Origin of the sequence: Streptomyces sp. NPDC050147 (genome assembly GCF_040660195.1) — a bacterium.
GTDB lineage: Bacteria > Actinomycetota > Actinomycetes > Streptomycetales > Streptomycetaceae > Streptomyces.
Genome location: NZ_JBFALJ010000001.1, coordinates 1 through 230,686, shown reverse-complemented (window position 1 = coordinate 230,686; position 230,686 = coordinate 1). Strand labels below are relative to the sequence as shown.

Here is a 230,686-nt window from a genome sequence, read left to right as displayed (position 1 = left end):
GAAAACGCACGTGAACCGTGCGATGGCGAAGCTGGGCGCCCGTGACCGGGCGCAACTCGTCGTCATCGCCTACGAATCGGGCCTGGTACGTCCAAGGGTGGAGTGACCGGGGCGCGCGACGTACTGCACCCGCAGTAGGCGTGGCATAAGAACGGGTCCTCGGAGTGACGATTCCTGCCCTGGACATGGCAGATCGTGTAGGGGGCACCGGCCTGCCGGTGCCCGTTCCTGCGCAGTACGCCACAGAGAGAGACCACCATGTCCTGGCTGTCCCGATTCAGCCTCGCCCAACGGGCCCTTGTCGGGCTGATATCCATCATCGCCCTCGTCTTCGGCGCGATCGCGATCCCTCAGCTCAAGCAGCAACTGCTGCCCTCCATCGAACTCCCGATGGTGTCCGTCCTGGCCCCGTATCAGGGCGCGTCCCCCGATGTGGTCGAAAAGCAGGTCGTCGAACCCCTGGAAGCGTCGATCGACGCGGTCGACGGCATCACCGGCATCACCTCCACGGCGAGCGAGGGCAACGCCGTGATCATGGCCCAGTTCGACTACGGCAGCGGGTCCAAGCAGCTCGTCGCCGACATCCAGCAGGCCGTGAACCGCGCCGGGGCCCAGCTCCCCGACGACGTCGACCCGCAGGTCATCGCGGGCTCCACGGACGACATCCCGACCGTGGTCCTCTCCGTCACCTCCGACAAGGACCAGCAGGCGCTCTCCGACCAGCTCGACCGCACCGTCGTGCCCTCCCTCAAGGACATCGACGGCGTCGCCCAGGTCACCGTCGACGGCGTGCGCGACCTCCAGGTCGACGTCACCCCCGACGACAAGAAGCTGGCGAAGGCGGGCCTGACCCCGGCCGCGCTCGGCCAGGCGCTCCAGGCCGGCGGCGCCACGCTCCCCGCGGGCTCCTTCGACGAGGACGGCAAGAACCGCACCGTCCAGGTCGGCGGCGGCTACACCTCCCTGAAGCAGATCCAGGACCTGATGGTCGCCCCCGAGGCCGAGCCGGGGAAGCGGCCGGGCAAGCCGGTGCGCCTCAGCGACGTCGCCACGGTGAAGCAGCAGCCGTCGGAGGCCACGTCCATCACGCGAACCAACGGCAAGCCGAGCCTCGCCGTCGCGATCACGATGGACCAGGACGGCAGCGCCGTCGCCATCTCCGACGAGGTCAAGGACAAGCTGCCCGGCCTGCGCAAGGACCTGGGCGCGGGCTCCGACCTGACGGTCGCGAGCGACCAGGGTCCGGCGGTCTCCCAGTCCATCGACGGGCTCACCACCGAGGGCGCGCTCGGCCTGGTCTTCGCGGTCCTGGTCATCCTGGTCTTCCTGGCGTCGGTCCGCTCGACGCTGGTCACCGCGGTCTCCATCCCGCTCTCGGTCGTCCTCGCCCTGATCGTGCTGTGGACGCGGGACCTCTCCCTCAACATGCTCACGCTCGGCGCGCTGACCATCGCGATCGGCCGCGTCGTCGACGACTCGATCGTGGTCCTGGAGAACATCAAGCGCCACCTCGGATACGGCGAGGAGCGCGAGGCGGCGATCATCACGGCCGTCAAGGAGGTCGCGGGCGCCGTGACGTCCTCGACCCTGACGACCGTCGCCGTCTTCCTGCCGATCGGCCTGACCGGCGGCATGGTGGGCGAGCTCTTCGGCTCCTTCTCGCTGACGGTCACGGCGGCGCTCCTCGCCTCCCTGCTCGTCTCGCTGACGGTCGTGCCGGTCCTCTCGTACTGGTTCCTGCGTCCCCCGAAGGACGTCCGCGGCGCCGACCCGGAGGAGGCCCGCCACAAGGCCGAGGAGAAGGAGGCGAAGAGCAGGCTCCAGCGCTTCTACGTCCCCGTCCTGCGCTTCGCGACGCGGCGCCGCTTCACCAGCCTCGTCATCGCGATCGTCGTCCTCGTCGGTACGTTCGGCATGGTGCCGCTCCTGAAGACCAACTTCTTCGACCAGGGCGAGCAGGAAGTCCTGACCATCAAGCAGGAGTTGAAGCCGGGCACCAGCCTGGCGGCGTCCAATGCCTCGGCCAAGAAGGTCGAGAAGATGCTGGACGGCCTCGACGAGATCAAGGACTACCAGGTCACGGTCGGCTCCTCCGGTTTCATGGCGGCCTTCGGCGGCTCCACGGACACCAACCAGGCCTCGTACACCCTGACGCTCAAGGACAAGTCCTCGTACGACAAGACGCAGGACAAGGTCGAGCAGGAGCTCGGCAAGCTCTCCGGCATCGGCCAGACGTCCATCGCGGCCGGTGACGGCTTCGGCAGCCAGGACCTGAGCGTGGTCGTCAAGGCCGCCGACGGCGACGTGCTGCGCAAGGCGGCCGACGAGGTCCGCGACGAGGTCGCGAAGATCGACGACGTCACGGACGTCCAGAGCGACCTGTCGCAGAGCATCCCGCGCATCTCGGTCAAGGCCAACGCCAAGGCCGCCGCGGCCGGGTTCAACGACACCACCCTCGGCCAGGCGGTCGCCCAGGCGGTCCGCGGCACCGAGAGCGGCAAGGCGATCCTGGACGACACCGAGCGCGACGTCGTGGTGAAGTCGGCGCGCCCGGCGAAGACCCTGACCGAGCTGCGCGAGCTGAACCTCGGCTCCGTGAAGCTCGGTGACGTCGCCACCGTCGAGCTGGTCGACGGGCCGGTCTCCATGACCCGCATCGACGGCGCCCGCGCCGCGACGATCACCGCGAAGCCGACCGGCGAGAACACCGGCGCGGTCAGCGCCGACCTCACCAAGAAGCTCGACGCGCTGAAGCTTCCGGACGGCGCCACGGCGTCCATCGGCGGTGTCTCCGAGGACCAGGACGAGGCGTTCGCGTCGCTCGGTCTCGCGATGCTGGCGGCGATCGCGATCGTCTTCATGCTCCTCGTGGCGACGTTCCGCTCGCTCGTCCAGCCGCTGATCCTGCTGGTCTCGATCCCGTTCGCGGCCACCGGCGCCATCGGCCTGCTGATCGCCACCGACACCCCGATGGGCGTCCCGGCGATGATCGGCATGCTGATGCTGATCGGCATCGTGGTGACGAACGCGATCGTCCTCATCGACCTGATCAACCAGTACCGCAGGCAAGGTCACGGCGTGGTCGAAGCGGTCGTCGAGGGTGGCCGCCACCGGCTCCGCCCGATCCTGATGACGGCCCTCGCGACCATCTTCGCCCTGCTCCCGATGGCCCTCGGCATCACGGGCGAGGGCGGCTTCATCGCCCAGCCGCTCGCGGTGGTGGTCATCGGCGGCCTGATCACGTCGACGCTCCTCACCCTCCTGCTCGTCCCGACGCTGTACGCGATGGTGGAGCTCCGCAAGGAGCGTCGCCGCGCGAAGCGCGAGGCGAAGCGGGCCAAGAAGGCGGGGGGCCCGCAGCAGGCGGACTCCCGCGCGACCGACGAGGAGCCGGCCCAGGTGTAGCAATGCCGTAAGGGGCGCCCCGCAGCTGCGGGGCGCCCCTTACTTCGTTCTCCGGCACGCCTACGGCAGCGCCAGCATCCGCTCCAGCGCCAGCTTCGCGAACTGCTCGGTCTCGCGGTCGACCGCGATCTGGTTGACCAGCTTGCCGTCGGCCAGGGATTCGAGCGCCCAGACCAGGTGCGGCAGGTCGATCCGGTTCATGGTCGAGCAGAAGCAGACCGTCTTGTCGAGGAAGACGATCTCCTTGTCGTCGGCGGCGAAACGGTTCGCCAGGCGGCGTACGAGGTTCAGCTCGGTCCCGATCGCCCACTTGGAACCGGCCGGAGCCGCCTCCAGGGCCTGGATGATGTACTCCGTGGAGCCGACGTAGTCCGCCGCGGCCACGACCTCGTGCTTGCACTCGGGGTGCACCAGGACGTTCACGCCGGGAATCCGCGCGCGCACGTCCTGAACGGACTCCACCGAGAAGCGCCCGTGCACCGAGCAGTGCCCGCGCCACAGGATCATCTTCGCGTCCCGCAGCTGCTCGACGGTCAGGCCGCCGTTCGGCTTGTGCGGGTTGTAGAGGACGCAGTCCTCCAGAGTGAGGCCCATGTCACGGACCGCGGTGTTGCGGCCCAGGTGCTGGTCGGGCAGGAAGAGGACCTTTGTTGAATTGGGCTCCCCCTGCTCGAAGGCCCACTCGAGGGCGCGCTTGGCGTTGGACGAGGTGCAGATCGTCCCGCCGTGCTTGCCGGTGAAGGCCTTGATGTCGGCCGAGGAGTTCATGTACGAGACGGGCACGACCTGCTCGGATATCCCGGCCTCGGCAAGGACGTCCCAGCACTCCGCGACCTGCTCGGCGGTGGCCATGTCGGCCATCGAGCAGCCGGCGGCCAGGTCGGGCAGGACGACCTTCTGGTCGTCGGTGGTCAGGATGTCCGCGGACTCGGCCATGAAGTGGACACCGCAGAAGACGATGTACTCCGCCTCCGGCCTGGCGGCCGCGTCCTTGGCCAGCTTGAAGGAGTCGCCGGTGACATCCGCGAACTGGATGACCTCGTCGCGCTGGTAGTGGTGGCCGAGCACGAAGACCTTGTCGCCGAGCTTCTCCTTGGCGGCGCGAGCGCGCTCCACGAGGTCCGGGTCGGAGGGGGAGGGCAGATCGCCGGGGCACTCCACGCCGCGCTCGCTCTTGGGGTCGGCCTCGCGGCCGAGCAGCAGGAGAGCGAGCGGTGTGGGCTGAACATCGAGGTCCACGAGGTCCGCGGGGGACTGGGCGGTGGTCACGACACGCACCCTTTCTGAATGTGATGAGCGCGGCGGCAGCCGCTCCGGTGGAGCCGGTGCGTGCACCGGGTAGCCTTCTCGTCTAATTGACGTTATCTATCATAACCGCTTCACGTCAGTTTGACGATGGCCATAGTGTCGATGTGACGCGTTCGCCTCCGACGGGCCGATGCCCCACGGGGCGGCATGTGCGAGCATGAAGGGAAAGACAGCGAGAGACGGTCGAGAGACACAGCACTCGGCCCGGAATGAATCCGCGGCCCCGACGGTTGCAATTGTCGGCAAGCAGTCTCCGTACAACCCGGGAGAGAAGCAGATGTCCGTATCGGACGAGACCACCACCGTGAGCGACGGCATCCTCCTGTCCGACGCCGCCGCGGCCAAGGTCAAGGGCCTTCTTGAGCAGGAGGGCCGGGACGACCTGGCGCTGCGCGTCGCCGTTCAGCCCGGCGGCTGCTCCGGCCTTCGCTACCAACTGTTCTTCGACGAGCGCTCGCTCGACGGCGACGTGCTCAAGGACTTCGACGGCGTCAAGGTCGTCACCGACCGGATGAGCGCTCCGTACCTGGGCGGCGCCTCCATCGACTTCGTCGACACCATCGAGAAGCAGGGCTTCACGATCGACAACCCGAACGCCACGGGCTCCTGCGCCTGCGGCGACTCGTTCAGCTAGACCAGTCCGTACCGAGCTCTTTCCGTCACCGAGCTCAGTTCGTACGTACGAAGGCGGCCCCCGAAGTTCTCCGGGGGCCGCCTTCGTACGTGTCCGTCCGCGGTGCCTCTACTTGCGCGGCACCGTCTCGCCGTCGGTCGCGTCCACGACCTTGCGGTCGCCGAGCGGCTGGTCGAGGGTCACGGTCTCGGTGAACTCCTTGGCCATCATGATGCAGACCTCGCCCTTCTTGTGGGTCTCGGTCACCTTGACGCGCACGCTGTCCTTGCTTTCGTCGGCCGACGCCGAGTAGTCACTGCAGACGCCGCCCCAGAAGTGCACCGTCAGGGACTTGCCGTCCGCGCGGTAGGACTCGACGTGCAGGATCGGCTGCCTCGGGCCCGTGTCCGGCTTCTCGGTGGGCGTCGGGGTGGGCGACGGCGTGCTCGGCGAGGTGAGGAACTTGGGCTCCACGGCCGGGTGCGTCACCGTGAAGGTCTCCGGCGCACCCTTCGGCTGCACGTCGAAAAGCCAGGAGGGCACGAGCGCCTGACGTCCGTCCACGAACTGCACCGCGAGCCCGAAGGTGGCGCCCTTCACCGTGATCGGCTGCGGCTCGGGAGGCCCGGAGGAAGGCTCCTCGCACGGTGCCTTCGTCCCCTTCTCGACCGCGGGGGCGTCGCCGTCGGAGCTGACCGCCGTGTCGCCCGCGGCGTTCGGCACCGCCGACGCGCAGCCGCCGATGCCGACACGGCCGCCACCGCCGCCCGCTTCGTTGAGCTGGTCCAGGGTCTCCTCGGCGCTGATCACCGGGTATGTGGCGCCCTTCTCCGGGGCCTTCAACCGGCCGCTGCCGCCCACCACTTGGCCGTCCGAGCCGACCTGAATGCCGGTCGACCAGCCGTACGTCGGGTGGCCGCCCACCTTCGGGTCGGCGTTCACCACGCGTACGCCGCCCATGAGTTGGCTCGCGTCCAGCTTCGCGTCGTCCTGTCCCACGGCCTTCAGGACCGGCGCCGCCGCCTTCTTCGCCGCGCTCTCGCCCACCGCGTCACCCTCGCCGTTCGGCGCGGTGGACGTCTCCGAACAGGGCTTGCCCTTCGGGCAGTTGTCGCTGCCCCCGGTGGCGTACCGCGTGAACGTCCAGGTGCCCGGCGCCTGCTTGCTCACCTGGAGCGAGGGCCCGGAGCCGTCCTTCGTGGGGCCGATCTTCCAGGCACCGTCCTGCGACGTGGGCTTGCCCGTGACGCCGAGCGCCTTGGCCAGCTCGGCGACCTGGTCCTGACCGACGGTGCCCCGCGCGTGGTAGACGGGCGCCGCGTCGGGGCCGCCGGGCAGCTTGCCCTCGGCGCGATAGGCGGCGCCGTTCGGGTCCGGCTCTCCCGGGGCGATGCCACCGGTGTCTCCGGTGCCGCCTTCCTGCCGGTCGCCGTCCGTGTGGCCGTCGAGGGCGAGGGGCGGGGGCGTGCCGTCGGTGGCGGGAGAGCTGCCGTTGCCGTCGCTGCCGCCGGACGCGGTCGCGGCGAAGTAGGCGCCGCCGCCACCGACGAGCAGCACCGTGGCCGCCACCGACGCGACGGCAAGGCGGGAACGCCGCCGGTGCTGCTCGGCCGCGTCATGAACGGGTCGCTCGGTGCTCACCGCATCGCTCCTTCGACTGCACTGCTGTCCCTGGAGGCCCAGGAGCGGGCCTCGTTCGTATTCCGGGTCCCCTTTACGGGGGACAGCGGTGGGACGCAGCGGGGGAGCGCGCGGTTCCCTCGGCGCGCGCCGCCGCCCTTCTCAGTCGCCGTACTCGGACATGCCGTCGATGAGCCGCGCGGAGGCGGGCGGAACGCTGACGCCATGGATCAGTGCGGGCGACACCGGGGCGGTCGCCGCCGCCGCGGGTGCCACCCAGTGCGGGGCCATGCGGGCGCAGTCGCCGCGCAACGTCTCCAGGGACTCGGAGGGCAGCTCGACGGGACGCGCGTTCACGACATGTTTCGAGATAACGGCCATAACCGCACCGTACGCATCGCACACCTCGCGAAAAAAGACCTACTAACGGGTAGTTTGGCCTCTTCAGCGCGGTGTCCCGACCCGGTAGCGTGAACTGTCAACCCCCGCCTCTCCTCCACAGGAGCATGCCGTCGTGCGTATCGCAGTCACCGGCTCCATCGCCACCGACCACCTGATGACCTTCCCCGGCCGCTTCGCCGACCAACTGGTCGCGGATCAGCTGCACACGGTCTCTCTCTCTTTCCTCGTCGACGCCCTGGACGTACGCAGGGGAGGCGTCGCCGCCAACATCTGCTTCGGCATGGGCCAGCTCGGCACGAGCCCCATCCTGGTCGGCGCCGCGGGGTCCGACTTCGGCGAGTACCGCGACTGGCTCGACCGGCACGGCGTCGACACGGCATCGGTCCGCATCTCCGAGACGCTGCACACGGCCCGCTTCGTGTGCACCACGGACGCCGATCACAACCAGATCGGTTCGTTCTACACCGGCGCGATGAGCGAGGCCCGCCTCATCGAACTGAAGACCGTGGCCGACCGCGTGGGCGGCCTCGACCTGGTCCTCATCGGCGCGGACGACCCCGAGGCGATGATGCGCCACACCGAGGAGTGCCGGACGCGGAAGATCCCCTTCGCGGCCGACTTCTCCCAGCAGATCGCGCGCATGGAGGGCGAGGAGATCCGGACCCTCCTCGACGGCGCCACCTACCTCTTCTCGAACGAGTACGAGAAGGGGCTCATCGAGTCCAAGACCGGCTGGACCGACGCCGAGATCCTCTCGAAGGTCGGCCACCGGGTGACGACCCTCGGCTCACGCGGTGTGCGCATCGAGTCCACCGGCCAGGACCCGATCGAGGTCGGCGTCCCGGAGGAAGAGGCGAAGGTCGAGCCGACCGGCGTCGGCGACGCCTTCCGCGCGGGCTTCCTCTCGGGGCTCGCCTGGGGCGTCTCCCACGAGCGCGCCGCGCAGGTCGGCTGCATGCTCGCCACCCTGGTCATCGAGACCGTCGGCACCCAGGAGTACGAGCTGCGGCGCAGCAACTTCATGGACCGCTTCACCAAGGCGTACGGCCATGAGGCGGCGTCCGAGGTGCGGACCCACCTGGCCTAGTCAGGAGCTCCGGCGGACCACGTACGCCGAGCCGTGGTCCGCCGGCTCCTCACCCACGTACTCCTGGCCCCGCATCTCGCACCACGCGGGGATGTCGAGCCGAGCCGCCTCGTCGTCGGCGAGGACCGTGACCGTGCCGCCCACCGGCACGTCCCCGATGACCTTCGCGAGCTCGATGACGGGAAGCGGGCAGCGCTTGCCGAGCGCGTCCACCACGAGGGAAGCCGATTCCGCGCGCGCCGCCGACGCCACCGGCGCGCCCAGTTGCTCGCGTACGCCGCTCACCACGCCCGGCAGCACCTCCAGGAAACGCTCGACGTCGGCTTCCCGGGTCCCCCGTGGGAGTGACACCCGGACGTTGCCCTCGCTCAGTACGCCCATCGCCTTCAGGACATGGCTCGGAGTCAGCGTCGAGCTGGTGCAGGACGAGCCGGAGGAGACCGAGAAACCCGCCCGGTCCAGCTCGTGCAGCACTGTCTCCCCGTCGACATAGAGACACGAGAACGTCACCAGATGGGGCAGGCGCCGCTCCGGGTCGCCCACCACCTCCACGTCCGGCACCAGACCCGGCACCCGCGCCCTGATCCGCTCCGTCAACTCCCGCAGCCGGGCGCCCTCCTCGGCGGCTTCGGCCTGCACGGCACGGAGCGAGGCCGCGGCGGCGACCACCGCCGGGATGTTCTCGAAGCCCGGGGCGCGGCCCGACTCCCGCTCGTCGGCGGGGCCTTGCGCGGCGAACCGCACCCCCTTGCGCACCGCGAGCAGCCCCACGCCCGCGGGCCCGCCCCACTTGTGGGCACTCGCGGCGAGCAGCGACCACTGACCGCCCACCGGGCCCCACGGCAGCGACTGCGCCGCGTCCACCAGGAGCGGCACCCCGGCGGCGCGACACGCCGAAGCGACATCGGCCACCGGCTGCTCGGTGCCCACCTCGTGGTTGGCGGACTGGAGGCAGGCGAGCGCCGTGTCGGGGCGCAGTGCGGCGGCGTACGCGGCCGTGGACACCGCGCCCGACCGGTCCACCGGGATCTCCGTCACCGTGCCCCCGTCGGCGTCGAGGGCCGCCGCCGCGTGGAGCACCGAAGAGTGTTCGACGGCCGACACCACCAGATGCCGCCCGACACGCCGACGCCCCGCGAGGGCACCGGCGACCGCGGAGTGCACCGCGCGAGTGCCGGACGAGGTGAAGACGAGCTCGTCCGGGCGGCAGCCCACCGCGTCGGCGGCGGCCTCCCGCGCCGCGTCGAGCAGCAGCCTGGCCCGTCGCCCCTCGCGATAGAGCCGGGCGGGATCGGCCCACCCTTCATCGAGCGAGGCCTGCAGGGCTTGCCGGGCCACGGGGTGGAGGGGCGCGGAGGAGGCGACATCGAAGTAGGACACACGGCAACGCTAAGCGCCCCGAAGGGGCGCGAGGAACGGCGCGGCCCGCCCCCCACGGACGCGCAGTCGCGGACCGAGAGGTTCCGCCGAGCCGGTGGGCGGCCGACCCCCCGTCAGAAAGCAGCAGCGGGCAGGGGGCCCACCCTCCCGAGTGACCCGCGGCGCGTTAGGCACCCTCCCCGCGCGACCCCAAATAGCGTCCAGTAAGGTTTGGCCCGCATAAACATCCAAACCCCTGCCCGCCGCAGGGCGGCGACCGACGACCGAGAAGGCCGCACCCGACCGCGCGGGCCGAGACTCTCGGGAAGGCGCTACGTGAGTCCCAACGGCTCCGACCGCTCGTCGCGGCGCCCGATGCGGCGGAAGCTGCCGCAGGTGCTGACTGCGGTCCTGATCTTGGCAACCGCGACAGGTTGCACATACAAGGACTTTCCCCGCCTTGGTATGCCCACCCCCGTAACGGAAGAGGCTCCGCGGATCCTCTCCCTCTGGCAGGGCTCGTGGGCGGCAGCGCTCGCCACGGGCGTGCTGGTCTGGGGTCTGATCCTGTGGAGTGTCATCTTCCACCGGCGCAGCCGCACCAAGGTGGAGGTACCTCCGCAGACGCGTTACAACATGCCCATCGAGGCGCTCTACACGGTGGTGCCTCTCATCATCGTCTCAGTGCTCTTCTACTTCACGGCACGTGATGAGTCGAAGCTCCTCCACCTGGACAAAAAGCCCGCCCACACGGTCAACGTGGTCGGCTACCAGTGGAGCTGGGGCTTCAACTACATCGAGGACGTGCCGGGTTCCGACAAGGGCGACGCCAAGACGGCCAAGGAGCTGGAGGCCATCCCGGACAAGTTCCGCGATGCGTTCCCGTCCAACGCCGGCGGCGTCTACGACGTCGGCACGCCCGGCCAGCGGAACCCGCAGAACGGCAACCCCGGCCCGACCCTCTGGCTCCCCAAGGGCGAGAAGGTCCGGTTCGTGCTGACTTCGCGTGACGTCATCCACTCCTTCTGGGTGGTGCCGTTCCTCATGAAGCAGGACGTCATCCCGGGCCACACGAACGCCTTCGAGGTGACTCCCAACAAGGAGGGCACCTTCATGGGCAAGTGCGCCGAGCTCTGCGGTGTCGACCACTCCCGGATGCTCTTCAACGTCAAGGTCGTTTCCCCCGAGCGCTACCAGAAGCACCTCGAGGACCTGGCGAAGAAGAACCAGACCGGTTACATCCCGGCCGGCATCGAGCAGACGAAGCACGAGAAGAACCGGGAGACGAACAACCTGTGAGCATCCTCAACGAACCTCAGGGTGCCGCGGCAGCACCAACCGACTCGTACGAGAACGAGCTGCCCGTGCGGCGCAAGCAGCCGGGAAACGTCGTCATCAAGTGGCTGACCACCACTGACCACAAGACGATCGGCACGCTCTATCTGGTCACGTCGTTCGCGTTCTTCTGCATCGGCGGCGTGATGGCGCTCTTCATGCGCGCCGAACTCGCTCGCCCCGGCTCGCAGCTGATGTCGAACGAGCAGTTCAACCAGGCGTTCACGATGCACGGCACGATCATGCTGCTGATGTTCGCGACGCCGCTGTTCGCCGGATTCGCGAACTGGATCATGCCGCTGCAGATCGGCGCGCCCGACGTGGCGTTCCCGCGGCTGAACATGTTCGCGTACTGGCTGTACCTCTTCGGCTCGCTCATCGCGGTGGCCGGCTTCCTCACCCCGCAGGGTGCGGCCGACTTCGGCTGGTTCGCCTACTCCCCGCTGTCGGACGCCGTCCGCTCGCCGGGCATCGGCGCCGACATGTGGATCATGGGTCTGGCCTTCTCCGGCTTCGGCACGATCCTCGGTTCGGTCAACTTCATCACCACGATCATCTGCATGCGCGCACCCGGCATGACGATGTTCCGGATGCCGATCTTCGTGTGGAACGTCCTGCTGACCGCGGTTCTGGTCCTGCTGGCCTTCCCGGTGCTCGCCGCCGCGCTGTTCGCCCTGGAGGCGGACCGCAAATTCGGTGCCCATATCTTCGACGCGTCCAATGGCGGCGCGCTGCTGTGGCAACACCTCTTCTGGTTCTTCGGCCATCCAGAGGTGTACATCATCGCGTTGCCATTCTTCGGAATCATTTCCGAGGTCATCCCGGTCTTCTCCCGCAAGCCGATGTTCGGCTACATGGGTCTGATCGGCGCGACGATCGCGATCGCGGGTCTCTCCGTGACCGTGTGGGCGCACCACATGTACGTCACCGGTGGCGTGCTCCTGCCGTTCTTCTCCTTCATGACGTTCCTGATCGCCGTGCCGACGGGCGTGAAGTTCTTCAACTGGATCGGAACGATGTGGAAGGGCTCACTGAGTTTCGAGACACCGATGCTCTGGGCCGTCGGCTTCCTGATCACCTTCACCTTCGGTGGTCTGACCGGCGTCATCCTGGCCTCGCCGCCGATGGACTTCCACGTCTCCGACTCGTACTTCGTGGTCGCGCACTTCCACTACGTCGTCTTCGGCACCGTGGTCTTCGCGATGTTCTCCGGATTCCACTTCTGGTGGCCGAAGTTCACCGGCAAGATGCTGGACGAGCGGCTCGGCAAGATCACCTTCTGGACGCTGTTCGTGGGCTTCCACGGCACGTTCCTGGTGCAGCACTGGCTGGGCGCCGAGGGCATGCCGCGTCGTTACGCGGACTACCTCGCGGCCGACGGTTTCACCGCGCTGAACACGATCTCGACGATCTCCTCGTTCCTGCTCGGTCTGTCGATCCTGCCGTTCTTCTACAACATCTGGAAGACGGCCAAGTACGGCAAGAAGATCGAGGTCGACGACCCGTGGGGCTACGGCCGTTCGCTCGAGTGGGCGACGTCCTGCCCGCCGCCGCGGCACAACTTCATCACCCTGCCGAGGATCCGTTCCGAGTCCCCGGCGTTCGACCTGCATCACCCTGAGATCGCTGCTCTCGACCAGCTCGAGAGCAGCGACCACGGTGACAAGGCGCTCGCGGGCGGCAAGGAGGCCGGCAAGTGAAGGTCCAAGGCAAGATGTTCATCTGGCTGAGCGTCTTCGTACTGGTCATGGCGATCGTCTATGGCTGGTGGTCGAAGGAGCCGGCCGGTACGACCGCGCTGTTCCTGGCCTTCGGCCTGTGCATCATGATCGGCTACTACCTGGCCTTCACGGCCCGGCGTGTCGACGCGTCCGCACAGGACAACAAGGAGGCCGACGTAGCGGACGAGGCCGGCGAGGTGGGCTTCTTCAGCCCGCACAGCTGGCAGCCGCTCTCGCTGGCCATCGGTGGCGCGCTCGCCTTCATGGGCGTCGTCTTCGGCTGGTGGCTGCTGTACTTCTCGGCCCCCATCCTGATGATCGGCCTCTTCGGCTGGGTCTTCGAGTACTACCGGGGCGAGAACCAGACCCAGTGAGTCAGTGACTTCCCGCACCACCGAGGGCCCGGACATTCCTTGCGGAGTGTCCGGGCCCTTCGGCGTGTCGCGCTTGACACTCGTACGGGTCACTCGACGCGCCGCAGCCGATGAACCTTCATACCGTGTGTTCATGAGCCACTCACCGCGAATCCGCACGGTACTGAGCTGCACCTTGCTGGTGGCCGCCCTCGGGGTGGGAACCACGGCGTGCGGCAGCTCCGACGGCCATCCGCTCTCGGCGAAACCGTACGACGCGGCGGGCCAGATCGCCTTCAACGGCCCGGTGGGCAGTCAGAAGGCGGACCCCGACAAGCCCTTGGAGGTCACCGCCCAGGGCGAGGACGGACGCATCACCGATGTGACGGCCACCGACGCGCTGGGGCGGTACGTGGCGGGCGAACTCGCCGCCGACGGCGCCCGTTGGCACAGTACGGAGCCTCTCGCGGCGGGAGCGCATTACACGGTGCGGGTCAGCACGGAGGACGAGGAGGGCTCACCGGGCCGCAAGATCCTGACGTTCGACACGGACGGTCCGGCCAAGAAGAAGCGGCTCGACGTCACCTTCGGCCCCGAACCGGGCAAGTACGGCGTGGGCCAGCCGGTCACGGCGAAGCTCAGCGCCAAGGTGAAGGACAAGAAGGCCAGGGCCATCGTGGAGCGCTCGCTGAAGGTCGAGACGCAGCCCGCCACGAAGGGCGTGTGGCACTGGGTGGACAGCGAGACGCTGCACTACCGCCCCAAGGAGTACTGGCCCACGGGCGCGACCATCAACGTCCGGAGCAACCTGGCGGGCATCAAGGTCCGCGACAAGCTCTGGGGCGGTGAGGCCAAGCCGCTGCGGCTGACCATCGGCGACCGCATCGAGGCCGTGACGGACGCCGGTTCGCACTGGATGACGGTCTACCGCAACGGCGAGGAGATCAACTCCATCCCGGTGACCACGGGCAAGCCCGGCTACTCCACGCGCAACGGCGTCAAGGTGGTGCTGGGCAAGGAGTACTCCGTACGTATGACCAGTGCCAGCATCGGTGCATCGGACTTCTACGACAAGATGGTCTACTACGCGACGCGGGTCACCAACTCCGGTGAGTACGTGCACGCGGCCCCGTGGTCGGTCGGCTCGCAGGGCAACGCGAACACCAGCCACGGCTGCACGGGCATGAGCACCGACAACGCCGCCTGGTTCTTCGAGACCGTCCGGCAGGGCGACATCGTGAGGGTCGTCAACAGCGCCGGAGCCGACATGGATCCGTTCGGCAACGGCTTCGGCGACTGGAACGTCGGCTGGAAGAACTGGCGGGACGGCAGCGCCCTGCTCGGCGGCGCCAAGAAGGGCGCCACGGCGGTCGACGCGGCCCGGCTGCGGCCGCAGGTCTAGCGGCTCCGAAGGACGGCACGGAGACAGCACAGAAGGCCCCGTGCCGAGGCGCGGGGCCTTCTGCCGTGGCGTCAGGCCTGGACGGCCAGTTTGTCGCGCAGCAGGGCGGCCAGGGAGTTCGCGAACTCGACCGGGTCGACCGGAAGGGTCACCGCGGCCTCCGCGCGGCTCCAGGTGGCCAGCCAGGCGTCCTGCGGGCGTCCCATGAGCAGGAGTACGGGCGGGCACCGGAAGATCTCGTCCTTGAGCTGACGGCAGACCCCCATGCCGCCGATGGGCGTGGCCTCGCCGTCCAGGACGCAGACGTCGATGCCGCCCCGGTCGAGTTCCTTCAGCACGGCGGGCAGCGTCGCGCACTCGATGAACTCGACCGCGGGAACGTCCGCCGCCGGCCTGCGTCCGGTGGCCAACCGGACCTGCTGGCGGGTGCTCGCGTTGTCGCTGTAGACCAGCACCGTGGCGGTCGGCTGCATTGTTCCTCCGCTTCGTTGAGGGCTTTCGGCCGGGGACCGATGCGCGGATGCTACTCCTCCGGACACCCCGTCAACAGCGGTTCGGACAGCCCTTCGATGGGCCATACGGGCTGGACACACCCCGCAGACACTCCGAACGGCACCCCCCGGGGTGAGGGCGGGATAAGCGACCGACATAATGTCGGTCGTGGCGACAGCAACGACAGTAGATACCGGGCACGCGCACCCGCCGGTCAATCGGCCGAACCTCACCAGCGTCGGGACCATCATTTGGCTGAGTTCCGAGCTGATGTTCTTCGCGGCCCTCTTCGCGATGTACTTCACCCTGCGATCGGTGACAGGACCTGAGCACTGGAAGGAAATGGCGTCCGCGCTGAACTTCCCGTTCTCGGCGACGAACACCACGATCCTGGTGCTCTCCTCCCTCACTTGCCAGCTAGGCGTGTTCGCCGCTGAGCGTGGTGACGTGAAGAAGCTCCGGATGTGGTTCATCGTCACCTTCATCATGGGTGCGGTCTTCATCGGTGGTCAGGTGTTCGAGTACACCGAGCTGGTCAAGCACGAGGGCCTCTCGCTCTCGTCGGACCCGTACGGCTCGGTCTTCTACCTGACGACCGGCTTCCATGGCATGCATGTGACAGGCGGCCTCATCGCCTTCCTGCTGGTCCTCGGCAGGACGTACGCGGCCAAGAGGTTCACCCATGAGCAGGCGACCGCAGCCATCGTCGTGTCCTACTACTGGCACTTCGTCGATGTTGTCTGGATCGGTCTCTTTGCCACGATCTACATGATCAAGTAAACGGGGCGGGGCTCCGACGGGCCCGACGTTCCGACTCATTCCAGAAGCATCGACGCAGAAGATCCTGACACCGGGGTAATCCGTGAAAAAGCTCTCCGCACGACGACGCCACCCCCTGGCGGCGATCGTCGTCCTACTCCTCGCGCTGGCGGCCACCGGGGGGCTGTACGCCGCGTTCGCACCCGCGGACAAGGCGCAGGCCGACGACACCGCCCAGTCCCTCGCCATCGACGAGGGCAAGAAGTTGTACTCCGTGGGCTGCTCCAGCTGCCACGGAACCGGCGGTCAGGGGTCCTCCGACGGTCCTAGCCTGGTGGGCGTCGGCGCAGCCGCCGTCGACTTCCAGGTCAGCACCGGCCGTATGCCGCTCCAGCAGCCGGGCGCCCAGGCGCCGAAGAAGAAGGCCATCTACAACCAGGCCCAGATCGACCAGCTCGCGGCGTACATCGCCTCGCTGGGCGCGGGCCCGACCGTTCCCACCGAGAAGCAGTACAGCCCGGACGGGGCGGACATCGCCAAGGGTGGCGAGCTGTTCCGCACCAACTGTGCGCAGTGCCACAACTTCACCGGTGAGGGCGGCGCGTTGACGAAGGGCAAGTTCGCTCCTTCGTTGGAGGATGTCTCCCCGAAGCACATCTACGAGGCCATGCAGACCGGCCCGCAGAACATGCCGTCCTTCCCCGACACGATCATGCCGGAGAAGAACAAAAAGGACATCATCGCGTACCTCGACGCGGTCAACGGCGAACAGACCGAGAGCCCTGGCGGCCTCAAGCTGGGCGGTCTGGGTCCGGTCAGTGAAGGCCTGTTCGGCTGGATCTTCGGTCTCGGCTCGCTGATCGCGGTCGCCGTGTGGGTCGCCGCTCGGACCGCAAAGGCCAAGAAGTCATGAGTAGCCAAGAGAAATCAGAAGAGAACCTGCCCAGCGTGCAGGAGACCGAGCACGGCTCGGTGGCTGTCGCGGACGAGAACCCGTTCGCCGACCCGGGGCTGCCGCCCCATCAGCACCGTGTCCAGGACATCGACGAGCGGGCCGCCAGGCGGTCCGAGCGTGCGGTCGCCTTCCTGTTCACGCTGTCGATGCTCGCCACGATCGGCTTCATCGCCTCTTACGTGGCGTTCCCGGTCGACAAGCGCGTCTACATCTGGCCGATCGGCCACATCAGCGCGCTGAACTCCTCCCTGGGCATGACCCTGGGTATCGCCCTCTTCTGCATCGGCGCGGGCGCGGTCCACTGGGCCCGCACCCTGATGTCCGACGTCGAGGTCGCCGACGAGCGGCACCCCATCGAGGCCCCGCCCGAGGTCAAGGCCAAGGTCATGGCCGACTTCAAGGCCGGTGCCGCGGAGTCGCAGTTCGGCCGGCGCAAGCTGATCCGCAACACGATGTTCGGCGCGCTCGCCATGGTGCCGCTCTCCGGCGTCGTCCTCCTGCGCGACCTCGGTCCGCTGCCCGAGGACAAGCTGCGGCACACGCTGTGGGCCAAGGGCAAGCTGCTCGTGAACATGAACACGAACGAGCCGCTGCGTCCGTCGGACGTCCAGGTCGGCTCGCTGACCTTCGCCAAGCCCGAGGGCCTGGAGGAGCACGATCACGACTTCCAGAAGGAGATCGCCAAGGCGGCCCTGATGATCGTCCGGATTCAGCCGGACAACATCAAGGACAAGCAGGAGCTCGAGTGGTCGCACGACGGTGTCGTCGCGTACTCCAAGATCTGCACCCACGTCGGCTGCCCGATCTCCCTGTACGAGCAGCAGACGCACCACGTCCTCTGCCCGTGCCACCAGTCCACCTTCGACCTCTCCGACGGTGCCCGAGTGATCTTCGGCCCGGCCGGTCACGCGCTGCCGCAGCTGCGCATCGGCGTGAACGAAGAGGGCTACCTCGAGGCGCTCGGCGACTTCGCTGAGCCCGTCGGTCCTGCTTTCTGGGAGCGCGGATGAGCACTACGACGACTGAGACGCGTAAGAAGGAGGCGCCCGCCGGAGAGCGGGTCGCCGACTGGGCCGACGGACGTCTGGGGATCTACTCCCTGGCCAAGGCCAACATGCGCAAGATCTTCCCGGACCACTGGTCCTTCATGCTCGGTGAGATCTGCCTCTACAGCTTCATCATCATCATCCTCACGGGTGTGTACCTGACCCTGTTCTTCCACCCGTCGATGAACGAGGTGGAGTACCACGGCAGTTACATCCCGCTGCAGGGCCAGCTGATGTCCGAGGCGTTCAACTCGACCATGCACATCAGCTTCGATGTGCGCGGTGGTCTGCTGATCCGGCAGATCCACCACTGGGCGGCGCTGATCTTCCTCGCGGCGATGTTCGTGCACATGATGCGCGTCTTCTTCACGGGTGCCTTCCGCAAGCCCCGCGAGGTCAACTGGGTCTTCGGGTTCCTGCTGTTCGTCCTGGGCATGTTCACCGGCTTCACCGGTTACTCGCTCCCTGACGACCTGCTCTCCGGTACCGGTGTGCGCTTCATGCAGGGCGCCGTCCTGTCCGTGCCCGTCGTGGGCACGTACCTGTCGATGTTCCTGTTCGGCGGGGAGTTCCCCGGCGGCGACTTCGTGGCCCGGTTCTACTCGGTGCACATCCTGCTGCTGCCGGGCATCATGCTCGGGCTCGTGGTGGCGCACCTGATCCTGGTCTTCTACCACAAGCACACGCAGTTCGCGGGCCCCGGCAAGACCAACAAGAACGTCGTCGGCATGCCGCTGCTCCCCGTCTACATGGCGAAGGCCGGAGGCTTCTTCTTCCTGGTCTTCGGCGTGATCGCGGCCATCTCGGCGATCGCCACGATCAACCCGATCTGGGCGCTCGGTCCCTACCGTCCGGACCAGGTGTCCACCGGAGCGCAGCCCGACTGGTACATGGGCTTCTCCGAGGGCCTGATCCGCGTCATGCCGGGCTGGGAGATCAATGCCTGGGGTCACACGCTCGTCCTGGGCGTGTTCGTCCCGCTGGTCATCTTCCCGCTGGTCCTGGTCGCGATCGCGGTCTACCCGTTCATCGAGTCCTGGGTCACCGGCGACAAGCGCGAGCACCACATCCTGGACCGCCCGCGCAACGTCCCGACCCGTACGGGCTTCGGCGTCGCGTGGATCACCTGGTACATGGTGCTGCTGATCGGTGGTGGAAACGACCTGTGGGCCACGCACTTCCACATGTCGATCAACTCGATCACCTGGTTCGTACGCATCGCCTTCTTCGTCGCACCGGTGATCGCCTTCATCATCACCAAGCGGATCTGCCTGGGTCTGCAGCGGCGTGACAGGGACAAGGTGCTGCACGGACGCGAGTCCGGCATCATCAAGCGCCTGCCGCACGGTGAGTTCATCGAGATCCACGAGCCGCTCGGCCCCGAGCAGCTGCACACGCTCACCGCGCACGAGCAGTACGCGCCGCTCGAGATCGGCCCGTCGGTCGACGAGAACGGCGTCGAGCGCAAGGTGTCCGGTTCGCAGAAGCTCCGGGCCAAGCTCTCGAAGGGCTACTACGGGGAGGAAAGCCAGATCCCCAAGCCCACCACCGAGGAGTACAAGGAGATCACGAGCGGCCACGGCCACCACTGATCCTCTGACGCTCTGACCTCCCCGCTCTCGGCTTCGCCCGAGCGGGGGCCCATGGTCGCCACGGCGAGAGCCCCGTCCCATGCGTACCAGTGCATGGACGGGGCTCTTTGCCGTCCCCCGGGCTGGATAAGGTGTTCCTGTCCCATGCCTAGACGAACCCAGGAGCGGCAGATGAGCGCTGTGACCCCCGCAGGAGGCAACACCGCGGCGGCCCGTTCCTGGCCCGGTGTGCTGAACGGTCTCCTTGAAGGGCGCGACCAGAGCGCCGAGGACACGGCCTGGGCCATGGACCGCGTCATGCGGGGCGAGGCGACCGACGCGCAGATCGCGGGATTCGTGGTCGCGCTGCGGGCCAAGGGCGAGACCGTGGAGGAGATCTCCGGACTCGTCCACACGATGTACGAGCACGCCAACGTGATCGAGGTGCCGGGACAGACCGTCGACATCGTCGGCACCGGCGGTGACGGCGCCAAGACCGTCAACATCTCCACGATGTCCGCGATCGTGGCCGCCGGCGCGGGCGCGAAGGTCGTCAAGCACGGCAACCGCGCGGCCTCCAGCGCCTCGGGCGCCTCCGACGTCCTGGAGAAGCTCGGGGTGAACCTGGAGCTGCCGCTGAAGCGGGTCGTCGAGGTGGCCGAGGAAGCCGGGATCACCTTCTGCTTCGCCGTGAAGTTCCACCCGGCGCTGCGGCACGCGGGCGCGGCGCGCAGCCAGTTGGGTATCCGCACCGTCTTCAACGCCCTCGGTCCGCTCACCAACCCGGCCAAGGTGCGGGCCCAGGCGGTCGGCGTCGCCGATCCGCGGATGGCGCCGATCGTGGCGGGGGTCTTCGCCGAGCGCGGGAACTCCTCCCTCGTCTTCCGCGGCGACGACGGTCTCGACGAGCTGACGACCACATCGACCTCCCGGGTCTGGGTGGTGCGGGACGGAGCCGTGCGCGAGGAGGCCTTCGACCCGCGGGACGTGGGAATCGACCTCGTTCCCGTCGAGGCGCTGCGGGGCGCCGACGCGTCGTACAACGCCGAGGTGGCGCTGCGCCTCCTGGACGGGGAGAAGGGCCCTGTGCGGGACGCCGTCCTGCTCAACACGGCGGCGGCGCTGGTGGCCCTCTCGCCGGGCGAGGGCACCCTTGTGGAGCAGATCGGCGCCGGTATCGCGAAGGCGGCAGAGGCGATCGACTCCGGGGCCGCGAAGAAGACCCTGGAGCTGTGGGTGGCGGCCAGCAACAGGTGAGTGTGGTGCCCACCGCGGTCCGGATGCCGGACCGCGGTGGGCACCGAGAAGATCGTGTGGCAAGATGCTGCGCAGGTCATGAGTGACAGCGATTAGGCCCCGGCTCGCTGTCCGGCAACCCTCCGTCCGTGGCGGGGTGCCCCGGGTGAAGACCAGGCCGTACGCAGCAAGGCGTATGGCAAGCGCGGACCCCTGCGCACTCGATGAGTGGCGTACCCCTGGGGTCCTGGTCCTCAAGGGAGCAGTCTCGTGAGCAAGCGAATGCGATAGGGCTTCCCGGCCCCTTTCCCGCACCCCCTTTCTTCGTCACTGCGGCGCCGTACGGGCGCTCCCGCAGTGAACTCGCCTGCCTTCCCACGGGAGTTCGCCATGTCTGTCACCACCGCCGCCGCCGACCAGACCGTCTGTGCCGCCCCGCTGCCCGTCCTCGGCCGTGACGTCACCGTGCCGCTCGTCACCGGCGGCGAGGTGACCTACGCGGCGCTCGACTACGCGGCCAGCGCCCCCGCGCTCCAGCGGGTGTGGGACGACGTGGCCGCGTACGCGCCGTACTACGGCAGCGTGCACAGGGGCGCCGGGTACCTCTCGCAGCTCTCCACCGACCTCTTCGAGAACAGCCGGGCCACCGTCGCGGAGTTCCTCGGCTGCCGCGAGGACGACCAGGTCGTCTTCACGCGCTCGACCACCGATTCGCTGGGCCTGCTGGCCGCCGCGCTCCCCGCCGACTGCCAGGTCTTCGTCTTCGAGACCGAGCACCACGCCTCGCTGCTGCCCTGGCGCGACGCCCGTGTGACGTACCTGAACGCCCCGCGCACCGCCGACCAGGCCGTCGCCACCCTGGAGCGCGCCCTCGCCGACCGCGATCCCTACGGACCCGCCCTGGTCTGCGTGACCGGCGCGTCGAACGTCACCGGTGAGCTGTGGCCGGTCAAGGAGCTCGCCGCCGCCGCCCACGCGCACGGCGCCCGCATCGTCCTGGACGCGGCGCAGCTCGCGCCCCACCACCCGGTCTCCATCAGCGAGCTCGACGTCGACTGGGTCGCCTTCTCCGGCCACAAGCTGTACGCGCCCTTCGGCTCCGGCGTCCTCGCGGGCCGCTCCGACTGGCTGCGGGATGCCGAGCCCTACCTCGCGGGCGGCGGCGCCTCGCGGAAGGTCGCCCGGCGGGCGGACGGCGGCGTGGACGTCGAGTGGCACGACACCGCGGCGCGGCACGAGGCCGGCTCGCCGAACGTCATCGGCGTCTACTCGATCGCCTCGGCCTGCAAGGCGCTGACCGAGGCGGGCTTCGACGAGCTCGTCGCCCGCGAGCGCCGGCTCATCGCGAAGGTGCGCGAGGGCCTCGCCGAGGTGCCCGCCGTGAAGGTGCTCTCCCTCTTCGGCGACGACGCGCCGCGCGTCGGCGTCATCTCCTTCGTAGTCGACGGCTGGAACAGCTCGCACTTCGCCGCCGCGCTCTCCGCCGAGTACGGGATCGGCGTACGCGACGGTCTCTTCTGCGCCCACCCGCTGGTGCGCACCCTGCTCGGCAGCGACCCGCAGACCCAGGGGGAGTGCGGCGCCCCCGAGGCCGCGCCCGGCGAGAAGTCGCTGAACGCGATCCGCGTCAGCTTCGGCGCGGGCACCCCGGACGAGCACGTGGAGCGTTTCGTGCGCGCCGTCAAGGAACTGGTGGCCGACGGCGCGCGCTGGAACTACCGCACCGAGGACGGGCGTTGCGTGCCGGACAGCAACGCCGCCTGAGGCTTGGTCCGCCCCTTCAGGCGTGATCCCAGAACGATCATCCGCAGGGCGCGCTCGGTCGCGTCGGTGAGGAACTCACCGCCCCGGCCGAGCGCCTCGGTGAGCGAGACCGGCGCGGGCAGGATCGCGCTGTAGGCGTCCACACCCTCCGCCCGTACGTGGTGGGCGCCCTGGCCGATCGTGCCCGCGAGGACCAGTACGGGGCGGCCGAACCGCTTGGCGCGGCGCGCCACTTCGGCGGGGACCTTGCCGCGGGGCGTCTGGTGGTCGAGGGCGCCCTCGGCGGTGACGACGAGGTCGGCGCGGGCCAGGCGCGCGTTCAGGTCCAGGTGGTCGAGCAGGACGTCGAAGCGGGGAAGCAACTGGGCGCCGAGCGCCGCGAGACCGGCTCCCAGGCCGCCGGACGCGCCTGTTCCGGGGCCGAGGGCGAGGTCCCCCGTGGCGTGCAGGTCACGGGTCAGGACATGCGCCCAGCGCTCAAGTCCGGCCGCCAGCTGTTCGACCTGCGCGGGCGTCGCGCCCTTCTGGGGGCCGAAGACGCGGGCGACGCCGCGCTCGCCGGTCAGGACGTTGAAGGGGTTGCAGGCGACGCGGATCTCGGTGTCCCGCAGGCGGGGGTCGAGGCCCGAGGGGTCGATGCGGCTCAGCCGGGTCAACTCCCGGCCGCCGCGCGGCAGTTCCCAGCCGTCCGTGTCCAGGAGCCGGGCGCCGAGTGCCTGGAGCGCCCCCGCGCCCCCGTCCGACGTGCCGGAGTCGCCGCAGCCCACCAGGATGCGGCGGGCGCCCGCGTCGAGTGCGGCACCGATCAGTTCGCCGACGCCGTACGTCGTCGTGGCGCCCGGGTCGCGCAGATCGCGGGGGACGAGCGAGAGCCCGGCCACGGCCGCCATCTCCACGACCGCCGTGCCGTCCGGAAGAAGCGCGAAGTGCGTGCCGATCCGCTGGCCGACGGGGCCGGTGGCGGGCAGCGCGACCAGGCGGCCGCCTTGCGAGGCGGCCAGGGCGCGCGCGGTGCCCTCGCCGCCGTCCACCAGGGGGATCAGATCGGTCTCGGCGTGCGGGACGACACGTCGTACTCCTTCGGCGATGGCCTCGGCCGCGGACTGCGCGGACAGGGACTCCTTGAAACCGCTGGGGGCGATGGCGAAGTGGGTCAGCACGTGGGTCTCCAGAGTGGATTCAAGGGCGGGATCAGCGGACGGGCACGCCGAGCAGCGGCCAGAGCGCCACGGCGAAGAGCAGGACGAGGGCGGCGGTCAGCGGGGCAAGGACCGCGGAGAGGCGCAGCAGGTCGCGCGGGGTGTAGGTGGGGGTGCCCGGGATCTCGGCGAAGAGCGTGACGGGCTTCGCGGAGGCGGGCAGGGTGTGGCAGAAGCCGGCGGCCGCCGTGGAGGCGAGCGCGGCGGCGACCGGGTTGACCCCCGCGCCGACGGCCGCCGCGACGACCAGCGGGACCAGGACGGACGAGCGGGCGGAGCGGGACTGGAGTATCAGATGCGCGGCCGTGCTGACGGCGACGACGACGGTCAGGAACAGCCAGGGCGGCACATCCAGGGGAACGCCGCCCACCAGCCACTTCGCCGCCCCCGACTCGCTGAGCGCGACGCCCATCGCCATGGTCGCCGCCATGAAGAGCAGCAGTGCCCAGGGCACGGTCTTCAGCGCGTCCTTGAGGCGTACGGTGCCGAGCGCGGGGGATGAGGCGACGACCGCGCCGATCAACGCGACGACGGCGGGCGGTACTTGGTGCAGCGGCTCGCTGCACCACAGCGCGACGACCGTGGCGAGCAGGAGCGCGCAGCGGGTCTCGGCGGGCTCCCAGGCCCCGGTGACCGGCTGCTCGCTGTGCTCCTGGAGCTGCTCGACGGTGATGTGCACCGGGCCCTCGCGGTCGGCCCGCCGCGTCGTCGTCAACAGGACGGCCTCCGCCGCCAGATGGGAGGAGGCGATGGCGAGCGGAAGACCGAGCAGCATCCACTGCGTGAAGCCGATCCGCTCACCGGTGGCCTCCCACAGCACGGACACCGTGATCAGATGCGCCCCGGCGCCGATCAGGGTCGCGACCGCGGACAGCAGGATCACGGTGGGGAACAGCAGCGCGAGCATCACCACAAGACGCTTCCGGTCGGCGAGAACCTTCGCGAGCGCCAGGAAGACCGGAAGCGCGAGCGCGGCGCGGCCCGACGTGGCGGGCACCGCGAAGGCCGTCACCACCAGGGCTGCCGTCGTCAGGTGCGTCAACTGCCGTACGCTGCGTGCCCCGCTGACGAGAAAGGCCGCGGCCCGGCCCGCGAGGCCGCTGCGGGCCACCGCTGCCGCGAGCACGAAGGCGCAGATCAGTAGCCAGACCGTCTCGTCACCGAGGGTGCCGAAGAGCGTGTCGCTGCTGATCACCCCGGTCGCGGTGAGCGCGAGCCCGGCGCCGAGCGCGATGTACGTGTCGTCGATCGGCGTACCGATCCAGGCGCACGTCGCCAGGGCGAACACCGCGAGGGTGAGCCGGGCGTCGCCGCTCAGGCCGGGGAAGTTGCCGGGCACCACGAGCAGCGCGCACAGGCTCAGCGCCACGCACAGGGTGATGGCTTGACGGGGATTCAGGGTCACGCATCGAGCCTCTGGCCCGGCCGTGAGCCCGCAATGAGCCGCTGATGAAAGGAAATTCACCCGCGCCCGCCGGCAGCCCCGGTGTTCACCCCGGCAGGCGGTACCCCATCCCGCGTACCGTCTCCACGCGCTCCGCGCCCAGCTTCTTGCGCAGCGCCCGGACGTACACGTCCACGATGTTGGAGCCGGGGTCGAAGTCGTACCCCCACACGTGCGACAGGATCTGCTCCCGTGAGAGCACCTGCCCCGGATGGCGCAGGAAGAGTTCGAGCAGCACGAACTCACGTGCCGTCAGGTCCACCGTCCGCTCGCCCGCACGCGCCCTGCGCGTGCGGAGATCCAGGGACAGGTCACCGCCGCGCAGCACCGTCACTTCCGGGGCCCCGGCCGCCGTACGCAGTCTCAGGCGCACCCGCGCGAGCAGTTCCTCGAAGCGAAAGGGCTTGGTCATCCAGTCGTCCGCGCCGCCTTCGAGGCCCGCCACGGTGTCCCGGACCGAGTCGCGTGCGGTCAGCACGATGACCGGTGTGCTCACGCGGGCCTCGCGCAGCTGCCGCAGGACCGTGAAGCCGTCCTTGCCGGGCAGTCCGATGTCCAGGACGACCAGGTCGAAGCCGCCGGTCAGGGCGTAGTCGTAGGCCGCGTCGCCGTCGCCGACGACGCTGGTGGTGAAGCCGTTGGCGCGCAGGCCCTTCTCGACGAAGGAGGCGATGCGCTCCTCGTCCTCGACGATGAGAATCCGGTTCATGGCAGTCCTGGTTCCTGTTCTCGCAAGTCGAGTACGAAGGTGGCGCCGCCGCCTTGCGTGGGCCGCAGCTCGACCTGACCGCCGTGCCCTTCGGCGATCGCCCGCACGATGGCCAGACCCAGGCCGGCGCCGGTGGCGCGGGCGCCGCGGCGTGCGGTGCCGCGCCGGAAACGCTCGAAGATCACCGCGGCGTCCTGCGCCTGGACGCCGGGCCCGCTGTCGGCGACGTACAACTCGATCCGGCCCGCCGTGCTGCGTGAGCCGATGCCGATGCGCTGGCCGGGGACGGTGTGCTGGACGGCGTTCTGGGCGAGCTGCACCATCGCCTGGGTGATGCGCTGCGGGTCGAGACAGGCTTCGCCGTCGGCCACTTCGGCCAGCTTCCAGTCCCGGTCGCCGAGCGCCCGTGCCTTGACGAAGACGTCCGCGGTCAGTTCGGCGAGCTGCACCGGCTGCGGGGTGACGAAGTCGGGCCGCTCGGCCTTGGCGAGGAGGAGGAGGTCCTCGACGATGCGGCTCATCCGGTCGAGCTCCTCCATGACGATCCGGACCGTCTCCTCCCGCTCACCCGGATCGTCGCCCATCAGCTCCAGGTGGCCGCGCACGATGGTGATGGGAGTGCGCAGCTCGTGCCCCGCGTCGTCGACGAACTCGCGCTGCGCGGCGAAGGCACGCTCCAGACGGTCGAGCATGCCGTTGAACGTCTCGGCGAGTGCCGCGATGTCGTCCCTGCCCTGCACCGGGATGCGCTGGGTCAGGTCCTGCTCGGTGAGTTGGGCCGCGGTCGTACGCACCAGGCGTACGGGTTTGAGGATGCGGCCGGCGACCGCCCAGCCGATGCCGGTCGTCATCAGGAGCGCGACCCCGGAGATGGCGAGCAGCATCGTGAACACGTCGCCCGCCTTGGCCTGTTCGCCCGCCGGATGGAAGGCGACGACGAACGCCGCCGCCGGATGTCCCGCGCTCGCCGCGATCTCCACCTTCGCCCAGCGGACCTCGCCCCGGTCGCGGTGGAGCGTGCCGGTCGCGTCGGGGGAGTCGAAGACCGTGCGCAGCGCGTCGGGGTCCTCGGCGAGCGGATGGTCGATCCGTTGCTCGCGTGCCTGCTCCTTCTTGGCGGGTGGCTTGCCGGAGCGGCCGACCAGACCGAGGAGTTCCTCGTCGGGGTCGGCGTACTGCCGGGAGAGGAAGAGCCGCAGGAGGGGATCGGGTGCGGTGAACTTCCGGCCCGTGTGCGGGTCGACGCCTTCGCGGGCGAGGTTGGTGAACTCCCCGGTCTCCTGGGCGAGCAGCCGGTCGATGCGGTGGTCGACGTCGCGCAGCAGGACGGAGCGCGTGGTGGCCGCGACCGCGGTGAGCGCGACGGCCATCACCACGAGCAGCCAGAGCAGGATGCGGACACGGGCGGATATCCAGCGGTGCGGGCGCTCAGCCGTCGTCACCGGGACCGTCGTCGTCGTTGTCGCCCTGGCCGCCGCCTTCGTTGTCGTCGTCGTCATCGCCTGTGGAATTCTCGCTCACCGGTGGCGGGGACACCGTCTCGTCGCTCGGCGTCGGCCGGGGCGTGGTGGGTGTCGAGGACGGTGAGGCCGGTGACGACGGCGTGGGCGACCTGGGGGACGAGGACGGGGGCCCGCTCTCCAGCTCCACCTTGGGCGGGGCCTTGGGGGGCTCGGGGCTGTCGGTCAGGGCATAGCTGGTCGCGGCGATGCCGAGGGGGATCGCCACGACGGCGGCCAGAGCGGCCATGCGGTGGGAGAAGACCATGACGGTGAGCGTGCGGGGCGTATCGCGTCAGAAGCATGAGCCGCAGATGAAGAAACCCTCATCCGGCTCGCGCGGCGGACGGCGGACGTCTGGCGGACGTCTAGGAGTCGAGGCCGATCGCGAACGCCGCCTCGAGGTCGTGCTGGGAGTACGTGCGGAACGCGACGTGTGTGTCCGTCCCCTCCACGCCGGGGATCTTGCTGATCTTGCCGGGGATGACGTCGGCCAGGTCGTCGTGGCGTGTGACGCGGACCATGGCGATCAGGTCGTACGTACCGGTCACGGAGAAGACCTCGCTGACGCAGTCGAGGGCGGCGATCGACTCGGCGATCTCCGGGATCCGGTCCACGCTGGTCTTGATGAGCACGATCGCGGTGATCACGGCTGACTGTCTCCCTCGGTAGCCGGTGCTGGCTCCTTCACTCTAGCTGTCCTGCCATACCGCACCCATGCGTAGACGAAGCCCAGCGAGAACCCCACGAGGTGGGCCAGATACGCGACACCGGGGCCCTGGCCACCCTGCAGAGCGGCCAGCCACTGGAGCACCACCCAGAACGGCAGCACCACCCACGCCGGAAACCGCAGCGGCAGGAAGAAGAGGAACGGGAAGAGACTGGTGACCCGCGCCTTCGGGAAGAGGCTGAGGAAGGCGCCGAGCACCGCGGAGATCGCCCCCGACGCGCCCACCAGGGTCTGGACGGATCCCGCGTGCGCGACCGCGTAGGCGAACAGGGCGAGATAGCCGCAGCCGACATAGAAGAGCGCGAAATGGACGTGCCCCATCCGCTCCTCGGCCATCGCTCCGAAGACGAAGAGGAAGAGCATGTTGCCCAGGAGATGCAGCCAGCTTCCGTGCACGAAGAGCGCGGTGGCGGGGGCGAGCAGGGGCCGCCCCGCTCCGCTGAGCAGCTCCGAGGGGACCACGCCCCAGCGCTCGAAGTAGGCCTGCTGGGCGGCGAGCACCTCGTCGCCGGTGCCGTACGCGGGATTGAGCCCGGACACCGGCGAGATCACGAAGACCAGACAGCAGACGGCGATCAGGCCGTACGTCACCGGGGCGGACTGCCCCTTGAGCATTCGGCCCGCTGCCACACCCCATGTCCTGATCATGCACAGAGCATGACGTAAGGGCAGCAAACCGTACAGAGCGCCCCGCCGCGTGGGCGGCCGCCGCATGGAGACCCTTACAGGCCTTAGGGTTACGGGCACCACGCACCATGGAATTCCGAAGGAAAGCGAACAGCCACGATGACGGTTCCTCTGCCGACCGACACCACCAGGTGGCGCTGCCAGCTCTGCGGCAACCTCACGCGGTTCGACGTGACCCGCAGTTCGAAGGTCGTCGAGTACGTGCACCTCGACCTGGCCGGTGAGTCGAACGTCGAGGAACGCGAGGTGGTCAGTGAGACCATCGAGTCGGTGCGCTGCCGCTGGTGCAACGCGGTGGACCAGGTGGAACTCGTGGACAGGCCGGGTGCCGGCTCCTGAGGGAGCGGGCCCCGCACAGCTAGTGGGGTGACGGATGGTGGAGAGCGCAAGCGGGGAGCCGGACGACGGCGCCGCTGAGGTGCTCGACCGCCCGCTGCCCGACGGAGTGCGTCGACGGGTCGTCCAGATCGTCTCGGACGGCTTCGGCGGCCTCACGGTCGGCGAACTGCCCGCGCAGTTGAGGCAGTACGCCCGCTTCACGCCGACCCGGCGCGCGAAGTTCGCGGGCAACGCGATGGCGGCGGCCCTGGAGGGCGACGCGCTCTTCCGCCAACGCATCGGCGAACGTCTCAGAGAGGCGCAGCCGGAGCTCACCGGAGCCCTGGACGCGGGCGCACCGCCCCCGGCCGCGGACCCCCTCGATGTGGCGGCCGCGGCCTATGTGCTGCGCCCCACCGGCTGGGTGAAGCTGGTGACCGCCGCGGGCGAGGAGGCCCTGCGGGCCGACGCCGAGCGCGTCGACGACGAGACCCGGGCCGAGCTCGAACGGCTGCGCGAGGAATTGGCCGTGGCCCGCGGCCAGACGAAGGCCGAGACCGAACGGCTGCGCATGGAGCTGGAGTCGGCGAAGAGGGAAGCCGAATCGATGCACCGCAAGCTGCGCGGCGCCCTCAGCGACGTCAAGCGCGGCGAGGCGGCCCTGCGCAAGGCCGCCGCCGAGTCCGATGCCGCACGGGCCGAGGGCCAGGCACAGCTGTCCGCCGCCGAGAGCGAGACCCGGCGGCTCAAGGCGCGGCTCAGTGAGACCGAGGCCGCTCTCGAGGCCAGCCGCAGGGCGGCGCGCGAGGGTCGCAGCGTCGAGGACATGCGGGTGCGGCTGCTGCTCGACACGGTCCTGGAGTCCGCCCAGGGACTGCGCCGTGAACTGGCCCTGCCGCCCGTCTCCGTGCGGCCCGCCGAGACCGTGGACGCCGTGGAGCCCGGGCGGATGACGCCGAAGGACATCGCGGCCCGCGCGCTCTCCGAGAACGACCCGGCGATCCTCGACCAATTGCTCGCCCTTCCGCAGGCGCACATGGTCGTGGACGGCTACAACGTCACCAAGACCGGCTATCCGACGATGCCCCTGGAGAAGCAGCGGCTGCGGCTGCTCGGCTCGCTCTCGCAGCTCGCCGCGCAGACCGGCGCCGAGATGACCTGCGTCTTCGACGGGGCCGAACTCGCCGCTCCCGTGCTGCTCGCGCCGCCGCGCGGGGTGCGGGTGCTCTTCTCCAAGTCGGGCGTCACCGCGGACGAAGTGATCCGCCAGCTCGTGCGCGCGGAGCCTCCAGGGCGCCCCGTGGTCGTGGTCTCGACCGACCGCGAAGTGGCCGACGGGATCGCGAAGGCGGGGGCGCGCCCCGTCGCTTCGGCCGTTCTCTTGAAGCGGCTCTCGCGCGGCTGACGCACGCCCCTTTCGCGCGCTGGCGTACGCCGGTTTCGCACTCCTAAAGGGGTGCAAGTAACTCCTGTTCCGTATGCCCGAATTGAGGCGCCGGTCGCGCGACGTAGCGTCAAGAGGTCATCACCGCCTGTGCGTTAACGGTAAAATATGCGTCCGGCACCCCGCTTTTTGCCGGTCAGGATTTGAACTGATCACAAGAAGGTCACTAAGGTCTCGCCTCGAACCTCCGCTCGGTTGATCACCCATCCGGGGTGGCAGCGGTGGTACCCGCCCACCGGGTCTCGGTAGGCGGCTGGAGGAAGAAGGAGCCGCCTTCGTGGCGTCCCACCGTCGACCCAAGCAGCCGAGCCGCGCGCGCGTGACCGTGCTCACCGCGACCGCCGCCGCTGCCGTCGCACTCACCTCCCAGGCGGCCAACGCGACGCCGAGCGAGAAGCCGAGCAAGGACGAGGTCAAGTCCAAGGTCGACAAGCTCTACGAGGACGCGGGCCGGGCCACCGACCGGTACAACGGCGCCAAGGAGAAGCAGGAGAAGCTCGAGAAGGAGATCGGCGAGCTTCAGGACAAGGTCGCCGGCGGCCAGGAGGACCTCAACGAACTGCGTGACGGCCTCGGCTCGATGGCCAGCGCGCAGTACCGCTCCGGCGGGATCGACCCCTCCGTCCAGCTCTTCCTCTCCGCCGACCCGGACGACTACCTCGACAAGGCGTCCACGATGGACCAGTTGAGCGGTCACCAGGTCGAGGCGCTCAAGAAGGTCCAGGAGAAGCAGCGGACCCTCGCGCAGGAGCGCAAGGAGGCTTCCGACAAGCTCAAGGACCTCGCCGACACGCGCAAGGAACTGGGCAAGAAGAAGAAGGAAGTCCAGAGCAAGCTCGGCGCCGCCCAGAAGCTGCTCAACACCCTCACCGCCAAGGAGAAGCAGGAGCTCGCCGCCAAGGAGCAGCGCGCGAGCCGCGACGCCGACGACCGCGTGGACCTCGGCAAGGAGGCCCCGGCCTCGCAGCGCGGCCAGGCCGCCCTGAGCGCCGCCGCGACGCAGATCGGCAAGCCCTACGTCTCCGGCGGCAGCGGCCCCAACTCCTACGACTGCTCCGGTCTCACGCAGTGGGCGTACAACCAGGCCGGTGTCCAGATCACCCGGACCACCTACACCCAGCAGAACGACGGCCCGAAGATCGGCCGCGGCGAGCTGAAGCCCGGCGACCTGGTGTTCTTCAACAGCCTCGCGCACGTCGGTCTGTACGCGGGCAACGGCCAGGTGCTGCACGCTCCGAAGCCGGGTGCCGTGGTGCGCTACGAGTCGATGTCGACCATCGGCTCCTTCCAGTTCGGCGTCCGCATCTGAGGGGTTCACCCTCGGTCGTCCGCATCTGAAACGATCGGCGTGCCGCCCGAACGGGCGAATCACGGCAACTCGCGCTGACCTCACGCCCCGTCGGTGACCTGCGTCTCCGGCGGGGCGTCACGTTGCGTACACGGCGGGGTCTTTGGCCGTGACGTGATCCCGCGGCTACTCTCGCGCCCATTCCCCCGACGCATCGGGGGACTTTCCCCCGGTTCGCCCGGGGGTCCGTCATGCGGAGGGAGAGCGGCTTCCCGTGGGGTCCCATCGTCGTATCGCGCCGTCCGGCCAGGACCGGAGCACGCGCGTAACCGTCCTGTCAGCCGCCGCGGCGACCGCCGCCGCGGCCCTCGCCGCACCGGCGGGCGCAGCACCGCAGGACACCCCGGCGACCACCAAGGCCAAGGTGGACCGTCTCTTCGAGCAGGCCGAGAAGGCCACCGAGGCGTACAACAAGGCCGACGAGCGCACGGACACGCTGCGCGAGCAGGTCGAGCGGGTCAAGGACAGCGTCGCCCGCGGCCAGGAGCGCATCAACACGATGCGCGGCGCGCTCGGTTCGCTGGCCGGGGCGCAGTACCGCTCGGGCGGCATCGACCCCTCCCTGGCCCTGATGCTCGCCTCCGACCCGGACGGCTATCTGGACAGGGCGCAGACGCTCGACCGCATCAGCGCCCGCCAGGCCGCTGAACTGACCGATCTGCACAAGGCCCAGCGCAGTCTCGCTCAGGAGCGCACGGAGGCGGGACGCAAGCTCGCCGAGCTGGAGAAGAGCCGCACCGCCGTGGCCCGCCACAAACGGAGCGTCGAGCACAAGCTCGCCAAGGCACGCAAGCTGCTCAACTCGCTGTCCTCGCGGGACCGTGACGCGTACGACAGGGCATCGCGCGCGGGACGTGGCCAGACGCCGGACCTCGGGAGCGCCGGGCCGGCCTCGTCGCGGGCCGCCGCCGCCATCGCGGCGGCGCGGTCGGCGGTCGGCCGCCCCTACGTGTGGGGCGCCAACGGCCCGTCCGGCTTCGACTGTTCGGGCCTCACCCAGTGGTCGTACGCGCAGGCGGGCGTCGGCCTGCCGCGCACCTCGCAGGCCCAGCGGCACGCGGGGCGCCAGGTGCCCCTGGCCCAGGCGCAACCCGGTGACCTCGTCGCCTACCGCGACGACGCCAGCCACATCGGGATGTACATGGGCAATGGCCAGGTCGTGCACGCGCCCTACCCCGGCGCCCCCGTGCGCTACGACCCGGTCGGCATGATGCCGGTGTCGTCGGTGACGCGGATCTGACCGGCGGTCCGCGGCCCGCTGCCCGTACGATTCGGAACGTGGCTGGTCGCGGGCGTGGGTCGTGGGTCCTTGGAATCTGTGTCGCCCTGCTCGTCGGGTGCGGCGGTCCCTCGGCGCCGGACGCCGCGCCCGGCGACGTGCGCAGGCTGCTCGACCGGCGGGCGGAGGCGGTCCTCGACCGGGACGCGAAGGCGTACCGCGCGACGAGCCAGGAGGCCGGCGCCACCGAGGCCTACGACAACCTCCGCGGGGTCCCGCTCGCATCGTGGGAGTACCGCCTGACCGCGTTCCGGCGCAGCGGCGCGCGCGCCACGGCGACCGCCGACCTCCGGTACCGGATCAAGGGCTACGACAGCGAACCGCTCACCACCTCGCGCGCGCTCACGCTCCAGGAGCGCGACGGACAGTGGTACGTCGCCGCTGAGCGGCCCGCGAGGAAGGCCACGCAGCAGCTCTGGGACCAGGGTCCCGTGACGTCTGTACGGGGCGCTCACAGCCTCGTGCTCGGCGTCGGCCGCGGCGAGCGGGACGAGACGACGCTGCGTCAGTACGCGGCTCTCGCCGACCGGGCCGTTCCCCTGGTGCGCGACGCCTGGCAGGGGAAGTGGCCGCAGCGCGTCGTCGTCATGGTGCCCAAGTCCCTGGACGGCATGGCGGGGCTGCTCGGGGCGCCCGCTTCCGGCTACCAGGGGATCGCGGCGGTCACCACGGGCGAGACGGGCGGCTCCGGGGCGGCCCCCGCCGACCGGATCATCGTCAACCCCGAGGCGTACGGCGTGCTCGGCGACTTCGGCAAACAGGTCGTGCTCACCCATGAGACGACCCATGTCGCGACCCGCGCGCACACCTCACCGGCTACCCCCTTGTGGCTCTCCGAAGGCTTCGCCGACTGGGTGGGCTACCGCGGCACGGGCCGCACCGCCGCGCAGGCCGCCCCCGAGCTGCGCCGCGCCGTCCAGGGCGAGAAACTGCCGGGCGTGCTCCCCGAGGACGACGACTTCGGCTTCAGCGGAGACGGGGGGAGGCTCGCGCAGGCGTACGAAGGGTCGTGGCTGGCCTGCCGGATGATCGCGGAGCAGTGGGGCGAGGAGCGGCTGAGGGACTTCTACGAAGCGGTCGGCGCGCACAAGAAGCGGCCGGGCGCGGTGGAGGACGGGCTGCGGGACGTCCTGGACATCTCCCCGCAGGATTTCACGGCGCGGTGGCGTACGTATCTGCGCGCGGAGCTCGGCTGACCTCCTCGGACGCCGACGCCGACGTCCGCTCACGGGCCCGCGGTTCGGACACCGTCTGCCGCCACAGGTTCCGGCAGGCGAGCAGCGTCGCGGCGACGAGCAGGCCGTTGCGCACGAGGAGCAGGGCGACGCCCAGCGGGTCGCTCGCCACCACATGCGAGAACCAGACGGGGAACTCCAGGAACGTGACGAACGTGGCCGCGAGCACCAGGCGCGCGGGCGGCGCCATGCGGCTCCCGCGAAACGCCAGGCACACGGCGGCGACCCCGACCAGCCACAGTAGGTACTGCGGGCTGATCACCCGGCTCGTCGTCGTGAAGAGCAGTACGGCGACGAAGGCGGCGTCCGCGACCGTGCTCGCGGACCACGCGCGCGCCCGAAGCCGCCACACGAGGAGCCAGCAGAAGGCCGCCACGGAGAGCCCCTGCGCCACCGTGCTGACCAGCGCGACGTGCGGGCCGAGGAACTCCACCGAGCCGTAGTTGAGCTGCACGTCGCCCTGCCAGCCGAGATGGCGTGCGACATGGAAGACGAGCGCGCCGAGCGACTCGACCTCGGTGCCCCGGTCGCGCTGGAAGGTCAGGAAGGCGAGCGCGCCGGGCATGGTCACCAGGAAGGCGAGGGTCAGGCCGACGGCGGTGGCGACCGCCGCGCCCCACGAACTCCGGGTGGCACGCGCGCGTGGCGTGCCGACGAGCAACAGGGCGGGCCACACCTTGAGCAGCGCGCCGAACCCCGCGAGCACCCCCATCGTGCGAGGGTGCCGCGCCCCGGCGAGCAGCGCGGCGACCGCGACGGCCGTCACCATCACGTCGTAACGGGCGTACACGGTCGGTCCGAGCATCGCCACGCCAAGGGCCCACACCCAGGCCCCCCGCAGGCACTTGCCGGGCCGCCGGCCCGCGTACAGGAGCAGTCCGCAGACGAGCGCGTCAGCGAGGCAGGCGAGCACGAAGAACGCCGACGTGTAGTCCACGAAGGGCAGCAGGGCGGGGGAGAGGATGGCGAGGGCGGCGGCGGGCGGGTACTGCCAGGTGACGTCGTCGAGGGGGAAGGTGCCGGTGCGCAGGACCTCGTACCAGCCCTGGTAGATGACCGAGACGTCACTGGTCACGTCCGGGCCGGGGACGGTGAGCACCTTGAAGACGCAGAGCAGCAGCACGGTCCTGGTCAGGACCCAGACGGTCAGGATCCGCGCCACACACACCACGCCCCTTTTCAGATACTTCATCATGGTTCGCGAAGCCATGATGCCGGGCCCGGCCGTCAATGGGCCAAGAGGCGGGGCCGTCCGGAAGCCGAGGCCGTTCCGCGCCCTCGCGCGCTTTCGGTACTGTCGGCGACGATGCACAAGACCCTGATCGTCACGAACGACTTCCCGCCCAGGCCCGGTGGCATCCAGGCGTTCCTGCACAACATGGCGCTGCGCCTGGACCCCGAACAGCTCGTCGTCTACGCCTCCACGTGGAAGCGGGGACACGAGGGCGCCGAGGCGACGGCCGCCTTCGACGCGGAGCAACCCTTCACGGTCGTACGCGACCCCACGACGATGCTGCTCCCGACCCCGCGCGTCACGCGGCGCGCGGTCTCGCTCCTGCGGGAACACGGCTGCGAGTCGGTGTGGTTCGGGGCCGCGGCGCCGCTCGGACTCATGTCGCCCGCGCTGCGGAAGGCGGGCGCGAGGCGTCTTGTCGCCACGACGCACGGGCACGAGGCGGGCTGGGCGCAGCTTCCCGCGTCACGCCAACTGCTCCGCCGCATCGGTGACTCGACGGACACGATCACCTATCTGGGCGAGTACACGCGCTCGCGCATCGCCGCGGCGCTGTCGCCCGCGGCGGCGGGACGGATGGTTCAACTGCCGCCCGGGGTCGACGAAAAGACGTTCCACCCCGGCTCGGGTGGTGACGCCGTGCGGGCCCGCCTCGGGCTGACGGACCGGCCGGTCGTCGTCTGCGTCTCGCGGCTGGTGCCGCGCAAGGGGCAGGACACGCTGATCCTGGCCATGCCGCGGATTCTGGCTCGGGAGCCTGAAGCGGTGCTCTTGGTCGTCGGAGGCGGCCCCTACGAGAAGGAGCTGCGGAAGCTGGCCGCCGAGACGGGGGTCTCGGAGTCGGTTCGCTTCACCGGGGCGGTGCCGTGGGAGGAACTTCCCGCGCACTACGGCGCGGGGGACGTTTTCGCGATGCCGTGCAGGACCAGGCGCGGGGGCCTCGACGTGGAGGGGCTCGGCATCGTGTACCTGGAGGCTTCGGCGACCGGCCTTCCCGTCGTCGCCGGTGACTCGGGCGGGGCGCCGGACGCGGTGCTCGACGGTGAGACCGGGTGGGTCGTCCGGGGTGGCTCCCCGGAAACGGCCGCTGACCGGATCGTCACGCTGCTCGGTGACGGGGCGTTGCGTCAGCGCATGGGGGAGCGAGGGCGGGAGTGGGTGGAGGAACGGTGGCGCTGGGATCTCCTGGCGGAGAGGCTGCGGGAGTTGCTGTAGCGCTTTACGGGCAGCCGCTGGGGGTTGTCGGGCGACTGACTGCCGTCATGGGCTGAGTGCGCAGTTCCCCGCGCCCCTTCAGGGGCGCGGGGAACTGCGCGAGCAACCACGAGCGACCGTGAGCCGCGATTCAGGACAAGCCCCCCACGGCGAGTGGGCGGGCACCGCCAACGCTACCCGCGGTAAAGCGCCTCGATCTCGTCCGCGTAGTCCTTGGCGACAACATTTCGCTTCAGCTTCAGCGAAGGCGTCAGGTGACCCGACTCCTCCGTGAACTGAGACGAGAGGACCCGGAACTTCCGCACCGACTCCGCCTTGGAGACAGCCGCGTTGCCGTCGTCCACCGCGCTCTGGATCGCGGCGAGAAGGTCCGGGTCGTCCCGGAGCGACACCGCCGTGGAACCCGCCGGTTTCCCGTGCTCCGAGGCCCACCGGCCAAGAAACTCGTCGTCCACCGTGACGAGCGCGCCCACGAAGGGCCGGCCGTCGCCCACGACCATGCACTCCGCGACAAGCGCGTGCGCGCGGATACGGTCCTCGATCACCGCGGGAGCGACGTTCTTGCCGCCCGCCGTCACGATGATCTCCTTCTTGCGGCCGGTGATCCGGAGATAGCCGTCCTCGTCGAGGGTGCCGATGTCGCCCGTGTGGAACCAGCCGTCGGCCAGCGCCTCTTCGGTCGCGCCCTCGTTGTTCCAGTACTCCGTGAACAGGTGCTCGCCGTGCAGCAGCACCTCGCCGTCGTCGGCGATCCGGACGACCGAGCCGGGCAGCGGCTGACCGACCGTGCCGATCTTCTGGCGGTCCCAGGGGTTGAAGGCGGTGGCCGCGCAGGACTCCGTCAGGCCGTAGCCCTCCAGGACCGTGAAGCCGATGCCGCGGAAGAAGTGGCCAAGGCGCTCGCCGAGCGGCGCGCCACCCGAGATCGCGAACTCGCCGCGCCCGCCGAGGACGGCCCGCAGCTTGCTGTAGACCAGCTTGTCGAACGTCTTGTACTTGATCTTCAGGCCGAGCGAGGGACCGCTCGGGGTGTCGAGCGCGCGGCTGTACGCGATCGCCGTGTCCGCGGCCTTGTCGAAGATCTTGCCCTTGCCGTCGGCCTGGGCCTTGGCGCGCGCCGAGTTGTAGACCTTCTCGAAGACGCGCGGGACGCCCAGGATCATGGTCGGCCGGAACGACGCCAGCTCGTCCGTGAGGTTCTTGACGTCGGGCGCGTGGCCCAGCTTGATCGGCGCCATCAGCGCGCCGACCTGGACCAGGCGGCCGAAGACGTGCGCGACGGGAAGGAAGAGGAGCACCGAGCACTCGCCGGTGCGGAAGAGGGGTTTGAGGCGCTCCACCACGTTGCCGCACTCCGCGAAGAAGCTGCGGTGGGTGAGCACACAGCCCTTGGGGCGGCCGGTGGTGCCCGAGGTGTAGACGATGGTGGCCGGGTCGTCGGCGCCCGCGCTCGCGCTGCGCTCGTCGATGGTCTCGTCCGGGACCTCGGCGCCCGTGCGGTTCAGTTCGTCGACGCCGCCGCCGTCGATCTGCCAGACGTTGACCAGGTCGGGGAGCCGGTCGCGTACGGAGTCGACGGTGGCGCGGTGCGCGTCGAGCTCCACGATGATGCCCACGGCGCCGGAGTCACCGAGGATCCACTGGATCTGCTCCGCGGAACTGGTCTCGTACACCGGCACGGTGACCGCGCCCGCGCTCCAGATCGCGAAGTCGAGGAGCGTCCACTCGTAACGGGTGCGGGACATCAGGGCGACGCGGTCGCCGGGGCGCACTCCGGCGGCGATGAGACCCTTGGCCGCGGCGCGCACCTCGGCGAGGAAGGTCTTGGCGTTGACGTCCTGCCAGATGCCGTCCACCTTGCGGCCGATGACGGCGACATCCGGGTGCTGCGCGGCATTTCTGCGGACGATGTCGGTCAGATTGCCGTCCGCAGGGACCTCGTACAGGGCCGGAAGGCTGAACTCGCGCAAGACTGCTGCTCCTACATAGGGCGCCGGCGCCACGACGTTGTGCGATGCGACGGTGCGGTCCAAGATCGGGCAGGTGCTCCGGGGGGAATGGGGGGAAAGACAACTGGAGCACTACTGGACTGCCTGGACGTTACCCATGGGTATGGCTTGTTCGGTAGGGGGTCCGGGCCAGATGTTCGGTGCGTCACACGTCGTTGTGGTCTGAACCGCACAGTACGCCACGCCATTCCCGACTCGGAAGTAACCGCAGGTCCGCCCCCTTCTCGGTGCCTCTACCCACGTTTGCCCGCTCGTTCTAGGGTGATCGGCATGCCAGGTTTCCGGGTCAATGTGGTCAGTGACGTGCACGGCAACACCAAGGATCTCGCCCGCGCGGGCGAGGGGGCCGACGCGCTCGTCTGCCTCGGTGACCTGGTGCTCTTCCTCGACTACGCCGACCATTCGCGCGGCATCTTCCCCGACCTGTTCGGCAAGGAGAACGCCGACCGTCTGGTCGAGCTGCGCACCGCCCGCCGGTTCGAGGAGGCCAGGGAGTTCGGCGCCCGGCTGTGGGCGGGGATAGACCGCAAGCCCGCCATCGAGAAGGCGGTGCGCAAGCAGTACGCCGAGATGTTCGCCGCCTTCCCCGCGCCGACGTACGCCACCTACGGCAATGTCGACATACCGACCCTCTGGTCGGAGTACGCGGGCCCCGGCACCACCGTCCTCGACGGCGGACGGGCCGAGATCGGCGGCCGGGTCTTCGGGTTCGTCGGCGGCGGCCTGCGCACGCCCATGCGAACGCCCTACGAGATCAGCGACGAGGAGTACGCGGCCAAGATCGAAGCCGTCGGCGAGGTCGACGTGCTCTGCACGCACATCCCGCCCGACGTACCCGAGCTGGTGTACGACACCGTCGCGCGCCGCTTCGAGCGGGGCAGCCGCGCCCTGCTCGCGGCCATTCACAGGACCCGCCCGCGATACGCGCTTTTCGGCCACGTCCACCAGCCCCTGACCCGGCGGATGCGGATCGGGGCGACGGAGTGTGTGAACGTGGGGCACTTCGCGAGCTCGGGCAGACCGTGGGCCCTGGAGTGGTGACAGTGGGCCACTTCGTGCGCGGTAGCCTTCACGCGTCACACACGTACACACCACCCCCCGTACCGGACCGCATCTGGAGGAGCCACAGAGATGGCGGAACACACCAGCTCGAGCATCACGATCGAGGCGGCGCCGGCTGAGGTGATGGGGGTGATCGCCGACTTCGCGCGCTATCCGGACTGGACGGGTGAGGTGAAGGAGGCGGAGGTGCTCGACACCGACGACCAGGGCCGCGCCAAGCAGGTCCGCCTCGTCATGGACGCGGGCGCGATCAAGGACGACCAGACGCTCGGGTACACGTGGACCGGCGAGAACGAGGTCAGCTGGACCCTCGTCAAGTCGCAGATGCTGCGCTCGCTCGACGGGTCGTACCTGCTCAGGCCCGTGGGGACCGGCACGGAGGTCACGTACAAGCTGACCGTCGACGTCAAGATCCCCATGCTCGGGATGATCAAGCGCAAGGCGGAGAAGGTCATCATCGACCGGGCGCTCGCGGGCTTGAAGAAGCGCGTGGAGTCCGGTCCTCAGGCCTGACACCGCGGGGTGATCGGGTGGGTGGGCGGGAGAAATCCGTCGCGAAGCGGCGGCCTCGACTCACGTAACGTTCACCCTTATGCGCACCCTCCTCGTCACCGGCCCCGGCGGCTCGGGCAGAACCACCGTCGCCGCGGCCACCGCACTGTCCGCGGCCGGCGAGGGGCACCGGACCCTGCTGATCTCCGCCGACCGCCTCGACGCCCTCGGCGCGGAACACGCGAACCTCACCCTCCGGCGACCGACCCCCGCCGACGAGTTCCGCGACGACCTCCTGGCCCTGCAGAACCGCGCGGGCTCCGCGCTGGACCTGCTCGGTGCCGGACGCGTCGACGGCGAGGAACTCACCCCCCTGCCCGGCAGCGACGAACTGGCGCTGCTGCGCGCCCTGCGCGACGCGGGGCGAAGCGCGTACGACACCGTCGTGGTGGACCTGCCCCCGGCGCCGCGCGCCCTCGCGCTCCTCGCACTGCCCGAGCAGCTGCGCCGCTATCTCCGCAGGCTTCTTCCGCCCGAGCGGCAGGCGGCCCGCGCCCTGCGGCCCATGCTCGGCCGCATCGCGGGCGTCCCGATGCCCGCCGCCTGGCTGTATGAGACCGCGGACCGCTGGGACACCGAACTCGCCGCCGTGCAGGCCGTGATCGAGGACCCCGGCACGACGGTCCGCCTGGTCGCCGAGCCGGGGCCCGCCGGGGCCGACGCCGTGAGCGCCGCCGCCACCGGCCTCGCCCTGCAGGGCCTGCGCACCGACGCCCTGCACGCCAACCGGGTCCTCCCGGACGACACCGCCGACATCTGGCTCACCGGGCTCGTCGCCCAGCAGCGCAAGACGCTGGTCGAGTGGGCGCAGACGTACGGCGACGCCCTCGGCGGCCTCCCGCACCTGGGCCGTGACCCGCGGGGCGCCGACGACCTGGCCGCCCTGGGGGTGCCCGCCCCCGGCGCGGCCCCGGCTCCCGTTCAGTGGCCCGTCGTCGACGCCCTCGCCGACGAAGGCGTACTGGTCTGGCACATCCCGCTCCCCGGCGTCCCGCGCGAAGAGCTCGGCCTCATCCGGCGCGGGGACGAGCTCGTCGTCACCGCGGGTACCTTCCGGCGCATCGTCACCCTGCCTTCCGCCCTGCGTCGCTGCACCGTCGCGGGGGCCGGACTGCGCGAGGGCGAGCTGCGGGTGAGGTTCGCGCCAGACCCCGATCTGTGGCCGCAGACACGGTGAACGGGCAACCGCCGTTCGGGTAACGTCGAGAGTACGAATTCATGGACCGCCCTCCGCAGGAGTCTTCCGTCATGAGCGATGCCACCGAGCGCGAAGTGCCCGAACCCGAAGCGGCCAGCGCCGACGCCGACGCCTGGGAGAAGGCGTGCGCCGAGGACCTCGCGGCGGAGAAGGCCCGGCGCCGCGCCCAGTACGGGCCGCCGCCCGCATCGGCCGGCGAAGAGCTGCGCAAGCTCGTCGACGCCGTCTCGGAGAAGCTCTCCGGACTCCAGACGCCGTTGCTCGGCGCGGTGGCGCAGGGCGCCGTCGAGCAGACCGTGCGGCAGGTCGTCCGGCAGGCCAAGGCCGCCGTCGAACCGGTCATCGAGCGCAATCCCGACGTCTTCGACCACCTCGCCTCCGCCGGCAGCGAACTGCTCGCCGCCTACCGCTCCGCGGTCGAGGGCCAGGAGGGCCGCTGGACCCGCGGGAGTGACGCGGCGAAGGGCCCCGACCGGCGCGACGAGGGGCCCGGTCCCGCGGAACACATCGACCTGGACTGAACACCCCTCGGGTACGGTTGCCCGTAGCGGGGCTCGACCGAAACTGAGGGACACATGGGACTCACCATCGGCGTCGATATCGGCGGCACCAAAATCGCGGCCGGAGTGGTCGACGAAGAGGGCACCATTCTCGACACCCACAAGGTGCCCACGCCGCCGACCGCCGAAGGCATCGTGGACGCGATCTGTGCCGCCGTCTCCGGGGCCGGCAAGGGGAACGACGTGGAGGCCGTCGGCATCGGCGCCGCCGGTTACGTGGACGACAAGCGCGCCACCGTTCTCTTCGCCCCGAACATCGACTGGCGCCACGAGCCGCTCAAGGACAAGGTCGAGCAGCGGGTCGGCCTGCCGGTCGTCGTGGAGAACGACGCGAACGCCGCCGCCTGGGGCGAATACCGCTTCGGCGCGGGCCAGGGCCACGAGGACGTCATCGTCATCACGCTGGGCACGGGCCTGGGCGGCGGCATCATCATCGGCAACAAACTGCGGCGCGGGCGCTTCGGCGTCGCCGCCGAGTTCGGACACATCCGGGTGGTTCCCGACGGGCTGCTGTGCGGCTGCGGGAGCCAGGGCTGCTGGGAGCAGTACGCCTCGGGCCGCGCCCTCGTGCGGTACGGGCGCCAGCGCGCCAACGCCACCCCTGAGGCCGCGGAGATCCTTCTCGGCCTGGGCGACGGCTCGGTGGAAGGCATCGAGGGCAAGCACATCAGCGAGGCCGCCCGGCAGGGCGACCCCGTCGCCGTCGACTCCTACCGCGAGCTGGCCCGCTGGGTCGGCGCGGGCCTCGCCGACCTGGCCTCGCTCTTCGACCCGTCCGCGTTCATCGTGGGCGGCGGCCTCTCCGACGAGGGTGAGCTGGTGCTCGACCCGATCCGCAAGTCGTTCCGCCGGTGGCTCATCGGTGGGCAGTGGCGCCCGCACGCGCAGGTCCTCGCCGCGCAGCTGGGCAACAAGGCGGGGCTCGTCGGCGCCGCCGACCTGGCGCGCCAGGGCTAGACCCCGCTGATCTCGAACGAGGCCCGCTGTCCCCTTCCGGGGCGGCGGGCCTCGTCGTGGCGGCACCTCGGAGCACGTATCTTGATCCCCATGGTGACGCTGCCCAACTCCCGGACCGACGCCGACGGTTCAGCCGTGATCCGGGTGCTCAGTTACAACATCCGGTCCATGCGGGACGACACCGACGCGCTGGCCAGGGTCATCGCCGCCTGCGCGCCCGACCTCGTACTCGTCCAGGAGGCGCCCCGCTTCTTCCGGTGGCGCAAGAAGCTGGCGCGGCTGGCACGCGCGGCCGATCTGGTGATGCTCTCTGGCGGTGCCACCGCGGCGGGGCCCGCGCTGCTCTGCTCGCTGCGGGCCACCGTCGAGCGGACCGAGGACGTGTTGCTTCCGCTGACGCCGGGACTGCACCGGCGCGGCTTCGCGACTGCTGTCGTGCGGTTCGGTGGCGCCCGGCTCGGCGTACTGAGCTGCCATCTGAGCCTGCAGACCGACGAGCGGTACGAACAGGGCGGGATGCTGCTCGACCGGCTGGCCGGGATGGGCGTGGAACACGCCGTGGCGGGCGGTGACCTCAACGACCGGCCCAAGGGGCGTACGTTCCGCAGGCTCGCCTCGGAGCTGCGGGACTGCTGGGCGACCGCGCCCTGGGGCGGCGAGAACACCTCGACGCCTGGGGACCCGCATCAGCGCATCGACGCGATCTTCACGACCTCGGGGGTCGAAGTCATCGGTTGCGGCGTGCCGTTGGAGCTGGACGGGGTGAGCGAGGCGGATCTACGGGCGGCCACCGACCACCTGCCGGTGCTCGCCGCCCTGAGGATTCCCGCCGCCCAAAGCGCGTAGGTCCCTCAGACCACCGCGCCGCGGCCCGGGTCCCCGTCCTCCTCGTCGTCGTCGCTCTTCATCCGCCCCACCAGCGTGGCGAAGCCGCCGAGGAAGCCGCCGATGCTGAGCGTCGCGAGCCACCAGGTCATCTGCCAGCCGAGCAGCACGGTGAGCAGGAGCAGCAGCGGACCGCCGAGCACCGCGAGCCAGGCGAACTTCGCCGTCACGTCCCCGGAGGGCAGCGGCGGCGGCTCCGGCGGGACGAAATGTCCCTCGTCGTCCGCGCCCAGATCGTCGTCCGACGCCTCGGGCGCGTCATAGTCACGCGGGCCGCCGCCCACGCCGGGGGCGAAGGAGACGGAGCCGCCCAGCGACTTCTTGGACCCGGAGTCGTCCGGGTCGTCGGGAGCCGTCGGGTTCTTGACGCTCTTGCCGCCCTTGTCGCTCTCGTCGCTGTCCGGGGTGTCGTTCGTCTCCGTCTCGAGCAGTGCCAGGTCCTCGATGGACTTGAACGGCTTGGCGCCCGGCGGATCCGCCGGCTCCTGGCCGTACCCCGCGACGATCGCCCGCCAGGCCGCGTCCTCGTCGGGCGGCAGTCCCCGGCCCGCTGCGGGCTCCTGCCGCTTCTCGGGCTCGCGGCTCTCGTCGCCGTCGGGTTCGATTCGGTCCTGCTCAGCCACCGGTGGCCGTCCCTTCCTTACCAACGCTGGGGGCGAGCCGGCCGATGAACGCGTAGCTCTCCTCGAAGATCCGGTCCGCGTCATGGTCCAACGTCGCGACGTGGTAGCTCTGTTCCAGGATGGTCTCGGTGACGTCCGTGGACGAGACCCGGCCGAGGATCCTGGCCGAGTCGGCCGGCGGCACCACATGGTCCTGCGGGCTGTGCAGCAGCAGCAACGGCTGCGTCACCTGCGGCAGTTCACGGTCGAGCTGCTGGAAGAACCGGCGCAACGAGTGCGCCGCGTGCAGCGGCACCCGGTCGTAGGCGAGTTCCTTCGAGCCCTCCAGGGCGATGTCGCTGGCGATGCCCGGCGTCGTGGGCACCAGATGCCGGGCGACCGGCAGGGCGTACGCGGCCAGGCCGTGCACCTTGTTCGCCGGGTTCACCAGAACGACGCCCCGGACCTCGTCGCCGTGGGTCGCGGCGAGCCGCAGCGCGAGCGCGCCACCCATGGAGAGCCCGCAGACGAAGACCTCCGTGCACCGCTCGAGGAGCCCGCGCAGCTCGCGCTCCACCTCCGCGTACCAGTCCTGCCAGCCGGTGACCTGGAGGTCTTCCCAGCGTGTGCCGTGCCCCGGCAGCAGCGGGAGCGAGACGGTCAGACCGCGGTCCGCCAGGAACTGGGCCCAGGGGCGCAGGGACTGCGGGGTTCCGGTGAAGCCGTGACAGAGGAGGACGCCGACCTCGCCGCCCTCGTGGCGGTACGGCTCGGCTCCGGGGAGGACCGGCACTTCGGTCTCCTTCGTGAGATGTGGCTGCGGGGTGGGAGTACTTCACCGTACGCGACCGGACTGACACCGACCAGGGCCGTCGGGCCCTTTGGGCTTACTGCGGGTTAAGGTCTGATCCACACTTAACAGGAGGCACACGGTTTGATCTACGGCGCAATGAAGGTCGCCATCGGAGGGCCGCTGAAGCTCGGCTTCAGGCCCTGGGTGGAAGGCCTTGAGAACGTACCCGCCGAGGGACCGGCCATCCTGGCGAGCAACCATCTCTCCTTCTCGGACTCCTTCTTCCTGCCCGCGGTCCTCGACCGCAAGGTCACCTTCATCGCGAAGGCGGAGTACTTCACGTCTCCGGGCGTGAAGGGCAGGCTCACGGCGGCCTTCTTCAAGGGCGTGGGCCAGCTCCCCGTGGACCGCTCCGGCGGCCGGGGCGCGGGCGAGGCCGCCATCAAGAGCGGCATCGACGTCCTGGAGCGCGGTGAGCTCTTCGGCATCTACCCGGAAGGCACCCGTTCGCCCGACGGGAGGCTCTACCGTGGCAAGCCCGGCGGCCTCGCGCGCGTGGCCCTCGCCACCGGGGCGCCCGTGCTCCCCGTGGCGATGATCGACACGGAGAAGATCCAGCCGCCCGGCAAGGTGATGCCGAAGCTGATGCGGCCCGGCATCAAGATCGGTGAGCCGCTCGACTTCAGCCGGTACCACGGCATGGAGCACGACCGGTTCGTCCTGCGGGCGGTGACCGACGAGGTCATGTACGAGATCATGAAGCTGTCCGGCCAGGAGTACGTCGACGAGTACGCGACGGCGGCCAAGCGCCGCCTCTCGGACGCGGCGAAGGCCGAGAAGGAAGCGGAGAAGAAGGCGGAGAAGGCGGCCGCGGCGGCGGAGAGGGAACGGTCCGGCGCGTAGACGCGTCGGTGCAAGGGGGAGCTGGTGGGCACCCTGCCGGCCGGCCGGGGGTGCCAAGGGGTGGGGGACATGACCAAGCGCGTACGCGTCATGAGGATGTCGGTCGAGCAGCCGCTGTGGCGTGCGCTGACCGGCTACCGCGTACTGACGATGCTGTACGCGATCGGCCTGTTCGTGGCGGCGCACCAGAAGTTCGACCGCCCCTGGGTAGCCGTCGGGTTCTACGTGGTGCTCGCGGGATGGACCATCGGCACGCTGCCGAAGGTCGCGAACGCGGCGAGCTGCACCAAGCGGTTCCTGATCACCGACCTGACCATCGCGCTTGTCGGCATCCTGCTCACGCCGGTCGCCGACTCGCACCAGCGGATCGTCCACGACGGCCCGACGCTGCCGTCGATATGGACGGCGGGCGCGGTGCTCGCCTTCGCGATCAAGGGCGGCTGGCGGTGGGCGGCGTTCGCGTCGGCGCTCGTCGGCGTCGCCAACATCGCGCAGCGCGGCAGGCCCACCCAGGACACGCTCCACAACGTCCTGCTCGTCTGCATCGCCTCCATCGCCATCGGTTACGTCGTCGAGGTGGCCCGCGCCTCCGAGCGCACCCTCGCCCGCGCCTTGGAGATCGAGGCCGCGACCCGCGAGCGTGAACGCCTTGCCCGCGACATCCACGACAGCGTGCTGCAGGTCCTCGCGATGGTGCAGCGGCGCGGCAGCGCGATGGGCGGCGAGGCGGCGGAGCTCGGCAGGATGGCGGGGGAGCAGGAGGTCGCGCTGCGCACGCTGGTGGCGGGCGGCCTGGTGCGGACGTCGCACGAGTCGGAGGACGCCTCGCTCGGGGCCGTGGTCCGCGCGGTGGAGGAGCCCGATGAGCCCGATGAGGACGGAGCCGCCGATGCCGACCCCTGTGACCTGCGGTCGCTGCTCTTCCCGTACGCGGGCGCGAAGGTCACCGTCTCGGAGCCGGGCGCTCCGGTCGCCCTCGCGCCGAAGGCCGCCCGGGAACTGGCCGCCGCGGTGGGCGCCGCCCTGGACAACGTCCACCGGCACGCGGGCCCGGACGCCGGGGCCTGGATCCTGGTCGAGGACGAGCCGGACGCCGTGATCGTGACGGTGCGGGACGACGGCCCCGGCATCCCCGAGGGCCGTCTGGCGGAGGCCGAGGGAGAGGGGCGGCTCGGCGTCGCCCTGTCGATCAGGGGACGGCTTCGGGACATCGGCGGCACGGCCGAGCTGATCTCGGTGCCCGGCCAGGGCACGGAAGTGGAACTGAGGGTCCCGAGGGCCGCGGCGCCCTCGGAGAACGTACGCGGCACACGGGGGAAGGCAGGCAAGGAACGATGAGCGAGCAGCAAGAGCGACAGCAGCAGAACGGTGCGGGCGGCGAGGACGGCCAGGGCACGGTCAGGGTCATGGTGGTCGACGACCATCCGATGTGGCGGGACGCGGTCGCCCGTGACCTCGCGGAGGCCGGGTTCGACGTGGTCGCCACGGCAGGCGACGGCGAGCAGGCCGTGCGCCGCGCCCAGGCCGTCGCGCCCGACGTCCTCGTGCTCGACCTGAACCTGCCCCTGAAGCCGGGCGTCCAGGTCTGCAAGGAGCTCGTCGCCGCCAATCCGGCTCTGCGCGTGCTCGTCCTCTCGGCGAGCGGCGAGCACGCCGACGTCCTGGAGGCGGTCAAGTCCGGCGCCACCGGCTATCTCCTGAAGTCGGCCTCCACCGCCGAACTGACCGACGCGGTGCGCCGCACGGCGGTCGGCGACACGGTCTTCACCCCGGGGCTCGCGGGCCTCGTCCTCGGCGAGTACCGCCGCCTGGCGTCCGATCCGGCCCCCGGCGCCCCGGACGATCCGAAGGCCCCGCAGCTGACCGACCGCGAGACCGAGGTGCTGCGCCTCGTCGCCAAGGGGCTGAGCTACAAGCAGATCGCCGAGCGCCTGGTCATCTCGCACCGCACCGTGCAGAACCACGTGCAGAACACGCTGGGCAAGCTCCAGCTGCACAACCGCGTGGAGCTCGTGCGGTACGCGATCGAGCGAGGTCTCGACGACGCGTGAACCCTCGGAACACCCCTCATAAGGGTGAACTCGCGTGATCAACTCCCCTTGGTCAGCCAGGAATTGACCATCCGCACCGTCCCCGAGTGACCTGGATCACCATTAGCGTGACTCGCATCAGGTCACTGAGGCGAAGGGACGTTTCCATGGCGGCCAAGAAAATCGGAGTACTGACCGGAGGCGGCGACTGCCCCGGGCTCAACGCCGTCATCCGGGGCGTCGTCCGCAAGGGCGTGCAGGAGTACGGCTATGACTTCGTCGGCTTCCGGGACGGCTGGCGCGGCCCTCTGGAGGGCGACACCGTCCCGCTCGACATCCCGGCCGTGCGGGGCATCCTGCCCCGGGGCGGCACCATCCTCGGCTCCTCGCGCACCAATCCGCTCAAGGCGGAGAACGGCATCCGCCGGATCAAGGAGAACCTCGCCAAGCACGAGGTCGACTCCCTCATCGCGATCGGCGGCGAGGACACCCTCGGCGTCGCCGCGCGGCTCACCGACGAGTACGGCATCAACGTCGTCGGCGTACCGAAGACCATCGACAACGACCTCTCCGCCACGGACTACACCTTCGGCTTCGACACCGCGGTGGGCATCGCCACCGAGGCGATCGACCGGCTGCACACGACCGCCGAGTCGCACATGCGGGTCCTCGTGGTCGAGGTCATGGGGCGGCACGCGGGCTGGATCGCGCTGCACTCCGGGCTCGCCGGGGGCGCGAACGTCATCCTCATCCCCGAGCAGCGCTTCGACGTCGACCAGGTGTGCGCCTGGGTGACCTCGCGGTTCAAGGCCTCGTACGCGCCGATCGTCGTCGTCGCGGAAGGGGCCATGCCCAAGGACGGCGAGATGGTCCTCAAGGACGGCACACAGGACTCCTTCGGACATGTGCGGCTCTCGGGCGTGGGGGAGTGGCTGGCCAAGGAGATCGAAGGGCGGACGGGGAAGGAAGCCCGGACGACCGTCCTCGGGCACGTCCAGCGCGGCGGGACGCCCAGCGCCTTCGACCGCTGGCTGGCCACGCGTTTTGGGCTGCACGCGATCGAGGCCGTGCGGGACGGCGACTTCGGGAAGATGGTCGCGCTGCAGGGGACGGACATCGTGCGGGTGCCGATCGCTGACGCCACGTCGAAGCTGAAGACCGTTGACCCGGAGCTGTACCGCGAGGTGGGCGTGTTCTTCGGCTGACTCCCGGTGGGCGGGTGCCCTGGACCGCCGCTTCGCGGCGGATCTTTCCCACCCGCCCACCTGTTTCTCCGCGGTGCCGTGTTGCCCCGTAAAACCTAGACTCGTCGCATGGAGATCCTCGCCTTCGGCGTGCAGGCCGACGAGAAACCGCTGATTGAGAAGGCCTTCGCCGGGCACTACGACGTCCGCTGTCTGGACGTCTTCCTCACCGAGGACACCGCCCCCATCGCGGCCGGCTACGAGACCGTCTCCACCAGCGTCAACGCCGATCTCGGCAACCGTGTCCTGCAGACCCTCGCGGCGGGCGGGACGCAGATGATCGCCCAGCGTTCGACCGGGTTCAACAACATCGATCTCCTGGTCGCCGAGCGCCTCGGCTTCACCATCGCCCGCGTCTCGTACTACTCGCCGTACTCCGTCGCCGAGTTCGCCTGGACCCTGGCGATGGCGGTCAACCGCCGCGTCGTCCGCGCCAGCAACCGCACCCGCGACTTCGACTTCAGGCTCAACGGCCTGATGGGGAGGGACCTGCGGGGCCGCACGGTCGGCGTGCTCGGCACCGGGAAGATCGGCGAGGCGTTCACCCGGATCGCGCACGGCTTCGGGATGAAGCTGCTCGGCTGGGACGTCGCCGAGAACCCCGCGTGCGTCGAGCTCGGCATGACGTACGTCGCGAAGGAGGAGCTCTTCGCGCAGGCCGACCTGATCAGCCTGCACGTCCCGCTGCTCCCCTCGACGCAACACCTCATCGATGCCGACGCGTTGCGGATGATGAAGGACGACGCGCTCCTGGTGAACTCCAGCCGCGGCGGCCTGATCGACACCGACGCCCTGGTCTCGGAGCTGCGTGCGGGGCGCTTCGCGGGCGTCGGGCTCGATGTGTACGAGGCGGAGGCGGGGCTCTTCTTCCTCGACAAGTCGCTGGAAGCCATCGAGGACGACACCCTGGCCCGCCTGATGACGTTCCCGAACGTGGTGGTCACCTCGCACCAGGCGTACTACACCGTGGACGCGGTCGGTCAGATCATCGACACCACGGTGCAGAACGTCCTGGACTACAAGGAGGGCCGCCGCAGCGAGAACGTGCTGGTCCCGGCGGCCCCGACGCTTTAGACGCTTGGGACGCTTCAGACGAGGACCCCCGACAGCAGCTCTTGGACGATTGCCGTCCCGCGCAGCGAGAGCACCGACTCCGGGTGGAACTGGACGCCGGCGAAGCCGCTGCCCCGCAGCGCGTGCACCTCTCCGGTGGCCGGGTCCGCGCTGACCTCGATGCCGTGCGCGGCCAGTTCCAGCGACGTCTCCTCGTCGCAGTGGGCCACGAAGCTGTTGTAGAAGCCGACCGTCTCCGGCCGTCCGAACAGGTCGATCCGGGTCTGGGCGCCCTGGTAGGGCACTTCCTTGCGGACGATCTCCAGGCCAAGCTCGGCGGCCAGCAGCTCATGGCCGAGACAGACGCCGAGGATGCCGTGGCGATGGTCCCGGATCACCTCGGCGGTCAGTGAGCGCAGGAAGGTCATCTTCGGGTCGGTGGGGTCCGACGGGTCGCCGGGGCCGGGGCCCAGGACCAGTGGGCCCTCGTGTGCCAGGGCCGCTTCCCGCAGGCCCGGCTCGTCGTAGCGGCGTACGGAGACCGTGAGACCCGAGGAGCGAAGGAGATGCGCCAGCATCGCCGTGAACGTGTCCTCGCCGTCGATCACGAGCGCGTGTCCGGTCAGCTCCGCCCTCTGCTCCTGCATCCGCAGCCAGAACGGCGCGAGCCCGGCCCGCCTGCTGTCGAGCGCCGCCCGTACCCGCGGGTCGTCGGCCAGAGCGGGGCGTACGCGCTCGTCGTGGGGCCGCCCCGGACGCACCCCGAGGGCGGCGAGCACGCCGGCCGCCTTCGCGTGCGTCTCGGCCACCTCGCCCGCAGGGTCGGAGCCGCGCACCAGCGTCGCGCCGACCGGCACCCGCAGCTTTCCGTCCGCGGAGATGTCGGCGGTGCGGATCAGGATGGGGGAGTCGAGGGTCTGCGCGCCGCCGGCGTCGCGGCCGATGAGGGCGAGGGCGCCCGCGTAGTAGCCGCGCCCGCCCGTCTCGTGGCGTTCGATGACGCGGCAGGCGTTCTGCACGGGCGAGCCGGTGACGGTCGCAGCGAACATCGTCTCCTTCAGGACCTCGCGCACGTCCAGGGACGACTTGCCCCGCAACTCGTACTCGGTGTGGGCGAGATGGGCCATTTCCTTGAGCCGCGGTCCGATGACGACACCGCCCATGTCGCCGACGGTGCACATCATCTTGAGCTCCTCGTCGACGACCATCGACAGCTCCTCGGTCTCCTTGCCGTCGGCGAGGAAGCCGAGCAGATCGTCCGCCGTGGGCCCTTCGGCCGGGTAGCGGTAGGTCCCGCTGATCGGGTTCATGACGACCGTCCCGCCGGACATCCGCACATGCACCTCGGGGCTCGCCCCGACCAGGGTCCTGTCCCCGGTGTGCACGACGTACGTCCAGTAGGCGCCCCGCTCGCCCACGAGCAGCCTGCGGAAGAGGGCCAGGGCGTCCGCCCTGGCGAAGCCGGGGATCTCACCCTTGTACGTACGCCGGATGACGAAGTTCGCGCCTTCGCCCCGCCCGATCTCCTCGCGCAGCACCCGCCCGACGATCTCCCCGTACGCGGCGTCGTCGACGTCGAAGGCCCCGCCCTCGACGCGCACGTCATGGGTGGGCAGTGTCGACAAAGCTTCGGAGAGCGGCAGTTCGTACGTCTCGTCGGGGGTCAGGACCGCGAGCGGCGTGCCGTCGTCGCGTACGTCGAATCCGCGCTCCCTGATCTGCCGGAAGGGGATCAGGGCGAGGCCCTCGTCGGGAATGTCGGCGAGCCGGTCGTACGTGCCGACCGCGCCGATCATGATCTCGACGGTGTCGTGGTCACGGCCGGGCGTGCGGCGGCGCAGCACGGCGAACGGGCGGTCGTCGTCGATGAGATCGAGCAGGTGGGTCCGGGAACGCTCGGATTGCATGGGGTCGGTTCCTTCTCACTCGGAGAGGAACGGCCCGGCGGTCCGGAGACCTGATGGTCCTGGTCCGGAAAACACTGAAGGCCGCCCCTCGGGCGGCCTTCGCGAGTCTCGATACGCGCAGAGTCAGTGGGCCGCCGGATGAGCGGGCCACCACCAGTTTCGAGTCGTCTGCGCGTGCATGCCCCGCACCCTAGCGCATCATCAGGACGTCCAGTGCCTCGTCCAGATACGCGCCGAACTCGTCGGCGGCGGGCAGCGCCGACGGCACCGCGTGCCCGAGCTGCGTGTGCCCCAGATAGACCGTGTACGCCAGCAGTCCGCGGCGCCGCGCCTCGGGTTCGGGGAAGCCGAGCTCGGCGAAGAGCTCGGCGACGTACGCCACCCGGCGCTCGGTCACGCGCCGCAGGACCTCGGTGACCTGGGGGTGCGAGGCGGTCGCGAGGAGGGCGACCTCCAGGGGGTCGGACGCGGCCGACGCGATGGCTTCGCCGAAGAGCAGGCGGATGCGCTGCCGGGGGTCGGGCTCGGCCTCGACTTCGGTGATCATCCCCTCGGTGTGGATTTCCGACCAGCGGTTGAGGGCGGCCTCGATGAGCGCGTCACGGTTGGCGAAGTGCCAGTAGAAGCTGCCCTTGGTGGTGCCCAGCCGGACGGCCAGGGGCTCGACGGCGACGGCGGCGAGACCGCCCTCGCCGATCGCGGTGAGGGCGGCATCCGCCCAGTCCTCAGCGGTCAGCCGGGGCTTCGCCGCGGGCTTCTTCTGCTGCCGTTGCACCATGGCCATACGGTACCGTATGGTCGAACATACGCCAGCGTATGGAGGTACGTGATGGGCACGGTACTCAACGAGCACGACCGCGTGATCGACGCTCCGGCGGAGGTGGTCGGCGCCCTGTTCGACCGGCTCTCCGCCGAGGACGATCCGGTCTTTCCGACGCCGGCCTGGGACGCGATGATCTTCGACCGTCCGCTCGGCGTGGGCGCGACCGGCGGCCACGGCCCGGTCCGCTACCGCGTCGTGGGGTACGAGCCGGGGAGCCGCGTCCGGTTCGCCTTCACCCCGCCGGACAACGGCTTCCACGAGATGTCCGTCGAGCCGGCGGGGGAGGGGCGCTGCCGCGTCCGCCACGTCCTGGAGACCGAACTCCGCGGCGCGAACCGCCTGATGTGGCCCGCCGTCGTCCGGCCCCTGCACGACACGATGGTCGAAGAGATCTTCGACAACATGGAGCGGGCGGCGACGGGTGACTGCGCCCGCCCCGTCCGGTGGTCGCCCAGGGTGCGGCTGTACAACCGGCTCATGTGGCCCCGCCCGGAGACGGTCGGGGTCCCGGAGGCCGCCCGCCTGCTCCGCACCGCCGTCGACCGCCCCGGCTACGAGGACGCGTACCGCATGGAGCTGCTCCCGGGGCAGCCGCGCGACCCGGAGGCCTGGACCGGCATCCTGCGCGACGCCTTCCCCGTCATCGCCCGGGAGGGCGACGAGCTGCTCCTGGAAGTCGAGGCCCGGGGTCTCACGGCACGCGCCTCGATCCTGGTGGACGGACGGCACGTCACGCTGAGCTCCACCGTGCGGGCCGACACCCTGCGCGGCAAGGTCTACTGGGGGGTGGTCAGGCGCTTCCACCCGTTCATGGCACGCACCATGTTGCGGCGCACGCACCGGAAGCTCGCCCTGGCGACGCCGACCGCGGGTGAGCGGGAGCTGGAGCGCCGACGCTCGGCTGTGTCGGGTCCGTCTCACTTGGTGAGCGGGTGAATGGACGGCGGACATCACCCCGTAATGTTGTGGGGGTGACCGTGAACGCTAAGACCACCCCTGACAGTGGCAACACCTGGCGAGACCTTCCCGCGGCGCAGCAGCCCGAGTACCCCGATGCCGAGGCTCTGCGCGATGTGATCGCGGAGCTCGAGTCGTATCCGCCGCTCGTCTTCGCGGGCGAGTGCGACCAGCTGCGCGCCCGACTGGCCTCCGTCGCCAAGGGAGAGGCGTTCCTGCTCCAGGGCGGCGACTGCGCCGAGGCCTTCGACGCGGTATCCGCCGACCAGATCCGCAACAAGCTGAAGACGCTGCTCCAGATGGGCGCCGTCCTCACGTACGCGGCCTCCGTGCCCGTCGTGAAGGTCGGCCGCATCGCGGGGCAGTACTCCAAGCCCCGCTCCAAGGGCACCGAGACCCGCGACGGCGTGACCCTGCCGACGTACCGCGGCGACTCGGTCAACGGCTTCGCCTTCGACGAGAAGTCCCGCGTCCCGGACCCCGAGCGCCTGAAGCGGATGTACAACGCGTCCGCCTCCACGCTCAACCTGGTGCGCGCCTTCACCACCGGCGGTTACGCCGACCTGCGCCAGGTGCACGCCTGGAACCAGGACTTCGTGAAGTCGTCCCCCTCGGGCCAGCGCTACGAACAGCTGGCGCGCGAGATCGACAACGCGCTCAACTTCATGCGCGCCTGCGGGACGGACCCGGAGGAGTTCAAGACCGTCGAGTTCTACGCCTCGCACGAGGCGCTGCTCCTCGACTACGAGTCGGCCCTCACCCGCGTGGACTCGCGCACCGGGCGGCTCTACGACACCTCGGCCCACATGGTCTGGATCGGTGAGCGCACCCGTCAACTGGACGGCGCGCACATCGAGTTCGCTTCCAAGGTGCGCAACCCCATCGGCATCAAGCTCGGCCCGACGACGACCCCGGAGGAGGCGCTGCAGTACATCGAGCGCCTCGACCCGGACCGCGAGCCCGGCCGTCTGACCTTCATCGTCCGCATGGGCGCCGACAAGGTCCGGGACAAGCTCCCGGAGCTGGTCGAGAAGGTCACCGCCTCCGGCGCGACCGTCGCCTGGGTGACCGACCCGATGCACGGCAACACCTTCGAGGCGGCCTCCGGTCACAAGACCCGCCGCTTCGACGACGTGCTCGACGAGGTCAAGGGCTTCTTCGAGGTCCACAAGGGCCTCGGCACGCACCCGGGCGGCATCCACGTCGAGCTCACCGGTGACGACGTCACCGAGTGCGTGGGCGGCGGCGACGAGATCTTCGTCGACGACCTGCACCAGCGCTACGAGACGGCCTGCGACCCGCGCCTGAACCGCAGCCAGTCCCTGGACCTGGCGTTCCTGGTGGCGGAGATGTACCGCGACCAGTAGGTATTCCCGTCAGACGCAGCGGTGGGGCACGGATCCATGTGATCCGTGCCCCACCGGCGTATCCGGGCTTTTGTGGACCTGGGGTCCTGGGTAAGGTTAGGTTAGGTTAGCCTCACCGATTAATCGGGACGGCGCCGCCGATGAATCCTGCCCGGGAGGTGAACCGCGTGTACGTCTGCAACTGCTTCGGAGTCACCGAGGCACAGGTGAAGCAGCACGCGGCGGACGGCGCCTGCACACCCCGCCAGATAGCGTCCGCCAGCAAGGCGGGCACCGACTGCGGTTCGTGTGTTCGGAGCATTCAGGCGCTCCTCGGCCGGGGCACGTGCCCCCGCAGGGAGCTGGCCGACCAGGGTCAGCCCGTCCTCACCGGCCTGGATGCAGGCCTGGACCCCGGCCTGGACGAGGCTGCCTAGCCCGCCTGGCCCGCGTCAGCTCTCCGGCTGTTCGATGAGCTGCGAGATGTAGAGCGGCTCACCGAGCTTCTCGACCAGTTCGAGCTGGGTGTCGAGATAGTCGATGTGGTGCTCCTCGTCTTCGAGGATCGACTCGAAGATGTTTGCGGAAGTGATGTCCCCCTTGCCGCGCATCACCTCGATCCCGCGCCGGAGGCGGTCGATCGCCTCGGCCTCGATCTGCCGGTCGGCCTGGAACATCTCCGTGACGGTCTGGCCCACGCGTACGTGGAAGAGCCGCTGGTAGTTGGGCAGGCCGTCGAGGAAGAGAATCCGGTCGGTCAGGATCTCCGCGTGCTTCATCTCGTCGAACGACTCGGCCCGGGTGTATTTGGCGAGTTTGGGCCAGCCGAAGTTCTCCTGCATCTTGGCGTGGAGAAAGTACTGGTTGATCGCCGTGAGCTCGGCGGTCAGCTGCTCGTTGAGAAATTCGATGACCTCGGGGTCGCCCTGCATCGCAGAGGCTCCTTCCACGTGGTAACTGGGCAGGTTCCGCGCATCCTTGCATCGGTACGGGAGGCCGTCCAGTAAGTGCATGCTTAGTAGGAGTTGCCCCAATCGGCGTCCGACCAACGCCTGTCGGCGGCCTCCTGGTCACGTCCACCTACCCGGGTCTGTCAGGATGGACTCATGGGTCAGTCGGCGGATCGCGCATCTCGGGGAGCAGTGGAGCCACAGCTCCCACCGGGGCAGCGACTGCAAAGGGGCTGGCCGGTCACCCACTACGGCCCGGTGCCGAAGTTCCGCCCGGAGCGCTGGGAGTTCAGGGTCTTCGGGGCCACCGCCGACGGGGACAAACACTGCTGGACGCACGAGGAGTTCTCGGCTCTGCCGTACGCCACCGTGGTCGGCGATCTGCACTGCGTCACGAAGTTCAGCATGCTCGGCGCCGAATGGGGCGGTGTGCCCGCGCGGGCTCTGCTGGAGATCGCCCCGCCGGCGCCCGACGCCACCCACGTGATGGTCTGGGCCGAGTACGGCTTCAGCTCGAATCTGCGGATGGCCGATTTCATGGACGAGCGCACGATTTTCGCCACCCATAAAGGGGGCGAGCTGCTGACCGCGGAGCATGGGTTTCCGCTGCGGCTCGTAGTGCCTCATCTGTACGCCTGGAAGGGTCCCAAATGGGTCCGTGGCGTCGAGTACATGACCGCCGACCGCCGCGGCTTCTGGGAGGAGCGCGGCTATCACAACGTCGGCGACCCGTGGACCGAGCAGCGCTACTCGTACCAGGAAGAGCCCGGGGACGGCCCCGAGCTCTGATCTCCTGGCGGCTGCGCGTCCATCGCTCCCGCCTAGCTGCCCCTGAGCTCCTTCAGGCGCGCCACGTCCGCCGCGTGCCCCTCCTTGCCGCCGGGCGTCTCGATGACCAGCGGCACGTTCTCGGTCGCGGGGTGAAGCATCAGCTCGCGGAAGGGCTCCTCGCCGATGTGGCCGGTGCCGATGTTCTCGTGACGGTCCTTGTGGGCGCCCGCCACGTCCTTGGAGTCGTTGGCGTGCACCAGCTTCAGGCGGCCCTCGCCGACGGTGTCCACGAGGAGGTCCAGGGTCTGCTTCATGCCGCCGGGCCCTGCCAGGTCGTGGCCCGCCGCGAAGATGTGGCAGGTGTCCAGGCAGATCCCCAGCTTCGGGTGGGCGTCCAGCGCCTCGAAGTACGGGCCGAAGTCCCAGGTGCGCGAGCAGAGAGAGAAGCCCTGTCCCGCCGTCGACTCCAGAAGCAGGAACGGGTCGTCGTCGTGCGTCAGCTCGTCCAGCAGCGGCAGCATCCGGTCGCGCACCTGCTTCAGGGCGACGGCGCGGTCCCGGCCGCCGGTCGCGGAGCCGGTGTGCACGACGACGCCGAGCGCGCCGATCGCGCGGGCCCGGCGCAGCGAGTGGCGCAGGGACTCCACGGACTTCTCGACGGTCGCCTCGGTGTGCGAGCCGAAGTTGATGAGGTAGGGCGCGTGGACGTACGCGGGAATCCCCTCGGCGGCGCAGGCCGCGCGGAACTCCTCGTCCTGCTTCGGGTTGCCGGGCGGCGTGGCCCAGCCCCGCGGGTTGGCCACGAAGACCTGGACGGCCTCGGCGCCCAGGTCACGGGCGTACGAAAGCCCCACGGAGGCGAGACCGCCGGCCACGGGGACGTGACCGCCGACGGGGTTGCGGGGCAAGGTGCCGCGGGACGGGGTGCTGGGGGACTTGTTGCTGCTCACACGCTCAAGGGTGGCATGCGCGCGTGAGTGTCCCGTCAATGGATCAAGGGGCCAAGGGGCCAAGGGGTCAACGGGAGACGGATCGAGGGGTCAACGGATCTCGATGGTGATCGTGGAGCCCTTGGGAGCCTTGTCGCCACCCTCGACGGACTGGCCCTTCACGGTGTCCCCGAAGAGGCCGAGCAGGCCGCGGTCCTCGTCGACGTCGAACCCGGCGTCCTCCAGCTCCCCCTTGGCGTCGTCGACGCTCATGCCCTCGACGTCCGGGACCTCGATCATCTCCGGGCCCTTGGACAGCGTCAGCTTGACCGTGTCGCCCTCGGCGAGCCGCTTCTGGTCCTCCCTGGGGGACTGGTCGACGACCGTGCCCTTGTCCTCGTCGGAGTGGACCCGCTTCGGCGCGATCTCGACCTTCAGGCCCAGGTCCTCCAGCTCGGCGGTCGCATCCGCCTGGGAGTCGCCCGTCACGTCGGGGACGTCGACCTCGGGTCCCTTGCTGAGGGTGATCGCGATGGCGGAGCCCGCCTTGCGCTTGGTGCCCGCCTCCGGGTCCGTGCCGATCACGGAGCCCTTGCGGACGTCCTCGCTGAAGGCCTTGTTCGTCATCCCGGGAGCGAGCCCGGCGTCCTCGAGCTTGTTCTTCGCCTCGGACAGGGGCGCGCCCTTCAGGCTGGGGACCTTGACGATCTCGGGGCCCCTGGACACGGTCAGCGTCACACTGCCGTTGTCACGGATGCGCTCGCCCGCCTCGGGTTCGGTGGCCATGACCGTGCCGCGCTTGTCGGTGTCGCTGTACGCGCGCTTGACGTCCTTCACGTCGAGCCCGGCTTCGCCGAGGCGCTTCTTGGCCGCCGACTCGGTCTTCGCCAGGAGCGGGGGGACCTTCGTGAACTGGCCGGAGTTGATGTACCAGACCCCGGCGCCGAGGCCGAGCGCGAGGAGCACGGCGGCGACCACCGCCAGCGTGCGGCGGCGCGGATCGGCGAGCCTGCGGCGCGGGGCGGCCGGCGGCGCGGGCGGCGGCGACGCGAGGATGCTCGTGCGGTTGAGCTGGTCCTGCTGGTTCTGCCGGTCCTCGTCGCCGTCCGTGGGCAGCGGCAGCTGCACGGACCGCCCCGCGCGCGGGATCACGCTCGTGCGGTCGTCCGAGTTGTCGTGGCCGGCTTGACCGGCTTGACCGGCGTGACCGTCGTGGCCGGACTCCGCCGCGAGTGCCTGTGGCGGCACCGCGTCGAGCTGCTCGGCGGAGAGCGCGGCGTGCGCCGCCCTGGTCTGCCCCAGGAGCGCCACCGCGTCGTACGGACGGACATCGGGCGTGCGGGCGGTGGCGGAAGCCACCAGCTCGTCGAGTTCGACGGCGAGACCAGGGACGGCCGCCGACGGGGGCGGCACGTCCTCGTGGAGGTGTTGGTAGAGCACCTGGGCGGGCGACTCACCGGAGTGCGGCTTGGCGCCGGTCAGCATTTCGTAGAGCACGACGCCGCACGCGTACACATCCACGCGCGTGTCGGCCGTGCCGTGCTCTATCTGCTCGGGAGCGAGATAGGAGACGGTGCCGAGGACCGTACCGGTCGTGTTCGTGACGGTGTCCACCGCGCGTACGAGGCCGAAGTCGGCGACCTTGACCCGGCCGTCGTCCCCTATGAGGACGTTCTCCGGCTTCATGTCGCGGTGCACGAAGCCGGCGCGGTGCGCGGCGCCGAGCGCGGCCAGGACCGGCTCCAGGATGTCGAGGGCCGCGCGCGGCTGCAGGGCGCCGCGCTCGCGGAGCACGTCACGCAGGGTGCATCCGGCGATGTACTCCATCGCGAGGTAGACGTACGCCCCGTCGGCGCCCTGGTCGTACACCCCCACCACGTTCGGGTGCGAGAGCCGGGCGATCGACTTCGCCTCGCGGATGAAGCGGTCGACGAACGAGACGTCGGCGGCCAGCGTGGGGTGCATCACCTTGAGCGCGAGCACGCGGTCGAGGCGGGTGTCCACGGCCCGGTAGACCGTGGCCATCCCGCCGACCGCGATGCGCCCGTCCACGCGATAGCGGCCGTCGAGCACCTGCCCGATGAGCGGGTCCTGAAGGGTCGTGTCCACGCAGGGAGTCTACGAGCCACCGCCGACACCGCTGCCCGCCCGGGCACGCTCGCGCCTCGACTGCAGCCGACCTGTGACAGGCACGCGACGAGCGGTGACAGGCACGCGACGCTCAGAAGGCGGGCCGCTCCGGGTCGAGCCGGGCCATCCCCTCCACGGGCGACGACGCCTCGGCGAAGTGCCGCCGGGGAATGCGCCCCGCCCGGTACGCGAGCCGCCCCGCCTCGACCCCGTGCCGCATGCCCTCGGCCATCAGGACCGGCTCCTGCGCCCGCGTCACGGCGGAGGCGAGCATCACACCGGCGCACCCCAGCTCCATGGCGAGCGCCGCGTCGGAGGCCGTCCCCGCGCCCGCGTCCAGGATCACCGGCACGCCCGCGCGCTCGACGATCAGCTGGAAGTTGTGCGGGTTGCGGATGCCGAGCCCGGACCCGATCGGAGAGCCGAGCGGCATGATCGCCGCGCACCCCGCGTCCTCCAGCTTCCGGGCGAGGACCGGGTCGTCGTTCGTGTACGGGAGGACCGTGAAGCCGTCGTCCACGAGAGTCTCCGCGGCGTCGATGAGCTCGATCGGGTCGGGCAGCAGCGTGCGCTCGTCCGCGATGACCTCCAGCTTGACCAGGTCGGTGCCGAGCGCCTCCCGCGCGAGCCGGGCGGTCAGGACGGCCTCGCCCGCGGTGAAGCAGCCCGCCGTGTTCGGCAGGACGCGGATGCCGAGCCGCTCGAGGACGGAGAGCACCGAGCCCTGCACTGCGGGATCCAGGCGGCGCATCGCCACCGTCGTCAGCTCCGTACCGGAGGCGACGAGAGAACGTTCGAGCACGTCGAGGCTGGGCGCACCGCCCGTACCCATGATCAGGCGGGAGGAAAGCGTGAGCCCGCCGATGACGAAGGGGTCGTCTGCCATGTCGGTTCAGCCTCCTTGGACGGCGGTGAGGACCTCGACGCGGTCCCCGTCGGCGAGCGGGGTGGTCGCCCACCGCGCGCGCGGGACGACGGTTTCGTTGAGCGCGGCGGCGACCCCGGAGGGGGCCGCGGTCAGCGTGGCGACGAGGGCTTCGAGCGTGGTGCCCGCGGCCACATCGCGTGCTTCTCCGTTCACGGAGACGGCTGTAACGGCTGGGAGAGTCATGCGGGCTGCTCCATGGAACGCTGCGTAAGGGGGTTACCGGCAAAGCGCAGGGGGGTGAACTCCCGCGCTTCGTCGGGCAGTTCACCGGTGGTGAGGGCATGGGCCAGTACGTCGCCGGTGACGGGCGTCAGCAGGACGCCGTTGCGGTAGTGCCCGGTGGCCAGCTGGAGGCCGGGGAGCGCGGTCGGGCCGAGCAGCGGCGCGTTGTCGGGGGAGCCGGGGCGCAGGCCCGCGCGGGTCTCCGTCAGCGGCAGTTCCGTGATGCCGGGTACGAGTTCGTGGGCGTCCCGAAGGAGCTCGTACACGCCGCCGGCCGTGACCGTCGTGTCCCAGCCGAGCTCCTCGCTGGTCGCGCCCACGACGAGCTCGCCGTTCTCGCGCGGCACCAGGTAGACGTGGCTGCCGCGCACCACGGCGCGCACGGTGCGGCTCAGGAACGGCGCGTACCGCCGCGGCACCGTGAGCCGCAGCACCTGGCCCTTCACGGGGCGCACGGGCGGCAGGACGCCCTCCGGGACCCCCGCCAGGCGCCCGCTGAGGCTGCCCGCCGCGAGCACGGTCTGACCGGCCTCCAGAGCGGTGCCGTCGGCGAGCACGACGCCGGTGGCCCGGTCGCCGGCCACCGACAGACGCTGCGCCCACGCGTGGTGGAAGACCACGCCCGCCCGCTCGCAGGCCACGAGGAGCGCCGCCGCGAGCCTGCGCGGGTCGACCTGATGATCGCCGTCGACCCGGAGGCCGCCCCGGACGCCCGGCGCGAGCATCGGCTCAAGGCGGCGGCACTCACGCCCGCTCAGCCACTCCGAGGCGAGCCCCGACTGCTGCTGAAGCGTGTGCAGCTCGCGCAGATGGGCACGGTCGTCGGAGTCGAGCGCGACGGCGAGCGTGCCGCACGCGCGGTAGCCGAGTTCGCGGCCGCTCGCCTCCGTCAGCTCGGCGGCGAACTCGGGATAGCGCCGCGCGGAGGCCACATTGAGGCCGAGCAGCGTCTGCTCCCCGTAGTGCAGCTCGGTGACGGCGGCCAGCATGCCCGCGGCCACCTGCGCCGCGCCGCCGCCGGGTTCGGGGTCCACGACGGCGACGGACAGGCCGCGCTGTGCCGCCCGCCAGGCCGTGACCAGGCCGATGATGCCGCCCCCGACGACAAGGACATCGGTCGTGCTCGTCGTACGGGGTGGTGTAGGTGGATGCATGGGTGTCCAGCCCCTCCCTTCGCCGGCATGACCCGGATCAGGTTCGTACGGTCGGAGGCCGTCCAGCCTCCCTCTCAGCCCGGTGCGTCCGGGCTCCCGCGAGTGCTCTGCACCGGCCACCCTAGCCCCTGGCGTTCGGCGGCAGTAGGGGGAGCTGTCCGGGTATGAGCAGTGACGGTGTGTCAGAGATCTCCTGGTCGAGCTCTGAGGTACGCCTCGTGCGCCGCCCTACAGTGATCGAGTGAGCGAGCAGCAGAGGCAGGAAGAGCGCCGGGTGGTCATCGTCGGCGCGGGGATGGCCGGGGTGCAGACCGCCGTGGCCCTGCGCGAGCAGGGGTTCGCCGGTGCGGTCACCCTGATCGGCGCGGAGCCCCACCAGCCGTACGACAGGCCGCCGTTGTCCAAGGCCGTGCTGCTCGGCAAGGCGGAGGGCTCCGCCTTCGACATCGACTTCGAGGCGCTCGGCATCGGCCTGAGCCTGGGCCACGAGGTCACGGGCGTCCGCCCGGCGGACCACGAACTGGACACCGCCCGCGGCCCGGTTCCCTACGACGCCCTGGTCATCGCCACCGGCGCCGAACCGATCCTGCTGCCCGGCGCCTCCGGAGTCCCCGGCGTCCACCTGCTGCGCACGCTCGACGACGCCGAGCGGCTGCGGCCCGTGCTCGCCGAGCAGCACCGCATCGTGGTCGTCGGCGCGGGCTGGATCGGCGCCGAGTTCGCGACCGCCGCACGCGAGGCGGGCTGCTCGGTCACCGTGGTCGAGGCCGCGGAGCGACCGCTGGCCGGGGCGCTGCCCGCGGAGGTCGCCGCCCCGATGGCGGCCTGGTACGCCGACTCCGGCGCCGAACTGCGCACCGGCGCGCGCGTGGACCGCGTCGAGCCCGGCAGTGTGCTCCTGGCCGACGGCACCCGGCTGCCCGCGGACGCGGTGGTCGTCGGCATCGGCGCACGCCCCGCCACGGGATGGCTCGCGGACTCCGGCATCGCGCTGGGCGCCCACCGGGAGATCCTCGCCGACGACCACCTGCGCACGTCGGAGCCCGATGTGTACGCGGTCGGCGACTGCGCCTCCTTCCCTTCGGGAAGATATGGCGAGCGTCTCCTCGTCCACCACTGGGACAACGCCCTCCAGGGGCCGCGCACGGCGGCGGCGAACATCATCGGCGAGACCCCTTCGGCGTACGACCCCGTCCCGTACTTCTGGTCCGAGCAGTTCGGCCGCTTCGTCCAGTACGCGGGCCATCACGCGTCCGCCGACGAGCTGGTGTGGCGCGGTGACCCCTCGGGCGTGGCCTGGACCGTGTGCTGGCTGCGGCAGGGGGCCCTGGTGGCCGTCCTCGCGGTGGGCCGCCCCAGGGACCTGGCGCAGGGCCGCAAACTGATCGAGGCGAGCGCCCGCCTCTCCGCCGAGCTGGCGTCGGACCCCTCGGTTCCGCTGAAGAAGGCACTGCGGCCGTAGCGGTGCCGCACGACCGGAGCCTCTGCTCGGCCGTTGTCGGTGCCCGGAGATACGCTTGACCCCGTGACCGAGATTGACGCAAAGACTGATGCTCTCGTCCCCGAGTGGCTCCACCTTCCCGACATCGCAGAAATGCTCGACGTCGAGGTGACGCGTGTGCGCCAGCTGGTCAAGGAGGGCCAGCTGATCGCCGTGCGCCGTGGTGAGAACCGCGCGCTCGCGGTGCCGGCCGCCTTCATCGACGGCGACAAGATCGTCAAGGGCCTCACCGGCACCCTGACGCTCCTGCGGGACGACGGCTTCAGCGACGAAGAGATGCTGGAGTGGCTCTTCACTCCCGACCCGACCCTGCCCGGCACCCCCGCGCAGGCCCTGAGCGAGAATCGCGGCACGGAGGTGAAGCGCCGCGCCCAGGCGCTCGCCGTCTGACCGAAACGGAAAACCGTCGCGCGCGGGCCGCGCGTCCCTCCGGGGACGCGTGGCCCGCGGGCCACCGACGACCGGGGGGACCTCTTCCATGGCCACCAAGCCTGCCCGCGAGCAGCTCGCCGACGCCCGCCTCTACCTGTGTGTGGACGCCCGCAAGCGCCAGGGAGACCTCCCCGAGTTCCTCGACGCCGTCCTCGGCGGCGGCGTCGACATCGTGCAGCTGCGGGACAAGGGCATGGAGGCCGCCGAGGAGCTCGAACACCTCCAGGTCTTCGCCGACGCCGCCCGCCGGCACGGCAAGCTCCTCGCGGTGAACGACCGCGCGGACGTCGCGCACGCCATCGGCGCCGACGTGCTGCACCTGGGACAGGGCGACCTGCCCGTGCCCGCGGCCCGCGCCGTCCTCGGCCAGGACGTTCTCATCGGCCGCTCCACGCACGCGGACACCGAGGCCGCCGCCGCGGCGACGCAGGACGGCGTGGACTACTTCTGCACCGGCCCCTGCTGGCCGACCCCCACCAAGCCCGGCCGGCACGCCCCCGGGCTCGACCTCGTCCGGTACACGGCCTCGCTCGGCACGGACCGCCCGTGGTTCGCCATCGGCGGCATCGACGCGGGCAACCTCGACCAGGTGCTCGAAGCGGGCGCCCGCCGCGTCGTCGTCGTACGGGCGATCACGGAGGCGGACGATCCGGGGGCCGCGGCCGCCGACTTCGCGAAGCGGCTGCGTACGGCCTGATCGGCGATCTTCGGCCAACCTTCGGCGAGGCTGTCCGCAGGGTGGACGGGGATTGGCCGGTAGTGGTGCCCCGTCGCTAACCTGCCCGTATGGCCCTAGGCACTGCTTCCACCAGAACTGATCGCGCACGCACCGTGCGCGACATGCTCGCGACCGGCAAGACGACGTACTCGTTCGAGTTCTCGGCGCCGAAGACCCCGAAGGGCGAGCGGAACCTGTGGAACGCGCTGCGCCGGGTCGAGGCGGTGGCCCCCAGCTTCGTCTCCGTGACGTACGGAGCGGGCGGCTCGACGCGCGCGGGCACGGTCAAGGAGACGCAGCAGATCGTCGCCGACTCGACGCTCACGCCGGTCGCCCACCTCACCGCGGTCGACCACTCCGTGGCCGAACTGCGCAACATCATCGGGCAGTACGCGGACGCCGGCATCAGGAACATGCTCGCGGTCCGCGGCGACCCGCCCGGCGACCCCCTCGCCGACTGGGTCAAGCACCCCGAGGGCCTGACCTACGCCGCCGAACTGGTCCGGCTGATCAAGGAGTCGGGCGACTTCTGCGTGGGCGTCGCGGCCTTCCCCGCGATGCATCCGCGCTCGCCCGACTGGGACACCGACGTCCGGCACTTCGTCGACAAGTGCCGCGCCGGCGCCGACTACGCGATCACACAGATGTTCTTCTACCCGGAGGAGTATCTGCGGCTTCGTGACCGGGTCGAGGCGGCGGGCTGTTCGACGCCGATCATCCCGGAGATCATGCCGGTGACGAACGTGCGCATGCTGGAGCGGCTGCCCCAGCTCAGCAACGCTTCCTTCCCCCCGGCGCTCAAAGAGCGCATCCTCACAGCCAAAGACGATCCGGCGGCTGTACGCTCCATTGGCATCGAGTTCGCGACGGAGTTCTGCGCGCGACTCCTTGACGAGGGTGTGCCGGGGCTGCACTTCATCACGCTGAACAACTCCACGGCGACGCTGGAAATTTACGAGAATCTGGGTCTGCATCACCCGCAGACCTGACCGGTCGTACCCCTGAGGGCGGCGGCCGTGGGGAGAGGGGCGTACATGGGCTGGACGGTCCTCTACATCGCGTTCGGATGCGTCGCGCTGTGGCTGCTCGGCGAAGTGCTGCTGCAGTACAAGGCGCGGCTGCGCTGGCGGCTGCTCGCCTTCGGCGGCTTCCTCGGCGTGGTCATCGGCGTGCTGCTGCCGTCGGTGCCCGTCATCGGGGCGGGCGCGATCGCCTTCGCCACCGGGCAGACGTACGTGACGCTCTCCTTCCGCCGTGGCTTCTCGACCGGCTGGGCGCTCGGCGGCCAGCCCGGCCTGAGCAAGCGCCGCAAGACGAAGCCGCGGGGCGCCGAGGCTTCCCAGGAGCCGACGCTCCAGGTCTCCGACCTGGAGTACGAGGAGGCGGGCCCCGCCGGACCGCCGCCCGAGACGCCCCCCGGCACCGGGGTCTACGCGCCGGAGCCGCTGCCCGACGACACCGGGCAGTACGGCGTCTACAGCGACGCGGCGTACGCAGAGCAGCAGTCGGCCGCCGCGGACAGCGGCTACGACACGTACGCCACCGCGAGCTACGACCCCCAGCAGCCGTACGCGTACGGCGAGACGGGGCAGCAGCAGTACGCCGCGTACTCCGACCCGTACATCGGGACGCAGTCGTACGGCGGCCAGCAGAGCTACGACACGTACGGCGGCCAGGAGCAGTACGCGCCCTACCCCGGCCCCGATCCCTACGGCAGCGGGGCCGGGACGTACAACGACACGCCGCCCGGCGGCGTCTGGGTCCCCCAGCAGCGCAGCGTCGAGGACCCCTACGGGCAGTACGGCGGCGAACTCCCGCCGGAGCAGCCGTATCCCTACCAGGGCGAGCAGGGCCAGGGGAACGGCTACGACGCGGGGTACAACGAGCAGTACCGGTACTGAAACGGGCGGTACCCGTACTAATTGCCCGTACTGATCACCCGTACTGATCCTGAGGCCTGCGGCGCCGGCGCCGCAGGCCTTTGCCGCTCACTGCGAGCCGCGGAACTCCGGTCCCTCCACGATCAGTCCCGCGACCAGCGTGCCGGACATGCCCGCGTGCGGGAGACCGCCGCCGGGGTGGGCCCAGCCGCCGACCGCGAAAAGTCCCGGCAGGCGCGTGCTGTTGGCCGGGTGCAGCAGTCGGCCCTCACCCGCTGCGAGGGACGGGGGCGGGACCGCGCCGCCGTCGGCGCCGGTGGCCTCCGCGATGTCGGCGGGGGTGCGGACCTCGTGCCACAGCAGGCGGCCCCGGAGCCCGGGCACCACGGCCTCGGCACGGTCGAGCAACCGCTCCACGTCGGCTTCGGTGACCTCCGTGTGTGCGGGCACGGTCACCGTCAGCGTGACCGCCTCGTGTCCGGCGTCGGGGGTGAGCGCGGGGTCGGCCGGGCGCAGCACCGTGAGGGTGGGGGCCTCGGGCAGTCCGGGGCGGTCCCCGAAGAGCCGGTCGAGCTCGTCCTGGCGGTCAGGGGTGTGCAGCACAGTCCGGTGCGGCGTCCCGCCCGGTCGCGCGCCGGTCAGGGCCAGGAAGACCATCAGACGGCTCGGCAGTCCGGAACGGGGCCGGACTTCACCCTCCGCCCGTATGTTCACACCGGATCCGCCGGGCAGGGCGGACACACCGGACAGCAAGCCGTCCAATGCGCCGGGCGCGACACCGGCGACCACGAAGTCCGCCTCGTGCGCCGTCCCGTCGGCGAGCTCGACGCCCGCGGCGCGGCCGTCCTTCTCGATGATCCGGGCGACGGGGGAGTCGAACGTGAACTCGACCCGCCGGGCGAGGCACCGCTCGTACACGGCGGTGGCGAGCGCGCGCATCCCGCCCCGCACGGACCACGCGCCGAAGGTGTGCTCCATGTAGGGCAGGACCGCCGCGCTCGCCGGGGTCGCACGGGGGTCGAGGCCGTACGCGAGGGCGTACTGCTCAAGGAGAGCCACTAGGCGTGCGTCGCCGCCCAGTTCGAGCTCACCGACCTCGGTGAGGGTCTTCGCGCGTCGCTCGCGCCGCAGGAGGCGCTTGTGGGGCACCGAGGGGTACGGCTCGCGCTCGGCGAGGACCTGCCAGTTCGGCCAGAGGGGCTCTTCCAGGAGAGGGCGCCGGGTGCGGTCCCACGCCTCGCGGGCGCGGTTCATGTACGCCGACCAGCGGGCGCCCGCGCCGCTGCCGAGGGCCGCGTCGAGGGCTTCGCCGACGCCCGCGCGCGAGGCGTTCGGCAGGTCGGCCGTCGTGCCGTCCGCGAAGACGTGTCGCACGGCAGGCTCCACCTGGGACAGCTCGACGCACTTCTCCAGCGGTTCCTTGCCCGTCTTGACGAACAAGTCGCGGTAGACGGCGGGGAGCCGCAGGAGGCTCGGGCCCGTGTCGAAGGCGAAGCCGTCCCGCTCGACGCTGCCGAGCGCGCCGCCGTACGTCCCCGACCGCTCGTGGACCACCACTCGGTGGCCCGCGACGGCCAGCCGGGCGGCCGCCGTCATCGCGCCCATCCCGGCGCCGATCACCACAATCCGTGCCATGCCAGGGACTTTATCGGCCGCCACTGACAGTCACGCCGGGAGCCCTCAGTCCGGCGGCCGTCCCGCGCGCGCCGCCAGTCGCCTCTCCTCGCGCCGCTGCGCCCTGCGCCGCAGGAACCGCCGGATCCGCGAGACCAGGAAGCACAACAGGATCAGACCGAGCAGCAGCAGGACCGCCGCGATGATCGCAGCGGCCTCCGGATAGAACATCGCGAAGCTGACGATCCCGCCGACCCCGAGATCCTCGGCCGTGCTGACGATGACGTTGCTGAACGGCTCCGGCGAGGTGTTGACCGCCATCCGCGTCCCGGCCTTCACACAGTGGCTGGCCAGCGCCGTCGAACCGCCCACCGCGCCCGCCGCGAGGTCGGGGAGCGAACCGCTCTGCCCGGCGAGCAGCGCGCCCACCACCGCGCCCGACACCGGCCGGATCACGGTGTGTGCCGTGTCCCACACCGAGTCGACGTAAGGGATCTTGTCGGCGACGGCCTCGCAGGCGAAGAGAACCCCGGCGACGATCAGCACATCAGGACGTTGCAGCGCCTCGGGCACCTCGTCGGTGACCCCGGTCGCGCCGAAGACACCGAGCAGCAGGACCACGGCGTACGCGTTGATCCCGCTTGCCCAGCCGCTGGTGAAGACCAGGGGGAGTACGGACACGGACGCGATCGTAACCAGTCGGGACCGACCCGGCCTGGGGATGAGTGCCCAGCTCTGAGTATCCGTACCTAGTGGTGGAGATGAGTAGCAGCGCGGATGGGCCCCGACCTGCGAAGACGGAAGAGTGAGGGGCACGGAGAAGGGCGCGGCGTCCGTACCGCCGACACGGGGCGGCGGAACGGCGCGGCGCCCTTGGCCGCTCCTCCCACCCCGCCGAAGGTGGGAGTGAGGCAACGGGGAGACGGGCGGCGCCTCGGGGATGACCACCCGAGGGGCCGAACGGGGGACTGCGGGGGAACGCAAGAAGCGCCGGGCCGGTGCCACCTGGAGATCAGGAGGCACCGGCCCGGCGCCTTTGCACGGGCGGCTCAGCGTCCGCCGCTCACCCGGCCCTGCAGCAGTCGCGAGAGCGCCGAGTGCACGTCGTCCAGGGAGCGCTCCGGCTGGAAGGCCTGCCAGTCCAGGGCCGCCACCAGGACCATCCCGACGAGTGCGGCGGCCGTCAGGGGGATGTCGATCTCCTCGCTGAGCTCGCCGTTCTTCACGCCCGCGCGCAGGACGTCCTCCACGACGGCGACCGCCTGCTGCCTGACCACCATCAGGGTGGACTGCCAGGCGCGGTTGGTGCGCCACAGCTCGGCCACGTACAGCTGGGTGAAGGCCGGATAGCGGTCGATGAAGACCAGACCCGCCCGGATCATCGCGTCAAGGGCGTCGACCTGGCTGCCACCGCTGCCGGCCGTCTTCTCGGACGCCTCCTTCAGGGAGGCGGTGAGCAGGCCGACGCCGTGCCGAAGCAGCTCTTCGAAGAGGACCGACTTGCTCGCGAAGTTGTAGTAGACCGTGCCCTTCGCGACCCCGGCCCGCTCGGCGATCTCGTCGACCGTCGTGGCCGAGAAGCCCTGCTCCGCGATGAGGGTGACGGCCGCCTCGTAGAGCTTCTGCCGGGTGGCCTCACGCCGGGTGCTGGTTGCGCTGCTGTCCATAAGCCCGATTCTCACAGGTCTGGGCGCCCCTACAGGCGCACTTGCGGGTCTCACAGGCTCAGTTCCGGGTGCAGGCGGTCCAGGGTCCACACCTGCTTCCGGCGCGCGGAGAGCGCGGTCAGCGCGAGGGCGCCCGCCGTGAAGGCCGTGAGGACCACGCACGCCTGCCAGACGGGCCCGAGCTCACCGCCCGTGATGAGCCTCCTCAGGGCGTCGACCACGTAACTCATCGGCAAGAAGGGATGGATCGCGCCGAAGAAGGACGGACTCGTCTGTACGGGGTACGTGCCGCCTGCCGAGGTCAGCTGGAGCATCAGGACCGCGAGGACGAGGATGCGCCCCGCCGCCCCGAAGCGCGCGTTCAGCCACTGCACGATCGCCGCGAAGCAGCACGTCACCAGGGAGAGGAAGCCCACCGTCCCGGCGGCCCGCGCCATCTGCAGGCCGAGCCCCCAGTGCAGGACCGACATCAGGGCCGCCGTCTGCAGTACGCCGAGGGCGGCGACCGGAAGCCAGCCCGCGAACGCGATCCGCCATGCGGAGGCGCCCGCGGCGAGCGCGCGCCGGTTGAGCGGCTGGATCAGCATGTACGCCACCATCGCGCCGACCCACAGGGACAGCGGGATGAAGTACGGCGCGAAGCCCGTGCCGTAGTTGGGCGCCTTGTGCATCGACTGGGAAGCGAGCTGCACCGGGTCGGCCATGACGTCGGTGCGCTGGTCGCGGTCCTTCTTGTCGTAGTCCGGGATCTTCTTGACGCCGTCGTGCAGCCCGCCGGACAGCTTCTGGGAGCCGTCGGCCAGCTTGAACATGCCGCCCTTGAGGTCACTCGCGCCCGTCTCGAGCTTGCCGATGCCCGTGTCGAGGTCCTTGGCGCCGGTCTTGGCGGTGCCGAGGCCCGTGTGCAGCTTCTTGGCGCCCTTGGCGACCTTGCCCGCGCCCGTGTTGAGTTCGTTGATCTGGGTGACGGCCTTGTTCAGGTCCTCGTCCAGGTGCGGGGCCCGGTCGGCGAGCGCCTGGGACTTCTTCTGCAGCGCGGCGAGGTGCTTGTCGAGCTTCTTGACGTCGCTGTCCTGGTCCTTGACCACGGTGTTCATGTCGTCCGCGATGGTCGACACGTTCTCGGCGGCCTTCTTGGCCTCCTTGAGCTCCGGGCAGGCCGGGTCGGGCACCGGGAGGTCCACACAGCGTTCCGTGTAGAGGCCGCCGATGGTCTGCGAGCCCTTCTCGGCGCCGTCGGCCGCGACGGGTGCGAGCTTGACCCAGGTGTCCAGGTTGTTCCGCAGGGCCTTGGAGGAGTCGGCGACGAGCTTGGCCGTGTCCCCGATGGTCTTGCCGTTGTCCTTGAGGAAGGGCCGCACCTTGTCCGCGGTGCCGTTGACCTTGTCGGCCAGCTTCTGGGTGCCGTCCGAGACCTTCCTCGACCCGTCCTCCAGATCACCGGCGCCCTTGTCGAGCTTCTTGATGCCCCCGGCCAGGTCACTGCTGCCGGTCTTGGCGTCCTTGAGGCCGGTCGCGAGCTTCTTCGAGCCCTTCTTGGCCTCACCGATGCCGCTGTCGAGCTTGTCGGCGCCCTTGGCGGCCTTCTCGGTCGCCCCGTGGATGTCGGAGAACGAGATGAAGATCTTGTCGAGGAAGGAACGCGAGGCCTTCGTGGAGGCCGCCGCGCGCACCTCGGAGAAGACCGTCCGGGAGATCTGCCCGACGATGTAGTTGTTGGCGTCGTTCGTGCGGACCTGAAGGGCGCCCGTCTCCGGGGAGTCGCCCGAACTCGACGCGACGCGCCGGCTGAAGTCGGACGGCATCGTCAGGGACAGGTAGTACGTCCCGTCCTCGACACCCGCGCGCGCTTCGGCGGAACTCACCTCGTGCCAGTCGAAGGTCTTGCTGTCCTCGAGTCCCTCGACGATGCCGTCGCCCACCGCGAGCTTCTTGCCCGCGGCCGTGGCGCCCTTGTCGTCGTTGACGAGCGCCACGGGTATGCGGTCCAGGCGGCCGTACGGGTCCCAGAACGAGCAGAGGTACAGCGCGCCGTACAGCAGCGGCAGCAGCAGGAGCGCGACGAGCGCGGCACGCGGCAGCTTTCCCCTGCCGAAGCGCCTGAGCTCAAGCGAGGCCAGCTTCGGCGAGCGCATCCGCCGTCTCCTTGTCGTCGGTTTCGTTGTCGTCGGCGCGGTCCGTGGAAACGGCGATCGCGTCGTCGGGGGCTTCGTTGCACACGGCCACGACGGTGGTGCCGCTCTGAGTGAGTGACCTCAACAGGTCCCAGGCCTCGCGCCGTTCGGCGTCCGACAGCTTGAGGTCGACGTCGTCGACGCCCAGCAGCCCAGGGCGCCCGATCAGCGCCAGGGCCACGGAGAGCCGCAGCACTTCGAGGCGCTCCAGGTCGCGTACGGAGGTCCGCCGGCCCTTGGGCAACGACTCCATGTCGAGCCCCGCGGCCGTCAGCGCCGTGTCGACCCGCAGCCGCGCCTCGGCCGTCCGCTCGGCGCGCGGCCTCAGCAGACCCCGCAGGGAGCCGCCGAACCGCCGCTCCAGAAGCGCCCGTTCGTGCAGGTGCTCGGCGACGGTGAACGCCGGATCGAGGTCCGTCACGCCGGGCACGGGCCCGAGCGCGCTGATCCGGCGCACCGCCGCGAGCTGCTTGGGCAGCCGGAAGCCCCCCACCGAGGCCTCGCCCTCGGTGGGGCGCATCCGCCCGGTGAGCGCGAGCAGCAGACAGGTGCGGCCCGACCCCGAAGCCCCCTCGATCGCGATCAGCGACCCGGGCCCGGCCTCGACATCGACCCCGCGGAACGCCCAGCCCCGCGGTCCCTTGAGCCCGAACTCCCGCGCTGTGACGGCGGCTCCCCGCGCGCCGTCGTTCGGCCCGTCCACAGTTCCCCCTCGCACCCACTTTTTGAACTGACTGGTCAGTGCAAAAACTAACGCGAACCGGCGATCGAGGCAAAAGTGCAGGTCAGAGCCGATTGTCAGTGGCGTACTACACGATGTGCACATACGGCCACATAGCCGTTACGCGACGACAGGAGGTTCGTCATGGCCCGCACTTCCGCAGCAGCCGCACGTCGGCACCGCCCCGTCGGCCCTGCCCCCGTAGCGACCGGCCCCGCGAGCGACGTCCACCCCGTCCTGCGCCGGGCCACGGCCCCGCCCGCCGCACTCGAACTGCTCGCCCAGGCCCGCGCCGGCATCGACGAGGCCGCGCACCTGGAGACTCCGAACGAGCGCTATGCCACGGCCCACCTCGCGGCCCTGCGCACCGCGGCCGCCGTGCTCGCCGCCCGCGGCCGGCCCGAGGCGACCCCGCGTCGCAGGCAGCGCATCCGGAGCGCCTGGGAAGTGCTGCCCGAGATAGCACCCGAACTGATCGAGTGGAGCGCCCTCTTCGCCTCCGGCGCGCCACGCAGGGCCCGCGCGGAGGCGGGCATACAGGGCGCGGCCACCGTCCGGGACGCGGACGACCTGCTGCGTGACGTGGGGATGTTCCTACGCCTCGTCGAGCGGATGCTGGGGCTGCAGCCCGTGCTGCCTCAGCCCAGGCGGGAGCCGCCGGACGCGAGCCGAGAGGGGTGACGGGGCAGTCGGCCGAAGGCAATAGGGTGGGAGCGCCCGCACCCTCCTGGCTGTCACAAGAGCAGGCGGAGGGAACCCCCTAGCTCCGCCGCGGACGTGCGGTGGACGCGCCGAGGAGTCAACTGCCGTGTCGGACCCGATGCGCCCCCGCGCTTCTCTCCGTACCGCCGTGGTCTGGGAGGTCCTCAAGGACGCCCTCGACCGCCGGGTCAAGGCCACGGGCCGGGAGTCACGCTCCCTCGACGTGCTCGACACCGGAGGCGGCAGCGGAAACTTCGCCGTGCCCGTCGCCCGTCTCGGCCACCGCGTCACCGTCGTCGACCCCAGCCCGAACGCCCTCTTCGCGCTCGAGCGCCGGGCCGCCGAGGCGGGCGTCGCCGACCGGGTGCGCGGCGTCCAGGGCGACGTACACGGCCTCTTCGACGTCGTGGAGCGGTCCGGGTTCGACGCCGTCCTGTGCCACGGCGTCCTGGAGTACGTGGACGACCCCGCCGAGGGCGTGCGCCACGCGGTCGGCGCGCTGCGGCCCTCCGGCACCCTCAGCCTGCTCGCCGCGGGACTCGGCGGAGCCGTGCTCGCCAGGGCACTCGCCGGGCACTTCACCGAGGCCAGGCAGGCGCTCGACGACCCGGCGGGCCGATGGGGCGAGGGCGACCCCGTGCCGCGGCGCTTCACCGCCGAACAGCTCACCGAACTGGTGGAGAGCGCCGGCGTCGAAGTCAGCGCGGTGCACGGCGTGCGGGTCTTCGCCGACCTGGTTCCCGGCGTTCTCGTGGACACCGAACCCGGCGCCCTGGAGGCCCTCCTCAAGCTGGAGGCGGCCGCCGCAGAGCTGGCCGCCTTCCACTCCGTGGCCACCCAGCTGCATGTGCTCGGCGAGACCCGGGATGCGGACGAGGCCTGACGTCCGGCAGGGCTGCCCCGCTGATCAGCGGCGCAGCGGCACATGGAGTACGGCACACACCCCCCGAACGGGCTATGGGCGCCGTATGATCGAGGCAGACCGTCCGGCATGCCGGGCCGGCCGCTGGGGAATGAACGCTTCAGCGAGCCGGAGCGGCAGGGTGGTCCGGTTTGGCGAAGTTGGCGCAGAGGGGCGGGTTTCACGGGGGCGATTCCCTGCCTATCCTGAAGGGGACCCCCGGTCGCCCCGGCGACTGCACGATGAGGAGGACTCCGTGCCGCTCTCGGAGCACGAGCAGCGCATGCTCGAGCAGATGGAGCGAGCGCTGTACGCCGAAGATCCCAAGTTCGCGACAGCGCTCGAGGGAAGCGGGCTGCGTACGTACACCCGGCGACGGGTCTACCAAGCGGTCGCGGGCTTCCTTGTGGGTATCGCCCTTCTCATGGCGGGAATGGTCGCCCAGCAGATCTGGGTGAGCGTGGTGGGTTTCCTCGTCATGCTGGGTTGTGCGGTGCTCGCCGTCACCGGATGGCGCAAAGCGCCCAAGCCAGGTGAACAGCCGGCCGCCGGCACGCCCACGGCACCGGGCAGCGCCCCTGGCCGTCGGCAGACCAGGCAGCGCCGGTCGATGATGGACCGGATCGAACAGCGTTGGCAGCGCCGCCGCGACGAACAGGGCCAATGAGCTCCTGACTTTTCAGAGCAGTGCAGGACGTCAGCCGTCGGCCTCACCGAGGCCGACGGCTGACGTGTGTTCCGGTCGGAACGACGCGTGTAACGGTCGCAATGACGCGTGTACGGCTCGGCATGTGTAAGGGGTGAGCGCCCAGGCGCTCACCCCTTACACATGCCCTCAAGCCGCCTGCTACCGCCCTCTAGCCCCCCTGCTGCGACGGCCGCGAAGGCCTCCGCAGTGCCGACCACCGCTTGGCGATCCGCTCGGACCACCGCGCCTTGACCGCCGCCCAGCGGTCCGAGACCGCCCACACCACCCGTGCGGCCGAATGCGGGGCGAGCGCCGCCCGCAGCCGGGCCGGGCGGTTCGACGTGGCCCGCAGACCGTCGGATACGCGGTGCACGTCATCGGCCAGGCCGGTCGTCGGCTGGGGCCTTGGCGCGTAGAGCACCTGCTCGACCGCCGCCGCCAGCCGGTGGGCGGATTCCGCGGGCGCCGCGGTGAGCTGCCCGATGCGTACGATCCGGGCCGCCGCCTTGCGCGGGGTCTGTGAGTCGTCCGGCATGATCCCGTGGTCCCAGGCCGTATCGGTCACCTCCAGCCAGGCGGCCAAGGTGCGCGCGGCGGCGTCCGCCTCCGTACGGCCCGGCGAGCCCAGACGTACCGCACGGACGCGCCGACGCCACAGCATCGGCAGCAAGGGCAGGCCGAGCACCATCAGCGCCCCCAGGGCCACGGCCACGATCGTGCCGATCGGCGGTCCCTCACCGCCCGAGCCGCCCGCGATCGCCGCGGCCGTGCTCGCGCAGCCGCCCTGCCTCTGCTGGTCGGGCGGGCAGCTCGCGGAGGCCGAGGGCTCGCCGGACGGCGCCGACGACGAGGACGCCTCGGGAGCCGCCGGGTCGCTCGCGTTGTCGGACGGGGTGTCCGGGCGCGTGTAGTCCGGCACTGTGCCGCGGTTCGGTGTCGGCTCGAAGCGGGTCCAGCCCACACCCTCGAAGTACAGCTCGGGCCAGGCGTGCGCGTCCCGCAGGCCGACCGACATCGAGCCGTTCGCCTGGGCGGCGCCGGGCGTGAAGCCCACCGCGACGCGCGCCGGGATGTCCAGCGTCCGCGCCATCGCGGCCATCGCGAACGAGAAGTGCACGCAGAAGCCTTCCTTCTGCTCCAGGAAGCGGGCTATGGCCTGCGGGCCGCTGCCCGCCTTCACCTGCGTGTTGTACGTGAAGCCGCCCTCCGAGGCGAAGTAGTCCTGGAGCTTGACCGCCTTCTCGTAGTCGTTCGCCGAGCCTTTGGTGATCTCGCGGGCCTCGGAGGCCACCACGGGCGGCAGGGAGCCGGGCACCTTGGTGAACTCCTCCGCGATCTGCCTGGGCGGCTCGGAGGCGTTGGCGAGCTGCTCGGCCGTGGGCTGCACGATGAGGCTCTTGACCTGGTACTGCGCGCCCCGCGTCGTCTGGCCGGGGTTACCGACGATGCCGCGCCCCACCGGCTCGTACCGCCAGCTGCCGTTGATCTTCACCTCGCTCGCGGGGTAGGGCATCGGCAGCCAGTTCTGGGCGTAGTCCTCGGCGGCCGAGATGTTGGTCTGGATCTCGCTCCTGGGGACGTCGGGGTAGAGCCCGGGCGGGTCCTCCAGGCGCGACGGCACGTCCTCGATGCTCCGGACCTTGCTCTCCCAGGTCGTGCCGTCGAACTGGTCGAGGGAGACGATCCGCAGATAGAGGTTCTCGGTCTCCTTGGCGTTCGTCTTGTACGAGATGACCTCGCGGTCTTCCGGTTCGTTCAGGCTGTCCTGGAGCGCGACCAGCGGATTCACCGCGGAGATCTTGCCGCCAACGCCCGGACCGGACCCTCCGCCACCACCGGAACCGTCGAGGAGACCGCCGTCCAGAGCGGGCAGCGCGAGCGGCACCACCAGGGCGATGCCCAGCGCGACCGCGCCGATGCGCCGCCCCGTGCGGACGGGCGCGATCGCGCCGCTGTCGGTCTCGAGGCCCCCCGAGATCCGGCCCGGCGCGCGCGCCGCACCCCCGAAGACCCGCCCCCACTGGGAGAGCCGGTCACGTCCCTCCGCCAGGAGCAGCAGCAGATACCCGGCGGCCGCGAGCAGGAACCACAGCCATCCGGCCCCGTCCCCGGAGAGTCCCGCGGCGACCGAGTACAGCGCCAGCAGCGGAAGACCCGCGGGCGCCGCCGTACGGAACGTCACCGCGAGGGCGTCCACCGCGAGGCCGATCAGCAGGACGCCGCCGACCAGCATCAGCCGGATGCCGTCACTGAGCGGCGCCGGGATCGCGTACTGCCCGACGTCGTTGCCGCCCGCCTCGAACAGCCGCCCGAACTCCCGGAAGACGTCGGGGCCCGGAACGACCCCGCCGATCGCCTGCTCGCGGGCGAACACCAGCGTCAGCAACAGCAGCGTCACCAGGGCCTGCACCGCGACCGTGACCGGCCGGGCCAGCGGGACCCGCCGGGTGAGCGCGCCCACGCCGCTCTGCAGCGCGAGCAGGATCGCCGCCTGGACGAACCACGTCGCCGGATCGACGAGCGGCAGCAGCGCCCCCGATGCCATCAGCGTGGCCGCCGTGGCACAGAGCGCGAGTCGCGCGCGCCCACTCATGAACGCCCCCCTGTTGCCGTACGTGCAGTTGCGGTACGTGCAGTTGTCGTACGTGTTGTCGTCGTACGTGCGCGGGCTCGGCCGCTCATCCCCAGCCCCCGGTCGTCGTCCCCGCCGCGGGAGCCGGGCCCGTGCTCGCCCGCAGATGGTCGGCCTGGCGCCACAGGTCCACCAGGGCGATCCCGGGAGGCACCGCCACGGCCGTCCAGCCCGCCTCGCGCAGCATCCGGACCCGCTCGTCGCCGGGGGCCGAGGGAGCGCCGCCGGGGCCCTGCGCCCAGACCGTGCTGTCCAGGACGAAGGCGACCGCGGCGCCGCTGCGCTGGCGCATCTTGGCGGCCACCGACGCCTGTTCCTCGTCGAGGTCACCGAAGAAGGCGATCAGCAGGCCTTCGTTGCCGCCGCGCAGCACGTCGTACGCGGGGGAGAGCCCCGCGCCGTCCGAGTGGTCGATCACCGCGAGGGTGTCCATCATCAGTCCTGCCGCGTCCGCCGACTCCTGGCTCGCACCCGCGAAACCGTCCGCGCCCTCGCCGGGCACGGAGTTGCCGGTGTCCGTCAACAGCCGTACCGAAAAGCCCCGTTCGAGCATGTGCACCAGGGTGGACGCCGTGCCCGACACCGCCCACTCGAAGGCCGAGTCGGGCCCCGCGCCCCGGAAAGCGTGTGCCCGGGTGTCCAGGAGCACCGTGCAGCGGGCCCGCTGCGGCTGCTCCTCGCGGCGCACCATCAGCTCGCCGTAGCGGGCCGTGGAGCGCCAGTGGACGCGGCGCAGGTCGTCGCCGTGGCGGTAGCCCCGCGGGATCACGTCGTCCTCGCCCGCGAGGGCCAGCGAGCGGTTACGCCCGTCGCCGTACCCCTTGGCCTCGCCGGTGAGCCGTACCGGAGGCAGCGCCTCCACCCGTGGGATGACCGTCAAGGTGTCGTACGTGGAGAAGGACCGGGTCAGTTCGCACATCCCGAACGGGTCCGTCAGGCGCAGTTGCAGCGGGCCCAGCGGATAGCGCCCCCGCAGGTCCGAGCGGACGCGGTAGGACACCTCCCGGCGGCCCCCCGCCTCCACCCGGTCGAGCACGAAGCGGGGCCGCGGCCCGAGGACGTAGGGCACCCGGTCCTGGAGCATGAGCAGTCCCGTGGGCAGCCGCGAGACGTTGTCCATCCGCAGGTGGACACGCGCCTCCGAACTGGCGGGCACGCGCGCGGGGGAGAGCCTGCGGCTGCCGGCGACGCGGTAGCGGGTGCGGTAGAGCACCGTCGCGCACACCAGCGGAAGCACGGCGAGCAGCAGCCCGACCCGGAGCAGATCGCTCTGTCCCAGGACATACGCGCAGATGGCGGCGGCGACCCCGGCCGCGAGGAACGAGCGCCCGCGCGTGGTCAGACCCGCGAGCGCGGTCCGCAGTCCGCCCTTGCCCTCCTCGTCCTGCGCCGGCTGCGGCCCCCCGGCCGCCATCACAGCCTCCGTGCGCCGGGCGGCTGCTGGTTGAAGTAACCGCTGCTGGGCTGGGTGGCGGCGGGCACGGGCGTGCGCTGGAGGATCTCCAGGACGACCGATTCGGCCGTGCGCCGGTTCAGCTGGGCCTGGGCGGTGGGCAGCAGCCGGTGCGCGAGCACCGCGACGGCGAGGGCCTGGATGTCGTCCGGCAGGGCGAAATCGCGGCCGCTGAGCGCCGCGGACGCCTTGGCCGCCCGCAGCAGGTGCAGCGTCGCGCGCGGCGACGCCCCGAGTCTCAGGTCCGGGTGGTTGCGGGTCGCCCCCACCAGGTCCACGGCGTACCGCCGCACGGCGTCGGCGACATGGACCGTGCGGACCGCGTCGATGAGCTTCACGATGTCGTGCGCGTGCGCCACCGGCTGGAGGTCGTCCAGCGGCGAGACACCGCCGTGGACGTCCAGCATCTGCAGTTCGGCCTCCGCGTTCGGATAGCCGATCGAGACGCGCGCCATGAAGCGGTCGCGCTGCGCCTCGGGCAGGGGATAGGTCCCCTCCATCTCGACGGGGTTCTGCGTCGCCACCACCATGAAGGGGCTCGGCAGTTCGTAGGTCTGCCCGTCGATGGTGACCTGGCGTTCCTCCATGGACTCCAGGAGCGCCGACTGCGTCTTGGGAGACGCGCGGTTGATCTCGTCGCCGATCACGATCTGCGCGAAGATCGCGCCGGGCTTGAACTCGAAGTCCCGGCGCTGCTGGTCGAAGATGGACACACCAGTGATGTCCGACGGCAGCAGGTCGGGCGTGAACTGGATGCGCCGCACGGAACAGTCGATGGATCGTGCCAGCGCCTTGGCGAGCATGGTCTTGCCCACGCCCGGTACATCCTCGATCAGCAAGTGCCCCTCGGCGAGGAGCACGGTCAGCGAAAGCCGTACGACCTCTGGCTTGCCCTCGATCACACCCTCGACCGACCCGCGGACACGCTCCGCTGTGGCGGTCAGATCTGTGAGGCTCGCTCGATCGTCATAGGTCGTCACCCGGCCCTCCTCGGACACGTTCTCCGGGCCGACGCATGTGTGTGCGGCCCGGCCCACCCCGAATCACGGACGCCACGCGTGAATGGTTCAGCGTGACGCCCACCCGCATTCTTGTTGGGCATACCGGGTTGTGTCACTCGCCCGTGGATAACTGGCGGCGATATGTCAGGTCTTACGGCCCTTTGCCCGCCGAGACGTTCCGGAAAGATCCGCTTCGGACCCGGTCACGCAGGGTCGATCTCCCGCAGCAGACCGGTGGTCACATCGAAGACGAATCCCCGCACATCGTCGGTGTGCAGAAGGAACGGCGAGGTCCGCACCCGCTGCATCGACTGCCGTACGTCCTGATCGACGTCGCGGAAGGACTCCACCGCCCAGGCGGGCCGCTGGCCGACCTCGAGCTCCAGCTCGTGCCGGAACTCCTCGGTGAGGCTCTCCAGGCCGCAGCTGGTGTGGTGGATCAGCACGACGCTGCGCGTGCCGAGCGCGCGCTGGCTGATCGTCAGGGAGCGCACGACGTCGTCGGTGACCACGCCGCCCGCGTTGCGGATGGTGTGGCAGTCGCCCAGCTCGAGACCGAGCGCGTCGTGCAGATCGAGACGGGCGTCCATGCAGGCCACGACGGCCACGCCGAGGACGGGTCGTGCGTCCATGCCAGGGTCCGTGAATTTGGCTGAGTACCGCTTGTTCGCCTCGACGAGGCGGTCCGTGACGGTGTCACCGGCGGCTATGCCGCCGGTCGGTCCTGCGGGGAAGCGGCCCGTGGGAGATGCGGAAGTCGACATGGCTACGACGGTAGTCGGCACTGATCGCTCAGGCCCGCTGTGAGAAGGGACAAAGAACGTCAATGAGTCTTGTTGTGAGCTAACCCACAGGGGTGCGACGCCTTCCCCCGAACGGGTGACGAGGCGTCTTTCGCGGCCCGTCAGCGGCTCGTCGGCGACCCGTCCGCGACGCGCAGGCCAGTTGATTGACCGGGCGACACGGTGGACTAAAGTGACGCGAAGTGGGAGCCGTGACCCTGCTCCCAGCTGGACTGTTCACCGGGGATTCCCTGAATCCCCCCACGTGCGCGACGCGTACGTACGGCTCGGCCTCCTCCCGCTCCCGGTCGGCTGACGCCACTTCCCCGGCGCCAGCAGGCCATTCCCCTTCTGGAGCGGGCGGGGACCCGGCCGTGCGCACCGCGCTCCGCGCCGGACCTGAGAGGGCCCTTTGAGCCAGACCCGACACGTCCCGGTGATGCTCCAGCGATGCCTGGACCTGTTGGCCCCCGCGCTCGCCGAGCCGGGCGCGGTCGTCGTCGACTGCACCCTCGGGCTCGGCGGCCACAGCGAGGCGCTGCTCTCCACCTTCCCGTCGGCCCGCCTCATCGGGCTCGACCGGGACAAGGAGGCGCTGCGGCTCTCCGGGGAGCGGCTCGCCCCCTTCGGCGACCGGGCCGAACTGGTGCACGCGGTCTACGACGAACTGCCCGAGGTGCTCGACCGGCTCGGCATCGCGAAGGTCCAGGGCGTCCTGTTCGACCTCGGCGTCTCCTCGATGCAACTCGACGAGGCCGACCGGGGCTTCGCCTACGCCCAGGACGCGCCCCTGGACATGCGCATGGACCAGACGACCGGCATGAGCGCCGCCGAGGTCCTCAACACGTACGCGCCGGGCGAACTGGTGCGCATCCTGCGCCAGTACGGCGAGGAGAAGCAGGCCAAGCGGATCGTGAGCGCCGTCGTGCGCGAGCGCGAGAAGGAGCCGTTCAGCAACAGCGCGCGGCTCGTCGAGCTGATCCGCGACTCCCTGCCGCAGGCCGCCAAGCGCACCGGCGGCAACCCCGCCAAACGCACCTTCCAGGCCCTGCGCATCGAGGTCAACGGCGAGCTGAGCGTCCTGGAGGCGGCCATTCCGGCGGCCGTGAAGGCGCTCGCCGTCGGCGGCCGCATCGCCGTCCTGTCGTACCACTCGCTGGAGGACAGGCTGGTCAAGCAGGTGTTCGCGGCCGGTGCCACGACGACCGCGCCACCCGGCCTGCCCGTCGTCCCCGAGCGCTACCAGCCCCGGCTCAAGCTGCTCACGCGCGGCGCCGAACTCCCCACCGAGGAAGAGATCGCCGAGAACCGCCGGGCGGCCCCGGCACGGCTGCGGGGTGCGCAGCGCATCCGCGAGGAGGCCGCGTGAAGCGCGCCCGCCGGGAGGACCCGTGAACGGCGTTCCCGAGGAGGCCTCATGAACAAGAAGCCCCAGCTGCGGGGGCGGGCCGCCCGCCTCGCGCGGCTGCTGCCGGCGGGGCCGAGCCAGGCCGCACGCACGCCCTTCGTGCTGCTCGTCGTGGTGCTGCTCGGCGGCGGTCTGATCACGCTGCTCATCCTGAACTCCTCGCTCAACGAAGGCTCCTTCCAGCTGAGCGAGCTCAAGAAGGAGACGACGGAGCTCACCGACCAGGAGCAGGAGCTCCAGCGGGACGTGGACGCCTACGCCGCCCCTGAGGCCCTCCAGCGCCGCGCCCGAGAGCTGGGCATGGTCCCGGGCGGCGACCCGGCCTTCCTGAACCCGGACGGCACCGTGCGCGGCGTTCCGGGAGCCGCCGAGCAGTCCTCCGCGCTGCGGCCCGACCCGCGCCCGCAGGAGGTGGCGTCCCCGGCGCCCTCGGTCTCGATCCCGGTGGTGCCGCCCTCAGCGTCCTCGGCGCCCTCAGCGGCGCCCCAGGCCTCCCCGGTGCCCGCCGCCACGGCCCCGGGCGCCTCGCCCACGCCCCACCTCTCCGCGACGCCCGGCCCCACGACTTCCGGCAGGTGACGTAAGTGACGGACCGCCAACCCCCGCGACGCAGGGTCCCGGGTCCCGCGCGGCCCTCGCGCCCCGCCCGCCCCGGCGAACAGCGCCGCCGCCCGGGACCGGGGCCCCGCCCCGCCGCGCGCCGCCCGCGCCCGGCCACCAAGGCCCGCACCATCCGCCTCGGCAGCCCGCGGCCCCGCCTCCGCATGGTGAGCCTCGGCCTGACCCTGGTGATGCTGGCCTTCGTCGTACGCCTCCTCCAAGTGCAGGCGGTCGACGCGAGCGTGTACACCGCCAAGGCCGAGAAGAACCGCTACTTCAGCCATGTCCTGACCGCCGAGCGCGGCGGCATCACCGACCGCAACGGCGTCGAACTGGCCGCCAGCGTCGACGCGTACGACATCACGGCCGACCCCACGATGTTCACGGCGAAGGAAATGGGCATCAAGGACGGGCCCGAGCAGGCCGCAGCCCTCCTCGCCCCCATCCTCGACAAGGACGTCGACCGGCTCACCAAGCAGCTCAAGACCCCCAAGACGCGTTACGTCCTGCTCGCCCGCCGGCAGACCCCGCAGGTCTGGAAACAGATCAAGGACCTGCGCGGCGCGCTCGACGACAAGGCGCGCACCGACAAGAAGAGCGCCAATGTCCTGGCGGGCGTCTTCCAGGACCCCAGCAGCAAGCGCGTGTACCCGAACGACAACCTGGGCGCCGGGATACTGGGCTGGGTCAACGCCGAGGGCAAGGGCGCGGGCGGCCTGGAGCAGCAGCTCGACAAGGAGCTCGCCGGCAAGGACGGCAAGATCAGGTACGCCCAGTCCGGTGGCCACCAGGTGCCCACCGCGGGGAGCACGGAGACGCCCGCCGTGCCCGGCTCGGACGTCGAACTCACCATCGACCGCGACATCCAGTGGGCCGCGCAGAGCGCCATCACCAGGCAGGTGGAGAAGTCCGGGGCGGACCGCGGCTACGTGATAGTGCAGGACAACAAGACCGGCGAGATCCTCGCGATGGCCAACGCCCCGGGCTTCGACCCGAACGACCTCTCGCAGGCCGACGGCACGGCGCTGGGCAACGCCTCGCTCCAGGACGCCTTCGAGCCGGGTTCCACCGCCAAGGTCATGTCGATGGCCGCCGTCCTGGAGGAGAACGCGGCCACGCCCGCCACGCGCGTGACGGTCCCCAACCGGCTGCACCGCGGCGACCGGCTCTTCCAGGACGACATCGACCATCCGACCTGGCACCTCACGCTCAACGGCGTGCTCGCCAAGTCCAGCAACATCGGCACGATCCTGGCCACCGGCGAACTGGGCAAGACCCAGAAGGAAGCCAACCGGTCGCTCTACTCGTACCTGCGGAAGTTCGGCATCGGCAAGGAGACCGGGCTCGGCTTCCCCGGCGAGACGTCCGGCATCTTCGCACCCCCCGACAAGTGGTCCACCTCGCAGCAGTACACGATCCCGTTCGGCCAGGGCTTCTCGATCAACGCGATGCAGGCGACCTCCGTCTACTCGACCATCGCCAACGACGGCGTACGCATCGAGCCCACGCTGGTGCGCGGCACGAAGGGCCCCGACGGCCGCTTCACGCCCGCGCCGAAGCCCAAGAAGACCCGTGTGGTGAGCGCGAAGACCGCCAAGACGGTGTCGCAGATGCTCGAGTCCGTCGTCGACGACGAAGAGGGCACGGGCACCAAGGCCCGCATCCCCGGCTACCGGGTCGCGGGCAAGACGGGTACGGCCAACCGGGTCGACCCTCAGACCGGCAAGTACAAGGGCTACACCTCGTCGTTCGCCGGGTTCGCGCCCGCCGACAAGCCGCGCGTCACCGTCTACTGCGCGATCCAGAACGCCACCAAGGGCAGCTACTTCGGCGGCCAGATCTGCGGTCCCATCTACAAGGAAGTCATGCAGTTCGCCCTCAAGACGCTCCAGGTCCCGCCCACCGGCAAGGGCGCGGCCCGTCTGCCGGTCACCTTCCAACCCTGACCAGGACCATTCCGTGACGACGATCACCCCGAAGCCCGGGAACCAGCCCCCGCCACACCGCCCGCTTCGCCCTGAGCCCGGTGAGCCCGGTACGCTCACCGCCGTGCCACACGCTGATCAGTCCCAAACCACCCAGAAGGGCGTTCCCGTGACATATCCGGGACCGCCGCGGCCGGTCCAGGTCTCCGCGACGCCGCTCGCCAGGATCGCCGATCAGCTGGGCGTCGCCGCCCCGGGCACCGGGGAGGTCAGCGGCATCACGCACGACTCCCGCGCGGTCCGCCCTGGCGACATCTATGCCGCGCTGCCCGGCGCCCGGCTGCACGGCGCCGACTTCGTCGCCCAGGCCGCCGATCTCGGCGCCGCCGCCATCCTCACCGACCCGACGGGCGCCGAACGCGCGGCCGTCACGGGCCTGCCGGTCCTGGTCGTCGACAACCCGCGCGGCTCCATGGGCGAGCTCGCGGCCACGGTCTACGGCCACCCGGGGCGCGGTCTGCTCCAGATCGGCATCACCGGTACGTCCGGCAAGACCACCACGGCGTATCTCGTCGAGGGCGGCCTCAAGGGCATCCGGTCGACCGGCCTCATCGGCACGGTCGAGATGCGCATCGGTGAGGAGCGGATCAAGTCCGAACGTACGACCCCTGAAGCGACCGACCTCCAGGCGCTGTTCGCGGTGATGCGCGAGCGCGGTGTCGAGGCCGTCGCCATGGAGGTCTCCTCCCACGCCCTCGTGCTCGGGCGGGTGGACGGCTGCGTCTTCGACGTCGCCGTCTTCAACAACCTCAGCCCGGAGCACATGGAGTTCCACTCCGACATGGAGGACTACTTCCAGGCCAAGGCGCAGCTGTTCACCAAGCTGCGGTCCAAGGTCGGAGTGGTCAACTTCGACGACGAGTACGGGCGTCGGCTCATCGACGAGTCCGAGGTCCCCGTCACCACCTTCTCCGCCGAGGGCCACCCCGACGCCGACTGGCGGGCGGAAGGCGTCGAGGTCACGCCGTTCGACTCCACGTTCGTCGTGGTCGGCCCGCAGGGCGAGCGGATCACCGCCAAGTCCCCGCTGGCCGGTCCTTTCAACGTGGCCAACACGCTCTCCGCGATCGTCTCGCTGGCCGTCGCCGGGATCGACCCGCAGCAGGCAGCCGACGGCATCGGCGCCGTGCCGGGCGTCCCGGGCCGCCTGGAGCGCGTCGACGCGGGCCAGCCCTACCTCGCGGTCGTCGACTACGCCCACAAGACGGACGCCGTCGAATCGGTCCTGCGCGCCCTGCGCAAGGTCACCGAGAACAAGCTGCACATCGTCCTCGGCTGCGGCGGCGACCGGGACAAGACCAAGCGGATGCCGATGGGCGCCGCGGCGGCCAGGCTCGCCGACACCGCCGTACTGACCTCCGACAACCCCCGTGGCGAGGACCCCCTCGCGATCCTCGCCACGATGCTCGCCGGCGCCGCCGACGTGCCGTCCCACGAACGCGGTGACGTCGCCGTCTTCGAGGACCGTGCCGCCGCCATCCGCGCGGCCGTCGCCCTGGCCCAGCCGGGCGACACGGTGCTCGTCGCGGGCAAGGGCCACGAGCAGGGACAGGACATCGCCGGGGTGGTGCGTCCCTTCGACGACCGCCAGGTACTTCGCGAAGCTATCCAGCAAACCCAGGGATGAATCTGTGATCGCCCTCTCCCTCGCCGAGATCGCCAGTGTCGTCGGCGGGCAGACGTACGACATACCGGATCCGTCCGTCCAGGTCACCGGACCGGTCGTCAGGGACTCCCGTGAAGTGGAGCCCGGCAGCCTCTTCGTAGCCTTCGCCGGCGAACGCGTCGACGGCCACGACTACGCGTCCGCGGTGGTCGACGCGGGCGCCGCAGCCGTCCTCGCCTCGCGCCCCGTCGGCGTACCCGCCATCGTCGTCGACGACGTGCAGGCGGCGCTCGGCGCCCTCGCACGGCACGTCGTGGAGCGGCTGGGCGCGACGCTCGTGGCGCTCACCGGCTCCGTCGGCAAGACCAGCTCCAAGGACCTGCTCGCCCAGGTCCTGCGGAGCAAGGCGCCCACGGTCTTCACGCCGGGCTCGCTCAACAACGAGATCGGCCTGCCGCTCACCGCCCTCAGCGCCACCGACGAGACGAAGTTCCTCGTCCTGGAGATGGGCGCCCGCGGCATCGGCCACATCCGCTACCTCACCGGCCTCACCCCGCCGAAGATCGGCCTCGTGCTCAACGTCGGGACCGCCCACATCGGCGAGTTCGGCGGACGCGAGCAGATCGCACAGGCGAAGGGTGAACTCGTCGAGTCGCTCCCCGCCGACGGCACCGCCGTCCTCAACGCCGACGACCCCCTCGTCCGCGCCATGGCTTCGCGCACGAAGGCGCGCGTCCTGCTCTTCGGAGAGGCCGCCGACGCCGACGTACGTGCCGAGAATGTCCGGCTCACGGAGATCGGACAGCCCGCCTTTACGCTGCACACACCCTCCGGGTGCAGCGACGTGACCTTGCGGCTGTACGGTGAGCACCACGTGTCGAACGCGCTTGCCGCGGCCGCCGTCGCCCATGAGCTGGGCATGTCCGCAGACGAGATCGCCCGCGCGCTCTCCGAGGCGGGCACGCTGTCCCGCTGGCGGATGGAGGTCACCGAGCGCCCGGACGGCGTGACGGTCGTCAACGACGCCTACAACGCGAACCCCGAGTCCATGCGAGCCGCCCTGCGCGCGCTCGCGGCCATGGCCAAGGGACGTCGTACGTGGGCGGTGCTCGGTCACATGGCCGAGCTCGGTGACGAGGGTCTCGCCGAACACGACGCGGTCGGACGGCTCGCTGTCCGGCTGAACGTGAGCAAGCTCGTGGCAGTCGGGGGCAGGGAAGCGTCCTGGCTCCAACTGGGCGCATACAACGAGGGTTCGTGGGGTGAGGAGTCGGTGCACGTGTCCGACGCACAGGCGGCGATCGACCTGCTGCGCAGCGAGCTGCGCCCGGGAGACGTCGTGCTGGTGAAGGCTTCCAGATCGGTCGGTCTCGAGCGAGTCGCCACGGCGCTGCTCGATGACTCCGCGTCGTCCGAGGGGCAGGTCGCCGGCCGATGAGGCAGATCCTCTTCGCGGGTGTGATCGGGCTCTTCCTGACCCTGGTCGGAACCCCGCTCCTGATCAAGTTCCTGGCCCGCAAGGGCTACGGGCAGTTCATCCGGGACGACGGCCCGCGCGAGCACCACAGCAAGCGCGGTACGCCGACCATGGGTGGCATCGCCTTCATCCTGGCCACGCTCATCGCGTACTTCCTCACGAAGGTCATCACGGGCACGGAGACCACGCTCTCCGGTCTCCTCGTGCTCTTCCTGATGGCCGGCATGGGCCTCGTCGGCTTCCTCGACGACTACATCAAGATCGTCAAGCAGCGCTCGCTCGGCCTGCGCGCCAAGGCGAAGATGGCCGGACAGCTGATCGTCGGCATCGGCTTCGCCGTGCTCGCGCTGAACTGGCCCGACAACCGCAACCAGACCCCGGCCTCCACCAAGCTGTCGTTCGTCACGGACTTCGGCTGGTCGATCGGCCCGGTGCTCTTCGTGGTCTGGGCGCTGTTCATGATCCTCGCGATGTCGAACGGCGTGAACCTCACCGACGGCCTCGACGGCCTCGCCACGGGCGCCTCCGTGATGGTCTTCGGCGCGTACACTTTCATCGGTGTCTGGCAGTACCAGGAGTCCTGCGCCAACGCCGTCACGCTGACCAACCCACAGGCGTGTTTCGAGGTCAGAGACCCACTCGACCTCGCGGTGGTGGCCTCCGCGCTGATGGGCGCCTGCTTCGGCTTCCTGTGGTGGAACACCTCGCCCGCCAAGATCTTCATGGGTGACACCGGCTCGCTCGCCCTCGGCGGCGCGCTCGCCGGACTCGCGATCTGCTCGCGCACCGAGATGCTGCTCGCCCTGCTCGGCGGCCTCTTCGTCCTGATCACGATGTCCGTCGTCATCCAGGTCGGCTCGTTCCGCATGACCGGCAAGCGCGTCTTCCGCATGGCGCCACTGCAGCACCACTTCGAACTCAAGGGGTGGTCCGAAGTCCTTGTGGTGGTCCGCTTCTGGATCATCCAGGGCATGTGCGTGATCGTGGGACTCGGCCTCTTCTACGCGGGATGGGCAGCCAAGAAGTGACCAGCTGGCAGGGGAAGAACGTCACCGTCGCCGGGCTCGGCGTCTCCGGAATCCCGGCGGCCCGCGTGCTGAACGGCCTGGGCGCCGTCGTCACGGTCGTCAACGACGGCGACGACGAGCGCTCCCGTACGCAGGCCGAGGAGCTGAGGTCCGAGGGCATCGGCGTCCGCCTCGGCGACGGGGCCACCCTGCCCGAAGGCACCGAACTCGTCGTCACCACGCCCGGCTGGCAGCCGGACAAGCCGCTCTTCGCGGCGGCAGCGGCTGCCGGTGTCGAGGTGTGGGGCGACGTCGAGCTCGCCTGGCGCCTGCGCGGCCCTGACGCAGCGCCCTGGCTCGCGGTCACCGGCACGAACGGCAAGACCACGACCGTGCGCATGCTGGCCTCGATCCTGGAGGCGGCCGGTCTGCGCACTGCCGCCGTCGGCAACATCGGGGTCTCCCTCCTCGACGTCGTCACCGGCGAGGAGCCGTACGACGTGCTCGCCGTGGAACTCTCCAGCTACCAACTGCACTGGGCGCCCTCGCTTCGCGCCCACTCGGCGACCGTCCTGAACCTCGCGCCCGACCACCTGGACTGGCACGGCTCCATGGAGGCGTACGCCGCCGACAAGGGCCGGATCTACGAGGGCAATCAGGTCGCCTGCGTCTACAACGTCGCGGACAAGGCCACCGAGGACCTCGTCCGCGAGGCCGACGTCGAAGAGGGCTGCCGCGCCATCGGTTTCACGCTGAACGCGCCCGCGCCCTCGCAACTCGGCGTCGTGGACGGCATCCTGGTCGACCGTGCCTTCGTGCCGGACCGCCAGAAGCAGGCCCAGGAGCTCGCCGAGATCTCCGACGTGCAGCCGCCTGCCCCGCACAACATCGCCAACGCCCTGGCCGCGGCGGCTCTCGCGCGCGCCTACGGCGTGCCCGCGACGGCCGTACGCGACGGTCTGCGCGCCTTCCGTCCGGACGCCCACCGCATCGAACACGTCGCCGACGTGGCCGAGGTGGCGTACGTCGACGACTCCAAGGCCACCAACACCCACGCCGCGCAAGCCTCGTTGGCGGCGTACGAGTCGATCGTCTGGATCGCGGGCGGGCTCGCCAAGGGCGCCACCTTCGACGATCTGGTCGCCGAGTCGGCCAAGCGGCTGCGGGGCGTCGTCCTGATCGGCGCCGACCGCGCGCTGATCCGCGAAGCCCTGGCGCGACACGCGCCCGAGGTCCCGGTCGTCGACCTCGACCGGACCGACACTGGGGCGATGTCCGAGGCGGTACGGCAGGCGGCACGGCTCGCCGAGCCGGGGGACACCGTACTGATGGCTCCGGCCTGTGCGTCGATGGACATGTTCACCAACTACAACAAGCGTGGTGACGCGTTCGCGGACGCGGTCCGCGAACTCGGCGCGAGCGCCTGACGCGGGCCCCGTGGTCCGGGGCGCCCGGCACCCTTAGGAGGGCACGTGGCAGCGTCGTGGTGGCTGGACGGGGGCCTCGATGGCCGGCAGTAGCGGGCGAGCGCCCACGCGCCTTGCCAAGCGGCCCGCGCCGGTCCGTTCCCCGCGGGCTCCGCGCCCGCCGGGCGAGAACGCGGTGCGGCGGTCCTACACCCGGATCAAGCGTGCCTGGGACCGGCCGCTGACCGCCTATTACCTCATCTTCGGCAGCAGCCTGCTGATCACCGTGCTCGGCCTGGTGATGGTCTACTCGGCGTCGATGATCCAGGCGCTGCAGCTCGACCTGCCCGCCGCGTACTTCTTCCAGAAGCAGTTCGTCGCCGCCGTACTCGGCTCGATCCTGCTGCTCGTGGCGATGCGGATGCCCGTCAAGCTGCACCGGGCGCTCGCCTACCCCATCCTCGCGGTGACCGTCTTCCTGATGGTGCTCGTGCAGATCCCCGGGATAGGGCGCAGCGTCAACGGCAACCAGAACTGGATCTATCTGGGCGGGCCCTTCCAACTCCAGCCCAGTGAGTTCGCCAAGCTCGCCCTCGTCCTGTGGGGCGCGGACCTGCTCGCCCGTAAACACGACAAGCGCCTCCTTACCCAGTGGAAGCACATGCTGGTGCCGCTCGTCCCGGTCGCCTTCATGCTGCTCGGACTGATCATGCTGGGCGGCGACATGGGCACCGCGATCATTCTCACGGCGATCCTTTTCGGCCTGCTCTGGCTCGCGGGGGCGCCCACGCGGCTCTTCGCGGGGGTGCTCTCGATCGCGGCCCTGCTCGGCGTGATCCTCATCAAGACCAGCCCCAACCGCATGGCGAGGCTCGCCTGCATCGGCGCGACGGATCCGGGCCCGGGCGACCAGTGCTGGCAGGCAGTGCACGGAATCTATGCCCTGGCCTCCGGCGGATTCTTCGGTTCCGGCCTCGGCGCGAGTGTGGAAAAATGGGGTCAACTGCCGGAACCGCACACCGACTTCATCTTCGCCATCACCGGGGAGGAACTCGGCCTGGCGGGGACGCTGTCGGTGCTCGCACTGTTCGCGGCTCTAGGCTATGCGGGTATCCGCGTGGCCGGACGCACGGAGGACCCCTTCGTGAGGTATGCCGCGGGAGGCGTGACCACCTGGATCACGGCGCAGGCCGTGATCAACGTCGGTGCGGTGCTCGGTCTGCTGCCGATCGCCGGTGTCCCGCTCCCGCTGTTCTCCTACGGGGGCTCAGCCCTGCTGCCGACCATGTTCGCCATCGGACTCCTCATCGCCTTCGCGCGACAGGACCCGGCGGCAAAGGCGGCCCTGGCCATGCGGCAACCTCGGGTGAGATGGAACACGATGAGACGGCGCGTCAAGGCGCGTTCGTCCGGAGAGCGGTGAATTTCGGTGCATGTCGTACTCGCCGGTGGGGGGACCGCCGGCCACATCGAGCCCGCGCTCGCCCTCGCGGACGCCCTGCGGAGGCAGGACCCGACCGTGGGCATCACGGCCCTGGGCACGGAGCGTGGACTCGAGACCCGACTCGTACCCGAGCGGGGCTACGAACTCGCGCTGATCCCGGCCGTACCGCTGCCACGCAAGCCCACCCCTGAGCTGATCACCGTCCCGGGGCGGCTGCGCGGCACGATCAAGGCGGCCGAGCAGATCCTGGAGCGCACGAAGGCGGACTGCGTGGTCGGCTTCGGCGGCTATGTCGCGCTGCCGGGGTACCTCGCTGCCAAGCGGACCGGGACGCCGATCGTCGTGCACGAGGCCAACGCGCGTCCCGGCCTCGCCAACAAGATCGGTTCGCGATACGCCCACGGGGTCGCCGTCGCCACCCCGGACAGCAAGCTGCGCAACTCCCGCTACATCGGCATCCCGCTGCGCCACACCATCGCCACGCTCGACCGGGCCCGGGTCCGCCCGGAGGCGCGCGCCGCCTTCGGCCTCGACCCGAACCTGCCGACGCTGCTGGTCTCCGGTGGTTCACAGGGCGCGCGGCGGCTCAACGAGGTCGTCCAGCAGGTCGCTCCGGTCCTGCAGCGCGCCGGGATCCAGATCCTGCACGCGGTCGGCCCGAAGAACGAAATGCCGTACGTCGAGAACATGCCCGGTATGCCGCCCTACATCCCGGTACCGTACGTGGACCGGATGGACCTCGCGTACGCCGCGGCGGACATGATGCTCTGCCGTGCGGGCGCGATGACCGTCGCCGAACTCTCCGCCGTCGGGCTGCCGGCCGCGTACGTCCCGCTGCCCATCGGCAACGGCGAACAGCGGCTGAACGCCCAGCCGGTGGTGAAGGCGGGCGGTGGACTCCTCGTGGACGACGCCGAACTGACGCCCGAGTGGGTCCAGGGCAACGTGCTCCCGGTGCTCGCCGATCCGCACCGGCTGTACGAGATGTCGCGCGCGGCCTCGGAGTTCGGCCGCAGGGACGCCGACGACCTCCTCGTCGGCATGGTGTACGAGGCGATCGCGTCACGCCGTAACGCCTGAGCAGCCAAGAGAAGGCAGGGGATCGTGGCCGGACCGACCACCGCCGAACGGCGGAAGCCCGCTTCTGGTGGGTCCCGCCCGCCCCGCCCCCGGCGCTCCCGCGCACGCCTGCCGCAGCCGCGCACCCTGGTCCTCTCGCTGATCGCACTCGTGCTGCTGGGTGCGGGAGGAGGCTGGCTGTTCTACGGCTCGCAGTGGCTGCGCGTGGAGCGCGTGACGACGTCGGGGACACGGATCCTGACGCCGGAAGAGGTGCGCGAGGCCGCCGCGGCTCCGGTCGGGTCCCCACTGATCTCGGTCGACACCGACGCCCTTGAGGACCGGCTGCGGAAGAGACTTCCGCGTATCGACTCGGTCGAGGTCGAACGGTCCTGGCCGCACGAAATCGGTCTGAAAGTGACCGAACGCAAGCCGGTTCTCGTTGTCGAAAAGGGCGGAAAGTTTATTGAAGTGGACGCCGAGGGCGTGCGATTCGCCACTAGCGGACATGCGCCCAAGGGCGTCCCGCTCCTGGAATTGAGGCCGGATCAGGAGAAGGCGGCGGCGAGTCTGCGCCGTTTCGACGCGCACCGCCTGCGGCGTGAGGCGGTACGGGTCGCGGGTGCGCTGCCCGCCGCGGTGGCCCGCGACACACGCGCCGTCAAGGTCCGTTCGTACGACTCGATCTCGCTGGAGTTGAGCGGCGGACGCACCGTGGCGTGGGGCAGCAGCGAGAAGGGCCGGACGAAGGCAAGCACACTCACGGCGCTGATGAAAGCCGCCCCCAAGGCGGGGCACTTCGATGTGAGTGTCCCCACCGCCCCCGCCTCGTCGGCGAGTTGACGCATATCGTCGCAGGCCAGCACCCTGGTTCGGCAGCGCTACGGCTGATCACATAGGGTGAAAAGAAAAACGGGAGGTTCGGCGTGTTCGTTGAACGTGCGCCACTTGTCGACTTAGTGTCCTGTTCGGAAGAGTCCAAGGTACAGACACACTGGTAACCCTAAACTTCAACGTTAGGGTTCGGGTCGGCGTTCGGACCGTCCCATTCGGCATCAGTCGTCGCGGCGCTTGACCGCGAGGCGGCGACACGTAACTCGAGGCGAGAGGCCTTCGACGTGGCAGCACCGCAGAACTACCTCGCAGTCATCAAAGTCATCGGTGTCGGCGGCGGTGGTGTCAATGCCATCAACCGGATGATCGAGGTCGGTCTCAAGGGCGTCGAGTTCATCGCCATCAACACCGACGCGCAAGCCCTGTTGATGAGCGACGCCGACGTCAAGCTCGACGTAGGCCGTGAACTCACCCGTGGCCTCGGCGCCGGAGCCAACCCGGCAGTCGGCCGCAAGGCGGCCGAGGACCACCGCGAGGAGATCGAGGAGGTCCTCAAGGGGGCCGACATGGTCTTCGTCACCGCCGGCGAAGGCGGCGGCACCGGCACGGGCGGCGCACCTGTCGTCGCCAACATCGCTCGCTCCCTGGGCGCCCTGACCATCGGCGTCGTGACCCGGCCGTTCACCTTCGAGGGCCGTCGTCGCGCCAATCAGGCCGAGGACGGCATCGCGGAGCTGCGCGAAGAGGTCGACACCCTCATCGTCATCCCCAATGACCGGCTCCTGTCCATCTCGGACCGCCAGGTCAGCGTTCTGGACGCCTTCAAGTCGGCGGACCAGGTCCTGCTCTCCGGTGTCCAGGGCATCACCGACCTCATCACGACCCCAGGCCTGATCAACCTCGACTTCGCCGACGTCAAGTCGGTCATGTCCGAGGCCGGTTCGGCCCTCATGGGCATCGGCTCGGCCCGCGGCGACGACCGCGCGGTGGCCGCCGCCGAGATGGCGATCTCCTCGCCGCTCCTCGAGGCGTCCATCGACGGAGCGCGGGGAGTCCTGCTCTCCATCTCCGGCGGATCGGACCTCGGCCTCTTCGAGATCAACGAAGCGGCCCAACTGGTCAGCGAGGCGGCCCACCCCGAGGCCAACATCATCTTCGGCGCCGTCATCGACGACGCCCTGGGCGACGAGGTCCGGGTCACCGTCATCGCGGCGGGCTTCGACGGCGGGCAGCCGCCGTCCAAGCGCGACACCGTCCTCGGCTCGGCCTCGTCGGCCAAGCCGCGTGACGAGCAGCCGGCGGCCACCAGCCGTCCGGCCGAGTCCCGTTCGTCCTACGGCGGCCTCGGCAGCGTCACGTCGCACGAGGAGCCGTCGGCCCCGGAGCCGGTCGAGGTGACCCCGGTCAACGAAACCCCGTCCGCGCCCGTGGCCCCGCCGCAGGTGCCGCCGGCCCGTCCGTACTCGGACAGCCAGGCCGAAGAGCTGGACGTGCCGGACTTCCTGAAGTGATAAGCCAGCACAGCACCGTGAGCGGCGCGCACTTCGCCTTCACCGACAGGTGGGGCGGGGTGAGCGCCGTTCCGTACGAAGAGCTCAATCTCGGCGGCGCCGTCGGCGACGACCCCCAGGCCGTGCGGACGAATCGTTCGCTCACGGCCACCTCGCTCGGCCTCGACCCGCAGCGGGTCGTCTGGATGAACCAGGTCCACGGCCCCGACGTCGTCGTGGTCGACGGGCCCTGGGGCTCCGACGCCGAGATCCCGGCGGTCGACGCCGTGGTGACCGCCCGCAGGGGCCTGGCCCTCGCGGTGCTCACCGCCGACTGCACGCCCGTCCTGCTCGCCGACCCGGTGGCCAAGGTGGCCGCCGCGGCACACGCGGGCAGGCCCGGCATGATCGCCGGGGTCGTGCCCGCCGCCGTCGAGGCGATGACGAAGCTCGGCGCGGACCCGGCCCGCGTGGTCGCCCGCACCGGACCCGCCGTCTGCGGCCGTTGCTACGAAGTACCGGAGGCGATGCGCGCCGAGGTCGCCGCGATCGAGCCGGCGGCGTACGCCGAGACGAGCTGGGGCACTCCGGCGGTCGACGTGACCGCGGGGGTGCACGCCCAACTGGAGCGGCTCGGGGTGCGCGACCGGGCGCAGTCGCCGGTGTGCACCCTGGAATCCGGTGACCACTTCTCGTACCGCCGCGACCGGACCACCGGTCGTCTCGCGGGCTATGTCTGGCTGGACTGATAGGGCATGACGGACCGTAAGACTCAACTCGCCGCAAATCTGGCGAAGGTCGAAGAGCGCATCGCCGCGGCGTGTGCGGCGGCCGGGCGCAAGCGGGAGGAGGTGACCCTGATCGTGGTCACCAAGACCTATCCCGCGAGTGATGTGCGGATCCTCTCGGAACTCGGCGTGCGCCATGTCGCCGAGAACCGCGACCAGGACGCGGCTCCCAAGGCCGCGGACTGCTCGGATGTTCCCCTTACTTGGCACTTTGTCGGTCAATTGCAGACCAACAAAGTCCGCTCTGTGGTCAGTTATGCCGATGTGGTCCAGTCCGTGGACCGCCCCAAGCTCGTCACGGCCCTGTCGGCCGGTGCCGTGCGGGCGGAGCGCGAACTCGGCTGTCTGATCCAGGTCGCCCTCGACGCCGAGGAGAACGGCCGGGGCGAGCGCGGGGGCGTGGGTCCCGGCGGAATCGAGGAGTTGGCCGGTCTCGTGGCGCAGGCTCCGGGGTTGCGTCTCGACGGTCTGATGACCGTGGCGCCGCTCACCGGTCCGTACGCGGGCCGGCAACAGGCGGCGTTCGAGCGGCTGATGGAATTCTCAACCCTCATGCGCGCGACTCATCCGGCTGCGAACATGGTGTCGGCAGGGATGAGTGCGGACCTCGAACAGGCCGTGGCGGCCGGAGCGACACATGTGCGCGTCGGTACGGCGGTACTCGGAGTCCGACCCGGGCTCGGGTAACGTCGCCAAGAAGTCGGACCACAGCAGAAAATATGGTCATTCTCGCTGTTGGGCGGGGAGACCTCGTGGATCGCGGGCAGTTGGTGACGACAGCCGATCCACCACAGAGCGGAGGACTCAGAGCATGGCCGGCGCGATGCGCAAGATGGCGGTCTACCTCGGCCTCGTGGAGGACGATGGGTACGACGGTCCGGGGTTCGACCCCGATGACGAGTTCGAACCCGAGCCGGAGCCCGAGCGGGACCGCAGGCGGCATGAGCCGCCGCACCAGTCGCACCAGTCCCGTCAGGCACACGTGTCTGAAAGGGACGAATCGGTGCGAGTGGTACAGCCCCCCGCACCGCGTGAGCCGGTCGCCCATTCCGCTTCGCTAGCCGCGGAATCCGGACGTCCGGCACGAATCGCCCCCGTGGCATCCATCACACCTGAACGCCAGAGCCTGGAGAAGAACGCACCGGTGATCATGCCCAAGGTCGTGTCCGAGCGGGAGCCCTACCGCATCACCACGCTGCACCCGCGGACGTACAACGAGGCCCGTACCATCGGGGAACACTTCCGTGAGGGCACCCCGGTGATCATGAATCTGACCGAGATGGACGACACGGATGCGAAGCGACTTGTCGACTTTGCCGCCGGTCTGGTGTTCGGCCTCCATGGCAGCATTGAGCGAGTGACGCAGAAGGTGTTCCTGTTGTCGCCTGCTAACGTCGATGTAACGGCGGAGGACAAGGCTCGCATCGCAGAGGGCGGGTTCTTCAACCAGAGCTGAGACGTAAGTGATGCAGTAACGCAGAACCGGCAAACGCAGCACGAGCAACAGGGGAGAGGGAACCGCGAACATGAGCGTGGTCTTGCAGGTGCTTTACATCGCGCTGATGTGCTTCCTCATCGTGCTGATCTTCCGGTTGGTCATGGACTACGTCTTCCAGTTCGCCCGCTCATGGCAACCCGGCAAGGCGATGGTGGTCGTTCTGGAGGCCACCTACACTGTCACTGATCCACCGCTCAAGCTTCTGCGGCGGTTCATTCCGCCGCTGCGTCTCGGGGGCGTGGCGCTCGACCTGTCCTTCTTCGTATTGATGATCATCGTCTACATCCTGATCACCGTCGTGAGCGGCTTGTGAACGATACGGTCTTGCCGAATGCCGACGACTACGTTGAGGTGAAGAGATGCCGTTGACCCCCGAGGACGTGCGGAACAAGCAGTTCACGACCGTCCGCCTCCGAGAAGGCTATGACGAGGACGAGGTCGATGCCTTCCTCGATGAGGTCGAAGCCGAACTGACTCGCTTGCTCCGCGAGAACGAGGATTTGCGCGCCAAACTGGCCGCTGCCACCCGCGCCGCCGCGCAGAACCAGCAGCAAGGTGGCATGCGCAAGCCTCCGGAACCGCAGGATCAACGCGGTCCGGGCGCTCCGGTGCCCGCCGCAATATCAGGACCGCAGCCGGTGCCGCCGCAGCAGCAGCACCCGCAGCACCAGCAGATGGGCGGTCCGCCGCAGCTGCCCGGTGGCGCGCCGCAGCTGCCCGCGGGACCCAGTGGGCACGGCCCGCAGGGTGGTCCGCAGGGTCAGGGCCAGATGGGCCAGGGCCCCATGGGTCAGGGTCCGATGGGCCAGGGTCCGATGGGCGGCCCCATGGGTGGTCCCATGGGTGGCCCGCAGATGCCGCAGCCCGGTCAGGGCCCCGGCGGCGACAGCGCCGCTCGCGTGCTCTCCCTTGCGCAGCAGACCGCCGACCAGGCGATCGCGGAGGCCCGTTCCGAGGCCAACAAGATCGTCGGCGAGGCTCGTTCGCGCGCCGAGGGCCTCGAGCGTGACGCCCGTGCCAAGGCCGACGCCCTGGAGCGGGACGCGCAGGAGAAGCACCGTGTCGCGATGGGCTCCCTGGAGTCCGCCCGCGCCACGCTGGAGCGCAAGGTCGAGGACCTGCGCGGCTTCGAGCGCGAGTACCGCACGCGTCTGAAGTCCTACCTGGAGTCGCAGCTCCGTCAGCTGGAGACCCAGGCCGACGACTCGCTGGCACCGCCGCGGACCCCGGCGACGGCTTCCCTTCCGCCGTCCCCGGCGCCTTCCATGGCACCGGCCGGCGCGGGCGCCCCGTCGTACGGCGGTCAGCAGTCGATGGGCGGCAACCAGCAGAACGCCGGTCCGTCCTACGGCGGCCAGCAGCAGATGTCGCCGGCGATGACCCAGCCGATGGCGCCCGTGCGGCCGCAGGCCCCGCAGCCCATGCAGCAGGCTCCGTCGCCGATGCGTGGCTTCCTCATCGACGAGGACGACAACTGACGGCCGTTTCCACGCCTTAGGCGTCGGCAGCGTTCAGGGCGAGGCCCCCGGATCTTCTGGGGGCCTCGCCCTTTTGCGCGCCCACTCGCCGGGCCGGTGCAGAGACGTTCATCTGTGCGTGGCACACAACGCCGAAGGCCCGGTCCCGCCAAGATCTCTGGCAGAACCGGGCCTTCGGTGATCCCTGGCGGCTACGCCTTGCGGAGACGGAACGTGAGCGACAGTGACTCGTCCGTGAACGTCTCGCCGTACGCGTCGTCCGCCTCGCCCTGCTCGAAGTCCGTGGCGAGGACCTCGTCCGCGATGAGCTCGGCGTGGTCGGACAGGGCCGTGAGCACGGTCGGGTCCGTGGAGGTCCAGCGCAGGGCGATCCGGTCCGCGACGTCCAGGCCGCTGTTCTTGCGGGCCTCCTGGATCAGGCGGATCGCGTCACGGGCCAGGCCGGCCCGGCGCAGCTCCTCCGTGATCTCCAGGTCCAGGGCGACCGTGGCACCGGAGTCGGACGCCACCGACCAGCCCTCGCGCGGGGTCTCCGTGATGATGACCTCATCCGGGGCCAGCGTCACCGTCTCGCCGTCGACCTCGACCGACGCCGTGCCCTCGCGCAGGGCCAGGGACAGGGCTGCCGCGTCGGCGTCGGCGACGGCCTTGGCGACCGCCTGGACGCCCTTGCCGAACCGCTTGCCGAGGGCGCGGAAGTTGGCCTTCGCGGTCGTGTCGACGAGTGAACCGCCGACCTCGGAGAGTGACGCGAGTGAGGAGACGTTGAGCTCCTCGGTGATCTGGGCGTGCAGCTCAGGGTTGAGCGACTCGAAGCCCGTGGCCGCGACCAGGGCGCGGGAGAGGGGCTGGCGGGTCTTGACGCCCGACTCCGCGCGCGTGGCGCGGCCCAGCTCCACCAGGCGACGCACGAGGACCATCTGCTTCGACAGCTCCGGGTCGATCGCCGACAGGTCGGCCTCGGGCCAGGAGGTCAGGTGGACCGACTCCGGGGCGTCCGGGGTCACCGGCACCACCAGGTCCTGCCAGACGCGCTCGGCGATGAACGGCGTCAGCGGGGCCATGAGGCGGGTGACCGTCTCCAGGACCTCGTGCAGGGTGCGCAGGGCCGCCTTGTCGCCCTGCCAGAAGCGGCGGCGGGAACGGCGTACGTACCAGTTGGAGAGGTTGTCGACGAACGTGGACAGGAGCTTGCCCGCGCGCTGGGTGTCGTAGCCCTCGAGGGAGTGGGTGACCTGGTCGGTGAGTGCGTGCAGCTCGCTGAGCAGCCAGCGGTCGAGGAGCGGGCGGTCGGCGGGCGCCGGGTCCGCATCGCTGGGCGCCCACTTCGAGGTACGGGCGTACAGGGCCTGGAAGGCGACCGTGTTCCAGTACGTGAGGAGCGTCTTGCGGACGACCTCCTGGATGGTGCCGTGGCCCACGCGGCGGGCCGCCCACGGCGAGCCGCCGGCCGCCATGAACCAGCGCACCGCGTCGGCGCCGTGCTGGTCCATCAGCTGGATCGGCTCCAGGGTGTTGCCCAGGTGCTTGGACATCTTGCGGCCGTCCTCGGCGAGGATGTGGCCGAGGCACACGACGTTCTCGTACGACGACTTGTCGAAGACCAGGGTGCCCACCGCCATGAGCGTGTAGAACCAGCCGCGGGTCTGGTCGATGGCCTCCGAGATGAACTGCGCAGGGTAGCGGCTCTCGAAGAGCTCCTTGTTCCTGTGCGGGTAGCCCCACTGCGCGAACGGCATCGAACCCGAGTCGTACCAGGCGTCGATGACCTCGGGGACGCGCGTCGCGGTCTCCTGGCAGGTCGGGCAGGGGAAGGTGACCGCGTCGATGTACGGGCGGTGCGGGTCGAGCTGCGACTGGTCGGTGCCCGTCAGGTCGGAGAGCTCGGCGCGCGAACCCACACACGTCAAGTGCCCTTCCTCGCAGCGCCAGATGGGCAGCGGGGTGCCCCAGTAGCGGTTGCGGGACAGCGCCCAGTCGACGTTGTTGTTCAGCCAGTCGCCGAAGCGGCCGTGCTTGACCGAGTCGGGGAACCAGTTGGTCTTCTCGTTCTCCTGGAGGAGGCGGTCCTTGATGGCCGTCGTGCGGATGTACCAGGACGGCTGCGCGTAGTAGAGGAGCGCCGTGTGGCAGCGCCAGCAGTGCGGATAGCTGTGCTCGTACGGGGTGTGCCGGAAGAGCAGACCGCGGCCCTGGAGGTCCTCGGTGAGCTTTTCGTCGGCCTTCTTGAAGAAGACACCGCCTACGAGCGGGACGTCCTCTTCGAAGGTGCCGTCGGGGCGGACCGGGTTCACGACCGGGAGGCCGTACGCGCGGCAGACCTTGAGGTCGTCCTCACCGAAGGCGGGGGACTGGTGGACCAGACCGGTGCCGTCCTCGGTCGTCACGTAGTCGGCGTTGACCACGTAGTGCGCGGGGGCCGGGAACTCCACGAGGTCGAAGGGGCGCTGGTAGTTCCAACGCTCCATCTCGGCTCCGGTGAAGGTCTGGCCGGTGGTCTCCCAGCCCTCGCCGAGGGCCTTCTCGACGAGCGGCTCGGCGACGACGAGCTTCTCCTCACCGTTCGTCGCGACGACGTACGTGACGTCGGGGTGCGCGGCGACCGCGGTGTTGGAGACGAGGGTCCACGGAGTGGTCGTCCACACCAGGAGGGCCGCCTCGCCCGCCAGCGGGCCGCCGGTGAGCGGGAAGCGGACGAAGACGGAGGGGTCGACGACCGTCTCGTAGCCCTGCGCCAGCTCGTGGTCGGACAGGCCCGTGCCGCAGCGCGGGCACCAGGGGGCGACGCGGTGGTCCTGGACCAGGAGGTCCTTGTTGAAGATCTCCTTCAGGGACCACCAGACGGATTCGATGTACTCCGGGTTCATCGTCCGGTAGGCGTCGTCGAGATCCGTCCAGTAACCCATGCGGGTCGTGAGGTCGGCGAAGGCGTCGGTGTGCCGGGTCACGGACTCGCGGCACTTGGCGTTGAACTCGGCGATGCCGTACGCCTCGATGTCCTTCTTGCCGTTGAACCCGAGCTCCTTCTCGACCGCGAGCTCGACCGGGAGGCCGTGGCAGTCCCAGCCGGCCTTGCGGGCGACGTGGTACCCCCGCATGGTGCGGAAGCGCGGAAAGACGTCCTTGAAGACGCGGGCCTCGATGTGGTGGGCGCCCGGCATGCCGTTGGCGGTCGGCGGGCCCTCGTAGAACACCCACTCGGGGCGGCCCTCGGACTGCTCGAGACTCTTGGCGAAGATCTTCTGCTCGCGCCAGAAGTCGAGCACGGCGTGCTCAAGGGCGGGCAGGTCGACCTGGGCGGGCACCTGGCGGTACTGCGGCTGCGTGTGCAACGGCTGCGTGTTCAACGCGCTTCCTCCGGCGGACGATTCCGTTCCGTCGGAGGGACGAGAGCCCTTGTCGTGCTCCCGCGGTACCACCCTCCTTGGCCTCTCCTGCGCGTGTGGCGCACGGAAAAGCCCCCTCATTGGGGTCGCGATGCCGGTTCTACTGGCCCGCGGCGGGCCTGGGGGCCCATCGCTGGTGGTTCTTCCGGCGGCTCCGGGGTGATCTTCGCGTCGCGCCTGCCCCCGGGCTCGCACCGTCCCCGGGTCGCTCATGGCTGCGTACGCCGCTACTCGTCCCCATCCACGCTTCTCGCTGCGCCCAGTGTACGGCGCCGGGGCGGACGCGGCCGACCGGTTTTCGCGTGGACGGGGGAGAAGGCGGAGCGGGGCTTCCCGGGCGGGTCGGTGGTGGGGCGGCAGGGGCCGCTTCAGGCACGCTGGGGGACTTCGTCCCTGAGGGATTCGCGGACCATCCTGCGCAGCTCATGGCTGTCCGTGTGGCCGTGGACCGACACGGCGTGCTCGCTCGCGGCGCGGACCACTTCCTCCTCTTCACCGGAGATGGCGAGGCTGCAGTTGGTCTCGCTCGGGAATTCTCTGCAGTCGGCTGTTTTTCGCATGGTGCACCTTCTTCACTTATGCACCACTTTAGCCTTGTTTCGGGCCTGGAAACGGGCTCGGGCCCGGTGCTGTCGGGACCGCGGTGACTGACCCGAATGGCGACATGCGGGGAGCCCGGATCCCGACCCGCGCTGCCGGGCGGATTACCGGGCCGGGAGCTGGGCACAACGCATGCATGCTCGCCGCGCGGCACGCGCGGGGCGGGCGCATCAGGCGGCGTGCCCCGTTGCCGCGGGCTCTGAGTCGATTTATCGTCCCAGCACGTATCGCGAGCAAGATCACAAAATGTGAAGGGGCCGCGGCCATGGTGGCGAAGAAGACCGCCGTACAGCATCCGGCGTCGGGCAGATCCACGGGCGCGGCCACGAACGAGAGCGGCGCCGGCAAGACGACTGGCGCCGACGAGACCGGCGCCAAGAAGACCACCGCCAAGAAAGCCGTGGCGAAAAAGGCAGCCGTCAAGAAGGCTGTCGCCAAGAAAGCGGTCGCCAAGGTCGCCGACATCGGCAAGAAGCCAGCGGCCGAGGAGGGCGCGGCCAAGGAGCCCGCTCGGAAGAAGAGCGCCGCGGCCAAGAAGACGGCTGCCCAAAAGAGCACAGCCAAGAAGACGGCTGCCAAGAAGAGCACAGCCAAGAAGACGGCCGCACCAGCGGCCGAGGGTGCGGCTCAGGCCGCGGAGACGACGGGAGCCACGACAGTGGTCACGAAGAAGACTCCGGGCACGGCGACGGCAGCCAAGAAGCCGACGGCGGTGCCCAAGGCGCGGGGTGCCGCGGCGGAGCCCGGTGAGCTCGCCGTCAGGCCGGGTGAGGACCCCTGGACCCCGGAGGAGGTCGAGGAGGCGCGCACGGAGCTGCAGAGCGAGGCGCTGCGGCTCGGCAGCGAGATCTCCGCCTCCGAGGACGCCCTGGTCGGCCTGATGCGGGACTCCGGGGACGGCGCGGGCGACGACGAAGCCGACACCGGCACCAAGAACATCACGCGGGAACACGAGATGTCGCTGGCCGCCAACGCGCGCGAGATGCTCGAACAGACCGAGCGCGCCCTGGAGCGTCTTGACGCCGGGACGTACGGCATCTGCGAGAACTGCGGCAGTCCCATCGGCAAGGCGCGGATGCAGGCCTTCCCCCGCGCGACCCTGTGCATGGATTGCAAGCAGAAGCAGGAACGGCGCTACTGAACACGGCCTGACCACCTGGTGCCGTACGTGTGTGCCGTACCCTCGTCCCCAGTCAGGTACCTAGGTTGAGGGACTCACGTGGCAGAGGCGGAGCGCATCATCGGTACGCCGGATATCCCTGAGGCGGCTGGGGCCGAGCCGGAGCAGTCCGCCTCGGACTCCGGCGAGGCGGCGGGGCGGGGCGAGCAGACTTCGCCGGACGAGCAGGGGCCCAAGAGCAAGGGCAAGCGCAAGATCCTCGTCCTGTTCGCGGTGTCCGTACTGGCGTACGCCCTGGACCTCGTCAGCAAGATGATCGTCGTCGCGAAGCTCGAGCACCACGAGCCGATCGAGATCGTCGGCGAGTGGCTCCAGTTCAACGCCATTCGGAACGCGGGCGCCGCCTTCGGGATCGGCGAGGCCTTCACCGTGATCTTCACCTGTATCGCGGCGGCCGTGATCGTGGTCATCGCCCGCCTGGCCCGCAAGCTGTACAGCATGCCGTGGGCGATCGCGCTCGGCATGCTGCTCGGCGGCGCCCTGGGCAACCTCACCGACCGCATCTTCCGTGCGCCCGGGGTGTTCGAGGGAGCGGTGGTCGACTTCATCGCGCCGAAGGGCTTCGCGGTGTTCAACCTCGCGGACTCGGCGATCGTGTGCGGCGGCATCCTGATCGTGATCCTCTCCTTCCGCGGCCTGGACCCGGACGGCACCGTCCACAAGGACTGACTCCGGGCGGGGGAGAGCCCTCGGTGGAGGCTCGCGGTGCGGGAGTGTCGGTGCGCTCCTGCATACTCAATGGGTGAGCACGATTCCCGAGATCCGTACCCTGCCCGTGCCGGACGGCCTGGAGGGCGAGCGCGTCGACGCCGCCATCTCTCGCATGTTCGGTTTTTCCCGTACGAAGGCCGCCGAGCTGGCGGCGGCAGGCAAGGTGATGGTCGACGGCAGCGTGGTCGGCAAGTCCGAGCGTGTGCACGGCGGCGCCTGGCTGGAGGTGGAGATGCCGCAGGCGCCCGCTCCGGTGCAGATCGTCGCCGAGCCCGTCGAGGGCATGGAGATCATTCATGACGACGACGACATCCTCGTGATCGTCAAGCCGGTGGGCGTGGCCGCGCACCCGAGCCCCGGCTGGACCGGCACCACGGTGATCGGCGGCCTCGCGGCGGCCGGATATCGCATCTCGACCTCCGGTGCCGCGGAGCGCCAGGGCATCGTGCACCGCCTCGACGTGGGCACCTCCGGCCTGATGGCGGTCGCCAAGTCGGAGCGGGCGTACACCTCCCTGAAGCGCCAGTTCAAGGAGCGCACGGTCGACAAGCGCTACAACGCGCTCGTGCAGGGCCACCCCGACCCCATGAGCGGCACGATCGACGCCCCCATCGGCCGGCACCCGAACCACGACTACAAGTGGGCGGTCACGGCCGAGGGCAAGCCCTCCGTCACGCACTACGACCTCATCGAGGCGTTCCGGGCGGCCTCGCTGCTCGACATCAAGCTGGAGACGGGCCGCACGCACCAGATCCGCGTGCACATGGCGGCCCACCGCCACCCGTGCGTCGGCGATCTGACGTACGGCGCCGACCCGACCCTCGGCAAGCGGCTCGGTCTCACCCGCCAGTGGCTGCACGCGGTGCGGCTCGGCTTCGAGCACCCCGGGGACGGGCAGTGGGTGGAGTTCGAGAGCACGTATCCGGACGATCTCCAGCAGGCGCTCGACCGGGTCCGGGCAGAGAGCGCATGAGCGCCGGGGTGACCTGCCGGGTCGCGGTCGGCACCGACGACCTGGAGGCCTGCTTCGCGGTCCGCAAGGAAGTCTTCGTCGTGGAGCAACGGGTCCCCGCGGACCTGGAGTACGACGCGTACGACGCCGACGCGGTGCACGTCATCGCGGTCCGCGACGACGGTCTCGCCCTGGGCACGGGCCGTCTGCTCACCGGTGCGGCGGCCGCCGCCAAGAACGGCGGCGACGCCGAGGTGGGCGCGCTCGGCCGCCTCGCGGTGACCGAGGCCGCGCGCGGCCTCGGTGTGGGCGCGGCCCTGGTGCGGGCGATCGAGGACGCGGCACGCGCGCGTGGCCTCACCGCCGTCGACCTGCACGCGCAGACGCACGCCCTGGGGTTCTACGAACGGCTGGGCTACGAGGTCTACGGCCCCGAGTTCCCGGACGCGGGCATCCCGCACCGGGCGATGCGCAAGGCGCTGGACTAGCGAGCCGCACGGGCGCCCGGAGGGGCATGGGCCGGTTCGCGGGGTATGCGTGGCAGGGTTGAGGTCTTGATCGTCCGAGCCTCGGCAGTCCCTGCCTGACGAGCCGCCTCGAACCGCCTCGAACCTCCGGAGGGCGCACCGTGGACCAACTGGCGCTGCTGCTCATTCTGTTGCTCGGTGCTGTCGTGACGGTGCCGTTGGGGGAGCGGCTCGGGCTGCCCGCGCCCGTCCTCATGACGCTGGCCGGGATCGTTCTCGCCTTCGTCAGCTGGGTCCCGAACGTAGAGATCCCGCCCGACTACATCCTTCCGCTGGTCCTTCCGCCCTTGCTGTACGCGGCGGTCCAGCGCACCTCCTGGCGGCAGTTCGCGGCCAACAGACGCCCCATCTTCCTGCTCGCCGTGGCCCTCGTCTTCGTGACGACCGCCGCGGTCGCCGCGATCGCGAACTCGGTGGTCCCCGGCCTTCCGATCGCCGCCGCCGTGGCGCTCGGCGCGCTGGTGGCGCCGCCCGACCCGGTCGCCGCGACCGCCGTCGCCGGGTCGCTCGGGCTGCCGCGGCGGCTCGTGTCGATCCTGGAGGGGGAGGGTCTCTTCAACGACGTCACGGCGATCGTGCTCTATCACGTGGCGATCGCGGCGGCGGTCAGCGGGACGTTCTCCTGGCCGTCGGCGGTGGGCCAACTGGTGCTCTCCGGGGTGGTCGCCGTCGCCGTGGGGGTCGCGCTCGGCTGGCTCACCAACAAGCTCATGGGGATGCTCGGCGAGGCCACCCTGCAGACCGGCCTGACGCTGCTCGTGCCCTTCGTGAGCTATGTGCTGGCCGAGGAGCTGCTTGGCTCCGGCGTGCTCGCCGTGCTGACCACCGCGCTCTATCTGGCGGAGCACGGCGCCGACGCCGACGACGTGCTCGGCAGGATCACCGGGCAGACGTTCTGGAGAATCGTCGACACCCTGGTCACCGGTGTCGCCTTCGGGCTCATCGGGCTCGAACTGCACAACGTCTTCGGCACGGCGAACGGCCGTGAGCTGCGGATGATCGGCTGGGGCGCGGCGGTCGTCGCCGTCGTCGTCGGCGTACGGCTGCTGTGGCTGCTGCCCGCGACCTGGCTGGCCAAGCGGCTGCACAAACGGCGGGACTACGACGAGGACATCCCGACGAGCTGGCGCGAGACCGTCGTCATGTGGTGGTCCGGGATGCGGGGGGTGGCCTCGGTCGCCCTCGCCCTCGCCATTCCGCTCAAGACGGAGAACGGCGACCCCTTCCCGGCCCGGGACGAGATCATCTTCATCGCCTTCTGCGTGATCATGGCCACGCTCGTCGTCCAGGGGCTCACCCTGCCCTGGCTGGTGAAGAAGCTCGGCGTGCGCGCGGACACGGACGCCGAGCGGGCCGTCGAGCGTGATCTCGCCATCCGGGCGGCCAAGGCGGCCAAGCGCCGCCTCAAGGAGATCGAACAGGTCGAGGCGCTGCCGGAGGACCTCTCGGAGCGGCTGCTGCGCGGGGCCTTCGACATCGGGGCCAGGATCAGCCCCGACATCGTCGACGACGAGCGGCGCGAACGGTACTCCAAGCGCGCCGACCGCCTCAAGGCGGTCCAGCGCATCCAGCGCGACATGATGTCGGCCGCCCGCCACGAGATCCTTGCCGCGCGCAGTGAACCCGGCGCCGATCCGGAGATCGTCGACCGGGTCCTGCACCAGCTCGACGTACGCAGCCTGCGGTCCTGAGGGACGCGCGCGTCCTGTCCCCGGCGGGGCTCAGCCCCGGCCCGTGCGGGGCACTATCGGCGGCGGCGGATGCGGATGGTCGTCGTCCGGCGGCAGCTCGGCCCAAGCCGTGGTGACCTTCGGCAGGGCGTACGCGTGGTGATCGGTCAGCCAGCGGATCAGGTGCTCGCGCACGGTCACCCGCACCGTCCAGATGTCGTCCGCGTCCTTGGCGGTGACCAGGGCGCGGACCTGGATCGTGTTCGGCGTCGTGTCCGTGACCGCAAGGCCCCAGTCCCTGCCGTCCCAGGCGGCACACTCGCGCAGGATGTCCTGGAGCTTCTCGCGCATCTCGGTGACCGGTGCCGAGTGGTCGAGATGGAAGAAGACGGTGCCGGTCATCTGGGCGCCGCCGCGCGACCAGTTCTCGAAGGGCTTCGACACGAAGTAGGACACCGGCATCGTGATCCGGCGCTCGTCCCAGGTCCGCACGGCCAGGAAGGTCAGGGTGATCTCGTCGATCGTGCCCCACTCGCCGTCCACGACGACCGTGTCACCGATCCGCACCATGTCGCCGAAGGCGATCTGCAGCCCAGCGAAGAGATTGGCGAGGGTGGACTGGGCGGCGACGCCCGCGACGATGCCGAGTACACCGGCCGACGCGAGCAGGGACGTCCCGGCCGCCTGCATGGCGGGAAACGTCAGCAGCATCGCTCCGACGGCCACGACGCCGACGATCGCGCTGACCACCCGCTGGATGAGTGTGACCTGCGTACGCACGCGGCGGACGCGGGCCGGGTCGCGGTGGGCGTTGGCGTATTGCGCGTAGGTCGCCTCGACGATGGCGGTCGCGATACGGACGAGGAGCCAGGCCACGGACCCGATGAGGACCAGGGTCAGGGTCTGCGCGACAGCCGCCGCGTGGTCCTTGCCGATCTCGGCTTGTTCGAACGAGCCGCGCAGCAAGGCGGCACACAGGGAGAGCTGAAGTGGCAGTCGGCAGCGGCGCAGCAGACCCCACAGCGGATTGTCGGGGTGGCGGTCATCGGCCCGGCGCAGCAGCACATCGGCCAGCCAAACCACGGCCAGCGTGAGCACGACCGAGCCGCCGACCACGATCAACGGACGCAGTACGTTCTCCATGCCCCCGAGGGTAGGTGGCACGATGGCCTCATGAACATCATGCTTTTCCACTCGACGTACGGGCTGCGGCCCGCGGTGCACGCGGCGGCCGACCGGCTGCGCGCGGAAGGCCACGAGGTGTGGACGCCCGATCTGTTCGACGGGCGCACCTTCGACACCGTCGAGGAAGGCATGGCCTTCAAGGACGAGCTCGGCAAGGAAGAGCTCCTGAAGCGGGCGATCCTGGCCTCCGCGCCCTACTCCGAGCGAGGGCTCGTCTACGCCGGGTTCTCGCTCGGCGCCGCCACCGCGCAGACCCTGGCCCTCGGCGACGACAAGGCGCGCGGTCTGCTGCTCCTGCACGGCACGTCCGACATCGCGGAGAACGCGACGGTGGACGAGCTGCCGGTGCAGCTGCACGTCGCCGAGCCGGATCCCTTCGAGACGGACGACTGGCTGAGCGCGTGGTATCTCCAGATGGGACGCGCCGGAGCCGACGTCGAGGTCTACCGCTACGCCGGAGCCGGCCACCTCTACACCGACCCCGACCTCGACGACTACGACGCCGAGGCGGCGGAGGCGACGTGGCGCACGGCGATCGGCTTCCTGGAGACGCTGTAGCCCTTACGGCAGCTCACGCGCTCGCCGGCTCCCTTACGGCAGCTCACGCCCCTGGGGGAGGTCACGCGCGCGTGCAGCGGCCGATCGGGGCGCTGACGGGCGGCTTGCACTGGAGGCCGTAGTCGCCGCCGCTGGAGCTGAGGTACCGCCCGACGCATTCGTTGCCCGAGGTCCTGCCGCGCTCGGCGCAGAACCGCAGGGCGGCTCTGCCGTCCGCGAACGGCCCTGGCGCGTAGAACACCCAGAAGCCCGGCCGCAGCGAGGCGTAGTCGTCGCTGCGCAGGTACTCCGCCTGCGGCACGTCCTTGCGTACGGCGGCGAGCCGGCGGTCGCGGGCGTCCGCGCCCGTGCTGACCGGCTCGGAGAAGAGCTGGGCGATCCAGCTGCCTGATGCAGGTGGCGTCGCCGATGCCGATGCCGATGCCGATGCCGTCGCCGATGTCGAGGCCGAGGCCGACGGCGTGGTCGGGTCGGGGCTTTCGCTCCGGGTGGGGCTCTTGGACTCCCCCTCCGTGCCTGACCCGCCCCGCAGCCCCGGCACCAGCGCCAGCACCAGCGCGGCACCGGCCACCAGGGCCAGCGCCACGGCGACCCCGGCGACGATCACCGGTGTACGCCGGCGCGGCTCGGGAAGTGGCGCGCCCACCGTCACGGCGGGCCGCTCCGAAGTCTGCGTGGGCTGCCAGGCGATGCCGTTCGCCACGGCGGCGAGCATCGCGTCCAGGCGCTCCGCCTCCGGGCGAAGTGCCGGGTCCCGCACCAGGAGGGCGCTCAGAACCGGAGCGAGCGGCCCGGAGCGCACCGGCGGCGGCACGGGGTCGTCGAGCACGGCGGCGAGCGTGGCCAGCGTCGTGGCGCGGCGCAGCGGGCTGACACCCTCCACGGCGACGTAGAGGACCAGGCCGAGCGACCAGAAGTCGGCCGCCGGGCCCTGGTCCGTGCCGCGGATGCGCTCGGGCGCCATGTACTCCGGCGAGCCGATCAGGTCGCCGGTCGCGGTGAGTCGCGTGGAGCCTCGCAGCGAGGCGATGCCGAAGTCCGTGAGGACCACGGAGGGGCCCGCGCCGCCGGGTGCCTTCTCCCGCAGCAGGACGTTGGCGGGCTTGACGTCCCGGTGCAGGATGCCCGCGGCGTGGGCGACACGCAGCGCCGAGAGCAGCTCGCGGCCGATGCGCGCCGCCTCGTGCGGTGGCAACGTGCCCTCCTCCAGGAGGTCCTGGAGCGTGCGCCCCGGCAGCAGCTCCATCACCAGCCAGGGGTGCGGGCCCGAGTCCACGATGTGATGGATCGTCACCACATGCGGGTGGTTGAGCCGGGCAAGCGCCCTGGCCTCGCGCAGCACTCGCTCGCGCAGGACGCGCGACTGCTCGCCCGTCAGCTCGCGCTCCGTGGGCCGTACCTCCTTGATGGCCACCTCGCGGTGCAGCACGGTGTCACGCGCCCGCCACACCGTGCCCATGCCACCGCTGCCGAGCCGCTCCAGCAGCTCGAAGCGCCCGTCCACCACGTCCCCCTGGCGACTCATGCCGACAGGGTAAGGGGCGCCGACGGCACCCGTGACCCGGTCAGCGCACCGGCGAGTACGCCCGCTCGACCCTCTGGGTGCCGCTGAGGGTGCGGTACGAACGAGCCCACTTGGACGTCGCTTCGGGGTCCTTGCGGTCGGACAGGACGAAGTAGTCCATCTGTGAGCGCTCGGTGGTGACGTCGAGGACGCCGTACCCGTGCGAGTCCATGTCCAGCCACTTCACATGGCGGTTGGCCGCCTTCACCGCGCCGACCGCGACCAGCGAGAGGGTGTGCGGGGCGACGTGCAGGATGTCGTCCACGTTGTCGGAGGTCACGGACGTGACCACGAACTCCGTGGCCGCGGAGGGCGATCCGGGATACGTGGCGGCCCTGACCGGCACGTCGTTCGCCCACGCCATATGGATGTCCCCGGTGAGGAAGACCGTGTTCCGGATCGCCTTGTCGACGAGGTGGGAGATGAGCTCCTTGCGGTCGTCGGTGTAGCCGTCCCACTGGTCGCCGTTGACGGCGAGGCCTTCCCTGGGCAGGCCGAGCAACTCCGCGATGGGCTTTAGGAGATGGGCCGGCACGGAACCGAAGGCGACCGGCGAGATCATCACCGAGGTGCCGACCAGCTTCCAGGAGGCGTCGGACGAGGCCAGGCCCGCCTTCAGCCAGTCGAGCTGGGCGCGGCCCGTGATCGTACGGTCCGGGTCGTCCACGTCCCCGCTGCCGAATCGCGCCTGCTCGGAGCGGAAGGACCGCAGGTCGAGCAGGTGCAGATCGGCCAGCTTGCCGAAGCGCAGGCGACGGTAGACGGTCCCTTCAGTGGAAGGGCGTACGGGCATCCACTCGAAGTACGCCTGCTTGGCGGCCGCCATGCGCTGCGCCCAGCCGCCCTCGGCCTCCGGGGAGTGGTTCACCGCGCCGCCCGACCAGGTGTTGTCGGCGAACTCGTGGTCGTCCCAGATCGCGATCAGGGGGTGCGCCGCGTGCATCGCCTGCGCGTCCGGATCGGTCTTGTGGGCGCCGTGCCGGGTGCGGTAGTCGGCGAGGCTGACGATCTCGTGCCGCGGCTCGTGCTGCCGCACCCCGTACTCGGCTGCCGGGTATTCGCCGCTCCGGTACTCGTAGATGTAGTCGCCGATGTGGAGCACCGCGTCGAGCTCGGTGCGGGCCGCGAGATGGCGGTACGCGGAGAAGTAACCGGCCTCCCAGTTGGCGCAGGACACCACGCCGAACCGGATGCCGGGGGCCGCCGCTTCGTGTGCGGGGGCGGTGCGGGTGCGGCCCACGGGGGAGTGCGCCGGGGTGCCGTCGCCGCCCGAGCCGTCCGCGGAGCCGCCCACGGAGAAGCGGAAGTAATAGGTGGTGGCAGGGCTCAGGCCCCTTACGTCGGCCTTGACGGTGTGGTCGGCCGTGGCCCGCGCGGTCGTGCTGCCGTGGCCGACGATCCGGGTGAAACCCTTGTCCTCGGCTATCTGCCAGCTCACCTCTGTGTCGGGCCCCTTGCCGGAGCCCGGCGTGGCCTCCGGTGTCGGCGTCACCCGGGTCCACAGCAGGACACCGTCGGGCAGCGGGTCTCCCGAGGCGACTCCGTGGTGGAAGGCGGGCCCTTCGGCGGCGTGGGCGAGGGGAGCGGCTGCGAGCGGCGCGAGGGCCGCGGTGGCGGCAGCGGCCTTGACGACCGTACGGCGGCTCGGCGCCGGGGAGTTGAGCGATCTGGCCGGTGAGTCGAGCGATCCGGCGGGAGAGTTGAGCGATCTGTGATCGCTGTTTCGACTGGTCACGGGCGATCACCTTACTGATCGGTAATCGCCAAGAGCGGGCGAACCACGAAACGTTCGCCCGCTCTTTCGCCGTGGGCCGCTCAGCTAGCGGCCCTGCTGTCCGCTCAGGCCTTGAGCGCGGCGTCGATGGCCGCCTTGTACTCCTCGACCGTCGAGGGCGCGTTCTTCTTGTCGGAGCCGGTCAGCTTCTCGCTGTCCATGACGAAGGAGGGCGTGCCGTCGACGCCGTCCTTGTTGTCGTCGAACTTCTCCGACATCTCCAGGGCCCAGCGGTCGTACGTGCCGTCCTTGACGTCCTTCGCGAAGGTCTTGCTCTTCTTGAGCTCAGGGACCTGGTTCGCGATCTTGGTCAGGTACGCGTCGTCCTTGAACTTGTCCTCCGTCTCGGAGGGGTGATTCTCCTTGGCGAACAGCGCCTTCTTGTAGTCGAGGAAGGCCTGGTCGCTCACGTTCAGGGCGGCGCCAAGGGCGCTGAGCGCGTTCTTGGAGCCCTCACCCGTGAGGTTGCGGTCGAGGAACGACGCGCCGATGAACTGGATCTTGTACTTGCCGTCCTTCAGATCCTTCTCGACCGTCGGGCCCACGGTCTGCTCGAAGCTGGCGCAGACCGGGCAGCGCGGGTCCTCGTAGACCTTGAGGGTCTTCTTGGCACTGTCCTTGCCGATGACGACGGTCGTGCCGTCGGTGCCCGCGGAGTTGGCCGGCTTGACCAGCTTCTCGTCCTTGGCGGCTTCCCAGTGGTCGGGCTTGTTGGCCTGCATGACGGCATAGCCGACGCCGCCCGCGATCGCCAGGACCGCGACGACGGAGACGCCGACGATCATCGTCCGCTTCGCCTTCTGCCGCTTGCGCTCGGCTTCCTGCTGGGCGCGGATCCGCTCGCGGGCCGCCGACTTGGCCGCCTGGCTGTTGCGCTTGCTCATGATGGTGTTCTCCGTAGGGGTGACATGCGTGGGGACGGTGGTGCTCAGGCGAAGACGGCCGAGCACGGCGGTCCACGCCGTCCCACGAAGTGCACGAGAAGCCGCGTACGCGCGGTACGCACCCGGCGCGCGGGGCGCGGGGCCCGCCGGACGGGCCGCGGGCGGATGCCCACCGCGGCGACCGCGACGAACAGCGGCCGGAAGGTGGCGGCGGCCACCGCGCGCAGCACCTGGGCCAGGGCGCGTTCGCCGCGCCGCAGCCAGGCCGCCGCGAGCAGGCCCACCGCGATGTGCGCGCCGAGCAGCAGCCAGGCGGTGCCCGGCTCGGCGTCGGCGAGCAGCACGGCGGCACGGTGTCCGTCACCACCGGTCATCTGGGCCAGCGGCGTGCCGACGCTCGTGCCGCCGCAGAGCACGTCGAAGCCGACGGAGCGCAGCGGGCCCGCCACGGGGCCGCCCGCCTGGCCGTAACAGACGTGCTGCCCCGCGGTGAACACCGTGTCGGCGGCCAGCTCGAGCGGGATCAGCAGGGCGGCTATGCGGCCGTAGCCCCGCTCACGCCCCGCCAGCGCGTACGCGATGACGAAGACCGCGGCGGAGATCACGGCGACGGTGACCAGCGGCAGCGGGGCGCGGGACAGCAGCACGTGCGACGCGGCGGAGAGCGTCACGACGAGCGCCGTGAAGAGCGCCGCGCGCACGGCTCTGAGCTGGGTCCCGGATATGTCCATAGCGCAGCCGAGTGTGCCATGTGCTCGCGTAAGGCAGCCCTAAAGGGTGCCTATGAGTTGCACGGCGTCGTCTTCGTGCCTACAGACCCGGAATCCGGCCGTTGCGGAACAGGTCGACGAAGATCTGGTGGTCCCTGCGGGCACGCGCGCCGTACTCGTGCGCGAAGTCCACGAGGAGGTCCCCGAAGCTCTCTTCGTCCGCCGCGATGGCGGCGTCGATGGCACGCTCCGTGGAGAACGGCACCAGGTCCGAGTGGCCGCTCTCGTCGTCCGCGGCGGAGTGCATCGTGGCGGTGGCGCGGCCCAGGTCGGCGATGACCGCGGCGATCTCCTCCCAGTCGTCGATGTCCGACCAGTCCAGGTCCACGGCGTACGGAGAGACCTCGGCGACCAGCTGCCCGGAGCCGTCCAGCTCGGTCCAGCCCAGCCACGGGTCGGCGTGCGCCTGGAGCGCGCGCTGCGAGATGACCGTGCGGTGGCCCTCGTGCTGGAAGTAGTCGCGGACCGCGCCGTCGGTGATGTGCCGCGAGACGGCCGGGGTCTGCGCCTGCTTGAGGTAGATCACGACGTCGTTCTCCAGCGCGTCGCTGTTGCCCTCCAGGAGGATGTTGTACGAGGGCAGTCCCGCGGAGCCGATGCCGATGCCGCGTCGGCCGACCACGTCCTTGACCCGGTAGGAGTCGGGGCGGGTGAGCGAGGAGTCGGGCAGCGTCTCCAGATATCCGTCGAAGGCGGCGAGGACCTTGTACCGCGTGGCCGCGTCGAGCTCGATGGAGCCGCCGCCAGGGGCGAAGCGGCGCTCGAAGTCGCGGATCTCCGTCATGGAGTCCAGGAGGCCGAAGCGGGTCAGCGAGCGGGCGTCGCGCAGCGCGTCCAGGAGCGGCCCCTGGGCGGTGTCCAGGGTGAAGGGCGGCACCTCGTCGCTCTTGGCGCCGGTCGCCAGGTCGTGGATCCGCTCGCGGTACGCCGCGGCGTAGATCCGCACCAGGTCGGTGATCTGCTCGTCGCTGAGCGCCTTCGTGTACCCGATCAGGGCGACGGAGGCCGCAAAGCGCTTCAGGTCCCAGGTGAAGGGGCCGACGTACGCCTCGTCGAAGTCGTTCACGTTGAAGATCAGGCGGCCCTGGGCGTCCATGTACGTGCCGAAGTTCTCCGCGTGCAGGTCGCCGTGGATCCACACCCGGCCCGTGCGCTCGTCCAGGTAAGGACCGCCGTGCTGCTCGCGCTCCAGGTCCCCGTAGAAGAGGCAGGCCGTGCCGCGGTAGAACGCGAAGGCGGAACCGGCCATCTTCCTGAACTTCACCCGGAACGCGGCGGGGTCCGCGGCAAGCAGCTCGCCGAACGCGGTGTCGAAGACGGAGAGGATCTGCTCGCCGCGCTGCTCAGCGGTGGGCTGCGGTTCCGACATCGCGGGGTGCCTCCAGGTAACAGGTGGTGCCAGGTGGTGCATGACATTTTGGACAGGTGCTCCGACCAGTCCAACGCACGACGGTACCCCCGAGTGCCCGGCGGTTGTCAGCGCCGCGGATTAGACTTCCCCGCTGTCCCCCCAGACTGCCCGCAGCCTGTCACCGATAGTTCTCCGGAGGCCTCCCGCCGTGACCAAGCCGCCCTTTACGCACCTCCACGTCCACACCCAGTACTCGCTGCTGGACGGTGCCGCGCGGCTCAAGGACATGTTCGACGCCTGTAATGAGATGGGCATGACGCACGTCGCCATGTCCGACCACGGCAACCTCCACGGGGCGTACGACTTCTTCCACTCGGCGCAGAAGGCGGGCGTGACGCCGATCATCGGCATCGAGGCGTACGTGGCGCCCGAATCCCGCCGCAACAAGCGGAAGATCAAGTGGGGCCAGCCGCACCAGAAGCGTGACGACGTGTCCGGTTCGGGTGGTTACACCCACAAGACGATCTGGGCGGCGAACAACACCGGTCTGCACAATCTCTTCCGGCTGTCCTCGGACGCGTACGCCGAGGGCTGGCTGCAGAAGTGGCCGCGCATGGACAAGGAGACGATCTCCCAGTGGTCGGAGGGCCTGATCGCCTCCACCGGCTGCCCCTCGGGAGAGCTCCAGACCCGCCTGCGCCTCGGGCAGTTCGACGAGGCGGTGAAGGCCGCCGCCGAGTACCAGGACATCTTTGGCAAGGACCGGTACTTCCTGGAGCTGATGGACCACGGCATCGACATCGAGCGCCGGGTCCGTGACGACCTGCTCCGGGTCGGCAAGAAGCTCGGCATCCCGCCCCTGGTGACGAACGACTCGCACTACACGTACGCGCACGAGTCCGTCGCGCACGACGCCCTGCTCTGCATCCAGACCGGCAAGAACCTCTCGGACCCCGACCGCTTCCGCTTCGACGGCACCGGCTACTACCTGAAGTCGACGGACGAGATGTACGCCATCGACTCCTCGGACGCCTGGCAGGAGGGCTGCCGCAACACGCTCCTGGTGGCCGAGCAGATCGACACCACCGGCATGTTCGAGAAGCGCGACCTCATGCCGAAGTTCGACATCCCGGAGGGCTTCACCGAGGTCACCTGGTTCCAGGAGGAGGTCCGCCGCGGCATGGAGCGCCGCTATCCGGGCGGTGTCCCCGAGGACCGGCAGCAGCAGGCCGAGTACGAGATGGACATCATCATCCAGATGGGGTTCCCGGGGTACTTCCTCGTGGTCGCCGACTTCATCATGTGGGCCAAGAACAACGGCATCGCGGTGGGCCCCGGCCGTGGCTCCGCGGCCGGCTCGATCGTCGCGTACGCCATGGGCATCACCGACCTCGACCCCATCACGCACGGCCTGATCTTCGAGCGGTTCCTCAACCCCGAGCGCGTGTCCATGCCCGATGTCGACATCGACTTCGACGAGCGCAGGCGCGTCGAGGTGATCCGGTACGTGACGGAGAAGTACGGCGCCGACAAGGTCGCCATGATCGGCACGTACGGCAAGATCAAGGCGAAGAACGCCATCAAGGACTCCGCGCGCGTGCTCGGATATCCGTACGCGATGGGTGACCGCCTCACCAAGGCGATGCCCGCCGACGTCCTGGGCAAGGGCATCGACCTCTCCGGCATCACCGACCCCAAGCACCCGCGCTACAGCGAGGCGGGCGAGATCCGGGCGATGTACGAGAACGAGCCGGACGTGAAGAAGGTCATCGACACCGCCAAGGGTGTGGAGGGCCTGGTCCGGCAGATGGGCGTGCACGCGGCCGGCGTGATCATGTCCAGCGAGCCGATCGTGGACCACGCGCCGATCTGGGTGCGGCACACGGACGGCGTGACGATCACGCAGTGGGACTACCCCCAGTGCGAGGCGCTCGGCCTGCTCAAGATGGACTTCCTGGGTCTGCGAAACCTGACCATCATGGACGACGCCGTCAAGATGGTGCGCAACGACAAGGGCATCGACCTGGAGATGCTCTCGCTCCCGCTGGACGACCCGAAGACGTTCGAACTGCTCTGCCGCGGTGACACGCTCGGCGTCTTCCAGTTCGACGGCGGCCCGATGCGTTCGCTGCTTCGCCAGATGCAGCCCGACAACTTCGAGGACATCTCCGCCGTATCGGCCCTGTACCGACCGGGCCCGATGGGCATGAACTCGCACATCAACTACGCGGAGCGCAAGAACGGCCGCCAGGAGATCACGCCGATCCACCCGGAGCTCGAAGAGCCCCTGAAGGAGACGCTCGGTCTGACCTACGGCCTCATCGTGTACCAGGAGCAGGTGCAGAAGGCCGCGCAGATCATCGCCGGCTACTCCCTCGGCGAAGCCGACATCCTGCGCCGCGTGATGGGCAAGAAGAAGCCCGACGAGCTGGCGAAGAACTTCGTCCTCTTCCAGGAGGGAGCGAAGAAGAACGGCTACTCGGACGCCGCGATCCAGGCCCTGTGGGACGTCCTGGTCCCCTTCGCCGGATACGCGTTCAACAAGGCGCACTCCTCCGCGTACGGCCTCGTCACGTACTGGACGGCCTATCTCAAGGCGAACTACCCCGCCGAGTACATGGCCGCGCTGCTCACCTCGGTGAAGGACGACAAGGACAAGTCGGCCATCTACCTGAACGAGTGCCGGCGCATGGGCATCAAGGTCCTGCCGCCCAACGTGAACGAGTCCGTGCACAACTTCGCCGCCCAGGGCGACGACGTGATCCTCTTCGGCCTGGAGGCCGTCCGCAACGTCGGCACGAACGTGGTCGAGTCGATCGTCCGCTCCCGCAAGGCCAAGGGGAAGTTCGCCTCCTTCCCCGACTACCTCGACAAGGTCGAGGCCGCCGCCTGCAACAAGCGGACCACGGAGTCACTGATCAAGGCGGGCGCCTTCGACACCATGGGGCACACCCGCAAGGGCCTGACCGCGCAGTACGAACCCATGATCGACAACGTGGTGCAGGTCAAGCGCAAGGAGGCGGAAGGGCAGTTCGACCTCTTCGGTGGGATGGGCGACGAGTCCGGCGGGGACGAGCCGGGCTTCGGGCTCGACGTGGAGTTCTCCACCGACGAGTGGGAGAAGACGTACCTGCTCGCCCAGGAGCGGGAGATGCTCGGTCTGTACGTCTCCGACCACCCCCTGTTCGGCCTGGAACACGTCCTGTCCGACAAGGCCGACGCGGGCATCGGACAACTCACCGGCGGGGACTACTCGGACGGCTCGATCGTCACCATCGGCGGCATCATCTCCGGCCTCCAGCGCAAGATGACCAAGCAGGGCAACGCCTGGGCGATCGCGACCGTCGAGGACCTCGCGGGCTCCATCGAGTGCATGTTCTTCCCGGCGACGTACCAGCTGGTGTCGACGCAACTCGTCGAGGACGCCGTGGTGTTCGTCAAGGGCCGCCTCGACAAGCGCGAGGACGTGCCGCGCCTGGTCGCGATGGAGCTCCAGGTCCCCGACCTGTCGAACGCGGGCACCAACGCGCCCGTCCTGATCACCATCCCGACGGTGAAGGTGACCCCGCCGATGGTCAGCCGCCTCGGCGAGATCCTCAGCCACCACCGCGGCAACAGCGAGGTGCGGATCAAGCTCCAGGGGTCCCAGAAGACGACGGTGCTGCGCCTCGACCGTCACCGCGTACAACCGGATCCCGCCCTTTTCGGTGACCTGAAGGTACTGCTCGGCCCGTCCTGCCTGGCCGGGTAGGTCACTCCGTCAGGCACTGGAGAAGCACAAGAAAGGGGCGCACCCGGAATTCCGGGGTGCGCCCCTTCACGCTTATCCGCCTGTGTGGCGTCAGTTGTGGCCGAAGCGGCGCTGGTGCTTGCGCGCGACCTCGGCCGGGCTGCCCTGTGCCTGCACGTTGGACTGCACGCGCTGCTCGGCATGGTCCGCGGACGACTTGGCCTGCTCCTGGGCCTGCTCCGCGGCCGAAGCGCGGTTCTGGTCGCCACCCTGCTTACGGTTCTTGTTCTTGGCCATGGTGATCTTCCTCCTGAGGGGGATCTGGGGGCCAGGACGCGACCAGATTCACATATGGCGACAACCTGCGCATTTCAGAGAATTACCGTGCGTAATAAGCCCTGTCGGAGAGGGAAGCCGAGATACGCCACGCCGAAGATCGAGTTCCGGCCGTTAACCTCCCCAGGGTCGGGCAGACTCGAAGGAAACCCGAACCATTACTTCCAGGGAATCTCCAGGGAAAGAGGGTGGATCGCGTGGACCGCTGCATCGTCCTGGTGGACGCCGGGTATCTGCTGGGTGCCGCCGCGAGTCTCCTCGCGGGCGAGCCGTCCCGGTCCCGGATCACCGTCGATCACACCGCCCTGATCCAGGGCATCCGTGAGCGCGCCGAATCCGACACCGAGCGCCCCCTGCTCCGGATCTACTGGTTCGACGGAGCCCCCGACCGCGTACCGCAGCCCGAGCACCGCAGGCTGCGCGTGATGCCCCGCGTGACGGTGCGGCTCGGCGCCCTGACCCGCAGCGACGGACGGTGGGCCCAGAAGGGCGTCGACGCCGCCATGCATGCCGAGCTGACCGAGCTGGCCCGCAACCGCGCCTGCTCGGACATCGTGCTCGTCACCGGCGACGGGGACCTGCTGCCGGGCATGATGGCCGCCAAGGAACACGGCGTCGCCGTCCACCTGTGGGCCGTCCAGGCCGCCGACGGCGACTACAACCAGTCCGAGGACCTCGTGGCCGAGGCCGACGAGCGGCGCGTCCTGGACCGGGCCTGGATCACCAAGGCCGTACGCCCCAAGGAGCTCACCGGCGTCTGCGCGCCCTCTCCCGCCCCGCGCCCCGAGATCGCCGCCATCCTCTCCGCCCCCCTGCCGGAGTCCGCGCTCGCGGCCAGCGCCCAGCGGGCCGCCGACGAGGCCGCCGGAGTCGGCCGGCACGGCCATGACGGGCAGCACGCCCAGGACGGCCGGCACCCCGAAGCCGGGGCCAACGGCGACAGCGGCGGCGCCCACCACATCCCGCCGGGCAAGGGCGTGCCCACCCCCAAGGACCTGGCCGCCCTGCGCGGCCCCGGTACCCAGGCCGCACAGCACCCCACCAACGCCACACTGCGCTGGTCCTCCGACAAGGGCTGGGTCGAGCGCCCCGGCGGCGCCGCGGAGAGCCCGGAGGCCGCCGCCCTGCCGACACTCGCCCAGCTGACGACGGCCGAGCAGCGCTGGGCGGACCGCGAGGAGGACATCACCACCGTCGGCGGCGACCCCTTCGAGGTCGGGCAGGTGTTCGCGCGCCGCTGGATGGCCCGCCTGCCGGAACAGCACAACCTGCAGAAACTCTCGACGATGTACCCGCGCATCCCGCACCGCGTAGACGGCGAGCTCCTGCGGTACGCGGCCCGCTTCGGCCTGCTCGCGCACAAGGACGACCAGATCGACGAACACGACCGGTACGCGATCAGGGCGGGCTTCTGGCGCGAGATCGACGTCCACACGGCGGTGGAGCACGCACCGGTGGGCGACCGCTCCGGCGAGTGACCGAACGGGCACGCGAACGAGTGACGGAACACCACCGCAGATGACTGATACGGGGCGTACGGGGCGCCCCGGGCGTCGTACCGGCCACGGGACCCCGTACCCTCGTCCTTCGTGAGTACGCGCTCGGCACAGGCAGTCCGACAGGGACTCCGACAGGGTCACGGCAGTGATGTCGTCTGCGCGGTGCGCGACCTCGTCAAGACGTATCCCGCCGCCCGCGGCAGGCGCGGCAAGCCCGCGACACCCGAGGTGCGCGCCAGCGACAACGTCAGCCTGGAGGTCAGGCGCGGCGAGATCTTCGGCCTTCTCGGACCCAACGGCGCCGGCAAGTCCACCCTCGTACGTCAGCTGACCGGCCTGATGCGGCCCGACAGCGGAAGCGTCGAGATCCTCGGGCACGACATCCTGCGCCACCCCCAGCGGGCCGCGCGGATCCTCGCGTACCTGGGACAGGAGTCCACCGCGCTCGACGAGCTGACGGTCTCGCTAGCCGTCGAGACGACCGCACGGCTGCGCGGCCTCGACGTGCGCTCGGCGCGGGCCGAGCGGGACGGCGTACTCGAAGAACTCGCGCTCACCGGCCTCGCGTCGCGCCCCCTGAAGAAGCTTTCCGGCGGGCAGCGCAGGCTCGCCTGCTTCGCCACCGCCCTGGTGGGGGAGCGGCCGCTCCTCGTCCTCGACGAGCCGACGACCGGCATGGACCCCATCGCGCGCCGCGCCGTCTGGGGCGCGGTCGACCGGCGCAGGGCCGAGCACGGCGCGACGGTGGTGCTCGTCACCCACAACGTCATCGAGGCCGAGACCGTCCTGGATCGCGTCGCCGTGCTCGACCACGGCAAGGTCATCGCCTGCGACACCCCGGTGGGGCTGAAGGAACAGGTCGCGGGCGAGGTGCGCGTCGAGCTCGTCTGGCGGGAGCGGGCGCCGCTCGACGTCCCCGAGGTGGCCGCGCTGCGCTCGTCCGCGGTGGAGTCCGGCCGGCGCTGGTCCCTGCGGCTCGCCCCCGACGAGGCACGGGCGGCCGTCGCGGCGGTCACCGGCGGTGCCGCCTTCGCCGCGCTGGACGACTTCACCTTGGCCACACCGAGCTTGGAGGACGTGTATCTCGCCCTGGGCGGGAACGGGGAAGGGCTGGTGAAGGCGTGAGCTTCACCGGGCGGATGAACAGCGACAGCAGGAGGACCGTTCGGTGAGTGCCGTTCCCCTGGAAGCGGCCGTACGGGCCGACGACCGTGAGTGGCAGGCCGAGGCCGCCGAGCCCCTGGGGCCCCGGGCGCGGCTGTTTCCCGCGCTCGCGGCCGTCTACCGGGCGCAGCTGTCCCGGGCGCGCGTCGCGCGCATCCCGCTGCTCTTCGTGGCCACCTTCCAGTCCGTCGGGATCATGATCCTCATGCGGGGCGTCGTCGACGGGGGCGGTGAGGCGCGCGCCGTCGTCGCCGGGTCCTCCGTGCTCGTCGTGGCGTTCGTCGCGCTCAACCTGCTCGCGCAGTACTTCGGGCAGCTACGGTCCGACGGAGGGCTCGACCACTACGCCACGCTGCCCGTGCCGCCCGCCGCGGTGGTCCTCGGGGCCGCGGCGGCCTACGCCTCGTTCACCGTGCCGGGCACACTCGTCACCGCGGTCGTCGGGTGCGCTCTGTTCGGGCTGCCGATGGCGAACCTCTGGGTGCTCGCCGCGGTGATCCCGCTGGCCGGTGCCGCGCTCGCCGGACTCGGTGCCGCCCTCGGCCTGCTCGCACCCCGCCCCGAACTGGCCACACTGCTCGGCCAGTTGGGCATGTCGGCGGCGCTGCTCCTCGGTGTGCTCCCGGCCGAGCGGATGCCTGAGTTCCTGCAGTACGCGCGTGACCTGCTGCCCTCGACGTACGGAGTCGAGGCGTTCGCCCATACCTTCGGGCCGCACCCGGACTGGGCGATCGTCGTCCTCGATCTCGCGGTCTGCGCGGGGGTCGGCGTCGCCTCGCTCGCGATCGCCACCTGGGCCTACCGCCGTGCGGCCGTGCGCTGACGCGGTCGTTGCCGTGCGACGAAGCCGTCCTCAGGCAGTGGTGAAGCGGTCCTCAGGCAGTACTGGCACCATGTGTGGGTGACTGCACCGCTGACGCCCTCCCAGCCGCCCCACGACCGGCCCCCGCACGACCCCTGGCAGCAAGCCGCTCAGCCGTCCGGAGCCGTTCTCCCGCCGACGGACGAGGAGGACGGGCCCGACATGAAGACCGAAGTGCGGCAAGCGGCGGTGATCGCGATCGTGGTGGCCGTGTGTGGCGTCCTGCTCGGGCTGCTGTGGCTGTGGCTCGCGCCCCGCGTGCCGTTGATCGCCGACAGCGACACGGTGTACCTGAAGGACACCGAGGGGGAGCAGGCGATCGGGGTCGACGGAACGTTCACTCTGCTCGCGCTCGCGTTCGGCGCGGTGAGCGGCGCCGTGGTCTTCCTGCTGCGCAGGCGGGGCGGCATTCCGCTGGTCGTCGGGCTGACGGCCGGGAGCCTGCTGGGGGGCGTGCTCGCCTGGCGGCTGGGGATCTTCCTCGGGCCCGAGACGGATGTAGTCGCCCACGCGAAGTCCGTGGGCAAGGGCGTGGCGTTCGACGCCCCCATGGAGCTCAAGGCCAAGGGCGCGCTGCTCGCCTGGCCCGTGGCCGCGCTGCTCGTGCACCTGGGTCTTACCGGGCTCTTCGGGCCGCGGGACCCCGAGCCGTACCCCCTGCCCCACGGGGACCCCGGGCGGACAGAGGGCGGCTCGGACTCGGCCGGGGCGTGAGACCGCCCTGGTTGCCGGCCGGGATCCTGGTGACGTCAGGCGGGGCGCCTTCCGTGGTTCGCCTTGCCCTTGCGCACCCGCCACTTCCTCTTGCGCGTCTTCTTCGACATGAGGGTGGTACTAGTCGAACTCGCGGCCCCCGTCGAGAGCCTATTCACGCCCGATCGGGGCCAGTACCGCGCCCGTGAGGCGCGCCAGGTCACCGGGGGCCAGTTCCACTTCCAGGCCCCGGCGGCCCGCCGAGACGCAGATCGTGGCGTGCGAGGATGCCGAGTCGTCCAGGACCGTGCGGAGCTTCTTGCGCTGGCCCAGCGGCGAGATGCCGCCCCGTACGTACCCCGTGGTGCGTTCGGCGGCCGCGGGGTCCGCCATCACCGCGCGCTTGCCGGAGACCGCCGTGGCCAGGGCCTTGAGGTTCAAGCTGCCCGCCACCGGGACCACGGCCACCGTCAGCTCGCCGTCCACCTCCGCTACCAGGGTCTTGAAGACCCGGTCGGGGGAGACGCCCATGGCCTGCGCCGCCTCCTCGCCGTACGAGGGGTGCGCGGGGTCGTGCTCGTAGGCGTGGACGGTGTGGTCGGCGCCCGCCGCGGTGAGGGCCACCGTCGCCGGGGTGCCGCCGCCCGACTGCTGTTTCTTCTGCTTCTTCGCCAAAGCGCTCCCGCCTTACGTCAGTTGAGACTGGTGGTGCCGCGCGTGAGGTCCGTCGCGGGCAACGACGGCAGGTTACGGATGATCGCGGTCTCGGCGCGAAGGACTTTCAGCTCGTCGTGCAGGCGCGACGCCGTGTCGGGCGCCTCCAGGAGCCGCTGCTTCGTGGGGGTGTCGAGGACGGCGGCGGCCGCGACCAGATACGACACCACGGACGGGTCGTCCGGCAGTTCCGCGCCCGTGGAAAGGGACCGCTCACGCGCCCCGGCAAGACGCTTCTGGTAGGCGCGGAAGGCCCGCAGGACGCCCTCGGCAAGCGCGCCCGCCTCCTCGCCCGGCTCCTCGGGCAGCTCCTCGACCTCCGCGGTCAGGAAGGCGCCCGATGCGTCCACGGAATGCAGGCGTACGCGGGTGGTGCCGGTGGCGAGCACCTCGAAGCCGCCGTCGGCGCGCTCCCTGATCGTCGCCGCGTCCGCGATGCAGCCCACCGCGTGGAAGGCCTTGAGCGGGTCGTCGCCGAAGCCGGCGGTCGGGCCCTGCTCGGGCTGCGCGGTGGGGTCCGGGAGCCCCGGGGCGCTCGGCGCCACCTCGAGGCCGTCGCGGATCGCGACGACCGCGAACAGGCGCTGTTCCTCCTCGGGAGTCTTGAGCAGGTCGCGCATCATGGCGCGATAGCGCTCCTCGAACACGTTCAACGGGAGCACGAGTCCCGGGAACAGCACCGAGTTGAGCGGGAAGAGCGGAAGCCGGACGGTGGTCACGAGCTGCAAGCCTAATGGTCTTTGGCGCCCGCACGTCCGCCACCGGTGCGCAGCGGGGTCCCGGAGGCCACCTCGATGCGTACGCCGTCGCGCAGCTCCAGGAACTGGCCGAGCGGATCGTCGGACATGCGGTCCCAGGGGAAGGAGGTCGCACAGGGCCCGATGAGACGCATTTGTTCGAGGGCGTCGCTCCACCGCTCCAGGCGTACGAGGACGAACGCGAGGACGTTGCGGACCTCCGCGGGCCACGGGTCCCCGGCCTCGTACTCCCGGGACAGGGCGATCCCGAGGTCGGCCGCGGCGTCCAGACGCTCGCGCGGCACGCTCCCCGAAGCGCTGGTGAGGTACGCGTACGCCGCCCGCGCGGGCAGGGCCTGGATCAGCGAGCCGGGCAGCGCGTCCCGGGCGGCCTGCTCGGCGAAGTCGAAGCACTCGCGGTGGGAGCCGTACCAGGACGCCGAGAGGTACTGGAGCGCCGAGGCGTGGCAGCCGTAGTGGTGCGAGGAGCGGTGCACCGCCTCGGCCCGGAGCGCGTCGAAGACCGAGTGCGGGGCATGGGTGCCGCGCGCGTGGTCCAGGGCGATCCGCCACGGCACGGGGTCGCGCGGGTCCGCCTCGGCGGCAGCGGTGATCAGGGGCGCCGTCTCGCGAAGGAGCTCGGCGCGGGCGGGCGACTCCCAGCCGCGGACGACCGCGAGCTCGGCCCTGACCAGCAGCGCGTCCGGGTCGTGCGGCGCGGCGGCCTGCCAGTCGTCGAACCACTCGGAGCGGGAGCGGGCGAAGGCGGCCAGACGCGTCGTGTAGCGGTCGCGGTTCTCCCATTCGTTGCCCTCGCGCGTCATGGCGAGCAGCTTGGCGGCGGGGCCGTAGTCGCCGCGGCCCGCGGCGACCAGCGCGGGGCCGAGCCGGTCGTCGGGCGCGTCGAGGAGCACCTCGTCGTCGGGGGTCAGACCGGCGGCGAGGAGCGGGGTGTTCCTGACCATGCGTGCGGTGCGGATCAGGGCGCGCAGAAATGCCATCGTGTGGGTATTGAAATCCGCAGGTCGAGGCAGTGCCAGGGGGCGGCCGGTGACGCTTTCGCATCGGTCGTTCGGTTGCCTGACACGTGGTCAAGGGCAAGTAAAATCTCTGCTTCTCGGTGGGCTTCCGGTGGGCTCGGTAGGCTCAAGGGGCCCCGCCAGCGACACTCAGTTCCTCCGCAGCAGCCTCGTCGCCCCCGCCGCGACCGTCGTCGCGAGCACCCAGCCGAGCAGGATCAGGATGGCCGCGAACCACTGCCAGCCGCCACGAAGCTGCCAGTAGCTGTCCTGGCCGAGGTTGATGACCGGGAGCAGCAGGTCGAGGGAGAAGAGGGCGGGGTTCCAGTTCGGATGCTCGCCCGGTTTGATCGCCGGGTGGTCGGCGCGGGAGAAGGCCACCGCGCTCACCGCCCAGAGCACCGCCATCCAGAGGGCGGCGCGGCCCGGCCGGTAGCCGTAGGCCACCGTCCAGTCCTGGGCGAAGCCCCAGAGCTTCGCCGCGAGCGGCAGGGTCTCGCGGCGTCTGCGCTGCTTGGCGAGCAGGACTTCGCGGGCATCGGCGTCCTCGCCGCCGTTGCGCAGGACGGCGGCCAGCTTCTCGTACGGCTCGGGGTTGTACTCGGCGGTCGCGGCCGCCACCCAGCTCAGCCGCCGGGAGAGCGGGAAGCTGCCCTGCGGGACGAGGCTCTCGTAGCTGAAGCCGCCCATCTGGAGGCCGCCTGGGCCGGGCCAGCTGGTCGACTTGTCGATCAGGGTGACGACCTTGGCGCCGGACAGAATGACCTTGCCGCGCTGCGGGGCCTCGCCGAGGAAGCGCAGCTCGGGGGTCTGGACGCGGCGCAGCGAGACCTCCTGGTCGTTCTCCAGGGTGAAGCGCGCCTGAGCCAGGTCGACGGCGTCCCCGAAGCGCCCGTCGTCGAGCCGGATGCCGCCCTGGCACTCGAAGCGCTGGACGCGGGTGCCGCGCGGGGGAGTGGTGCCGCTGGTCATGGGGGGATCGCCGAGCGCGGCGGGGGTCATGTACAGCGTGCGTTCCACGGTCATCTGCGGGGCGTTGAGCGCCCGCTGGCCGTACGGATTGGCGAGCTTGCTGCCGCGCAGGCTGAAGGAGACGCCGACCTTCGCGCCGCGCAGGCTCAGCTGGCCGTGCGACTCCATCATCTCGGCCTGGAGGTCCTGCCCGACCGAGAGTCCGTCGCCCATGATCGAGTTGCCCCGCCGGTCGCGGTAGATCACGGCCTGGTTGATCAGCAGGTCGGTGCCGATCTGGGCGTCCGTGAGCCGCATGCCGTTGTGGATCCGGCAGCGCGGCAGATGCAGGTCGCCCTCCGTGTGCAGGCGGGCCGCCTCCACGCGCGGGATCGAGCAGTTGACGAGGCGCAACGTGGTGAATTTGGCCTCGGGGAGCAGTATTTCCTTCTCGAAGCGGCAGTGCTTCAGCTCCGCGTACGGCACGATCTCGCCGCCCGCCAGATCGAGTACGTCCGTGATCTGGAGGCCCGAGAGCTTCAGTGACGAGACCCGGCCAGAGAGCGCGGGCGGCCCGTCGAGCAGTAGCCAGCACACGATGCGCGCGCGCACGCTGCGCTCCGGACCCCAGGGGTGGCCGCCGTGCGGATCGTCCGCCATCGCGTCCCCCGACCGGAGGTCGTAGACGCTGCCGTTGCGGAAGGCCTGCCACATGCCGATCTCGGCGGCGGTCAGCCCGTCCGGCGGATCACCGGTGCCGGTGTCGTCGACCACTGCTGTTGTCCTCCCCGTACTGCTGCGATGTCATGGCTTCGTACACCTGTTCATGCCCGCTCTGTGACGGGCTGAACGCTAGTGGTGAACGTCGCCTCCCGAAAAGCGAGGGGCGGCGCGAAGCGCTTCAGGCAGGGCGGTGGTGGGTTACGGGCGGGTCCATATCAGCCAGTGATACGGCGTTCGGCCCGGGATTCAGGGTCTGAGAGAATTGGCCATGTGATCTCCCGAATCGATCTGCGCGGTGACGCCCTCCCCGAGGGCCCCGCCCTGCGCGCCCTGCTGCCCCGTGCCGACTTCGACGTCGCGACCGCCCTGGAGAAGGTGCGGCCCATCTGCAAGGACGTGCATCATCGTGGCGACGCGGCGCTGATCGAATACGCGGAGAAGTTCGACGGGGTACGCCTCGCGCAGGTCCGTGTCCCCGCGACCGCCATCGCCGAGGCCCTGGCCGGCCTCGACCCGCTCGTGCGCGAGGCGCTCGAGGAGTCGATCCGCCGCGCCCGCATCGTCCACCGCGAGCAGCGCCGCGCCCCGCACACCACCCAGGTCGTGCCCGGCGGCTCGGTCACCGAGAAGTGGGTTCCGGTCGAGCGCGTCGGGCTCTACGCCCCGGGCGGCCGTTCCGTCTACCCGTCGTCCGTGATCATGAACGCGGTCCCGGCACAGGAGGCGGGCGTCGAGTCGATGGCGCTCGCGTCCCCGCCGCAGAAGGACTTTGACGGCCTTCCGCACCCGACGATCCTCGCCGCCTGCGCGCTCCTCGGCATCGACGAGGTGTACGCCGTGGGCGGCGCCCAGGCCGTCGCGATGTTCGCGTACGGCACCGAGACCTGCGCCCCGGCCAACATGGTCACCGGACCCGGCAACATCTGGGTCGCCGCCGCCAAGCGCTACTTCACCGGGCGCATCGGCATCGACACCGAGGCCGGACCGACCGAGATCGCGGTCCTCGCCGACGACACGGCCGACGCCGTGCACGTCGCCTCCGACCTGATCAGCCAGGCCGAGCACGACCCGCTCGCCGCCGCCGTCCTGGTCACCGACTCCGTGGCCCTGGCCGACGCGGTCGCCAAGGAGCTTCAGCCGCAGGTCGCGGCGACCAAGCACGTCGAGGACCGGATCGTCCCCGCCCTGGCGGGCAGGCAGTCCGCGATCGTGCTGGTCGACGGCGTGGACGAGGGCCTGCGGGTCGTCGACGCGTACGGCGCCGAGCACCTGGAGATCCAGACCGCGGACGCCGCCGCCGTCGCGGACCGCGTGAAGAACGCCGGCGCGATCTTCGTGGGCCCCTGGGCCCCCGTCTCGCTCGGCGACTACTGCGCGGGCTCCAACCACGTCCTGCCGACCGGCGGCTGTGCCTGCCACTCCTCGGGGCTCAGCGTCCAGTCGTTCCTGCGCGGCATCCACATCGTCGACTACACGCGCGACGCGCTCGCCGATGTCGCCCAGCACGTGGTGACGCTCGCCGAGGCCGAGGATCTGCCCGCGCACGGTGCGGCGATCAAGGCGAGGTTCGGATGGAAGGTGCCGGAGAGCAAGTGACCAGGATCGACGACCTTCCCGTACGCGACGAACTGCGCGGGAAGTCCCCCTACGGCGCCCCGCAGCTCGACGTACCCGTACGTCTGAACACGAACGAGAACCCGTACCCGCTCCCCGAGCCGCTCGTCGAGCGCATCGCCGAGCGCGTCCGCGAGGCGGCACGCGACCTCAACCGCTACCCCGACCGCGACGCGGTCGAGCTGCGCACCGAGCTCGCGCGCTACCTCACTGAGACCGGCGGCCACGAGGTCACCCTCGCCCATGTCTGGGCGGCCAACGGCTCGAACGAAGTCATCCAGCAGCTGCTGCAGACCTTCGGCGGGCCCGGCCGTACCGCCATCGGCTTCGAGCCCTCGTACTCGATGCACGGCCTCATCGCGCGCGGCACCGGCACGGGCTGGATCTCAGGCCCCCGCGGCGACGACTTCACGATCGACGTCGAAGCGGCGACGAAGGCCATCGCCGAGAACCAGCCCGACGTCGTCTTCATCACCACGCCCAACAACCCCACGGGCAACGCCGTCTCGGCCGAAACGGTCCTCGCGCTCTACGAAGCCGCGCAGGCCGCGGGGCCCTCGATGGTGGTGATCGACGAGGCGTACGTCGAGTTCAGCCACGGCGACTCGCTGCTCCCGCTGCTCGCGGGGCGGCCGAATCTCGTCGTGTCCCGCACCATGTCGAAGGCCTTCGGCGCGGCGGGACTGCGCCTGGGCTACCTCGCCGCCGACCCCGCGGTCGTCGACGCCGTACAGCTCGTGCGCCTGCCGTATCACTTGTCGGCCGTCACGCAGGCCACCGCGCTGGCCGCCCTGGAGCACACCGACACGCTCCTGAAGTACGTCGAGCAGCTGAAGCGGGAGCGCGACCGGCTGGTGAGCGAGCTGCGTGCGATCGGCTACGAAGTGACCGACTCCGACGCCAACTTCGTCCAGTTCGGGCGGTTCGAGGGCGAAGGAGCCGCCCACGCGGTCTGGCAGCGGATCCTCGACCGGGGCGTCCTGGTCCGGGACAACGGAGTGCCGGGATGGCTGCGGGTCTCCGCAGGAACCCCGGAAGAGAACGACGCGTTCCTCGATGCGGTACGCGAACTCAAGAAGGAGCAGCAGGCATGACTCGCGATCGCCGTGTCGGAAGAACGGAACGGACCACGAAAGAGACGTCGGTCCTCGTCGAGATCGATCTCGACGGCACCGGCAAGGTCGACGTCTCGACGGGTGTCGGTTTCTACGACCACATGCTCGACCAGCTCGGCCGCCACGGCCTCTTCGACCTCACGGTCAAGACCGAGGGCGACCTGCACATCGACACGCACCACACCATCGAGGACACCGCCCTCGCGCTCGGCGCCGCCTTCAAGCAGGCGCTCGGCGACAAGGTGGGCATCTACCGCTTCGGCAACTGCACGGTCCCGCTCGACGAGTCGCTCGCCCAGGTGACCGTCGACCTGAGCGGCCGCCCCTACCTCGTGCACACCGAGCCCGAGACCATGGCGCCGATGATCGGCACGTACGACACGACGATGACCCGGCACATCCTGGAGTCCTTCGTCGCGCAGGCCCAGATCGCCCTGCACGTGCACGTGCCGTACGGCCGCAACGCCCACCACATCGTGGAGTGCCAGTTCAAGGCCCTGGCCCGCGCGCTGCGTTACGCGTCCGAGCGTGACCCGCGCGCCGCCGGAATCCTCCCCTCCACGAAGGGCGCGCTGTAAAGCCATGACCGGTCTGAACACCATCCTGATCGTCGTCGGTCTCTTCCTGATCGGCGGCATCATCTCCTTCGTCAAGCAGGGGATGCCCAAAGGTCTGATCACGCTGCTCTCCATCGCCGCGGTGATGTGCCTGGCGGCGGGGATCATGCGGCTCGACTACTGGAACTGAGGGGCGGACGCGACATGAGCACTCCCCAGAATCCCCGCAAGAAGGTCGTCGTCTTCGACTACGGCTTCGGGAACGTCCGTTCCGCCGAGCGCGCCCTCGCGCGGGCCGGCGCGGACGTCGAGATCACCCGTGACTACGACAAGGCCATGAACGCCGACGGCCTCCTCGTCCCCGGCGTCGGCGCCTTCGCCGCCTGCATGCAGGGGCTCAAGGAAGCGCGCGGCGACTGGATCGTGGGCCGCAGGCTCGCGGGCGGCCGCCCGGTGATGGGCATCTGCGTCGGCATGCAGATCCTCTTCGCGCGCGGCATCGAGCACGACGTGGAGGCCGAGGGTCTGGACGAATGGCCCGGCACCGTCGAGCCGCTCAAGGCCGACATCGTCCCGCACATGGGCTGGAACACGGTCAAGGCCGCGGACGACTCCGAGCTGTTCGCGGGCCTCGACGCCGAAGCCCGCTTCTACTTCGTGCACTCGTACGCCGTGCACCACTGGGACTTCGAGGCCGGGAACCCCGCCTTCCGTGCGCCCAAGGTCGCCTGGACCACGCACGGCGAGCCCTTCGTGGCCGCCGTCGAGAACGGCGCGCTGTGGGCCACCCAGTTCCACCCCGAGAAGTCCGGCGACGCCGGCGCCCAGCTCCTCACCAACTGGATCGGAACCCTCTAGGAATGTCAGGGATCTCTGTGAGCAAGCTCGAACTCCTTCCCGCCGTCGACGTCCGCGACGGCCAGGCCGTGCGCCTCGTCCACGGCGAGTCCGGATCGGAGACCTCCTACGGCTCCCCCCTCGAGGCCGCCCTCTCCTGGCAGCGGTCGGGCGCCGAGTGGCTGCACCTCGTCGACCTGGACGCCGCGTTCGGCACCGGCGACAACCGCGCGCTCATCGCCGAGGTGGCGGGCGCGATGGACATCAAGGTGGAGCTCTCCGGCGGCATCCGCGACGACGCGTCCCTGGAAGCCGCGCTCGCCACCGGCTGCACGCGCGTGAACCTCGGCACGGCGGCCCTGGAGACCCCGGACTGGGTCGCCAAGGTCATCGCGTCGCACGGCGACAAGATCGCGGTCGGCCTCGACGTACGCGGCACGACGCTGCGCGGGCGCGGCTGGACCCGCGACGGCGGCGACCTGTACGAGACCCTGGAGCGCCTGAACGCCGAGGGTTGCGCCCGCTACGTGGTGACGGACATCGCCAAGGACGGCACGCTGCAGGGCCCCAACCTGGAGCTCCTGCGCAACGTCTGCGCGGCCACCGACCGCCCGGTCGTCGCCTCCGGCGGCGTCTCCTCGCTGGACGACCTGCGCGCGATCGCCGAGCTCGTCCCGCAGGGCGTCGAGGGCTCCATCGTCGGCAAGGCGCTGTACGCGAAGGCCTTCACGCTCGAAGAGGCGCTCGCCGCGGTGGCCTCGTCATGACGTACCTCGTGCGCAGGGTGAACTCCGGCGGACCGTGGGAGGAGGCCATCGGCTACTCCCGCGCCGTCGAGCTGCCCAACGGCCTCGTCATGGTGTCAGGCTGCACGTCGGTGGTGGACGGCGTCATAGACGCCGGGACCCCCTACGAGCAGGCCATGAACGCCTTCCAGGTCGCCTTCGACGCCCTGAAGAAGCTGGGCCTCGGCCGGGAGCACGTCGTACGCACCCGCATGTACCTGACCCACGCACGCGACGTGGAGGAGGTCGGCCGGGCCCACAAGGAGCTCTTCGACGACGTCCGCCCCGCCGCGTCGATGCTCATCGTCTCCGGCTTCATCGACCCGAGTCTGGTCGTCGAGGTCGAGGTGGAGGCCTACGGCCCGAGGGCGGGTGACCGGAAATGACGCTCTCCGTACGGGTGATTCCCTGCCTCGACGTGGACAACGGCCGTGTCGTCAAGGGCGTCAACTTCCAGAACCTGCGCGACGCGGGCGACCCCGTCGAGATGGCCAAGGTGTACGACGCCGAGGGCGCCGACGAGCTCACCTTCCTGGACATCACCGCGTCCTCAGGCAACCGCGAGACGACGTACGACGTGGTCCGCCGCACCGCCGAGCAGGTCTTCATCCCGCTCACGGTGGGCGGCGGTGTCCGCACGGCCGAGGACGTCGACAAGCTGCTGCGGGCCGGCGCGGACAAGGTGGGCGTCAACACGGCCGCCATCGCCCGCCCGGAGCTGATCCGCGAGATCGCGGAGCGTTTCGGCCGCCAGGTGCTCGTCCTGTCGGTGGACGCGAGGCGTACCGCTTCCGGGAGCTTCGAGGTGACGACTCACGGCGGCCGCAAGTCCGCCGGGATCGACGCCGTCGAGTGGGCGCACCAGGCCGCCGAGCTCGGCGCGGGGGAGATCCTGCTCAACTCGATGGACGCGGACGGCACGAAGGACGGCTACGACATCGAGATGATCGCGGCGGTACGACGTCACGTCACCGTCCCGGTCATCGCGTCCGGCGGCGCGGGCCGCCTCGATCACTTCCCGCCCGCGATCGAGGCGGGCGCGGACGCGGTCCTCGCCGCTTCGGTCTTCCACTTCGGGGATCTGCGGATCGGCGAGGTCAAGGAGACGCTGCGGGGAGCGGGACACCCCGTGCGCTGAGCCGCGCCGCTTTCCGCTGTGCGTAAGCCCTGGTCACTGGGTGGCCAGGGCTTTGCCTTGCCCAGTTGGGAAGGGAAAGTTGCGCAATTTATATTGCGCAACTTTCCTTTCGTACCTACGGTGAGGCGCATGGACGACAAGCAGGAGCCTCCGACCCGCCGCAGAACCCGCAGGATCACCGATGTCGGCACACTGAAGGCCTTCGCGCACCCTCTGCGGCTGAAGGTCTACGGCACCCTGCGCGTGACGGGCCCGACGACCGCCTCACAGGTCGCAGCCCAGGTCGACGAGGCGGTCTCGCTGGTCAGCTACCACCTGCGCAAGCTCGCCGAGCACGGCCTCATCGAAGAGGCCGGGGCGCAGAGCGGGGACGCGCGGGAGCGATGGTGGCGGGCCGCGCAGGACAACCTGAGCTTCCACCACGAAGACTTCAAGGACACCCCCGAGGGCGCCGCCGTGCATACCTCGGTCGTACGGACCCTCATCGCGCAGCGCCACGAGCAGTACGAGACCTACCTCGACCAGCAGGCGGCCTGGGGCGAGGAGTGGCGCCTGGCGGCCGACCAGTCCGACTTCCTCGCCCGCCTGAACCCCGCCGAGCTCACCCGCCTCAACGCCGAGATCCACGCCCTGATCAAGACGTACGAGGAGCAGGGCAAGGCCGCCGAGGCGGCGGGCGACACCGAGGGGCGCGAGAACGTCGCGCTGCATCTGGCCAGCTTCCCCTTCCGGCTCTGAGAAGGCTGCCCACGTGACCACCACCGGCATACGCACGGCTCCCGCCACCGAGAGGCCTGAGAAGCCCGCTCACCGTGACGGCAACGTCCTGCGCTGGCTGAGCGCCTACACGGCGTCGATGGTCGGCGACAGCGTCTACTTCGTGGCGCTGTCCTGGGCCGCCGCCCGCAGCGGCAGCCCCGCGCAGGCCGGACTCGTCCTCGCCGTGGGCTCCGTGCCGCGCGCCGTGCTCATGCTCGGCGGTGGCGTGATCGCCGACCGCTTCGGGCCCCGCAGGGTGGTCATCGGGAGCGACGCGGTGCGCTGCGCGGTGATCCTCGCCGTGACCGTGCTGCTCCTGGTGACCGCTCCCGGGATCTGGCTCCTGGTCCTCGTCGCCCTGGTCTTCGGCGCCGTCGACGCCCTGTTCCTGCCGAGCGTCGGCGCCCTGCCCACGCGTATCACCGCACCGGGGCAACTCGGCCGGGTGCAGGGCATGCGGGGGTTCGCGCAACGCGTCGCCACGGTCGCCGCCGCGCCCTTGGGCGGCCTCGCGGTGGCGATGGGCGGGCCGGCGGCGGGGTTCGGTGTGGCGGGCGTGCTCTTCGCGGTGTCGCTCGTGCTGCTGATGGCGGTACGTGTCCGGCCGCTCGCCCCGGACGAGGAGGCGGGGACGGCCGAGAGCGCCTGGCGCCAGCTCGTGGGCGGGCTGCGGTACATCCGCGGACACCGTGTGCTCGCGCCGCTGCTCCTGGTGGCGGCGGTGATGGAGCTGGGCTTCGCCGGGCCCGCCAACATCGGCGTCGTCCTCCTCGCCGACGAACGGGGCTGGGGCGCCGCCGGTATGGCGTGGACGGTGGGGGGCTTCGGCGTCGGCGCCGGTGCGGCGGCGCTGCTGCTCGCCGTGCGGGGGCGCATCGGGCGGGCCGGAGCCGTGCAGTCCTGGGCAGTGGTGGCGGGCTCCGTCGCGCTGGGCGCGATCGGCTTCGCCCCGTCGGTCGCCGCCGCGGCGGTGGCCGGACTCTGCGTCGGCCTGTGCACCGGCCTCGGTGGCGCGCTGATCGGAGCCCTGCTGCAGACGGTCACCGAGCCCGCCTACCTGGGCCGCGTCACCTCGGTGGCGACACTCTTCACGGTGGGCATCGCCCCCATGACGTTCCCCGTGGTCGGCGCGGCGATCGGCACCTGGGGCATCGAACCGGTGTTCGCGGCAAGCGCGACGGTGAGCGCGGCGGGCGGAGCCCTGGGCCTGTGCTCCCGCACTTTGCGCGGCACCGAGCTACCGCGCGCGCTGCCGGGGGGGTGAGGCTGTTCGCGGCGCGGTCGGCTGGGCCATGGCGTCACCGGCGTGCTTGCTGCTGGGGTTGAGGCGTGGAGCGGCCGGGGCACGTGGCCCTGGTCTTCGCCTCGGCGCGGGAGGCTGTGGGCTCGCCAGTCTGCGGGCTGTGCTCCCGCGCCTTGCGCCGCGCCGCGGCCCTGAGGCGGGCGCGGCGCGGTGGATCGGGTGTCTGTTGCGGGTGGTCGCAGCGGTGCTCGGTCGTCAGGGTGGTGGGGGGCGTCGTTACGTCGCGGGCGTGTCCTGCATCAGTTGCACCAGGTTCCCCACCGTGTCATCGAGCACCGCTGTGATCACCGGGCCCTGTTTCTCGGGGCCGTGAGCGAATCTCACCCCCAGGCCGACGAGCCGGTCGTGCTCGGCCCGCACGTCGTCGACCCCGAGGACGATGCAGGGGATCCCCGCCTCGTGCAACGCCTTGCGGTAGGGCTCCGCGATGGGGCCCTCGCCCGGTTCCAGGAGCAGCTCGACGTCGTTGTGACCGCCCGCCGCGCCCACCGTGACGAAGGGCGACCCGCCCCCGGGCACCACGTGACTCCGGGTCTCGAAGCCCAGTACGTCCGTGTAGAAGGCGTGGGCCCTGGCCACGTCGTCGACATAGACGCCGGTCATCGCGACCCGGATCATCAGATGCCCAGCTGTTTCGTCTCGTGCAGTTTGGCGATCGCGTCCTTGTCACCTTCCAGTTCGACGTTGGCCGCGTCCTGCCGTCCGTGGGCGAACATCACCAGTTCGGACGGCTCTCCGGTCACCGTCACCACCGGAGTGCCGCGGTGCGCCACGACCGTCTGGCCGTCGGGGCGCCGCAGGACCACGCCCACCGGCGCCTTGCGGCCCACCAGGCGGGCCATCCGCTCGAGGCGGGACCACAGGGTGTCCGAGAAGACCGGGTCGAGTTCGCGCGGCGTCCAGTCGGGCCGGGCCCGCCGCACGTCCTCGGTGTGGACGTAGAACTCGACGGCGTTGGACGCCTCGTCGATCTGCTTGAGGGAGAAGGGGGAGAAGCGCGGCGGTCCCGTCCTGATCAGCTGGATCAGTTCCTCGTACGGCTTCGCGGCGAACTCGGCCTGCACACGTTCCAGGCGCGAGGCCAGCTGCTTGATGAGAAGCCCGCCCGCGGCGTCCGCGCGGCGCTCGCGGACCACCACATGGGCGGCGAGGTCACGGGTGTTCCAGCCCTCGCAGAGAGTGGGGGCATCAGGGCCCTCCGCCTCCAACAGATCGGCAAGGAGAAGTCGTTCACGCTTGGCATGGGTCGACATGCCATCCAGCGTACGACCGCTCACCCCGCCCGCCCAGTGGACGGGGGCCTGCGACTCCCCGAAGCGCGGCACAATGGCCTCATGACCGCCACGCCCCCGCCCAGCAGCCTCGACCCCGAGATCGCCGCCCGCCTCAAGCGCGGCGCGGACGGCCTCGTCCCCGCGATCGCCCAGCAGTACGACACCGGCGAGGTGCTGATGCTGGGCTGGATGGACGACGAGGCGTTGCACCGCACGCTCACCACGGGGCGCTGCACCTACTGGTCGCGCAGCCGTCAGGAGTACTGGGTCAAGGGCGACACGTCCGGCCACTTCCAGTACGTGAAGTCCGTGGCCCTCGACTGCGACGCGGACACCGTCCTGGTCCAGGTCGACCAGATCGGCGCCGCCTGTCACACGGGCACCCGCACGTGCTTCGACGCCGACTCCCTCCCGGTCACCTTCACCGGCATCGGAGCGTGATTGTCTCGCCGTCCCGCAGCACGATGCGGGACGGGTCGCCGGCCGAGGCCCGCCCGGCGACATCGGCGCGGCACCTCTCCCGTACGCCGCTCACGCCCCACTCCGTCATGAACTGACCCAGCGTGAAGTCGCGCCACTCCTCCGACTCCACGTGCAGGGTGCCGCTGGTGTCGTGTGTGTGCAGCGGGCTGTAGCGGGGCTCGGGCCCCGAGCGGTCGATGCCGATGTCCGCGGGGACCGTGACGGGACTGCCGCCCGCGTACACCCTCAGGGTGGTGTGGATGTGCATGTCCATCGCCTCGGAGTCGAGCATCTCCAGGCCCGCGGCCCGGACCCGCTCGGGTACGTCCTCGGGGGCGGGCCACACCACGGGCCCGGGTGCGGCGGCCGCGAACGCGGTCGAGGCGAGGAGGAGGGCGAACGCGGGCAGCATACGGCGGTTGGTCATCGTCCTGTTCTAGTGGCAGACACCGCGCCCGTCGGCCCGCGACACCGTCGGCAACCCGCACGGCCGTAAGCTCCTCCCATGGATCTCGAGACCTTCCGCAAGCTCGCGAGCGACCGCCGAGTGATCCCCGTCAGCCGCAGGCTTCTCGCGGACGGCGACACTCCCGTCGGGCTCTACCGCAAGCTCGCCGCAGAGCGGCCCGGCACGTTCCTCCTGGAGTCCGCCGAGAACGGCCGGTCGTGGTCCCGTTACTCCTTCGTCGGCGTCCGCAGCGCCGCCACCCTCACCAGCCGCGACGGCGAGGCCCACTGGCTGGGCACCCCGCCCGTCGGCGTCCCCACCTCCGGCGACCCGCTCGACGCCCTGCGTGCCACCGTCGAGGCCCTGCACACCCCGCGCGACCTGGCGTCCGGGATGCCGCCCTTCACCGGCGGGATGGTCGGGTACCTCGGCTACGACATCGTGCGGCGCCTGGAGAAGATCGGCCCCGGTGAGCGGGACGACCTCAAGCTGCCCGAGCTGACCATGCTGCTCACCAGCGACCTCGCCGTCCTCGACCACTGGGACGGGTCCGTGCTCCTGATCGCCAACGCGATCAACCACAACGACCTGGAGACCGGCGTCGACGAGGCGTACGCCGACGCGGTCGCCCGGCTCGACGCCATGGAGAGTGACCTGTCGCGGGCCGTCTCCCAGCCCCCTGCGGCCCTGCCGCCCTCCGAGCTCCCGCCGTACACCGCGCTGTGGGGCGGCGAGCAGTACCAAGAGGCCGTCGAGGACATCAAGGAGCGCATCCGCGCGGGCGAGGCCTTCCAGGTCGTCCCCTCGCAGCGCTTCGAAACCCCCTGTGAAGCAAGCGCGTTGGACGTCTACCGCGTGCTGCGGGCCACCAATCCGTCGCCGTACATGTACCTCTTCCGCCTCGACGGCTTCGACGTGGTCGGGTCGTCGCCCGAGGCCCTCGTCAAGGTCGAGGACGGGCGTGCCATGGTGCACCCCATCGCGGGCACCCGGCCGCGCGGCGCGACCCCGCAGGAGGACCAGGCCCTCGCCGACGAGCTGCTCGCCGACCCCAAGGAGCGGGCCGAGCACCTGATGCTCGTCGACCTGGGCCGCAACGACCTGGGGCGCGTCTGCGAGCCCGGCTCGGTCGAGGTCGTCGACTTCATGTCCATCGAGCGGTACTCCCACGTCATGCACATCGTGTCGACGGTCACCGGACAGGTCGCCGAGGGCCGCACCGCCTTCGACGTCCTCACCGCCTGCTTCCCCGCGGGCACCCTCTCCGGCGCCCCCAAGCCCCGCGCGATGCAGATCATCGACGAGCTCGAGCCCTCCCGGCGCGGGCTGTACGGCGGCTGTGTCGGATATCTCGACTTCGCGGGCGACTCCGACACCGCCATCGCCATCCGCACCGCTCTCCTGCGTGACGGCACGGCATACGTGCAGGCCGGGGCCGGGGTCGTCGCCGACTCCGACCCGGTCGCCGAGGACACCGAGTGCCGCAACAAGGCGGCGGCCGTCCTGCGGGCCATCCACACGGCGAACCGGCTGCGTCGCCCCGATGGACGTGAGGGATAGTGGAGGGGTGACTTCTGCCGTACCTCCGCCCCGCACCCAGGCCGCCGATGCCGCCGAGGCCGACGCCGAGCCCGAGACACGGGCCCAGCGCAGCGGCCGGCGCAGCATCGCCGTCGCCCTGTTGTCCGGCGCGGTCGGCGCGGCCCTCGCCTTGCTCGCGTCCCGCCAGACCTGGGCGAAGGGCACCGCTTCGGTGGCGGGCGGCGATCTGCCGCTGAGCGCCACGGGCAGCGATGTCACGGGCGTGCCCGCGGCCCTCGCGATAGTGGGCCTGGCCGCGCTCGTCGCCGTCTTCGCCGTCCGTAAGGCCGGGCGGATGCTCGTGGCACTGCTGCTCGCGCTGAGCGGCGCGGGCACCGTGGCCGCGGCTCTCCTCGCCGCGAACGACAGCGGCGCGCTCGACGAGAAGGCCGCCGAGGCCTCCGGCGACGCCGCCGCCACGATCGGTGATCTCAGCCACACCGCCTGGCCGTACGCCGCGGCGGCCGCGGGCGCGCTCATCCTGATCGCCGGTCTGCTCGCCCTGACGTACGGCCGCAACTGGCCCGCCATGTCGGGACGCTATGAACGTGACGGCGCGCCGCGCCCGCGCAAGGCGCCGAAGGTGGACCCGGACCGTCCCGAAGACCTGTGGAAGGCCCTCGACCGCGGCGAGGACCCCACGCGCGAGGCATGACCCCGCGCTCACGCCACGCGCGTGAGTACGGGACAATGTGCCGGTGAGTGTTCGGCTCACCCCACGCACTCACCACCACGCATCACCACCACCACGCATACAGCAACGAGGAGCAAGTCATGGCGGGCACGAGCCACGGACACACCCCGGCCGCCTGGACCGGTGTCATCATCGCCTTCATCGGTTTCTGCGTTTCGGGTGCCTTCATGGTCATGGCCAACCCGCTCGGCTTCTGGGCCGGCATGGTCATCATCGCCGCCGGTGGCGTCGTGGGCATGATCATGCGCGCCGCGGGCCTCGGCCAGCCCAAGCGCAGCCCGCAGCAGCAGACGGGGCAGCTCGCGCACTCCGAGGGCTGAGTTCCACCGACGTACGCGGGAGGCGGGTCCGGCAGGTGCCGGGGCCGCCTCCTTCCGTGTCTCCCTTCGTGCTCGCCGCCGGGCGAAGGCCGTTGCCGAGGGGCACAATGCATCGGGTGAACGCCGAACCCGAGAGCGCGGCACCCTCCGCCGGCCCCGCACTGCGGCGCCTCGCCGTGCCCATCGGTGTGCTCGGCTCGGTGATCGCCGCCTTCACCTACGTCGGGACGGTCGACCCGAACGAGCCCGGCCACTACCCCGCCTGCCCGCTGCTTCAGCTCACCGGCGTGTTCTGCCCCGGCTGCGGCGGCCTGCGCAGCGCACACGCCTTCGTCCACGGCGACATCACCACGGCACTGGGCGCCAACGCGCTCGCCGTCGTCGGGTACGGCGTCTTCGCGGTCCTGTGGACCCTCTGGGCGGCCCGCGCGGTGCGCGGACGACGGTTGCGGATCGAGTTGGGCCCCGCACAGCTGTACGGGATCGGGGTGCTCATCGCGGTGTTCACCCTCGTACGCAATCTGCCGTTCGGGGCATGGCTGCATCCCTGAATGCCGAGAAAGCCCAGGCAGCGGGGCCAGAAGGTGTCCAGGACGTGGGACTGGCGTCAACCGGATGCGGGGCCTTCGCCCTCCTGCGGATACCATCGCAGTGACCATCGGAATGCCTGATGAGGCAGCCGAACAGCTTGAGGTGCAAACAGCAGCTTCACCGTCAGGGAAGGGGGCCGCTCGCGTGAGTGTGCTCGACGAGATCATCGACGGAGTCCGTGCCGACCTCGCGGAACGGCAGGCGCGCGTCAGCCTCGACGAGCTCAAGGAGCGCGCGGCGAAGGCTCCTGCGGCCAAGGACGGGGTCGCCGCGCTGCGCGGCGACGGCGTGAAGGTCATCTGCGAGGTCAAGCGTTCCAGCCCGTCCAAGGGCGCGCTCGCCGCGATCGCCGACCCGGCCGGGCTCGCCGCCGACTACGAGGCGGGCGGCGCCGCCGTCATCTCCGTGCTCACCGAACAGCGCCGCTTCGGCGGTTCGCTCGCCGACCTGGAGGCCGTCCGGGCCAAGGTCGACATCCCGGTGCTCCGCAAGGACTTCATCGTCACCTCGTACCAGCTGTGGGAGGCACGGGCGTACGGCGCCGACCTCGTCCTGCTGATCGTGGCCGCCCTGGAGCAGCCCGCCCTGGAGTCGCTCATCGAGCGCGCCCAGTCGATCGGCCTCACGCCGATCGTCGAGGTGCACGACGAGGACGAGGCCGAGCGGGCCGTGGACGCGGGCGCGCGGATCGTCGGCGTCAACAACCGCGACCTCAAGACCCTGAAGGTCGACCGCTCCACCTTCGAGCGCGTGGCGCCCGAGCTGCCGGACAGCGTCGTCAAGATCGCCGAGTCCGGCGTGCGCGGGCCGCACGACCTCATCGCGTTCGCCAACGCGGGCGCCGACGCGGTGCTCGTGGGCGAGTCCCTGGTGACCGGCCGCGACCCGAAGGGCGCGGTCTCCGACCTGGTCGCCGCGGGCGCGCACCCCGCCCTCCGTCACGGACGGAGCTGACCCTCTCCATGGCCATCGCCGTCCGCCTCGCACCCGGCTGCCGCCCTCGCGGCTGCCGGGCGCCGGCGCGGCGTGTGCATGGCCGCAGGGTGCGGTACGTCATCGGCGATGAACCGGGTCAGGTGAACGGGATGCGATGGCCGAGCGCCCCGTCAGGGGCGCGGGGAACTGCGCGACCAGCCACGGCGTCGCGTCGGCCGGACGAATCGTCTGCCCTTCACGGCGCGTAGCCGTCCTCACCCCGGTGGGGCTTGCTCGCGCAGTTCCCCGCGCCCCTGGCGGGGGCGATCGCATCGCAGATCACCCATTCCCGCCATGTGAGGTAGAGGCATGTCCAGCGAGTACTTCCACCCCGACCCCGAGGGTCAAATCCCCACCGCCGAAGGCTACTTCGGCGCGTTCGGGGGCAAATTCATCCCGGAGGCCCTCGTCGCCGCCGTCGACGAGGTCGCCGTCGAGTACGACAAGGCGAAGAGCGACCCCGAGTTCGCCCGCGAGCTCGACGACCTCCTGGTCAACTACACCGGCCGCCCCAGCAGCCTCACCGAGGTGCCGCGGTTCGCCGAACACGCCGGTGGCGCACGGGTCTTCCTCAAGCGCGAGGACCTGAACCACACCGGCTCGCACAAGATCAACAACGTGCTCGGCCAGGCCCTGCTCACCAAGCGCATGGGCAAGACTCGCGTCATCGCGGAGACCGGCGCCGGCCAGCACGGCGTCGCCACGGCCACCGCCTGCGCGCTCTTCGGCCTCGAATGCACCATCTACATGGGCGAGATCGACACCGAGCGCCAGGCCCTGAACGTGGCCCGCATGCGCATGCTCGGCGCCGAGGTCATCGCCGTGAAGTCCGGCAGCAGGACCCTGAAGGACGCCATCAACGAGGCGTTCCGCGACTGGGTCGCCAACGTCGACCGCACGCACTACCTCTTCGGGACCGTGGCGGGCCCGCACCCCTTCCCCGCCATGGTGCGCGACTTCCACCGTGTCATCGGGGTGGAGGCGCGGCGCCAGATCCTCGAGCGCGCGGGGCGCCTCCCCGACGCCGCCGTCGCCTGCGTGGGCGGCGGCTCGAACGCCATCGGCCTCTTCCACGCCTTCATCCCGGACGCGGGCGTCCGGCTCATCGGGTGCGAGCCCGCGGGCCACGGCGTCGAGACCGGCGAGCACGCGGCCACGCTGACCGCCGGTGAGCCCGGCATCCTGCACGGCTCGCGGTCGTACGTCCTCCAGGACGAGGAAGGGCAGATCACCGAGCCCTACTCGATCTCCGCCGGACTCGACTACCCGGGCATCGGCCCCGAGCACGCCTACCTCAAGGACAGCGGCCGCGGCGAGTACCGCGCCGTCACCGACGACGCGGCCATGCGGGCGCTGCGCCTCCTGTCGCGCACCGAGGGCATCATCCCGGCCATCGAGAGCGCCCACGCGCTCGCCGGGGCGCTCGACATCGGCAAGGAGCTCGGCAAGGACGGGCTGCTGGTCATCAACCTGTCCGGGCGCGGCGACAAGGACATGGACACGGCCGCCCGCTACTTCGGCCTGTACGACACGGACGCCGCCGTCGAGGCGGACGCGGCCGGCACCGGCGCGGAGATCGAGGGAGACGCCAAGTGAGCGGCAACATCCAGCTGTTGAACGACACCCTCGCAGCCGCGAAGGCAGAGGGGCGCTCCGCCCTCATCGCCTACCTCCCGGCCGGGTTCCCGACCGTGGACGGCGGCATCGCGGCGATCAAGGCCGTCTTCGAGGGCGGCGCCGACGTCGTGGAGGTCGGCCTTCCGCACAGCGACCCGGTCCTCGACGGCCCCGTCATCCAGACCGCCGACGACATCGCGCTCAAGGCGGGCCTGAAGATCGCCGACGTGATGCGCACGGTCCGCGAGGCCCACGAGGCGACGGGCAAGCCGGTGCTCGTCATGACGTACTGGAACCCCATCGACCGCTACGGCGTCGAGCGCTTCACCGCCGAGCTCGCCGAGGCGGGCGGCGCGGGCTGCATCCTGCCCGACCTGCCCGTCCAGGAGTCGGGCCTGTGGAGGGAGCACGCCGAGAAGCACGGCCTCGCGACGGTCTTCGTCGTCGCGCCGAGCAGCAAGGACGAGCGGCTCGCCACGATCACCGCGGCCGGTTCCGGCTTCGTCTACGCGGCGTCGCTGATGGGCGTCACGGGCACCCGTGAGTCCGTGGGGGAGCAGGCGCAGGAACTGGTGCGGCGCACCAAGGCCACCACCGACCTGCCGGTCTGTGTCGGCCTCGGCGTCTCCAACGCCCGCCAGGCCGCCGAGGTCGCGGGCTTCGCCGACGGTGTGATCGTCGGCTCGGCGTTCGTCCAGCGGATGCTGGACGCCGAGGACGAGGCGGCCGGGCTCGCCGCCGTCCGCGCGCTCGCGGGTGACCTCGCCCAGGGAGTTCGCGGCAACGCGTAACTCGTACGGGTGGACCTGGGACCGGGGAGGCACGCTCGTGCCTCCCCGGTTCGTTGGCGGGGTGTGAGTGAGAAGAACCGTGAGGGAAAGCGCGCGGCCCGCGACCGGCTGGCGGAAGAGCGAGAGCGGCAGAAGTCGCGGGACAAGCAGCGCAGGGTGTTGATCGTGAGTGCCGCCGTCGTGGGCGTGCTCGCGCTCGCCGCCGTGGCTGGTCTGCTCGCTGCCAACTCAGGTGACGACAAGGACACTTCGGGTCCCTTGTCGATCCCCCAGGGGGCGGCCGGGAAGGATCAGCTCGCGATCCCCGTCGGCAAGGACAGCGCCAAGTCCACCCTCACCATCTGGGAGGACTTCCGCTGCCCCGCCTGCAAGCAGTTCGAGGACATGTACCGCAAGACGATCCACGAGCTCACCGACAAGGGCCAGCTCAAGGTCGAGTATCACCTCGCGACGATCATCGACGGGAACATGGGCGGCAGCGGCTCCCTGCGCGCGGCCAACGCCGCGGCCTGCGCCCAGGACGCCGGGAAGTTCACCCCGTACCACGACGTGCTGTTCATGAACCAGCCCGCGGAGGCGGACGACGCGTTCAGCAAGAACAGCAAGCTGATCGAGCTCGCGGGCAAGGTGGACGGCCTCGTCACCGACTCCTTCAAGAAGTGCGTGGACGACGGCAAGCACGACAGCTGGGCCCAGAAGTCGAACAAGGCCTTCCAGGAGGCGGGCCTCCAGGGCACGCCGAGCGTGCTGCTCGACGGCAAGAACATCTTCGGTGACCAGAAGAATCCGCTGACCCCGGCGAAGCTGAAGGCGAAGGTCGAGGAAGCCAACAGGGGTTAGCGGCCTCGCGGAGCGGGGTCTTCCGGGGCCCCGCCCGCGGGTCCTGTTATGGAGACGTAGCCGGGCTGGTTGCCTCGGGCACCACCCGGCACGGTAGCGTCGGACCTGCCATGGACCTTGCCTTCATTCCCAGCCCGTCGCGCGGTGTGGTCGAACTCGGACCCATTCCGCTGCGCGGCTACGCGTTCTGCATCATCATCGGCGTCTTCGTCGCCGTCTGGCTCGGCAACAAGCGGTGGATCGCTCGCGGGGGCCGCCCAGGCACCGTGGCCGACATCTCCGTCTGGGCCGTGCCGTTCGGCCTCGTCGGCGGGCGTATCTACCACGTGATCACGGACTACCAGCTGTACTTCAGCGAGGGCCGTGACTGGGTGGACGCCTTCAAGATCTGGGAGGGCGGCCTCGGGATCTGGGGCGCGATCGCGTTCGGCGCGGTCGGTGCCTGGATCGGCTGTCGTCGGCGCGGCATCCCGCTGCCGGCCTGGGCCGACGCCCTCGCCCCCGGCATCGCCTTCGCCCAGGCGATCGGCCGCTGGGGCAACTGGTTCAACCAGGAGCTGTACGGCAAGGCCACGGATCTGCCGTGGGCGCTGAAGATCACGTCGGCGGAGGACGGCCGGGTGCCCGGCACGTACCACCCGACGTTCCTCTACGAGTCCCTCTGGTGCATCGGTGTCGGCTTCCTGGTCATCTGGGCCGACCGCCGCTTCAAGCTGGGACACGGCCGGGCGTTCGCCCTGTACGTCGCTTCGTACTGCGCCGGGCGCGGCTGGATCGAGTACATGCGGGTCGACGACGCGCACCACGTGCTCGGCCTGCGCCTGAACGTCTGGACCGCCATCGCGGTGTTCGTGCTCGCCGTCGTGTACTTCGTCCTCTCCGCGAAGAAGCACCCCGGGCGCGAGGAGATCGTCGAGCCCGCGCCCGAGGGCGAGGAGTCCTCGGGCGACGCGTCGCCCAAGGACGAGGACACGGATACGGACAAGGACAAGGACGACGACAAGGGCAAGGACGGAGCCGGAGCCGAGTCCGCCAAGAAGGGCTGACGCGCGTTCCCTCGGTACGTCGACGGGGCCACCGGATCACTGATCCGGTGGCCCCGCCTCCATGAGCGGCTACGGCCGCCGCCGAGCCAGCTCCAGGACCCGCCGCGCACCGTCCACCACGGCCTTGTCCACGAACGTGCCGTCCGGGAGGGCCAGGGCGCCCGCCTCCGTCGTGGACGCCTTGACGATCTGCTCGGCGTGGTCGATCTCCTCCGGGGTGGGGAGGTAGGCGCGTTCGATGGCGGGGAGCTGGCGGGGGTGGATCGCCGCCCGGCCCAGGAAGCCCAGGGAGCGGCCGTGCGCGCAGGACGCCGCCAGGCCCTGGATGTCCCGGATGTCGGGGTACACCGACTGCGCGGGGGGTGCCAGGCCCGCGGCTCGGGAGGCCACCACCACGCGCGCGCGGGACCAGTCGAGCCCCGCGTCGTCACGTACGCCCAGGTCGGCGCGGAGGTCCGCCTCGCCGAGGGAGAGCCCGTGCAGGGCCGGGTGCGCGGTGGCGATGGCGAAGGCGTGCTCCAGGCCGACGGCCGATTCGATCAGGGCGTGCAGGGCGGGGGCGCCGCCGTCCGCGGGAGCCGAACGCTCCGCGACGCGTACGACGTCGGCGGGGCAGGTCACCTTGGGCAGGCGGAGACCGGACACCCCGGGCAGGTGCGCGATCGCCGCGAGGTCGGCTTCGGCGAGGGGGCCGTCCAGGGCGTTCACGCGGACGTGGACCGGGACGGCGGGGGGCTCGGAGAGCAGCTCGGCCGTTGCCGCTCGTGCGTACTCCTTGCGGTCGGGGCCGACCGCGTCCTCCAGGTCGACGATGACGGCGTCGGCGCCCGTGAGCAGCGCCTTCGCCACCACGGACGGCCGGTCTCCTGGCGCGTACAGCCAGGTCAGAGGCGTCTGCCTCACAGGGCGCCCTCCTTGCGCAGCCCGGCGATCTCCCCTTCCGTCAGGCCCAGTTCGGTCAGGACCCGCTCCGTGTCCGCTCCGTGCGGGCGGCCCGCCCAGCCGATCGAGCCCGGGGTGTCGGAGAGCCGGAAGAGGACGTTCTGCATGCGCAGCGGGCCGAGCTCCGGATCGTCGACCGTGGTGACGGTGTCCAGGGCCGCGTACTGGGGATCGGTCATCACGTCGCGTACGTCCTGGATGGGGGCGACCGCCGCCTCCGCCTTCTCGAAGGCCTCGATCACCTCGGCGCGGGTGTGCAGGGCGATCCAGCCGCCGACCGCCCCGTCGAGCACGTCCGCGTGGGCCGCGCGGTCCGCGCCCGTCGCGAACCAGGGTTCGGTGATCAGTTCCGGGCGGCCCACCAGGCGCATCACGCGCTCCGCGATCGACTGGGCGGAGGTGGAGACGGCGACCCAACTGCCGTCCGCGGTGCGGTAGGTGTTGCGGGGGGCGTTGTTGGTGGAGCGGTTGCCGGTGCGGGGCTGCACGTGGCCGAGCTGGTCGTACCAGAGCGGCTGCGGGCCGAGGACCGTGAGGATCGGCTCGATGATCGCCATGTCCACCACCTGGCCCTTGCCCGTCCGGTCGCGGGCCGCGAGCGCCGTCATCACCGCGTACGCCGTCGCGAGCCCGGCGATCGAGTCGGCGAGGCCGAAGGGCGGCAGGGTCGGCGGCCCGTCCGGCTCGCCCGTGATCGCGGCGAAACCGCTCATCGCCTCCGCGAGGGTGCCGAAGCCGGGGCGGCGGGAGTACGGGCCGAACTGGCCGAAGCCCGTGACGCGGGTCAGGACGAGGCGTGGGTTCGCCCCGCTCAGCTCCTCCCAGCCCAGGTCCCACTTCTCCAGCGTGCCCGGCCGGAAGTTCTCGACGATCACGTCCGCCGTGGCGGCCAGGCGCAGGAGGGTCGCGCGACCGCCGGGAGTGGAGAGATCGAGCGTCATCGTGCGCTTGTTGCGGCCCAGGATCTTCCACCAGAGGCCGACGCCGTCCTTGGACGGGCCGTGCCCACGGGACGGGTCGGGCTTCCTCGGGTGCTCGACCTTGATGACCTCCGCCCCGAAGTCTCCGAGCATCGTGGCGGCGAGCGGGCCCGCGAAGAGGGTCGCCAGGTCGAGGACGCGCAGGCCGGTGAGGGGTGCGGTCATGATGCCGTGCCGTTCGTCGGGGACCCGTCCGTCGTCCGGGACCCGTTCGCCTGGGCGTCGATCTCGGCGCGGAACGGCATGGACGCCGACGCCCCCGGGCGCTGGACGGAGAGCGCGGCGGCCGATGACGCCCACGTGAGCGCGTCCGGCACCAAGCCGCCTTCGGCCAGCGCCACCGCGAGGGTGCCGACGAAGGTGTCGCCCGCGCCGGTGGTGTCCACGGCGGTGACGTGCGGGGCCTGGACCATGACCGGCTCGGCGCCCCTGGCTGCGTACAGGCTGCCGCGCGAGCCGAGTGTGACGACGACTTCGGGGACCTGGGAGAGGAGCGAGCGGGCGGCGTCGTGCGCGTCGGTCAGGCCGGTGAGGGTGGCCGCCTCGTGCTCGTTCGGCACCAACAGGTCGATCGAGCCGAGGAGTTCGGCAGGCAGGGGCTGGGCGGGCGCCGGGGTGAGGATGGTGCGTACGCCGTGCCTGCGGGCGGCCTGCGCGGCGGCGAGCACCCCCTCGACGGGGATCTCGAGCTGGAGCAGGAGGGTGTCGGCGGAGGCGATCAGGCCCTCGTCGCCGAGGGCGAGCGCGGTGAGGGTGGCGTTGGCGCCGGGGATGACGACGATCGCGTTGCCGCCCTCGTCGTCGACCACGATGTGCGCGGTGCCGGTGGCCGCGGTGTCGACGGTGCGCAGCAGGTCGGTGTCGACACCGGAGTGTTCGAGCGCCGCACGCAGCTGGGTGCCGAAGGCGTCGGCGCCGACCGCGCCGATCATCGACACGGCGTCGGCGCCCGCGCGGGCCGCGGCGACGGCCTGGTTGGCGCCCTTGCCGCCGGGGAGCGTGCGGAACTCGCGCCCGGTGACGGTCTCTCCGCGCTGCGGTGCCTTGGCGACGTACGCGACGAGGTCCATGTTCGTGCTGCCGAGCACGGCGATGTGGGTCATGGGTGGGGCCTCTCCTGGGCGAGTTCAGGGATTCCGGCGAGATCGGCGGGTTCGGCGAGTTCGGTGGTGAGGTCGGCGAGGGTGTCGAAACCGGCGCCGTCGAAGCCCGGGACGGAGCTGGCGACGCGGTTCTTGAGCGGGGACGTCCAGCGGTCGGGCAGTGCGTCCGGGTGGCCCGCGAGCAGGCCCGCGATCGAACCCGCGGTAGCGCCGTTCGAGTCGGTGTCCCACCCTCCGGAGACCGCCCGGGTGATGGAGCCGGTGAAGTCGCCGTCGGCGTGGGTGAGGGCGGCGGACAGGAGAGCGGCGTTGGGGATGACGTGGACCCAGTGGTGGTGGCCGTAGGCGGCGTGCAGATCGTCCACGACACGATCGAAGTCCGGTGTCGTGCCCGCCAGTTGGATGCCGTGCTGGATGGCTCGGGACAGGCGCGAGTCGGGCGGTACGACGGTGAGGCCGGTGCGGAGGCAGTGGTGGACGTCTCCGGTGCCTGCCGCCGCCGCGGCGATGGTGGCCGCCGCGAACATCGCGCCGTACACGCCGTTGGCCGTGTGGGAGAGGCACGCGTCGCGGTACGCGCTGTCGGCTGCCGCCGCGGGGGCGCCGGGGTGGGTCCAGCCGTGTACGTCGGCGCGGATGAGGGCGCCGATCCATTCGCGGAAGGGGTTGTGGTGGGTGGCGGTGTGCGGGGGCTCGATGCCGCCCAGGAGGTTGCGGTAGGCGATGCGTTCGGCGGTGAAGGTACGGGCCGCGGGGAGCTCGTCCAGCCAGAGCTTCGCCACGTCCGTGGTGGTGAAGTCCCTGCCGTGGCGTTGCAGGAGCCGGAGGTTGAGGAGGGGGTAGTTGAGGTCGTCGTCCTCGGGCATGCCGTCGATGTTCTCGGCGAGGGAGGTCTTTGCGGAGCGCTTGTTCCAGGGGTGGGCTTCCCTGAGCTCCAGGGGGAGGCCCTTCTCCGTGAACCAGGTGGAGAGGGGCCAGTTGCCTGTTGCTTTGGCGAGGCTTCTGATGGCGGTCAGGGGGAGCTTCTCCACCGGCTTGCCCAGGAGGCAGCCTGCCGCTCTGCCTAGCCAGGCGGCGTGCAGGCGGTGTCGTAGGGCTTCTTTTCCCCCGCTGTGCCCCATCAGCGCACTTCGCGCGCGGGCGCCCCTTACCGAAACCGCCTGCCACGGGGCCTTGTTCTCCGGTGCGGGTCGGTGGGTGGCGTCGTGCAGTTCGTCGAGGAGCTGTTCTGCCAGTGCTCGGAGGTGGGGGCCGGCCGGGGTCGGGGACGCGCCCGCTCTGGCCGGGGCCAAGTGGCCGCCCGCGGCCAGCCAGCGGGAGCGTACCGCTGAGACGTCGTGGCCCTCCTCCTGCGCCTGGCGGAGTTCATGGCCCACCAAGTCCTCCGGCTGGACCCAGGTGAGGCGGATCATGGGGTGGCCGTCAGGGCCGCGTACGCCGACTCGTGGGCGCGGCGGCGGCGTACGTCACGGGCGAAGACCTCCTGGGTGACCTCCGCGAGCGTCGCCGCGGGGGCGTGCAGGTCCAGGCGGCTCGCCTCCGCGACCGTCTTGGACCACTCGGGCGGGGCCTCCGAGCCGAGCGCGCCGGCGATCGCGCCGCTCATGGTCGCGATGGAGTCGCAGTCACGGCCGTAGTTGACCGAGCCGAGCACCGTACGGCGGTAGTCGCCGTCGCCCACCAGGAGCATGCCGAGCGCGATCGGGAGCTCCTCGATGGAGTGCAGGCGGGAGGGGCGCCGGGCCCCGAGCGAGGGAGCGCGGTAGTCCTGGCCGACCGTGTCGAAGGGGATGACCGCGGTACGCAGAGGGGCCAGCGCCGACTCGAAGTCCCGGTGGTGGGACGCCACTTCGGCCGCCGACTCGATCGCGGCCCGCGTGCCGTCCTTCGCCAGGGAGAGCGCGGTGTCGATCACCGAGGTCGGTGTCGCGCCCGGCGCGCAGGCCGCCGCGACCGCCGCCGCGAAGACCGCGGCCGCCTCACGTCCGTACGACGACTGGTGGGCGCCCGCGACGTCGAGGGCCTCGGCGTACGCACCCCGCGGGTTCGCCGCGTTGACCAGGCCGACCGGGGCCATGTACATCGCGGCCCCGCAGTTGACGATGTTTCCCGTGCCCGCCTCGCGCGGGTCGACGTGGCCGTAGTGGATGCGGGCGACGATCCACTTCTCGGCGAGGAAGACGCGGTGGAGCGGGATGGCCTCCGTCTCCAGCTCCGGGATCCAGCGGGGGTTCGTCATGAGGTCGGGGACCAGATGGTCGGCGACCGCGTAGGCGTCCAAGTGATCGCGGACGGCCGCGTACACGCGGATCAGCGCGTGCGTCATCAAGGTGTCGTCGGTGACGTGTCCGTCGCCCTTGTGGTACGGCGCGATGGGGCGGGCCGTGCGCCATTGGTCGCCGTTCCAGGGGCCGACGATGCCGTGTACGCGGCCGCCGTGCCGTTCGACGATCTGCTCGGGGGAGTAGCCCTCGACGGGGCCGCCGAGGGCGTCGCCCACGGCTGCTCCGACCAGGCAGGCGGTGATCCGCTCGGAGAGGGGCAGGTCGGAGGTGAGCAGCTCAGTGGCCGGGGTCCGCGGTGTTGGTGACGTCATGTCGGAATTGTCCTCCCGGAGTGGTCGGTTCCGTGGCTGCCAGGTGCCCGGCGAGTTCCACCAGGTCGGTGCCCGCGAGCCGGGGGAGCGCGCAGCCGGAGAGGGTGCGGCAGGCGTCGCGCCAGGCCTCGGGGATGGCGGTGGCCGTGCCGAGCGCCCCGGTCAGCGCGCCGGCCAGGGCGGGAGCCGAGTCGGCGACGCGGGAGAGGCAGGCGGCGGCGGGGACGGCGTCACGGATGCGCCCGCGGGCCGCGGTGGTCAGGGCGAGGGCGACCGGGACGGTCTCGGCGGCGGCGATGCCGTAGCTGTAGACGTGGTCGACGATCTGGTGCTCCAGGAGCGGGACGAGACCGAACGCGCCGTCCTTCGGCTGGCTGCGGGCGAGCTTGACGGCGTGCCAGGCGTTGCGGCCGATCTCGGTGTGCTCCGGGAGCTGGGCGAGAGCGGCGTCCACGGCCGCGTCGACGTCCGTGCCGCCGAGCGCCGCGGCGATCGCCGCGGCCATGGCGCGGGCGCCGTGCACGCCGTCACCGTCCTGGGTGTAGCGGGCGTCGAACTCGGCCAGGGAGGCGGCCTGTTCGGGCTCGCCAGGATGGACGAGGGCGAGGACGCAGGCGCGTACGCAGGCGGCGTCGTCGAAGAAGTGCGGGTTGTCGTGGCCGGTGGCGGGCGGGCGCAGGCCGGTGGCGAGGTTGCCGAGGCCCGCCCGTACGGAGATGCGGGCGCGGAGGGGGAGCACCGCGGACTCGACCTCGGGGGCGCGGGCCGCCGCCGCGGCGATCTCGCTGGCGAGGGTGTTCCAGGCGAGGTCGAGCGCCGCGCGGACCCGGCGGTCCGGGGACAGCTGAGGGCCGAGCGTCCCGTCCGCCGCACGGAGCAGGGACTCCGCGGTGAAGGCCGCCCATTCGGCGTCGTCCGAGGGGCCGAGGCGCAAGGGTTCCGGGGGCTGGTTCAGGGCGATGGGGACGGGGAGGGTGGTGGTGGCGTTCTGCTCGGCGAAGGTGTCCAGTTCGCGGGTGAGTCTTCGGGTCCACTCGGGCATGCGGGCGGCACGGTGCCTGGCCGCGGGCCAACCGGCGGCGTCGCCTGCGGCGAGGCCGAGGAGGAGGCCCTCGGTCTTCTGGGCGCTTGGTTCATCGGCTCCCGGCATCGCGGGCTGTGCCCACCCGTTCCCTCCTGCGGAACGCCGGCCCACAGCGGGGGCCGCGGGGCCTGCGGCAGCTGGAGCCGCTGCGGGGTGAACGGGTGGGTGGGCGGGAGAGATCCGCCGCGAAGCGGCGGGCTCGTCCCCCGGCAAGGCGGCTCCGGGCCAAGACGCGCCGGGCTTGTCGGCGGTCACGAGACCCCCCGGTCAGGAACGAGCAACTCCGCGATGTCCAGCACGTGATGCCCCCGCATGGAAGGCAGACAACTCCCCCGCGCGGGAGCGATGGCTGCCGCCCACGCCAGGGGGATGGACGCGACCCCGCAGGATGCGCCGGACAACGCCCCAGCCACAGCGGCAGTCGTATCCGCGTCCCGGCCCATGTTGACGGCGGTCAGCACCGCGTCCGGGAAGTGGCCGCGGGCCGCCGCGTACGCCCCGAAGGCGAGCCCCACCGCCTCGGGGGCGAGGTCGGTCCAGGGGTAGCCGCCGATCACCACCGCCGAGCGGACCGCGCGTTCGCCGCGGTGGGCCACCGCCACCGCACGCCGCAGCGAGCGGGAGGTCCAGCAGTCCTCCGGGATGACGGACAGCGCCGCGGCCACCACGGAATCCACCGGCTCCCCGCCCATCGCCGCCGCGACGCCCGCGGCCACCGCCTGCCCGCCGTAGATGCCCTCGCCGTCATGGCTGACCGAGCCGTCGATCGTGACGAGCCGGGCCGCTTCGGCGGGGCGGCCCGCGGCGAAGACCCCGAACGGGGCGGCCCGCATCGCCAGGCCGTCGCTCCACGCGTGCCGGTGCTGCGCCGAGATGGGCGCCGCGAGACCGCGGCGCAGGTTCTCCAGCGTGCCGCGTTCGCTGAAGCCCGCGCCCCGAAAAGGGCCCTCGTCGAGGTCCGCGATCCACTCGTGCCAGGCCGCCTCGACATGCGCGACGGTGAGCGCCGAGCCGTGCCGGGCCAGCAGGAGCCCGGAGAAGATCGCGTACTCGGTGTCGTCCGTGCCCGAGGGATGCTCGGCGACGTATCCGGTGATGCGTCCCCAACGGCGGCGGATCTCCGACGGCTTCATGTTCTCGGCCGGCGCGCCCAGCGCGTCGCCGACCGCGAGGCCGAGGAGGGCGCCGCGCGCCCGCTCTCTCAGGCCGATCGCTCCTGTCACGCCGGTCGAGCTCGTCATGCCGTGCCTCCATGGTGCCGAGACGTTGCGGGTATCTCTGCCACGCGGCGCCCCCGAGGCGAGCATCCGCACCGCCGACGTCACCCCTCCGACGCATGCGCTCACCGGTTCGACAGACGCTTGTTCATGCAGGTAAGTACGGCCTTCCTTGCTGGCGAGAGCGATTTTTCGCGCGTACTTTCGAGATCGTCCAAGCACTGAGGGGGCCCACCATGGCGATCATCGAGACCGAAGCGGCACTGCACGAGGCACACCGCGACAACCACACCCACCGCGACGTCAACGGCGGCTGGCTGCGCCCCGCCGTCTTCGGCGCGATGGACGGCCTGGTGTCCAACCTGGCACTGATGACCGGTGTCGCCGGTGGAGCCGTCGCGCAGCAGACCATCGTCGTCACGGGTCTGGTCGGCCTCGCCGCGGGCGCCTTCTCCATGGCGGCCGGTGAGTACACCTCGGTCGCCTCGCAGCGCGAGCTCGTCCAGGCGGAACTCGACGTGGAGCGACGGGAGTTGCGCAAGCACCCCGCGGACGAGGAGAAGGAGCTCGCGGAGCTGTACCAGTCCCGTGGCGTCGAGCCCGCGCTGGCCCGCGAGGTCGCCAAGCAGCTCTCCAAGGACCCCGAGCAGGCCCTGGAGATCCACGCGCGCGAGGAGCTCGGCATCGACCCCGGCGACCTGCCCTCCCCGCTCGTCGCCGCGGTCTCGTCCTTCGGCGCCTTCGCGCTCGGCGCCCTGCTTCCCGTGCTGCCGTACCTGCTCGGCGCCGACACGTTCTGGCCCGCGCTGCTGCTCGCGCTGATCGGGCTCTTCGCCTGCGGTGCCGTCGTCGCGAAGGTGACCGCGCGGTCCTGGTGGTTCAGCGGTCTGCGGCAGCTCGCGCTCGGCGGCGCCGCGGCGGGTGTGACGTACGCCCTGGGCAGCCTGTTCGGTACCGCCGTAGGATGAACCCTTGCAGTCCTATGCGGGACTATGCATAACTAGCCGTTACTCGGCGGTTTCGAATCCTTAACCACCGGGCATGAGCCGTAAGCGCTGCGGGCAATGAGGCCTGTGCCGCGCTCGGGCCCACGGTCATCGATCTGTCCGCAGGGGTCCCCCGCCGCTCTCCACGCCTATGGGCGGTGTCCACATGGTGGAATGAGCTATCCGCTTTCCGAGAAGCGTTCCATCATGTAACCTGCACGAAATTTTGCCTGGGCCAACGTCGTCCCTCGCTTATTGCATATGCCACGACGACGACGGGAGAGCCAATGCGTACGCACGCCTGGTCGCCCATGGACGGTCGCCCCGCCCCCCAGGGCATGTACGACCCCCGTAACGAGCACGACGCCTGTGGCGTCGGGTTCGTGGCCACCCTCACCGGTGTAGCCAGCCATGAGCTTGTCGAACAGGCGCTGACCGTACTGCGCAATCTCGAACACCGTGGCGCCACCGGCTCCGAGCCGGACTCCGGTGACGGCGCCGGAATCCTGCTCCAGGTGCCGGACGCGTTCCTGCGCGAGGTCGCGGGCTTCGCGCTCCCCGAGGCCGGTGCGTACGCCGTCGGCATCGCCTTCCTGCCCGTCGACACGGCGGGTACGACCGAGGGCGCCGTCTCACAGATCGAGACGATCGCCTCGGAGGAGGGCCTGACGGTCCTCGGCTGGCGCGACGTCCCCGTCGCCCCCGAGCTGCTCGGGTCCACCGCACGCTCGACGATGCCGGTCTTCCGGCAGATCTTCGTGGCCGACGGCGAGAGCACCGGCGTGCAGCTCGACCGCAAGGCCTTCGTGCTGCGCAAGCGCGCCGAGCGTGAGGCCGGGACGTACTTCCCCTCGCTCTCCGCCCGCACCATCGTCTACAAGGGCATGCTGACCACCGGCCAGCTGGAGCCGTTCTTCCCCGACCTGTCCGACCGCCGTTTCGCCACGGCCGTCGCGCTCGTCCACTCGCGCTTCTCCACCAACACGTTCCCGAGCTGGCCGCTCGCACACCCGTACCGCTTCGTCGCGCACAACGGCGAGATCAACACGGTCAAGGGCAACCGCAACTGGATGCGGGCGCGTGAGTCGCAGCTCGCCTCCGAGCTCTTCGGATCCGAGAAGCTCGACCGTGTCTTCCCGATCTGCACGCCGGACGCGTCCGACTCGGCGTCCTTCGACGAGGTGCTGGAACTCCTCCACCTCGGTGGACGTTCGCTTCCGCACTCGGTCCTGATGATGATCCCCGAGGCGTGGGAGAACCACGGCTCGATGGACCCGGCCCGGCGCGCCTTCTACCAGTACCACTCCACGATGATGGAGCCCTGGGACGGCCCGGCCTGCGTCACCTTCACCGACGGCACCCAGGTCGGCGCCGTTCTCGACCGCAACGGTCTGCGCCCCGGCCGCTACTGGGTCACCGACGACGGCCTCGTCGTCCTCGGCTCCGAGGTCGGCGTCCTCGACATCGACCCCGCGAAGGTCGTCCGCAAGGGCCGCCTGCAGCCCGGCAAGATGTTCCTCGTCGACACCGCGGAGCACCGCATCGTCGAGGACGACGAGATCAAGGCCGCCCTCGCCGCCGAGAAGCCGTACCAGGAGTGGCTGGAGGCGGGCGAGATCGAGCTCTCCGACCTGCCCGAGCGCGAGCACATCGTGCACACCCACGCCTCCGTCACGCGCCGCCAGCAGACCTTCGGCTACACCGAGGAAGAGCTGCGCATCATCCTCGCGCCGATGGCCAAGACCGGCGGCGAGCCGCTCGGCTCCATGGGCACCGACACCCCGATCGCGGCTCTCTCCGAGCGCCCGCGGCTGATCTTCGACTACTTCACGCAGCTCTTCGCGCAGGTCACGAACCCGCCGCTTGACGCCATCCGCGAAGAGCTCGTCACCTCGCTGCACTCCTCGCTCGGCCCGCAGGGCAACATCCTGGAGCCGACCGCCGCGACGTGTCGCGGCGTCACGCTGCCCTTCCCGGTGATCGACAACGACGAGCTCGCCAAGCTCATCCACATCAACGCCGACGGCGACATGCCCGGCATGACGGCCGCGACCCTCTCCGGTCTCTACCGCGTCAGCGGCGGTGGCGACGCCCTCGCCGCCCGCATCGAGGAGATCTGCGCCGAGGCCGACGCCGCCATAGAGGCCGGCGCCCGCCTGATCGTGCTCTCCGACCGGCACTCCGACGCCGAGCACGCGCCGATCCCCTCGCTGCTGCTCACCGCGGCCGTCCACCACCACCTCATCCGCACCAAGCAGCGCACCCAGGTGGGCCTGCTCGTCGAGGCGGGCGACGTCCGCGAGGTCCACCACGTGGCCCTCCTCATCGGCTACGGCGCCGCGGCGGTCAACCCCTACCTCGCGATGGAGTCCGTCGAGGACCTCGTCCGCGCGGGCACCTTCCTGCCCGGTATCGAGGCCGAGCAGGCCATCCGGAACCTGATCTACGCGCTCGGCAAGGGCGTCCTGAAGGTCATGTCCAAGATGGGCATCTCCACCGTCGCCTCCTACCGCGGCGCGCAGGTCTTCGAGGCCGTCGGCCTCCAGGAGAACTTCGTCGCGAAGTACTTCGTCGGTACGACGTCCAAGATCGGCGGGGTCGGCATCGACGTCATCGCGCAGGAGGTCGCCGCCCGGCACGCCAAGGCGTACCCGGGCTCGGGCGTCGCCTCCGCGCACCGCGCGCTCGACATAGGCGGTGAGTACCAGTGGCGCCGCGAGGGCGAGCCGCACCTCTTCGACCCGGAGACGGTCTTCCGCCTGCAGCACTCCACACGCAACCGCCGCTACGACATCTTCAAGAAGTACACCGACCGCGTGAACGAGCAGTCCGAGCGCCTCATGACGCTGCGCGGCCTGTTCAACCTGAAGTCGGACCGCCCGTCGATCTCCATCGACGAGGTCGAGTCGGCCGCCGACATCGTCAAGCGGTTCTCGACCGGCGCCATGTCGTACGGCTCGATCTCCAGCGAGGCGCACGAGACGCTCGCCATCGCCATGAACCAGCTGGGCGGCAAGTCCAACACCGGCGAAGGCGGCGAGGACGCGGAGCGCCTGTACGACCCGGCCCGCCGCTCGTCCATCAAGCAGGTCGCGTCCGGCCGCTTCGGTGTGACCTCGGAGTACCTGGTCAACGCGGACGACATCCAGATCAAGATGGCGCAGGGCGCCAAGCCCGGCGAGGGTGGCCAGCTGCCGGGACACAAGGTCTACCCGTGGGTCGCCAAGACGCGTCACTCGACGCCGGGCGTGGGCCTGATCTCCCCGCCGCCGCACCACGACATCTACTCCATCGAGGACCTGGCGCAGCTGATCCACGACCTGAAGAACGCGAACCCGCAGGCGCGGATTCACGTGAAGCTGGTCTCCGAGGTCGGCGTCGGCACGGTCGCCGCGGGTGTCTCCAAGGCGCACGCGGACGTCGTCCTCATCTCCGGCCACGACGGTGGTACGGGTGCCTCGCCGCTCACCTCGCTCAAGCACGCGGGCGGTCCCTGGGAGCTTGGCCTCGCCGAGACCCAGCAGACGCTGCTGCTCAACGGCCTGCGCGACCGCATCGTCGTCCAGACGGACGGTCAGCTCAAGACCGGCCGTGACGTCGTCATCGCCGCTCTCCTTGGCGCCGAGGAGTTCGGTTTCGCGACCGCGCCGCTCGTCGTCTCCGGCTGCGTCATGATGCGCGTCTGCCACCTGGACACCTGCCCGGTCGGCATCGCCACGCAGAACCCGGCGCTGCGCGAGCGCTTCACCGGCAAGGCCGAGTACATCGTCAACTTCTTCGAGTTCATCGCCGAAGAGGTCCGCGAGATCCTTGCCGAGCTGGGCTTCCGCACCATCGAGGAGGCCGTCGGCCACGCCGAACTCCTCGACACCGAGCGCGCCGTGAAGCACTGGAAGGCGCAGGGCCTGGACCTGGAGCCCCTCTTCCACGTGCCGTCGCTGCCCGGCGGCGCCGTGCGCCACCAGATCGCCGCCCAGGACCACGGCCTGGAGAAGGCGCTCGACAACGAGCTGATCAAGCTCGCCGCCGACGCGCTCTCCGCCGCCGGCGCGAGTGACGCCCAGCCGGTCCGCGCGCAGGTCCCGATCCGCAACATCAACCGGACGGTCGGCACCATGCTCGGCCACGAGGTGACGAAGAAGTTCGGTGGCGCGGGCCTGCCCGACGACACCATCGACATCACCTTCACCGGCTCCGCGGGCCAGTCGTTCGGCGCGTTCGTGCCGCGCGGCGTGACCCTGCGCCTGGAGGGCGACGCCAACGACTACGTCGGCAAGGGCCTGTCCGGCGGCCGTATCGTCGTCCGCCCGGACCGCGGCGCCGACCACCTCGCCGAGTACTCGACCATCGCGGGCAACACCATCGCGTACGGCGCGACCGGCGGCGAGCTGTTCCTCCGTGGCCGCACCGGCGAGCGGTTCTGCGTCCGCAACTCCGGCGCGACGGTCGTGTCCGAGGGCGTGGGCGACCACGGCTGCGAGTACATGACCGGCGGCCACGCGGTGATCCTCGGCGAGACGGGCCGCAACTTCGCGGCCGGCATGTCGGGCGGCATCGCGTACGTCATCGACCTCGACCGGGACAACGTCAACCCCGGCAACCTGGGCGCCGTCGAGGCTCTGGACGACTCCGACAAGAAGTGGCTGCACGACGTCGTGCGCCGCCACCAGGAGGAGACCGGCTCGACCGTCGCCGAGAAGCTGCTCGCCGAGTGGGACACCGCCGTGGAGCGCTTCAGCAGGATCATCCCCAGCACGTACAAGGCAGTGCTCGCCGCCAAGGACGCCGCCGAGCGAGCCGGTCTCTCCGAGACCGAGATCACCGAGAAGATGATGGAGGCGGCGACCAATGGCTGATCCCAAGGGCTTTTTGAACCATGGCCGCGAGGTCGCGCAGACCCGCCCGGTCGGCGAGCGCGTCCGGGACTGGAACGAGGTCTACGTCCCGGGCTCCCTCCTCCCGATCATCTCCAAGCAGGCGTCGCGCTGCATGGACTGCGGTATCCCGTTCTGCCACCAGGGCTGTCCGCTGGGCAACCTCATCCCGGAGTGGAACGACTTCGCGTACCGCGAGGACTGGTCGGCCGCTTCCGAGCGCCTGCACGCCACGAACAACTTCCCGGAGTTCACCGGCCGCCTGTGTCCGGCGCCCTGCGAGTCGGCGTGCGTGCTCGGCATCAACCAGCCTGCCGTCACCATCAAGAACGTCGAAGTCTCCATCATCGACAAGGCGTGGGACGCGAACGACGTCAAGCCGCAGGCGCCCGACCGCCTGTCCGGCAAGACCGTCGCCGTCATCGGCTCGGGCCCGGCGGGTCTGGCCGCGGCTCAGCAGCTGACGCGGGCGGGCCACACGGTCGCCGTGTACGAGCGCGCGGACCGCATCGGCGGCTTGCTCCGCTACGGCATCCCCGAGTTCAAGATGGAGAAGCGCCACATCAACCGCCGCATCGAGCAGATGCGCGCGGAGGGCACCAAGTTCCGTACGGGCGTGGAGATCGGCCGCGACATCGACGCGATGAAGCTGCGCAAGCGGTACGACGCGGTGGTCATCGCCGCGGGCGCCACGATGGCACGCGATCTGCCGGTCCCCGGCCGTGAGCTCAAGGGCGTCTACCAGGCGATGGAGTACCTGCCCCTGGCCAACAAGGTCCAGGAGGGCGACTACGTCACGACTCCGGTCTCGGCAGAGGGCAAGCACGTGGTCGTGATCGGCGGCGGCGACACCGGCGCGGACTGCGTCGGCACGGCGCACCGCCAGGGCGCGGCCTCGGTCACGCAGCTGGAGATCATGCCGCGTCCGGGCGAGGAGCGCAGCGCCAACCAGCCGTGGCCGACCTTCCCCATGCTCTACAAGGTGACCTCCGCGCACGAGGAGGGCGGCGAGCGGGTCTACTCCGTCTCGACCACGCACTTCGAGGGCGACGAGGACGGCAACGTCCAGTTCCTGCACCTCACCGAGGTGGAGTTCATCGACGGCAAGCTGACTCCCAAGCCGGGCACGGAGCGCAAGATCCCCGCCCAGCTGGTCACGCTCGCCATGGGCTTCACGGGCACGGACCGCGAGAACGGCCTGGTGGACCAGTTCTCCCTGGACCTCGACGAGCGCGGCAACGTCGCCCGCGACGCCGAGTTCCAGACGAACGTCCCCGGCGTCTTCGTCGCCGGTGACGCGGGCCGCGGCCAGTCGCTCATCGTCTGGGCGATCGCCGAGGGCCGTTCCGCTGCGCGGGGCGTGGACCGATTCCTGACCGGTGCGAGCGACCTTCCGTCGCCGATTCGTCCGACGGACCGCTCACTGATGGTCTGACCCTCCCGCACAACCCCTCATACGTCCCGTACAACGGAGTACGGAACTGATGCGACGCCCGCCTTGTCCCCGACCGGACTTGGGCGGGCGTCGTGGCGTCGTGGCGTTGTGGCGGGGTTCAGCTGAGGTGCGTGAGGAACGCCTGCCAGGCGTCGTGGCCGAAGCAGATCACTGGGGCGGTGGGATGCTGCTTGCTGTCGCGGACGGGGGTGAGGTGGGGTATGCCGTCGGCTACCTGGACGCAATCACCGTCGGCTACCTGGACGCAATCGCCTTGTCCGCCGCTGACCGTGCAGAGGGTGTCGGGGAACCTAGCAAGGCCGCGCTGATTGCACGAAAGTCCCATCAGAACCCGTCAGTACGCCAAATTTCGTGGGACTTCTCTGCGACAAGGGCGCCTGTGGCGGTGCTGTGCGGCTTCGCTCATCCTGGACGACTGCTCTCCGAAGCCGGCGTCCTATTGTTGGCTGATGCGCACACACCCCATCGACCGCCCCGCCGATCTCGACGTGGTCCGCGAGTCTTATGACCAAGTCGCCGACAACTACGCCCACATGGTGGTGACGACGGGCATGGGTGACATCCGTCGCCATCCCTGGCTCAAGGCGTCGATCGACGCCTTCGCCGACACCGTGGGCGAGCTCGGACCCGTCCTCGACGTCGGCTGCGGCCCTGGCACGGTGACCGGCTACCTCGCCGAACGTGGACTCGACGTAACCGGGGTGGACCTCTCTCCACGCATGATCGAGAACGCGCGCCGTCTGCATCCGCAGTGCCGCTTCAGTGTCGCCTCCGCCACCGAGCTCGACCTCGCTGAAGCGTCCCTCGGCGGCGTGCTCGGGTGGTGGTCACTGTTCAACCTTCCCCGCGACGTCCTTCCTCAGGTCCTCGCCCATTTCGCGCACGCCCTGAAGCCGGGCGGGAGCTTCATCGCCGCGACGCATGTCGGCGACGAGGACGCGGTGCGCACCGAGGCGTACGGAGGAGTGCCCGTTCGTTGGACCACGCACAAGTGGCGGCCGGAGCAGCTCGTGGACCTGATCGAGCGGGCCGGCCTGCGCCCGGTCGCCGAACTCCGGCTCCCCGCGGATGAGCAGACCGGGCCGGGCGTGGTCGTCATGGCCAAGCGCCCCGACTGAGGACCAGGCGTCGCAGGCGGGGCAAGATCTCGTGCCGGGCCCCGTCACCTGGCGCCTACAGCGGTCTTCCGCTCGGCTGATCCCCAGGGACCAAGCTGCCTCGCAGGCCGACGCGGCAAGGGTGGGAAAGCGGGGTTGGCGGGGTGAGCAAGGCTGCCTCACGCCTGAGCAGGGGGGCGGGGGGCTTCGCCGTACCGGCGGCTTTGCTGGGCCGGGGGTGGTGTTGGTGCCGGCGCCGTCCGGTTGCCGCGAGGTTGGCGGTTGCGGGCCGGGTGTCAAGGGCGCTCCTGCGTCGCGTCGGCTGCGCCGATTGCGCTGCGCTCCACCCTTGACACCCGCCCCTCCACCGCGCGAGGGAAGACGACCGGACGGTGTGGATTGCAGGAAAGTTGCATCTTGGCCTTGTGCGGCACGGCGTGGCGCGGGATTTTCCTGCATTCCGCCGCCGATGGCTGCCTCCGTGCACGCCTGCCCGCGTCCGCTGGCAGCCTGAGAACCCGGCCTGGGGGCACTGCGACATCACGGCTTTGATCGTCCATGACGTCTTCGGCGGCGACCTCATGGCGGGCGAGGTGCACTTCAACGGCGACCAGCACGGCTTTCATATGTGGAACCGGCTGGCCAGCGGCATCGAACTCGATGCGGCTGGCCAGCGGCATCGAACTCGATCTGACGCGCGAGCAGTTCCAGCGAGGTCAGACTGTCACTGAAGGCCGTGTGGTGGTACGCCCGCCGGGCCCTCTGCGTCGCTGGGACGAATACCTTCTCCTGCGCAAGCGGGTCATCGAGCACCTCGGTTCCCTGCCGGAGCCTGCTGTGTGAACTCGGCCGAGGGGTCAGCCCGGCTGATTCGCCGAGCGCGATGACCATCGACTGGGTCGCCGGAGCCACCGGCCCCGGGACCGTCGCCGGGTCAGGCGGGGGTGGCGGGTGGGGAGCAGGCGGTCTTCCCGGAGAGCGGGAAGCCGTTGCGAGCTGCGCAACGCGCGTTGTGCATTGCGCTGGCCGCAATGCTCATTACGGTTCGGCAGCGGCCCCAGATGGGTCTAGACCGCACCGAGCCCCTGTGACCACAATCGCTCCCACGGAACGGATCGGCGCAGGAACCAGCACGTACCCATGAGGGGGCCGGTATGAAGCGACGGGTCATCGCGGCAGGTATCGCCATGACGCTCGGACTGACCGCGACGGCATGCGGCGGCGATGACGGGAGCGACAGCGGCGGCAAGGCGACGGACGGCAAGGGCAAGACCCTCACCGTCTGGATCATGGAAGGGACCAACCCCGACGCCAGGCCCTTCTTCAAGGAGGCCGAGAAGGCGTTCCAGAAGAAGACCGGCGCCAAGATCCACGTCGAGTACCAGCAGTGGGCCACGGCGCAGAAGAAGTTCACCACCGCCATCGAGGGCGGCGAGGACCAGGTTCCGGACGTGGCCGAGGTCGGCACGACCTGGGTGCCGCAGTTCGCCGAGACCGGCGCACTCGTCGACGTGACCGACGACGTCAAGAAGTCGGGACTGGGCGACGACCTCGTCGAGGGCCTCAAGGACGCGGGCACGCTCGACGGCAAGCAGTACGGCATGCCCTGGTACGCGGGCGTACGCAGCATCGTCTACCGCAAGGACATCTTCGAGAAGCACAAGCTCAAGGCGCCGACCAGCTGGAAGGAGCTCAAGGCCGCGGCCAAGACGCTGAAGGACAAGGAGCCCGGGATGATCCCCTTCCCGGTCGCCGGCGGCGCCGAGATGTTCGCCGCGCCCTTCGTCTGGGGCGCCGGAGGCGAACTCGCCACGGAGCAGGACGGCAAGTGGAAGTCCGGCATCAACTCGCCCGAGGCCGTCAAGGGCATCGAGTTCTACACGGGCCTCGCCACCAAGGACAAGGTCTCCCCGGCCAAGGTCAACACTTGGACGGAGAAGGAGGTCGGCGACGCCTGGAACAAGGGCCAGATCTCCATGGCGGTCGGCGGCAACTGGACCCCCAAGGCCATCGTCGACGCCAACCCGGACCTCAAGGGCAAGCTCGCCGCCGTGCCGATCCCCGGCCAGGACGGCGGCATGAGCAAGTCCTTCCTCGGCGGCTCCTACCTGTCCACGTTCAACACGGACAAGAAGGACCTCGCGTGGGAGTTCGTGAAGATGCTGACCACGGGTGACTTCGCGGCCAAGTGGGCGGCCGAGACCAACTACTTCCCCGGCCAGAACTCCGAGCTGAAGAAGATCGAGGCCAAGAAGGACCCGCTGGTCGAGCCGTTCGCCAAGCAGATGCTGGAGGCCGGCGCGACCGTCCCCAAGACGAAGGCGTACGGCGAGATCCAGGCGTCGAAGGTCATCCCCGGCATGGTGCAGTCGATCCTCACCGGGAAGTCCTCCGTCCAGGAAGCGGCGGACAAGGCCGCCAACGACATGGACGCGATCTTCGCCAAGGACAAGTAGGCAAGGGCGAGTCGGCACTGTGAAAGCCGTGAAAGACACGCTTGTCGGCGACGGGCCCGAGGAAGACACCACGGCCCGTCGCCCCGCCGCCCCCCGTCCGGAACACGAAGCGGCCCTCCGCAAGAAGAAACTGGTCGGTCTCACCCGGCCGTGGCTGCTCCTCGCCCCGTCCCTCCTGGTCCTCGCGGGCCTGCTGCTCTGGCCGCTGATCCAGGTCGTCAAGCTCTCGATGCAGGACTACGTCGTCAAGTTCGGCGGCGGAGTGGGCACGTACACGGGATTCGACCACTACACCGACCTGCTCGGCAGCGGACTCCTGTGGAAGACGGTCCTGCCCAACACGGCCTTCTTCGCGATCGCCTGCGTCGGCCTCACCGTCGCGCTCGGCACCCTCGTCGCGCTGCTGCTCAACCGCCTCGGCCCGACCTGGCGGCTCATCTGCTCCATCGCGATCCTGGCGGCCTGGGCGATGCCCGCCGTCACCGGGACGTACGTCTGGATCTGGCTCTTCCAGCCGCAGGACGGCATGGTCAGCCAGATCGCGGGCTCGATGGGGCTCATCGACCCCGAGACCACCAACTGGTTCACCGAGCGCGGGCCGTTCTACGCGATCGCGACCCTGAACGTCGTCCACCACGGCTTCCCGTTCGTCGCCATCACCGTCCTCGCGGGCCTGATGACGATCCCCAAGGAGCTCTACGAAGCGGGGGAGCTGGACGGAGCCAACGCCTGGCAGCGGTTCTGGAAGATCACGCTGCCGACGATCAAGCCCGTCTTCCTCGTGGTGACCATCCTCTCCACCATCTGGGACTTCAAGGTCTTCACCCAGATCTATCTGATGCCGGGCGGTGACGGCGCCAACGAAGAGGTCTACAACCTCGGCGTCTTCTCCTACATCCAGGCGTTCGCCAAGAACGACTACGGGACGGGCGCGGCGGCCGCGGTCCTGCTGACCCTGCTGCTGCTCGCCATCACGATCGTCTACATCCGCACGCTGTTCCGGCAGGGGGAGGAGGACCTGTGACGTCCCGTCGCACCACGCCCGCCACACGCATCGGCCTGTCCGTCGCGGTCGCCGCGCTGCTGCTCTTCACGCTCTTCCCCGTGTACTGGATGATCTCCACGGCGCTGGACCCGAAGGCGATCACACGCGGTTCGGACGTGCTGCCGAGCGGCCTCAGCTTCGAGCACTTCACCTATGTGTTCGAAAAGGGCAACTTCGGCACGTATCTGCTGAACTCGGCGCTCGTCGGCTTCGGCACGATCCTCGCCGCCGGAGTGCTCTCGCTCTTCGCGGCGATCGCGGTGGCCCGCTTCAAGTTCCGGTTCCGGACCTCCGTACTGATCATGGTCCTGATAGTGCAGATGGTGCCGCTGGAAGCACTCGTCATCCCGCTCTTCATCCAGATGCGGGACTACGACATGCTCAACACGCTGCTCGGCCTGACGATCGTCTACGTCGCGCTCTCGCTCCCCTTCGCGATCTGGACCCTGCGCGGCTTCGTCCAGACCGTGCCGAAGGAGGTCGAGGAGGCGGCGTACATCGACGGGGCGTCCTGGTTCCGGATGTTCCGGTCGGTGCTGCTTCCGCTGGTGGCGCCCGGACTCGTCGCGACCTCGATCTTCGCCTTCATCACGGCGTGGAACGAGTTCGTCTTCGCGTACACCTTCATGAAGGGCAGCGACAAGTACACGGCCGCCGTGGGCATTTACCAGTTCTTCGGCGAGAACTCCACGGCCTGGGGCCCGGTCATGGCCAGCTCCACGCTGGTCACCGTGCCGGTGATGATCTTCTTCGTGATCGTGCACCGGAAGCTCGGCTCGGGCCTCGCGGCGGGAGCCGTCAAGGGCTGAGCCCCCGTGGGGGGCGTTCAGGGTCCGGTTACGGGACCTTGAACGTCTCCCCGTACACCTTCCAGGTCAGCGGCGTCTTCAGGGCGAAATTGCCGTCATAGAGGAACTGCCGCTGGGCCGTCTCGACGCGGCTCGTGTCGCGGTGGGCCTTCTTCTCCTTCATCGCCTGGGTGCGGATGTCGAGGAAGATGTCCAGGTACGCCTTCTCCTTGCCGCCCTGCGCGGGCGTGTTCGCCTCGTTCAGCGCCGCCTCGCGCAGGCCGTAGAAGCCGCGCGGCCCGGTGCCGGGGCCGTGCAGGACCATCGCGTCGTAGTAGATGAACTGGCCGAGCGTGCCGAGCCCGTCGAGCTTGGCGAGGCGCACCGCCGGGTCGAAGTAGACGCGGTCGCGCGTCCTGTTCTGGGCCTTCTGGAACGCGGGCTTCGTGGCCTCCGCCTTCCATGCCTTGGTGAAGCCGGGGTCGAGGCCCTCGTGCGAGTCGCTGCCGTCGACCTTGCGCAGGGCGGGCAGATAGCGGGCCAGGCCGTTGTCCGGGTGATCCTTCGTGTAGCGCTCGACGAGGGTCAGCAGGTCGTGGGTCCCGGTGCAGAAGCCGATGATGCCCGCGGTGTAGCCGTTCCCGTCGCCTATGTCCTCGATGTAGCCGTACTGGCCGCGCCAGTTCAGCGTGGAGTTCTCCGCGCTCGTCACCAGCTTCTGGGCCAGCTCCTTCTTGGCGGGCGCCGCGAGGCCCGCGGGCAGGCTCGCGATCAGCTTGTCGTCGGCCTTGATCTCGGCCGCCGACTTGTCCTTGTCGTAGGGCCGCTGGGTGCCGGGCCCGTTCTGACCTGCGGCGGCATCACTGTCCGGGTCCCCGCCCAAGAGGTAGACGGCGACCGTGGCGACCGGGGCGACGGCGAGAAGGAGGAGGCCTGCACGTTTCATTCGCACAAGATTACGTGTGGTTGCGCGGTAGCGCGCCTTCCGGATCCGCCTCTATTGACTATTAGTCAATCGCACTCCAGTCTCGGGAGCCGTACCCGGCCATGGGAGGCCCGATGAGCACCGAAGCGCGGGAGCGGCTCGGCAAGGAGCTGCGGGACGAACCACCGGAATCCTTCGGCCAGTTGGCACCCGAGCAGCTGACCCTGCTGACCGAAGCCCTGAGGCGCGAACGCGCGCGCCGTGCCTCGGGCCTGAACGAGGCCGCCGAGGAGGCGCTGAAGCAGGTGCCCGCCCTCGCCCGCGGTCCCGTACGCCGGATTCTGTTCCGATAGGGAGGGAGCGGGTCATGGACAAGCTGCGCAGCAGGGCGGAGACCCTGAAGACCGCGCGTCTCCTCGACGTGGAGCCGGACGAGCTCACGTTCCTGCGGGGCCTCCCCGTCGAGGACGTACGCCGCTTCCGCGAGAGCTGCGTCGCGGCGCTCTTCGACCGTACGCCTGAGATGCTGGACCGGATCGCGTCGGCGACGAAGCTGGTGCCGGCCGGGGTCGCGGCCGCGATCTCGCAGAAGGCACTCGGACCACGGCTCGCCGCCGGGGTCGCCGGACGCCTCGAACCGACGCGGGCCGCGGACATCATCGAGAAGCTGCCGGTGCCGTTCACGGCGGAGTCGTGCGGGCATCTCGACCCGCGCAGGATCAAGGGCATCGTCGACCGGCTCGACGAGGGTCTCGTGGTGCGGATCGCGGTGGCCCTCGCCGAGCGGGGCGACCACCTGACGATGGGCCGGTTCGTCGGCCACCTGCCGGACTCGGCGCTGCGCCGGATCCTGCCGCAGGTGGACGACGCGGCCGTCCTGCGGACGGGGTTCGCGATCGACCTGCCGGAGCGGCTGGGCCAGATCATCGATCTGATGGGAGCGGAGCGGCTTGCGTCGGTCATCGCGTCGGCGTCGGGGGAGGGGTTGTGGCCTGAGGCGCTTGCCGTGGCCGGGATGGTGACGGGGGAGCAGCGGGGGCGTATCGCGTCGCTCGCCGCGGGCCGGCCGCAGGGCGAGCTGGACTCCCTGGTCGGAACCGTGGCCGAGCAGGATCTGTGGGAGTCGCTGCTGCCGCTGGTCGCGCTGCTGGGGGAGGAGGAGCGGCGGGCGGTCGCGGTGCTTCCTTCCCTACGGGATGCGGAGGTGCTGGGCGGGATTGTGCGGGCGGTGGTGGTGACCGGTCTGTGGGCGGAGTTCCTGCCGCTGGTGGAGGTGTTGCCGCCGGAGTCCCGCAAGGTTGTCGCCGATGCGGCGGGGGTGCTGTCCGCGCCTGACCTGGACGCGCTCGCCCTGGAGGTCGACAAGCGGGACCTGTGGGAGCTGGTGATGCCGCTGGTCGAGCTGATGGACGATGAGGCCAAGACACGGATCTTTGAGTTGCCGGCGTTTCGGGAGCAGGTGGGGTAGGGGCTTTTTCTTTCCCCAACCCCGCCCCTTCCCGAAAACCCGCTCGGCGCGGGGGCCCTGGTGACCGCCATCACCGGCTTCACCGAGTTCGTCCTCAAGCTCCCCCAAGCTCTTAGAGAGTAGGGGGGACCCCCACGACGGGCTGAAATCTTTCAGCCCGTCCGGCGCTTGAGGGCCGGGGTCTGGGGCGGAGCCCCAGTTTCGGGAAGGGGTGGGATTGGGGAAAGCCCCGCAGGGTCCGCCCTCACCCCGCCGTCGACCCCCCATCAACCGCGAACTCCGCCCCCGTCACGTACGACGACGCCTCCGACGCGAGGAACAGGACCAGCTCCCCGACCTCCTCGGGACGGCCCATCCGCCCCAGCGGCAGATGGGACCAGTCCCGCCCGGCGGAGGCCGCGGAGATCATCGGGGTGTCGATCGCCCCCGGGTGAACGGAGTTGACCCGCACCCCGTACTCCGCGAGGTCCAGCGCCGAAGAGCGGGTCAGCCCCCGCAACCCGAACTTCGTCGACCCGTACGCCGCGTGCCCCCGTATCCCCACGAGCCCCGCCGTCGACGAGACGTTCACGATCGAGCCGCCGCCGACGGCCCGCAGCGCGGGCAGCACCGCCTGGATGCCCAGGAACGGGCCGAGCAGGTTGACCCGGATCAAAGCCTCGAAGTTCTCGTACGTCTCCGTCTCCACGGACGCCGTGCGCCACAGCGCCGCGTTGTTCACCAGCGCGTCCAGGCGGCCGAAGGCCCGCACCCCGGCCGACACGGCCGACGCCCAGCTCTCCGCGTCCGTGACGTCATGACGTACGAAAAGGCCCTGCTCGCCGAGGGACTTGGCGACCTCCCGCCCTTCCTCCTCCCGGACATCCGTGACCACGACCCGCGCCCCGGCCTCCGCGAAGAGCCGCGCCTCCGCCGCTCCCTGCCCACGGCCCGCGCCGGTGATCAGCACGGCCTTGCCCTCCAGTCCGTAAGAGATCACTTCACGCCTCCCGCCTCTCCCGTACGCTCGGCCATCCGGCAGGGACGGGAGAGTGGAGCGGCGCATGGGACCGGCGATCAGCCTGAGCAAGGTGGAAGAGGCGGCGCCCGCCCTCGTGAGCCTCTACAAGAGCGCGGGGGTCAGCCTCCACAAGCACGGCCTGGACGGCGAACGAGCCGCGGTGTACCTCGTCGTCGACTACTCCGGCTCCATGAAGCCGTACTACAAGGACGGCACCGTCCAGGCTCTCGCCGACCGCGTTCTCGGCCTGTCCGCGCACTTCGACGACGACGGCACCGTGCCCACGGTCTTCTTCTCCACGGACGTCGACGCCGTCACGGAGATCGCGCTCGACCGCCACCACGGGCGGGTCGACGAGATCGTCGCCGGACTCGGCCACATGGGCAAGACCAGCTATCACCTGGCGATGGACGCCGTGATCGACCACTACGTCGACAGCGGTTCCACGGCGCCCGCCCTGGTCGTCTTCCAGACCGACGGCGGCCCCATCAACAAGCTCGCCGCCGAGCGGTATCTGTGCAAGGCGTCGAAGCTGCCGCTGTTCTGGCAGTTCATCGGCTTCGGGGACGCGAAGAGCAAGCAGTTCGACTACCTCCGCAAGCTCGACGAACTCGCCGTGCCCGCCAAGCGTGCCGTCGACAACGCGGGCTTCTTCCACGCGGGGCACGACCCCCTCGACGTCCCGGACGACCGCCTGTACGACCAGCTGGTGCAGGAATTCCCGACCTGGCTCGCGGCGGCGCGGGCGCAGGGGATCGTGACCACCTGAGCCCCGCGCCCCGCACGCACCGAGGAGCGGACTAGCCGACCATTCGCTCCCGCAGCGCGAGAATCGTCCGCGTATCAAGCCCGAGCCCCTCCCTCAGGTAGTTGCTGAGGCTGCCGTACTTCTTCTTCACCTCGGTCAGGGCCGCCTCCAGGTAACCGGTGCGGACCTCCTGCAGCGGGATCAGCAGATCGGGGTTCTGCATCAGGCCGCCCTGCTTCAGGCCCTCGCGCACCTTCGCGTCGTACGCGGCCCGGTAGGTGTTGGATGCCAGGAAGTCACCGGTGGCGGTGGGCTCGGGGACTCCGACGGCGCGCAGCAGCAGATAGCTGGTCCAGCCGGTGCGGTCCTTGCCGGCCGTGCAGTGGTAGAGCAGCGGCGACGCCTTGCCCCCGTGGGCGATGTCGCGCAGGGTCGCCGCGAACTGGACGCGGTTCGAGTCGTCGGTGACGAAGGTGCGGTAGACGCCGCGCATGAACGCGTCCGCCTTGCCGTTGCCGAGCATCTCCTCCTGCTTGACCGGGTCCCTGGAGCCGATCACGGTCATCAGCGTCGCGAAGAGGCCGTTGTCGCTGATGGGCCGGGCCGTCGGGGTGAGCCCGGCGGGCAGCCGGTCGGCCCCGTCGTACTGGACCTCGGCGGGCACCCGGAAGTCGACGACCTTCTTCAGGCGGAGCCCGGCGAGGGTGGCGACGTCGGCGTCGGTGAGCTTGGCGAGGGCGTCGGCACGGAAGACCTGGCCGTAGCGGACCCGCTCGCCGTCATAGGTGCGGTACCCGCCCAGGTCTCTGGCGTTGACCGCGCCCTGGAGAGGTATGTGGCGTACGCCGTCGTACGCGGGCCGGGGGTGGTGCGGGGCGTGCCGGGCCGTGCCGCGCTCGGGTGCGGCCGGTTCGGCGTGGGCCGCCCAGGCGGGCAGGGTGCTCAGCGCGAGCGCGGAGACCGCGACTCCGACCGCCGTACGGGTTCGCAAGATGCGCATCGGGCCGCCTTCCTCGGTAGCGGTCGCCATGGCCACGCGTCGTTCAACCAAGCGATTGTTTGGTCGAAGGTAGCGGGGTGCCCCGAAAGGAGGAAGGTGTGCGCGGCAGGTATCTCGTGACGCGGGGCCGGGTCGGCGCGGGGTCGGCGCGTGGGGTCGGTGTGGCCTGTGGGCCCGAGACGTGGTGTCCCTCGCCCGTGTTAGGCTTATGCGTCGCAGTTTTGGTACCCATGAACTTTGTGTGCGCCTGACGGGAATGCTCCGAAGGCGCACTATTGTTTTTTTCCGGTCTCTCCGGGATGGGGGTCATTGCAGCGCGGGAAATCCATAATTCCGTGGTTTTCCTTTTCTGCCCCTGTTGAGGAGATTGACATGGCAACTGGCACCGTTAAGTGGTTCAACGCTGAAAAGGGCTTCGGCTTCATCGAGCAGGACGGCGGCGGCCCCGACGTCTTCGCCCACTACTCGAACATCGCGTCCTCGGGCTTCCGTGAGCTCCTCGAGGGCCAGAAGGTCTCCTTCGACGTCACGCAGGGCCAGAAGGGCCTGCAGGCCGAGAACATCGTTCCCGCCTGATCGTCGTAGCACGCGAACCTCATAGCCGGGGCCCGCACCAGGAAGGTGCGGGTCCCGGCTTGTGCTGTCACCAGGTCCAGGAAGGCATTTCCGTATGAATCGCTCCGAACGCCCAGCACGTCCTGCCCGCGGGCGCTCCACGAACGCACGCGGAAAGGCCCCGGTGGCCGGTGGCGGCCAGGCGAAGGGCGCCGCGAAGAAGCCCGGGCGCCCCAAGGCGAAGCCCGTCGGGGGTGAATTCGCGCTGCCCCAGAGCACCACGCCCGCACTCCCCGCGGTCGAGGCGTTCGCCGACCTGGACATGCCCGAGGCCCTCCTGAAGACGCTGGCGGCACAGGGCCTGACCGAGCCCTTCCCGATCCAGGCGGCCACGCTTCCCAACTCGCTCGCCGGCCGCGACATCCTGGGCCGTGGCCGCACCGGCTCCGGCAAGACCCTGGCCTTCGGCCTCGCGCTCCTGGCCCGCACCGCGGGCCGTCGCGCCGAGCCGCGCTCGCCCCTCGCCCTGGTCCTGGTCCCCACGCGGGAACTCGCGCAGCAGGTGACGGACGCCCTGACGCCGTACGCGACATCCGTGAACCTGCGCATGTCGACGGTCGTCGGCGGCCTCTCCATCACCAAGCAGGCGGGGACGCTCCGCCGCGGCGCCGAGATCATGGTGGCGACCCCCGGCCGTCTCAAGGACCTCATCGAGCGCGGCGACGCGGACCTCTCGCAGGTGCGCACGACGGTCCTCGACGAGGCCGACCAGATGGCCGACATGGGCTTCATGCCGCAGGTCACCGCGCTCCTGAAGCAGGTGGAGCAGGGCGGTCAGACGATGCTCTTCTCCGCGACGCTCGACAAGAACATCGACCGCCTGGTCCGGATGTTCCTCACCGACCCGGTCGTGCACTCGGTCGACCCGTCCGCGGGCGCGGTGACGACGATGGAACACCACGTTCTGTACGTCGCCGACGAGACCGACAAGAAGGCGGTGGCCCTTCGTATCGCCGCCCGTGAGGGCCGGGTGATCATGTTCCTCGACACCAAGCGCGCCGTGGACCGCTTCACCAAGCGGCTGCTCGCCAACGGTGTACGGGCCTCCGGACTGCACGGCGGCCGTTCGCAGCCGCAGCGCAACCGGACCCTGGACCAGTTCAAGACCGGGCAGGTCACCGCGCTCGTCGCCACCAACGTGGCGGCCCGCGGCATCCACGTCGACGACCTCGACCTGGTCGTGAACGTCGACCCGCCCACCGACCACAAGGACTACCTCCACCGCGGTGGGCGCACGGCGCGTGCCGGTGAGTCCGGCAGTGTCGTCACGCTCGTCCTGCCGGACGAGAAGCGGGAGATGACGCGTCTGATGTCCGACGCGGAGATCTCCCCCAGGACGGCGCGGGTGAAGTCCACGGACGACGAGCTCGCCCGCATCACCGGGGCACGGGAGCCGTCCGGAGTGCCGGTGGTCATCGACGTTCCGCAGCAGCAGCAGGCTTCGCCGCAGCGGGGGCGCAGGCGTCCCGCCGGGCAGAGCGGGGGAGGCCAGGGCCAGCGCCGCTCGCGCCCCCAGGGGCAGACGCAGTCCCAGGGCGGCGGCCAGGGCCAGGCCCGGTCCCAGTCCCAGTCCCAGGGCCAGCCTCGGTCCCAGTCCCAGTCCCAGGGCCAGTCCAGGACCCAGCCGCAGGCCGGCGGCAGGCCCTCCGCGGGGGGCTCGACCGGTGGTGGCCGCGCCAGGCGTGGCGGCGGTCGCCCCAGCGGGGGCGCGGGGCGCCGGGCGGCATAGCGCTGTCCTCGGCGGCAGGGCTCGTACCCCGCCGCCGAGGCTCGTACCCCGCTGTCGGGGCGGGCGCCGCGTTCTCACCGCCCCGGCGGTATCCGCTGCCGGACAGGCCCTTCCCGCCCATCCGCCCACCCGCACGATTGCCCTGCGACGCAAGAGGACCGAAGGAGGCCCCGATGCCCGAGAAGAGTGAGCGTCAGTTGCTCCCCCTCGCCGACAGCGACGACCGGCAGGACCTGCGGGCCGACTGCGGGAGTTGTTTCGGGCTCTGCTGCGTGGCCCTCACCTTCTCCAAGTCCTCGGACTTCCCCGTCGACAAGGCGGCCGGCACCCCCTGCACCAACCTCCGGCAGGACTTCCGCTGCGGCATCCACCAGAAGCTGCGCCAGAAGGGCTACTCGGGCTGCACGGTCTACGACTGCTTCGGCGCCGGGCAGAAGGTCTCACAGGCCACCTTCGGCGGCACCGACTGGCGCCAGGACCCCGAGACCGCCCGCCAGATGTTCGACGTGTTCCCGGTGATGCGCCAACTGCACGAACTGCTCTGGTACTTGACCGAGGCGCTCACCCTGCCCCAGACCCGCCCGATCACAGCGGAGCTCCGGCGCGCGCTGGAGAAGACCGAGCGGCTCACCGAGGGCACCCCGGCCGCGGTGGCGGAGACGGACGTGGCCGCACACCGTGCGGACGTCAACGTCCTGCTGCTGCGCACCAGTGACCTCGTGCGCGCGGACATCCGCCGGAAGAAGAAGGACCGCAGGGGAGCCGACCTCTTCGGTGCCCGCCTGCGCGGCGCCGACCTCCGAGGTGTCACCCTGCGCGGCGCCTGCCTCATCGCCGCCGACCTCCGCGGCGCCGACCTGCGCCAGACCGACCTGATCGGCGCGGACTTCCGGGACGCGGATCTGCGGGGCGCGGACCTCACCGGCAGCATCTTCCTGACGCAGTCGCAGGTGAACGCGGCACAGGGCGACGCCGAGACGAAACTGCCGCCGTTCTTGGCCCGCCCCACGCACTGGGACCGGCCAGGCCCCTGACCTCCGCCCTCACGTATCGCACTCCAGGACCGTCCGGCACAACGTGCACCGCGCCCGCACCCGCCCCCGGACAGGCAACCGGATGCGCTGCTGACACGTAGGGCAGGGGAAGGAGACCCGTGGCGGCTCGGCCCCGCCCGGCCCGCGGGAGAACGAGTACGCCCCACCCGCGGGTGAGGCCCCCGCCCCGCCGGAACCCCCCTCCAGCGCATGCCGCCGGTCCTTCGCGTACCGCCGCCGCCCCGCCCACCCGGCAGCCGTCAGCGGCGGCTGCTGCTCGTCGCGCCGGGCCTGGGCGAGACCCTTCGTATAGGCGGTGTACGCCTGCGCGCTGGTGAACCACGTCTCCGGCGCCTCACCGAAGGCGATGGCCCGCTTGGCCAGGACGTACCCGAACTCCTCCGGCGTGAGATACCCGAGCTTCTGGGACGAGGCGCCGTCCTCCCGATAGGCGTCCAGAAGGAGCCACCCCGCCCCCAGATACGTGGTTGCGGTGTCCGTGAGGATCTCGTTGTCACCGGTGCCGGGAAACACCAGATCTAGCCGGTGCAGATACACGTGCATGATCTCGTGGGCGAGCGCCGCGCCGATGTCCCTGCGGTGCGTGCGGAACCGGTCGTTGAGTTCGATGAAGTACTCCGGCCCCGCGGTGAGTTCGACGTTCGCCGCGTGCTCCATCTCGCGGAAGCCGACGATCACGCGGGCGTCCGGAAGCCGCAGGTGGCGCACCATCTCCCGGGCCACGCGCTGCACGCCCAGATACAGATCGTCCTGGTCGGAGAAGGCGACGTCGGCGGGGACGATGCTGGCCTCGAAGGTGTGGACGGTGTCGTACGACAGGCGCTTGTAGAGCGCGGTGATCGCGGAGCGCACCGTCTCCAGGTGGGGGTATCCGTGCACCACCGGTCCGCCGTCCGTCACGCCGGCACCCCCTTGGAGACGTCCTCGACCGGCCTCCACTGTAAGGCGGCTCCCCGGCGGCAGAACCGGGTGACGCGGGAGGCGCTGGCCGAAAACCGCCCCTTGCTCTATCCGGACACCGATCTCCATAATCCGACCAACGCTTTGGCGGGCTCATGCCATTCTCGCGTTCGTCGCGGGTGAGGTACGGGTCCGCCGTCGCGTGAAACCCCCCACGACCCCCCACAACCCCCCACGAAGGGAAGCCCGTTGAACACCAAGCTGCGTGGAGTCAAGAGAGCCGCCACCCTCGGTGCCATCGCCCTCGCCGCCGTCAGTCTCCAGCCCGTCGCCGCCTCCGCGGCCCCGCACCCCGGCCCCGCCCCGGGCGAGCGCGTGGTCGGCGGCACCCCCGCCGAGCAGGGCGAATTCCCGTTCATGGTCCGTCTGTCGATGGGCTGTGGCGGCGCGCTGTACGCCCAGGACATCGTGCTGACCGCCGCCCACTGCGTGGACGGCTCGGGCGACAACACGAGCATCACCGCCACCGGTGGTGTCGTGGACCTGGAGAGCCCCGACGCGATCAAGGTGAAGTCCACGAAGGTCCTGCAGGCGCCGGGTTACGACGGCAAGGGCAAGGACTGGGCGCTCATCAAGCTCGCGAAGCCGATCGACCAGCCCACGCTGAAGATCGCCAAGGACACCAAGTACAACGAGGGCGAGTTCGACATCGCCGGCTGGGGTGCCGACAAGGAGGGGGGCGAGCAGCAGCGCCACCTCCTCAAGGCGAAGGTCCCCTTCGTGAGCGACGCGGACTGCGAGGCGGCGTACGGCGCCGACCTCACGCCCGGCGAGGAGCTCTGCGCCGGCAAGCTGGCGGAGGGCGGCGTGGACACCTGCCAGGGTGACTCCGGTGGCCCCATGTTCCGCAAGGACGAGGCCGGTGAGTACGTCCAGGTGGGCATCGTCAGCTGGGGCAACGGCTGTGCGCAGGCCAAGTTCCCCGGTGTCTACACCGAGGTGTCGACGTTCGCCGGTGACATAGAGAAGGCGGCTTCGGAACTCTGAGGTTCTGCTGGACGCGGGGTCTGACCAGTGCGGTCGGGCCCCGCGTTCGCTTTTGCGGGGTACGGCAACGGTTCGTGTGTGGGTGCGGGGCCGCGCCGGTATGTCCGTCCTCGCTATCGTCCGGTGGCCGCCTGGTTGCTTCGGCACCGGAGCGCCGCGAACCGTGCTCCGGGCAGACATACCGCCACGTCCCCTCGCGAGCGCTCCCGACTGCGGCCAATCGATGGCTGATCGATGGCACTGCAGGGCAATCGGGCGGGTGGGCGGGAAATGCTTGTTCGGTCAGGGAGGGCTGCGGGGCGAGCGGGCGGGTGGGTGGGAGGGGCTTGTTCGGTGCGAGGTAGGCGCGGGGTGCCGTTAGTCCAAGACCTGCCCCACCTTTGTCCATGGGCCCGCATGCCCCTTCCGGCGCAGGGTGACCGCACCGAGATCCGTCCCACGGAGGGGTGCCATGCAGCAGCCGTCAGACACGTCCGGCCCGAGCCGCAGAGCCGTAGTCGCCACGGGCGCGCTGGCCGGGGTCAGCGCCGCCATCGGCCTCGGGGGCGCCGCAACCGCAGCGGCAGGCGAAGCCGTCCTTCGCTCGGCCGAGCTGGAGGTGCGCGTCGCCACCGACTTCCCCCGCATCGTCTCGTACACGGACCGTGCCTCCAAAGCGGTCCTGCACGCCCAGTCGGAAGCCGTCACCACGCTCCTGGTGGACGACGTCACGCACACCCCGACGGTGACCACCAAGAGGGTCGGGGGTGATCGCATCGAGTACGTCCTCGGTCTCCGCGATGGCGCCACCACCATCACCGTCGAGATCACCGTCGAAGGACGCCAAGTGCGTTGGCGGGTGAGCGAGATCGATGATTCAGATGCCCTGCGCGTCGGCACGCTCCGCATCCCCGGCCTCACCCTCCTCGCCGTACGCAGCGATCAGCCCGGCGCCACCCTCCTCGCCGCCAGGATCCAGCTGGACAAGGCCAAGAGCGGGGACACCGAGGTCGAACTGACCCCTGACACCCCCGCCGAAGCGGCCACCGGATGCGCCTACGCCGTGGTCGCGCACGACACGCTCGGCGGCGCCGTCGAGACCAACACCGTCTACGACAAGCCCACCACCGAGGCCGGGACGACCTGGGACAACGGCCGCCTCTGGCGGCAGACGGTCAGGAAGAACGGATATGTGGAGGCACGGCTGACCCCCGGCCAGTGGACGCACCGCGCGGCCACCGCCGCCGTCGGCGACACCGAGCCCCTGCCGTACGCCACCGTCGTCATCACCGGCGACCGCAACGGCGACGGCAAGGTCGACTGGCAGGACGCGGCCATCGCGTTCCGCGACATCATGGTGAAGCCCCTCGGCGCGGACGAGCAGCACCTGCGCGTCGTCCCGCACATCCCGTTCAACTTCGCCTCGCAGGCCACGAATCCGTTTCTCGCGACCCTCGACAACGTCAAGCGGATCCACCTGGCGACGGACGGCCTGCGCCAGTACACGCTGCTCAAGGGCTACCAGTCCGAGGGGCACGACTCCGCGCATCCCGACTATGCGGGCAACTACAACACCCGTGCGGGCGGCCTCGACGACCTCAACACCCTGGTCACAGAAGGCAAGAAGTGGAACAGCGACTTCAGCGTGCATGTGAACGCCACCGAGTCCTATCCCGTCGCGAACGCCTTCTCCGAGAAACTCGTCGACAAGACCAACGAGCAGTGGGACTGGCTGGATCAGAGCTACCGCATCGACCAGCGCAGGGACCTGGTCTCGGGCGACATCGTCAAGCGGTTCGCGGATCTGCGCAACGAGGCGGACGGCGCGCTCAACGCTCTCTACATCGACGTGTTCCGTGAGTCCGGGTGGACCTCCGACCGGCTGCAGCGCGCACTGCGCGAGCAGGGCTGGATCGTCACCAGCGAATGGGGGCACGGTTTCGAAAGGTCATCCGTCTGGTCGCACTGGGCGACGGAACCGGATTACGGCCCTGACACGTCCCGGGGCATCAACTCACGCCTGATCCGCTTCATCCGGAACCACCAGAAGGACGTGTTCGCCGACAAATGGCCGACCCTTCTGGGCATAGCCCGTATGGGTAATTTCGAGGGCTGGGTCGGCAAGACGGACTGGTCGTACTTCTACGATCTGATCTGGACCGACTCACTGCCCGCCAAATACCTCCAGGCCCACCCCATCAAATCCTGGGGGGAGCACGAGATCAGTTTCTTCGGAGAGGGCGCAACGACGGTTTCCGACGCGGACGGCACCCGTCGGATCACGACCGACGGCCGTGTCGTCTACGAGGGGGACAGCTATCTGCTGCCCTGGGAGCCCCGCAAGGCCACCGACCCCGCGAAGCTCTACCACTACAACCCCAGGGGCGGGAAAAGCACGTGGCGGCTGCCCCGCGGGTGGTCCGGGCTGTCCAGGGTCGCGCTGTACCGGCTCACCGATCAAGGGCGGGTCCTCGTCGCCGATGTTCCGGTGCGCGGCGGCAAGGTGACCCTCGACGCCAAGGCCAAGCAGCCCTACGTCCTCTACCGCCGCCGCGCCGCCGCACTGCCCGACCCCGGCTGGGGGCAGGCCACCCCTCTGCACGACCCCGGCTTCCACTCCGGGTCCCTGCGGGGATGGCGGGTCTCCGGGCCCGCATCCGTAGAGCGCAGCGAGCTCGGTGACCACGAACTCGTCATCGGCTCGGGCGGCAAGGCCGCCGTCGGCCAGCGGTTGCGCCGCCTGAAGGCCGGAGCGTACGTCGCCTCCGTGCAGGTCGAGGTCGGGGAGAAGGCGGGCGACGAGCGCAAGGCCACCCTGGAGGTGCGCACCGCCGACGGCGTCACCGCCGCCAACTGGACGCGGACCTCCACGGCGGGCAACTACGTGGCGGCCGACCGCAAGCACGGCACCCGCTTCCAGCGGATGTTCGTGCCCTTCACCGTCCCCGAGGGCGGCGGCCCCGCCGAGCTGACACTGCGGGCCGACGCGGGCCACGCGCGCGTGCGCTTCGACAACGTACGGATCGTCTCCGCCACGCGGCGCGACGCCCCCGGGAAGGGCACGCTCGCCTCCGAGGACTTCGAGCACGTGCCGCAGGGCTGGGGACCGTTCGTGAAGGGCGACGCGGGGAACGTCACCGACCCGCGCACGCACATCGCGCAACGGCACGCCCCCTACACGCAGCGCGGCTGGAACGGCAAGGCCATCGACGACGTCATCGACGGCTCGCAGTCCCTCAAGTCACGCGGCGAGAACACCGGGCTCGTCTACCGCACCGTCCCGCACACCGTCCGCTTCGAGGCGGGCAAGCGCTACCGCGTCTCGCTCCGGTACGAGAACGAGAAGGCGGCGCAGTACGCGTGGATCACCGCCGTCGACGAACCCGCAGCCCGTGAACTAGACCGCAAGGAGCTGCCCGTCGCCACCCAACCCACGGCCCTGACCTACGAGTTCACCGCCCCGGCCAAGGGCGAGGCATGGGTCGGTCTGCGCAAGACCGGGGACGACGGGACCGCCGAGTTCGCGCTGGACGCCTTCGAGGTACGGGAGATCTGAGGCGCCCCGAGGGAGCCGGAGAGGCCGTGCGCGGCCTCTCCGGGCCTCACGGTTTCCGCTGCCCTCAGGGCCCCCGGCTGCCTTCACGGCCTCCGCTGCGTTCGCGGGACCGGGGCCAGGGAAAGCTCCTCGGCGCCCGCCCCTTCCAGCTCGAGCACCCACACCTCGTTCCCGCCCTCCCGCAGCACCGGGCCCGGAACGAACAGCGACGTCTGCGGGCCCATCGACCAATAGCGGCCCAGGTTGAAGCCGTTCACCCAGACGAACCCCCGCGTCCAGCCAGGAAGTTGCACAGTCGCGTCACCAGGCCCCGCCACGTCGACCGTGCCCCGGTACAGGCCGGGCCGCCCGGCGGGCGCCTCCTCACCCGCCGGAACACCCCGCACGGCCGACGGCACATCGAACGCGTCGAGCCGCAACCCCCGGGCCCGCACCCCGTGCAGATACTGCCGTTCGTGCAGCACCCCACCGGTGACGCCCTTCGCCTCACCGGTCCGCGGCCCGTAGTTGACCCTCCCCAGGGACTCCACCCACAGCTCCACGCGCGCGTGCCCGGCGACAGGCTCGGCGAGAACCGGCTCCTCCTCGGTGAGGACACCGGCCCGCACCCCGTCCACGTACACCACGGCGAGATCCCGCAGCCCCCGCACACGCAGCGGGTAGGGCCGCCGCGGCCCCGGCACCGTCAGCGTGTACTGGACCAGACCGCGGTCGACGTCGAGCTCTTCGAAGGTGGGCGGTACGGCGTACTCCGCCAGGCGGCCGCCGAGCGACTCCATCACGGCGGACAGCGGCGCCCACTGAGTGAGCCCCACCGCAGCACGCTCCCCCAGCGAGGGCGGCGGCGCGGGCGGCTCCGGCAGCGGACCCTCCACGTACGGGGCGAGCACCTCACGGAAGAGCCAGAACTTCTCCGTGGGCCGCCCGAACTCGTCGATGGGCGCGTCATAGTCGTACGAGGTGACGTCCGGCTCAAGAACGCCGTCATGCAGGGCGCCACCGCCCCGGTTCGCGCCTGCCCACCCGGCGAAGTTCGTGCCGCCGTGCGCCATGTACAGATTGACCGACGCCCCGCACTCCAAGATCTCCCGCAGCGCGTCCGCGGCATCGGCCGCGTCCCGCACGACATGCTCCGCGCCCCAGTGATCGAACCAGCCGCACCAGAACTCCATGCACATGAGCGGCCCCTTGGGACGGTGCGCGCGCAGCGTCTCGAAGCCCGCACGGGCCTGCGAGCCGAAGTTGGCCGTCGCCAGGACACCGGGGACGGAACCGCCGCTCAGCATGTGGTCCTCGGGGCCGTCGGAGGTGAACAGCGGCACACTCACGCCCTCGGCCCGCAACAAGTCGGCGAGATGGCGGAGGTAGACCTGGTCCGAGCCGTAACTGCCGTACTCGTTCTCCACCTGCACCATGATCACGGGACCGCCACGATCGTGCTGGCGCGGCACGACCTGCGTCATGAGACGACCGAACCAGCGGTCCACATGCCCCAGATACTCCGCGTCGCGGGTACGCGCGCGTGCCCCCACCGCGCCCGTCAGCCAGTGCGGAAGGCCGCCGTTCTCCCACTCGGCGCAGATGTAAGGGCCCGGCCTGACGATCGCCCACAGACCCGCCTCCCGCGCGGCGTCCAGGAAACGGCCGAGCGCGTCGACGTCCCTGAACTCCCCGGGGTGCGGCTCGTGCACATTCCACGGGACGTACGTCTCCACACAGTTCAGGCCCATGGCGCGCAGCATCGCGAGGCGGTGGCCCCACTGCGCCTCGTGCACCCGGAAGTAGTGCAGCGCACCGGAGAGCAGCCGAACGGGCCGCCCGTCCAGCTCGAAATCGTCCTCGCCCACCCTGAAGCCGTTCATCTTCTCCCTGTGTCCCTCTCGCTCACGTTCCCCTCCGACACGATCACCTCTGGCGGGCGGCAGGGTCCATGGACAAAGATCTAGGCGGGTTGGACGCAGCGAGCGGGCCGCGGCCCGGACCGAAAGGGGCATCAGCGGATGTACCACACGTGGATGCGGTATTTCACGCCGAGCCCGTCCCACCACCGCCTCGGTCTCGCCTGCCTCGGGGTCGGCCTCCAGCACGGCCTCCTGCCGACCGTGGGCCCGCGCACCCTCGACCACCACGTGGCCGTCGTCGTCAGCGCCGGCGGCGGCTGGTTCCAGGGCACCGACGGCAGGCGTACGACGGTGAAGGCACCCGCGCTGATCTGGCTCACCCCCGGAGTGCGCCACCACTACGGGCCCGACCCGCAGACCGGCTGGGACGAGTGCTTCGTCGACTTCACCGGGCCCGCCACGACGACGTACACCGAACTCGGCTACATCGAACCCGGCAGACCCGTGGTGCCGCTCTCCGACGCCACCGGGGCACGGGCCGCCGTCGGGCGCATCGCACGCGCGGCACGGCGCGGCAACCCGCTCCTGGAGGTCGAGACGGGCGCCGCCGTCCACGAACTCCTCGTCGCGCTGCGCAGGGCCCGCGCCGACATCGCCCCCGACGGCGACCCCGTGCTCCAGGCACTGGCCCGCGACGCCTTTCAGCCGCTGTCCGTCGCCGAGCACGCGGCACGGCACGGCATGACCCCCGCGGAACTGCGCACGGCGGTCCGCAGGGGCGCGGGCTGCAGCCCCAAGGACTACCTCCTCGGCATCCGCCTGGGACGCGCCAAGGAACTCCTCGCGGCCACCGAGCTCCCGGTCGCCGCCGTCGCGCGCCGCGTCGGCTACGACGACCCCGCGTACTTCTCGCGACTGTTCACGCGACGCGTGGGCATGGCACCCGTGCGCTTCCGCGAACAGCAGGGACGTGCCGTCCCGGGCGGCTGGTCGCAGCAGATCCCCGACCCGGACCACCCGCCGATCCTGCGCTCCGGCGCAGTCGGCGGCGACGGACCGGCAACGTAGGCTCGTGGACCATGACCACCAGCCACACAAGTGACGCGAACGGCGCCGGAGCCGCGGACGAGGCCGTGCGCGCCGAGCTGTCCCGCCTGCGCGACAGCATCGACAACATCGACGCCGCCGTCGTCCACATGCTCGCCGAGCGCTTCAAGTGCACCCAGCAGGTCGGCCATCTCAAGGCCAACCACCACCTCCCGCCCGCCGACCCGGACCGCGAGGCCCGCCAGATCGCCCGGCTCCGGCAGCTCGCGGAGAGCGCCAAACTGGATCCGGCGTTCGCCGAGAAGCTGCTCAACTTCATCATCGCCGAGGTCATCCGCCACCACGAGACGATCGCCAAGTCGTCGTGACGCGAAGCTGCCGGACCGCTTGTCAGTGACATCAGGCAGCATGGACCCATGCCCGTACTGACGCGCGACGAAGCGCAGACCCGAGCCCGGCTCATCGACGTCCAGCGGTACACGGTGGAGCTCGACCTGACCCGGGGAGCCGAGACCTTCGACTCCCGCACCGTCATCCGGTTCACGGCGCTCGGCGGGCCCGCGGCCACGGTCGACACCTTCGTCGAGGTGAAGCCCGCCGAGCTGCGCTCCGTGACCCTGGACGGGCAGGCGCTCGACCCGGCGGACCTCACCGAGAACCGGCTCGCGCTCACCGGACTCGCCGCGGGCGAGCACGAACTGCGCGTCGAGGCGGCCATGCGCTACTCCCACACCGGCGAGGGCATGCACCGCTTCACCGACCCCACGGACGGCGAGACGTACGCGTACACGCAACTGTTCCTGGAGGACGTGCAGCGCGTCTTCGCCGCCTTCGACCAGCCCGACCTGAAGTCCGTCTTCGAGCTGACCGTCACCGCCCCCGAAGGCTGGACGGTCCTCGCCAACGGCGTCACCGAACACACCGGCGGCGGCACATGGCAGGCCGCCCCCACCCCGCTGATCTCCACGTACCTGGTCGCCGTCGCCGCAGGACCCTGGCACTCGGTCCGCACCGAACACCGCGGCCTCCCCTTCGGCATCCACTGCCGCCGCTCACTGGCCCCCTTCCTGGACGCCGACGCCGACGAGATCCTCGACGTCACGCGCGCGTGCTACGACCGCTACCACGAGAAGTTCGACGAGCCCTACCCCTTCGACTCCTACGACCAGGCGTTCGTCCCGGAGTTCAACGCCGGCGCGATGGAGAACCCCGGACTCGTCACCTTCCGCGACGAGTTCATCTACCGCTCCGCCGTCACCGAGACCGAACGCCAGACCCGCGCCATGGTCATCGCCCACGAGATGGCCCACATGTGGTTCGGCGACCTCGTCACCCTGCGGTGGTGGGACGACATCTGGCTGAACGAATCCTTCGCCGAGTACATGGGCTTCCAGACCACCGCCGAAGCCACCCTTCCCCAAGCTCTCCACTCCGTTCGAGCAGGGGAGGCCCCATCCACCGACCCCTGGACCGACTTCGCAATCGCCCGCAAGGCCTGGGGATACGACGCCGATCAGCGCCCCTCCACCCACCCCGTCGCCCCCGACCCGGACGCCGTGCCCGACACCGCGTCCGCGATGCTCAACTTCGACGGCATCTCGTACGCCAAGGGCGCCTCCGCCCTGCGCCAACTCGTCGCCTGGCTCGGCGAGAAGGACTTCCTCGCCGGCATCAACACCCACATCGCCCGGCACAAGTTCGCCAACGCCACCCTCAGCGACTTCATCGAGTCCCTCGCCCACGCCACCGACCGCGACGTGCACGGCTGGGCCGACGCCTGGCTGCGCACCACCGGCGTCGACACGCTCACCTCGACCGTCACGCACGATGCCCGGGAATGGACCCTCACCGTCGACCGCGAAGGCACCCGCCCCCACCGCGTCGCCGTCGGCGTGTACGACCGCGACCTCACCGACCCCCAGGGCCTGGTCCTGCGCGAGCGATACGAGCGGGACATCCCCCACCTCACGGCGTCCACGCCGCGCGACGGCGGCCGCCCCGCCCTGATCGTCCCGAACGACCAGGACCTCACCTACGCCAAGGTCCGCCTCGACGAGGTCTCCATGGAGACGGCCCTGCGCAGCCTCTCCCGCGTCCCGGACGCGCTCACCCGCGCCGTCCTGTGGAACAGCCTGCGCGACATGGTCCGCGACGGCGAACTCGAAGGCACGGCCTACCTGGAGGCGGCCCGCGCCCATCTGCCCGACGAGAGCGACCTCGCCCTCGTCCAGGGCGTCCTCGCCTTCGCCACCACCCACGTCGCGGACCGCTTCCTGCCCCCGGCGCTGCGCACCGCCGCCCTCACCACCCTCACCGAGCTGTGCCGCGACCTCATCCGGCGCACGGAGGACGGATCGCACGCGGGCCTGCGGCTCACCGCCGTGCGCGGCCTCATCGACGTGGCGACGCGCCCCGACCCGCTCCAGGAGTGGCTCACCGAGGGCACCGTCCCCGGCGGCCCCGAGCTCGACCCCGAGCTGCGCTGGCGCGTCCTGACCCGCCTCGCCGTCCTCGGCGCCGCCGACGAGTCCGCGATCGCCGCCGAACTGGAGCGCGACCCCAGCGCCACCGGACAGGAGGGCGCGGCCCGCTGCCGTGCCGCGCTGCCCGACCCGGAGGCCAAGCGCCGCTCCTGGGAGGCGATGTTCGCCACCGACGACCTCTCCAACTACCTCCTCACCGCCACCGCCCAGGGCTTCTGGCAGCCCGAACACGCCGATCTCGTACGGGAGTACGTGCCCCGCTACTACGAGGACGCGGTCGCCGTCGCGGCCCGCCGAGGCCCCGCCATCGCCGACGTCGCCGGACGGTGGGCCTTCCCCGCCTCCTTCGTGGACGCCGAGACCCTCCGCCTGGGCGAGCAGTGCCTGCGCGACGCCGACCCCATCCCCGCGCTGCGCCGCAAGCTGGCCGACCAACTGGACGACCTGAAGCGGGCGTTGCGGGTACGGGAAACGACCGGGTCCTAGGCCGTTTCGAGCGGGGGACTAGGTCCGCGGGCCTACGCGGACCTGGTCCCAGCCGACGATTCCGTGGCCCACGCGGCGGCCTAGGGTCGAAGCTCCAGCACAAGATCCCTAGGAGTTTCCCGTGATCGTCGTCACCGGTGCCACCGGAAACGTGGGCCACGCCCTCGTCACCCAGCTCACCGCCGCTCAAATCCCCGTCCGTGCGCTGACCCGCGACCCGGGGCGGGCGAGGCTGCCCGAGGGCGCCGAAGTGGCACGCTTTGACCCCGCCGCCGAACCGGCGGACCTCGCCCCGCTGTTCGACGGCGCATTCGCCCTCTTCCTGCACATGGCGGCCGTCGGCGAGCACACCGACGCGGTCCTCGCCGCGGCCCGGAAGGGCGGCGTCCAGCACGTCGTCGTGCTGTCGTCGGGCATCATCGAGGACGGCGCCGACAAGACCCACCCCATCTACGTCGCCCACGCCGACCTCGAACAGCGGGTGCGCGAGAGCGGCCTCGGCTGGACCTTCCTGCGGCCCAACGCCTTCGCCGCCAACTCCTTGCAGTGGGCGGACCAGATCCGAGCCGGTGACATCGTGCGAGGCCCCTTCGCGGGAGCCCTGACCGCGCCGATCCACGAGGCGGACATCGCCGCCGTCGCCGCCCGCGCGTTCCTCGACGACGGGCACCGGGGCGCCGTCCACCGCCTCACGGGTCCCGCCGCGGTGTCCACCGAGGAGCAGATCCACACCATCGGCCAGGCACTCGGCCGCGACCTGCGGTTCGTCGAGGTGCCGCCGGAGGAGGTGACCGCGGACATGTTCCCGCACGTACCCGCGGGGATGCTGCCGGCCATCCTGGAGTCCTTCGCCGAAACCGTCGGCGTCACACCGGAGATCAGCTCCACCGTGGAATCGGTGACGGGCACCCCGGCGAGGACGTTCTCCGAGTGGACCCAGGGCCACAAGAACGATTTGGGCCTGAGGCCCCCATAAGAGACGCAGGAAACAACGCCGCGCGCAGGAGATCGACGGTTGCGCCCCGCAAGGGGCGCGAGGAACGGCGCAACAAGCCACAACATGCCCGCAGGGGACAGGCGGCGGATGCGCCCCGAAGGGGGCGCGGGGAACGGCGCGCCAAGCCACAACGTGCCCGCAGGCGACAGGCGGCGGATGCGCCCCGAAGGGGGCGCGGGGAACGGCGCAACAAGCCACAACATGCCCGCAGCCAAATTCCGCCCACCCGCGCGGAGCGCCTAGCAGCCCCGCCCACCCCAACACGCCTCCTCGGCGTGGCAGTACCACTTTCGGGTCCGGATCGTTGAGCTCTCCGGGCGTGCCGTCCACTCGGCGGACAGGCTGGTAGTCCCCGCCCGCGCGCACCCGAAGGACATCGCCCATGAGCACTCCGCCGCCCCTCGCCGGAGGAGCCCAAGGACCCGACGCGCTACGGCCGTTGCTCACCGCCACCCTGGACGCCCTGCGCACCGGAGCGACCGCCCGCGGAGGCCCGCTCCCGGCAGGCGGACCCACCGCCGTGGCCGCCCGGGTGCGCGAGGCCGCCGGAGAAGTCCTGCCCACCCGGGGCGAAGGCGCCGAAGCGGCCCTGCGCACGCTGGTCCACACATTCGCCGAGGGCGCCGCCGACCCCGCGGACCCCCTGTGCGCCGCCCACCTGCACTGCCCGCCGCTCGCCCTCGCCGTCGCCGCCGACCTGGCCGCGTCCGCGCTCAACCCCTCGATGGACTCCTGGGACCAGGCCCCCGCAGCCTCAGAGATCGAAACCCTCGTCACCCGCGCCCTCGCGGCACAGGCCTACGGCGCCGACAGAGCAGACGCCCTCGTCACCACCGGCGGCACGGAGTCCAACCAGCTCGCCCTGCTCCTGGCCCGCGAACGCACCGCCACGCACGGCCCCCTCCAGCTCCTCGTCGGCGAGAACGCCCACCACTCGCTGGCCCGCGCCGCCTGGCTGCTCGGCATGCCGGAACCGGTCACCGTCCCCGCACCCGCAGGCGTACTCGACCCCGCCGCCCTCGACGAGGCGCTCACCGGGCTCACGGGACCACCCGGCTCATTCCTCGTCACCGCCACCGCGGGCACCACCGACGCGGGCCTCATCGACCCCCTCGACCAGATCGCCGGCCTCTGCGCGGACCACGGCGCCCGCCTGCACATCGACGCCGCGTACGGCGGACCGCTCCTCTTCAGCGACGTACGAAGAGCGCTGCTGCACGGCATGGAGCACGCCGACAGCATCACCTTCGACCTGCACAAGCTCGGCTGGCAGCCCGTCGCGGCCGGACTGCTCCTGGTCCGCGACGGCCGCGACCTCGCGGCGCTCGACCACCACGCCGACTACCTCAACGCGGGCGACGACACCGAAGCGGGCCTCCCCGACCTCCTCGGCCGCTCCCTGCGCACCACGCGCCGACCCGACGTACTCAAACTCGCCGTCACCCTCAAAGCCCTCGGGAAAGAGGGGATCGGCGCTCTGGTGGACCAAGTCTGCGCCCAGGCCGAAGAGTTCGCCGACCTCGTCGCCGCACATCCCGGCTTCGAGCTGTACGACCGGCCCGTCATCAGCACGGTCCTGTTCCGGCCCGTAGGCGCCGACGACGACCACATCGCGTACATCCGCCGTGAACTGCTCGGCCAGGGCCGCGCCGTACTCGGGCGCGCCACGATCGACGGACGCCGCTGGCTCAAAGCCACCCTCCTCAACCCCCACACCCGGCCCGGCGACCTCGCCGAGCTCCTGAAGCTCGTGGAAGGAACCACCCCCCGATGACCGGCCAGAACGACAAGCCCGCCCCGCCGCTCACCACCCCCGAGGACCCCCGGGACCTGGTCGGCATCGGCATCGGCCCCTTCAACCTCTCCCTCGCCGCCCTCGCCCAGCCGCTCACCGGACTCGACGCCGCCTTCTACGAACAGCGACCCGGCTTCCACTGGCACCCCGGACTCCTCATCGACGGCGCCAGCCTCCAAGTACCTTTCCTCGCCGACCTGGTGACCCTCGCAGACCCGGCGAACCCCTGGTCCTTCCTCAGCTACCTCAAGACCCGCGAGCGGCTCTTCCCCTTCTACTTCGCCGAGCGCTTCCACATCCAGCGCGCCGAGTACGACGCGTACTGCCGCTGGGTCAGCCAGAACCTGCCCGCACTGCACTTCGGGCACCAGGTCGACGCGGTGCGCTGGAACCCCGAACGACACCTCTTCGAAGTCGACTTCACCCAACTCGACACCGAGGGCGAGGCCGAAGCGCTCGGCCGGACCTACACGAAGAACATCGCCGTCGGCGTCGGCACCGCCCCCTACATCCCCGAGCCCCTCAAGCCCCTCGCGGACGCCCCCACCGTCCCCGTGATCCACTCCGCGGACTACCTCCTGCACCGCGACCGGCTGCTCGCCGCCGACCACATCACCGTCATCGGCTCGGGCCAATCCGGCGCCGAGGTCTTCCTCGACCTGCTCAGGCACCGCCCGACAGGCGCCGAGAAGATCCACTGGCTCGCCCGCACCGAGGCCTTCGCCCCCATGGAGTACTCCAAGCTCGGCCTCGAACACTTCACCCCGGACTACACCCGCTACTTCCACTCCCTGCCCGAAGCCGTACGCGACGGACTCGTCCCCCAGCAGTGGCAGCTCCACAAGGGCATCGACGCCGACACCATCGCCGCCATCCACGACGAGCTCTACCGGCGCACCCTCCACGGCGGCTGGCCCGACGCCGTCCTCACCCCCGGCGTCTCCGTGCGCACCGCGGGCCGCGTCGCCACCACCCGCGTGGAGCTCCACCTGGAACACCTCCAGCAGGGCACCCGCTCCCGACTCACCACGGACGCGGTCGTGCTCGCCACCGGCTACCGCGAGCGCCCACTCGACCAGCTCCTCGCGGGCCTCGACCCCTACATGCGCCGCGACTCCGCGGAACGCCCCCGCGTCGACGAGCAGTACCGCCTCGTCCTCGACCCCTCCGTCACCGGCAGCGGCAGCAACGTCTACGTACAGAACGCCGAACGCCACACCCACGGCGTCGGCGCCCCCGACCTGGGCCTCGCCGCCTGGCGCAGCGCCACCATCCTCAACGCCCTCACCGGGCAGTCCCCCTACCCCCTCCCGCAACGCACCGCCTTCACCAGCTTCGGCCTCCAAGAACCCCAGGACCGCCGCGCCGCCCCCCACCTCATCGGCGAGCAGCGCGGCAACCTCGTACCCCTCAAGAACTGACGCCGGTCAGAACACCGGAGTGCCGTCCCGGGTCAGCTTCCAGTCCACCGACGCGAACTGGGCCGGGTCGACCGTCCCCTTCGCCCGCACCCACTGGATGATCGTGTTCCGGATCTCGTCCGAATTCGCCCACAGCTGCTTGGCGCCCGCCACATGCGGGAAGTTGCCGCCGCCGCTCGCGCGGTAGTTGTTGACGGCGAGTACGAACTCCGCCTTCGGGTCGACGTCCTTGCCGTCGAAGCTCAGCTTCGTGATCCGCGAACCCGCCGGCTTGGCGATGTCGATCTCGTACGTCACCCCGTACAGCGCGTCATAGTTGTAATCAGGGATGTTGTCCGCGTTCGTCAGCTTCGCCGGGTCCACCGGGGCGCCGGCCGCCGTCCGCACGTAATAGCGCGCCGAGAACTCCAGGTACTCCTTGAGCTGCGCACCCGTGAGGAGCCGCGCCTCAAGGGTGTTCTCGAACGGGTAGAGCCCCGCAGCGTCCTTGATCGTCACCTCACCCGCCGGGATACCCGCCGTACGCGAGAAGCACGACGCCTGCGAGAGCACAGGAAGCGCCGCGTACTGACCGCCCTTCAGCGCCTCCTCGACCGTCTGAGCCTGAACATGGCTGATCAGATCGATGATCGCGACATCCTTGTACGGGCCTTCGGCCGTGCTCATCGCCTGCGTCGACGTGCCGATCACCTGGTTGACGTACGCGACGACCTTCTTGTGCTCGTCGCCCAAGAGGCGAGTGACCTTCCTGTCCTCCGCCGCCGTGTTGGAGTTGAGGACCTGCGCGCCGACCTTCTCCACCGTCCAGCGCCCCTTGGCCCACACCAGGTCGAAGTCGAAGAGCGTCAGGCGCTGGCCCCACTTCAGCGGCTCGGACAGGACGACCTTCTTGCCGGTCTCCTTGTTCTCCACGAAGTACTCGGCGATCTCCGTGTGCGCGTGCCCGACCAGGATCGCGTCGATGCCGGGCACCTGCTCGGCCACCAGACCGGCCGCGTTCTCGACGTGCGGGAGCTGATCACCGTACGAGGACGTGCCGCTGGAGCCGGAGTGCGCCGAGACGATCACCACGTCCGCACCCATGGAACGCAGCTTCGGCACCCACTTGGCCGCCTGCTCCTCAAGCCCCGGGAACGTCATCTTGCCCTGCACGTTCGCCTTGTCCCAGATCGCGATCCCCGGATTGGTCAGGCCGAGGACCGCCACCTTCACGTCACGCCCGTGCGGGGTGCGCAGACGCTTCATGAAGTACGGCGGGAAAGCAGGCTTCTGCGTCTTCGCGTCGAGAGCGTTCGCCCCGAGGAGCGGGAAGTCACACTGCTCCTCGAACTTCCGCAGCACGGGAATGCCGTAATTGAACTCGTGATTACCGAGCGCCGCCGCGTCGTAACCGATGCTGTTCATCGCCTGCGCCATCGGATGGACCGGGCCGCGCGCGGCGGTGATCGGATCGATCTTGGCGTAGTAATACGAGAGCTGGGTGCCCTGAATGGTGTCACCCGCGTCGATCAGGAGCGTGTTGCGGCGGCCTCTCTCCTCACGGATCTCATTCACGAGCGTGGAGATCTTCGCCAGGCCCACGTCGTTGTGGTCCTTGTCGTCGAACTCCTTGTCAGTGAAGTAGTCCCAGTTGAAGACATTGCCGTGCAGATCCGTCGTGCCCATGACGGTGAACGAGTACCGCTTCTTCCGCTTGGCGGGCTTCCCGTGCGCCTGCGCCGACGCGGACGGCGCGGCAGCCACCCCGCCCGCGAGCGCCACGCCCGTGGCGGCGGCGGACTTGCCCAGGAACTTCCGGCGGTTCAGCGGCATTCGTACTCCCCTTGGACCATGGTCAACCTATGTAACGCGCGTAGATAACGCGCGTAGATTCTGACCCCGACCACCCCACCGGCAACAGACCCCGCAGGTTTCGATCCGATGACTGTCCGGTGCCGTGCCCCAGTGCGAGAGTGGCCGCATGGACGACACCACCCCCGAGACCACCCCCACCCCGGCCCCCTACGGCACCCCCGGCGCCCCGCGCCTGGCCGTGAAAGGCGAGGCCCACCTCGAAGTCGACCCCGAGATCGCCCGCATCGGCATCACCGTCAGCGCACGCGGCACCGACCGCCGCGACGCCCTGAACGACCTGACACGCCGCAACGCCACCGTCATCGACCTCGTGAAAACGTACGGCGAATCCGTCGAAACCCTCGAGACCGGCGCCTTCTCCATCAGCCCCGAACTCACCAAACACGGCCGCGGCGAACGCGTCCGCGCCTACCACGGCCGGGTCCACATCACCGCCGAACTCACCGACTTCACCGCGCTCGGCGAACTCACCACACGCCTCGCCGACCTCGAACTCACCCGCGTCGACGGCCCCTACTGGGCCCTGCGCCCCGACTCACCCACCCGCCGCGACGCCCGCCAGCACGCGGTACGGGAAGCCGTACAGCGAGGCAGGGAGTACGCGGAAGCACTGGGCACCACCCTCGCCGCCCTCGTCGAACTCGCCGACATCGGCGCCGAGAACGCCCAGCCGTACGGCTACGGCGCCCCCACCCCCGCCATGCGCACCATGGCCTACGGCGGCGCCGCCGACATGGCCCAGGAAGCCGCCCCCCTCGACCTCGAACCCCAGCGGCAACACGTCTACGCACAGGTCAACGCCCGCTTCACGATGACACCGCCACAGCTGTAACCGCAGAGGGCATTGCACAGGACATTCACGCCGCGGGGCACCCGCTAAATCGCTCATCAGAGCAACGCCCCGCACAATTCAACACTTGTCAATAACCCTTCACGCAAAGGTTGTTGAGTAGTCATGCCCAGCCAATTCCCTACCGACCAGTAAGCCCTAGGCTCGAACCATGCGCCGAGCGAAAATCGTCTGCACCCTGGGCCCCGCCACCGACTCGTACGACCAGATCAAGGCACTGGTCGAAGCCGGAATGGACGTAGCCCGCTTCAACCTCAGCCACGGCACATACGCCGAACACGAGGAGCGCTACCAGCGCGTACGAAAGGCGTCCGACGAGACCGGCCGCAGCGTCGGCGTCCTCGCCGACCTTCAAGGCCCGAAGATCCGCCTCGGCCGCTTCAGCGAAGGACCCGTACTCCTTGAACGCGGAGACGAGTTCACCATCACCGTCGAAGAAGGCATCGAAGGCGACCGTCAAACCTGCGGCACGACCTACGACGGCCTCGCCGAAGACGTCACCCCCGGCGAACGCATCCTCGTGGACGACGGCAAAGTCACCCTGGAAGTCACCGCCGTCGACGGACCCCGCGTCACCACCACCGTCGTCGAAGGCGGCATGGTCTCCGACCACAAGGGACTCAACCTCCCCGGCGTCGCCGTCTCCGTCCCCGCACTCTCCGACAAGGACGAAGCGGACCTGCGCTGGGCACTGCGTTCAGGATTCGACGTCATCGCCCTGTCCTTCGTCCGCAGCGGACGCGACATCGAAGACGTACACCGCATCATGGACGAAGAAGGCCGCCGCCTCCCCGTCATCGCCAAGGTCGAGAAGCCACAAGCCGTCGAAAACATCGACGACATCGTCGCCGCCTTCGACGCCATCATGGTCGCCCGCGGCGACCTCGGCGTCGAAATGCCCCTCGAACAAGTACCGATCGTCCAAAAGCGCGCCATCAAACTCGCCAAGCGCAACGCGAAACCGGTCATCGTCGCCACCCAAATGCTCGACTCGATGATCGACAACTCCCGCCCCACACGCGCCGAAGCATCAGACGTCGCCAACGCCGTCATCGACGGCACCGACGCCGTCATGCTCTCCGGCGAAACCAGCGTCGGCAAATACCCCATCGAAACCGTCCGCACCATGGGCCGCATCGTCGAGGCAGCCGAGGAAGACATCCTCGCCAAAGGCCTCCCACCCCTGACCGAACGGAACAAACCCCGTACCCAAGGCGGCGCCGTCGCCCGCGCCGCCGCCGAAATGGGCGATTTCCTCGGCGCCAAATTCCTCGTCGCCTTCACCCAGTCCGGCGACACAGTCCGCCGCCTCTCCCGCTACCGCTCACCCATCCCCCTGCTCGCCTTCACCCCGGACCGGGCCACACGCTCCCAACTCAACCTCACCTGGGGCGTCGAGACCTTCCTCGGCCCGCACGTCGAATCCACCGACGCCATGGTCCGCCAGGTCGACGAGCTGCTCCTCAAGTACGGACGCTGCGAGAAGGGCGACGTGGTGGTCATCACCGCAGGCTCCCCACCCGGAGTCGCCGGCTCCACCAACCTCGTACGCATCCACCACATCGGCGAGGACGACAACCCCCAGTAACCCCTACGGCGTCACGATCGCGAAACCCGGATCCGGCCTCTCCACCACGCCAAGCAACCGGGTGAGGAGCGACGCGTCCCCCTCCACCTCGATGTCACCAAGCCCCTTGCCGCCCAGCATCGCTAGCAACTGGGGCTTGGTCATCATCAGCGTCACACCCGCCTCCGGGTCCCTCTTCGCGTCACTGCGATACGTCAACACGCCGTGCCGCAGGGTCAGATGCCACACCTTGCCCAGCGCCGGAAGGCTCCAGTCCATCCGCAGCTTCAGGTCCCAGGCCTTCGGCCCGTTCACACGGATCGCCACGGAATCGATCAACTGATCCACAGAGAGAGCCATCAACATGTCGGCACTCACCACGGACGTAGGAGCGTCCTGCACGCCCTCACGCAACTCCTGGGCGCCCATCAGATAGAAGTTCCGCCACACGGCGTTCTCCGAAGCCTGCCCCAACTTGGTGTAGACGCGGGCCAGTTCTGACCTCGCCGCCTTGTGGCCCGGGTCCGCGAACACGACATGGTTGAGCAGCGTCACCGCGAACCGCAGATCACCACTTTTCGCGAACGACCTGGCCTTCGCGACCGTCGCCGTACGGCCACCCATGGCCTTGACGTACCGCTTGGCCTCCTCGACGGGCGGATGCTCCCAAAGATGCGCGGGATTACCGTCGAACCAACCCATGTACCGCTGATAAATGCCCTTCACGTTATGGCTCAGCGACCCGTAGTACCCACGATTCGCCCACACGCCGGCGAGCGCGGGCGGCAGCTCGATCTCCTCGGCGATCTCCCGCCCCGTCATCCCCGCATTGATCATCCGCAGGGTCTGGTCATGCATGTACGCGTACAGATCCCGCTGCTGCTCCAGCAACTCCACGATCGTGTCCCCGCCCCACGTAGGCCAGTGATGCGAGGCGAACGCGACATCCACCCGCCCGTCGAACAACACCACGGACTCATCGAGGTAATGCGCCCACTGCCGGGCGTCCCGCACCTGGGCGCCGCGCAACGTGATGATGTTGTGCATCGTGTGCGTCGCGTTCTCCGCCATACAGACGGCACGCAGCTTGGGGAGGAGGAAATTCATCTCCGTCGGCGCCTCGGTCCCCGGCGTCATCTGAAACTCGAACCTCACCCCGTCCACAGTCTCGACCTGACCCGTCTCGGTGATGTCCTTGGTAGGCGGAATCAACCCGATCGACCCCACGGAAATGCTCTGCCCGAGCCCACAACCAATCTGCCCCCCAGGTGACTTGGGCAGCGACGCACCGTACATGTACCCGGAGCGCCGCTGCATCGCAGTCCCGGCGTAGACATTCTCCGAGACGGCATGCTCCATAAAACCGTCGGGAGCGAGGATCGGCACGTCACCGGCCCCGTCCGGGAGGACACCACGGCACCCGCCGAAATGATCGACGTGCGGATGCGTGTAGATGAGCCCGGTGACCTTCTTGTCGCCACGGTGCGCGCGGTAGAGCTTGAGCGCGGCGGCAGCGGTCTCCGCCGAGATCAGCGGATCGATGACGACGACGCCGGTATCGCCCTCGACGATCGTCATGTTCGACAGATCGAGGCCACGCACCTGATAGACGCGATCGGTGACCTTGTAGAGCCCCTGCTTCGACACGAGCTGCGACTGGCGCCACAAACTCTTGTGCGCTGACTCGGGGGCATCGCCCTTGAGGAAGTCGTAGGCGTCGTTGTCCCAGACGACCTGCCCCTTGGCGTTCTTCACGACACCCGGAGTGAGGGCGGCGATGAACCCCTTGTCGGCGTCGGCGAAGTCGTCACCGCCGCTGCGGATGCCTTCGCGGTCGACCGCGGACGCGGTCTGGGGATTCATGGCCACGGCCGCCGCGGCGGCACCCGCGGCAGCGGCGACGAAGCTGCGCCTGTTCAGGGGAGTCATGGGGCCGAAGATCGCAGCGGGGCACGGGGCGGGGCAAGGGTTCGCCGTGGATTTGGGGCAGCTCCCAGGGAGGGCGGGGGAGGGGTGTGACGTGTCCTATTGCGTGGGCGTGGGGTGGGTCAGTATTTGGGGCCTACGTGGGTGTCCATGAGGGCTACTGAGGCTTTGCGGGCGACGGAGATGTTGAAGGGGTCGCTGCCGCGTGCGAGCGTCGTCCATTCGACGCCGACCATGTCGAGCGTGTCCGTGAAGAGCTTGCGGATGTCGTCGGACTTGTTGCTGAAGAAGTACCTGGGGTACTCGTAGCGCTTCCGCTCGCCGCCGATGATGCGGGTCGTCCAGTTGGTGATGCGACAGCCGTCGGAGTGAATGAGGCCGCGGATGAACTCCCAAGGGTGGGCGTCGACGATCTCCTGTTGCCAGGGTTCCAGGGCGATCCGACGCTCGTGTTTCTTGCCCGCTCCGTGTTGCGGGAACATGCACCACAAGTGGTTCGAGTAGACCTTGACGTTGCTGCACCCCGTTCTGCGCACTCGGCACACGGAGTTGTCCGGGAAGACAGCACGCATGGCTCGTTCACAGGCGTCCATGAGGCCCGGCCACGACTGAGTGCAGGCGATCATCAGGCTAGGTACACGGTGGCCGGAGTACTGGATGATGTGCCCGTCTCCGAGGTAGAGCCCCAGAAGGTAGGAGTACGCCACCATGTCGAGATCGCGGCCGTCGCACTGCGGGCACTTGGGGTCGTGTTTGCCCGGACACTCTCCGCGCTTGGCGCGGTCCATATGTCGCCAGTACGCGATGGTGCCGCTCGGGACATTCAGCCGACGGGCAACCTCGGCGTTCTTTGCGCCGCCTCGAAGCAGCGTGAGGGCTTTCTGCCGTACCTCTGTGCCGTGGAAGATCATGGCACCACTCTGTGTGACCGATTGTGGCAGTGCGTAGCAAAAGGCGGATGTTCACGAGAATGTGAACATCCGCTTAGCTTGCTTTTTAACCTTTGCGAGCTACCAGGGTGTGGTTTCCGCTGAATCCGGAGGGGTGTTCAGGTATTCGGTCGCGGACCGGCGGGTAACTTGGCAGGCTCCTTGCCATGAGCAACTCGTACGCGCAGGCAGTGCTGAGGACGACGGATGTTGCCGAGGCACTGCGTGTCGCTGGGCGGCTGCTCGCGCTCGCTGACACCGTGGACCTCGAAGTCGACTTCGAAGCACGGGTCTCCACGACCCCTGAGTTGGAGCGGTTGGCCGGAGTCGTGCCGGATGCTGACTGGTGGGCGTACGGGGCCGACCGGCACGGCTCCTCGCGCACGGGCGACTCCGCGTCGGAGTGCCTCCCGATCTTCATGAGCAGATGGTGCGTGGCCCCGGAAGCAGTGGAGGCATTCCTGACTGCGGCGGGGAACGTCCCGGCCATGGTGCGCTGGGACTTCAGTGGTTGGCCTGAGGCTCCGGAGGTCGGCCTCGGTCGTGGGGGCACCAGAGGCGCCTACGTCACGGTGTGTGTGAATGCACGCGACCTCTACCTTGAGGAGCCCGCGCCGGACCACACGGTGTACGTCCACGTGAAGCAGGTCGAAGCCCGACGGGCAAACTGGCTGGCGGCACAAGTCGGCCTGCGGACTATCGGCGAGTTGCAGATGGCGCCCCTCTGAGCCTTCCCGAACGCCGTCTCGCACAGGGTCACTCACCTGGGCATTCGCCGGACAGGCGGACGGCTTCCGCATGAGCATGCATTCCGTCCGTCACAGAACCGCACTCATACGAAGACCACAGGGGTGAGTCTGCTGCAGCACGACGCCCGGGACGAGGCATTCGACTTCACGTCCCACTTCCGGGAGGACCTCTACACATGCCTGACCCGGCGCGGTGACACGCTGTTCGAGCTCACGGACGCGATGCTCTGCGAGGACGGCCCGGTGACCTCACCGGTCGACCTGACGCTGCTGGCGGAACACCGGCGTGGACACGGCGCGTTGTACGACGCGCTCAACCACGGTCGCATCAACGTGGCCAGGCTGCGCAAGGCGCTGGCCATGCTGCCGCAGCCCAAGGCCGCGGACGGGCGCCTGGTCCTGGCCGTCGATGTCTCCGCGTGGCTGCGGCCCGACGCACCGACCAGCCCGGACCGTCTGTTCTGCCACGTTTACGGCCGCTCGGGACGCTCCTCGGACCAGTTCATTCCCGGCTGGCCATACTCGTTCGTCGCCGCGCTGGAGACCGGACGGACATCGTGGTGCCAGCTGCTCGACGCGGTCCGGCTCGGCCCCGACGACGATGGCGCCGAGGTCACCGCCGCTCAGGTCCGCCGCGTTGTCACCGACTTGATCGACCAGGGACAGTGGGAAGCCGGGGACGACGACATCCTGGTCGTCTTCGACGCCGGCTACGACGCCCCGCGCATGGCCCATCTCCTTGACGGCCTGCCCATTGAGGTGCTCGGGCGAATGCGTGCGGACCGTGTCATGCGACGGCCGACGCCCACACTCAAGGAGTACGCCCTGGCCTATCCCCAGGGTGGGCGACCGCCGAAGCACGGCAAGGAGTTCCGCTTCGCCAGGCCCGACACGTGGGGCGAGCCCGACACGGAAACCGTGCAAATTACCGACCGCTACGGCACCGCCCAGGCGATGGCCTGGGACCGCATCCACCCCCGGCTCACTACCCGCTCGGCGTGGATCGACCACGACGGCGAGCTCCCCATCATCGAGGGCACCCTGATCCGCCTCCAGGTCGCCCATCTGCCCGGCGGTCACGACCCGCTGCCGGTCTGGCTGTGGTCGTCCAAGACCGGCATGGCCAGCGAGAACGTCGACCTGCGGTGGCAAGCGTTCTTGAGGCGCTTCGACCTGGAACACACTTTCCGTTTTGTTAAGCAGACGCTCGGCTGGACCCGTCCCAGGCCCCGCAGCCCCGAGGCCGCGGACCGGTGGACGTGGCTCGTCATCGCAGCGCATACCCAGCTGAGGCTCACCCGCGAGGCCGCCGCCGATCTCCGCCGCCCCTGGGAGAAACCGGCCGAGCCCGCCCGGCTCACCCCAGCCCGCGTCCGCCGGGGGTTCAGGAACCTCCGCCCCCACCTGCACAGCCCGGCCCGTGCGCCCAAACCCTCAACCCCCGGCCCAGGACGCCCACTCGGCTCGAAGAACCAACGACCGGCCACCCGCTACGACGTGGGCAAATCAACTAGACGCCCTGAAAGCATCGCCGAACGTAATCAACTCAAAGCTCACAAACCATAAAAAACAAGCTCAGCTTGACTTAAAACAACTCCCAGTGGCCCTCGGAGACCACTTCGACGGCGCCGTCGGTCACCTTGATAGCGGTCTGCTCGTCGATCGCATACGCCGGACCCGCGATCCTGGCCGCCCATCGTTCTGCCTCAGCCATGGTGTTTTCCGGACAAGCCGATTGATCCAGGTGCGGGAAGATCGAGAAATCGACCAGGCCCAGCGTGCTGTCACCTCCGGTGGTTGGCTTCCAGCCCACGAAGTCCTGCCCGATGCGGGGGGTCATCACCATGCTCCCGGCGCTGATTCCCACGTAGACCGTGTCCGGCAGCGACGGCAAGAGGTCAGCGAGCCCGGATTCCCGCATCCAGTGGGCCAGGTACAGCGCGTCACCACCGTTGACCAGCAGGGCGTCGGCTTCCCGGACCCAGGAGACCCAGCGCGCTTCGTCGATGCTGGGCAACGCAGTGAGCTCCAACACGCCCACCGACTTCCACCCCAGCCCCGTCATGGGGTAGATGGATCGTCCGCTGATGAATCGCCATGACCCGCCCGGATCAGCGTTGGGGGCCCCGTACCCCGCAGTGGGGATACACAGGGCGCTGGACTCGGCGATCGGCTTACCCAGGAGGTCGACCAGCGCATTCTGGATGCTCGCGTTCGTGATACCGGAGTCGGTGAGGAGAAGCTTCATCTGTCCTTCCCGAGGAACGCCGCTTGCGTCAACAACTAGCCCGTTCGCCGACGCGTCACAGCCCCCACCATGTCAGAGTTGTCGGGGGCTGGGCGAGGGCAGGTTTGGGAACTTCACCCCGGCGGAGTGCCGCTCTGCAGGTGTTCCGTAACCTCTTCGAGCCTGTCAGCTATGCCGGGCACCGCCACGCAAGGAAGCCGTAAGCACCGAACCATGGATCCAGGATGACCGATCATCACGACGCGTGGCGACTCTTGGGCGGCAGCACCCTCGTCGGCACGATTGTCATCGACGAGCCAGGTATGCCCTGGCAGTGCGGACGTTTCCTCTCAGAACCTGCCTTCAGCCAGTTCAAGCCCTGGTTCGACGAGATCACGGCCCTCGTCGCCGCCGAAGAGTTCGAACGGTTCGACGAAGTCTATGACCTCATCGAAGGTGCCCTGACCCTAGAGTCGCCGTCGGGGGCCGTGGCCGAATTTCTGCTCCACATCGACCAGGACCGCGCCTGGTTTCGCTGGCAAGACGGCCCGGCAACAAGTTAAAACTCAAGCTTAGTCGTCACTGGTGCCGGGTGCGGGATTCGAACCCGCAAGCCCTTTCAGGCAGAGGTGTTTGAGACCTCCGTGTATACCGTTCCACCAACCCGGCCAGCCGCTGCCGGAACTATACCGGGTCACCGCGTGCCGCTGCAGCTAGGTAGGCTGGCGAGGCAGCAGTACCTGCCCGGCCCGCACCTAGGAGCCCCCGTGACTTCCCCCGAGTCGCCCCAGCCCGTAGCCGATGACGACGACAAGTCGCACGTGCCTCCGCTGACGACCCGTGTCGTCATCGCCGAGGACGAGGCTCTTATCCGGCTCGACCTCAAGGAGATGCTCGAGGAAGAGGGTTACACCGTCGTCGGCGAGGCCGGTGATGGTGAGAAAGCCGTCGAGCTGGCCCGCGAGCACAAGCCGGACCTGGTGATCCTGGACGTGAAGATGCCCGTCATGGACGGCATCTCGGCGGCCGAGAAGATCGCCGAGGAGTCCATCGCCCCGGTGCTCATGCTGACCGCGTTCTCGCAGCGTGACCTGGTCGAGCGGGCCAGGGACGCGGGCGCGATGGCGTACCTCGTGAAGCCCTTCAGCAAGACCGACGTCGTCCCGGCGATCGAGATGGCCGTCTCGCGCTACACGGAGCTGAAGACGCTGGAGAGCGAGGTCGCGGACCTCACCCTGCGTCTGGAGACGCGGAAGCTGGTGGATCGTGCGAAGTCGATCCTCCAGACGGAGTACGGCCTGACGGAGCCGGCCGCGTTTCGTTGGATTCAGAAGACGTCGATGGACCGGCGGCTCTCGATGCAGCAGGTCGCTGAGGCGGTCATCGAGGACGCCGACGAGAAGAAGGCGGCGAAGGGGCAGTAGTCCCCGGATCGCGTACGAGAAGTACGAGGAAGGCCCGCACCCCGAAGCCGGGGTGCGGGCCTTCTCGTATGCCGGGACGGCGGAGTCCTAGTCCTCTCCCAGGTACGCCTTCCGCACCGACTCGTCGTGCAGCAGGTCGTTCCCGGAGCCGGACAGGACGATCTTGCCGACCTCCATGACGTGACCGTGGTCGGCGAGTGAGAGCGCCGCCTGGGCGTTCTGTTCGACGAGCAGAATGGTCGTGCCCTGGGATTTGAGCTCGGCGATGGTTGCCATGATCTTCTGCATCATGATCGGTGAGAGGCCCATGGAGGGTTCGTCGAGCATGAGCAGTTTCGGCTGGGACATGAGGGCGCGGCCCATGGCGAGCATTTGTTGTTCGCCGCCGGAGAGTGTGCCTGCGGCTTGTTTTTTGCGTTCCCCGAGGATGGGGAAGAGTTCGTAGGCGCGCGTGATGTCCTTTTCGATGGCGGTTTTGTCGCTGCGCAGGTACGCGCCGAGGCGCAGGTTGTTCTCGATCGTCATGCGGGGGAAGATGTGCCGGCCCTCGGGGGAGTGGGCGAGGCCGAGTGCGACGATCTGGTCCGCGCGGTATTTGCGGAGTGCTTTTCCGTTGAATTTGATGGAGCCGCCGACCGGCTTGAGGAGTCCGGAGAGCGTGCGCAGTGTGGTGGTTTTGCCTGCGCCGTTCGTGCCGATCAGGGTGACGACCTCGCCGGCTTCGACCTTGAAGGAGATGCCTTTGACGGCTTCGATTTTGCCGTAGGCGACTTTGAGGTCTTCGACTTCGAGCAGTGCGGTCATCGGTTGTTCTCCTCGTTGCCCGTGGCGTCGGCTTCTGTGCTGCCGGGGGCTCCTTCGAAGGGTTCGCCCAGGTAGGCGGCGATGACGCGGTCGTCCTGTTGGACGGTTGCACTGTCGCCTTCGACGAGTTTTTCGCCTTGGACGAGTACGGCGACGCGGTCGCACAGGTTGAAGATGAAGCGCATGTCGTGCTCGATGACGAGGACGGCGATGCCCATGTCCCGGATGGCGAGGACGAGTTCTTCGGTGGCTCGGGTCTCCTGCGGGTTCATGCCTGCGGTCGGCTCGTCGAGGAGGAGCAGGCCGGGTTCGCTCGCGAGTGCGCGGGCGATCTCCAGCTTGCGCTGTTCGCCGTAGGGCAGGTTGCGGGAGAGGTGTTCGGCCTTCTCGGCGAGGCCGACGAATTCGAGGAGTTCGAGGGCGCGGGCTTTGGACTTGGCTTCTGCCTTGTGGAAGCCGGGGCCGCGCAGGAGGGCGGACCAGAGGCCTTCTTTGGTGCGTGTGTGGCGGCCGACGAGGACGTTTTCCAGGACGGTCATGTTGGCGAAGAGGCGGATGTTCTGGAAGGTGCGGGCGACGCCTGCCGCGGTGACCTTGAAGGACTTGCTGGGCAGGACCTTGCCTTTGTACCGGACTTCGCCCTCGGTGGGGATGTAGAGGCCGGTGAGGCAGTTGAAGAAGGTGGTCTTGCCCGCGCCGTTGGGGCCGATGAGGCCGACGATCTCGCCGCTGTTGACGGTGAGGTCGACGGAGCGTACGGCGGTGAGGCCGCCGAACCGCATGGTGACGCCCCGGGCGTCGAGGACAGCTTCTCCGGCCGGTGAGGGGGCGGCGCTGTCCTTGTTGGTGGTGGTGTCGGTGGTCATGGCTCAGGCCCCTGTCTTGCTGAGGACTGTGGGTGGCGGCGTGTCGCCGGGGGCCAGTTCGGCTTCGTGGAATTCGAGCTGGCGGCGGCGGTTGGGGATGAGTCCTTCGGGGCGGAAGCGCATGAGGAGTACGAGTGCGAGGCCGAAGGCGAAGAGCTGGTAGTCGCCGAGGAAGGAGAGTTTGCTGGGGATGAGGTAGAGCAGTGCCGCGCCGACGAGGGGTCCGCTGATGGTGCCCATGCCGCCGAGGACGACTGCGGCGAGGAGGAAGGCGGAGTTGGGTGGGACGGTGTTGGCGAACTGGTACTGCTCGGGGGTGACGGTGTAGGTGACGTGTGCCTGGACGGTGCCTGCGAGTCCGGCGAGTGTGGCGCCGAGTGCGAAGGCGATGAGCTTGACGCGGAAGCCGTTGATGCCCATGGCGAGTGCGGCGGTCTCGTCTTCGCGGATGGCGACCCAGGCGCGTCCGATGCGGGAGTCGCCGCTGCGTCGGAAGACGAGGACGACGACGAGGGTGATGAGCAGCATCAGGAAGAAGTAGTTCGCGAAGCGGCCGATGGTGACGCCGAGGATGCTGTGCTCGATGCCCAGGTCGAAGCCGAGGATCTTGAGGTTGGGGATCGAGGAGATGCCGTTGGAGCCGTTGGTGATGTCCGGGCCCGATGTGCCGTCGGAGTTCATCGCGACGAGCCGGAAGATCTCTCCGAAGCCGAGGGTGACGATGGCGAGGTAGTCGCCGCGCAGTCGCAGGGTGGGGGCGCCGATGAGTACGCCGAAGATGAGTGAGGCGCCGGCGCCGACGAGGATGGCGCCCCAGAACGGCAGGTGGACGTCGAAGGGTGAGGAGGGGGATCCGGAGACCATGGAGGCGGCGTAGGCGCCGACGCCGAGGAAGGCGACGTAGCCGAGGTCGAGGAGTCCGGCGAGGCCGACGACGATGTTCAGGCCGAGGGCGACGGTGGCGAAGATGAGGATGTAGACGCCGATGGTGGCGTACTGGTCGTCGCTCTGGGTGAAGGGGAAGGCTGCGGCGGCGATGAAGGCGCCGAGGAGGGTGACGTTGCGGTGTCGCCCGGTGTAGGTGGAGACCTGTGCGACGAGTCCTGCTTTGGACAGCGCGGCGAAGCCGAACGCCACGGTGAGCAGGAAGCCGATGAAGAGTTCGTCGTACTCGGTGCCGATGCCGTAGGTGAAGACCAGGAGGCCCACGGCGAGTGCGGCGACGATGATGAGGATTTCGATGGTGCTGGGGAGTTTGCGTGGTGTGGGCGGGGCTTCGGCGGCGAAGGCGCCCTTGAAGATGATCAGGCCGTTGCGCATGCGGTGCTTGAACTGTTCGCCGCCGGTGTCCTCGGGGTCGATCGCGTAGGTGTGCGGTCGTACGAAGGGCAGGGCGAGCGCGCCGAGGAAGGCGGCGAGGGTGGCGATGGCGGCGACCCAGGCGCCGGGGTCGAGGTTGGCGAGTCCGCCGAGTTGGTAGCTGATCGAGATGATCGTGTACCAGGTGGTGACGAAGGCGGCGAGCGCCGCGTATTTGAGGGCCGCGTCGGCGCCGCCGGGGGCGAGGGCGCGTGCGCCCTTGACGCCGTAGGAGGCGAGGCCGAAGAGGGTGGTGAGGAGGCCGGCGATCAGGACGAGGACTTGGAGGCCGCCGGGGTAGCCGTAGACGGTGAGGTCGCCGGGGAATGCCGCGGTCCAGGTCCATGCCATGAACGTAGAGATGATGGTGAGGATGCCGCCGCCGGTGGCCAGTGCGCGGGCGGGGCCCTCGGGGATGGCGATGAGGCCGGTGGGTGTGTGGTCGTGCTTGGGGGTGGGCGCGTCGGCCGCGGTGGTCTGTGTGGTCATGGTTCTCACGCCCTGTCCGCGACGCGCTCGCCAAGGAGACCTTGTGGCCTGACGAGGAGTACGACGATGAGGAGTACGAAGGCCCAGACGTCGGCCCAGGACTGCCCGCCGAGCTGGCTCATGCCGGGGATGTCGTTCATGTAGGCGGTGGCCATGGCTTCGGCGATGCCGAGGACGAGGCCGCCGATCATCGCGCCGTAGATGTTGCCGATGCCTCCGAGTACGGCGGCGGTGAAGGCTTTGAGGCCCCAGAGGAAGCCCATGCGGAATTGGACTTCGCCGTAGCGGAATCCGTAGGCGACGGCGGCGATGCCGGCGAAGGCGGCGCCGATCGCGAAGGCCACGACGATGACACGGTCGGTGTTGACGCCCATGAGTTTGGCGGTGTCGGGGTCTTGTGCGGTGGCTTGCATGCCGCGTCCGACGCGGGTCTTCATCACGAAGTAGCCGAGGGCGAACATGCAGATCGGGGCGGTGATCAGCAGGAAGATGTCGCCGGGCTGGATGGTGATGGAGCCCATGTGGATGGAGTCGCCGGGCATCTCGGGGAAGGTGCGGGACGACTTCGCGTTGGGGTACCAGGCCCAGACGGCTTGCTGCAGTGCGAGCGAGAGGCCGATGGCGGTGATGAGGGGTGCGAGGCGGGGTGCGCCGCGCAGTGGGCGGTAGGCGAAGCGTTCGGCTCCGACCGCTATGAGGGTGGAGACGATGACGGCGCCGATGAGCATGAGTGGCAGGGCGAGCCACATGCTGGTGCCGCCGGGCAGCCACAGCCAGACGGTGAGGGCGCCGAAGCCGCCGACCATGAATATCTCGCCATGGGCGAAGTTGATGAGCTGGACGATGCCGTAGACCATTGTGTAGCCGATGGCGATCAGGCCGTACATGGATCCCAGTAGCAGGCCGTTGACCAGCTGTTGCGGCAGTTCGTGCACCGCAGGTCCTCCGAGTCTTTCGGTGTCGTTCGGCCTGCGGGCGGTGGCGGTGGGCCTCGCTGGCCGTACGGCTTAGGTGACGGATGCGACGCCGCGCGGGGCGCTGCAGAGGCAGCGCCCCGCGCGGTGGTGTCGTGCTGCGGGGTGGGTCAGCCGGTGAAGGTGCCGGACTTGACCGGCTCCCAGCCCTTGGCCGGGTCCTCGGTGGACTTCACCTGGTACACGGTGAGTTGCTTGTTGGTCGCGTCGCCGTACTCGTCGAAGGAGACCTTGCCGGTCACGCCGTCGAAGGAGACGTTCTGCATGGCTTCGACGATCTTGGCGCGGGCGTCGTCGGGCAGTTTGCCGTCGTTGTCCTCAACGACCTTCTTGACCGCTTCGATGATCGCCCAGGTCGAGTCGTAGGAGTAGCCGCCGTAGGCCTCGTAGGCCTCCTTGTAGCCGGCCTTCTTGTAGTTCGCGATGAACTCCTTGGCGGACGGCAGTTCCTCGACGGGCTGGCCGATCGAGGTGGCCATGTCGCCCTTGCCCTCCTTGCCGGCGAGCTTGACGAAGTCGGCGCTGTAGATGCCGTCGCCGCCGACGAGCGGGATCTTGGCCCCGGCCTTCTTCATCTGCTTGCTGAGCGGGCCTGCCGCGGGGTACTCGCCGCCGTAGTAGACGACGTCGGCGTCAGAGTTCTTGATCTTGGTGGCGACGGCGCCGAAGTCCTTGGTGTCGGGGTTCACGTGCTCGGTGCCGGCGACCTTGCCGCCGAGCTTGGTGAACTCGTCCTTGAAGGTGGCGGCCAGGCCGGCGCCGTAGGTCTTCTTGTCGTCGACGACGAAGACCTTCTTCTTCTTCGCGTCGTTGTACAGGTACTGCGCGGCGAAGGGGCCCTGGACGGCGTCCGTGGTGGCGGTACGGAAGTAGGCCTTGTACGGGCGGACCTTCTTGCCGCCGTTCCAGTCCTGGCCCTGGGTCATGGCCGGGTTGGTGTTGGCGGGAGAGACCTGGACGAGCTTCGCGTCGTCGAAGACCTTCTGCATCGACTCGCCGACGGAGGAGTTCAGGGGGCCGACGGCGCCGAGGATGTCCTTGTTGGCGACGAACTTGGTCGCGTTGGTCTGACCCGACGCGGGCTGCCCCTGGTCGTCGGCGGATTCGATCTTGAAGGTGATGCCGTCGACGTGCTTCTTCGCGTTGGCCTGCTTGGCGGCGAGGTCCGCGGAGTTGCGGATACCGAGGCCCAGCGCGGACAAGTCGCCGGTCAGCGGCGCGTCGACGCCGATGACCACGGTGGTTCCGCCGCCCGCGGAGTCTTCCTTGTCCTTGTCGTCGCGTGAGCCACAGGCGGTGAGGGTGAGTGCCCCCGCGGTGAGTGCAGCGGTGATGGCTATGAGCGAACGTTGACGCACGATCAGTCCTTTCCCCTGGCACGGCCGTCCCCTGTTGGGTGGCCGAGTCGAGCGCAGAACCGAACTGAGAGGAATCCGGTGGGCGCGGTGACTGGCCGTGACTCTAAGGGCCGCTTTGTTCCTGGTGGAGTGGTCAGGCCAAAGGTGTGACGCTCTTGTTATGCCACGGAGTATTCCGGGCTGGAACTCGAGGGGCGGTTGTGGCGGAATACGCCGTCTTCGGCGCATCCCGCATGCTGAGAACTTGCAGGACTGTCAGGGTGTTTTACTCATGACATCAGTGTTTGGGGGGCATGCGGCTGTCAGGGCCCTTGAAAGATCTTTTGCGTACCTCTCGCCGAGGATGAAGGCCTGTAACTGCATTGCGCGCGCATTACGCAGTGTTACCACCAGGAAAGGGAGTCCGGCATTCCGTTGCACCGTTCCACATTTGCGAATGTGCATCGTAATGCGTGCCGTACGAGGGGTTCCCGAATTCACGGTGAATGGGGTATGGGGGGCGACGGTGACCGACAGGGCCGCCGACGGCTGCGTGATCCGTCTGACGGACACCGGCGGCCCCGCGTCCTGGCGCAGGGCGACGGTGAAGCTGAACGTACGGTCGCCGGCCCGTGGATACGTCATCTCACCCCGGTAGGTCACCGAAACGGTCTGCGAGGGATGCAGGGGTGGCGGTGGCGCCGGAGGCCGGGGGCGGGTCAGGTAGAGGCTGAGACCGGCGGCCACGACCACCACGGCCGAGGCGAGGGCCACGACGGTGCGGCGGTGCCGGGTGAGGAACGAGTGAGGCTGGACGGGGGCGGCGACCTGGTCCGCGGCGGCTCGGTCGGCTCGGGTCTCGTAGGTGTCGTCGCCGGGCTCGACGGGGCCGATGGCGTTCACACCCACGGCCCGCCGCTCGGCTCCCCGTGGCGGTAGCGCTCTTCACACCGCTCGCGTGCCTGACGCTCAATCAACTTCCGCCCGGCGTCGGCCCCGTGGCGCTTGCGCTCGGCGCGGGCCAGGTCGAGGGTGTCCCGCAGGATCGTGTACTGCCCGTTGGAGAGGCCCATCGACTGGTAGTCGCCGTAGGTCTCCTTGCCCGCGTCGTAGATCTGCCGCCCCCACTTGGTGATCAGGGCCGTGCAGAGGTCCTCGGGAGGGGTGGTGGCCGGGGAGGGCTCGGGGGTGTCGGCGGAAGGGGGGCTGCCGCCGCATCCGCCGGCGGTGAGGGGGGTGGCGAGGAGGGCGGCGAGAGCGAGCGCACAGAGCTGTTTCCGGTGCCTCATGGGCCGACGCTAGACCGGGGCCGCACGCCCCGACAATGCGCGGGGCGACCCTGAGTCGGCCCGGTCCCGCCAGCGCGCCCGCCCTCGACCGCCCTCGACTGCCTTATCCGGCGTAGACGCTCGGCTCCACGTCACGCAGCAGGCAGGTCAGCCGCGCGGTGCACACCCGCTTGTCCTGCTCGTCGGTGATCACGATCTCGTACGTCGCCGTGGAGCGGCCCCGGTGCACGGGCGTGGCCACGCCGGTGACCAGGCCCGAACGCGCGCCGCGGTGGTGCGTGCAGTTCAGGTCGACGCCGACGGCGAGCTTCTTGCTCCCGCCGTGCAGCATCGAGCCGACGGAGCCGAGGGTCTCGGCGAGCACGGCGGACGCGCCGCCGTGCAGCAGGCCGTACGGCTGGGTGTTGCCCTCGACCGGCATGGTGCCCACGACGCGCTCAGCGGAGGCCTCGACGATCTCGACGCCCATCCGGGTGCCCAGGTCGCCCGCGGAGAAGAGGGCGGGCAGGTCCACGCCGAGCGCGGCGTACTCGTCGATGACCTCTTGCGGGAACTTCACGCTGTGCTGCTCGCCCATGGGGCCCGGCTCCGTTCGTCGTCCTCACTCGTCGCTGAGCGAACGCTCAGTCGGTCCCTGATTGTTCCAGGCGTACGACGACGGACTTGCTGGCGGGGGTGTTGCTGGTGTCAGCGGTCGCGTCCAGCGGGATCAGGACGTTCGTCTCCGGGTAGTACGCCGCCGCGCAGCCCCGGGCCGTCGGATAGTGCACGATCCTGAAGCCCGGCGCGCGCCGCTCGACGCCGTCCCTCCACTCGCTCACGAGGTCGACGTACGACCCCTCGGCCAGGCTCAGCTCACGGGCGTCCTCGGGGTTGACCAGGACGACACGGCGGCCGTTCTTGATGCCCCTGTAGCGGTCGTCGAGGCCGTAGATCGTGGTGTTGTACTGGTCGTGCGAGCGCAGTGTCTGCAGCAGGAGACGGCCCTTGGGCAGGGCGGGGAACTCGACCGGCGCGGCGGTGAAGTTGGCCTTGCCGGTGGCCGTGGGGAAGCGGCGCTCGTCGCGCGGGGCGTGCGGCAGGGTGAAGCCCGCGGGGTCGGCCACCCTGGCGTTGAAGTCCTCGAAGCCGGGGATCACGCGTGCGATGCGGTCGCGCACCGTGGCGTAGTCCTTCTCGAACTCCTCCCAGGGCGTGGCCGATCCGGGGCCGAGGACGCGGCGGGCGAGGCGGCACACGATGGCGGGCTCGGAGAGCAGGTGCGGGCTCGCGGGCTCCAGACGGCCGCGCGATGCGTGCACCATGCCCATGGAGTCCTCGACGGTCACGAACTGCTCGGTGCCTTTCCCCTTCGGGCCGCCCTGGAGGTCCCGCTCGGTGCGGCCGAGCGTCGGCAGGATCAGGGCGCGCGCGCCCGTGACGGCGTGCGAGCGGTTCAGCTTCGTCGACACGTGGACGGTCAGGCGGGCCTTGCGCATCGCCGCCTCCGTCACCTTGGTGTCGGGTGAGGCCGCGACGAAGTTGCCGCCCATCGCGAAGAACACCTTCGCCTTGCCGTCCCGCAGTGCCTCGATCGCGCGGACGACGTCCAGGCCGTGCTCGCGCGGCGGCGCGAAACCGAACTCCTTCTCCAGGGCGTCGAGGAAGGCCGGCGCGGGCCGCTCGAAGATGCCCATCGTGCGGTCGCCCTGCACGTTCGAGTGCCCGCGCACCGGGCACACGCCCGCGCCCGGACGGCCGATGTTGCCGCGCAGCAGGAGGAAGTTGACGACCTCGCGGATGGTCGGCACGGCGTGCTTGTGCTGGGTCAGGCCCATCGCCCAGCACACGACGGTGCGCTTCGACGCGAGGACCATGGCGAGGGCTTCCTCGATGCTCTCGCGGGTGAGGCCGGTCGCGGCGAGGGTCTCGTCCCAGTCGGCGCCGCGCGCGGCCTCGGTGAACTCCTCGTACCCATGGGTGTGTTCGCGGACGAACTCCTCGTCGATCGCCCCGTCCGTCTCCAGGATGAGTTTGTTGAGGAGACGGAACAGGGCCTGGTCGCCGCCGAGGCGGATCTGCAGGAAGAGATCGGTGAGGGCGGTGCCCTTGAGCATGCCCTGCGGGGTCTGCGGGTTCTTGAAGCGTTCCAGGCCCGCCTCGGGCAGCGGATTGACCGTGATGATCTTCGCGCCGTTGTTCTTCGCCTTCTCCAGCGCGGAGAGCATGCGGGGGTGGTTCGTGCCCGGGTTCTGCCCCGCGACGATGATCAGGTCCGACTTGTAGAGGTCCTCCAGGAGGACGCTGCCCTTGCCGACGCCGATCGTCTCGGTGAGCGCGGAGCCGGACGACTCATGGCACATGTTCGAGCAGTCGGGCAGATTGTTCGTGCCCAGCTCACGGGCGAAGAGCTGGTACAGGAACGCCGCTTCGTTGCTGGTGCGGCCCGAGGTGTAGAAGACGGACTCGTCCGGGGTGTCCAGCGCCGCCAGTTCCTCGGCGATGACGTCGAAGGCCCGCTCCCAGGAGATGGGCTCATAGTGCTCGGCGCCCTCAGCCAGATACATCGGGTGGGTGAGGCGGCCCTGCTGCCCCAGCCAGTACCCACTGCGGGTCGCGAGGTCGGCCACGGGGTGCGCGGCGAAGAAGTCGGGGGTCACGCGGCGCAGCGTGGCCTCCTCGGCGACCGCCTTCGCGCCGTTCTCGCAGAACTCCGCGGCGTGCCGGTGCTCGGGCTCGGGCCAGGCGCAGCCGGGGCAGTCGAAGCCGTCCTTCTGATTGACCCGGAGCAGTGTCAGCGCCGTGCGGCGCACACCCATCTGCTGCTGGGCCATGCGCAGCGAGTGCCCGATGGCGGGGAGGCCCGCCGCGGCGTGCTGCGCCTGCGCGACCTGCGGCGCGTCCTGGACGGGATCACCCTTGGGCGACTTCCTTGCCATGGTCGGCTCCCCTTCGAGCACGTGCGTGAGCTACGTCTGCGAGTCTCCCACGCGCCGCTGACAGCACGGTCGCGGGTGAGGGTTGGGCCTGACTGTCAGTGGGGCGTGGCAGGATCGGGGACGTGGCAGAAAAAGCAGCGAAGAAGAAGTCCGAGACCGCGACGAAGCCGAGTGGCGAGCAGCGTCCGCGCCTGCTCCTCATGGACGGGCACTCCCTGGCCTACCGGGCGTTCTTCGCGCTGCCCGCGGAGAATTTCACGACCGCGACGGGCCAGCCGACGAACGCGATCTACGGCTTCGCGTCGATGCTGGCGAACACGCTGCGCGACGAGGCGCCCACGCACTTCGCGGTGGCCTTCGACGTCTCGCGCAAGACGTGGCGCTCCTCGGAGTTCCCCGAGTACAAGGCGAACCGCTCCAAGACCCCGGACGAGTTCAAGGGCCAGGTCGAGCTGATCGGCGAGATGCTCGACGCGATGCACGCGGTGCGGTTCGCGGTGGACGGCTTCGAGGCGGACGACGTCATCGCCACGCTGGCCACCCAGGCCGAGGCGGCGGGCTTCGAGGTCCTGATCGTCACCGGCGACCGCGACTCCTTCCAGCTGATCAGCGACCACGTGACGGTGCTGTATCCCACGAAGGGCGTCTCCGAGCTGACGCGCTTCACCCCGGAGAAGGTCGCCGAGAAGTACGGCCTCACGCCCAGCCAGTATCCGGACTTCGCGGCCCTGCGCGGCGACCCGTCCGACAACCTCCCCGGTATCCCCGGGGTGGGTGAGAAGACCGCCGCGAAGTGGATCAACCAGTTCGGTTCCTTCGCGGAGCTCGTCGAGCGCGCCGAAGAGGTCAAGGGCAAGGCCGGACAGAACTTCCGCGACCACCTGGACGCGGTGAAGCTGAACCGCCGCCTCACGGAGATGGTGCGCGACGTCGAGCTGCCCAAGGCGGTGGCCGACCTGGAGCGCGCTCCGTACGACCGCACGGCCCTCGCCCTGGTCCTGGACACGCTGGAGATCCGCAACCCCTCGCTGCGCGAGCGTCTGCTCGCCGTGGACCCCGGTGCGGAAGAGGCCGACCAGACCCCGGCCGAGCCGGGCGTGGAGCTGGACGGCTCGGTGCTCGGCACGGGTGAGCTCGCGCCGTGGCTCGCCGAGCACGGCAAGGCGGTCCTCGGTATGGCCACGGTCGACACCTGGCAGCTCGGCACGGGCTCGGTGACCGAGGTCGCCCTCGCCGCGGCCGGGGGAGCCGCGGCCTGGTTCGACCCCTCCCGCCTGGACGAGTCCGACGAGAAGGCCTTCGCGGCCTGGATCGCCGACCCGAAGAAGCCCAAGGTCCTGCACAACGCCAAGGCCACGATGCGGGTCTTCCCGGAGCACGGCTGGACGGTGGACGGCGTCAGCATGGACACGGCGCTCGCCGCGTACCTGGTCAAGCCCGGCCGCCGCTCCTTCGCCCTGGACGCCCTGTCCCTGGAGTATCTGGGCCGCGAGCTGGCGCCCGCCTCGGCGGTCGAAGGCCAGCTCGCCTTCGGTACGGAAGAGGACGACCAGGCCGAGGCCGACGCGCTGATGTCGCAGGCCCGCACGATCCTCGACCTGGGCACGGCCTTCGGCGAGAAGCTGCCGGAGGTCGGTGCGGGCAACCTCCTGACGGACATCGAACTGCCCACGTCCATCCTCCTGGCCCGCCTGGAGCGGCACGGCATCGCGGCGGACCGCGCCCATCTGGAGGCGATGGAGCAGCAGTTCGCGGGCGCGGTGCAGCAGGCGGTGAAGGAGGCGCACGCGGCGGCGGGCCACGAGTTCAACCTCGGCTCGCCCAAGCAGCTCCAGGAGGTCCTCTTCGGCGAGCTGAACCTGCCCAAGACGAAGAAGACCAAGACCGGTTACACCACGGACGCCGACGCGCTGGCCTGGCTCGCGGCCCAGACCGAGAACGAACTGCCGGTCATCATGCTGCGCCACCGTGAGCAGGCCAAGCTCCGTGTCACGGTCGAGGGCCTGATCAAGTCGATCGCCGCGGACACCCGCATCCACACGACCTTCAACCAGACGGTCGCGGCGACGGGCCGCCTGTCCTCCACCGACCCGAACCTCCAGAACATCCCGGTCCGCACGGACGAGGGCCGGGCGATCCGCCGCGGCTTCGTGGTCGGCGAGGGCTTCGAGTCCCTGATGACCGCGGACTACAGCCAGATCGAACTGCGCGTGATGGCCCACCTCTCCGAGGACGAGGGCCTCCTGGAAGCGTTCAGCTCGGGCGAGGACCTGCACACGACGGTGGCCTCCCAGGTCTTCTCGGTGGAGGGCTCCGCCGTCGATGCCGAGATGCGCCGCAAGATCAAGGCCATGTCGTACGGCTTGGCGTACGGCCTCTCCGCGTTCGGACTCTCCCAGCAGCTGAACATCGAGGCGGGCGAGGCCCGTGCCCTGATGGACACCTACTTCGAGCGGTTCGGCGGCGTACGCGACTATCTGCGCCGAGCGGTCGACGAGGCCCGCGCGACGGGCTACACGGAGACGATGCTGGGCCGCCGCCGATATCTCCCCGACCTCAACAGCGACAACCGCCAGCGCCGCGAGATGGCCGAGCGGATGGCGTTGAACGCCCCGATCCAGGGCACGGCCGCGGACATCGTCAAGATCGCCATGCTGAACGTGCACCGTGCCCTGACGGAGGCGAAGCTCGACTCCCGCATGCTGCTCCAGGTCCACGACGAAATCGTCCTGGAGATCGCTCCGGGCGAGCGCGCCGAGGTGGAGGCGATCGTCCGCCGCGAGATGGCGGGCGCGGTGTCGCTGCGGGCCCCGCTGGACGTGTCGGTGGGCGTGGGGCCGGACTGGGAGTCGGCCGCGCACTGACCGCGACGGGCCTGAGCGGGGTTCCTCTCGGCGCACTGGCCGCGCCGGGCCCGAGCGGGTTCCTCTCGGCGCGCCGGGAACCACCGGCTCCGCCGAGTGCGTCCTCCATCGCCGGAGGGGCTGCGTCCAGCCCGTCCGGCGTGTGAGGATCGCCCCGAAGAGGACTTGGCCAATCGGTGAAAACCGGGCACGAACGGGTGTCTGGGCGCCGGAAGTTGTCGTAGTGTCGCCTGGGTCGGCCCGCTGGGGAGCAGCACAGAGCGAGCGGCGGCACCACAGTCCTCAAGGGGAGGGGTTCACGGTCATGGCGGCGGTATTCGGCAGGCGGTTGCGCAGGGGAGCGGTGACCACCGCGGTGGCCGCGGCGGCGGTAGCCGCGCTCGCGGCCTCCCAGGCCCCGGGCGTGACGGACATCCCTCGCGACGAGCGGGCGGGGGCATCCGGCGCCACGCCGCCACCGGAGGACTCCGCGACCGGCAACTCCCCCTATTACACGGACCTTCCGCCCCTGAAGTCCCCGGCCCCGCCGACCGCGGCGCCCAACGGCGGCGACGACGAAACCGAGGCGGGGCTCCCGGCCACCGTCCTCGACGCGTACAAGAAGGCCGAGGCGTCCCTCGCCACCTCCAAGCCCGGCTGCAGACTCCCCTGGGAGCTGCTCGCCGCGATAGGCAAGGTCGAGTCGGGCCAGGCGCGCGGCGGCCGCGTGGACGCGAACGGCACGACGCTCGCCCCGATCCTCGGCCCGCCCCTGGACGGCAACGGCTTCGCGAAGATCACGGACACCGACAACGGCGCGTACGACGACGACACGACGCACGACCGCGCCGTCGGCCCCATGCAGTTCATCCCCTCGACGTGGGCCACCTGGGCGCAGGACGGCAACGCGGACGGCAAGAAGGATCCGAACAACATCTACGACGCCGCGCTCGCCGCGGGCAACTACCTCTGCGCCAACGGCCGCGACCTGTCCGTCGACGCCGACCTGCGCAAGGCGATCCTGAGCTACAACCACTCGACGGACTACCTCAACACGGTCCTGTCGTGGCTGGAGTACTACCGCAAGGGCACCCACGAGGTCCCCGACGGCACAGGCGTCCTGCCGAACGACCGCAGCCGCGGCAACGGCCCGAGCGTGAGCCCGAGCCCCACGCCCCCGGCGTCCGGTTCGCCCTCGCCGAAGCCGTCCAAGTCCGGGGGCGGCAAGCAGCCCGGCAGCGGCGGCGGCAGCAGCCCGACGACACCGCCGTCGACCGGCGGCGGTGGCTCCCAGAGCCCCGATCCCACCCCTCCCTCCACCACCCCCTCACCCGCCGAGCGCGTCGCGCGCCTGGAGGACGCCGGCACGGGCAAGCTCTCCGCGACGGCGGGCGACGCCTTCGCCGAGCGCGTCGAGGTGCGCGCGGAGTCCAGGTCGGGCTCGGGCGTGGCCAAGGCCAAGGTGAGGTTCGCGATCGTCGGTGACACCGACGCGCGCTTCTCCGGCGGCGGGACCAGCGCGACCGTCACCACGAGCGCCTCGGGCAAGGCAACCGCCCCGACGGTCGAGGCGGGCGAGAAGACAGGTCGGTTCACCGTCCGCGCCACGGTCGTCGGCCGCTCGCTGCCCGGTCTCGACTACACGGCGACGGTCACCGCGCGGCAGGCCGACGCCCTCGCCAGGACCAGCGACAAGGCGCTGACCTGTGAGCCGGGCAAGGAGTTCGCCGACCAGGTGGAGGTCAAGGCGACGTACAAGGGGAGGGCCGCCGATCGCGTCGCGGCCACCGCCACCATGATCAAGTCGGCGTCCGACGTGACGGCCAACGACAAGGGCCCGTACTTCAAGGACGCGGCCGGCAATCCGGTCCGCACCCTCAAGGCCCTGAAGACGGACGCGAACGGCGTGCTCAAGCTCCCCAAGATGTACGCCGACGACGCGGCCGGCACGTATCTGCTCCGCGTCACCACCGCGGGCGGTGCGACGCTCACGGTCGAACTGAAGGTGGCGGCGCCCGCGGCCTAGCCGCAGGCACCTGCCGAACGCACGCCCCGAGAACGCAACGCCCCTGCGCCCGCCCGGCGCAGGGGCGTTCGTGCGTGTGCAACGTGTTCTCATCTGGCCGCCGCGTTGCTACGGTGCCCCAGCCCTGACGCCCTGTCAGTTCACGGCCCGTTCCATCCCCGCCTCGGGAGGATCCGCATGCGCGCTCTCATCGCCGCCGCGACCGGTCTTGCCGTCGCCCTCGCCCTGGTCCTGACCATCACGGCGATCGGGGCCCCGCCCGGCGAGACATCGCCCGAGCCGCTGCTCACCACCGTCCCCGAGCACCCGTGACCGTCGATCGGTCCATGACCGTCAACCGCCCGTCTCCGTAGGGAGGGCCGCCGCGATGCGCCGCAAGGCCAGCCTGATCCTGCTCGCCTTCGCCGTGTTCTGCACGGCGATGTCCCCGCTCATGCGCTGGTACGCCTTCCCGCGCCTCGCCAAGATCCCGCCGAGCCAGTACCAGGAGGCGGTGCTCGAGGCGAAGAACCCGACGCTCATCGACTACGGCTCGATGCGGGCCAAGAAGGTCGACAAGGTCACCATCGTGCAGACCCTCAAGGGCAACGTGGAGGCCTCGGAGAAGATCGAGGAGAGTGCGGACCGTGACGTCGTCGTCTGGGACGCCCTCTCCTACGTCCAGGACGCGGACGGCAAGATGGTCTCCAAGGTCCCCGAGCGCTACATCTTCGACGCGCACAGCCAGGAGCCGGTGCACGCGAAGGGCGAGATGGTCGACGGCGACGCGGTCAAGCGCGAGGGCATCGAGTTCAAGTGGCCCTTCCTGACCGAGAAGCGGGACTACGCGTACTTCGACGCGCAGGCCCGCGTCACCAAGCCGATCCACTACAAGGGCACGCAGACCTTCCGCGGCATGGAGGTCTACTACTTCGAGCAGACCATCCCCTGGACCAAGGTGCCCTTCCCCAAGACCATGCCGGTCAAGGGCATCACTCCGGAGTCCCTCGCCAAGACCGGCACCACGCGCTGGTACACCACGGTCCGCAAGTTCTGGGTCGACCCCACCACCGGGGCACCCGTCTACGGCGAGGAGATCCAGAAGAACGAGCTGCGCGGCGGCACGCTCCTGGGCGACCGCGACAAGGTCACGGTCTTCGAGGGGCACGTGAAGATGCGCGAGGACTACATCCGGAGCACGGTCGACCTGGTGAAGTCCCAGCGCGTCCTCGTCCTCCTCCTGACGTCCTATCTCCCCTGGGGTTTCCTGGGCCTCGGGCTGTTGCTGCTGGCCCTCTCCCTCTGGCTGGAGGCACGCAGCCGCAGGCCAGGCGACCCTGAGGCCACGGCGGCGCCCGAGCCGGAACCGGTCAACGCCTGAGCCGGGCGTTGGTGAACCGCGTCGCCTCAGCGGCCGCCGGATCCTCCGGCCACGGATGCTTCGGATACCGCCCGCGCAGCTCGGCCCGCACGGCCCGGTAGCCCTCCCGCCAGAAGGAGGCGAGATCGGCGGTGACGGCGGCGGGGCGTCCTGCGGGGGACAGCAGATGCACCAGGACGGGCACACTGCCGTCCGCGATACGGGGGGTCTCGGCGAGCCCGAACATCTCCTGCAACTTCACCGCGAGCACGGGCTGTTCGGGGTCGGAGTAGTCGATCCGGATCCGGGACCCGCTGGGCACCTTCACCCGCTCCGGGGCGAGCGCGTCGAGGCGGGTGGCCTCGCCGGTCGCCCACGGCAGGAGTCGGCCAAGGGCTTGACCCGCGTCGATGCGCCGCAGGTCGGACCGGCGCCGCGCCTTGGAGAGCTCGGGCTCCAACCACTCGTCCACGCGCGCGTGCAGGGCGCTTTCGGACACGTCGGGCCAGGGCGCTCCGAGATGCCGGTGCAGGAAGGCGAGCCGCTCCCGCAGCTCCCGCGCGCCCTGGGACCAGTTGAGGAGCGAGGTCCCTTCTTCCTTCAGCCCCGCGAGCAGCCCTTCTCGTACGAGCCCGGGGGCGGGCTTCTTGAGGGGCCGCACCGCCAACTCCACGGCGCCCAGCCGCTCCACGTGCCGCGCGACGAGATCCCCGTCGGCCCAGGCGACCTCGTCGCCCTCGCCGTACAGGGAGGCCGCCGCGCTGCGGGCTACGTCCTCGTCGATGTGCCCGCCGAGCAGCACGCGCGCGTGCCCGGCGCCCACCGGCCGGTCGGCCACGGCCACGGCGATCCACTGGGCCCCGGTCAGCGCGGACCCCGGCCGCACCTCGGCCCGGGTCCCGTTCACCATGAGATACGTCCCGTCGCCTCGCCCCTGGGCCACGCGCTCGGGAAAGGCGAGCGCGGCGACAAGTCCCGCGGCTCGCTCATCGCCACCACCTGGCGACTCCTGCGCCGCATGTCCGCCACTTCGCCCGGGCTTTCCGGCACCGTCTTCCGCCCGCCCGTCCGCCCGTTTTCCGGCGGCCCCTGGGGCGCCGATGCCCGCTCCGGGTTCACGCGTGGGCGGGCTGGAGAGAGCGCGCGCCGGAGATGCGGGCACCGAAGCCGCAGGAGGCGGCGTACCGGCTCCTGGCGGCGACGCCCCCGCGGCAGCGGTCAGTCGTCGTACCTCCGTGCGCCACCGGGCCGCATACCCGTCACCGCCCCGCCGGGCCGCGCGCCAGGCCGCCGCGAGGTCGTCCCCGTACTCGCGCGGCGGTTCCTCGCTCAGGAGGGCCACCACCTCGGCCGCGCGGCGCGCGCCCACGTGCGTGGCCGCGTCAAGGAGGGCACGCGCCAAGCGGGGGTGCAGGCCCACCCGTGACATCCGCTTGCCCCGCTCCGTGACCCGCCCCGACTCCGGGGACACCGCCCCCACCGCCGTCAGGACGGCACGTGCGGCAGCCATCGCGCCGGCCGGCGGGGGATCGAGCAGGGCCAGACCGGAGGCGTCAGGCTCCCCCCAGCAGGCCGCCTGCAGGGCGAACGCGGAAAGATCGGCCAGCTTGATCTCCGGCGCAGGAAAGCGCGGCAGCCGCGCGTCCTCGGCCTCCGCCCAGCACCGGTACACGGCCCCCGGCGCCTCACGCCCCGCACGACCGGCCCGCTGCCGGCCCGCCGCCTGCGAAGCCCGTACGGTCGTCAGCGCGCTCAGCCCGCGCGCGTGATCGACGCGCGGCTCACGCGCCAGCCCCGAGTCGACGACCACCCGCACCCCGGGCACCGTCAACGACGACTCGGCCACCGAGGTCGCGAGGACCACCCGCCGGGCGCCCTCCGAGCCCGCGAGCACCGCGTCCTGCACCGCCGCCGACGCCCGCCCGTGCACCTGAAGGACCTCCGCGGACGCGTCCCCCAGCTGTCCCGCCACCCGCGCGATCTCCCCGACCCCGGGCAGGAAGCACAGCACGTCCCCCTCCCGCTCGGCGAGCGCCCGCCGCACCACCGACGCCACGTGCGTGAGCAGCGCCGGGTCCACCCGCATCCCGTGCGGCGGCCGCACCGGACGCGCGGGCGGCGCCCAGACCACCTCGACCGGATGCGAGACGCCCCGCGCCTCCACCACGGGAGCGTCCCCGAGGATCCGCGCCCACCCCTGCGCGTCCGTCGTCGCGGACGCGGCCACGAGCCGCAGATCGGGCCGCAGCGCCGCCCGCACATCGACCAGGAACGCCGCCACGGTGTCCGCGTCCAGATGCCGCTCGTGACACTCGTCGATGATCACCACGTCGACACCGCCGCCACCGCCGCCACCGGACAACTCCTGGTCCCGCTGCAGCCGCTGCAACAGGACGCCCGTCGTGACGACCTCCACGCGCGCGCGTGGACCCACGACGCGCTCACCGCGCACCGTGTAGCCGACGCTCTGCCCGACCTTCTCGCCGAGCAGCCACGCCATCCGCCGCGCTGCGGCCCGAGCGGCGATGCGCCGGGGCTCGGCGACCACCACACGCCGTGCGGGCGCGTCCCCGAGAAGCCCCGCGAGGGCCAGCGGTACCAGCGTCGTCTTGCCCGTGCCGGGAGGCGCGCACAGGACCGCGCTGCCGGGCCCCTCCAGGGCGGCGCGCAGGGCGGGCAGCGCACTGCTTACGGGCAGGTCAAGGGCTTCGTTACGGAGACGGGTCACGCACTCAGTCTCGTACGCAGACGAAGATCGCCGACCCCGGGATCAGATTCCCGCGCAACGGGGACCAGCCGCCCCACTCCTGGGTGTTCCACGCGGGCCACTGAGGCTCCACGAGATCGACGAGACGGAAACCGCCCGCGACCACGTCCCGCACCCGGTCGCCGAGGGTCCGATGGTGCTCTACGTAGACGGCGTTCCCGTCCTCGTCCTGCTCCACATAAGGGGTGCGGTCGAAGTACGAGGCCGCGACCGTCAGGCCCTCGGGGCCCGGCTCGTCGGGGAAGGCCCAGCGGATCGGGTGGGTCGTGGAGAACACGAACCGGCCGCCGGGCCGCAGCACGCGGTGCACGTCCTTGAGGACCCGCACCGGGTCGGCGACGAACGGCATCGCTCCGTAGGCCGAGCACGCGAGATCGAAGCTGCCGTCCGCGAAAGGCAGCGCTCCCGCGTCCGCCTCCACCAGCGGCACCCCGCCGCCGATCCGCAGCGCGTGCTGAAGCTGGCGGTGGGAGAGGTCGAGGGCGACGGGACGCGCGCCCTGCGCGGCCAGCCAGCGCGAGCACTGTGCCGCGCCCGCCCCGATCTCCAGGACGTCCTTGCCCTTCAGCTCCTCGGGCGGACCCAAGAGCTCGGCCTCCACCTCGTCGAGCCCTTCGGGACCCCACACGAACCGGTCGTCACCCAGGAAGGTGCCGTGTTCGATCTGGTAGTCGTCCGCGTTCCTGTCCCACCAGCCACGGTTGGCGCGGCTGCTCTCCGTGACATCGGCCTCACGGCGGGTGGCTTCCGGTTCGGGCGTCTCGGGCAGCTCGGACTCTTGGATGATCGGCTCCATCGTCGTACTCTTCCGTCTGGCTTCGTCGAGGCTCGTCGCGGTGAGGCGGTCGCGGGGACCGTGAAGGCGTCGCGACAGGGTGTCATGCGGCCCGTGTGGCCTCACGCGACAGCATTTGTGCCGGGTATGCGGCGTTCCGCCCCGGGTGTGCGCCTTCGCGCATTGACCCTGTCCGGCTGCCCCCGTATGCTACAAGTTGCGCTGCGAGCCTGCTGTCCTCAGACCTAGCAGGATGCGCTCGCGTCTGTTGCATGTCCCCTCGGTTGTCGAGGCGCCTTCCGTTTCCTCGGAAACAGAGTCGGCGCTTCCCAGGCTGTCCGGCTTCTTCAGAGCGAAATCGGCTCCGGCGCTAGCAGTACCTACGACTCACTGTCCGTACCGGAGCCCTTACCCACATGACGAGCAGCACCGAGACCACCGCCACCACCCCGCAGGTAGCGGTCAACGACATCGGTAACGAGGAAGCTTTCCTCGCCGCGATCGACGAGACGATCAAGTACTTCAACGACGGCGACATCGTCGACGGCGTCATCGTGAAGGTCGACCGGGACGAGGTCCTGCTCGACATCGGTTACAAGACCGAAGGCGTCATCCCGAGCCGCGAGCTCTCCATCAAGCACGACGTCGACCCGAACGAGGTCGTCGCCGTCGGTGACGAGATCGAGGCCCTGGTTCTCCAGAAGGAGGACAAGGAAGGCCGTCTGATCCTGTCCAAGAAGCGCGCTCAGTACGAGCGTGCCTGGGGCACGATCGAGAAGATCAAGGAAGAAGACGGCATCGTCACCGGTACCGTCATCGAGGTCGTCAAGGGTGGTCTCATCCTCGACATCGGCCTCCGTGGCTTCCTGCCGGCTTCCCTCGTCGAGATGCGCCGCGTCCGCGACCTCCAGCCCTACGTGGGCAAGGAGCTCGAGGCCAAGATCATCGAGCTGGACAAGAACCGCAACAACGTGGTCCTGTCCCGCCGTGCCTGGCTCGAGCAGACCCAGAGCGAGGTCCGTCAGACCTTCCTCACGACCCTGCAGAAGGGTCAGGTCCGCTCCGGCGTCGTTTCCTCGATCGTCAACTTCGGTGCGTTCGTGGACCTCGGCGGCGTCGATGGTCTCGTGCACGTCTCCGAGCTCTCCTGGAAGCACATCGACCACCCCTCCGAGGTTGTCGAGGTCGGCCAGGAAGTCACCGTCGAGGTTCTCGACGTGGACATGGACCGCGAGCGCGTGTCCCTGTCGCTCAAGGCGACGCAGGAAGACCCGTGGCAGCAGTTCGCCCGCACGCACCAGATCGGGCAGGTTGTTCCCGGTAAGGTCACCAAGCTCGTTCCGTTCGGTGCGTTCGTGCGCGTCGACGAGGGCATCGAGGGCCTGGTCCACATCTCCGAGCTGGCCGAGCGCCACGTGGAGATCCCGGAGCAGGTCGTCCAGGTCAACGACGAGATCTTCGTCAAGGTCATCGACATCGACCTCGAGCGTCGCCGGATCTCGCTGTCGCTGAAGCAGGCCAACGAGTCCTTCGGCGCCGACCCCTCGGCCGTCGAGTTCGACCCGACCCTGTACGGCATGGCCGCGTCCTACGACGACCAGGGCAACTACATCTACCCCGAGGGCTTCGACCCCGAGACGAACGACTGGCTCGAGGGCTTCGAGACCCAGCGCGAGGCTTGGGAGGGCCAGTACGCCGAGGCGCAGCAGCGCTTCGAGCAGCACCAGGCCCAGGTCATCAAGTCCCGCGAGGCGGACGCCCAGGCCGAGGCCGAGGGCGCTGCGGCTCCCGCTTCCTCGACCGGCACGCCGGCTGCCGGCGGCAGCGGCGGTGGCGGCGGTGGCGGTTCGTACTCCTCGGAGTCGGACGACAACTCCGGCGCCCTGGCGTCGGACGAGGCGCTTGCCGCGCTGCGCGAGAAGCTTGCGGGCGGCCAGAGCTGAGGCTCGCCCCTAGGCGGTTGTAGCAGTTGAACACTGCGGGCCCGCATCCCTTCGGGGGTGCGGGCCCGCAGTGCGTCCGGCGTTGTGGGGGCCGCCACCCGTGGCTACGGCCGTCGTCGTGAACTCGTCTTCGCCCTGCGGTTGTTCGACGTGACGTAAGAAGCCGCTGTGAAGAGGCGAAGGAGGGAATGCCCACGCCCTGACGGGCGTTCTGCTGTACGAGTCACGACGAAGAGGGCGAGGAGCGGTCACAGTGCTTGATCCGCAGGGTTTGTACGCATGGGAGCCGAAGGGCCTCGGCGTCGTCGACATGGCGCTCGCCCAGGAATCGGCCGGCCTTGTCATGCTCTACCACTTCGACGGCTACATCGACGCGGGTGAGACCGGCGACCAGATCGTCGAGCGGCTCACGGACAGCCTGCCCGGCCAGGTGGTCGCGCGCTTCGACCACGACCGGCTCGTCGACTACCGCGCGCGCCGCCCGCTGCTCACGTTCCGGCGCGACCGCTGGACCGACTACGAGGTGCCCACGCTCGACGTGCGGCTGCTCCAGGACGCCACGGGCGCGCCCTTCCTGCTGCTCTCCGGCCCCGAGCCCGACATCGAGTGGGAACGCTTCGCGGCGGCGATCGGGCAGATCGTGGAGCGGCTCGGCGTACGCCTGTCGGTGAACTTCCACGGCATCCCCATGGGCGTGCCGCACACCCGGCCCGTGGGCCTCACGCCGCACGGCAACCGCACCGACCTGGTGCCAGGACACCGCAGCCCCTTCGACGAGGCGCAGGTGCCGGGCAGCGCGGCGTCGCTCGTCGAGTACCGCCTCCTGGAGGCGGGCCACGACGTGCTCGGTATCGCCGCGCACGTCCCGCACTACATCGCCCGCTCCTCGTACCCGGACGCCGCCCTCACGGTCCTGGAGACGATCACCGCCGCGACGGGCCTCGTGCTGCCGAGCGTCGCGCACGGCCTGCGTACCGAGGCGCACCGCACCCAGACCGAGATCGACCGGCAGATCCAGGAGGGCGACGAGGAACTGGTCGCGCTCGTGCAGGGGCTTGAGCACCAGTACGACGCGGCGGCCGGCGGTGACGCGCGCGGCAACATGCTCGCGGAACCCATGGACATCCCGTCGGCCGACGAGATCGGTCAGGAATTCGAGCGCTTTCTCGCCGAGCGGGAGGGCGACGCGTAGCCGAGGCGGCGGAGCGTAATGCCACCCCCTAAGCTGCCGGTCATGCTGAAGGTGGGCCTGACCGGCGGTATCGGCGCCGGCAAGAGTGAAGTATCGCGTCTCCTCGTCGCCTCGGGAGCCGTGCTGATCGACGCCGACAAGATCGCGCGGGAAGTCGTGGAGCCCGGAACTCCAGGACTGGTGAAGGTCGTTGAGGCCTTCGGCCAGGAGATCCTCGCTCCGGACGGCACTCTCGACCGGCCGAAGCTCGGCTCGATCGTCTTCGCCGACCCGGCGAAGCTGGCCGTGCTGAACGCGATCGTGCATCCCCTGGTCGGCGCCCGCTCGGCCGAGCTGGAGGAGGCGGCCTCCGAGGACGCGGTGGTCGTCCATGACGTGCCGCTGCTCGCGGAGAACGGCCTGGCGCCCCTGTACGACCTGGTCGTCGTCGTCGACGCGAGCCCCGAGACCCAACTGGAGCGACTCGTGCGGCTGCGCGGCATGAGCGAGGAGGACGCCCGCGCCCGGATGGCCGCCCAGGCCACGCGCGAGAAGCGTCTGGAGATCGCCGATGTCGTGATCGACAACGACGGCCCGCTGGAAGGCCTCAAGCAGCGTGTCGGCGCCGTCTGGGCGGACCTCGCACGGCGGGCGCGGACGGCCTAGAGGAGGCGGGGGAGTGGTCGTACTGGCGGTGATCGCCGCCTCGGGCGGCCTGGTCGCGCTGCTGGCCGGCGCGTACGGCCTGTGGCGGACCCGGCACATCACGACTGCGGGCGAGGTGGCTCAGGCCCTGGTCAAGGCGGTCCCACCGGGTGCCGAGAGACCGTTGCTGCAGTTCGAGACGGGGGACGGGCAGGTCGTCGAGGTGGTGTCGCCGGTGCCGTCGGGCGGCATGCGCCCGCTCGCGGCGGGTGAGCGGGCGCGCGTCGCGTACGACAGTGCTGATCCCCGGGAGGCCGTCGTGCTCGGCCGTGAGCGCAGGGGCGTGGACCGGGGGTTCGTGGTGGCGGGGGCGGCGGTCGTGGTGCTCGGGCTGGTGCTGATGGTCCTGGCGCCGTGAGTGCGGCGGAGTGAGGCTCCGGGCGGCCGGCGGGAAGCGACGGGAACGGAATAGATGTCGGTGTGAGGGGCGTTGACGCAGTGCAGCGAGGGAAGGAGTCACGCGTGCCCGAAATAACCCCGGAGACCCATGTCATCGACTTCCGTGCGGCGGAGCAGCTCCTTGCCGCGCGGGACCCCAGAGGCGCCGTGAAGCTGCTCGACACGGTCATCGCGGCCCACCCCGAGAACACGGCGGCGCGGCTGCTGCGTGCCCGCGCCTTCTTCGCCGCCGCCCAACTGCGCGCAGCCGAGCTGGAGTTCAGCATCGTCCTGGAGCGCGAGCCGGACAACGCGTTCGCCCACTTCGCGCTCGCCCGCACGTACGAACGAGGGGCGCGGCCCGACCAGGCGCGGCGCCACTTCCGGCTGGCGGCGGCGCTCGACCCGCAGCCGGAGTATGTGGCGGCGGCGCACTTCGACGACGGCGGGGACGACGGCGGCGACGCGGGCACCGGGCGCTGAGGAAGCACTCGGGGCTCGCGCCGTCCGTTCAGCGGCCGGCCGGCGCTCGGCGGCTCGTACGGCGGCGGTCGTCCGGCGGCTCTATGGCGGTTCGTACGGCGGGACGTCGCGGCCCGGCTGGAAGTGCGGGCCCTGGCGCATGTGGCGCAGGATCATCGCCATGTCGGCGGTGACGATCAGCCAGAGCACGCCGCAGACCGCGGCCCATCCGGGGCGGCCCGCGAGGGCGAAGGCGACGGTGCCGAACGTGGCCCAGATCAAGCCCCACACGCTGAACCAGAAACGCATGCGCAGCGGGCTGCGCGCGGTCACCGGTTCACTGCCTGTGCGCCTCATGAGAGGTCATCTCCTCCCTCTCCGCCCTGGTCCCTGACGCCTCCACCTTCCAGGATCCACCCGGCGGCGGTGGACCGGAAGGGCCGCCGCCGCGAGGGCCGCTCCGGCCGGGCGGCCGGATGTGAACGGGAGGCGGGAACGGGTCCTCGGAGCGCTTCGTTGAGGGGGCATGACCGTTGAGATGCGTGAGGGATACGAGGGGACGGGGCCCGGAGCGATCGCGCCGGACGGATGCGCTGTGGAGCTCTACACACGCCTGTCCGTGGGGGACGAGCCCGACGTCATCGCCGGAGCGGTGCCTGCCGGAGCGCACATCCTGGAGCTGGGCAGCGGCGCGGGGCGGGTGACGCGTCCTCTGCTGGAGCGCGGGTTCAGGATCACGGCCGTGGACGAGTCCGCCGAGATGCTGGAGAAGGTCTCCGCGCTGGTCGGGCGGGTGCGCACGATCAGGAGCCCCATCGAGAGGCTCGACCTCGGGGAGCGGTTCGAGGTGGTGATGCTGGCGTCGTTCCTCGTGCACAACGACGACCTGGCGGTCCGGCGCGGGATGCTGCGGGCCTGCCGAAGTCATGTGACGGACGACGGCTGTGTGCTGATCCAGCGGGAGGGCGCGGACTACCACACGAACCTGCCGAGGGAGCGGGTCGACCCGGGCGGCTACACGGTGCGGATCGTGTCGGCGGAGCCGCTCGGCGACGGGGTGAACGAGGTGCGTGCGGAGTACGTCTTCCCGGACGCCATATGGACCCAGACGTTCCGCGCCCGTCCGCTCACGAAGGAGCAGTTCGAGCAGGCGCTGGAGGAGGCGGGGCTCAGGGTCGACAAGTACCTGACGCAGGACGGGACCTGGGTCCGGACTCTGCCGATCCGCTGAGAGGCGCACGCCGTTGGTCCCGTGGGCTGCGTGGTGTGGCGCCGTTCAGAGGTGATGTGCTGACGGGCGATGAGTTCTGTGGGGCGGGTCGGTCTATCACCGTGACAGCACAACGACCCCCACTTCCCCAGGAGTTCACTATGACCACGACAGCCGCCTCCGCCTCCGCCGCCGCAGGAGCCACCACCTCCACCCGCGCCACCATCGCCGGTGCTCCCACCGCTGCGGGCCGCCGCTCCGTGCGCATCGCGCTGCGCACGGTCCAGGTGGTGCTCGGCCTGTTCTTCGCTCTCGCCAGCGCGGCTCCGAAGCTGATCGCACACCCCACGGCGGTCGAGACCTTCGAGAGGATCGGGTGGGGCGACCCGGGGATGTACACGATCGGCGCGCTGGAGGTGCTCGGCGGGATCGCGCTGCTGATTCCGGTGCTCAGCTCTGTCAGCGCGACGGCCCTCGTCGGGCTGATGATCGGTGCGTTCGTCGCCAGCGTGGCCGCGCTCGGCGGGGAGAACGCCGCCACGCCGCTCATCCTGATCCTGCCGCTCGCGTGGATCGCCTGGGCGCGGCGCGGACAGACGACGGAGCTGCTGCGCCTCCTCGTGCGGCGCGGGGAGTGAACGCCGGGGCACCGGGGTGGAGTTCCGCCCCGTGCCCGCACCCGTGCCCGCGCCCCCGTACCCGCCCCTGCCCCGGTGTCGAGGGCTCACCCGCACTCCGGGCGCGCCCGAGACCCTCTCCGGCGCCTTCGCCGCGGGCGACAGGGTCCTGCTGATCTCCGGCAGCGAGGTCGGGCAGCGCGTG

Annotated in this window: 207 protein-coding genes, 1 tRNA gene, 2 pseudogenes and 2 riboswitches (1 of these 212 cut by a window edge); of the genes and pseudogenes, 131 read left to right on the top strand and 79 right to left on the bottom strand. The window is 70.2% G+C overall.

Annotation, left to right across the window (positions count from 1 at the left end; translation table 11 throughout):
* Both AB0I94_RS01050 and AB0I94_RS01045 read left to right on the top strand, forming a co-directional pair.
* Positions 1-106, top strand: partial view of a response regulator transcription factor gene (locus tag AB0I94_RS01050; protein WP_363307249.1) — the final stretch only. The gene continues 575 nt to the left of window position 1, outside the view; the window shows 106 of its 681 coding nt (coding positions 576-681); the start codon falls outside the window, past its left edge; the stop codon is at positions 104-106.
* 152 nt (positions 107-258) lie between these two features.
* On the top strand, positions 259-3,405 hold the full coding sequence (locus tag AB0I94_RS01045) for an efflux RND transporter permease subunit (RefSeq protein WP_363307248.1): 3,147 nt from the start codon (positions 259-261) through the stop codon (positions 3,403-3,405).
* Positions 3,406-3,465: 60 nt separating this feature from the next.
* Here the strand turns inward: AB0I94_RS01045 and nadA are convergent, their stop codons facing one another.
* Positions 3,466-4,674 (bottom strand): quinolinate synthase NadA, encoded by a 1,209-nt coding sequence (gene nadA, locus AB0I94_RS01040; protein ID WP_363307247.1) that lies wholly within the window; start codon positions 4,672-4,674, stop codon positions 3,466-3,468.
* A gap of 316 nt (positions 4,675-4,990) precedes the next feature.
* On the opposite strand from nadA, the gene AB0I94_RS01035 reads away from it, so the two are divergent.
* Entirely contained in the window at positions 4,991-5,347 is a 357-nt protein-coding gene (locus tag AB0I94_RS01035) for an iron-sulfur cluster assembly accessory protein (RefSeq protein ID WP_363307246.1), read from the top strand.
* Between the two features lie 108 nt (positions 5,348-5,455).
* On the opposite strand, the gene AB0I94_RS01030 is transcribed toward AB0I94_RS01035, so the two are convergent.
* Positions 5,456-6,967, bottom strand: a complete 1,512-nt coding sequence (locus tag AB0I94_RS01030; protein ID WP_363307245.1) for a hypothetical protein — start codon at positions 6,965-6,967, stop codon at positions 5,456-5,458.
* 141 nt (positions 6,968-7,108) lie between these two features.
* Positions 7,109-7,327, bottom strand: coding sequence for a hypothetical protein (locus AB0I94_RS01025; protein WP_363307244.1), 219 nt, complete (start codon positions 7,325-7,327; stop codon positions 7,109-7,111).
* 133 nt (positions 7,328-7,460) lie between these two features.
* Between AB0I94_RS01025 and AB0I94_RS01020 the strand changes: the two genes are divergently transcribed.
* Positions 7,461-8,435 (top strand): carbohydrate kinase family protein, encoded by a 975-nt coding sequence (locus tag AB0I94_RS01020; protein WP_363307243.1) that lies wholly within the window; start codon positions 7,461-7,463, stop codon positions 8,433-8,435.
* On the opposite strand, the gene AB0I94_RS01015 is transcribed toward AB0I94_RS01020, so the two are convergent.
* Positions 8,436-9,815, bottom strand: a complete 1,380-nt coding sequence (locus AB0I94_RS01015) for an aminotransferase class V-fold PLP-dependent enzyme (protein WP_363307242.1) — start codon at positions 9,813-9,815, stop codon at positions 8,436-8,438.
* 315 nt (positions 9,816-10,130) lie between these two features.
* Between AB0I94_RS01015 and coxB the strand changes: the two genes are divergently transcribed.
* The 4 genes from coxB (at position 10,131) to AB0I94_RS00995 (ending at position 14,605) form a co-directional block, all read left to right on the top strand.
* Positions 10,131-11,093, top strand: a complete 963-nt coding sequence (gene coxB, locus AB0I94_RS01010; protein WP_363307241.1) for a cytochrome c oxidase subunit II — start codon at positions 10,131-10,133, stop codon at positions 11,091-11,093.
* The gene (ctaD, locus tag AB0I94_RS01005) at positions 11,090-12,829 is read left to right on the top strand and encodes a cytochrome c oxidase subunit I (protein WP_363307240.1); all 1,740 of its coding nucleotides are present in this window, start codon (positions 11,090-11,092) and stop codon (positions 12,827-12,829) included. Before coxB ends, ctaD begins: the two co-directional genes overlap by 4 nt.
* Positions 12,826-13,224, top strand: coding sequence for a cytochrome c oxidase subunit 4 (locus AB0I94_RS01000; protein ID WP_363307239.1), 399 nt, complete (start codon positions 12,826-12,828; stop codon positions 13,222-13,224). The genes ctaD and AB0I94_RS01000 overlap by 4 nt, the downstream gene beginning before the upstream one ends.
* A 133-nt stretch (positions 13,225-13,357) precedes the next feature.
* Positions 13,358-14,605, top strand: coding sequence for an Ig-like domain-containing protein (locus AB0I94_RS00995; protein WP_363307238.1), 1,248 nt, complete (start codon positions 13,358-13,360; stop codon positions 14,603-14,605).
* A 71-nt stretch (positions 14,606-14,676) separates the two neighbouring features.
* Here AB0I94_RS00995 and AB0I94_RS00990 read toward each other — a convergent pair whose 3' ends face one another.
* The gene (locus AB0I94_RS00990; RefSeq protein WP_363307237.1) at positions 14,677-15,078 is read right to left on the bottom strand and encodes a hypothetical protein; all 402 of its coding nucleotides are present in this window, start codon (positions 15,076-15,078) and stop codon (positions 14,677-14,679) included.
* A gap of 178 nt (positions 15,079-15,256) precedes the next feature.
* Here AB0I94_RS00990 and AB0I94_RS00985 point away from each other — a divergent pair, with 178 nt between their 5' ends.
* From AB0I94_RS00985 to AB0I94_RS00960, 6 genes are all read left to right on the top strand, one after another.
* Positions 15,257-15,877: a heme-copper oxidase subunit III gene (locus AB0I94_RS00985; RefSeq protein ID WP_363208291.1), complete on the top strand. Its 621-nt coding sequence runs from the start codon at positions 15,257-15,259 to the stop codon at positions 15,875-15,877.
* Positions 15,878-15,959: 82 nt separating this feature from the next.
* Positions 15,960-16,769 (top strand): c-type cytochrome, encoded by an 810-nt coding sequence (locus tag AB0I94_RS00980; protein WP_363307236.1) that lies wholly within the window; start codon positions 15,960-15,962, stop codon positions 16,767-16,769.
* Complete coding sequence (locus AB0I94_RS00975; protein ID WP_363307235.1) at positions 16,766-17,821, top strand: Rieske 2Fe-2S domain-containing protein; 1,056 nt, start codon at positions 16,766-16,768, stop codon at positions 17,819-17,821. Before AB0I94_RS00980 ends, AB0I94_RS00975 begins: the two co-directional genes overlap by 4 nt.
* A complete protein-coding gene (locus tag AB0I94_RS00970) occupies positions 17,818-19,449 on the top strand; it encodes a cytochrome bc complex cytochrome b subunit (protein ID WP_363307234.1) in 1,632 nt (543 codons plus the stop codon). The genes AB0I94_RS00975 and AB0I94_RS00970 overlap by 4 nt, the downstream gene beginning before the upstream one ends.
* Positions 19,450-19,620: 171 nt before the next feature.
* Positions 19,621-20,685 (top strand): anthranilate phosphoribosyltransferase, encoded by a 1,065-nt coding sequence (gene trpD / locus AB0I94_RS00965; protein WP_363307233.1) that lies wholly within the window; start codon positions 19,621-19,623, stop codon positions 20,683-20,685.
* A gap of 74 nt (positions 20,686-20,759) precedes the next feature.
* Positions 20,760-20,876, top strand: a riboswitch (SAM riboswitch).
* Between the two features lie 178 nt (positions 20,877-21,054).
* The gene (locus tag AB0I94_RS00960) at positions 21,055-22,428 is read left to right on the top strand and encodes an aminotransferase class V-fold PLP-dependent enzyme (RefSeq protein ID WP_363307232.1); all 1,374 of its coding nucleotides are present in this window, start codon (positions 21,055-21,057) and stop codon (positions 22,426-22,428) included.
* Here the strand turns inward: AB0I94_RS00960 and AB0I94_RS00955 are convergent.
* The 7 genes from AB0I94_RS00955 to AB0I94_RS00925 form a co-directional block, all read right to left on the bottom strand.
* A complete protein-coding gene (locus AB0I94_RS00955) occupies positions 22,380-23,588 on the bottom strand; it encodes a glycerate kinase (protein ID WP_363307231.1) in 1,209 nt (402 codons plus the stop codon). The two genes, AB0I94_RS00960 and AB0I94_RS00955, sit on opposite strands and share 49 nt — an antisense overlap.
* Positions 23,589-23,619: 31 nt before the next feature.
* Positions 23,620-25,032, bottom strand: coding sequence for an SLC13 family permease (locus tag AB0I94_RS00950; protein ID WP_363307230.1), 1,413 nt, complete (start codon positions 25,030-25,032; stop codon positions 23,620-23,622).
* 85 nt (positions 25,033-25,117) lie between these two features.
* Positions 25,118-25,780 carry a response regulator transcription factor gene (locus AB0I94_RS00945; protein WP_363307229.1) on the bottom strand — a complete coding sequence of 221 codons (663 nt, stop codon included), beginning with the start codon at positions 25,778-25,780 and terminating at the stop codon, positions 25,118-25,120.
* The gene (locus AB0I94_RS00940; protein ID WP_363307714.1) at positions 25,777-27,150 is read right to left on the bottom strand and encodes an ATP-binding protein; all 1,374 of its coding nucleotides are present in this window, start codon (positions 27,148-27,150) and stop codon (positions 25,777-25,779) included. The genes AB0I94_RS00945 and AB0I94_RS00940 overlap by 4 nt, the downstream gene beginning before the upstream one ends.
* Positions 27,151-27,208: 58 nt before the next feature.
* A complete protein-coding gene (locus tag AB0I94_RS00935) occupies positions 27,209-27,547 on the bottom strand; it encodes a small secreted hydrophilic protein (protein ID WP_363307228.1) in 339 nt (112 codons plus the stop codon).
* Between the two features lie 100 nt (positions 27,548-27,647).
* Positions 27,648-27,929 carry an Lrp/AsnC ligand binding domain-containing protein gene (locus AB0I94_RS00930; RefSeq protein WP_058850481.1) on the bottom strand — a complete coding sequence of 94 codons (282 nt, stop codon included), beginning with the start codon at positions 27,927-27,929 and terminating at the stop codon, positions 27,648-27,650.
* The gene (locus AB0I94_RS00925) at positions 27,926-28,657 is read right to left on the bottom strand and encodes a rhomboid family intramembrane serine protease (protein ID WP_363307227.1); all 732 of its coding nucleotides are present in this window, start codon (positions 28,655-28,657) and stop codon (positions 27,926-27,928) included. Before AB0I94_RS00925 ends, AB0I94_RS00930 begins: the two co-directional genes overlap by 4 nt.
* A 138-nt stretch (positions 28,658-28,795) precedes the next feature.
* Here AB0I94_RS00925 and AB0I94_RS00920 point away from each other — a divergent pair, with 138 nt between their 5' ends.
* The 5 genes from AB0I94_RS00920 (at position 28,796) to AB0I94_RS00900 (ending at position 34,281) form a co-directional block, all read left to right on the top strand.
* On the top strand, positions 28,796-29,035 hold the full coding sequence (locus AB0I94_RS00920) for a hypothetical protein (RefSeq protein ID WP_160504588.1): 240 nt from the start codon (positions 28,796-28,798) through the stop codon (positions 29,033-29,035).
* A gap of 34 nt (positions 29,036-29,069) precedes the next feature.
* Positions 29,070-30,419, top strand: a complete 1,350-nt coding sequence (locus AB0I94_RS00915; protein ID WP_363307226.1) for an NYN domain-containing protein — start codon at positions 29,070-29,072, stop codon at positions 30,417-30,419.
* Between the two features lie 316 nt (positions 30,420-30,735).
* A complete protein-coding gene (locus AB0I94_RS00910; protein ID WP_363307225.1) occupies positions 30,736-31,767 on the top strand; it encodes an NlpC/P60 family protein in 1,032 nt (343 codons plus the stop codon).
* Between the two features lie 253 nt (positions 31,768-32,020).
* Positions 32,021-33,046, top strand: a complete 1,026-nt coding sequence (locus tag AB0I94_RS00905) for an NlpC/P60 family protein (protein ID WP_363307224.1) — start codon at positions 32,021-32,023, stop codon at positions 33,044-33,046.
* A 38-nt stretch (positions 33,047-33,084) separates the two neighbouring features.
* Positions 33,085-34,281, top strand: a complete 1,197-nt coding sequence (locus AB0I94_RS00900; RefSeq protein WP_363307223.1) for a hypothetical protein — start codon at positions 33,085-33,087, stop codon at positions 34,279-34,281.
* Here AB0I94_RS00900 and AB0I94_RS00895 read toward each other — a convergent pair.
* A complete protein-coding gene (locus AB0I94_RS00895) occupies positions 34,238-35,515 on the bottom strand; it encodes a glycosyltransferase family 87 protein (RefSeq protein ID WP_363307222.1) in 1,278 nt (425 codons plus the stop codon). The genes AB0I94_RS00900 and AB0I94_RS00895 overlap by 44 nt on opposite strands.
* Before the next feature lie 111 nt (positions 35,516-35,626).
* On the opposite strand from AB0I94_RS00895, the gene AB0I94_RS00890 reads away from it, so the two are divergent.
* On the top strand, positions 35,627-36,769 hold the full coding sequence (locus AB0I94_RS00890) for a glycosyltransferase family 4 protein (RefSeq protein WP_363307221.1): 1,143 nt from the start codon (positions 35,627-35,629) through the stop codon (positions 36,767-36,769).
* 173 nt (positions 36,770-36,942) lie between these two features.
* Here AB0I94_RS00890 and AB0I94_RS00885 read toward each other — a convergent pair whose 3' ends face one another.
* Positions 36,943-38,739, bottom strand: coding sequence for an AMP-dependent synthetase/ligase (locus AB0I94_RS00885; protein WP_363307220.1), 1,797 nt, complete (start codon positions 38,737-38,739; stop codon positions 36,943-36,945).
* Between the two features lie 309 nt (positions 38,740-39,048).
* Between AB0I94_RS00885 and AB0I94_RS00880 the strand changes: the two genes are divergently transcribed.
* The 6 genes from AB0I94_RS00880 (at position 39,049) to AB0I94_RS00855 (ending at position 43,953) form a co-directional block, all read left to right on the top strand.
* On the top strand, positions 39,049-39,819 hold the full coding sequence (locus AB0I94_RS00880; protein ID WP_363307219.1) for a metallophosphoesterase: 771 nt from the start codon (positions 39,049-39,051) through the stop codon (positions 39,817-39,819).
* A gap of 90 nt (positions 39,820-39,909) precedes the next feature.
* Entirely contained in the window at positions 39,910-40,353 is a 444-nt protein-coding gene (locus AB0I94_RS00875; protein WP_363307218.1) for an SRPBCC family protein, read from the top strand.
* Between the two features lie 79 nt (positions 40,354-40,432).
* Positions 40,433-41,569: an ArsA-related P-loop ATPase gene (locus AB0I94_RS00870; protein WP_363307217.1), complete on the top strand. Its 1,137-nt coding sequence runs from the start codon at positions 40,433-40,435 to the stop codon at positions 41,567-41,569.
* Positions 41,570-41,640: 71 nt separating this feature from the next.
* A complete protein-coding gene (locus AB0I94_RS00865) occupies positions 41,641-42,111 on the top strand; it encodes a DUF5304 domain-containing protein (protein ID WP_363307216.1) in 471 nt (156 codons plus the stop codon).
* A 54-nt stretch (positions 42,112-42,165) separates the two neighbouring features.
* Positions 42,166-43,107: an ROK family glucokinase gene (locus AB0I94_RS00860; RefSeq protein ID WP_363307215.1), complete on the top strand. Its 942-nt coding sequence runs from the start codon at positions 42,166-42,168 to the stop codon at positions 43,105-43,107.
* Between the two features lie 90 nt (positions 43,108-43,197).
* Positions 43,198-43,953, top strand: coding sequence for an endonuclease/exonuclease/phosphatase family protein (locus tag AB0I94_RS00855; RefSeq protein WP_363307214.1), 756 nt, complete (start codon positions 43,198-43,200; stop codon positions 43,951-43,953).
* Between the two features lie 5 nt (positions 43,954-43,958).
* On the opposite strand, the gene AB0I94_RS00850 is transcribed toward AB0I94_RS00855, so the two are convergent.
* Both AB0I94_RS00850 and AB0I94_RS00845 read right to left on the bottom strand, forming a co-directional pair.
* Positions 43,959-44,615 carry a hypothetical protein gene (locus AB0I94_RS00850; protein ID WP_363307213.1) on the bottom strand — a complete coding sequence of 219 codons (657 nt, stop codon included), beginning with the start codon at positions 44,613-44,615 and terminating at the stop codon, positions 43,959-43,961.
* Positions 44,608-45,387 (bottom strand): alpha/beta fold hydrolase, encoded by a 780-nt coding sequence (locus AB0I94_RS00845; RefSeq protein WP_363307212.1) that lies wholly within the window; start codon positions 45,385-45,387, stop codon positions 44,608-44,610. Before AB0I94_RS00845 ends, AB0I94_RS00850 begins: the two co-directional genes overlap by 8 nt.
* A 156-nt stretch (positions 45,388-45,543) precedes the next feature.
* Here AB0I94_RS00845 and AB0I94_RS00840 point away from each other — a divergent pair, with 156 nt between their 5' ends.
* The 5 genes from AB0I94_RS00840 to AB0I94_RS00820 all read left to right on the top strand — a co-directional run bounded on the left by AB0I94_RS00840 (position 45,544) and on the right by AB0I94_RS00820 (position 50,638).
* Positions 45,544-46,290 (top strand): lysophospholipid acyltransferase family protein, encoded by a 747-nt coding sequence (locus tag AB0I94_RS00840; protein ID WP_363307713.1) that lies wholly within the window; start codon positions 45,544-45,546, stop codon positions 46,288-46,290.
* Between the two features lie 69 nt (positions 46,291-46,359).
* Positions 46,360-47,628 (top strand): DUF5931 domain-containing protein, encoded by a 1,269-nt coding sequence (locus AB0I94_RS00835; RefSeq protein ID WP_363307211.1) that lies wholly within the window; start codon positions 46,360-46,362, stop codon positions 47,626-47,628.
* A gap of 68 nt (positions 47,629-47,696) precedes the next feature.
* Positions 47,697-48,341, top strand: coding sequence for a response regulator transcription factor (locus AB0I94_RS00830; protein ID WP_363307712.1), 645 nt, complete (start codon positions 47,697-47,699; stop codon positions 48,339-48,341).
* A 146-nt stretch (positions 48,342-48,487) separates the two neighbouring features.
* Positions 48,488-49,525 carry a 6-phosphofructokinase gene (locus tag AB0I94_RS00825; RefSeq protein ID WP_363307210.1) on the top strand — a complete coding sequence of 346 codons (1,038 nt, stop codon included), beginning with the start codon at positions 48,488-48,490 and terminating at the stop codon, positions 49,523-49,525.
* 108 nt (positions 49,526-49,633) lie between these two features.
* A complete protein-coding gene (locus AB0I94_RS00820; RefSeq protein WP_363307209.1) occupies positions 49,634-50,638 on the top strand; it encodes a 2-hydroxyacid dehydrogenase in 1,005 nt (334 codons plus the stop codon).
* A gap of 14 nt (positions 50,639-50,652) precedes the next feature.
* On the opposite strand, the gene AB0I94_RS00815 is transcribed toward AB0I94_RS00820, so the two are convergent.
* The 3 genes from AB0I94_RS00815 to AB0I94_RS00805 form a co-directional block, all read right to left on the bottom strand.
* Entirely contained in the window at positions 50,653-52,524 is a 1,872-nt protein-coding gene (locus AB0I94_RS00815) for an anthranilate synthase family protein (protein WP_363307208.1), read from the bottom strand.
* Positions 52,525-52,647: 123 nt separating this feature from the next.
* Positions 52,648-52,704, bottom strand: a complete 57-nt coding sequence (locus AB0I94_RS00810; RefSeq protein WP_351162541.1) for a trp operon leader peptide — start codon at positions 52,702-52,704, stop codon at positions 52,648-52,650.
* Between the two features lie 10 nt (positions 52,705-52,714).
* Positions 52,715-53,308: a TetR/AcrR family transcriptional regulator gene (locus AB0I94_RS00805; RefSeq protein WP_363307207.1), complete on the bottom strand. Its 594-nt coding sequence runs from the start codon at positions 53,306-53,308 to the stop codon at positions 52,715-52,717.
* 45 nt (positions 53,309-53,353) lie between these two features.
* Here AB0I94_RS00805 and AB0I94_RS00800 point away from each other — a divergent pair, with 45 nt between their 5' ends.
* The 3 genes from AB0I94_RS00800 (at position 53,354) to AB0I94_RS00790 (ending at position 56,087) form a co-directional block, all read left to right on the top strand.
* Complete coding sequence (locus tag AB0I94_RS00800) at positions 53,354-54,283, top strand: DUF2867 domain-containing protein (protein ID WP_363307206.1); 930 nt, start codon at positions 53,354-53,356, stop codon at positions 54,281-54,283.
* A 35-nt stretch (positions 54,284-54,318) separates the two neighbouring features.
* A complete protein-coding gene (locus tag AB0I94_RS00795; protein ID WP_363307205.1) occupies positions 54,319-55,671 on the top strand; it encodes a class II 3-deoxy-7-phosphoheptulonate synthase in 1,353 nt (450 codons plus the stop codon).
* A 140-nt stretch (positions 55,672-55,811) separates the two neighbouring features.
* Positions 55,812-56,087 carry a (2Fe-2S)-binding protein gene (locus AB0I94_RS00790; RefSeq protein WP_363307204.1) on the top strand — a complete coding sequence of 92 codons (276 nt, stop codon included), beginning with the start codon at positions 55,812-55,814 and terminating at the stop codon, positions 56,085-56,087.
* A 15-nt stretch (positions 56,088-56,102) separates the two neighbouring features.
* On the opposite strand, the gene bfr is transcribed toward AB0I94_RS00790, so the two are convergent.
* Positions 56,103-56,582, bottom strand: coding sequence for a bacterioferritin (gene bfr, locus AB0I94_RS00785; protein WP_363307203.1), 480 nt, complete (start codon positions 56,580-56,582; stop codon positions 56,103-56,105).
* Between the two features lie 174 nt (positions 56,583-56,756).
* Here bfr and AB0I94_RS00780 point away from each other — a divergent pair, with 174 nt between their 5' ends.
* Positions 56,757-57,389 carry a sulfite oxidase-like oxidoreductase gene (locus AB0I94_RS00780; RefSeq protein WP_363307202.1) on the top strand — a complete coding sequence of 211 codons (633 nt, stop codon included), beginning with the start codon at positions 56,757-56,759 and terminating at the stop codon, positions 57,387-57,389.
* Between the two features lie 32 nt (positions 57,390-57,421).
* On the opposite strand, the gene AB0I94_RS00775 is transcribed toward AB0I94_RS00780, so the two are convergent.
* The 5 genes from AB0I94_RS00775 to thiO all read right to left on the bottom strand — a co-directional run bounded on the left by AB0I94_RS00775 (position 57,422) and on the right by thiO (position 62,734).
* Positions 57,422-58,321 (bottom strand): deoxyribonuclease IV, encoded by a 900-nt coding sequence (locus tag AB0I94_RS00775; protein WP_363307201.1) that lies wholly within the window; start codon positions 58,319-58,321, stop codon positions 57,422-57,424.
* A 90-nt stretch (positions 58,322-58,411) separates the two neighbouring features.
* Complete coding sequence (gene pknB, locus AB0I94_RS00770) at positions 58,412-60,409, bottom strand: Stk1 family PASTA domain-containing Ser/Thr kinase (RefSeq protein ID WP_363307200.1); 1,998 nt, start codon at positions 60,407-60,409, stop codon at positions 58,412-58,414.
* Between the two features lie 112 nt (positions 60,410-60,521).
* Positions 60,522-61,316, bottom strand: a complete 795-nt coding sequence (locus AB0I94_RS00765; protein ID WP_363307199.1) for a thiazole synthase — start codon at positions 61,314-61,316, stop codon at positions 60,522-60,524.
* Positions 61,317-61,322: 6 nt separating this feature from the next.
* Positions 61,323-61,541, bottom strand: coding sequence for a sulfur carrier protein ThiS (gene thiS, locus AB0I94_RS00760; protein ID WP_363307198.1), 219 nt, complete (start codon positions 61,539-61,541; stop codon positions 61,323-61,325).
* The gene (gene thiO, locus AB0I94_RS00755) at positions 61,538-62,734 is read right to left on the bottom strand and encodes a glycine oxidase ThiO (RefSeq protein ID WP_363307197.1); all 1,197 of its coding nucleotides are present in this window, start codon (positions 62,732-62,734) and stop codon (positions 61,538-61,540) included. The genes thiS and thiO overlap by 4 nt, the downstream gene beginning before the upstream one ends.
* Positions 62,732-62,844: riboswitch (TPP riboswitch) on the bottom strand. (Overlaps the previous gene by 3 nt.)
* A 131-nt stretch (positions 62,845-62,975) precedes the next feature.
* On the opposite strand from thiO, the gene AB0I94_RS00750 reads away from it, so the two are divergent.
* The 5 genes from AB0I94_RS00750 to AB0I94_RS00730 all read left to right on the top strand — a co-directional run bounded on the left by AB0I94_RS00750 (position 62,976) and on the right by AB0I94_RS00730 (position 67,286).
* Complete coding sequence (locus AB0I94_RS00750) at positions 62,976-64,196, top strand: FAD-dependent oxidoreductase (protein WP_363307196.1); 1,221 nt, start codon at positions 62,976-62,978, stop codon at positions 64,194-64,196.
* Between the two features lie 63 nt (positions 64,197-64,259).
* Complete coding sequence (locus AB0I94_RS00745; RefSeq protein ID WP_249590410.1) at positions 64,260-64,625, top strand: Rv2175c family DNA-binding protein; 366 nt, start codon at positions 64,260-64,262, stop codon at positions 64,623-64,625.
* Between the two features lie 88 nt (positions 64,626-64,713).
* Positions 64,714-65,364 (top strand): thiamine phosphate synthase, encoded by a 651-nt coding sequence (thiE, locus tag AB0I94_RS00740; RefSeq protein ID WP_363307195.1) that lies wholly within the window; start codon positions 64,714-64,716, stop codon positions 65,362-65,364.
* A gap of 89 nt (positions 65,365-65,453) precedes the next feature.
* Positions 65,454-66,374 carry a methylenetetrahydrofolate reductase [NAD(P)H] gene (metF, locus tag AB0I94_RS00735; protein WP_363307194.1) on the top strand — a complete coding sequence of 307 codons (921 nt, stop codon included), beginning with the start codon at positions 65,454-65,456 and terminating at the stop codon, positions 66,372-66,374.
* A gap of 45 nt (positions 66,375-66,419) precedes the next feature.
* Positions 66,420-67,286, top strand: a complete 867-nt coding sequence (locus tag AB0I94_RS00730) for a hypothetical protein (RefSeq protein ID WP_363307193.1) — start codon at positions 66,420-66,422, stop codon at positions 67,284-67,286.
* A gap of 87 nt (positions 67,287-67,373) precedes the next feature.
* Here AB0I94_RS00730 and AB0I94_RS00725 read toward each other — a convergent pair whose 3' ends face one another.
* The 5 genes from AB0I94_RS00725 to AB0I94_RS00705 all read right to left on the bottom strand — a co-directional run bounded on the left by AB0I94_RS00725 (position 67,374) and on the right by AB0I94_RS00705 (position 73,423).
* On the bottom strand, positions 67,374-68,900 hold the full coding sequence (locus AB0I94_RS00725; RefSeq protein ID WP_363307192.1) for an NAD(P)/FAD-dependent oxidoreductase: 1,527 nt from the start codon (positions 68,898-68,900) through the stop codon (positions 67,374-67,376).
* Between the two features lie 45 nt (positions 68,901-68,945).
* A complete protein-coding gene (locus AB0I94_RS00720) occupies positions 68,946-69,560 on the bottom strand; it encodes a DUF4126 domain-containing protein (protein ID WP_363307191.1) in 615 nt (204 codons plus the stop codon).
* A gap of 368 nt (positions 69,561-69,928) precedes the next feature.
* Positions 69,929-70,546: a TetR/AcrR family transcriptional regulator gene (locus AB0I94_RS00715; RefSeq protein ID WP_363307190.1), complete on the bottom strand. Its 618-nt coding sequence runs from the start codon at positions 70,544-70,546 to the stop codon at positions 69,929-69,931.
* A 50-nt stretch (positions 70,547-70,596) separates the two neighbouring features.
* Entirely contained in the window at positions 70,597-72,681 is a 2,085-nt protein-coding gene (locus AB0I94_RS00710) for a YhgE/Pip domain-containing protein (RefSeq protein ID WP_363307189.1), read from the bottom strand.
* The gene (locus AB0I94_RS00705; RefSeq protein WP_363307188.1) at positions 72,653-73,423 is read right to left on the bottom strand and encodes an ATP-binding cassette domain-containing protein; all 771 of its coding nucleotides are present in this window, start codon (positions 73,421-73,423) and stop codon (positions 72,653-72,655) included. The genes AB0I94_RS00710 and AB0I94_RS00705 overlap by 29 nt, the downstream gene beginning before the upstream one ends.
* A 162-nt stretch (positions 73,424-73,585) precedes the next feature.
* On the opposite strand from AB0I94_RS00705, the gene AB0I94_RS00700 reads away from it, so the two are divergent.
* The 3 genes from AB0I94_RS00700 (at position 73,586) to AB0I94_RS00690 (ending at position 75,711) form a co-directional block, all read left to right on the top strand.
* A complete protein-coding gene (locus tag AB0I94_RS00700; RefSeq protein WP_363307187.1) occupies positions 73,586-74,122 on the top strand; it encodes an SAV_6107 family HEPN domain-containing protein in 537 nt (178 codons plus the stop codon).
* 127 nt (positions 74,123-74,249) lie between these two features.
* A complete protein-coding gene (locus AB0I94_RS00695) occupies positions 74,250-75,026 on the top strand; it encodes a methyltransferase (RefSeq protein ID WP_363307186.1) in 777 nt (258 codons plus the stop codon).
* 274 nt (positions 75,027-75,300) lie between these two features.
* A complete protein-coding gene (locus AB0I94_RS00690) occupies positions 75,301-75,711 on the top strand; it encodes a DUF3040 domain-containing protein (protein WP_363307185.1) in 411 nt (136 codons plus the stop codon).
* Positions 75,712-75,901: 190 nt separating this feature from the next.
* On the opposite strand, the gene AB0I94_RS00685 is transcribed toward AB0I94_RS00690, so the two are convergent.
* The 4 genes from AB0I94_RS00685 to AB0I94_RS00670 all read right to left on the bottom strand — a co-directional run bounded on the left by AB0I94_RS00685 (position 75,902) and on the right by AB0I94_RS00670 (position 81,582).
* On the bottom strand, positions 75,902-78,325 hold the full coding sequence (locus tag AB0I94_RS00685; RefSeq protein ID WP_363307184.1) for a DUF3488 and transglutaminase-like domain-containing protein: 2,424 nt from the start codon (positions 78,323-78,325) through the stop codon (positions 75,902-75,904).
* 85 nt (positions 78,326-78,410) lie between these two features.
* Positions 78,411-79,778 (bottom strand): DUF58 domain-containing protein, encoded by a 1,368-nt coding sequence (locus AB0I94_RS00680; protein WP_363307183.1) that lies wholly within the window; start codon positions 79,776-79,778, stop codon positions 78,411-78,413.
* A complete protein-coding gene (locus AB0I94_RS00675; RefSeq protein WP_363307182.1) occupies positions 79,778-80,797 on the bottom strand; it encodes a MoxR family ATPase in 1,020 nt (339 codons plus the stop codon). The genes AB0I94_RS00680 and AB0I94_RS00675 overlap by 1 nt, the downstream gene beginning before the upstream one ends.
* A gap of 224 nt (positions 80,798-81,021) precedes the next feature.
* The gene (locus tag AB0I94_RS00670) at positions 81,022-81,582 is read right to left on the bottom strand and encodes a carbonic anhydrase (protein WP_363307181.1); all 561 of its coding nucleotides are present in this window, start codon (positions 81,580-81,582) and stop codon (positions 81,022-81,024) included.
* 430 nt (positions 81,583-82,012) lie between these two features.
* On the opposite strand from AB0I94_RS00670, the gene rsmH reads away from it, so the two are divergent.
* The 16 genes from rsmH (at position 82,013) to AB0I94_RS00590 (ending at position 99,680) form a co-directional block, all read left to right on the top strand.
* Entirely contained in the window at positions 82,013-82,969 is a 957-nt protein-coding gene (gene rsmH, locus AB0I94_RS00665; RefSeq protein ID WP_363307180.1) for a 16S rRNA (cytosine(1402)-N(4))-methyltransferase RsmH, read from the top strand.
* A gap of 48 nt (positions 82,970-83,017) precedes the next feature.
* Positions 83,018-83,587 (top strand): cell division protein FtsL, encoded by a 570-nt coding sequence (locus tag AB0I94_RS00660; RefSeq protein ID WP_363307179.1) that lies wholly within the window; start codon positions 83,018-83,020, stop codon positions 83,585-83,587.
* Between the two features lie 5 nt (positions 83,588-83,592).
* Positions 83,593-85,554 (top strand): penicillin-binding protein 2, encoded by a 1,962-nt coding sequence (locus AB0I94_RS00655; protein ID WP_363307178.1) that lies wholly within the window; start codon positions 83,593-83,595, stop codon positions 85,552-85,554.
* A gap of 13 nt (positions 85,555-85,567) precedes the next feature.
* The gene (locus AB0I94_RS00650; protein ID WP_363307177.1) at positions 85,568-87,220 is read left to right on the top strand and encodes a UDP-N-acetylmuramoyl-L-alanyl-D-glutamate--2,6-diaminopimelate ligase; all 1,653 of its coding nucleotides are present in this window, start codon (positions 85,568-85,570) and stop codon (positions 87,218-87,220) included.
* A 4-nt stretch (positions 87,221-87,224) separates the two neighbouring features.
* On the top strand, positions 87,225-88,637 hold the full coding sequence (gene murF / locus AB0I94_RS00645; RefSeq protein ID WP_363307176.1) for a UDP-N-acetylmuramoyl-tripeptide--D-alanyl-D-alanine ligase: 1,413 nt from the start codon (positions 87,225-87,227) through the stop codon (positions 88,635-88,637).
* Entirely contained in the window at positions 88,634-89,704 is a 1,071-nt protein-coding gene (gene mraY, locus AB0I94_RS00640) for a phospho-N-acetylmuramoyl-pentapeptide-transferase (protein WP_351162394.1), read from the top strand. The genes murF and mraY overlap by 4 nt, the downstream gene beginning before the upstream one ends.
* Entirely contained in the window at positions 89,686-91,110 is a 1,425-nt protein-coding gene (murD, locus tag AB0I94_RS00635) for a UDP-N-acetylmuramoyl-L-alanine--D-glutamate ligase (RefSeq protein WP_363307175.1), read from the top strand. Before mraY ends, murD begins: the two co-directional genes overlap by 19 nt.
* 79 nt (positions 91,111-91,189) lie before the next feature.
* Positions 91,190-92,512 (top strand): putative lipid II flippase FtsW, encoded by a 1,323-nt coding sequence (gene ftsW / locus AB0I94_RS00630; protein ID WP_363307174.1) that lies wholly within the window; start codon positions 91,190-91,192, stop codon positions 92,510-92,512.
* 6 nt (positions 92,513-92,518) lie between these two features.
* On the top strand, positions 92,519-93,613 hold the full coding sequence (gene murG, locus AB0I94_RS00625) for an undecaprenyldiphospho-muramoylpentapeptide beta-N-acetylglucosaminyltransferase (RefSeq protein ID WP_361463752.1): 1,095 nt from the start codon (positions 92,519-92,521) through the stop codon (positions 93,611-93,613).
* A 24-nt stretch (positions 93,614-93,637) separates the two neighbouring features.
* The gene (locus tag AB0I94_RS00620) at positions 93,638-94,435 is read left to right on the top strand and encodes an FtsQ-type POTRA domain-containing protein (protein WP_363307173.1); all 798 of its coding nucleotides are present in this window, start codon (positions 93,638-93,640) and stop codon (positions 94,433-94,435) included.
* 275 nt (positions 94,436-94,710) lie between these two features.
* Positions 94,711-95,937, top strand: a complete 1,227-nt coding sequence (ftsZ, locus tag AB0I94_RS00615) for a cell division protein FtsZ (protein WP_363307171.1) — start codon at positions 94,711-94,713, stop codon at positions 95,935-95,937.
* Positions 95,934-96,665: a peptidoglycan editing factor PgeF gene (gene pgeF / locus AB0I94_RS00610; protein WP_363307170.1), complete on the top strand. Its 732-nt coding sequence runs from the start codon at positions 95,934-95,936 to the stop codon at positions 96,663-96,665. The genes ftsZ and pgeF overlap by 4 nt, the downstream gene beginning before the upstream one ends.
* 6 nt (positions 96,666-96,671) lie before the next feature.
* Positions 96,672-97,391 (top strand): YggS family pyridoxal phosphate-dependent enzyme, encoded by a 720-nt coding sequence (locus AB0I94_RS00605; protein WP_363307169.1) that lies wholly within the window; start codon positions 96,672-96,674, stop codon positions 97,389-97,391.
* A 124-nt stretch (positions 97,392-97,515) separates the two neighbouring features.
* Entirely contained in the window at positions 97,516-98,160 is a 645-nt protein-coding gene (gene sepF / locus AB0I94_RS00600; protein ID WP_363307168.1) for a cell division protein SepF, read from the top strand.
* Positions 98,161-98,230: 70 nt separating this feature from the next.
* Entirely contained in the window at positions 98,231-98,515 is a 285-nt protein-coding gene (locus tag AB0I94_RS00595; RefSeq protein WP_249590439.1) for a YggT family protein, read from the top strand.
* A 46-nt stretch (positions 98,516-98,561) separates the two neighbouring features.
* Complete coding sequence (locus AB0I94_RS00590) at positions 98,562-99,680, top strand: DivIVA domain-containing protein (RefSeq protein ID WP_363307167.1); 1,119 nt, start codon at positions 98,562-98,564, stop codon at positions 99,678-99,680.
* A 191-nt stretch (positions 99,681-99,871) separates the two neighbouring features.
* Here AB0I94_RS00590 and ileS read toward each other — a convergent pair whose 3' ends face one another.
* On the bottom strand, positions 99,872-103,012 hold the full coding sequence (ileS, locus tag AB0I94_RS00585; RefSeq protein WP_363307711.1) for an isoleucine--tRNA ligase: 3,141 nt from the start codon (positions 103,010-103,012) through the stop codon (positions 99,872-99,874).
* Between the two features lie 422 nt (positions 103,013-103,434).
* A complete protein-coding gene (locus tag AB0I94_RS00580) occupies positions 103,435-103,626 on the bottom strand; it encodes a DUF1059 domain-containing protein (RefSeq protein WP_363307166.1) in 192 nt (63 codons plus the stop codon).
* A 305-nt stretch (positions 103,627-103,931) separates the two neighbouring features.
* Here AB0I94_RS00580 and AB0I94_RS00575 point away from each other — a divergent pair, with 305 nt between their 5' ends.
* The 5 genes from AB0I94_RS00575 to AB0I94_RS00555 all read left to right on the top strand — a co-directional run bounded on the left by AB0I94_RS00575 (position 103,932) and on the right by AB0I94_RS00555 (position 108,727).
* The gene (locus AB0I94_RS00575; protein ID WP_363307165.1) at positions 103,932-104,807 is read left to right on the top strand and encodes a TraR/DksA family transcriptional regulator; all 876 of its coding nucleotides are present in this window, start codon (positions 103,932-103,934) and stop codon (positions 104,805-104,807) included.
* Positions 104,808-104,885: 78 nt separating this feature from the next.
* The gene (gene lspA / locus AB0I94_RS00570; RefSeq protein ID WP_363307164.1) at positions 104,886-105,515 is read left to right on the top strand and encodes a signal peptidase II; all 630 of its coding nucleotides are present in this window, start codon (positions 104,886-104,888) and stop codon (positions 105,513-105,515) included.
* A gap of 73 nt (positions 105,516-105,588) precedes the next feature.
* Positions 105,589-106,530: an RluA family pseudouridine synthase gene (locus tag AB0I94_RS00565; protein ID WP_363307163.1), complete on the top strand. Its 942-nt coding sequence runs from the start codon at positions 105,589-105,591 to the stop codon at positions 106,528-106,530.
* Complete coding sequence (locus tag AB0I94_RS00560; protein WP_363307162.1) at positions 106,527-106,997, top strand: GNAT family N-acetyltransferase; 471 nt, start codon at positions 106,527-106,529, stop codon at positions 106,995-106,997. Before AB0I94_RS00565 ends, AB0I94_RS00560 begins: the two co-directional genes overlap by 4 nt.
* A 140-nt stretch (positions 106,998-107,137) precedes the next feature.
* Positions 107,138-108,727, top strand: a complete 1,590-nt coding sequence (locus tag AB0I94_RS00555; protein ID WP_363307161.1) for a Na+/H+ antiporter — start codon at positions 107,138-107,140, stop codon at positions 108,725-108,727.
* 30 nt (positions 108,728-108,757) lie between these two features.
* On the opposite strand, the gene AB0I94_RS00550 is transcribed toward AB0I94_RS00555, so the two are convergent.
* Positions 108,758-109,849 (bottom strand): mechanosensitive ion channel domain-containing protein, encoded by a 1,092-nt coding sequence (locus AB0I94_RS00550; RefSeq protein WP_363307160.1) that lies wholly within the window; start codon positions 109,847-109,849, stop codon positions 108,758-108,760.
* 30 nt (positions 109,850-109,879) lie between these two features.
* On the opposite strand from AB0I94_RS00550, the gene AB0I94_RS00545 reads away from it, so the two are divergent.
* Positions 109,880-110,449 carry a dienelactone hydrolase family protein gene (locus AB0I94_RS00545; protein ID WP_363307159.1) on the top strand — a complete coding sequence of 190 codons (570 nt, stop codon included), beginning with the start codon at positions 109,880-109,882 and terminating at the stop codon, positions 110,447-110,449.
* Between the two features lie 61 nt (positions 110,450-110,510).
* Here the strand turns inward: AB0I94_RS00545 and AB0I94_RS00540 are convergent, their stop codons facing one another.
* The 5 genes from AB0I94_RS00540 to AB0I94_RS00520 all read right to left on the bottom strand — a co-directional run bounded on the left by AB0I94_RS00540 (position 110,511) and on the right by AB0I94_RS00520 (position 116,810).
* Positions 110,511-111,974: a serine/threonine-protein kinase gene (locus AB0I94_RS00540; protein ID WP_363307158.1), complete on the bottom strand. Its 1,464-nt coding sequence runs from the start codon at positions 111,972-111,974 to the stop codon at positions 110,511-110,513.
* Positions 111,975-112,014: 40 nt separating this feature from the next.
* Entirely contained in the window at positions 112,015-113,748 is a 1,734-nt protein-coding gene (locus AB0I94_RS00535; protein WP_363307157.1) for an alkaline phosphatase D family protein, read from the bottom strand.
* Positions 113,749-113,852: 104 nt separating this feature from the next.
* Entirely contained in the window at positions 113,853-114,671 is an 819-nt protein-coding gene (locus AB0I94_RS00530) for a thioredoxin domain-containing protein (RefSeq protein WP_363307156.1), read from the bottom strand.
* A 44-nt stretch (positions 114,672-114,715) separates the two neighbouring features.
* Entirely contained in the window at positions 114,716-115,402 is a 687-nt protein-coding gene (locus AB0I94_RS00525; RefSeq protein WP_363307155.1) for a hypothetical protein, read from the bottom strand.
* Between the two features lie 79 nt (positions 115,403-115,481).
* Positions 115,482-116,810 carry a DUF2252 domain-containing protein gene (locus AB0I94_RS00520; RefSeq protein ID WP_363307154.1) on the bottom strand — a complete coding sequence of 443 codons (1,329 nt, stop codon included), beginning with the start codon at positions 116,808-116,810 and terminating at the stop codon, positions 115,482-115,484.
* A 190-nt stretch (positions 116,811-117,000) separates the two neighbouring features.
* Between AB0I94_RS00520 and dnaE the strand changes: the two genes are divergently transcribed.
* On the top strand, positions 117,001-120,543 hold the full coding sequence (gene dnaE / locus AB0I94_RS00515; protein ID WP_363307153.1) for a DNA polymerase III subunit alpha: 3,543 nt from the start codon (positions 117,001-117,003) through the stop codon (positions 120,541-120,543).
* A 90-nt stretch (positions 120,544-120,633) separates the two neighbouring features.
* On the opposite strand, the gene AB0I94_RS00510 is transcribed toward dnaE, so the two are convergent.
* Positions 120,634-120,819, bottom strand: coding sequence for a hypothetical protein (locus AB0I94_RS00510; RefSeq protein WP_363307152.1), 186 nt, complete (start codon positions 120,817-120,819; stop codon positions 120,634-120,636).
* A 236-nt stretch (positions 120,820-121,055) separates the two neighbouring features.
* Between AB0I94_RS00510 and AB0I94_RS00505 the strand changes: the two genes are divergently transcribed.
* From AB0I94_RS00505 to AB0I94_RS00490, 4 genes are all read left to right on the top strand, one after another.
* Positions 121,056-122,336 (top strand): NYN domain-containing protein, encoded by a 1,281-nt coding sequence (locus AB0I94_RS00505; RefSeq protein ID WP_363307151.1) that lies wholly within the window; start codon positions 121,056-121,058, stop codon positions 122,334-122,336.
* A gap of 183 nt (positions 122,337-122,519) precedes the next feature.
* Entirely contained in the window at positions 122,520-123,482 is a 963-nt protein-coding gene (locus tag AB0I94_RS00500) for an ABC transporter ATP-binding protein (protein WP_363307150.1), read from the top strand.
* 58 nt (positions 123,483-123,540) lie between these two features.
* Entirely contained in the window at positions 123,541-124,344 is an 804-nt protein-coding gene (locus AB0I94_RS00495; protein ID WP_363307710.1) for an ABC transporter permease, read from the top strand.
* Positions 124,345-124,422: 78 nt separating this feature from the next.
* Positions 124,423-125,097, top strand: coding sequence for a DUF2567 domain-containing protein (locus tag AB0I94_RS00490; RefSeq protein ID WP_363307149.1), 675 nt, complete (start codon positions 124,423-124,425; stop codon positions 125,095-125,097).
* A 150-nt stretch (positions 125,098-125,247) separates the two neighbouring features.
* On the opposite strand, the gene ybaK is transcribed toward AB0I94_RS00490, so the two are convergent.
* From ybaK to AB0I94_RS00470, 4 genes are all read right to left on the bottom strand, one after another.
* Positions 125,248-125,751, bottom strand: coding sequence for a Cys-tRNA(Pro) deacylase (ybaK, locus tag AB0I94_RS00485; RefSeq protein WP_363307148.1), 504 nt, complete (start codon positions 125,749-125,751; stop codon positions 125,248-125,250).
* Positions 125,752-125,768: 17 nt separating this feature from the next.
* Positions 125,769-126,509, bottom strand: a complete 741-nt coding sequence (locus AB0I94_RS00480; protein WP_363307147.1) for an LON peptidase substrate-binding domain-containing protein — start codon at positions 126,507-126,509, stop codon at positions 125,769-125,771.
* An 11-nt stretch (positions 126,510-126,520) separates the two neighbouring features.
* Positions 126,521-127,528 (bottom strand): hypothetical protein, encoded by a 1,008-nt coding sequence (locus tag AB0I94_RS00475; RefSeq protein ID WP_363307146.1) that lies wholly within the window; start codon positions 127,526-127,528, stop codon positions 126,521-126,523.
* Positions 127,529-127,696: 168 nt separating this feature from the next.
* A complete protein-coding gene (locus tag AB0I94_RS00470) occupies positions 127,697-129,211 on the bottom strand; it encodes an oxidoreductase (protein WP_363307709.1) in 1,515 nt (504 codons plus the stop codon).
* Between the two features lie 279 nt (positions 129,212-129,490).
* Between AB0I94_RS00470 and hisD the strand changes: the two genes are divergently transcribed.
* From hisD to AB0I94_RS00420, 10 genes are all read left to right on the top strand, one after another.
* Positions 129,491-130,816, top strand: a complete 1,326-nt coding sequence (hisD, locus tag AB0I94_RS00465; RefSeq protein ID WP_363307145.1) for a histidinol dehydrogenase — start codon at positions 129,491-129,493, stop codon at positions 130,814-130,816.
* Complete coding sequence (locus tag AB0I94_RS00460) at positions 130,813-131,928, top strand: histidinol-phosphate transaminase (RefSeq protein WP_363307144.1); 1,116 nt, start codon at positions 130,813-130,815, stop codon at positions 131,926-131,928. The genes hisD and AB0I94_RS00460 overlap by 4 nt, the downstream gene beginning before the upstream one ends.
* Positions 131,925-132,527, top strand: coding sequence for an imidazoleglycerol-phosphate dehydratase HisB (hisB, locus tag AB0I94_RS00455; RefSeq protein WP_363307143.1), 603 nt, complete (start codon positions 131,925-131,927; stop codon positions 132,525-132,527). The genes AB0I94_RS00460 and hisB overlap by 4 nt, the downstream gene beginning before the upstream one ends.
* A gap of 4 nt (positions 132,528-132,531) precedes the next feature.
* Positions 132,532-132,696 (top strand): hypothetical protein, encoded by a 165-nt coding sequence (locus tag AB0I94_RS00450; RefSeq protein ID WP_363307142.1) that lies wholly within the window; start codon positions 132,532-132,534, stop codon positions 132,694-132,696.
* A gap of 14 nt (positions 132,697-132,710) precedes the next feature.
* A complete protein-coding gene (hisH, locus tag AB0I94_RS00445; RefSeq protein WP_363307141.1) occupies positions 132,711-133,364 on the top strand; it encodes an imidazole glycerol phosphate synthase subunit HisH in 654 nt (217 codons plus the stop codon).
* Between the two features lie 17 nt (positions 133,365-133,381).
* A complete protein-coding gene (gene priA, locus AB0I94_RS00440) occupies positions 133,382-134,110 on the top strand; it encodes a bifunctional 1-(5-phosphoribosyl)-5-((5-phosphoribosylamino)methylideneamino)imidazole-4-carboxamide isomerase/phosphoribosylanthranilate isomerase PriA (protein WP_363307708.1) in 729 nt (242 codons plus the stop codon).
* Positions 134,107-134,514, top strand: a complete 408-nt coding sequence (locus AB0I94_RS00435; RefSeq protein ID WP_363307140.1) for a RidA family protein — start codon at positions 134,107-134,109, stop codon at positions 134,512-134,514. The genes priA and AB0I94_RS00435 overlap by 4 nt, the downstream gene beginning before the upstream one ends.
* A complete protein-coding gene (gene hisF / locus AB0I94_RS00430; protein ID WP_363307139.1) occupies positions 134,511-135,266 on the top strand; it encodes an imidazole glycerol phosphate synthase subunit HisF in 756 nt (251 codons plus the stop codon). The genes AB0I94_RS00435 and hisF overlap by 4 nt, the downstream gene beginning before the upstream one ends.
* A 129-nt stretch (positions 135,267-135,395) precedes the next feature.
* Positions 135,396-136,004, top strand: coding sequence for a helix-turn-helix domain-containing protein (locus AB0I94_RS00425; RefSeq protein ID WP_363307138.1), 609 nt, complete (start codon positions 135,396-135,398; stop codon positions 136,002-136,004).
* Positions 136,005-136,017: 13 nt separating this feature from the next.
* Entirely contained in the window at positions 136,018-137,289 is a 1,272-nt protein-coding gene (locus AB0I94_RS00420; RefSeq protein ID WP_363307137.1) for an MFS transporter, read from the top strand.
* 255 nt (positions 137,290-137,544) lie between these two features.
* Here AB0I94_RS00420 and AB0I94_RS00415 read toward each other — a convergent pair whose 3' ends face one another.
* A complete protein-coding gene (locus AB0I94_RS00415; protein ID WP_363307136.1) occupies positions 137,545-137,946 on the bottom strand; it encodes a VOC family protein in 402 nt (133 codons plus the stop codon).
* Positions 137,946-138,581 (bottom strand): TIGR03085 family metal-binding protein, encoded by a 636-nt coding sequence (locus tag AB0I94_RS00410; protein ID WP_363307135.1) that lies wholly within the window; start codon positions 138,579-138,581, stop codon positions 137,946-137,948. Before AB0I94_RS00410 ends, AB0I94_RS00415 begins: the two co-directional genes overlap by 1 nt.
* A gap of 81 nt (positions 138,582-138,662) precedes the next feature.
* Between AB0I94_RS00410 and hisI the strand changes: the two genes are divergently transcribed.
* Positions 138,663-139,043, top strand: coding sequence for a phosphoribosyl-AMP cyclohydrolase (gene hisI, locus AB0I94_RS00405; RefSeq protein ID WP_363307134.1), 381 nt, complete (start codon positions 138,663-138,665; stop codon positions 139,041-139,043).
* Here the strand turns inward: hisI and AB0I94_RS00400 are convergent.
* Entirely contained in the window at positions 139,024-139,491 is a 468-nt protein-coding gene (locus AB0I94_RS00400; RefSeq protein WP_363307133.1) for a hypothetical protein, read from the bottom strand. The two genes, hisI and AB0I94_RS00400, sit on opposite strands and share 20 nt — an antisense overlap.
* Before the next feature lie 78 nt (positions 139,492-139,569).
* Between AB0I94_RS00400 and AB0I94_RS00395 the strand changes: the two genes are divergently transcribed.
* The 10 genes and pseudogenes from AB0I94_RS00395 to lgt all read left to right on the top strand — a co-directional run bounded on the left by AB0I94_RS00395 (position 139,570) and on the right by lgt (position 147,967).
* Entirely contained in the window at positions 139,570-141,072 is a 1,503-nt protein-coding gene (locus AB0I94_RS00395) for an anthranilate synthase component I (protein WP_363307132.1), read from the top strand.
* A 7-nt stretch (positions 141,073-141,079) separates the two neighbouring features.
* Complete coding sequence (locus AB0I94_RS00390) at positions 141,080-141,748, top strand: TIGR02234 family membrane protein (RefSeq protein ID WP_363307131.1); 669 nt, start codon at positions 141,080-141,082, stop codon at positions 141,746-141,748.
* Between the two features lie 119 nt (positions 141,749-141,867).
* A complete protein-coding gene (locus AB0I94_RS00385) occupies positions 141,868-142,107 on the top strand; it encodes an HGxxPAAW family protein (RefSeq protein ID WP_363307130.1) in 240 nt (79 codons plus the stop codon).
* A gap of 107 nt (positions 142,108-142,214) precedes the next feature.
* The gene (locus AB0I94_RS00380) at positions 142,215-142,658 is read left to right on the top strand and encodes a DUF2752 domain-containing protein (RefSeq protein ID WP_363307129.1); all 444 of its coding nucleotides are present in this window, start codon (positions 142,215-142,217) and stop codon (positions 142,656-142,658) included.
* A gap of 184 nt (positions 142,659-142,842) precedes the next feature.
* A complete protein-coding gene (trpC, locus tag AB0I94_RS00375; protein WP_363307128.1) occupies positions 142,843-143,652 on the top strand; it encodes an indole-3-glycerol phosphate synthase TrpC in 810 nt (269 codons plus the stop codon).
* Between the two features lie 23 nt (positions 143,653-143,675).
* Positions 143,676-143,882: pseudogene (locus AB0I94_RS00370) on the top strand (hypothetical protein); the annotation flags it as partial.
* A 100-nt stretch (positions 143,883-143,982) separates the two neighbouring features.
* Positions 143,983-145,269, top strand: coding sequence for a tryptophan synthase subunit beta (gene trpB, locus AB0I94_RS00365; protein WP_363307127.1), 1,287 nt, complete (start codon positions 143,983-143,985; stop codon positions 145,267-145,269).
* Positions 145,266-146,081: a tryptophan synthase subunit alpha gene (trpA, locus tag AB0I94_RS00360; RefSeq protein WP_363307126.1), complete on the top strand. Its 816-nt coding sequence runs from the start codon at positions 145,266-145,268 to the stop codon at positions 146,079-146,081. Before trpB ends, trpA begins: the two co-directional genes overlap by 4 nt.
* 63 nt (positions 146,082-146,144) lie before the next feature.
* A complete protein-coding gene (locus AB0I94_RS00355; protein ID WP_363307125.1) occupies positions 146,145-146,921 on the top strand; it encodes a thioredoxin domain-containing protein in 777 nt (258 codons plus the stop codon).
* 110 nt (positions 146,922-147,031) lie between these two features.
* Positions 147,032-147,967 (top strand): prolipoprotein diacylglyceryl transferase, encoded by a 936-nt coding sequence (lgt, locus tag AB0I94_RS00350; RefSeq protein ID WP_363307124.1) that lies wholly within the window; start codon positions 147,032-147,034, stop codon positions 147,965-147,967.
* Between the two features lie 69 nt (positions 147,968-148,036).
* On the opposite strand, the gene AB0I94_RS00345 is transcribed toward lgt, so the two are convergent.
* From AB0I94_RS00345 to AB0I94_RS00315, 7 genes are all read right to left on the bottom strand, one after another.
* Positions 148,037-148,870: a CoA ester lyase gene (locus AB0I94_RS00345; RefSeq protein WP_363307123.1), complete on the bottom strand. Its 834-nt coding sequence runs from the start codon at positions 148,868-148,870 to the stop codon at positions 148,037-148,039.
* Positions 148,867-150,054, bottom strand: coding sequence for a CoA transferase (locus tag AB0I94_RS00340; protein WP_363307122.1), 1,188 nt, complete (start codon positions 150,052-150,054; stop codon positions 148,867-148,869). Before AB0I94_RS00340 ends, AB0I94_RS00345 begins: the two co-directional genes overlap by 4 nt.
* Entirely contained in the window at positions 150,051-150,992 is a 942-nt protein-coding gene (gene rbsK / locus AB0I94_RS00335; protein ID WP_363307121.1) for a ribokinase, read from the bottom strand. The genes AB0I94_RS00340 and rbsK overlap by 4 nt, the downstream gene beginning before the upstream one ends.
* A complete protein-coding gene (locus AB0I94_RS00330) occupies positions 150,989-152,404 on the bottom strand; it encodes an ADP-ribosylglycohydrolase family protein (protein WP_363307120.1) in 1,416 nt (471 codons plus the stop codon). Before AB0I94_RS00330 ends, rbsK begins: the two co-directional genes overlap by 4 nt.
* The gene (locus AB0I94_RS00325) at positions 152,401-153,588 is read right to left on the bottom strand and encodes an ADP-ribosylglycohydrolase family protein (RefSeq protein WP_363307119.1); all 1,188 of its coding nucleotides are present in this window, start codon (positions 153,586-153,588) and stop codon (positions 152,401-152,403) included. Before AB0I94_RS00325 ends, AB0I94_RS00330 begins: the two co-directional genes overlap by 4 nt.
* Positions 153,554-154,738, bottom strand: coding sequence for an ADP-ribosylglycohydrolase family protein (locus AB0I94_RS00320; protein ID WP_363307118.1), 1,185 nt, complete (start codon positions 154,736-154,738; stop codon positions 153,554-153,556). Before AB0I94_RS00320 ends, AB0I94_RS00325 begins: the two co-directional genes overlap by 35 nt.
* A 185-nt stretch (positions 154,739-154,923) precedes the next feature.
* Complete coding sequence (locus AB0I94_RS00315; protein WP_363307117.1) at positions 154,924-155,913, bottom strand: ADP-ribosylglycohydrolase family protein; 990 nt, start codon at positions 155,911-155,913, stop codon at positions 154,924-154,926.
* 212 nt (positions 155,914-156,125) lie between these two features.
* Between AB0I94_RS00315 and AB0I94_RS00310 the strand changes: the two genes are divergently transcribed.
* The 3 genes from AB0I94_RS00310 (at position 156,126) to AB0I94_RS00300 (ending at position 163,184) form a co-directional block, all read left to right on the top strand.
* Positions 156,126-156,857, top strand: coding sequence for a VIT1/CCC1 transporter family protein (locus AB0I94_RS00310; RefSeq protein ID WP_363307116.1), 732 nt, complete (start codon positions 156,126-156,128; stop codon positions 156,855-156,857).
* A 305-nt stretch (positions 156,858-157,162) separates the two neighbouring features.
* Entirely contained in the window at positions 157,163-161,731 is a 4,569-nt protein-coding gene (gene gltB / locus AB0I94_RS00305) for a glutamate synthase large subunit (RefSeq protein WP_363307115.1), read from the top strand.
* The gene (locus tag AB0I94_RS00300) at positions 161,724-163,184 is read left to right on the top strand and encodes a glutamate synthase subunit beta (protein ID WP_363307114.1); all 1,461 of its coding nucleotides are present in this window, start codon (positions 161,724-161,726) and stop codon (positions 163,182-163,184) included. Before gltB ends, AB0I94_RS00300 begins: the two co-directional genes overlap by 8 nt.
* 118 nt (positions 163,185-163,302) lie before the next feature.
* On the opposite strand, the gene AB0I94_RS00295 is transcribed toward AB0I94_RS00300, so the two are convergent.
* Complete coding sequence (locus AB0I94_RS00295) at positions 163,303-163,530, bottom strand: DUF397 domain-containing protein (protein ID WP_363307113.1); 228 nt, start codon at positions 163,528-163,530, stop codon at positions 163,303-163,305.
* Between the two features lie 124 nt (positions 163,531-163,654).
* On the opposite strand from AB0I94_RS00295, the gene AB0I94_RS00290 reads away from it, so the two are divergent.
* The 5 genes and pseudogenes from AB0I94_RS00290 (at position 163,655) to AB0I94_RS00270 (ending at position 168,612) form a co-directional block, all read left to right on the top strand.
* Positions 163,655-164,323 carry a class I SAM-dependent methyltransferase gene (locus tag AB0I94_RS00290; protein ID WP_363307112.1) on the top strand — a complete coding sequence of 223 codons (669 nt, stop codon included), beginning with the start codon at positions 163,655-163,657 and terminating at the stop codon, positions 164,321-164,323.
* Between the two features lie 461 nt (positions 164,324-164,784).
* Positions 164,785-165,145 (top strand): annotated as a pseudogene (locus tag AB0I94_RS00285) (hypothetical protein); the annotation flags it as partial.
* Between the two features lie 311 nt (positions 165,146-165,456).
* Positions 165,457-166,758, top strand: coding sequence for a sugar ABC transporter substrate-binding protein (locus AB0I94_RS00280; protein ID WP_363307111.1), 1,302 nt, complete (start codon positions 165,457-165,459; stop codon positions 166,756-166,758).
* A 28-nt stretch (positions 166,759-166,786) separates the two neighbouring features.
* Positions 166,787-167,782, top strand: coding sequence for a sugar ABC transporter permease (locus AB0I94_RS00275; RefSeq protein WP_363307110.1), 996 nt, complete (start codon positions 166,787-166,789; stop codon positions 167,780-167,782).
* The gene (locus AB0I94_RS00270; RefSeq protein WP_363307109.1) at positions 167,779-168,612 is read left to right on the top strand and encodes a carbohydrate ABC transporter permease; all 834 of its coding nucleotides are present in this window, start codon (positions 167,779-167,781) and stop codon (positions 168,610-168,612) included. The genes AB0I94_RS00275 and AB0I94_RS00270 overlap by 4 nt, the downstream gene beginning before the upstream one ends.
* A 28-nt stretch (positions 168,613-168,640) precedes the next feature.
* On the opposite strand, the gene AB0I94_RS00265 is transcribed toward AB0I94_RS00270, so the two are convergent.
* Positions 168,641-169,537, bottom strand: coding sequence for a chitosanase (locus AB0I94_RS00265; protein WP_363307108.1), 897 nt, complete (start codon positions 169,535-169,537; stop codon positions 168,641-168,643).
* A gap of 113 nt (positions 169,538-169,650) precedes the next feature.
* Here AB0I94_RS00265 and AB0I94_RS00260 point away from each other — a divergent pair, with 113 nt between their 5' ends.
* Complete coding sequence (locus AB0I94_RS00260) at positions 169,651-169,869, top strand: hypothetical protein (protein WP_363307107.1); 219 nt, start codon at positions 169,651-169,653, stop codon at positions 169,867-169,869.
* Positions 169,870-169,883: 14 nt separating this feature from the next.
* On the top strand, positions 169,884-170,984 hold the full coding sequence (locus tag AB0I94_RS00255) for a hypothetical protein (protein ID WP_363307106.1): 1,101 nt from the start codon (positions 169,884-169,886) through the stop codon (positions 170,982-170,984).
* A gap of 244 nt (positions 170,985-171,228) precedes the next feature.
* Here AB0I94_RS00255 and AB0I94_RS00250 read toward each other — a convergent pair whose 3' ends face one another.
* Positions 171,229-171,960 (bottom strand): glucose 1-dehydrogenase, encoded by a 732-nt coding sequence (locus tag AB0I94_RS00250; protein ID WP_363307707.1) that lies wholly within the window; start codon positions 171,958-171,960, stop codon positions 171,229-171,231.
* A gap of 67 nt (positions 171,961-172,027) precedes the next feature.
* On the opposite strand from AB0I94_RS00250, the gene AB0I94_RS00245 reads away from it, so the two are divergent.
* Positions 172,028-172,753: a VWA domain-containing protein gene (locus AB0I94_RS00245; protein ID WP_363307105.1), complete on the top strand. Its 726-nt coding sequence runs from the start codon at positions 172,028-172,030 to the stop codon at positions 172,751-172,753.
* A 31-nt stretch (positions 172,754-172,784) separates the two neighbouring features.
* Here AB0I94_RS00245 and AB0I94_RS00240 read toward each other — a convergent pair whose 3' ends face one another.
* Positions 172,785-173,732 (bottom strand): tyrosine-protein phosphatase, encoded by a 948-nt coding sequence (locus tag AB0I94_RS00240; RefSeq protein WP_363307104.1) that lies wholly within the window; start codon positions 173,730-173,732, stop codon positions 172,785-172,787.
* Positions 173,733-174,104: 372 nt separating this feature from the next.
* Here AB0I94_RS00240 and AB0I94_RS00235 point away from each other — a divergent pair, with 372 nt between their 5' ends.
* The 3 genes from AB0I94_RS00235 to AB0I94_RS00225 all read left to right on the top strand — a co-directional run bounded on the left by AB0I94_RS00235 (position 174,105) and on the right by AB0I94_RS00225 (position 177,110).
* Positions 174,105-174,308 (top strand): cold-shock protein, encoded by a 204-nt coding sequence (locus tag AB0I94_RS00235; RefSeq protein WP_160504463.1) that lies wholly within the window; start codon positions 174,105-174,107, stop codon positions 174,306-174,308.
* A gap of 94 nt (positions 174,309-174,402) precedes the next feature.
* On the top strand, positions 174,403-176,076 hold the full coding sequence (locus AB0I94_RS00230) for a DEAD/DEAH box helicase (RefSeq protein ID WP_363307103.1): 1,674 nt from the start codon (positions 174,403-174,405) through the stop codon (positions 176,074-176,076).
* Between the two features lie 173 nt (positions 176,077-176,249).
* Complete coding sequence (locus tag AB0I94_RS00225) at positions 176,250-177,110, top strand: pentapeptide repeat-containing protein (protein WP_363307102.1); 861 nt, start codon at positions 176,250-176,252, stop codon at positions 177,108-177,110.
* A 9-nt stretch (positions 177,111-177,119) separates the two neighbouring features.
* Here AB0I94_RS00225 and AB0I94_RS00220 read toward each other — a convergent pair whose 3' ends face one another.
* The gene (locus AB0I94_RS00220; protein ID WP_363307101.1) at positions 177,120-178,031 is read right to left on the bottom strand and encodes a hypothetical protein; all 912 of its coding nucleotides are present in this window, start codon (positions 178,029-178,031) and stop codon (positions 177,120-177,122) included.
* Positions 178,032-178,280: 249 nt separating this feature from the next.
* Between AB0I94_RS00220 and AB0I94_RS00215 the strand changes: the two genes are divergently transcribed.
* The gene (locus AB0I94_RS00215; RefSeq protein ID WP_363307100.1) at positions 178,281-179,078 is read left to right on the top strand and encodes a serine protease; all 798 of its coding nucleotides are present in this window, start codon (positions 178,281-178,283) and stop codon (positions 179,076-179,078) included.
* Between the two features lie 451 nt (positions 179,079-179,529).
* A complete protein-coding gene (locus tag AB0I94_RS00210; RefSeq protein WP_363307099.1) occupies positions 179,530-182,613 on the top strand; it encodes an endo-alpha-N-acetylgalactosaminidase family protein in 3,084 nt (1,027 codons plus the stop codon).
* 83 nt (positions 182,614-182,696) lie between these two features.
* Here the strand turns inward: AB0I94_RS00210 and AB0I94_RS00205 are convergent, their stop codons facing one another.
* Positions 182,697-184,475, bottom strand: coding sequence for a beta-galactosidase family protein (locus AB0I94_RS00205; protein WP_363307098.1), 1,779 nt, complete (start codon positions 184,473-184,475; stop codon positions 182,697-182,699).
* A gap of 138 nt (positions 184,476-184,613) precedes the next feature.
* Between AB0I94_RS00205 and AB0I94_RS00200 the strand changes: the two genes are divergently transcribed.
* The 6 genes from AB0I94_RS00200 to AB0I94_RS00175 all read left to right on the top strand — a co-directional run bounded on the left by AB0I94_RS00200 (position 184,614) and on the right by AB0I94_RS00175 (position 192,683).
* The gene (locus AB0I94_RS00200; protein WP_363307097.1) at positions 184,614-185,522 is read left to right on the top strand and encodes an AraC family transcriptional regulator; all 909 of its coding nucleotides are present in this window, start codon (positions 184,614-184,616) and stop codon (positions 185,520-185,522) included.
* 11 nt (positions 185,523-185,533) lie between these two features.
* Positions 185,534-185,869, top strand: a complete 336-nt coding sequence (locus AB0I94_RS00195; RefSeq protein ID WP_363307096.1) for a chorismate mutase — start codon at positions 185,534-185,536, stop codon at positions 185,867-185,869.
* Positions 185,870-185,917: 48 nt separating this feature from the next.
* The gene (gene pepN / locus AB0I94_RS00190; RefSeq protein WP_363307095.1) at positions 185,918-188,470 is read left to right on the top strand and encodes an aminopeptidase N; all 2,553 of its coding nucleotides are present in this window, start codon (positions 185,918-185,920) and stop codon (positions 188,468-188,470) included.
* A gap of 121 nt (positions 188,471-188,591) precedes the next feature.
* The gene (locus AB0I94_RS00185) at positions 188,592-189,446 is read left to right on the top strand and encodes an NAD(P)H-binding protein (protein WP_363307094.1); all 855 of its coding nucleotides are present in this window, start codon (positions 188,592-188,594) and stop codon (positions 189,444-189,446) included.
* A 403-nt stretch (positions 189,447-189,849) separates the two neighbouring features.
* Entirely contained in the window at positions 189,850-191,241 is a 1,392-nt protein-coding gene (locus AB0I94_RS00180; RefSeq protein ID WP_363307093.1) for an aminotransferase class V-fold PLP-dependent enzyme, read from the top strand.
* Positions 191,238-192,683, top strand: a complete 1,446-nt coding sequence (locus AB0I94_RS00175; RefSeq protein ID WP_363307092.1) for a SidA/IucD/PvdA family monooxygenase — start codon at positions 191,238-191,240, stop codon at positions 192,681-192,683. The genes AB0I94_RS00180 and AB0I94_RS00175 overlap by 4 nt, the downstream gene beginning before the upstream one ends.
* A gap of 6 nt (positions 192,684-192,689) precedes the next feature.
* Here AB0I94_RS00175 and AB0I94_RS00170 read toward each other — a convergent pair whose 3' ends face one another.
* The gene (locus AB0I94_RS00170) at positions 192,690-194,495 is read right to left on the bottom strand and encodes a 5'-nucleotidase C-terminal domain-containing protein (RefSeq protein ID WP_363307091.1); all 1,806 of its coding nucleotides are present in this window, start codon (positions 194,493-194,495) and stop codon (positions 192,690-192,692) included.
* A 148-nt stretch (positions 194,496-194,643) separates the two neighbouring features.
* Between AB0I94_RS00170 and AB0I94_RS00165 the strand changes: the two genes are divergently transcribed.
* Both AB0I94_RS00165 and pyk read left to right on the top strand, forming a co-directional pair.
* Positions 194,644-195,369 carry an SIMPL domain-containing protein gene (locus AB0I94_RS00165; RefSeq protein ID WP_363307090.1) on the top strand — a complete coding sequence of 242 codons (726 nt, stop codon included), beginning with the start codon at positions 194,644-194,646 and terminating at the stop codon, positions 195,367-195,369.
* Positions 195,370-195,538: 169 nt separating this feature from the next.
* Positions 195,539-196,975, top strand: a complete 1,437-nt coding sequence (gene pyk, locus AB0I94_RS00160; protein ID WP_363307089.1) for a pyruvate kinase — start codon at positions 195,539-195,541, stop codon at positions 196,973-196,975.
* A 3-nt stretch (positions 196,976-196,978) separates the two neighbouring features.
* Here pyk and AB0I94_RS00155 read toward each other — a convergent pair whose 3' ends face one another.
* Positions 196,979-198,883, bottom strand: coding sequence for an alkyl sulfatase dimerization domain-containing protein (locus AB0I94_RS00155; RefSeq protein WP_363307088.1), 1,905 nt, complete (start codon positions 198,881-198,883; stop codon positions 196,979-196,981).
* A 119-nt stretch (positions 198,884-199,002) separates the two neighbouring features.
* Positions 199,003-199,791, bottom strand: coding sequence for a helix-turn-helix domain-containing protein (locus AB0I94_RS00150; RefSeq protein ID WP_363307087.1), 789 nt, complete (start codon positions 199,789-199,791; stop codon positions 199,003-199,005).
* 185 nt (positions 199,792-199,976) lie between these two features.
* On the opposite strand from AB0I94_RS00150, the gene AB0I94_RS00145 reads away from it, so the two are divergent.
* Together AB0I94_RS00145 and AB0I94_RS00140 are read left to right on the top strand one after the other, a co-directional pair.
* On the top strand, positions 199,977-200,537 hold the full coding sequence (locus tag AB0I94_RS00145; protein ID WP_363307086.1) for a hypothetical protein: 561 nt from the start codon (positions 199,977-199,979) through the stop codon (positions 200,535-200,537).
* Between the two features lie 129 nt (positions 200,538-200,666).
* Positions 200,667-202,124, top strand: coding sequence for an NF041680 family putative transposase (locus AB0I94_RS00140; protein ID WP_363307706.1), 1,458 nt, complete (start codon positions 200,667-200,669; stop codon positions 202,122-202,124).
* Positions 202,125-202,143: 19 nt separating this feature from the next.
* On the opposite strand, the gene AB0I94_RS00135 is transcribed toward AB0I94_RS00140, so the two are convergent.
* The gene (locus tag AB0I94_RS00135; RefSeq protein ID WP_363307085.1) at positions 202,144-202,806 is read right to left on the bottom strand and encodes a Type 1 glutamine amidotransferase-like domain-containing protein; all 663 of its coding nucleotides are present in this window, start codon (positions 202,804-202,806) and stop codon (positions 202,144-202,146) included.
* Between the two features lie 224 nt (positions 202,807-203,030).
* Between AB0I94_RS00135 and AB0I94_RS00130 the strand changes: the two genes are divergently transcribed.
* Complete coding sequence (locus AB0I94_RS00130) at positions 203,031-203,348, top strand: hypothetical protein (protein ID WP_363307084.1); 318 nt, start codon at positions 203,031-203,033, stop codon at positions 203,346-203,348.
* A 20-nt stretch (positions 203,349-203,368) separates the two neighbouring features.
* Here the strand turns inward: AB0I94_RS00130 and AB0I94_RS00125 are convergent.
* Positions 203,369-203,454, bottom strand: a tRNA-Leu gene (locus tag AB0I94_RS00125).
* Positions 203,455-203,552: 98 nt separating this feature from the next.
* Between AB0I94_RS00125 and AB0I94_RS00120 the strand changes: the two genes are divergently transcribed.
* On the top strand, positions 203,553-204,209 hold the full coding sequence (locus AB0I94_RS00120; RefSeq protein WP_249590519.1) for a response regulator: 657 nt from the start codon (positions 203,553-203,555) through the stop codon (positions 204,207-204,209).
* Positions 204,210-204,296: 87 nt separating this feature from the next.
* On the opposite strand, the gene AB0I94_RS00115 is transcribed toward AB0I94_RS00120, so the two are convergent.
* The 5 genes from AB0I94_RS00115 to AB0I94_RS00095 form a co-directional block, all read right to left on the bottom strand.
* A complete protein-coding gene (locus AB0I94_RS00115; protein WP_363307083.1) occupies positions 204,297-205,013 on the bottom strand; it encodes an ABC transporter ATP-binding protein in 717 nt (238 codons plus the stop codon).
* Positions 205,010-205,879 carry an ABC transporter ATP-binding protein gene (locus AB0I94_RS00110; protein WP_363307082.1) on the bottom strand — a complete coding sequence of 290 codons (870 nt, stop codon included), beginning with the start codon at positions 205,877-205,879 and terminating at the stop codon, positions 205,010-205,012. Before AB0I94_RS00110 ends, AB0I94_RS00115 begins: the two co-directional genes overlap by 4 nt.
* 3 nt (positions 205,880-205,882) lie before the next feature.
* The gene (locus AB0I94_RS00105) at positions 205,883-207,727 is read right to left on the bottom strand and encodes a branched-chain amino acid ABC transporter permease (protein WP_363307081.1); all 1,845 of its coding nucleotides are present in this window, start codon (positions 207,725-207,727) and stop codon (positions 205,883-205,885) included.
* Between the two features lie 5 nt (positions 207,728-207,732).
* A complete protein-coding gene (locus tag AB0I94_RS00100) occupies positions 207,733-208,662 on the bottom strand; it encodes a branched-chain amino acid ABC transporter permease (protein WP_160504439.1) in 930 nt (309 codons plus the stop codon).
* A 149-nt stretch (positions 208,663-208,811) separates the two neighbouring features.
* Entirely contained in the window at positions 208,812-210,059 is a 1,248-nt protein-coding gene (locus AB0I94_RS00095) for a branched-chain amino acid ABC transporter substrate-binding protein (RefSeq protein ID WP_363307080.1), read from the bottom strand.
* 505 nt (positions 210,060-210,564) lie between these two features.
* On the opposite strand from AB0I94_RS00095, the gene AB0I94_RS00090 reads away from it, so the two are divergent.
* On the top strand, positions 210,565-210,696 hold the full coding sequence (locus tag AB0I94_RS00090) for a hypothetical protein (RefSeq protein WP_363307079.1): 132 nt from the start codon (positions 210,565-210,567) through the stop codon (positions 210,694-210,696).
* A gap of 241 nt (positions 210,697-210,937) precedes the next feature.
* On the opposite strand, the gene AB0I94_RS00085 is transcribed toward AB0I94_RS00090, so the two are convergent.
* The 3 genes from AB0I94_RS00085 to AB0I94_RS00075 all read right to left on the bottom strand — a co-directional run bounded on the left by AB0I94_RS00085 (position 210,938) and on the right by AB0I94_RS00075 (position 214,245).
* Positions 210,938-211,327 (bottom strand): hypothetical protein, encoded by a 390-nt coding sequence (locus AB0I94_RS00085; protein WP_363307078.1) that lies wholly within the window; start codon positions 211,325-211,327, stop codon positions 210,938-210,940.
* Between the two features lie 103 nt (positions 211,328-211,430).
* Positions 211,431-211,904 carry a hotdog fold thioesterase gene (locus AB0I94_RS00080; RefSeq protein WP_363307077.1) on the bottom strand — a complete coding sequence of 158 codons (474 nt, stop codon included), beginning with the start codon at positions 211,902-211,904 and terminating at the stop codon, positions 211,431-211,433.
* A 46-nt stretch (positions 211,905-211,950) separates the two neighbouring features.
* The gene (locus AB0I94_RS00075) at positions 211,951-214,245 is read right to left on the bottom strand and encodes an FdhF/YdeP family oxidoreductase (protein WP_363307076.1); all 2,295 of its coding nucleotides are present in this window, start codon (positions 214,243-214,245) and stop codon (positions 211,951-211,953) included.
* 122 nt (positions 214,246-214,367) lie between these two features.
* Here AB0I94_RS00075 and polA point away from each other — a divergent pair, with 122 nt between their 5' ends.
* The 4 genes from polA (at position 214,368) to AB0I94_RS00055 (ending at position 220,474) form a co-directional block, all read left to right on the top strand.
* Positions 214,368-217,109 (top strand): DNA polymerase I, encoded by a 2,742-nt coding sequence (gene polA / locus AB0I94_RS00070; protein WP_363307075.1) that lies wholly within the window; start codon positions 214,368-214,370, stop codon positions 217,107-217,109.
* A gap of 304 nt (positions 217,110-217,413) precedes the next feature.
* Positions 217,414-219,114 (top strand): lytic transglycosylase domain-containing protein, encoded by a 1,701-nt coding sequence (locus AB0I94_RS00065; protein ID WP_363307073.1) that lies wholly within the window; start codon positions 217,414-217,416, stop codon positions 219,112-219,114.
* Positions 219,115-219,291: 177 nt separating this feature from the next.
* Positions 219,292-219,426: an SPW_0924 family protein gene (locus AB0I94_RS00060; RefSeq protein WP_363272393.1), complete on the top strand. Its 135-nt coding sequence runs from the start codon at positions 219,292-219,294 to the stop codon at positions 219,424-219,426.
* Positions 219,427-219,481: 55 nt separating this feature from the next.
* A complete protein-coding gene (locus tag AB0I94_RS00055; RefSeq protein ID WP_363307072.1) occupies positions 219,482-220,474 on the top strand; it encodes a DUF3068 domain-containing protein in 993 nt (330 codons plus the stop codon).
* Here the strand turns inward: AB0I94_RS00055 and AB0I94_RS00050 are convergent.
* Together AB0I94_RS00050 and AB0I94_RS00045 are read right to left on the bottom strand one after the other, a co-directional pair.
* Complete coding sequence (locus AB0I94_RS00050) at positions 220,464-223,181, bottom strand: ATP-dependent helicase C-terminal domain-containing protein (RefSeq protein ID WP_363307071.1); 2,718 nt, start codon at positions 223,179-223,181, stop codon at positions 220,464-220,466. The two genes, AB0I94_RS00055 and AB0I94_RS00050, sit on opposite strands and share 11 nt — an antisense overlap.
* A gap of 4 nt (positions 223,182-223,185) precedes the next feature.
* Positions 223,186-224,016, bottom strand: coding sequence for a class I SAM-dependent methyltransferase (locus AB0I94_RS00045; protein WP_363307070.1), 831 nt, complete (start codon positions 224,014-224,016; stop codon positions 223,186-223,188).
* Between the two features lie 395 nt (positions 224,017-224,411).
* On the opposite strand from AB0I94_RS00045, the gene rpsA reads away from it, so the two are divergent.
* The 5 genes from rpsA (at position 224,412) to AB0I94_RS00020 (ending at position 228,675) form a co-directional block, all read left to right on the top strand.
* Positions 224,412-225,938, top strand: coding sequence for a 30S ribosomal protein S1 (gene rpsA / locus AB0I94_RS00040; RefSeq protein WP_363307069.1), 1,527 nt, complete (start codon positions 224,412-224,414; stop codon positions 225,936-225,938).
* Positions 225,939-226,191: 253 nt separating this feature from the next.
* On the top strand, positions 226,192-227,130 hold the full coding sequence (locus tag AB0I94_RS00035) for a PAC2 family protein (RefSeq protein ID WP_363307068.1): 939 nt from the start codon (positions 226,192-226,194) through the stop codon (positions 227,128-227,130).
* A 42-nt stretch (positions 227,131-227,172) separates the two neighbouring features.
* Positions 227,173-227,775 (top strand): dephospho-CoA kinase, encoded by a 603-nt coding sequence (coaE, locus tag AB0I94_RS00030; RefSeq protein ID WP_363307067.1) that lies wholly within the window; start codon positions 227,173-227,175, stop codon positions 227,773-227,775.
* Positions 227,776-227,788: 13 nt separating this feature from the next.
* Entirely contained in the window at positions 227,789-228,172 is a 384-nt protein-coding gene (locus AB0I94_RS00025; RefSeq protein ID WP_363307066.1) for a DUF3592 domain-containing protein, read from the top strand.
* A 104-nt stretch (positions 228,173-228,276) separates the two neighbouring features.
* Positions 228,277-228,675 carry a tetratricopeptide repeat protein gene (locus AB0I94_RS00020; protein WP_363307065.1) on the top strand — a complete coding sequence of 133 codons (399 nt, stop codon included), beginning with the start codon at positions 228,277-228,279 and terminating at the stop codon, positions 228,673-228,675.
* 81 nt (positions 228,676-228,756) lie between these two features.
* Here the strand turns inward: AB0I94_RS00020 and AB0I94_RS00015 are convergent, their stop codons facing one another.
* Complete coding sequence (locus AB0I94_RS00015; protein WP_363307064.1) at positions 228,757-229,011, bottom strand: DUF6343 family protein; 255 nt, start codon at positions 229,009-229,011, stop codon at positions 228,757-228,759.
* A gap of 181 nt (positions 229,012-229,192) precedes the next feature.
* Between AB0I94_RS00015 and AB0I94_RS00010 the strand changes: the two genes are divergently transcribed.
* Both AB0I94_RS00010 and AB0I94_RS00005 read left to right on the top strand, forming a co-directional pair.
* Positions 229,193-229,885, top strand: a complete 693-nt coding sequence (locus AB0I94_RS00010) for a class I SAM-dependent methyltransferase (RefSeq protein WP_363307705.1) — start codon at positions 229,193-229,195, stop codon at positions 229,883-229,885.
* Between the two features lie 140 nt (positions 229,886-230,025).
* On the top strand, positions 230,026-230,502 hold the full coding sequence (locus AB0I94_RS00005; RefSeq protein WP_363307063.1) for a DoxX family protein: 477 nt from the start codon (positions 230,026-230,028) through the stop codon (positions 230,500-230,502).
* Positions 230,503-230,686 lie beyond the last annotated feature (184 nt).

Coding starts and splice junctions, on each gene's coding strand:
- AB0I94_RS01045 (WP_363307248.1), top strand. CDS start 259: ATGTCCTGGCTGTCCCGATTCAGCCTCGCCCAACGGGCCCTTGTCGGG.
- AB0I94_RS01035 (WP_363307246.1), top strand. CDS start 4,991: ATGTCCGTATCGGACGAGACCACCACCGTGAGCGACGGCATCCTCCTG.
- AB0I94_RS01025 (WP_363307244.1), bottom strand. CDS start 7,327: ATGGCCGTTATCTCGAAACATGTCGTGAACGCGCGTCCCGTCGAGCTG.
- AB0I94_RS00995 (WP_363307238.1), top strand. CDS start 13,358: ATGAGCCACTCACCGCGAATCCGCACGGTACTGAGCTGCACCTTGCTG.
- AB0I94_RS00990 (WP_363307237.1), bottom strand. CDS start 15,078: ATGCAGCCGACCGCCACGGTGCTGGTCTACAGCGACAACGCGAGCACC.
- AB0I94_RS00985 (WP_363208291.1), top strand. CDS start 15,257: ATGTCGGTCGTGGCGACAGCAACGACAGTAGATACCGGGCACGCGCAC.
- AB0I94_RS00975 (WP_363307235.1), top strand. CDS start 16,766: ATGAGTAGCCAAGAGAAATCAGAAGAGAACCTGCCCAGCGTGCAGGAG.
- AB0I94_RS00970 (WP_363307234.1), top strand. CDS start 17,818: ATGAGCACTACGACGACTGAGACGCGTAAGAAGGAGGCGCCCGCCGGA.
- trpD (WP_363307233.1), top strand. CDS start 19,621: ATGAGCGCTGTGACCCCCGCAGGAGGCAACACCGCGGCGGCCCGTTCC.
- AB0I94_RS00960 (WP_363307232.1), top strand. CDS start 21,055: ATGTCTGTCACCACCGCCGCCGCCGACCAGACCGTCTGTGCCGCCCCG.
- AB0I94_RS00945 (WP_363307229.1), bottom strand. CDS start 25,780: ATGAACCGGATTCTCATCGTCGAGGACGAGGAGCGCATCGCCTCCTTC.
- AB0I94_RS00940 (WP_363307714.1), bottom strand. CDS start 27,150: ATGGCCGTCGCGCTCACCGCGGTCGCGGCCACCACGCGCTCCGTCCTG.
- AB0I94_RS00935 (WP_363307228.1), bottom strand. CDS start 27,547: ATGGTCTTCTCCCACCGCATGGCCGCTCTGGCCGCCGTCGTGGCGATC.
- AB0I94_RS00925 (WP_363307227.1), bottom strand. CDS start 28,657: ATGATCAGGACATGGGGTGTGGCAGCGGGCCGAATGCTCAAGGGGCAG.
- AB0I94_RS00920 (WP_160504588.1), top strand. CDS start 28,796: ATGACGGTTCCTCTGCCGACCGACACCACCAGGTGGCGCTGCCAGCTC.
- AB0I94_RS00915 (WP_363307226.1), top strand. CDS start 29,070: ATGGTGGAGAGCGCAAGCGGGGAGCCGGACGACGGCGCCGCTGAGGTG.
- AB0I94_RS00895 (WP_363307222.1), bottom strand. CDS start 35,515: ATGATGAAGTATCTGAAAAGGGGCGTGGTGTGTGTGGCGCGGATCCTG.
- AB0I94_RS00890 (WP_363307221.1), top strand. CDS start 35,627: ATGCACAAGACCCTGATCGTCACGAACGACTTCCCGCCCAGGCCCGGT.
- AB0I94_RS00880 (WP_363307219.1), top strand. CDS start 39,049: ATGCCAGGTTTCCGGGTCAATGTGGTCAGTGACGTGCACGGCAACACC.
- AB0I94_RS00875 (WP_363307218.1), top strand. CDS start 39,910: ATGGCGGAACACACCAGCTCGAGCATCACGATCGAGGCGGCGCCGGCT.
- AB0I94_RS00870 (WP_363307217.1), top strand. CDS start 40,433: ATGCGCACCCTCCTCGTCACCGGCCCCGGCGGCTCGGGCAGAACCACC.
- AB0I94_RS00865 (WP_363307216.1), top strand. CDS start 41,641: ATGAGCGATGCCACCGAGCGCGAAGTGCCCGAACCCGAAGCGGCCAGC.
- AB0I94_RS00860 (WP_363307215.1), top strand. CDS start 42,166: ATGGGACTCACCATCGGCGTCGATATCGGCGGCACCAAAATCGCGGCC.
- AB0I94_RS00855 (WP_363307214.1), top strand. CDS start 43,198: ATGGTGACGCTGCCCAACTCCCGGACCGACGCCGACGGTTCAGCCGTG.
- AB0I94_RS00840 (WP_363307713.1), top strand. CDS start 45,544: ATGAAGGTCGCCATCGGAGGGCCGCTGAAGCTCGGCTTCAGGCCCTGG.
- AB0I94_RS00835 (WP_363307211.1), top strand. CDS start 46,360: ATGACCAAGCGCGTACGCGTCATGAGGATGTCGGTCGAGCAGCCGCTG.
- AB0I94_RS00830 (WP_363307712.1), top strand. CDS start 47,697: ATGGTGGTCGACGACCATCCGATGTGGCGGGACGCGGTCGCCCGTGAC.
- AB0I94_RS00825 (WP_363307210.1), top strand. CDS start 48,488: ATGGCGGCCAAGAAAATCGGAGTACTGACCGGAGGCGGCGACTGCCCC.
- AB0I94_RS00820 (WP_363307209.1), top strand. CDS start 49,634: ATGGAGATCCTCGCCTTCGGCGTGCAGGCCGACGAGAAACCGCTGATT.
- AB0I94_RS00815 (WP_363307208.1), bottom strand. CDS start 52,524: ATGCAATCCGAGCGTTCCCGGACCCACCTGCTCGATCTCATCGACGAC.
- AB0I94_RS00805 (WP_363307207.1), bottom strand. CDS start 53,308: ATGGCCATGGTGCAACGGCAGCAGAAGAAGCCCGCGGCGAAGCCCCGG.
- AB0I94_RS00800 (WP_363307206.1), top strand. CDS start 53,354: ATGGGCACGGTACTCAACGAGCACGACCGCGTGATCGACGCTCCGGCG.
- AB0I94_RS00790 (WP_363307204.1), top strand. CDS start 55,812: ATGAATCCTGCCCGGGAGGTGAACCGCGTGTACGTCTGCAACTGCTTC.
- bfr (WP_363307203.1), bottom strand. CDS start 56,582: ATGCAGGGCGACCCCGAGGTCATCGAATTTCTCAACGAGCAGCTGACC.
- AB0I94_RS00780 (WP_363307202.1), top strand. CDS start 56,757: ATGGGTCAGTCGGCGGATCGCGCATCTCGGGGAGCAGTGGAGCCACAG.
- AB0I94_RS00765 (WP_363307199.1), bottom strand. CDS start 61,316: ATGGCAGACGACCCCTTCGTCATCGGCGGGCTCACGCTTTCCTCCCGC.
- thiS (WP_363307198.1), bottom strand. CDS start 61,541: ATGACTCTCCCAGCCGTTACAGCCGTCTCCGTGAACGGAGAAGCACGC.
- thiO (WP_363307197.1), bottom strand. CDS start 62,734: ATGCATCCACCTACACCACCCCGTACGACGAGCACGACCGATGTCCTT.
- thiE (WP_363307195.1), top strand. CDS start 64,714: ATGGCCACCAAGCCTGCCCGCGAGCAGCTCGCCGACGCCCGCCTCTAC.
- metF (WP_363307194.1), top strand. CDS start 65,454: ATGGCCCTAGGCACTGCTTCCACCAGAACTGATCGCGCACGCACCGTG.
- AB0I94_RS00730 (WP_363307193.1), top strand. CDS start 66,420: ATGGGCTGGACGGTCCTCTACATCGCGTTCGGATGCGTCGCGCTGTGG.
- AB0I94_RS00725 (WP_363307192.1), bottom strand. CDS start 68,900: ATGGCACGGATTGTGGTGATCGGCGCCGGGATGGGCGCGATGACGGCG.
- AB0I94_RS00715 (WP_363307190.1), bottom strand. CDS start 70,546: ATGGACAGCAGCGCAACCAGCACCCGGCGTGAGGCCACCCGGCAGAAG.
- AB0I94_RS00710 (WP_363307189.1), bottom strand. CDS start 72,681: ATGCGCTCGCCGAAGCTGGCCTCGCTTGAGCTCAGGCGCTTCGGCAGG.
- AB0I94_RS00700 (WP_363307187.1), top strand. CDS start 73,586: ATGGCCCGCACTTCCGCAGCAGCCGCACGTCGGCACCGCCCCGTCGGC.
- AB0I94_RS00685 (WP_363307184.1), bottom strand. CDS start 78,325: ATGAGTGGGCGCGCGCGACTCGCGCTCTGTGCCACGGCGGCCACGCTG.
- AB0I94_RS00680 (WP_363307183.1), bottom strand. CDS start 79,778: ATGGCGGCCGGGGGGCCGCAGCCGGCGCAGGACGAGGAGGGCAAGGGC.
- AB0I94_RS00670 (WP_363307181.1), bottom strand. CDS start 81,582: ATGTCGACTTCCGCATCTCCCACGGGCCGCTTCCCCGCAGGACCGACC.
- AB0I94_RS00660 (WP_363307179.1), top strand. CDS start 83,018: ATGAACAAGAAGCCCCAGCTGCGGGGGCGGGCCGCCCGCCTCGCGCGG.
- mraY (WP_351162394.1), top strand. CDS start 88,634: ATGAGGCAGATCCTCTTCGCGGGTGTGATCGGGCTCTTCCTGACCCTG.
- murD (WP_363307175.1), top strand. CDS start 89,686: ATGGGCAGCCAAGAAGTGACCAGCTGGCAGGGGAAGAACGTCACCGTC.
- ftsW (WP_363307174.1), top strand. CDS start 91,190: ATGGCCGGCAGTAGCGGGCGAGCGCCCACGCGCCTTGCCAAGCGGCCC.
- AB0I94_RS00605 (WP_363307169.1), top strand. CDS start 96,672: ATGACGGACCGTAAGACTCAACTCGCCGCAAATCTGGCGAAGGTCGAA.
- sepF (WP_363307168.1), top strand. CDS start 97,516: ATGGCCGGCGCGATGCGCAAGATGGCGGTCTACCTCGGCCTCGTGGAG.
- AB0I94_RS00595 (WP_249590439.1), top strand. CDS start 98,231: ATGAGCGTGGTCTTGCAGGTGCTTTACATCGCGCTGATGTGCTTCCTC.
- AB0I94_RS00590 (WP_363307167.1), top strand. CDS start 98,562: ATGCCGTTGACCCCCGAGGACGTGCGGAACAAGCAGTTCACGACCGTC.
- AB0I94_RS00580 (WP_363307166.1), bottom strand. CDS start 103,626: ATGCGAAAAACAGCCGACTGCAGAGAATTCCCGAGCGAGACCAACTGC.
- AB0I94_RS00575 (WP_363307165.1), top strand. CDS start 103,932: ATGGTGGCGAAGAAGACCGCCGTACAGCATCCGGCGTCGGGCAGATCC.
- AB0I94_RS00560 (WP_363307162.1), top strand. CDS start 106,527: ATGAGCGCCGGGGTGACCTGCCGGGTCGCGGTCGGCACCGACGACCTG.
- AB0I94_RS00550 (WP_363307160.1), bottom strand. CDS start 109,849: ATGGAGAACGTACTGCGTCCGTTGATCGTGGTCGGCGGCTCGGTCGTG.
- AB0I94_RS00545 (WP_363307159.1), top strand. CDS start 109,880: ATGAACATCATGCTTTTCCACTCGACGTACGGGCTGCGGCCCGCGGTG.
- AB0I94_RS00540 (WP_363307158.1), bottom strand. CDS start 111,974: ATGAGTCGCCAGGGGGACGTGGTGGACGGGCGCTTCGAGCTGCTGGAG.
- AB0I94_RS00530 (WP_363307156.1), bottom strand. CDS start 114,671: ATGAGCAAGCGCAACAGCCAGGCGGCCAAGTCGGCGGCCCGCGAGCGG.
- AB0I94_RS00525 (WP_363307155.1), bottom strand. CDS start 115,402: ATGGACATATCCGGGACCCAGCTCAGAGCCGTGCGCGCGGCGCTCTTC.
- AB0I94_RS00520 (WP_363307154.1), bottom strand. CDS start 116,810: ATGTCGGAACCGCAGCCCACCGCTGAGCAGCGCGGCGAGCAGATCCTC.
- AB0I94_RS00510 (WP_363307152.1), bottom strand. CDS start 120,819: ATGGCCAAGAACAAGAACCGTAAGCAGGGTGGCGACCAGAACCGCGCT.
- AB0I94_RS00475 (WP_363307146.1), bottom strand. CDS start 127,528: ATGGCATTTCTGCGCGCCCTGATCCGCACCGCACGCATGGTCAGGAAC.
- AB0I94_RS00470 (WP_363307709.1), bottom strand. CDS start 129,211: ATGTGGCAGGCCTTCCGCAACGGCAGCGTCTACGACCTCCGGTCGGGG.
- hisB (WP_363307143.1), top strand. CDS start 131,925: ATGACTCGCGATCGCCGTGTCGGAAGAACGGAACGGACCACGAAAGAG.
- AB0I94_RS00450 (WP_363307142.1), top strand. CDS start 132,532: ATGACCGGTCTGAACACCATCCTGATCGTCGTCGGTCTCTTCCTGATC.
- hisH (WP_363307141.1), top strand. CDS start 132,711: ATGAGCACTCCCCAGAATCCCCGCAAGAAGGTCGTCGTCTTCGACTAC.
- AB0I94_RS00435 (WP_363307140.1), top strand. CDS start 134,107: ATGACGTACCTCGTGCGCAGGGTGAACTCCGGCGGACCGTGGGAGGAG.
- hisF (WP_363307139.1), top strand. CDS start 134,511: ATGACGCTCTCCGTACGGGTGATTCCCTGCCTCGACGTGGACAACGGC.
- AB0I94_RS00425 (WP_363307138.1), top strand. CDS start 135,396: ATGGACGACAAGCAGGAGCCTCCGACCCGCCGCAGAACCCGCAGGATC.
- AB0I94_RS00415 (WP_363307136.1), bottom strand. CDS start 137,946: ATGATCCGGGTCGCGATGACCGGCGTCTATGTCGACGACGTGGCCAGG.
- AB0I94_RS00410 (WP_363307135.1), bottom strand. CDS start 138,581: ATGTCGACCCATGCCAAGCGTGAACGACTTCTCCTTGCCGATCTGTTG.
- hisI (WP_363307134.1), top strand. CDS start 138,663: ATGACCGCCACGCCCCCGCCCAGCAGCCTCGACCCCGAGATCGCCGCC.
- AB0I94_RS00400 (WP_363307133.1), bottom strand. CDS start 139,491: ATGACCAACCGCCGTATGCTGCCCGCGTTCGCCCTCCTCCTCGCCTCG.
- AB0I94_RS00395 (WP_363307132.1), top strand. CDS start 139,570: ATGGATCTCGAGACCTTCCGCAAGCTCGCGAGCGACCGCCGAGTGATC.
- AB0I94_RS00385 (WP_363307130.1), top strand. CDS start 141,868: ATGGCGGGCACGAGCCACGGACACACCCCGGCCGCCTGGACCGGTGTC.
- AB0I94_RS00380 (WP_363307129.1), top strand. CDS start 142,215: ATGCATCGGGTGAACGCCGAACCCGAGAGCGCGGCACCCTCCGCCGGC.
- trpB (WP_363307127.1), top strand. CDS start 143,983: ATGTCCAGCGAGTACTTCCACCCCGACCCCGAGGGTCAAATCCCCACC.
- lgt (WP_363307124.1), top strand. CDS start 147,032: ATGGACCTTGCCTTCATTCCCAGCCCGTCGCGCGGTGTGGTCGAACTC.
- AB0I94_RS00340 (WP_363307122.1), bottom strand. CDS start 150,054: ATGACCGCACCCCTCACCGGCCTGCGCGTCCTCGACCTGGCGACCCTC.
- rbsK (WP_363307121.1), bottom strand. CDS start 150,992: ATGACCCACATCGCCGTGCTCGGCAGCACGAACATGGACCTCGTCGCG.
- AB0I94_RS00330 (WP_363307120.1), bottom strand. CDS start 152,404: ATGATCCGCCTCACCTGGGTCCAGCCGGAGGACTTGGTGGGCCATGAA.
- AB0I94_RS00325 (WP_363307119.1), bottom strand. CDS start 153,588: ATGACGTCACCAACACCGCGGACCCCGGCCACTGAGCTGCTCACCTCC.
- AB0I94_RS00320 (WP_363307118.1), bottom strand. CDS start 154,738: ATGCCGGGAGCCGATGAACCAAGCGCCCAGAAGACCGAGGGCCTCCTC.
- AB0I94_RS00315 (WP_363307117.1), bottom strand. CDS start 155,913: ATGACGAGCTCGACCGGCGTGACAGGAGCGATCGGCCTGAGAGAGCGG.
- AB0I94_RS00310 (WP_363307116.1), top strand. CDS start 156,126: ATGGCGATCATCGAGACCGAAGCGGCACTGCACGAGGCACACCGCGAC.
- gltB (WP_363307115.1), top strand. CDS start 157,163: ATGCGTACGCACGCCTGGTCGCCCATGGACGGTCGCCCCGCCCCCCAG.
- AB0I94_RS00300 (WP_363307114.1), top strand. CDS start 161,724: ATGGCTGATCCCAAGGGCTTTTTGAACCATGGCCGCGAGGTCGCGCAG.
- AB0I94_RS00295 (WP_363307113.1), bottom strand. CDS start 163,530: ATGGGACTTTCGTGCAATCAGCGCGGCCTTGCTAGGTTCCCCGACACC.
- AB0I94_RS00290 (WP_363307112.1), top strand. CDS start 163,655: ATGCGCACACACCCCATCGACCGCCCCGCCGATCTCGACGTGGTCCGC.
- AB0I94_RS00280 (WP_363307111.1), top strand. CDS start 165,457: ATGAAGCGACGGGTCATCGCGGCAGGTATCGCCATGACGCTCGGACTG.
- AB0I94_RS00265 (WP_363307108.1), bottom strand. CDS start 169,537: ATGAAACGTGCAGGCCTCCTCCTTCTCGCCGTCGCCCCGGTCGCCACG.
- AB0I94_RS00260 (WP_363307107.1), top strand. CDS start 169,651: ATGAGCACCGAAGCGCGGGAGCGGCTCGGCAAGGAGCTGCGGGACGAA.
- AB0I94_RS00255 (WP_363307106.1), top strand. CDS start 169,884: ATGGACAAGCTGCGCAGCAGGGCGGAGACCCTGAAGACCGCGCGTCTC.
- AB0I94_RS00245 (WP_363307105.1), top strand. CDS start 172,028: ATGGGACCGGCGATCAGCCTGAGCAAGGTGGAAGAGGCGGCGCCCGCC.
- AB0I94_RS00240 (WP_363307104.1), bottom strand. CDS start 173,732: ATGCGCATCTTGCGAACCCGTACGGCGGTCGGAGTCGCGGTCTCCGCG.
- AB0I94_RS00235 (WP_160504463.1), top strand. CDS start 174,105: ATGGCAACTGGCACCGTTAAGTGGTTCAACGCTGAAAAGGGCTTCGGC.
- AB0I94_RS00230 (WP_363307103.1), top strand. CDS start 174,403: ATGAATCGCTCCGAACGCCCAGCACGTCCTGCCCGCGGGCGCTCCACG.
- AB0I94_RS00225 (WP_363307102.1), top strand. CDS start 176,250: ATGCCCGAGAAGAGTGAGCGTCAGTTGCTCCCCCTCGCCGACAGCGAC.
- AB0I94_RS00210 (WP_363307099.1), top strand. CDS start 179,530: ATGCAGCAGCCGTCAGACACGTCCGGCCCGAGCCGCAGAGCCGTAGTC.
- AB0I94_RS00205 (WP_363307098.1), bottom strand. CDS start 184,475: ATGAACGGCTTCAGGGTGGGCGAGGACGATTTCGAGCTGGACGGGCGG.
- AB0I94_RS00200 (WP_363307097.1), top strand. CDS start 184,614: ATGTACCACACGTGGATGCGGTATTTCACGCCGAGCCCGTCCCACCAC.
- AB0I94_RS00195 (WP_363307096.1), top strand. CDS start 185,534: ATGACCACCAGCCACACAAGTGACGCGAACGGCGCCGGAGCCGCGGAC.
- pepN (WP_363307095.1), top strand. CDS start 185,918: ATGCCCGTACTGACGCGCGACGAAGCGCAGACCCGAGCCCGGCTCATC.
- AB0I94_RS00180 (WP_363307093.1), top strand. CDS start 189,850: ATGAGCACTCCGCCGCCCCTCGCCGGAGGAGCCCAAGGACCCGACGCG.
- AB0I94_RS00175 (WP_363307092.1), top strand. CDS start 191,238: ATGACCGGCCAGAACGACAAGCCCGCCCCGCCGCTCACCACCCCCGAG.
- AB0I94_RS00170 (WP_363307091.1), bottom strand. CDS start 194,495: ATGCCGCTGAACCGCCGGAAGTTCCTGGGCAAGTCCGCCGCCGCCACG.
- AB0I94_RS00165 (WP_363307090.1), top strand. CDS start 194,644: ATGGACGACACCACCCCCGAGACCACCCCCACCCCGGCCCCCTACGGC.
- pyk (WP_363307089.1), top strand. CDS start 195,539: ATGCGCCGAGCGAAAATCGTCTGCACCCTGGGCCCCGCCACCGACTCG.
- AB0I94_RS00155 (WP_363307088.1), bottom strand. CDS start 198,883: ATGACTCCCCTGAACAGGCGCAGCTTCGTCGCCGCTGCCGCGGGTGCC.
- AB0I94_RS00150 (WP_363307087.1), bottom strand. CDS start 199,791: ATGATCTTCCACGGCACAGAGGTACGGCAGAAAGCCCTCACGCTGCTT.
- AB0I94_RS00145 (WP_363307086.1), top strand. CDS start 199,977: ATGAGCAACTCGTACGCGCAGGCAGTGCTGAGGACGACGGATGTTGCC.
- AB0I94_RS00135 (WP_363307085.1), bottom strand. CDS start 202,806: ATGAAGCTTCTCCTCACCGACTCCGGTATCACGAACGCGAGCATCCAG.
- AB0I94_RS00130 (WP_363307084.1), top strand. CDS start 203,031: ATGACCGATCATCACGACGCGTGGCGACTCTTGGGCGGCAGCACCCTC.
- AB0I94_RS00115 (WP_363307083.1), bottom strand. CDS start 205,013: ATGACCGCACTGCTCGAAGTCGAAGACCTCAAAGTCGCCTACGGCAAA.
- AB0I94_RS00110 (WP_363307082.1), bottom strand. CDS start 205,879: ATGACCACCGACACCACCACCAACAAGGACAGCGCCGCCCCCTCACCG.
- AB0I94_RS00105 (WP_363307081.1), bottom strand. CDS start 207,727: ATGACCACACAGACCACCGCGGCCGACGCGCCCACCCCCAAGCACGAC.
- AB0I94_RS00085 (WP_363307078.1), bottom strand. CDS start 211,327: ATGAGGCACCGGAAACAGCTCTGTGCGCTCGCTCTCGCCGCCCTCCTC.
- AB0I94_RS00080 (WP_363307077.1), bottom strand. CDS start 211,904: ATGGGCGAGCAGCACAGCGTGAAGTTCCCGCAAGAGGTCATCGACGAG.
- AB0I94_RS00075 (WP_363307076.1), bottom strand. CDS start 214,245: ATGGCAAGGAAGTCGCCCAAGGGTGATCCCGTCCAGGACGCGCCGCAG.
- AB0I94_RS00065 (WP_363307073.1), top strand. CDS start 217,414: ATGGCGGCGGTATTCGGCAGGCGGTTGCGCAGGGGAGCGGTGACCACC.
- AB0I94_RS00060 (WP_363272393.1), top strand. CDS start 219,292: ATGCGCGCTCTCATCGCCGCCGCGACCGGTCTTGCCGTCGCCCTCGCC.
- AB0I94_RS00055 (WP_363307072.1), top strand. CDS start 219,482: ATGCGCCGCAAGGCCAGCCTGATCCTGCTCGCCTTCGCCGTGTTCTGC.
- AB0I94_RS00045 (WP_363307070.1), bottom strand. CDS start 224,016: ATGGAGCCGATCATCCAAGAGTCCGAGCTGCCCGAGACGCCCGAACCG.
- rpsA (WP_363307069.1), top strand. CDS start 224,412: ATGACGAGCAGCACCGAGACCACCGCCACCACCCCGCAGGTAGCGGTC.
- coaE (WP_363307067.1), top strand. CDS start 227,173: ATGCTGAAGGTGGGCCTGACCGGCGGTATCGGCGCCGGCAAGAGTGAA.
- AB0I94_RS00015 (WP_363307064.1), bottom strand. CDS start 229,011: ATGAGGCGCACAGGCAGTGAACCGGTGACCGCGCGCAGCCCGCTGCGC.
- AB0I94_RS00010 (WP_363307705.1), top strand. CDS start 229,193: ATGCGTGAGGGATACGAGGGGACGGGGCCCGGAGCGATCGCGCCGGAC.
- AB0I94_RS00005 (WP_363307063.1), top strand. CDS start 230,026: ATGACCACGACAGCCGCCTCCGCCTCCGCCGCCGCAGGAGCCACCACC.